The sequence below is a fragment of the Pedobacter jeongneungensis genome (assembly GCF_000633455.1).
In the GTDB taxonomy this organism is placed as follows: domain Bacteria; phylum Bacteroidota; class Bacteroidia; order Sphingobacteriales; family Sphingobacteriaceae; genus Pedobacter; species Pedobacter jeongneungensis_A.
Genome location: NZ_AYMG01000023.1, coordinates 115,343 through 312,880, shown reverse-complemented (window position 1 = coordinate 312,880; position 197,538 = coordinate 115,343). Strand labels below are relative to the sequence as shown.

Here is a 197,538-nt window from a genome sequence, read left to right as displayed (position 1 = left end):
ATAGTTACCTAAATTTTACCCCATCGATCCTAGTCCTTAATAATGGGGAATACCCTAATTGTTATCTGGTCACTAAGGGAAAAAACGGTAGCGGATTGCATCATCTCTTAGGCATAAAAACCTTGACGAAATTTTAATGTGCCGCTACCGCTTTAGGTAATCTGATTAATAATTTAAGCAAAATAAATATTTGTACTCCTTAAATAAAAGATCAAAACAAATCTAAAGGACGATCTTTCTATTAAATCCTGTTATTCTGATCAGATAACTATTCAATCAGAATGACAACTCTTGGTTAAATACTCCGAAAATACTTATTTAGGCTCCCATAACTCAATCTTATTGCCTTCTGCATCCATAATATGGATAAATTTTCCAAAATCATAAGTGGCAATTTCATCGAGTATGGTTACGCCATTTTCTTTGAGTTTTTCCAGTAGCGCTTCAAGGTTTTGAACGCGGTAATTGATCATAAACTCCTTTTTTGAAGGCGAAAAGTATTCATCCCCTTTTTTAAATGGACTCCATTGAAGGGAATCTACCTCGTCGGGATTGTTAAGGTTTCTGGAATCAAAACTTACTGAACCCCATGCATTAACTTCAACCCCTAAATTCTTAGCATACCAGTCTTTTGTTTCCTTCGGATTATCTGAGAAAAAGAAAATACCGCCTATCCCTGTCACCTTCGGTGTGGTATCAATAGCTGAAGTTGAGTTTTTTGAATCTTCCATATCGTTTTTTTTGAGTTATAATTTAAGACCTATTGCGATCAGTATTTATATTTAATTTTCTTGATCGTTACAAGATAGCAGAAAATCATTTCTCCTGATTATCTTTTTCTTCACACAAACGATTGATTGTTGCCCTAAACAAAACCTAATCTCCAATTTTTTTCAGGAATAAACATGGTTAAATCAAACTAATCTGCCTTAAAAATAATTTTATTCAAATTACAATTAATTTGTAGTATTAATACTGATGTATCAAGATTGTTTAGCTAATTTTTGTTAATCCTAAGTTGTTTTAAAACAAACGTTTGCGTGGTTTTTTATCAAGAAATATGATAGGAATGATTCATTGCGATATTAAATTAGAGAAAGCGAGTTCCTGTTGTAAGTCTCTGTTTGATACATCATTACTAACCATAAATCTCAAACCAAATCAATGAAAAAGTCTATCAAATCAATTTCGGGCCTGGCTATACTGGGTTTCGTATTATTTACCAGTTCCTGTAAAAAACAAGAAAATTTGACGGGTGCAGATGGTGCATCTACAGATCAGAGTAAGAAACTGGGGCTTGCAAATGCCCAGGCGCTTGGCGGTACATCGTTAACCGTTTCGATGGGAGGAAATGCTTTTGTAACTACTTTAGCATCAGGCGGGGCAGAAACGGTGACTTCGACAAAGTTGGCAAACTGGACCAATGCCAATAGTATTTTCAGTTCTTATTTCAGGATCGGAAATACAGGATCACTAACTGTGGCTGTAAAAGCATCGGTGCCCAGTGGTACAAGTGTTTTAAAAATTACCATAAACGGTACTCCATTTAACGTTACAGCAACAGGTACGGCAAATACCACTTATACGGTAGGTACAGTAAACATCGGCACACCTGGTTATGTAACGGTTCAGTTTCAGGGAGTAAGCAAAACAGGATCTTACTTCGCAGATGTTTCTGATCTTGTGATTAGCGGGCCTGCAGTAGCATCAAATGTATATTATGCCAATGATCCTGCCAATTATTACTGGTCGAGGCGGGGACCTTCAGTTCATTTAGGCTTTTCGGCACCTGCAAATACAGAATGGTTTTATAACGAAGTTACTGTTCCAACAGGAGAAGATAAGATCGGGAGTTATTACATGGCAAATGGTTTTGATGGGGGCTATTTCGGGATACAGGTGAATTCGGCTACAGAGCGCAGAATACTCTTCTCGGTTTGGAACCCAACAGGTGGAACCACAACCTGGACGAGAAAGGGGACAAATGTTGTTGCGACTAATTTTACTGGCGAAGGTGAAGGTGGACAATCTTACCTCATTTACAATTGGGTTGCCGGGAATACCTATAAGTTTTTAACGCAGGGAAAGCCAGATGGAGCAGGCAATACCGTTTATTCATCATGGTTTTATGCACCAGAATTAGCAACCTGGACATTTATGGCTTCGTGGAAAAAGCCAAATACCAATAGCTATTTAACCGGGTTATACTCTTTCTTAGAAAACTTTAATGATAAAAATGGTTATTTGGGCAGAAAGGCCGAATACAATAATCAATGGGTACGTAATGCGGCGGGCACATGGACCGAAATTACTTCGGCCAATTTTACTGTAGATGCCACAGGTAGTAACCAGCAAAGAATGGATTTTGCAGGTGGCGTTTCGGGCGGTAAATTTTATCTGCAGAACGGTGGTTTTTTTGCCAACTATGTTACCGCAAACCAGTCGTTTACCAGAACAGCTACTGGTACCGCACCAACGGTTAATTTAACTACGCTTCCTTAGTTCCAATAAATTTTAATTGCAAAGCAGGATGATGTATACTGCTTTGCAATTATTTTAATCTGCATAATTATTTACCTTATTCAATTATATATCCGAAATTGCCTGCTGAAAAACAGCGGTAAATGCTCAGTAAAGTAATCAGGTTTATTTTCTTTGGAAACTACTTTGTAGGAATTTTGGCGGTCGCTCTCACCCTCGAAGCCACTTTTCAACTGAGACTGCCTTTTAATTCCTTAAATTATTACCTGCTGTTGTTTCTGGCACCGACCATTTATTATACTTACGCCTATAATAAAGTTTCTACTGCACCATCTACTACCAATCCTCGTAATCAATGGTATTTTAAACATAAAATTTTTATTAACCGGAGTCAGGCTGTACTTTTTATCAGTTGCATGCTGCTGGCCATTAATCTGCTTTACCAAAACTTTCAGCATATTTTAGCGCTTCCCTTTAGTTATTGGGTAGCTATAGTAATTATTGTTGTTGCAGGCGGCTTGTATTATGGTTTATTGCCAAAATCTTTTCTGCAATTTAATCTCCGCAATACGGGTTGGTTAAAAGCTTTCGTTATCGGTTTTGTTTGGGCCTGTTGCGCCAATGTGCTGCCACTGATTATGCTTAAAATCGAAACAGGCGTGGGGTACCACGATTCGGTATTGTGGACCTGGTTGTTTATTAAAAACTGGATGTTCTGCACCGTAAATGCAATTATTTTCGATATTAAAGATTACCCAACCGATGCCAACAAACATTTAAGGACTTTTGTGGTACGTTATGGCTTGCGAAGAACCATTTTTAGTATTTTAATTCCACTGTTAATTATTGGTTTAATCTCTTTAGGCATATTTGCCAGTTACAAAGGCTTTGGGCTACCCCAGGTTTTATTCAACGTTTTGCCTTTTATTTTAACGATTTACATTGCCTATTCTATGCATAAGAGAAAAAATATCCTCTATTATTTGATGGTAATTGATGGTCTGATTTTATTCAAGGCAATATGTGGGATAATAGGAATGCAGTTTGTACATTAAGCTGAAAGACCAAAGCGTATATTACATTTGAGTGGTCTGTTTTGATACTTGATTCTGAATACTTGTACTCAATACCTGATACTATGAATAACAACTACGATAAAATAGCCAATCATTACGATACCTTAAGCCGTTTGGTGTTTTTTAAATCGCAGGTTAATGCGCAGGTTAATCAACTTCAGTATCTTCCAAAAGATAGCTCAGTTTTAATTGCAGGCGGTGGAACAGGGTGGATTTTGGAAGAAATTGCCAAAATATATCCGAGCGGTTTAAGGATTGTGTACGTAGAAATATCCGCTAAAATGATTGCACTTTCTCAAAAACGGAACTACCAAAATAATCAGGTCGAATTTGTAAATCTTGGTATTGAGGATTTCAAAACAGAGATTGCATTTGATGTAATTTTAACACCGTTTCTTTTCGATAATTTCGCTGAGCAACGTGCGGAAAAAGTGTTCGGACAGTTAAATGCATATTTGAAGAAAGATGGACTATGGTTTTTAGTCGATTTTTCGCTCAATAAAACGAACGGGAATTGGTGGAAATGGCTGCTGCTAAAATCAATGTACAGCTTTTTTAAATTACTTGGGATTGTAGAAGCAAACGAGCTTATCGACATGAATCCTTACTTTTTAAATGCAGGTTATAAGGTCTTAGAACTGCGCTTATATTATGGAGGCTTCATTAAGGCGGTTATTTTCAAAAAATAAAATGACATTTAATTAATGCATCTGTGTTGCATTTGAAATTTGAATTCAGATCTTTGTATTAAAAGATAAGGATATGGATTTTGATGTAATTATAATTGGAGGTAGCTATGCTGGTTTATCTGCCGCATTAACTTTGGGCCGTTCAACCAGAAAAGTTTTGGTAATCGATTCAGGGAAACCCTGTAACAGGCAAACCCCTCATTCGCATAATTTTTTAACACACGATGGCGATCGGCCTGCTGAAATTTCAGCAGCTGCAAAAGCCGAAGTGTTAGAATATCCAACAGTAAAGTTCTTGGATGGGAAAGCCAATTCGGCTAAACAGGTAGAAGGTGGCTTTAGTGTTGGTTTGGAAGGTGGACAGCATTTTACTTCCCGCAAATTGTTAATAGCAACTGGTTTGAGAGATGTACTGCCCGATATTAAAGGCTTGGCAGCATGTTGGGCCATTACTGCGGTACACTGCCCTTATTGCCATGGTTATGAAGTGAAAAATGAAAAAATAGGTTTATTAATGAATGGCGATCATGCCTTTGAGATGGCTAAAAACCTACACTTGTGGAATAAAGATTTAACCATTTTAACCAATGGGAAATCAGAATTTACTATAGAGCAGACTGAAAAACTAAAATCTAAATCGATTACTGTTTTAGAAGAGGAGATTATTGAACTGGAACACCAGGATGGTCAGCTCGAAAACATTGTTTTTAAAAATGGAAAAAAGATAGCCTTTAAAGCAATTTATGTTAAACCAGAGATAGAGCAGCACTTAAATTTTAATGAGCAACTCAGTTTCGAATTAACAGATATGAAAACGATAAAAGTAAATGAGCAGCAGCAAACCACTGCCAATGGCGTTTATGCCGCAGGAGATTGTGCAACCTTGTTCAGGTCGTTATCTATCGTTACAGCCGCTGGAACCATGGCTGCAGTGATGATCAATAAGGAGTTAATTTCTGAAGATTTTTGATCAATCATCGGAAATTAAAATAAGATGGCACCAGCAATAGTAGCAATAAACATGGCCGCCATAACAATTCTATCGGCAGTGATCCATTGATCTCTTGTAAGTGGTGTTGCAACTTTTTTTACGGTTTCTGCTTTATGCCTGGAAAGCCTGAAAACTGATGTGTCTAATTTAATAATCATGGGATAATGTTTTAATAGGGTCGATTTTCTTAAGGCAAATCCCAAGCCAAAAATTCAGAAAAATGTGAAATTGTTAATAACTTATATTTTTTATTAATTAATTGATATTTATACGGTTGTAAAATACTGTAGGTATTTAAACAGGCTGATCAGGCTGTTTGAAATTCAATACAGCACGAGCACTTTATGTGTATAGTTGACTAACTTAGGAGTTTCAGAAAGGGCACAAGTGTAAGGCTAACTTCGTAAATTTAGTGAAGAACAACTGTTTCTCTTCACCTAAACCTGATCGCGCCAAATAGCCCCCGATTTTATAAAAAAAATTGTATTTAAGACTTTTCTAATCGGGGCTATGGGAAATAGCAGGACTGCCGAAACCGAAGGATTACAGATCCTTGCTTTTCCAAAAAACAGTAAAAAATTTCATCTTTTACTGAATTATTTCCAAAGCACAAAATTTTATTTAAAATTATACAATTGATAATCAGTGTTTTATGAATTTACTTTAATTTATTTTAGTACTATGTATTGCATGGTAGTATATAAAACATATATCTTTGTTATATGATAGCAGAAAATACGCAAACGCAAATGCGGAAGGGAATTCTGGAATACTGTGTTTTATCGATCATCTCTCGGGGCGAAATTTACGCTTCGGATATTATTGCTGAATTAAGGTCGGCAAAACTGTTGGTGGTTGAGGGCACGTTATATCCATTATTAACCAGGCTTAAAAACAACGGTTTGTTAAGCTACAACTGGGTAGAATCTACCTCAGGCCCACCGCGTAAATATTATACCCTAACCGAAGATGGTCGGGGCATTTTATCACAATTAGATCAAACCTGGCAGGAGCTGGCTTATGCTGTAGGTATTTCACAAAAAGGAGCCAATTCATAATTAGTAAAAAAGGAAATGGAAAAGACCATCATCATAAATATAGGAAATACGATTATTCATATTGAAGAAAGTGCTTACGAACTCTTAAAGGCCTACCTGAACGAAGTAAAACAATATTTTGCCAATCATGCAGATGACCTTGAAATTGTAACGGACATTGAAAACCGGATTGCAGAACTGTTGACTGAGCAATTGGAGGAGCAGAAAAAACAGGTTGTAGATTCGGCCAACGTAAATTCGGTTATTGCGCAGATGGGTAGGGTACAGGATTTTGATACAACGGAGGAAGGCGAAGAAGAGCCTGTAATCAATAATGCTTATCAGTATCAGTATACCGAGAAAAAACTGTACCGCGACATGGACGACCGTGTAGTAGCAGGTGTTTGTGCAGGTATTGCCCATTATGTAAACGCAGACCCTAAATGGATCAGGTTGGCTACATTGCTGATCAGCTTTGTTGGTGGATTTGGCGTATTGGTGTACGTACTCCTTTGGATTATCATGCCGAAAGCGAAATCGCGGGTAGAGAAAATGGAGATGAAGGGCGAGCCCGCAAATCTTCAGGGTTTTCAAAAGAACCTCGACGAAGAGTTACAAGCTGTTAAGGAACGCTTAAGTGAAGTAAATAAACACGCACAACCTATATTCGGACGGATAGGCATTTTTATCGGTGAGTTTTTCGAATGGCTTGGCCGCTTTATTTCGGGCACAGGAAAAGTGATCTTTAAAGTGATTGCAGGTTTTATCGTAGTATTTGGGGTATTATTTTTACTGGCTTTAATTATTAGTGTGGCAGCTTTCCAGGGATTTTGGGATGCGAGTATTTACGAATATTTCCCCTTCTCTATTATTAACGAAGGCAATAGAGGAATCATTTTATTTGGTGCATTTATTGTATGCTTTGTACCGGTTTTAGCTTTGGTATTATTCTCCATCAGGGTGGCGTTTAACAAACAGGCCATAAATAAAACACTTTCTTTTGCTTTGCTGATTATCTGGTTGGCTGGTGTAGCTGTAACGGGTTATCAGGCCGCTAAAATATCTTCGGAGTTTAAACAGCACGCAGAGTTAACGCAAACTGTCGATTTAAAATCTTTCTCTTCGTATACTATTAATATCGATAAAAGTAAATATTTCAGTAAAGAGGATAGTGTGGCTTACCACATCGATGCAAATAACCGCCACCAGATTGTGGTTGACGATTTTGAAGATGGACCGTTTGTTTCGCCTAACCATATCCGTATCGATATCATCAAGAGCGAAACCAACGTTACGCGTTTAACACAGAAGTACGAATCGCAGGGTAAAACCTTTCAAAGTGCATTGCAGAATGCGCAGAACATCAGCTACAGTTATGCCGTGAAAGATTCGGAGTTGATCTTTAGTCCTCGGTTTCAATTGAGAAAAGGAACCATCTGGCGTAACCAGGAGGTAAGGTTAACCCTTGAAGTTCCGGTGGGTACAAAGTTAATTTTAAAGGAAGATGCTTACCGTTACATTAATAATTACTGGACCTGGGACTGTAAAAACAGCGAAAACGACCACAATGATTATACTGTTTGGATTATGACCGAAGATGGCTTGAAGTGTGTTGCGCAACTAAAAGAAGAGGCCTTAAAAAAACAAAAGCTAAAAGGAGAATTATTCGATTTGGAACTGTTGAAAAAGAGCAAACCTACGGATACCATTTATCAGGATTCTGTTTCAAACAGGATTAAGGAAGTTAAAGAAGAGTTGGGGATTGAACCTGAACAATAGTCCTGGCCGGTGAAACCTAATCATTCCCATACAAATTGGCATTAAGATTTCCGCCTGCGCGGGAAAGACGATCACTTTGCTGTGAAGAAGCTGCCAATCACTGATTTATCTCGGTAAAAAAAAATATAACGCCTAAAAAAGAAACCATGAAAACATTATTTACGCTAATTGCATGCCTTATGGTGTGTGGGACATCTTTTGCCCAAAAATTAAATAAACTCACGGGTAAAATCGTTGATGATAAGACGGTTCCGGTATCGTTTGCCATTGTTAGGGTGCTGAATTATCCTGATACAACTATCGTCAAAAGTGTATCAACCAATATAGACGGCGAATTTACAATCGACCAGTTAAAAAGTGGTGAATATCAGCTATCCATCTCGATCGTTGGTTTTAAAAGTAAAAAGACGGATCGTTTTTCGCTTAACGGAGATCTAAGACTACCTGCAATCAGCATCGAGAGTTTAACTAAACAGCTGAAAGAAGTGAGCGTTCAGGGCAGAAAACCTTTTGTTGAACACCAGATCGATAAAACTGTGCTGAATGTAGAAAATAGTATCGTTTCGACAGGTAGTACTGCACTCGAAATTTTAGAGAAAGCGCCAGGTGTGCAGTTAGACAGGCAGAACGAACAGATTTTATTGAATAATAAATCGGGTGTAATGGTGATGATTGATGGAAAAAACAACTTTTTATCGGCATCAGATTTAACCATCTATTTAAATAGCTTAAGCAGCAGCCAGATTGCCACTATAGAAATTATTACCAATCCATCAGCTAAATATGATGCGGCGGGTAATTCGGGCATTATCAACATTAAACTAAAAAAGAATAAGGCGTTTGGTACAAACGGAAGTATTTCATCAACCTATCGCAATGCAATAAGGGCTAATTTGCCTACCAATATCTACGGGTCGGAGGTAAACTTTAATTTAAACCACCGTGTAGAAAAATGGAATTTTTACACCAATGCAAATGCCTCTAAAAACAATAATTTTTCGAATTTATTTCTAGAGAGAAGCACCAACTCTAATGGTTTGCAGAGCGTATTTAATCAAAATTTTCAAAAAATATATACCGGATCGCGCTTGGCTGCAAAAGTCGGTGCAGATTATTATGCCAGTGAAAAAACGACGATAGGGCTTATGCTGGATGGCAGCACCAGTACGCGTAAACTGGATAATTTCTCTCAAACATTTATAAACGAAACTAAAGCAGGTGTGGTTAATAACAATTCATTAATCCTGAATGGTGATGCCAATACGCCAAACAAAAATTATAGTGCAAACTTTAACATCAAGCATGATTTTAAAAAGGAAGGTGCCAGTTTAAATTTTGATGCCGATTATTCTGGCTTTGATTACTCGGGAGTGGAAAATTTTAATACCGATTTTTATGATGATAAAGGTATTGTTTACAACAATACGACCATTAGAAACAATAGTAAAACAGCCATTGATATTTATGCGGCCAAAACCGATTTTACCTGGCCAATATCAAAAACAACGAAGCTGGAAACAGGCCTGAAAAGTACGTATGTAAAAACCAATAACGATTTTCTTTCATCGGCATTGATCAATAACGAATGGCAGAATATTGTGGGACAAAGCAATAACTTTATTTATAAGGAAAATGTGAATGCAGCTTATGCAAATGTATCTAAAGATTTGGGCAAGTGGCAAATTCAGGCAGGTTTAAGGGCAGAGTATACACAATCAACCGGGACATCGGTAACCAATAATACCGAAGCAAAGCAGCATTATCTGTCGTTATTCCCAACCGTTTTTGTAAGTCAGAAAATTTCGGAGAGTAGTAATTTACGTTATTCATATGGCAGACGCATAGATCGCCCCAATTACCAGCAGTTAAATCCTTTTAATTTTTATATGGATCCTTATACCATACAGCAAGGCAATCCATATTTAAAGCCTCAGTTTACCAATAATTTCGAAGTAAGTTACAGCTATAAAAGTGGCCTGTCTTTCTCATTGAGTTATTCTAAAACAAAAGATTTAATTTTAGATAGTAAAACGGCACAAAACGACAGCACCAGGATTGTTACGGTTGGACAAGGTAATATAGGCAGCGGGCAATATTATACAGCAGGATTATATTTTCCTTTGGCCATTACCAAATGGTGGAACCTGCAGAACAATTTTAGTTTGTTTTACAACAAATTTAATGATGATAACTTAGAAGGAGCACCTTTTATGTTGAGTAAATTATCGTACAATTTTAACATCAGCAGCTCCATTACCTTACCTGATAACTGGACATTCGAAACCAATTTCTGGTTAAACTCGCCACGCGTACGTGGTTTGGAACGGACCATTATTTACCAAAATGCGCTGAACATGGGGGTACAGAAAAGTTTCTTAAATAAAACTTTAAAACTCAGGTTAAACGTCGACGATATTTTCCAAACCAACTATTGGAAAGGAACGCTCGATTATCAAAATGTGAATTTAAGGGTTCAGAACAATTACATTAGCAGAAGGGCCTCCTTTAGTGTAAGTTATAGCTTTGGTAACCAAAATTTAAAATCAAACCAAAACCGGAAAACAGCTGCCGATGATATTAAAAACAGAGCGGGGGGCTAGGTGAGTTTAGAGTCTTTAGTCCAAAGTCCTGAGCCGGCTCGCTTTTCGATTAACCGATTTAAACAATTAACCTTTTTTAAACCAATTAACATGAAAAATATTTTTTACAGTATCGCAATTTTATTTACCGCTTTAAGCTGCGGATGCCATGGTGGCGGAGGTTATTTATCCATTAATACACAAGATACGAATAACTCGTTTAAATTTGAGGCTAAATATGCAGATGGTAAAACAGCTAAACTGAAGAAATACCTCGATAGCGCGCTAAACAATGAACTGCCTTTGGATCAGAATATAGATCTGTTCGTAAATTTAAACGGTAGCGATAAGTTTAATCTTAAAGCTAAAAAAGGCTGGTTGGAGATTAATTTTGATAAAAAGAACAGTTCTTTAGCAGGCTATATGAAAGTGAAAAAACTGACAGAAGGGATTAAGCAGAAGTTATCGGAATAATCGCGTTTCTAACCGCAGAGATCGCAAAGGGAGGGCGCAGAGGGCACAGAGCTGGGCTGTTATTCTTTTGCAAAATTATCTTCGGACTTCGGTCTCCCAACTTTCGGACTTTTGCTCGTTTTTTTGCCACAAAGGCACGAAGCAATTTTTTTCTGCGTATATCTGTGAGATCAGCGGGCAACTTTATTATGTTTTTCTCCCACAGATTTAAGATGATCAGCGCAGAGTTATGATGAATATAATATATTAATAGTCATTGCGAACCGAAGCGCTGTTGTGGGGAGCTTGAAGCAATCTGTTTAGTTTAGCGTTTACCATTTGAAAATTGATTATTGTTAATTATCGCTGTTATTTTAACGGTGTAAGAAATTTAAGAACATTCGCTATCTCCATTTATTTACGTGCTCAACCTTGTTCTGGAACTGTGCCGCCAGCGACTTTATTCTTGATTGCAAAATCAGTTTTCGGCCTTCAATTGTACGGGTAAATATTAAATCGCAGTTACCTACACAGCGTTCCCATTGTTTTTTGAAATGCTCTGCCAGGTTTTTATTTCTACCGATCAGCTCGGGAACAGCGTGGTAATCCTTCTGTTTAATAAAAAGCATAAACCTGTTTTTCCTGATCATTACATACCGTGGATTATTGATAGGGGCAATGATTTCTTGCAGTGCATTAATAAAAGTAGATTTTTCGAAAGTGGTTCCACCTTCTAAATGGCAAAAAACAGCACCATGTTCATCCATATTGCTTTCTACGTAAATTTTCGAAATGTCAGTATGAATTGCTCCTGCTTTAATCAGCGCATTTAGCAATGCCTCACCAATTTGCTGGATATCTTTTGATATATCCCGGTACTTAATATAGAGGCTTAGGGTTTTGTAGGTTAGCCGCCCAAATATGATTACTCCAATCGTGCCAATGATAGCAAGCAGTAGGTACAGGTCGTTTGCCGATCGGACATTTCTACCGCCCCTGAGTAAAAGTTCGAAACTTTGCAGACCAAATCCGGCCAGGCCCGAAGCTAAAGTTGCCGAAAGATTGGCAATAGTTTTACTAAGGTACATGCCTTTAGTTTCCTGATATCCTTTTTCTTCCAGAAATGGGATTTTAATTTCTTCGATCAGGTTTACACCTCCTTCAAGTGCCAGTTCCCAGCGTTTTTTTAAATTTTCCCTGTCGGCCGCATATGTAAACATTTCATCATTCTTTTTCCCGGCTTCTACCTCCTGAGCAATGTTCCCGGGTAAGTTTAACCGGTTCAGGCCGTTTTCTATCCCGGGATTTTCTTTAAATGAAACCCCCACAAAACTTTTAAAGCGTCTTTTTAATAAATCGAAATCATCCCCTCCGGTTTTTGTTGTCGGGTCTATCGTTACCAAATGCCAGATATTTCCGGTTTTATTGGCATTTCCATTTTGTGTTCTAATTGCCCTGCCGCGCATTTGGTTGGAAGAAACAAAAGAACCCACAAAACTGGCCAGTATTAATGCATTGATGGCCGGCGCATCCCACCCTTCGCCCAGTAAAGATTTTGTTCCGATCAATACTTCAATTTCTCCTTCCTGGAAAATTTCGGTTACGATGTGGATCAGGTCATTTTTAAGCTGTTCGGTTTGGTCGATAATGATATAGTTATGATCGAAAGGAAGAGGAGGTAAGCCGATTTTCGAAATTCCCTTTCTAGCTGCCTTTTCTTCAAATACTTTACATGCTGTTTTTGGTATAATAACCATCGAACCAGTTAACACGCCTATTTTTTTACTGTTGTTGTTCTCCCTACGTAATTTTTCGAATATGGGGATTACGCCCATTTTGGTTAACTCAAGCTGATTTTCGGATGTATTTACATAAAATTCTTTGCGGATGTAATCAGATAAGATCACCATCCTGAGCTGATAGCCCAATTGTTTAAACTCAAAATCAACAATTTTGCAAATGCCCGTGAGTTTGCTAATACTGGAAGTTAAAAAGCTTGTAATGCGTTTATTATTCGAAAAATCAATCTGTCTTTTTTCCATCGCACCGCAGCGTCTCAATTTATTTTCAAGTTGCTTACGGTGTTCATCAAAGGCTTTAAAACGGTCTTTTTCCTGATGCAGGTAAAAATCTAAAAGCTTTTCCATCCAATGGTAATCGAGCGGTGGGATTTTCAGTTTTTCATCTCCCATCACCTCAGTATGCAGTTCGTGGATTTCCCTTCCGTTGGCATGCAGAAAAATTAAACAGGCCGAATAGCAGGACAGGTTAGTGTAAATCCATTCGAGATGTTCAGTTGGGTTTACCCATATCGGATGGTTTTCGATCGCGGTGATCATCGTTTTATCCTGTTTGATTTCGTGGAACAGTTGTTCGATATTTTCCCTGAACCTGAGGATGTTCTGGTTTTCTTCTGTTGTTGGAAAAGTGAAATGCACATAATCCTGATGCGGACATAAATCGCCCTCAATTACCAGCTCGGGCACGGATATCTCGGCATCAACAGGGCCGTTAAACTCGAGGTACCTTAACCATTCGGTTGGGGTAACATCATAAGGTGGGGTTGCCGTTAAGCCCACGGTAATGGGGTCTAGTTTTTCTTTTACCCTGGTTAGGGTTTGCCACCATTCGTTTTTTAAGTGATGGGCTTCATCCACCACAATGGTATTAACCTGTTGCAATTTTAACCCATTTACAATGTTATCCAGATTAGGATTTGATGATTTTAAGGTTTCTTCGGTATCTTCCTCTTCGTCGGTTTCTTCCTCCTCTTGTACACGCAGGTTATTACAGGCTGCGTGGAGCCCCTGGAAAGTAACCACTGTCATAAATTTTGGATTTCTAATATCTTTCGAAATCCAGTCTGGTATTGTTTCAGCCTGGAGAAAAAGATCGCAGAAACGCTGTATCCACTGGTTGCGGATGGCAATGGTTGGAGCGAGGATTAGGGTTGGTTTATTTAAACGGATAGCCACTTGGAGGCCTAAAACCGTTTTTCCTGACCCAGGCGGTGCAATAATATGTAAATGCCGGTTAGCAATATAGTTGTCTAAATGATCGAGCACCCGTTTTTGATACTTTCGCCAACTGGATACAAATTTTATTTCTTCTGGATAGGAGGTCAAGGTTTAAGAGCTTTAATATTCTTTAGTCATTTATTAAACCGATCATTTCATTGATCCTTTTCTCAGCTTCATGTTTAGTAATCCCTCCATAGTAATCTTTAACAAATGGATGGTCAAAATCCTCGTGTGGAACAATTAAAGGCCTGTTATTATCTGTTTGAGTATAAACTGTTGTTGGGATACTCAATGTGCTTTGGTAGCCTGGTACATTGTTGCACAGCCAACCGAAATAAGTTACCTCGTGGTTTTCATTGTTAAAATTATCCTTATAATCTTTGAAACTTTTTTCACTTAACGATACCCACAAACCATACTGCAGGTCTTCACAATGATCGTTAACAAGTTGCGATAGTGTACAACGGATAAATCTGTCAACGGTTTCCCCATCTTCTATTGTACAAAAATCCGAACTTAAAGTTGCAATGGTTTCTTTATCCTGGTCATTTAGATTATCATAATGTAAGGGGGAACTGAATGCAAGCGCAGGCCAATCGTGATGTATTTCACCACAGGTGTGGCATGTGTAAGTGGAGAGCTGACTCATTAACTGATTAATTTAAATTGGCTGGTTTTTAAATGACTGGTTTTAATGCTTTGCCTTTTCATACTGATTAAGTTCAAACTACAGTAGCCTGATCTTTATACAATTTCCGCTTCTCTCTTTTTAACGTCCACCTCAATAACATTGGATTGATGATTAGTTCAAATAAAATGGTGAAAATAGCTTCCATATTTGTTTATGATAGGTACAAGATAATAAAAACATTAGTTCGGTATTACCTTCCAATGGGATATATTTAAATCACGGTTTTCTTTATGTTTATGCCCAGGGATTTTTATAACCCTTTTGACCTTTTTGGGTAGATCTGTAATCCCTGGTGCCACCTTTTAGTGCTTTTTCATCTTCCATTTCATCATCAGTATCCCAATCATCAGCTCGTGCAGGGCTCATGTTCCCATGGATAACCTGATCTTCGGCAGGAAGCTGACTGGCCGGAAATGTACCTTCCTGAACATCTCTGTGTCTGGCTACCTGTTTTCGTCCTTCCGCTGCGCTGGCTACAAATTTGAAATATTGGGTGAATTGGTTGAACTTAATTTCGCCATTCTCAATGGCACGCAAAGTTGCCCTGAATATTTTCCCGGCGCCCTGCTTTCTCCATTCTTCTGCCAGATAAACGGTAATGTGCATTTGTGATGCGCCTCTTTTTTGTAGTTCAGTAAAGCCCGTATCGTCAAGTTTCAATAGTTGGGTGGCAATTTGCGGGTCAGAGAGTGTTCCTGAAGTTACCGCCCTGATAAATTCATCATAAGTATCACCCATTTGTGTTCCGCCCCAACCGGCAGAGGTACTACCTGTTTTGGGTGCCCCACGGTTATGAAAGGCACTAATCGAACCAGCTCCAAAGGGAGCAGGAACACCAATACCGGAAGCTCCTTTTGTCCAATCCTGATAAGGGGAAAAGGTGCCAGGTGTATAATCACTGTGGTCCGATGTAACGTGTTTTGTTACAATTGGTCTGCCATCAGTTGCCGTGCCAGTCTTTTTATAAGATTCACCTGAACTTTTGAGTATAAAAATATCCGGATCATCAGTTTTGGTGAGGTTTAAACTCTGGCCATGCTGATTATCTTCATAAGCCCATTGGGGCTGTATTACCGTTTTATAATTAATGTTGTTCGAAGCAGGCTGTACATATACGGTTTGCGTTTGATTACTAATTTGCGCATTTGTAAAACGTTGAGTTGAGGCTTTCAACTGTTTTACTTTTTGGCTACTGTTAACCATATCCTGCACTTGCCTTTGTGCAATGGTTTCCGGTCTGTTATCTATAAAAGAAGTTGCTTCGTTTTTACCTTGTTGAGTGGAAGAGCCATTTGCGGTGGACTGACTTTTATTTTCGGATATTTTATCAGCGTATATAGGCATTGTTGAGCGTTTATTGAATTAAAGATATAAGTATTCTGTTAACCATGCAAGTGATAATGCGTTTCAACTTTAAAGGTATGGCTACAAAAGAACACTGGCCAGATAAAAGCTTGATAATGGAACAATAGGGATTGGTTATATATACAGTTTGAACCAAAGTTAGTTGTTCGTTTGAAGTTCAAATCGTCATTGCGAACCGAAGGGTAGGATGGAGTTTGGTGTAAAGTAATCTGTTTATCCGAAGTTGGGATTTATAAAGATTGTAAAAAGATGCTGTATCAATATCGGTTTGTCATCCTGAGCCCGTCGAAGGACCAGTTTTAATGCGTTCCGACAGGCTCAATATGACAGCATCTAAAGGGATTTAAATTATGATATAACCCCTGTTATTCGTTTTTAATGTTTAACATCGGCCGGAGCATTCGTGGTCGAATCTGCTGTAGAATCGGTATGTGTACTATCCATCATTTTGCTGGTATCGGTGTATTTGTGCATCGTGTCGGCATTTTCCTCGCCAGCTTTTTTACCAGTACATGCCGATAAGGCTAAACCTAATGCGGCAACTAAGATTATTACTTTCGTTTTCATATTCAATGTTATTGGTGTATCAATACAATTCTTTTTAACCGGCAATTGTTTTGAGAATGGTTAAATTATGTTTGGAATTGAGGGTTCGGAGTTTGGTCGTCATTGCGAACCGAAGGGGAAGTAAAGCAATCCGGCTAGTTTGCCGTTTGAAAATTGAAATTTGATTATTGGTCATTATTAAAATCTGTGCGCATCTGTGGTCAAAAACTTTTACCTCTAACGTACAGATCGAAATCTATAGAAAGCCCCAGCCTATTCATTCTGGCAATGCTCTCCCTGTTGATACTCGGGCCGCCGATCATCCCATTTCCATTATGGATCTCCATGGCAACCTGAATGTAACCTTCAGCTTTTTCTACCAGTTCCCTAACGCCTTTTTTGTCTGTTTCGAGGTAGATTAACAACTTGCTGAGTTTATCTTCAAATTCGTCGGGTTCTGTATTGAGCATAATCTTTAAGGCACTAAACCGATGTGCTGATCTGCCGTTTTTCTTTAAATCACCTTTATTCCGGCTGTCATAAACCGATAGGGTAGTGAAAGCTTTTAGTTCATTTTCTGTAAGACTTTCTGATGTGGCAAAAAAATAAACCCAGTTTCCAGCTTCTGTTTCGATAGAGATAATTTCGCCTAAATTAAGGTCGATATACACCGCAAAATAGAACCGCTCATCCTGCACCGGAAGGTAAGCTATAATGAGGTTATTGCGCTCGCGGTCAATCCGGTCTATCTGTAGCTTATTGTTGAGGTAGATTGGCTGATGAATTTCAAGATATTGCCCGGTTACCCCGAATGTTTTTTCCTGAAATTCTTTTTCAATCAGTGTTATGGCTTGTTCGTCTGTCATTTATTTTTTTGATGCATAAATATAGGTTTTTTGATTAAAGGTATGAGGCTCACCATAGAACACCAATTGGAAATGATGTCGGGATGCTCTGTACAAATGCATTAAGATCCCCGCGTGCGCGAGGATGACGAACTTTTTAATGTAAGTCTGTTAACAGTAATTAATCCTAACTCGTCATTGCGAACCGAAGGGAGGGCTGGTGAGCAGGAGTGAAGCAATGTTTTAGGAAAACTTGAAATTTTATTTTAAGCACAAGTCTGGCCATTGTACGGGCTAAGGCGCTAAGACTAGCGCCAGGATGGTTTTCTAAAGTCGAAAGAACGAATTGGTATTTGGTTTTGTGCAGCTATTTGTTATGCATGCATTATAAATCTGTTATCTTTGCAGCTTTTATCAAATATCAGCATTCATTAGCATATTCATGGGCAAAAACAGCATCGGCTCTACCATTACATATTTCTTTTTAGGCGAGTATTTTTCTGATGCGCTGCGCACCACCATTACCGTGGTATTGCCCATTATTTTATTCTTTTATCTGGGTAATCCCGAAGCAGCTAAAGGAATAGGCGTGGGAGCTTTGCTGATCAGTTTAACTGATTTGCCCGATAACCGATTAAATAAACTCAAAACAGCCTTATCCAGTATCATTGTATTTTTCTGTACTACTTTGGTGGTATCATCTATATTGTATAGTCAGTACCTCACTGCAGTGATTGTGGTTATTGCCGCTTTCAGTTGTTCTATGTTTGCGGTGTATGGACAGAAACTGTCGTTAATTGGTACCATGGCCTTGATTGTTTGCACCTTTGTGATGGGGCTTCACCCGGCAAGGCCGCTATATTTTAGCAGTTATATTCTGGTGGGAGGCGTTTGGTATTATGTGATCAGCCTGATCCAGATTCTGATCCGGCCGTACCGTTCGTTGCATCATGCCATTTTTGAGTGTTTAATGAGCAGTGCCGTATTTTTAAATGCCAAAGCCAAGAATTATGATGTAGATGTACCGCTCGATCTGCAACAGAAAGAAGCCATTAAACTGCATATCAAGGTTAACCAGAAACATGAGCTGATCCGCAACCTGTTGCTTACCGATAAGTATGCCATGAATCCCAATAACCCCAAAGGCCAGTTGTTGCTGGAGCGGGCGAGGTTACTGATCGATTTATACGAACAGTTAAATGCAGTGCATTATGATTACGCCCTGGTGCGGAATACCCTCGCTACCGGACCGAGTTTAAAACTGATTGCCAACCTGATCGAATTATTGGCAAAAGAACTTGAAGAACTGGGCAGGCATGTTCGTTCGGCAAAGGCTTATAAAGGCGAGGTGGCCACCAATATCGAATATTACCAGAAACGTTTAATGCTGCTGCAGGAAATGGAACGTTTAAACGAAAGCCAGCGTAAAATTGTGCTGAAAGTGGTTTCGAACATGAACGATATTGTGCGCATCATCGAAATGATCAGGGGCAATGAGCGTACGCCCGAAAAACACCTGCAGGAACTGAGTGGTGCGATTTCTTATCCTTTATTTATTACCGGTGATCGCTTTACCATTAAAGAACACCTGAGCTTAAAATCGCCCATCTTCAGGTTTTCGCTGCGGCTGGCCATTTGTTTCCTTTTTGGTTTCTTATTGATCTGGCAGCTGGAACCGAGTAAATACAGCTACTGGCTTTTTTTGACGCTCGTGATTGTAGCGAGGCCGAAGTTTTCGATTACCTGGAAACGAAACCTGCAACGTTTAAAAGGAAGCCTTGGTGGCGTTGTGGTTGGTTTGGTAATCATTTATTTTGTGAAGAGTCCGGTGGTGTTGCTTTCCTTTTCTGTGATCTTTTTATTGGGCTTTTATGCTTTTAACCGCCTAAATTATACGGTTAGTGTGCTCTTTATTACCCCCGCGGTGATTTTAACACTGGGCAGTTATCAGGGACATTTCGACCACATTGTGCATGACCGGATTCTGTTTACCTTGTTGGGTTGTGTGATCGCTATTTTTGCCACTTATCTTTTCCCGATATGGGACAGCAGGCAGCTGAAAGAGAAAATTAATAAAGCCACCAAAGATTGTTTACAATACTTAAAAGTAGCTATTGAGCGGAAGGAAAACCTGGGCGAAAACATTTCGCGGATGGCGAGAAAAAATGCCAACCTCAGTTTATCTGCCTTAAGCGAAGCCATCGAATCGGCCAGTCAGGAGCCTATGCGTAAACACCTTGATTTTAATGCGCTTTATGGTGTGCAATCGACCGTTTACCAGATCAATGCCATTATTACTTCCATTTACCTTTCGCTTAACCATAAACCCGAACAGGCTGATCCTGCGGTAGTGAGCCAGATTGTAAATAACCTCAGTGAGGTAGCAACCTTACCAGATAGTACTTTGAATCCGGATGAAATTGATCAGGAAAGTGATCATTCTACGAAACAGAAACTGGCGCATATTGCGGTTTTGTCTGTAGCGTTTAGCAGGTTTAATGCTGCTTTTAGGGCTTGATGATCGGCGAGTTGTAAATATTGTTCCCGCAGATTTAAGATGATCAGCACAGATAGGCTTACCAACAGCTATGTTAAATTCTTTTGGGCACATCTTTTTTTAAGAATGTTTTAGGCATTTTAATAACCAACTTTAATAAAGCACGGATTTTAACCAAGTACGCTGTCAATCCCAAGAGCCGGGAAATCAAAAAAACAGGTGCAGTTCATTTAAATTGGTACTAATAAACCTAAAACGCAGTGGTTTTGTGTTCATAAACGATGATTTGATTTTAAAAAGAAAATTTTGAACACAAAACGTAGTGCCGCTGTTTTTTTGATGCGCATGGGATTGTGCAAAAGGCTCATTGCTGGATCCGATAGCTATCGGATGACAAGGCATTTTATTTATAGGTTTTAGTGTTTTTAATTATATAAATGAGCTACGCTATCGCTTCGGTTTGCATACTTTTGATGCCTCAAAAGTTTGATGCCCCGCGGCAGAGAGCGGTAGAAGAATTTTTACAATTTAATATCCACGCGATAGCTTGATGGATAAGAAATGAAAACGCAAGTAATATCAGGCTATTTTATCCTATCAGACATATAAGTAATCAATGCATTTACTTTTTACAGTTAACCGATTAACCAGTTTACACCATTCACCACTCTTTAAATTCAATTAATTGCCCACAAAACTATGGATATTGGTATATTGTGCGCTTTAATAACCTTATGTATATGAAAAAAATATTCCTAAGTCTTTTTCTGCTCTCTTTTTTAACCATAACCACTTTTGCCCAAAAGAAACCTAACTTTTGGGATGATGTGCAAACCATTAAAAAGTATGATCAAATGTATAAACCGCCCGTTCATCCGGTGTTGTTTGTAGGTAGTTCATCTATCCGGAAATGGGACGATTGCACACAGATTTTTGCTAAATACAATACCTTAAACCGTGGTATAGGTGGCGCAGTAATTGATGATATTACCTATTATTTAAATGATGTGGTTTTTCCGTATCAACCAAAACAGCTAGTGATTTATGTTGGCGAAAACGACCTGCCAAATGATACGGTAACACCCGATACCGTTTTAAACCGAACCATTAAGTTATACCGTGCCATCAGGGCAAAACTGCCAACGGTGCCGATTGTTTATATTTCGATAAAACCAAGCCCAAGCAGGGATAAATTTAAGGAGAAAGCAGTGGCATCTAATGCACTCATCAAAAAGTTTTTAGCTGGAGAAGCCAATACCACCTTTGTTGATATTTATGCTTTGATGTTAACCAAAGAGGGTAAACTTAGACCAGAGCTATTTGTAGAAGATATGCTGCACATGAATGCCAAGGGTTATGCCATCTGGCGAAAAGCCGTTGAACCACATTTAATAAAGTAAGTAAAAGTTATAATCTGTTTAATATCTGCCACTCAACTATAGCCCCGATCCGATAGCTATCGGATGAACGAAAAGCCCCGAGCGAAGTGAGGACTTGCAGAGAAAGCGGGACCGGAGCAACACCAATTTGCATTGACGTTCCGCTTCAAATTAAAACACCTCATTTTCTATTTTTTTACCACCTAAGACATCTAAGCACACCTGAGTATTGTAATCGGTGGATAATAATATTACCCTTAGATGTTCTCAGGTGACTAAGGTGGTTCATTTCAAAGGGCGTGGTTCCTTTGATGGTTGTTAACAAGGTTAACCGGAATTAAAATTATATATTTATTATTGCGTTTAATTCTCCCTAACCTTATGTACAAAATTCTGCTTGCTGTTTTATGCCTTCTGATTGGTTCCCAAGCCTCCGCTCAGGATCTTTTGGGTATTCCGCAGATTGTAAATTACAATAACGAGCAATATAATGGCGGGATCCAGAACTGGGAAGTTAAACAAGATAAAAACGGCATTTTGTATTTCGGCAACAATGAAGGCTTACTCACCTTTAATGGCCGGTACTGGAACCTGTACCGTTTGCCCAATTATACCTCTGTCCGCTCTATTGGTATCGACTCTAAAAACAGAATTTACGTTGGCGGACAGGATGAATTTGGCTACTATTACCCGAACGAACATGGCATTTTAAAATACACCTCTTTATTAAACCTCGTCCCGGAAAACCTGCGTAAACTGGCCGATATCTGGGACATTTCCATCATTAACGATGAAGTATTTTTTAGGTCGGTTAATGCCATTTTGCATTACAAAGATGGAGTTGTTAAAAGCTACAAAGTAAATGCCACCTGGCTGTTTATGGGGATGGCGAACAATAAAGTTTTTTCGCAAACCAAAGATGTGGGCCTCATGGTTTTCGACCATGATTTATGGAAGCCATTTTGTAGCGACACCATTTTAAAACAGTTTTCCGTTACTTCAATTTTGCCATATGGAGGCGATACTTTACTGGTTTCAACCTTAAAACAGGGCTTCTTTTTAATCGCCAATAATAAACTTAGCCGTTTAAAAACGAAACTCGATCCCGTTTTTTTTAACGACCGGATTTATTTTGCCAGCCAGATTAACCAAAACTTGTACGGGGTGGGCACCACATCAGGTGGGGTGTACATCATGAATAAACGCGGCGAACTGGTGCAGAAATACAATTACCGTGAAGGTTTGCAGAACAACAATGTGAGGGGCATCCAGCTCGATCAGGATAAGAATATGTGGCTGGCTTTGGATGATGGAATTGCCTATGTGGCCATTAACAGCGCCATAAAAAACATTTTTCCCGACCGGAATAAACAGATTACCAGTTATGCTTTCAGAAAGTTTAACCAATCGATTTATATCGGTACTTCAAACGGTTTATATACGGCCAAACTAAATGCTGCCACACCTGATTTAAGCTATTCTACGGCAAATTTTGAGGAAGTAAAAAATACCAAGGGGCAGGTGTGGGGTTTGGACGAAATCAACAATCAGTTGCTAATGGCGCATGAGGACGGCACTTCTGTGATCCAGGATAATATGGCCAGATCGCTTTACAATTTACCAGGCACCTGGATGTACCAAACGGTAGATAAAGTGTACCCGAGCAATGAGGTTATTGCCGGTACTTACTGGGGGCTGCAGCGACTGCTATATAGTGGCGGTACCTTTACCAATGCGGGTAAAATTGAAGGATTAAGAGAAACCCTGCGTTTTATTGTAGCTGATAATAACAATCCCGATCATATCTGGGCATCGCATCCCTACCATGGGGTGTATAAAATAGAATTAAAGCCCGATCATAAAAGCATATTGCGCACCACCATGTTTACCGACAAGGATGGATTGCCATCTAAACTCTATAATTACGTGTACCATGTAAAAAACAGGGTTTTAATTGCTACTGTTGATGGCGTGTACGAGTATGATGCCATAAAAAAGCGGTTTGTGCGGTTAAAGCTGTTGGGTAAGGCACTTAACGGCGTGTCTATACAGTATATGAAAGAAGATAATGATGGCAACATATGGTTTGTGAGCAATAAAAAAGTTGGGGTAATCGATTTTAGAAAACCTGACGGCGGAAATGCCTTCAGCATATTTTACCTGCCCGAACTTGATGGAAAAGTGGTGGGCGGTTTCGAATCCATTTACGCGTTAGATAGTCACAATATATTTATCGGTGCCAATAAAGGTGCTTATCACATCAATTATGATAAATACATCGAAAATATAACCAAACCAAATGTGTTATTGGGCACAATCAAACTGTTTGGTAAACAAGATAGTATGGTTTTTGGCGGTTATTTTGTGAAAAAGGGGGTAATTGCTGATAAACAGGATGAAAGCAGTTTGCCCGAGTATGTAAACAGTTTGAATTCCATCCATTTCGAATATGCTTCTACTTTGTTTGAGCACGACAGGAACATCAAATTCAGTTACCAGCTAGTTGGTTTCGATCGTGACTGGTCGGAATGGAGCATTAAAAGCGAAAAAGACTACACCAATTTACCTGCAGGCAAATACACCTTTAATGTAAAAGCAAGAACCGATGTAGGTAATGAATCGGTAATGGTAAGTTATAGCTTTGTGGTTTTACCGGCCTGGTATAATACAATTTGGATGAAACTGGTTTACCTGATACTGATTGTTTTACTGATCAGGCTGATCATCAGGTGGCAAAAGCAGAAACACATTAAAGAGCAGGAGCGGATGAGTTACCTCCACCAGCTGGAATTAGACCGTAACGAAAAAGAAATTGTGCGCCTGCAGAACGAAAAACTGGAAGCAGATGTAAACTATAAAAACAAAGAACTTTCTACCATGACCATGCATTTGGTACAGCGTGGCAAGGTGCTGGCCAAGATCAAAGAAGTAATTTCTACGGTAATCAAAAACCACGACATCAGCGAAAGTTCGCCAAGTTTCAGGCACCTCATCAGGCTGATCAGGGATGTGGAAAAGAAAGACCAGGAACTGGATCATTTAAGCGTGCATTTTAACCACGTAAATACCGAATTCTTTAATAAACTTAAAGATCTTTATCCCGACCTGAGCCAGAACGATCTTAAATTCTGTGCCTATTTATCCATGAATCTTTCTTCAAAAGAAATGGCACAGCTGATGAATGTGACCATAAAAGCAATTGAAGTTGGGCGCTACCGTCTTAGAAAAAAACTTCAGCTTAAACCAGAAACCAATTTATATGAGTTTCTGATCGAAATAGCCCGCCAAAAGAACCCTTAATTCAATGTTTTTGTTACAAATGAGTAGATTTATTTGATAAATATTTAAGTGTTTGTTTATCAGTTATATTAACACCTCTTTGTAGGGCTTATGTAGGGCTTCATTTCTTTCTTTTTTACTCAATTGAGGGCTGCTGTATGGTTTGTGTAGTAGCGCTAAATTGTGCTATTGTATTGCACCTCTCTAGATTTGATTTTAATAATGGGCTACCAAGGCCCACGGTGTTAACTAACCAAATATTAACTTAAAACTAAATTCTATGAGAGGAAGATTTACATTCGTATTCTTCATGTTCTGTTTCCTGGTTTTTCCAATGGCCTTATTGGCACAGGATATTCCCGTAACAGGAAAAGTAACAGAACAAAACGGCGACCCATTACCGGGCGTAACCGTAAAGCTTGATGGAACAACCAAAGCCGCATCAACTGATGCCAATGGTGTTTTCGCTATTCAGGCACCTGTGGGTGGAAAATTAACCATTAGCCTGATTGGCATGGCCACGCAAACCGTAACTGTTCCGGCAGGCGGTCGTATCAATGTTTCGCTTAAAGCCGATTCGAAAGATTTAACAGAAATAGTTGTAGTAGGTTATGGTACACAAAAGAAAAGTGTAGTAACCGGTGCAATTTCGAGCGTTAAAGCATCAGACCTGGAAAATCAGCCGGTAGTACGTATCGAGCAATCATTACAGGGAAGAACTTCAGGTTTAACCATTGCAGCAACATCTGGTCAGCCGGGTTCGAGTGCTACGGTACGTTTAAGGGGGTTTACTTCTTTCGGTAACGATAAAAATAACCCGCTTTGGGTGGTAGATGGTGTAGTTATCGATAATGGTGGTATCGGTTATTTAAACCAGAACGATATCGAATCGATCGAAGTGTTAAAAGATGCAGCTTCTGCCGCCATTTACGGTGCACGTGCAGCCTCGGGAGTAATCCTGGTAACCACTAAAAAAGGTAAGGCAGGTAATATCAGCATTAACTACAGCGGTTATTATGGTACTCAGGCACCAGCGAAAAAATTAAAAATGCTTGATGCTACGCAATATGCCACGGTAAGAAATCAGGCAGCTTCAGCAGCTGGTGTTGCGCTTCCTTATGCAGATCCGGCTTCATACGGCGTAGGTACAGATTGGCAATCACTAATTTTTAATGATGCTGCTCCAAAGCAGAATCACGAGGTAAGCATTAGTGGTGGTAGCGAAAAGGCAACGTTTTATACCTCATTCGGTTATACCGATATTGATGGTATTGTAGCCACACCAATTTCGAAATTCAACCGTGCCAATATCCGTTTAAATTCAACCTATAAACCTGCAAAATGGATTACCATAGGCGAAAACTTAGGTTACAGTCATGCAGTTACCAGTGGTATTGGCGAAACCAACAGAGAGTATGGCGGCGTATTGAGTTCTGCAATTAACTTAGACCCGATTATGCCTGCCGTAATTGATAATCCAACTGCTGCTGCTTCGGTTTATAATCCAAATAATCCTTTAGGATTTAAAGATGATAACGGTAATTTTTATTCGATTCCGGCTGGTGGTTTCCAGGAGATGAAAAATCCTTTGGCCTACCAGAAAACAAGATTGGGTAATTACAACTGGGACCACAACATTATCGGCAATGCTTTTGTAGATATCGAGCCAATTAAAGGTTTACATGTACGTTCTACTTTGGGTACTAAACTGGCTTTTTATGGAGGCGATACTTTTACACCTGCATTCTTTTTAGGCAATGGGCCGGGTGGTGTAAATGCTACTGCTACATTATCGCGAAACCTGAACTATATCATCAACTATAACTTTGAGAATACTGTATCTTATAACAGAACCTTCGATAAGCATAACATTACTTTATTGGTTGGTCAGGGCGCTTATAAAGATAACAATGCCAGGGGTGTAACCAGTACTTATGGAAACATTCCGGCCACAACTTTTGATGAGGCTTCGTTCAGATACAATGCTTTGGCCGCTTCCAGAACAACAAGCGGATCGGACGGAACCGACCACAGGGTAAATTCACTATTCTCCAGGTTACAGTATAACTACGCTGAAAAATATTTATTTACTGCGTTGATTAGAAGAGATGGATCATCCAGGTTTGGTGCTAACCATAAATTCGGTTATTTCCCTTCAGCGTCAGTGGGTTGGGTGCCAACACTGGAAGATTTTTTCCCTAAAAACAATGTGCTTACTTTCTTGAAAATCCGTGGTAGCTATGGCGTAACCGGACAGGATTTAATTGGCGATTTCTCTTTCGTGCCAACCGTTGGCCCAGGGCGTAACTATACTTTTGGTACAACTGAAACTATTGGAATAGGTTATAGCCCGAACGCTCCGGCAAATCCGGATCTGAAATGGGAAGAAACCAGGCAAACCGATATCGGCTTTGAGGCCACCTTGTTAAACAACATCACCTTCAACTTTGATTGGTACAAGAAAAAAACAATTGGCATTTTACAAAACCCACCAGTACCAGGTTATACCGGAAGTGGTTCTTTTGCGGCTAACGTAGCCGATATGGAAAACACAGGGGTGGAGCTGGAACTGGGATACCGTAAAAAAATCGGTGATTTTAACATTGGGATAAATGGAAATGCATCTTTCTTCAAAAATAAAGTAACCAAATTATTGCCAGGAGTTACCTTTATTGAAGATAATACAGCCAGTTTCCAAACTTTGGGCGCCATTACCAGAACTACTTTGGGTAGGGCATACAATGAGTTTTATGGTTACCAAACATTGGGCATATTCCAAACCCAGGCAGAGGTTGACAGTTATGTTGGTCCGAACGGCACAAAACTACAGCCAAATGCCAAACCCGGTGATTTGAAATTTGCCAATTTAAACGGCGATAATGCCATTACCGTTGATGACCGTACCTACCTGGGTAACCCTGCACCAAAAATGAGTTATGGTTTAACCATTAATGTAGCTTACAAAAACTTCGATTTTACTGCTTTTGGTAGTGGAGTTGCCGGAAATACTATTTTCCAGGGTTTAAGAAGGTTAGATATCGGTACACAGGCTAACTGGCAAACGAAAATTTTAGATAGCTGGTCGCCAACTAATACGGGTGCAACCTTGCCCCGACTTGTACAGGGTGATCCAAATGGAAACTACTCTAAATTTAACTCCGTTTATCTTGAAAAAGGCGATTATTTCAGGTTGCGTACCATCCAGTTAGGCTATACTTTCCCTAAATCAATTACGGAAAAATTAAAAATGCAGAAACTAAGGGTTTATGTGCTGAGCGAGAACTTGTTCACCATTACCAAATATTCTGGTTACGATCCTGAGTTGGGTGTTACAAGTGATGCCGGTGGTGGTGCAGTATTCAGTGTAGACCGTGGCGCCTATCCACAGGCACGCTCTTTCTTATTTGGTTTAAATGTTGGATTTTAATATTGATAAAAATGAAAACTAAAATAAAATATATTCTTGCATTGGTGATTGGTTCGCAATTACTGAATTCATGCAAAAAAGATTTAGATGTAAATTTTCAGGAACGTGTCCTGGTTGATAATTATTATAAAACCCCTGCCGATGCCCTTGCTGCATTAATATCGGTTTACGACAGGTTTGGTTATCAGGACGGAGGTTTATATGATAAAGTAGCCATTATGGATGTTGCCGGCGATGATCAGCTTGCTGGTGGTGGTAGTGCTACTGATATCAATGCCCTTCAGGTGATTTCCAACTATACTTTAACCCCCGCAATTGGGCCACAAACTTATCTTTGGAATAAAGGTTATGCTGGTATTTACCGTGCAAATATTCTGCTTTCAAGAATCGATGCAATATCAATGGATGCTACACTTAAAGCACGTTACACGTCTGAGGCGAAAACGTTAAGGGCATTATTCTATTTTGATTTGGTAAGGTTCTTTAAGAACATTCCGCTGCTTACGGCAGAAGTTCCTGTGAGTGAAATGTATAATGTAACCCAGGTACCTCAGGAAGATGTTTATGCTTTTATAGAAAAAGAACTGGTTGCTGCAATTCCGGGGCTGCCAAATACAGTTCCTGCCGCTACAGAAGGTGGCCGTTTAACCAAAGGAGCTGCCCAGGCTTTATTGGGTAAAGTTTATATGTGGGAGAAAAAATACCAGCTGGCTGCAGATCAGTTTGCCATAGTAAACGGACCGACTCCAGGACAGGCCAATCCTACTTATGGCTATAAACTATTGCCAAACTTTGCCGATTTATGGAAAGTACCTAATAAATTTAACAGTGAATCTATTTTAGAAATCGTACACACTGGTGCATCTTTAGGGAACTGGAATGATGCGGGTGCAACTGAGGGGAATTTATTAAACATCATCACCGGACCAAGGGGATATAATCCAAATGCGGCCGCCCCTGATTATTACTCAGGTTATAGCTTCCTGGTGTTTACCAAAGCGTTTTTTGATTTTATTCATTTCGATCCACGAAACGGTGCAACTGTTGCCAATTTAGATAGTTTGGAGAAGAATTACATCATCGGAAACTACGATGGCAACGGACCTGCAGGTTCGGGTAATAAAAGACCGGGTTATACACCAGGTTATAACAATACTGGTTATTTCCTTGGTAAATTTATTGCCAGACAATCAAACAAAACAACAATTGGAACCAATTTCGATTTAAACTTCTCGCAGGATATTTATGAAATCCGTTTAGCTGATACTTATTTGTTAGAAGCGGAATCAATCATGAATGCAACCCCAGGCGCTGTTGGTACAGGAAGCAGGGCCTATCAACTGTTAAACGCAGTTAGGGCAAGGGTAGGTTTAAATCCGGTAGCTGTAACACAGGATAACATTGAGAAAGAAAGACGTTTAGAACTTGCCGGCGAAGGTCATCGCTGGCTTGATCTGATCAGATGGGGTAAAGCGGCCACTGTTTTGGCATCAAAAGGCTTTGTTGCAGGTAAAAATGAAATTTTTCCAATTCCGATCAACGAGTTAAACAATACCAAACTTCTTCAAAGTAAAGAGTGGGGTGGAACGAAATAAATGCTAATCATCTATAACGCTTAACGTTTAATTGTTAACAGGGAGAAAGTTAAACCTTTCTTCCTGTTTTTTTAATCTGAACTATATTTTTACCTATGCCATCTATAAAAAGCTTTCAACTTTTAGCTGCCTGCATCCTTACTTGTTCATCACTTTCGGCCATTGCACAAAACCAGGCAGACGTTTGGTTAACCAGGGCCGATCGGTCCGTTTTATTTGCCAAACAAGCCACAGGCTTGAGTTTTTCGAATGCAAAAAACAATTATCCAACCATTATGGTCAATGAAAAGGAAACTTTTCAAAGTATTGACGGGTTTGGTTATGCCTTAACCGGTGGCAGTGCACAGCATATTGTTAAAATGTCGGCACCGGCCAGAACAGCCTTGTTAAAAGAGTTGTTTGCTACCGATGGAAATAACATTGGTGTAAGCTATATCCGCTTGAGCATTGGTGCATCTGATTTAAACGAAAAAGTATTTTCTTACAATGATCTTCCCGAAGGTGAAACCGATTTAACACAGGCAAAATTCGATTTAGGCCCCGATAAAATGGACGTCATTCCGGTAATGAAGGAAATCCTTGCGATAAACCCAAAATTGAAAATTATGGGTTCGCCATGGTCTCCTCCCTTATGGATGAAAACCACTTATGATGCCCGTGGAGGCATGTTAAAGCCCGAATATTATGATGTTTATGCTAAATATTTAGTCCGTTACGTACAGGAGATGCAAAAAGAGGGCATTCCGATTGATGCCATTACCATTCAGAATGAACCCTTGCACCCGGGCAATAACCCAAGCTTGTTAATGGTTGCACCAGATCAGGCATTTTTTGTCAAGAAATTTCTCGGCCCTGCATTTGCAAAGGCCAATATCAAAACCAAAATTATCATATACGATCATAATGCCGACAGGCCTGATTATCCGATTACCATTTTAGATGATCCCGAAGCCAAAAAATATATCGATGGATCTGCTTTTCACCTCTACGGCGGTAAAATTGAGGCCTTAAGCGATGTGCATAATGCCCATCCCGATAAGAACATTTACTTTTCCGAGCAAATGGTGGTCGAACAGCCAAACTCCGCTGGCATCAACATTGTAAACCCGGTAAGGCGTTTAATTATCGGCGCTACACGTAACTGGAGTAAAAATGTATTGGAGTGGAATTTAGCAGCCGATCCTGAAAACAAGCCTTATACCGATAGGGGAGGTTGTTCCATGTGCCAGGGTGCAGTAACCATCGATAAAGACAATTACAGCAGAAACCTGGCCTATTATGCTATTGCGCATGCTTCTAAATTTGTGCGCCCCGGTTCGCTACGTATCGCTACAAACGATTTAGCCGATCTGCCGAATGTTGCTTTTAAAACACCCGAAGGGAAACATGTTTTAATTGTTGCTAACAGCGGCAAAAATACTTCCGAATTTAACATCAGCTTGAATGGTAAAACACTTGTTGCTACACTCGATAAAGGATCTGTAGCCACTTATATTTGGTAATCATCTAAAACCTAACCTTATTTTTTATGAATTTTACAAAATCAATTTTATATACATTTCTGCTTGGCACCATTTCATTTACAGGTTTTAGTCAGGGTTTTTTAAAGGCAGATGGTAAAAAAATAGTGAATGAAAAGGACGAAAATGTGTTGCTCCGTGGCATTGGCTTAGGTGGCTGGATGCTTCAGGAAGGTTACATGCTAAAAATCAATAAAGAATCGCAGCAGTACAGGATCCGCGAACGGATAGAAGAATTGATGGGACCGAAACAGACCCAGGAGTTTTACGATGCCTGGCTGGCCAATCATACCCGCAAAATAGATGTCGATTCGATGAAACGCTGGGGCTTCAACTCCATCCGTTTGCCCATGCATTACAATTTATATACCCTGCCAGTTGATAAAGAGCCGGTTGCAGGACAGAATACCTGGCTGGTGAAAGGTTTCGCTTTAACTGATAGCCTTTTGGCCTGGTGTAAAGCCAATAAAATGTACCTGATTTTAGATTTACATGCGGCACCTGGCGGACAGGGAAATGATGTAAACATTGCCGACCGCGATCCATCAAAACCGTATTTATGGGATAGCGAAGCCAATCAGCAAAAAACCATTGCACTTTGGAAAAAATTGGCCGAACGTTATAAAAATGAACCTCATATTGGTGCTTACGACATCTTAAACGAACCGAATTATGGTTTCGAAAACCCAACAGAAGATAAAAACGGAACAAAAGAAAAAACGAATGCCCCACTGAGAAAATTGATGGTAGAAATTACCAAGGCCATCCGCGAAGTTGACCAAAAACACATCATCATCATCGAAGGTAACGGTTGGGGCAATAATTATAACGGTATTTTTCCACTTTGGGATAAAAATATGGTATTGAGTTACCATAAATACTGGAATTATAACGATCAGAACTCAATTGCACACATTATAAAAGCCCGCGATGAGCAAAATGTTCCTGTCTGGCTGGGCGAAACAGGAGAAAACTCTAATGGATGGTTTACTGATGCCATCAACCTGTTGGAAAAGAATAATATTGGCTGGTCATGGTGGCCTTTAAAGAAAATTGGTTCCAATAATCCGATGGAAATTAAATCGAATCCCAATTACGATGCGCTGGTGAGGTACATGAACAATGGCGGCAATAAACCGAAAGATAGCAATGTATATAGTGGTTTAATGGAACTGGCCATCTATTCGAAACTGGAGAACACCATTATCCACCGCGATGTAATCGATGCGATGATCCGTCAGCCTTTTAGCAATGAAACTAAACCTTTTAAGGCTAATTTAATTAAAGATAAAAGCATTATTTATGCGGTAGATTACGACCTGGGTAAAAATGGTTTTGCCTATTTCGATACGGATACGGCCGATTATCATGTTTCAACCGGAAAAAGGTCGGCTGGAAACAGAGGCAGGATTTACCGCAATGATGGGGTAGATATCACGAGAGACTCGATCCATTATGAAAAGTATTATGTAAACCACATCGAAAATGGCGAATGGTTGCAATACACGGTAAATGTTGCGCAAAAAGGAGTTTATACCTTAAAAATTAATGCCGCGGCAGATCATGCTGCTGGTAGCATAACAGTTTTAGTTGATGATAAAGAAGTGGCAAAAGCTGTTGCTGTCCCGAATACGGGCGATGCAAAGAAGTTCGCTCCATTTGAAATCAAAAACATTGCTTTAAAGGCAGGTAAGCAAAAAATTAAAGTATTGGCAACAACAGGAGGTTATAATTTTAGCTATATTCAGTTCGTAAAATAAAACTAACCAAAACATCATCTTGAAAGGTATAAAACGTATCCTCTTAATTTTAGGGTCGATGACTGTGGTCATCATTATCCTTTCAAGATGCATGAATGCTGCTGATCAATTGCCAAAAGATATCAGGGGTGAAGCTTATACCGGAGCGGCTACCTGTATAAAATGCCACAAAGATTTATCCCAATCTTATGCGCACAGTCCACATGGTTTAACCTCTAAACCTGTGGTAGATGCAGCTTTGTTAAAAGTTTTTGCAACTGATTCGAACAGCTTTTTATTTGACGCACATCAAAAGGTCGTAATCGAAAAGAGAGACAGCGGTATCTTTCAGGTGGCTTACCAGGATGGAAAAGCCGTGCGTACCCAAAAGTTTGATATCCAGTTCGGTTCAGGTGAAAAAGCTTATACTTACGCTTACTGGCAGGGAAAAAAACTTTATGAACTGCCTTTATCATATTTTTCAGGTATCCGGAACTGGGCCATTAGTCCGGGTTTCCCACGTGACAGATTTTATTACGACAGGGGCATAACCAGTCGCTGTCTCGAATGCCATGGTTCTTATGTAGAAAAAAAGCTGACCCAAAAATCGGCTTTTGTAATGGATGAGGAAATGGAAAAAGGTTCGTTAATTTATGGAATAGATTGCGAGCGCTGCCATGGGCCGGGTAAACAACATGTGGTATTTCATATGGAAAACCCTAAAGAAAAAACAGCAAAATTCATCGCGATTTATAAAACACTTTCGCGCAAGCAAAAGATGGACGCTTGCAGCGTATGTCACTCTGGCAATACCCTGGTTACGCAAAAATCGGTATTTGGTTTTAAACCCGGCGATAATTTAGATGATTACTATCAACAGGATTTTGTAGGTTTTGGTGGAGGAACCCCTGATGTACACGGCAACCAGGCGACCATGTTGATGGGTAGCAACTGCTACCGCAAAAGCGAAACCATGACGTGCCAATCGTGCCACAACACACACGAAAATATAAAAGGCAACCTAACCATTTATTCGCAGCGGTGTGTGAGCTGTCATCAAACTACAAAACACAGCAAGGCTACTTTGGCAAAAGGATTGCTCACCACCAATTGTATCGATTGCCATATGCCTAAAGAACCTTCAAAACTAATCACTTTTCAGCAAGCTGGTAAAAATGATTTGAGCGCTTACCTGTTGCGTTCACACCATATTGGCATTTATCCCGTTAATAAGTAGTAAAAACCAAACTTACATTAAGAAATTAATGATTTTCCATTAAAAGGACATGGATTTCGTACATTTGGTTTCCATCTTAAAATTAGATAGTAGCCGATATGCCCATAAAACACTACTTAGCTTTATTCCTCCTTCTTTTTTCCAGTACAGTTCTTTTTGCTCAGAATAAATTTACCCTTAGTGGTACCATCCGGGATGCGGGCACAGGCGAAACGCTGATTGGCGCCACTGTAAAGATTTCTGGCACCCCTACTGTTGCAACACTGACCAATAATTATGGCTACTTCGCCCTAACACAACCCGAAGGAACCTATACGGTAACAGTGAGTTATACGGGTTATGCTTCAATAATTAAAACGATCAATTTAACCAAAGATACCAAGTTAAATGAAGAACTAAAGAGTGCAAACGACTTGGCAGAAGTAACAGTAAGTGCAAATAACCGTAAAAATGAAAACGTTAAAAGTGCACAAATGGGGCTCGAGAAGATCGATATGAAGCTGCTTAATTCCATTCCTGTGTTACTGGGCGAAAAAGATATTTTAAAAACCATCCAGTTATTGCCGGGCGTAAAATCGGGCGGTGAAGGAAATACCGGTTTTTATGTGCGTGGCGGTGCTGCCGATCAGAACCTGATTATTCTGGATGAAGCCGTGGTGTACAATTCATCACACTTACTTGGCTTTTTCTCTACATTTAACGCTGATGCCATTAAAGATGTAAGCTTGTATAAAGGTGGTATGCCGGCACAATATGGTGGTCGATTATCTTCTGTTTTAGATGTTAAAATGGATGATGGCAACAATAAAGAATTTAAATTTCAGGGCGGGATCGGGCTGATCGCTTCACGTTTAAAAGCCGAAGGACCAATTGTAAAGGATAAGGGCTCTTTTATGGTGAGTTTCCGCAGAACCTATATCGATCTGTTTTTACGCTCTTCGCCAGATTCGTCGGTAAATGGCAGTACGCTGAATTTTTATGACATTAACGCAAAGGCAAATTACAAGATCAACGATAGAAATACCATTTACATTTCAGGCTATTTCGGTAAAGATAATATTGGTGTGAAGGATCTGTTTGAGAACAACTGGGGAAATGTAACCACGACCATCCGTTTAAACCATATTTTTAGCGACCGTTTGTTTTCGAATACCTCGTTAATTTATAACAACTATAATTATACGGTACGTTTGTTAAATGATGCCACAAATTTTAAGGCCACTTCGTTGGTCCGCGATTTTAACTTTAAAGAAGATTTTCAGTATTTCAGCAATAAACATACCCTTAGGTTCGGGTTAAATGCGACACAACACCGCATTTCTCCTATTGATATTGATAGCGATGAAGCATCGCAGGTAAATTCGCTCACACAGGAAAGGCGCTACGGCATTGAATCTGCAGCTTATATTTCTGACGAATGGGCGGTTAACGACCATTTAAACTTTTTATATGGTGTGCGTTTGGCTGCTTTCTCTTTAATGGGGCCGGGCAATTTTAGTACTTATGATGCCAATGGAGATATTGTTTCAACTGCAAATGTAGCCAAAGGGAAATTTTATAAAAACTATTTGAACCTAGAGCCGCGTTTTTCGGTAAGCTATCTATTTAACGAACAAAACTCAATAAAAGCGTCCTACAACCGCAATACACAAAATGTACACATTTTAACCAACGCCACTTCCAGCTCGCCTACCGATCAGTATGTGTTGAGTAGCAATAACATTAAGCCCGAAATTGCCGATCAGGTAGCTTTAGGTTATTTTAAAAATATCGAAGATAATAATTACGAACTTTCGGGAGAGATTTATTACAAATGGTTGCAAAACCAGATCGATTATAAAAATGCGGCAGAACTGCTGGCCAATTCGAATGTAGAATCTGAATTATTATATGGTGTAGGCCGTGCTTATGGAATGGAACTGTTTTTCAAAAAGAAATTTGGTAAACTGAACGGTTGGGTGGGTTATACCTTATCGCGCACAGAGCGTAAATTTACCGAGCTGAATAATGGAAAGTATTTCCCTGCAAGACAAGACCGTACACATGATGTTTCGGTAGTGGGCATTTACAACATGACCAAGCGCTGGACATTCTCTTCGAGTTTTATTTATAGCACGGGTAATGCGGTAACTTATCCGGCAGGTAAATATAGCATCGGCGGACAAATGGCTTATTACTATACCCAAAGAAATGCCGGCCGTATGCCTTATAACATGCGTTTAGATGTAAGCGCTACTTTAGAAGGAAAACCTGGAAGGAAATACCAATCGAGCTGGAATTTTGGGATTTATAATTTACTGGCCCGGAAAAATCCCTACTCAATCGAGTTTATTACCGATCCGAACGACCCGACTAAAACGGCTGCGCAGCAAACTTCCCTGTTTGGCCTTATTCCATCAGTTACCTGGAACTTTAAATTTTAAAACAATGAAAAAACTGATTATATACCTTTCGCTGTTCACTTTTTGTTTTACCGGTTGCAAGAAAATTATTACTATTGATACCGAGAACGCCGATCCTCAAATTGTTATTGAAGGAAAAATAAATGATCAATTGATCGATCAGCAGATTAAGATCAGCAAAACCATCGGTTATACCGAAGCCAATGTTTTTCCAAAAGTTTCGGGAGCAAGCGTAACTGTAACCGATAATAAGGGAAATACTTATATTTTTAAAGAAGGTACAACACCAGGAACCTATATTAATAAAATGAAAGGCGTGCCGGGTGTTATTTATAGTTTAAACGTTACTGCCGAAGGACAAACCTATACAGCCAGTTCTAAAATGCCCAATGTGGTTAAAATGGATTCGATCGGCGTAATTAAAAACTTTTTCTTTGGCAGAGAGCGTAAAACTGCCGCTGTATTTTTAAAAGATCCGGCCAATGAAACCAATTTTTATCACTTTAATTTATACGTAAACGATGTATTATCAGAACGTTTTTATGTAAATAACGATCGGTTAACGAATGGCAACGACCTTAGGCTTCAGTTGTTTTTTAAACCTCCTACCAACGATCATGACAGCGACGAATTAAACGCTAACGATAAGATTAGAATAGAAATGGAGTGCATTGATTCGAATATTTTCGATTATTGGTATGCTTTAAGTCAGCAATCTAACCGCGGGCCAAACCAGGGTACTACACCTGCTAATCCAACTTCCAATATTTCCAATCAAGCCCTGGGCTATTTTAGTGCAAATACTTATGAGATGCTATCAGCAACTGTAAAATAATGCTTTACAGGTCAATTTGTATTATCCAAAACACCTTAAAAGGTTTACTGTTAAATAAAGCATGAAAGTATTTATAAGTGGCAACATTGCTCCGGTTGGATTAAAAGAACTGGAAGAAAACAACATTTCGGTTACCCAATGGAAAGAAAACCAGCAGATTACACCTGAAGAACTGATTAAGGCCTGCCAGGATCAGGATGCTTTTATTAGTGTTGGTCCGAATAAAATTAATGCTGAATTTTTGAAAGCCTGTAATCATTTAAAGGTTATTGCGCTACACTCAGTAGGTTATGATAATGTTGATGTAGCTGCAGCAAAAGCATTAAATGTTCCAATCGGGAATACACCCGGTGTGTTAAGTGGTGCAACAGCCGATACCGCTTTTTTATTGATGCTTGCTGTTTCAAGAAAGGCCTTCTACTCGCATAAGAAAATTATTAAAGGCGAATGGAAAAACTATGAGCCTACACCCGAACTGGGTATTGAGGTGACTGGCAAAACCCTTGGTATTTTCGGTCTTGGGAAGATTGGCTTAGAGATGGCCAAAAAATGCATTGGAGCCTACAACATGGCTGTAATTTACCATAACCGCTCGCGTAACGAAGAGGCTGAGAAAGCAATAGGTGCCAAATATGTATCTTTTGAAGAACTTTTGGCACAAAGTGATGTGCTTTCTGTCCATACCGCACTTACGCCAGAAACCAAAGATAAATTTACGCTTGAGGTGTTTAAACAAATGAAATCAAACTCGATTTTCATTAACACGGCCAGAGGGGGCATTCACAATGAAAAAGACCTGATTAAAGCTTTAGAAGAAAAAATAATCTGGGGAGCAGGTTTAGATGTTACCAATCCCGAACCCATGGATAAGGAGAATCCTTTACTTTCGATGGAAAACGTTGCTGTTCTGCCGCATATTGGCTCAGCAACTGAAGAAACCCGTGCAGCCATGGCGCAGATTATCGTAAAGAATATTTTGGCGGGCTTAAAAGGAGAGAAGCTACCATTTGAAGTGAAGTAAGATGGGAGATGGCGAGAATACAAGTTATCTAGTTGGTTAAAGGTTCATAGTATGATATTGACCATAAACTATCAAACTATGAACCATCAACCTTTAAATTCCTTTCCCTTATTTTACGAGATATTTCAACACCGATCTTCCTAAATTTCCGTTTGCATCAATACCTTCTATAATTACTTTGTACTGGCCTTTGCCATCTGCGTTGTAATATTCGAAGGAGGCATTTCCTGTGGCATCAGTTACTACTTTAGGGTTCCAGTAAATGGTTGTTCTTAAATCGTTGCGGTTCATGCTTGCAGGCACATCGTATTTTGGCGAATAGAACTGTTTTTCTTTATTATAACCCTGTGGCGAGAATGTTAGCTCGTAATATTTAGGCAGCATATCCATTAACTGCGCTTTCGAAATTTTGGTGCCTTTTGGTGCTTTTTTCTGGTTAAATACGATTACCCCGTTTACATTGTTAGCTCGGTTTACCAAACCTAACTCGTCTCTTAAAAATACCTCAACCGATTCAATCTGATTGGCATCAAGCGTATTGATCTGATTTACATCAACGTTCATTCCATTGATGAAAATACCCATCGGGATTTTTTTACCCTGGTTGTAATCTCTGCTTACATAGAAATTGTTATCTACAAAAGTAACACCAGCCAGCATACCCTGTAAACAGTTGATTAATAAACCACAGCCTTTTAAACGATCGCCACTGATTTCGTGGTCGGCCATCTGACTAAGTCCGGTTAGTGCCGGGTAATCTTTATGGCTTACTTTTGGAACTACGGCAGCTTTAATGGTTACATCTTTTAAAGTATGTAAATAAGCATATTGTCTTTTGCTATTATCCAGATAACTCGTTAAGGCACTATCGATATTTAAAACCTCTTCTGCTGCACTAAAGTTTCTGGTTAACGAAGGAACCGGAGCACCGTTTAAGCTTAAGGTCATGTTTTTATAGTTTACGTTGTATTTAGCCGAAACGGTTACTTTTGATGAATCGTTAAATACCAGGTTCGAAAATTTGAAATTTCCAACCGGGTCGGTAGTGCCTTCCAAATTGAAACGTTTATCAGGAATACTCAATAATAAAGCACCTTTCCTCACCGGAATACCATTATTTTGACGTAATATCCCAGAGATTTCGATGCCTTGTTCTGGTAAGAAATCTATTTTAGGCAGTTTATTAGCAATAATATCGGTGTATTTAAAGCTGCGGTACCCCTGGGTAAGCAATAACACATCTAAATCAGCATTTTTCTTCGCGTCTGGCGCATTAAAGTAATAGTTTGCCTTTTCGATATAACCTTTAACGTCGCTGCTCAATAACAGGCCTGTTAAAATGGTACTGGTTGCATCTTCGCTCGATGGAACTTTTGTTTCATCAACAACGGCAACAGAAAAACTCCCCTCTATTGGAGCGCCATCTTTTTTAGCGGCCACATTTATTTTTACTTTTTTCTTAACTCCATAGGCCGGGGCAGCGGTGGTTAAAGCCACCACCATAGTGTTTTTTTGCTGAACAAAAACCAATCTTTCACTTAAGGGTTTACCAAACTCGTTAAATAGGGTAAACTGGGCAATTCCGTTAGGGAATTTAGATTTAAGCACAGTGGTATTATACTCCTTATTTGATAACGCGGTTTGTGCACCATAACAGATTACGCCTTTGCTCTGGGCAATTAAATAAAGCTTTTTGCCCTGGTTTTGCTCAAAAAAGGCATCATTGGCCGAGATTTTTATCGCTACCTGATCAGCATTGCTGTTATCGATGCTGATGGTTACGCCATTTGGGCTAACTGCAGGTAAATTATAATTCTGGGTAGTGCCATCGGCATAAGTAACTGCAGCTTTGTAGGTTTTTCCGGTTTCGGCAGCTAAATTGAAACTGCCCATGCCCAAATGTTGAGCGGTAAAAGTGGCTACCGTTTTACCATCGTTATCGGTAACAGTTCCTTTAGAGCTGATGCCTAAACCATCGCTTTTAATGGCCTTGAAGGCTACTTTGTTCGTTAAACCGGCAATTAAGTTTCCACCTTCAGGAAAAAACTGGAAATCTTTACTCAGAATGGCATTTTTTAGCGAAAATGTATTACTGGCTAAGTCTTTATCAGTGGTATTGATACTCGTAATCAGCTGCCCTTTTTGCAACTGATATTCTGCCTTTTGGGCATTGCTCATGGCGATGGTTAAATAACCATTGGCATCGGTTGTGCCTCTGCCTTTGGCAATTACAGTATAACTCGTAACTACCTGCCAGCTTACATTTTTATTGGCGTAGGGCTTATTGTTGGCATCTTTAAATTGTACCCTTGCATCAATTTTTTCCAACTTATCAGTAGAGGTGTTTTTATAGGTAATGTGGGTTTTTACTTCTTTATCTATCGCTTCGCCCACATAAAAAGTTTTGTTAAAATAGGCAGGATCTTCGTTATTGAGCATCCATAGGGTATAAGCCCTGATGTGGTAGTTGCCCTGTTTATAATTCACCTGATCTAAAGGGAAATTGCCATAAGCAAAGCCACCTGCAATCGGTAATTTTATGGTTTGAATGAGTGAATCATTCTGATTGATTACATCTACATAAATGATTTTACTGATCCCTGATAAAAAATTCTGGTTTTCGGTAACGTAGGCCTTAAACCAAACGGTATCGGCAACGGCATAATAAGGTTTATCAAAATGAAGATAAATTTTTTCGCTTGGGTAATCACTTAAAACCTTATTGGTTTTAGTAATGATGGTATTTATACTTACGGTATCGGTTTGGGCCGACGAAGAGAAACTGAACGCTGATAAAAGTAAAAGTATAATAAACGGTAATCTAAAAATCTTCATGGATTGGTTATTAAATGCTAAGCCCGTAAATATATCCAATTATAAAGAGAGCGCCTAAATTGTAAAGAGGTTTAACATTTTTTTACAAAAGATTATTGGTTCATTGATCATTAGTTCATTCATTCATTGGGGGAACTGCCAACTGAGAATTGAAAACTGGTTAATTGTTTAAATCGGTTAATTGACTCCAAAGCTAGCCAAAACCGTCATTGCGAGAAGGCTTTTTCAGCCGACAGCCTGCCCCGACTTTCGGGGAAGGAATCTTTCTAATTGAGTTAAATTGATATGTAAAGATTGCTTCACGCCAACCCACTGGCGGTGCTTCAGTTCGCAATGACGGATTTTTGTTATGGGATACTCGATATGATGAACCCTATAAACAAAACAAGCCGCTAAAAAAGCGGCCCGTTTTAAATATAATGGTGTTTGCCTGTTATTTAAATTCGATCAAAAATTCCTCTTTAGGTGATCGTACCTTTTTAAGGTTTACCAACCAATCGCCGGCTTCGTCCCTGTTTCCTAGTGGTAATAAAGTAACACTTTTTAAGCCTTTTTTATCTAAACCTAAAAGTTCATCTAATGCCGGACCGTTAAAGCCTTCCATTGGCGTAGCATCAACTTTTAACAAAGCCGCTTCTGCAATGGCAATACCGAAACCAATATAAGCCTGACGGGCAGCATGGTTAAAGTTTTCTTCAGCAGTTCTCGATAAGATCATGCCTTTTAATTGTGTTTTGTAGGCATCCGTTGCATCTAGTGGTAAGCCGCGCTCAGTATTCATTCTGTTAAAAACAGCATCAATTCCTTCTTCTGTGTAATTTTCATTTGCTGCGAAAATCAATAGGTGAGAAGAATCAATTACCTGCGATTGATTAAAAGCAATCGGTGCAATTTTTTCTTTTAATTCCTGGTTGGTTACCACAATTACTTTAAAAGGTTGTAAACCTGATGAAGTTGGTGCTAAGTGTGCAGCAGCAATGATTTTATCAACCTTTTCTTGTTCAACGGGTTGACCGTTCATTTTCTTAACGGCATAACGCCAGTTTAGGGCATCTATTAAACTCATATCTTTTGATGATTTTTTTAAATTTTACATGGCAAATATGCAGATAAGCCCTAAGTGTAATGTTGATGTATGGTAAGAAAATAAAATAGCTAGTAATTCAGTCGTCATTTTCCATTTCCATGGTTTGTGTCTCTACGAACCATAAGAATATTCTATAGGTAGATGCTTCACCGACTGAAATAGAATTTAGAACGACGAATGATGAAAGAAATCTATTAAGATTAGGAAATGATCGGTTTGTGGTTCTTGGCAGCTTACAGCCCCGCTTTCGCTTATAGTCCTCGCTGCGCTGCGGGCTATTCCGCTTAATCGGGTTTATGAACAAGGGTTCTGCACTCTGTAAACCAAAAAATGGAATGCGGTTTTGGCCCTTTAGCCCCGGTTGAAGCAGTACTCTGAAGTTTCAGAACAGCGACGAGGTAAGAGGAAGCAATTCTTAGCCGTTGACTTCAGTCAACGGGAATATTAAAATCTTTTAAGAAATTAAGGCACAAACCTCAAATCACTCCGTACAGGAAAATGATCGGATAATTTGGCCTGGGTAATTTTGTAGTTTAGCACCTCTAGTTCTTTAGAAGTAGCAATATAATCGATCTGGAAATTGGGGAATTTACCATTATAGGTTTTGCCAAAACCATTTCCTTTTTTTATAAAACTGTTGTTCAAACCAGCCGTAATCTGGGTAACCACGTAAGATGCTGGGGTATCGTTAAAATCGCCTGCAATAAGGTAGGGTGTTTTACAGGCGGTCATTTCCTTTTTCATAATATCTACCTGACCGCTCCGTTTCAAAAAAGCATTTTTCAGCATGCTTAAGATCCTTTTGGATGGTTTTAGCTGCGTATTCATTTCTTTTACCTTATCCAGATACTCGTAATCCTGTTTTTCAAAAGAAATAGACTGGAAATGCACATTATAAACCCTTAGTGTTTTTCCTTTAATGTTTAAATCAGCATAAATGCTCATGTTGCCCGCAAGCCCTTCCATAAAAGGGATCTTACCTGAATTTTTAATGGGGAATTTAGAAAATATAGCCAAACCAGTGGCTTCGTAGTCATTCTTATTGGTTGGAACGAAGTAGTAATATTTGGTGTTCAGCAATGCTTTTAAACTATCAACAGTATCAAATGCCCCTTTATAACGTGTAAAAAATTCCTGAAAACAGATAATATCCGGATTTTGGTCTTTTACCACCTGAAGCATTTTTTCCTTTACCGATTCGGTATTGTCTTCGCCGTAAAGTTTAAAACTATGTACATTGTAGGTCATCATCCTGATGCTATTGTCGGTTCTTTCAACCGGACCTTCATCACCACCAACAGCAAAGGTTGCCTTTAACGTTTTACCTCCGATGGCAATAACCAGAACGGTTGTAATTGCGAAAACCCATTTTTTGCTTAAAAACCACCAGATCAGGAAAATAATATTGCCAAATAAAACAAAGGGATAGGCAAGGCCAAAAAAAGCAATCAGCGCATGTTTACGTGGATCCATATTTCCGGCAAGCACGCCCAAAAGCAAGGCTATGGCCAGCGCAACTGCAATGGGCAGGAGGAGTTTATCCAGAAAACTATACTTCTTCTTTTTTGTAGCCATTAATCTTTACTTGCCTTAAACAGTTTTTCTTTTTCTACCGCACTTAATTTGTCGTATCCTGAAGTAGATATTTTATCTAAAATGGCATCAATTTCCTGTTGAGAAACACCACCTTTAAACTCTGGCTTTTTTACCGGTTTTTCGTTGCGTACTACTTTTAGTTTTGGTTTGCGCTCAAAAAGCTTGCTCCAGTCGTTTCCGCTTTGCAAGCGTTTAATAAAAACAAAGCCTAACAAGGCACCACCGATATGGGCTAAGCTCCCGCCAGCATTTACCGAACCGATGGCTAGAAAATCGAGAACAAAATAAACAATGGCGATCCATTTAATTTTAACTTCCCCAAAAATGAACAACATAATGGTATAATTAGGAACCAACGTTGCCGCAGCAAAAATGATGGCCATTACCGCAGCAGAGGCGCCAACAATAGTTACACCAGCTAATCCACCTGCATATACCGGGAATATATTCAATACAGCTACTGCAAATAAACCACCAAATAATCCACCAGCCAGATACACAAAATGGAACTGTTTGCTTTTTAAGAAATTCATGAATATACTGCCAAACCAATACAGACCAAGCATATTGAACAGGATATGAAGAATCCCATCATGAATAAACATGTAGGTAAATACCGTGTAAAAACGTTCTGGTAATTTAGAAATGCTTGCGGGTAAACCTACATACTCCCTAACCAACGGACTGATCAAATCTCCTTTGCCACTTAGCCAGCTAAATACACCAATAACAGCGATAATCAGAAACAACAGCACATTAATCCCAATGTAAAAGAATACTGGGTTGCCAGATTGAAAAACCTTGTATTTTAAATCTTTGAAAGTATTATTCATAGAGTGTATAAAATGTATCGTTTTTATCTTTCCATAATTTAACGAGTATAAAGCCAATTAAAGCACCACCCAGGTGAGCATAATGTGCAACAGAATCACCCTCAAACTGTGCTACACCCAAAGATAACTCCAGAAGGATATAAATAGGTATAATGTATTTTGCTTTTACCGGAATAGGGATAAACATGATTAATAATTCTGCATTTGGATACAACATACCAAAAGCAACCAATAAGCCAAAAATGGCTCCTGATGCGCCTAACATTCCACCAAAATAAATGCTGCGCAGGGTTACCGCCTGTGCCATTGAAAGTTGTTTAGTATTAAACTCTCCCTGTAATAATGCCGCTAAATTTACCTTGCCGTTATTGGTAATACTACCTATAATCTGATGTACTTCATAAGCCTGTACAGCCCATTGCAGCGCAAGCGCACCTAAGCCTGTAATAAAATAAAAAATAATAAATTTTTTGGCTCCCCACCTTGATTCTAATAAGCTTCCGAAAGAGTATAATGCAAACATATTGAAAAAGATATGGGCTATACCACCATGCATAAACATATAGCTTATGGGCTGCCATATTTCGAATTTTGGCGAATCAAAATAATACACTGCCAGGATATCATCGAGATGAAGCCTGGTTAATAAATAAGTAGCTGCGAAAAATAAAATGTTAATAATCAGTAGGTTTTTTACTACTGGTGGAATATGTATGTTGTTCATTTAATTTTAAAAGGGGTTAATTGTTTAAACTGGTTAATCGGTTAATTGAAAATTGTTCATTGGGTTAACTGGTTAATTGTTTAAATCGGTTAATCGGCCATAACTCCCATCTCCAAACTCCCATCTCCGGCATTCTGACCTCCGTCTTTCGACTAAAGACTCCTGACTTAGGACTCCAAACTGTTAACTCTTCTCAAACTTCTTATCCAGTTCCGCTAAAGTAATGGTTTGGATAACCGGTTTTCCGCTCACGCTAAAGTTAGGGGTTTTGCAGGCAAAAAGTTCATCAATCAGCGTATTCATTTCTTCCTGACCAAGGCTTGTACCTGCTTTAATGGCACTGTTCTTGGCTAAACTTCTGGCTAAGCTGTCGCGTTTGCTCAGTTTTAATTCCTGCTGCGAGTTCTTAAAGCCCTCAATCAATTGTTCAAACAACTGTGTTTCGTTAATATTACTGCTCCCTAAATCAACAGGAACACCTTCTACTACCAACGTATTTTTTCCAAATTCGCGTACATCAAAGCCCAAACTTTTTATATCGTCCAGTAAACTTTTAGCCAGTTCGAAATCGTTGGCATTAAGCGTAATGGTTTGGGGAAATAAACTTTGCTGCGACGCACCTTTGCGGTCATCCAGATGTACGAGAAAACGTTCGTAAAGGATCCGCTCGTGTGCCATTTGTTGATCGATTACCATCAATCCCGATTTAATCTGAGAAACAATATACCTGTTGTGCAATTGCATGTACTGCTTTTGCTTTGTTTCTAAAATCGTTTCGTCCTCGTAAATCGAAGTCTGCTCTACAACAGGTTGTTCAGTGATATCGTAAAGCGAACCCCAGTTTTTTGCACTTGGTTTTGCATCATAATTTCTTGGCGATGAAGCGTAGCCCGATACCGAACTTTTATCGCTTGCGAAAGGATTAAAATCAGGATTGAAATTAATACTTGGTGGTACAATATCTTCAACCGCTTTTTGCGTAATCATATTGCTAAAGCCTGTTTCCTGATCAAAATCTAAGGTTGGCGCAATATTATAACGACCAATGGAACGTTTTACCGCCGATTTCATGATCGCATAAATGGATTTTTCGTCCAGATATTTAATCTCGGTTTTGGTTGGATGTACGTTTACATCAATTTTCGAAGGATCAATCTCAATAAACAGCACATAAAGCGGGTAACTATCATCAGGTAATAACTCCTCAAAAGCAGAACTTACTGCATGGTTTAAATAAGGATCTTTAATGAAACGATTATTTACAAAAAAGAACTGCTCGCCCCTGGTTTTCTTGGCAAAAGCAGGCTTACCGATGTAACCTTTAAGGTTGATGATGGTTGTTTCCTCTTCAACCGGAACCAAACGCTCATTATAATTATTGCCAAAAAGATGGACAATCCGTTGTTTTAAATTGCCTTTAGGTAGGTTAAATATTTCAACACCATCGTGGTGAAGGCTAAAAAATACACCCGGATGCGCCAGGGCCACCCGTTGAAATTCATCCAGAATATGGCGCATTTCTACCGGATTGCTTTTAAGGAAATTCCTTCTGGCAGGGGTGTTGAAAAATAGATTTTTAATCGAAATCTGTGTTCCTGGCGATGTGGCTACAGGTTCCTGGTTAATTACTTGCGCCCCTTCGATAGAAATACAGGTGCCAATTTCATCCTCGTGCCTGCGTGTTTTCATTTCTACCTGCGCAATTGCCGCGATAGAAGCCATGGCCTCGCCACGGAAACCCATGGTACGGATGGCAAACAGATCTTCCGCCTTTTTCACCTTTGAGGTGGCATGGCGTTCGAAACACATCCTGGCATCCGTAACGCTCATCCCACAGCCATTATCAACAATCTGAATCAGTGCCTTACCGGCATCTTTTACCACCAGTTGGATTTTATCTGCGCCGGCATCTATCGAATTTTCGAGCAATTCTTTCACTGCAGAGGCAGGTCGTTGTACAACTTCTCCGGCAGCAATCTGATTGGCAACAGCATCAGGCAATAAGTGAATAATATCAGTCATGTATTAAGGCAAAGTGAATTCGCTAAATTATGCAAAATAAGCTTAATGAACCCGATTTGTTTAAAACTCAACATGTAAATGACTGTAGGTAAATAGAATTAATTGCTTAGCAGACAGTTTTGCATAAATTGTCATCCTGAGCGGAGTCGGAGGATCTGTGCAAGGAATAATTGATTTCCAACGCTTCCATTTCTTAATTTTTTTTGAAAAGCAGGGTTCTGCACCAATCGGTTCCGGTAGTCCTGCTGTACACTGTACCTTTTTGGCTACCCTTCGACTCCGCTATCATTGACGTTATTTTGTAATTGTTTATTAATGAGCAATTTATGGAGCTATGCATTTCCCGTCCAGCTAGGCCAAAGCACCACATCTCCGTTCTACTTAAATCCGGCCTAACAAATTTTTCGGGCTCTACTGACCCTGCCAGCCTACTGGCTTTGAAAGAAAAATTTTCAGCCGGCATTTTTTGTTTCTTTTTGATGCCAAAAAGAAAGAGCCCTTCGGCGGCGGCGAGCCGAGGCAAGAATGTGCAGTGGGCAGAAAATAATCAATTGAATACGCCATTTATATCGATTTTTATGAAATAAATTATCCCTCAGGGTGACAGCCAAAAAGGTGCCGTTCCCATCAGGTTTATTTTACATGGGGCTGTGGTTCTGAACGTAAAGGGTTTTTCGCTAGTTTATCAGCATTTATTCAACTCAAGATATATTCTCCGTGTTTTCTGTGTCTCCGTGGCAAAAAAATAATTGTCGCAAGTTTTTAGTGGGACGCGAAGATTAGAACTCAACAGGTCTGTGAGGACACAGACCTTGGTATAGTATAAAAAAATCCGTGTTTATCGGTGTACATCTGTGGCAAAAAAACTAATTGTCACTAGTATTAGCGGCAACGCCAAAACCAGGGGCACAAATCCTTTCTGTAAAGCTGAATTTACAAAAGCAAATGCTTTCAATTTTCTATCTTTATCGATATGAAATCCATTCTATACAGCCTTTTTCTGGCTTTACTGTTTACTTCCTGCACCAAAAAAGAAGCAGTTGATGTAATTGTTTATAACGCCAAAGTATATACCGTTAACAGTAAGTTTGATACGGTTGAGGCTTTCGCAGTGAAGAATGGTAAAATCCTGGCGTTGGGTAAAAGTGACGATATCAAAGGGAAATATACTTCTAAACAAGAAATCAACGCAGAGGGCAAAGCCGTTTATCCAGGTTTTATAGATGCTCATGCTCATTTTTACGGTTATGGGCAAAGTTTGCAAACGGCTGATTTAAGGGAAACAAAATCCTGGGATGAAGTGCTTGCCCGTTTAACTGCTTTTGCCAAAACCCATCCCGATGGTTGGCTAATTGGTAATGGTTGGGATCAAAACGATTGGGCTGATAAAGGTTTTCCCACCAACGAAAAACTGACGGCACTTTTTCCCGAGCGCCCTGTATTTCTGAACCGTATTGATGGTCACGCCGCCATTGCCAACCAAAAAGCATTAGATGATGCTGGCATTAAAGGCGAACAAAAATTGGTGGGAGGCGATATGCTGAGCCAAAATGGGAAACTGACCGGGGTTTTAATCGATAATGCGGTAGCCCTGGTTGAACGTAAAATTCCTTCACCAGATGCCAAATTAGCCGAAAAAATATTTATAGATGCACAGAAAAATTGCTTCGCCGCTGGGTTGACTACCATTGACGATTGCGGCTTAAGTTATTTGGCTGTAGAGTTTATCGAAAAACTGCAGAAAGAGAAAAAGCTTAAAATGAGACTATACGTCATGCTTTCTGATGAGCCTGATAATTATAAATATCTTTTTAGTCGTGGGCCAATTAAAACCGACCGCTTAAATGTAAGGGCGTTTAAAGTGTATGCTGATGGTGCTTTAGGCTCTCGTGGTGCCTGTTTAACCCATCCTTACAGCGATATGCCAAATAAAAGCGGTTTTCTGCTAAGCGATCAAAAGCATTTTGAAGAAGTGGCTAAAAAAATTGCTGCCAACCATTTCCAGATGTGTACCCATGCCATTGGCGATTCGGCCAACCGTGTAATCCTGAATATTTACAATAAAATTTTAAAAGGTAAAAATGATCAGCGCTGGCGTATCGAACATGCGCAGGTGGTTAACGCTAAAGATTTTGATCTGTTCGGCAAAGCCAGTATTATTCCTTCCGTTCAACCCACACATGCTACTTCTGATATGTATTGGGCCGGGCAGCGTTTAGGTGCCGAAAGGTTAAAAAGTGCTTATGCCTACAAACAATTGTTAAAGCAAAATGGTTGGATTCCGTTGGGTACCGATTTCCCGGTCGAAAACATTAATCCATTATTAACGTTTTATGCAGCAACAGTGAGAGAAGATGCAAAAGGCTTTCCGAAAGGGGGCTTTCAGATGGAAAATGCCTTAACACCCGAAGAAGCCCTGCGCGGAATGACCATTTGGGCCGCCAAAGCCAATTTTGAAGAAGAGGAGAAAGGAAGTTTGGAGAAAGGCAAATTAGCCGATTTTGTTATCCTCGATCATGATATTTTAAAATCAACACCACAGAACATATTAAAAACCAAAGTCTTAAAAACCTATTTGAACGGAGAAAAAGTATATGAAGCGAAATAGATTGTATATCCTGGCTGCGGCGAGTTTTTTTAATGTTTTATGCTTAATGGCCTGCGCGCAGGAGCATACCACAAATGAGAAAAAACTTTCCATTGCCAATGCCATTTCAAACACAACCGTATTATTAAATAACCAGGATGCTATTATTCCGCTAAAATCGCTTGAAAATAAAAATATCGCTTCTGTTAGCCTGAGTTTTGCATACAGCAATGTGTTCGATAGTTTGGCAAATAAGTATGATAAAATCACCTCGTTTTCTGCAGATTCTTATAAAGACAGTGTAAACCTGAACGATCTCGAAGACGATCTTAAATATTTCAACACCATTTTAATTAGTATTGACGACCAGAACGTAGGCAAAGCTAAATATATCAACTTTATCAACAGCATCAGTAAGAATAAACAGGTAATCATTTCCTTTTTTGGTAACGGGCCAGGTTTAAAATCATTCGATCAGTTGCAATCGCCGATTATATGGACAGCACAGAACAATGCCGATGCCGCTGCGATTGTTCCACAATATATTTTTGGAGGTATTGCCGCTTCCAATAAGTTAACTACTGCTTATTCTGCCCGTTATACCATGGGTTCAGGCTTTACTACAACCGCTACCCGCTTAAAATATACTGTACCCGAAGATGCGGGTTTGAACTCCAACAACCTAAAAGAAATTGATGCCATTGCTGCAGAAGCAATCAGTCAGAAAGCCACCCCTGGTTTGGTGGTGCTGGTGGCTAAAGATGGTAAAGTAATCTTTAATAAAGCTTATGGTACGCATACTTACGATACCAATGTGCCTGATAAAGTAACCGATATTTTCGATCTGGCCTCAGTAACCAAAGTAACCGCAACCACTCCTGCAGTAATGCGTTTAGTTGAAGAAGGAAAACTAAAGCTGGATACAAACATTGGCGCTTACATCCCTAAAGCACGCACTACGCCGATGAATAATATTCAGGTGCGCGAGGTGATGTTGCACCAGGCGGGTTTTATTCCTTATATCCCTTTTCATGATTATGTGAAAACCGGCGATTACAGTAGAGATTCATCTGCTGCCTTCCCAACCAAAGTGGCCGATAACTATTACATCAAAAAAGGCTTTTTTAAAGATTTTATGTGGCCTAAGATGCTCAATTCGCCCATTAAAACACGGGGTAAATATGTGTACAGCGACATCAGCATGTATGTAATGAAAGATATTGTAGAGCACATTAGCGAAGAACCGCTCAATCAGTACACTTATGAAAATTTTTATAAACCACTGGGGATGCAAACTGCAGGTTTTCTGCCACGTAACCGCTTTAAGCCAGAGCAGATTATCCCGACAGAAGATGATAAGTATTTCAGAAAAACCTTGCTTGTAGGTTATGTGCACGATCAGGGCGCAGCTTTGGCAGGCGGAGTTTCAGGGCATGCTGGTTTATTCGCCAGTGCCAACGATCTGGCCATTATTTATCAGATGTTGTTGAACCGTGGTACTTATGGTGGAGTGGAGTATTTCAAAAACTCAACGGTTGATATGTTTACTTCAAAACAATCGAATGTAAGCCGCAGGGGTTTAGGTTTCGATCGCTGGGATCCGGATAGCACCAAACATTATCCTTCTGATTTAGCTTCACCACAAACTTATGGCCATACCGGTTACACCGGAACCTGTGTTTGGGTAGATCCATCACGCGGCTTGGTTTATGTGTTTCTGTCGAACCGGGTTAATCCTACCGTTACCGACAAACTTTCTAACCTGAAAATCAGAGGTAGAATACAGGATGTGGTAAACAAAGCAATCGACGAATCGAAGAAATAGAATGATCTACAATCATTGATCAGGTTTATTTTTATTTGTAATTTCAGAACACAAACCTAAAACAGAATACTATGAAATTAATTAAAACCTTAGCTTTTTTATTGCCTTTTTTGGCGACAGTTTCGGTCTCTAGTGCACAGCAGATTAAAGATGGAGTAACCGTAAATGTAAATGGAATTGCTGTAACCTATTCGGTTACCAATAAAGAAAAGTTAACTATAAAGGATCAGGATTTCGACCGCTATAAAGTTTTAGCCTCTATAAAAAACAATACCGGCAAATCTTTTAACATCCGTTTGGCCAGTTCATTGGACCTGTCTGGGATCAGTAATTCGAAAATTATAGAATTAGATTGTGTGAATGCCACAGGCGCGAGGTTAACCTCAAAAAAAGTTCAGGTGAGCATGAAAAGTCATTTAATTAATGTCACCTATCCTACAAAAGATAAAGACGGAAAATCAATCACAGCGATTCTGCCAGTTACAGCCGGATACTATTTTGATGAAGGACAGGTAATCGAAAACGATGCGATTTTTATTGTGCCCGCTGGAGAAGTGCCACAGGTGACGGTGAGAAGTTTATTGAAAAATTAAATAGTCCGAAAGTCCGGGGACGGGAGACCGATGACTAATGCCCAAAGCTTAGGTATTCTCAGGTGGCTTAGGTGGTCAAACAATAAAGTTTAGTTTTAATGTTTGACCATTAAGAAATGAAGAACATTGAGATGAAATTTGGATTTTGATTTAAGCAACGGTTTGAACCTTTGATGATTTCAAATAGTTTACCTTAAAGCATTTTAATACTCATCTTCCAATAAACTCACACAATTTTCTGCATTCTTCTTTAATCTTTCATCAAGTGAAGTAATAGCGCCATTATCTTTAAGACTACGGTATAAATTTGTGATAATGGTTTTAGTTTCATCGTCCGGATCGCAGGCTTGCGATTTTTCCAGATATGGCAATGCTTTAAGTGCCGACACTTTATACTGGGCATAAAGCTCGCCATGTGCTTTTAAATCTTTTGCTTTTCCTGCCTCATTCATTTTTGCTCCGATGGCATTACATTTTTTAACGAAAATAAAACCTAAAGCACGGTATGGGACATAATAAGCAGGCGTAATTTTTATAGCTTCTTCATATTGCGGAATAGCCTTTTCTGTTTGCCCGGTTTCTTCATAAAGCCTTCCTAAATGATAACTTACATTGCCTAACTGGGTTTTGCTAAGTTCTGGAGTTCTTTTAATTAGCTCTTCTGCCATTTGGATAACTTTTGGTTTTTCGGTATCCGTCATTCTGATTTGAGAATAATCCCAATAAAGATCTTTAATGCTTTTGTTTTGCGCGAAGCTGATTTGTGTAACTGCTAATGCAAATAAGAGTGTTAATAAGCGTTTGTACATAGGTTATTTATTTTTTTTCGAAGATAGATGAAATTAATTTTTTAGGTGGGCTTTGTAAAAATATATATCAGCGTGATGAAATTAAGGTGCTAAGGTGGAGTAGGTGGTCAAACAATAAAGTGTTTAGTTTTAATGTTTGACCATTAAGAAGTGAAGAACATTAAGGTGAAATTGAGAACTCTTGTAATTGAAGCAGTTTAATTTGAAGCAGTTTAATTCCAGACACCAATTGCTTTTTGTTTCTTCAAAATGCCAATTTTTCATGTTGGTTTAATTTTGATTATGTTGACGATAGTTATCAATTAAAATAACCGTTAGTGTTTATGTACATCTTTAAACTTTATCATATCAAATAATCGTTGTTCCTTTTCATTGTCGAATCCACACGAACTTTTAAATTCTTTTGGGTTTTCATAGGTTCCGAATAACATATCCCACCAAACAATGTCTCCATAATTGTTACTATGTTTTTCGTACTCGTGATGAATGCGGTGCATCTCTGGCCTTTGAAAAATGTAGCCGATCCATTGCGGGGTTTTCACGTTGGTGTGATAGAAAAATTCGCCTAATGCGGTGCATAGGGTGTAAATGGCTCCGGCTTCGGGATTTAATCCTAATAGAGTATAAACTAAGAGGCTTCCGATGATTGAATTTACAGTCATCTCCAAAGGGTGTTTATAAAAAGAAGTAATCACTTCTAACCGTTGAGGGCTATGATGGATCTGATGAAAGCCTAGCCATAAAAAATCTATAGTATGCCTCCAGCGATGCCACCAGTAAAAAATAAAGGTTGCAATGAAGTATGCAATAATTCCACCGAGCCAGTTGGGTACATGATGTGAAAGATGGAATACCGAAATTGAAGAGAGCCATTTTTCCCAGGTAAAGCCTGCCAATACAACAATGCTAAGTTGTATGAAATTAACGCCTAAAACCCTGATGGTCCATGTGGATACATTTGGTAATTTCCAGCCTGGTTTAATTCTTTCAATCAGAAAACAGCATCCGAATACAATAAAAATTATAACTAACATAGATTTGAAATTTATTTATCAAATCTAGAGGTTGGTTGGTTTTTGACTTTTGATAAAAGTCAAAAAAATAAATTACTTTCTAATTCTACTTAACGTTTCCTGCGAGATACCCAGATACGAAGCAATATGACCTAAAGAAACGCGTTGGAAAAGCTGCGGGCTTCGTTTCAATAAAGTCTCATAACGCTCTTTGGCGCTTAGCATCCGCAGTTCATTAGCCTGTATTTCATTACGGATATAATAATACTCCGTAAGTTTACGGCCAATAAAATTAAATTCCATAAACTGCAGGTACATTTCATCAAGTTTTTCGCGCTTTACAGCAATTAAGACCGAATCCTCAAGTGTTTCGATATATTCGAAACTGGGCTGACCAGTAAAAAAACCATAAACAGAAATCAGGAGTTCTTGTTCGAATAAAAACCAGGTATTGGTTTGTTTGCCGTCGTTATCAAGGTAGTACACCCTTGCGCCACCCGATACAATAAAATATATCGTATTGCTGCTTTCGCCGGCATTTAAAAGTGTGGTTTTTCTTTTGATATTAACAACATGGCTATGGTTAACGATGGCAGATTTTAGTTCATCGCTAAGCGGATGAATGGCATTAAAAACTGCAAATAAACTTTGATAACCTTCCGGATAATCCTCTTTTAGCATAGTTCTTTTTTTAATAGGATGCTATCATTAAATCAGGGATCATTTCAAATATAGATTAATTAAAACTAATTGTTAAATAAAAGAATTCTAATGTTAGAATTTTAGAGTTGTCAACTTTCTGGCAAACTGGCTATTAAAGTTGACAACTCCTTTTGTTAATAATTTAAAACCAGCTTATATATCGTTGTTTTAAGTTCTTCGGTATCGCGGTCTTCACACAAAAGAAATGTTGTCGCATGTTCACTTTGATGAAGCAGCGTAATGCCTTCAAACTTATGATGGCCAGAAATTTTATTGCTAAAAGTTAGTTTTAGGTTTTGCAGGTTAATGCTGCCAATAAAACTGCCCAAAATTTCTCCATCAGCATAAGTAGATTTAGTGTCCTCTGCTGTGGCAATGAAAAATATTTCATTTTTAACCAGGGCCGCATCAGTAAAAGATGATTCTACATGATCGATATTGGGGAGTTTAAAACTGTTGAAAGTGAACTGATTTGAATTACTGAGATTTGCTCCTTCGATTTTAAATATGCCATTCTTCGAGTCAACCCCATTACCACGATTAAAAAGTAACCATGCTGTGCCTGTAAAAATTGCACCTTCCAGATTAAAATTCTGATCATCTATTTTGGCAGTTGATTTTAATTTACCGTAAGTTTCGGTTAAATCTTTCTGAATAATTTTTTGAGTTTTCAGGTCAAATTCGATCATCAGGTTTCTTTTGGGCGTAGAACCTGAACCCAAGATGTAGAGCTTATCCTCATGCTGACAAAGAATTTCGAAATCAGGTTTTAGTGCTTTAGGGATATTTTCCAGTTGTTCCAGGTCTTTATCAAACAAGATCTGAATTTTGCGGAGCACTTTGGTCTTGATGTTGTATTCATTCAAATAACCACTGTTATCACCAATGATATAGAGTAAATCTGTATATAGAAATAATCCCGAAGCAGAGCCTATACCTTCAATTTCAGCAAAAACTTCTAGTTGTGTTGAATGCATATCTCAAAATAACAAAAAAGCACCGGTTTTAGCCGATGCTTCCAATTAATTTTATACGATCTATAAGAGACTCCCGACTAAGGACTATTTCTTCAATCCAATTTCCCTCAAGCGCTCATCTAAATACTCTCCAGCCGTCATATCACTATAAGCTTTAGGATGTTCCGCATCAATGGTTGATGGCAAACTGGTTAAATCCATATCGCTGCGCGGGTGTAAGAAAAACGGAACAGAGAAACGAGAAGTTTTCATCAGTTCGCGCGGAGGGTTTACCACACGGTGAGTGGTCGATTTTAATTTGTTATTGGTTAAACGCTGTAACATATCGCCAACATTTACCACGATATCAGTATGGTGTGCTTTAATCGGTAACCACTCATTGCTGCGGGTTAGTACTTCCAATCCATCTGCGCTTGCACCGATTAATAAAGTAATCAGGTTGATGTCTTCATGCGCGCCGGCACGTACTGCATCATCAGGAATAATTTCAGGATTTTCGATCGGGAAGTAGTGTATGCCTCTTAAAATCGAATTTCCGTTATGTACATGTTTGTCGAAATAATTTATCGGCAATTCTAAATAAGTAGCAATGGCACGTAATAAATGCGTTCCGTTCTCTTCCAGTTTTTTATAGATATCGCCCGTTACTTTATTAAAATCTGGTAATTCCTCCAAAACTTCATTATTAGGATATTCGTTTTTAACCGGATCTCCGTCTGTAACTTCCTGACCAATTTGCCAGAACTCTTTTAAATCTGGCGTTTTAGCACCTTTGGCCGTTTCTTTACCTGCGCTGGTGTAACCACGTTGACCAGCCAATTCTGGTTTTTCGTATTTTCTTTTGGTTTCAACTGGCAAAGAAAAAGCAGCTTTAATATTTTCATAAAGCTTATCGATTAATTCCTGGCTTAAACCATGGTTGGTAATGGTAACAAAACCCGAATCGTTAAAAGCCCTGCCCAATTCGTCAGAAAACTTTTTACGCTCTTCTTCAGAACCATTGATGTAGGAACCTAAATCTAAACAAGGAATATACGGTGTAGACATAATTTTAAATTTTAATGTTATACGAATTTAAAAAAGAATTGTTAATAAGTGTATTTGGCTAACGAAATAGCTAATTAAAAATTTGTTAATCAATGTTTTAAGTTATTAACATTAACAGCGAAATCAACAAATTGTTGCGATTGTCACACAAAATCCATTATTGATTTAATGCAAACTACAGCCTGTTTTTTTGCGTATAATTAGATATGAATCATTCAATATACTTGTAAGGTTTAAGAATGATTTCCGACAAATAAATAAAAACACACAAAATGAGAAAAATAATTTTAATTCTACTGGCTGTATTGGCGTTAAACCAGGCCAATGCACAAGGGAAAAAGACAGAAAAAGCAACCTTCGGAATGGGCTGTTTTTGGTGTACCGAAGCAATATTTCAACGTTTAAAAGGGGTAGTTTCGGTAAAATCGGGCTATGAGGGAGGTACTTTAGCCAATCCAACTTACGAAGAAGTATGCACTGGTGCAACCGGACATGCGGAGGTTTTAGAAATTACCTATAACCCCTTGGTGATTTCTTACGATGATTTACTGGAGGTGTTTTGGAAAAGTCACGATCCTACAACCTTAAACCGTCAGGGGGCTGATAGTGGAACACAATACCGTTCAGTAGTTTTTTACCATACACCTGAACAAAAATTGCTTGCCGAAAAATATAAAGCAGAATTAAACAAAACCAATGCTTACGGCAAAAAAGTGGTCACCGCTATTGAAGCGGCCAAACCCTTTTATGTGGCTGAGAATTATCACCAGAACTATTTCAATAAAAATGGAAGCGAACCTTATTGCAGATTGGTGATCCAGCCAAAAATAGATAAACTGGAAAAGATATTTAAAGCGAAGCTTAAAAATTAATAGGGTAAATGAGGTTTATCTCATAAATTAGATTTTGATTAAAACCCGTCACGCTGAGCTTGTTGAATCGCTTACATTAATTTAAGCAGTTCCTTCGACAAGCTCAGGATGACAACACTATATTTACAGTTTCTTATGGTAAAAAGAATTGTATTTAATATCGATACCCAAAAAATTGCCGATGCGGCGATTTTTTATAGAGATATTTTAGGTCTGGATCTGATGATGGATCATGGGTGGATTGCCACCTATGGTGCCGCTGATCAAAAAATGGATGTGCAGATCAGTTTTGCCTCCGAAGGCGGATCAGGTACGCCCACTCCAGATTTATCCATCGAAGTTGAAAATGTTAATGAGGTATTGGAAAAGGTGAAAGCAGCTGGATTTCCTATTGAGTACGGTCCTGCCGATGAACCATGGGGTGTCAGGCGTTTTTATACCAGAGATCCCTTTGGGAAGTTGGTCAATATTTTAAGCCATATAGATTAATTTTAGGCTTTAGAACCATCAGCTCGGTTAGGGTTGCACATATTTAATGCTATTACCATTTATCTGTGTGCATCCTTTTAATTTGTGGTTAAAAAAATTAATTCCATAATCCTTTAGCTTTTTCGAGTAGCTCGCTACCTTTTTTGCCGATTTCCTTCTTGCCGTTTTCTATCGTTGAGGGTTGGGTATATTCACTCACTGAATTGGATAGCGTTTTAAATTTATTGATGCCTGCAAATACTTCTTTGGTGTAAGGAACGCCCTGATCTTTCATCAGTTTTTCCCAGTTTACTTTAGCCAATAGGGCGATCATATATTTTGTGGCTATTTTGCCTATAAATGTTTTATCATACACACCCGTTAAGGCTTTATCAGATTTACGGTCTTTTACGTAAACCATAGTTTGTTGTAAGGCTTCGCGCTCCGAATTGGAAAATAAAGGACTTTGGCTCAATTTTTCTAGTGCCGGAAGCGATTTTTCGGGCTTTTCTTTCTTTAAATTGAGGTATGCCGTAATTCCCCAAACCAATTCATTCTGGATTCCGAGTTTGTTCATATCAGTTAAAAAAGCTTCAAAATCTTCCAGTGATCTTTCCTCATCTATTTTCCGCTCCATCCTCATCCGGTCGAAACCCCTGAAAATATAATTCATGCTATGAAAAGCTACATGTGTTTGCTCGTCATTTAAATTTCCCCAGCCAAAAAAAGATTTGGTGTAAGGCAATGGGATTTTCTCATTTTTATCAAGCCATTTAATGTTTCTCGAAAGGCCGTCTTCTGATAGGTAAAATAAATTATTGCTGAAGAACAAAAAGCCCCTGACAAATTCGAGCAGGGTTTTGATTTCACAATCATCCAGTAGCTCGGGCTGGGTTTTAGCACATTCGTAGAGTGCGAAGGGTTGTCCTAGATCTCTCGTAGTTAATACAGCCATGCTTAAAATGGCATGTTCTATGTTTTGATAATAGGCTTTGTTAAAATCTTTAAAAAAGGAAATGGGGGTTCTCGCCCCGTTATTCATGGCAATAAAACCAGCAGTTAAAAGTGGAAAAACATCTTCATCAGTTTCTTTTACAAATTGTTTAACCGATCTATATTCCTTATACACCATCAACGCGTCAATTACAGAAATATTTTCTTTGCTGTGGCCGTTAATGCTATTCAAAGTTTTAACCACACTTTGTGCCTGTTTACTGAATTTCTGATATTCAGGTTGAGTGGTGTCTTGTACGGCTGTTGAGCGTACGGCTATTTTGGTAAACTTGTAAAAGGTAATTTTATCATAATTAATATTCTCTTCCAGTTTCTTTTTGTCGAGTTCGAGCAGCAGCTGATCGGTTTTCTCTCCGGAACATGCGGTAAAAAATAGTATTGTACCAAAAAGGATTAGTTTTTTCATGAGGTTGATGGCTTTATAAATAGATGGATAAAACTAAGTTTTTCGTCGTGAAAAAAAATAATAAATAGCCGTTTGTTGATATTCGTATGATTTTTTTTGGCTGATTTTGTGTTTTGTTGAAAAACTATTAAAAAATGTCGCCATTTTGGTGGAGGATGATAAAATATGTTACTTATTAGAATAGGTTTTTGAAAGATTGATAACACTGTTCTAATGTTGTTTTAATGTCTTTTTAAAATTTAATGCTTAAGCCTTTAAACTTTGGACTAAACTTTGATAAATGCTTCTATAAAAAGGAAATATTTCTAATTTTTAGGCAATTTTTTTAAGATTTAATGTCCTAAAATTCGTGGGATGTTTAAAATCATTCTAAATTTGTAACTCCTTTAAAGTAAGATGACAAAAAAGAAAAAGACAGTTGGTAAAACTGACGCTGATGTAATTTTAATAGGGGCTGGCATCATGAGTGCAACCCTTGGTGTTTTATTAAAACAATTAGAGCCCAACTTAAGTATAGAAATTTACGAACGTTTGGATATTGCGGCAGCAGAAAGTTCTGATGCATGGAATAATGCCGGAACGGGGCACTCTGCATTTTGTGAATTAAATTATACCCCCGAAAAGAAGGACGGTACGGTTGAAATTAAAAAAGCAGTGCAGATTGCAGAGCATTTTGAGGTATCTAAGCAGTTTTGGTCTTATCTGGTCAATAAAGGATTGGTTTCTGACCCGTGCAATTTTATCCGCAATATTCCCCACATGAGTTTTGTTTGGGGGAAAAAGAACGTAGAATATCTTAAAAAACGCTACGATGCATTAACCCAGTGCGATTTGTTTAGCGATATGCAATATACCGAAGATGCTGAGCAGGTAAAAAACTGGGCACCATTAATTATGGATGGCCGGAAAAAAGGCGAAAAAGTTGCAGCAACTAAGATGGATCTTGGTACTGATGTCAACTTTGGAACTTTAACCCGCGATATGTTTAATAACTTAAAGGAGCAAAGTAACGTTAGCACGTATTTTAACCACGAAATCCGCGACCTGAAAAAGAATAAGGACGGTAACTGGGTCATTAAGGTTAAAGATCTTGAAAGTGGGGATAAACGTAAACGTGTAGCAAAATTTGTATTTATAGGTGCTGGTGGTGGCTCGTTACCATTGTTGGAGAGATCGGACATTCCTGAAGGAAAAGGTTTTGGTGGTTTCCCGGTAAGCGGGCAATGGTTAAAATGTACCAATGAGGAAATTATTAAAAAACACCATGCAAAAGTTTACGGAAAAGCAGCGGTTGGTGCGCCACCAATGTCGGTTCCGCATTTAGATACCAGGATGATTAATGGTAAACAAGCATTATTGTTTGGGCCTTATGCTGGTTTTTCGACCAAGTTTTTAAAAAATGGATCGTTTTTGGATTTACCGAAATCGATTAAATTTAATAACATCCGTCCGATGATTTCTGCCGGATTGCACAACCTCGATTTAACGAAATATTTAATTGAGCAGGTAAGGCAATCGCCAGAAGATAGATTGGAAGCGTTAAAAGAATATTTACCAACTGCAGAGCTTAAAGACTGGGAATTGGAATATGCCGGACAACGTGTTCAGGTAATTAAAAAGGACGAAAAACAAGGTGGTATTTTAGAGTTTGGTACCGAGGTGGTTAGTGCGGCCGATGGTTCTATTGCAGCTTTGTTAGGTGCTTCTCCAGGTGCTTCAACGGCGGTATCAATCATGCTTGATCTGTTAAACCGTTGTTTTGCTGAAGATCTTGCAACTGACGAATGGCAGGCTAAAATTAAAGAGATGATCCCAACTTATGGCAAATCACTTGCCCAGGATGCTGAGCTTTGTAAAACAACCAGAGATAAAACTTCAAAGGTGTTGAAAATAGAAAATACGGTTATAGCTTAAGCTATAACCATTATAATTTTAGAAGGTCTCGATGTAAATCGGGACCTTTTTTATGTTACCTCGGTCTGTGTCCCCACAAACCGAAATCTGATCAATATAATTGTTGTTTCACGAAACGTTCCTACGGAACGACACCAATAATAAAACATTATTTTTGCTACCCATGATGCGTCCCTCTGGGACGGTGCATGTAACGGTATATTTGTTATGTATATTGTTGTACGTCCCATCGGGACGGCTCATAGGTAATATAAACTAATAGGCGTTTTTCGTTCCGTAGGAACGTTTGATGTTTCCCCCACACAGGCCTTTCGGTAATAAACCTGATGGGAACGGCAGCTCCCGATTTTTTTCAATCGGGACTAGAGTGTACAGCAGGACTACCGCAACCGATAACACACAGGACGTTGCTTTTCTAAAAAAAACATCAATCACAAAAAAGGGTATCCAATTGCTTGAATACCCTTTGTCTGAAATCTTTTTTATGGTTAAGCTGCAATCACTTCGGCCACTTCATCGGCAGAAATATCGCTGTGCGAGGCTTCCAATACACAATCTCCGTTTTTAATTAATAAAATCTGTGGCGATTGATGGGCTACCTGAAATAATTCGGCAATTTTGTTCGAAATGTCGCGGTAACTGATCAGGTCTAAAAAGTAAAGTTTTGTATCTGCCGGAATTACATCCCAATCAAATTCGAAATTCTTTTTAGCCATTAAACTAATGGAGCATCGCGTGCTGTGCTTAAAAATAAGGCTAAAACCGCTTGCGTTTTTGATTTCATCAAGCTGTTCTATTGAAGTTAAGTTAACCCAAGTCATGATATGATAAATATTGTTTTACAGGACAACACTTGCAATTGAATAAAGTTCTGCAAATGACCTGAATATGAAGATTGTAGATATGAAGCTTAATTTCTTCTGCGTTTACCTTCTGGATAAGATCCATAGGCAGGACAAAGTTTAGAAGAACAAGATTCTAAAATGGTAATGGTGCAGAACACCGCCAATAATAAGATGGCTACTTTTTTCATCGATCTGATAAATTTTAAACTTCTAAGTTACAAATAATTATTAAAACGCAAGTTTAAATCTGTGCAGAAAAATCGGCCATTTTAATCGCTGTAATTGCAGCTTCATCGCCTTTATTGCCATGTTTGCCGCCTGCACGGTCTTGCGCCTGCTCTAAATTATTGGTGGTTAGCACCCCAAAAATAACCGGTTTACTGTATTTAATGCCAACATTGGTTACGCCCTGCGCCACTGCATCGCAAATAAAATCGAAATGTTTGGTATCGCCCTGTATTACACAGCCTAAGCAGATTACCGCATCAATATCGCTTCTTTTGCTCAACAGAATTTCTGCACCACCGGTTAATTCAAAACTTCCGGGTACCGGTAAAGAAATAATATTTTCTTCGGCAACGCCATTTGCTAACAGGGTTTTTAATGCACCATTGTATAAAGCACCGGTAATTTCGGCATTCCACTCGGCTACAATAATCCCGAATTTATAGTTTGCACCGCTAGGAACGGTGGTATGAGAGAAATCGGATAGATTTTTTAATTGTGTTGACATGGGGCAAAGATAATGTTATGCCGCGAATGTTAAAAACCTTAATGTTTGCTGGTTGTAACATTTAGTTCATTAATACTTAGATTCGTATAAGAATCAGATAAATATCAATCGCTTATGGAATTTAAGCGTTCAGCCCATCTATAGTAAAAACGCAAGCTACCTATGAATATATCATTACGCCTCCCCGCCTTATTTTTTCTCCTCATTTTGATGTCGTTACATGTTTCTGCACAACAAAAATATACACTCAACGATTTTTACAGGATCGATTCTATCGCCAACCTGGCTAAACCCAAAGATGCACTGGCTTTGGTGGAAAAAATAAATGAGCAGGCACGTCAAACGCATAATACGCCTTTGCTCGTTAAATCGGTGATTTACCGGATGGTGTTTCAGAGTTACTTGGAAGAAAATGCTTTTGATAAAATTTTGATCGATTTGCGTAAAGATATTGGCAATGCCAAACAGCCCGAAAAAAGTATTTTACAATCACTTTTGGCCGAAACCTATTGGAATTATCTGCAGCAAAACCAGTGGCAAATTAATCAGCGTACACAGGTACAGGGCGACATTGGTGATGACATTAAGACCTGGAACATTAAAAAATTAAATGATGAAACGGTAAAATATTACTTGTTATCGTTAAAAGAGAGCCAGATTTTACAACAGACGAAAGTAGATACTTTAGATGCGGTTTTAGCCGGGGATAAAAAATACAGAAGCTTTAGACCTACTTTATACGACCTGCTGGCCCACCGTGCCCTCGATGTTTTTAACAATACACAACTAGGCCTTACACAATATGATGATGAATTAATCGACATGAGCAATGCTGATTGGTTTGGTGACAGACAGGTATTTTTAAACATTACCATATCGGCCGATAGCACTTCATTTAAAGCACAGGCTTTGCAGCTGTTTAAAAACCTGATCAGATTTCATCAGGGCAACAGTAATACTTCAGCACTGGCAGATGTGGATTTAAAAAGGTTAAAATTTGTGCAACAGCATTTTACCGGCGACAGACAAGAATTATATTATAACGCTTTAAGTCAGTTGGCGGAGCAAAGTAAAGAAACCGAAGTTTTTGCTGATATTTTATACGAACAGGCCGTTATGCATAAAAATGCACAATTACCGGTTGATACCAATAAACAAAACCTGATTACGGCAGTTGCTTTGGCCGAAAAAGCGATTGATGCTTTCCCTAAAAGCATTGGGGCAGAGAATGCCAAAAATTTAATTGAAGAGATTAAAAGCAGTAGTTTATCGGTTAAGGTAAAAGAATTCGCACAGCCCGATCAACCAAGCCAATTATATCTATCCTACAAAAATACAGATACCGTACAGTTGAGATTGTACCATTCGCCCGAATTTAAAAATGACTATGAACAGTTTAACAATAAGACCGATTTTTTAGCTTTTTTAAGAAAAAATAAAACTGTTAGGCAGTGGGTGATAGCTGTTCCGAAGACCAACGATTTTCAAATCCACACTTTAGTTGATAAAATTGACGCATTGCCTTTTGGCAGTTATACTTTAATTGTGCAGACCATTAACCGCAAGCAGAACGATACCGTTTATAGTAACATCAGTTTTAAGGTTACGGCCATGGCGGTTATTAATAGGAGCAATATTGATAAACACGAATATTTTGTTAGTCAGCTGAATAATGGTGCGCCCTCAAAAAACGTAACAATCAGACAACGGAGATATGATTACAATACCCGTAAATATATTGATGGTGAATTGTTAACTACCGATGGGAATGGTTATGCCAGTACAACCGAAACCCAGGCTGGCATGAGTGCCGCATTGTTAAAGCTTGGTAAAGATGAATTACAGATCAATATCAACAACTATAATAGCTACCGGGATGAGGAAGATGAACGTATAATTTTATTTACTGATAGACCGATTTACCGCCCGGGACAAACCATTTATTATAAAGGGTTGTGTTTGGAAATCCTGAATGGAAAAAATAAAATTGAAGTAAATAAAGCACTTGAAGTTTCTTTTAACGATGCCAATGGAAAAGAGATTACCACAACGAAATTAATGAGCAACGATTATGGCACGTTTCAAGGTTCGTTTACCATTCCAATGGGCATATTAAATGGTCAGATGGAAATCGAAACCGAAAATGGTCGTATTGCCGTACAGGTTGAGGAATATAAACGGCCAACTTTCGAAGTGGTTTTTGATAAAGCCAACAAACATTATAAACTGAATGATAGCATTAAAGTAGAGGGTAAGGCCAGTTCTTTTTCCGGCTATTCGGTGAGCAACGCGAAGGTAAATTATAAAGTTTTCCGCAGAGTGATGGATGATTACAGGCTCAGCTACGAGCAGCGGAGTGTTATTTATGGCTCAAGAATGTATGCTGAAAGAAAACAGGTAGCCATTGGCAAAACGAGCACCAAAGAAGGTGGTAAATTCGAGATTACTTTTTTTGCAAACGTTACAGATACCAGGGCAAATTATAGCTACGAAATTATAGCTGATATAACCGATTTAAATGGCGAAACCCGTTCGAAAACGACTAGCATAAATGTAGGGAAAAAGGATATAACACTTAATATCAGTGCAGAGCAAGTTGTTTATTTGAGCAATAAAACAGATAGTATCTCCTTTTCGGTAACCAATTTAAATAATGAAGCCATTAAGGCTGACGTTAAAGCAGAGTGGAGTTTATTGCAGGCGCCATCAAGGCTGATGAACAAAAGCCTTTTTTATGCCGAAAATTATGCCATGAGCAAGGAAGATTTTATTAAAAACTTTCCTGATGATGACTATAACAATGAACTCGAAGTAGCCAAATGGCCGGTAAAATCAGTAGAGTTTAAGCAAAACCTTAGTGCGAAAAACGGTCGTGGAAATTTAAGTTTTAGTCAGAAAGACCTTAAGCCAGGTTATTATAAAATCAGCTTAACGGCTGTAAATGGACAAAATGATACCGTTAAAACAGATAAATACCTGGTGATTTATCATGCAGTACCTGCGGTAATACAATCAAACATCGAATGGATTACGCCAGAAGTTACTGTGATCAAACCAAACGAAAGCGCTGTATTCCGTTTGGCAGGATTGGCAGAAAACAGTAAGGCCTATTACGAAGTTTATTATCGGGATAGCATAGCCGAAAAAGTGTGGATCAATTTATCGCCAAAACAAACCATTGTTAAAATACAACCAAAAGCCAATTATGAAGCTGGTTTTGCTGTGCAGTTTACCATGGTGCATCGAGGTACCATTTACAACTCCATCCAACAGGTTACAATTGCAGATCCACAGAAAGAATTGAACATCCGCTTTTTAACCTTTCGAGATAAATTACAGCCCGGCGAAAAGGAAAGCTGGAAACTAAAGATCAGTAATAACAAGGGAGAAAAACAAATGGCCGAAATGGTGGCCACACTTTACGATGCAAGTTTGGACAACCTTAAGCAAATGAACTGGAATACCAATCTGCAAACCAGTTTTAATTATGGTTTTTATAACTGGAATTTCAATGTAAACAATGTAGCCAACCCAGGTTATCTATGGTTTTTAAGACAGGATAAAAACTATAGCGTGATTACGCGGGGCTACGAAAACCTTAATCTGTTTGGTTATAACTATTATGGCGGATACAACTCTGGTTACCGGAACTATATCAGCAATTTACAAAGGGCTAAACGAAAAGGCATATCTGCGGAAGCATTAAAAAAACTGGCGGAGCTGGAAAATGGTAAACTAATTTATGGGGTGGTGTTCGATACTCAGGGCGAAATATTGCCGGGTGTACAGGTTCGCGTAGGTAAAATGGTAACCACCACTAATGTTTTTGGTATTTATACCATTGATGCCAAAGCGGGGGAGACACTGAATTTTTCTTTTATCGGATTTAAAAACTATGCTATAAAAATAGGCAGTAAAAAACGGGTTGATGTAACACTGAAAGAAGATGGTACAGCTTTAAACGAGGTAGTTGTGACGGGTTATGGCGTGCAAAAAAAGGAAAATTTAACAGGAGCAGTAATGCAGGTTAGGGGATCTGCTTTAAAAGCGAAGACTCCTGGCTTAGCCGCAGAAGCGATTTATGGCAGTAGATCTGCCGAGGCGATGGTCTTTCCAATAGCAGCTGAAGATAAGTCAACAACGCTACGTCAGGAAATTGAACCGCTTAAAAACTTAAACGTAACCCCTCGCACCAACTTTAACGAACTTGCATTTTTTTATCCGCAGTTATTAACTGATGCCAAAGGCGAGATCTTAATCGAATTTACCATACCGCAAAGTTTAACCCGCTATAAAATGATGGGTTTTGCACATACCAAAGATTTAAGAACAGCATCCATCACCAAGGAGCTGGTTACGCAAAAACAATTGGCCATTGCCATTAATGCGCCTCGTTTTTTCAGAGAAGGAGATACCATTTTATTAAGCGCCAAACTCAATAACCTGGCAGGTAAAAAACTTACAGGTAATGCTAGTTTACAACTTACTGATGCTTTAACAGGAAAACCGGTCCAGGTTTTTGGTACAAATGATAAATCAGAAAAAACTTTTGAAGTGGGTGATGAGGGTAATACTGTTTTAAAATGGACAGTAATTATCCCATCAGGCATTAGTGCCATTACCTATAAAGTTCTGGCCCAAAGTGGCAAATTTAGTGATGGTGAAGAAAATACCATTCCGGTTTTAGCAAATGCCATGTTGATAACCGAAAGTATGCCGATAAATGTGCGTGGCAACACCACCAAAACATTCGATTTCGAAAAACTCGAAAAATCGGGCAGTTCCAAAACCATGCGTAACCAGGGTTTGACTTTCGAATTTACTTCAAACCCGGTTTGGTATGCGGTGCAGGCCCTGCCTTACTTAATGGAATATCCGTACGAGTGTGCCGAGCAAACTTTTAGCCGCTTTTATGCCAATAGTTTTGCAACGGGAATTATTAATTCATCGCCAAAAATTAAAACTGTTTTTGAGCAATGGAAAAACACCAATAATGGCGAAGCATTGTTATCTAACCTGGAGAAAAACCAGGAATTGAAATCGATTTTATTAGAAGAAACTCCCTGGGTACGCAATGCAGATCATGAGAGTGAACGTAAAAAACGTTTGGCTACACTTTTCGACTTAAACAGAATGACTTATGAGTTAAAAGCCAATTTTGAGAAGTTAGAAAAAATGCAGTTTAATAACGGTGCATTCCCATGGTTTAGTGGCATGCGCGAAGATAGGTACATTACCCAACACATTGTTTTGGGCATGGGCCAGTTAAAAAAACTGAAAATGGTTGATGAAAAGGCTTATCCTAAATTTAATGCCATGCTCAATAAAGCAATTATTTATCTGGATGCAGCATTGGTACAAGATTATAAAAATGAAGTGAAAGGAAAATATTTTGCTTATTTGCCGCTGCATTACCTGTTTGCCAGAAGTTATACCGATCAAAAAAATACCAGTGCCGATTTTGTGAAGGCCAAAGATTTTTACCTCAAAAAACTGGCATCCAGCTGGAAAACCTTCGATACCTATCAGTTGGCGCAAACAGCATTGGTGCTCAACAGAAACGGCAATAATGTAGAGGCGAAAAAGATCATTACGCTGTTAAGTCAAACCGCGCAACAAAATGAAGAATTGGGCATGTACTGGGCCACCAATAAAGCTGGCTGGTGGTGGTACCAAAGCCCGGTTGAAACACAAGCTTTATTGATTGAAGCTTTTGATGAAGTAGCCAATGATACCAAAGCGGTAGAGGAAATGAAAATCTGGTTGCTCAAAAATAAACAAACCAACGATTGGAAAATCACTAAAGCTACTACAGCTGCCTGTTATGCCTTATTAATGAGAGGAACTGATTTACTAGCCGAAAGTAATGAACCTGAGATCACCATTGGCGGTCAGAAATTGGCGGAATTGCAACAACCCAATGCTACAAAGGAGACCGGAACCGGTTATCAGAAAATAAGCATTGCAGGTGTAAATGTAAAACCCGAAATGGGCAGGGTAGAGGTTAAAAACAATAACCAAACCATAGCATGGGGCGCACTATACTGGCAATATTTTGAGCAATTGGATAAAATTACATCAGCCAATACCGGGATCAAAATCAAAAAGCAATTATTCCTCCAGAAAGCCAGCAATAAAGGTGACGTGTTAACACCGCTTACTACCAGCAATGTTTTGGCTCCGGGCGATTTATTGAAGGTACGTATCGAAATTTACTGCGATAGAGATATGGAATATCTCCATTTGAAAGATATGCGTTCATCAGGTTTCGAACCCGTAAATGTGATCTCCCAATATAAATATCAGGATGGTTTGGGTTATTATGAAAGTACTAAAGATGCTTCAACCAATTTCTTTATCAGTTACATGCCAAAAGGAACTTATGTGTTCGAATATCCATTAAGGGTTACGCATGCAGGGAATTTTTCGAACGGGATTACCAGTTTGCAAAGCATGTATGCGCCAGAGTTTACCACACATTCTGCAGGGATAAGGGTAAGTGTAAAATAAATGGGTTACAAACCTCGCAGGTTTTTAAAACCAGTGAGGTTTAAATCTACATATTACTTAAATGCACTCAGGTGACTTAGGTGGTCAATATTTTTTTGTAAAAGCAGGGTTCTGCATACTTGGCTTGTAACAGTCCTGCTATCCGGCCTGGCAGATTTTCGCCGGAAAAAGCACGGAAATCTTTGCACCTCCCCATCATAACCCCACAACCTAAGGCAGGATCAAAGCGGGAACGTTGAGATAAGCAAGGGTAAGAGCCTCGATGCTGCCGCAATTAAGATTTCCATAGGTTTTTATAAGAAAGGATGCAAGCCTTGGGTTTTTGTTTCTTTTGGGCCAAGCCAAAAGAAAGAGCCCCTCGGCGGCGGTGAGCCGAGGCAAGACTGCGCGAAGGACAAGAAAATAGTAAGTGCATTAAGATTCCCGCATCCGCGAGAATGACGACCGTGTTAGAAATTATCCCTATACATCATGCTATCTGCCCCCTGCTCCGCTTCACTTGGTTTGTGCCTCACCTACGGGTTTTACGCTACTATCAGGTTTATTTAACCATGGTTCTGCATTTCATATCACTGTTCCATACCCCGCAGATTTCGAAAACCTGCTAGGTTTAAATAGCATTAAGTAAGTTGTATTCCACCATAAGTGGCTCCAATGGGTATAATTTTATCTCCTATCCAAATTTGGCTGCGGTCAAATTTGGATACTTTGTTTTTGGCCACAATAAAAGCCCGGTGGCAGCGGATAAAATCTGTTTTTGGCAACAATTCAGCCAGGTCATTTATGGTGATGCGCGAGCTTAATAATTTATCCTTAAGCTGGATTTGGGTGTAATTTCCCGAGGCTTCCACATAGCAGATTTCGTCTAATTCAACTTTAATTTGTTCATAACCATCTTTTACAAAAATGTATTCCGTTTTTGCTTCCAGTTTCTGGCCACGCAGGTTAAAGAGTTCCTGTGCTTTATTGCAGGCCTTCAAAAAACGCGAAAGTGAAAAAGGTTTTAACAAATAATCAACAGCATCAAGTTCAAAACTTTGTACCGCATGTTCGGTATAGGCTGTGGTAAAAATAACCATGGGCGGTTTACTTAAACTCTTTAAAAAATCAATGCCGCTAATGTCAGGCATTTTGATATCCAGAAAAATCAGGTCAACCTTGTTATGCTGAAGATAACTGATGGCCGCAAAGGCATCGGTAAAAGTTTCCTGCAATTCTACAAACGGAACTTTTGAGGCATGCGATTTTATAATATCAAGTGCAATCGGTTCATCATCTATAGCAATGGCAATCATTTTTTATTTGTTCTATTTATTTTTTCTGTCATGCTGACGAAGGAAGCATCTCCAGCCGACTGGCACTAATGTAACGACGTTTGCTTCTTGGTTTGCTGTAATTTCAAACCAGTTTTCATCGTTAAAAGATCCTTCATTGCATTCAGGATGACAGGCATCTATTTAAATTCAATAATAAGAATTTTTAACAACAAATCGTCTTCGTATTGTGCTCATTTAGCTGCTATTAGAAAAGTACGTCTCTAATCCAACTGCAAAGTTAAATGAACAAAAAACTCATTTGCACTCTCGCGGATAATCAGTTCATGTTTTCCGTAGTAAAGCAATGATAAACGTTGCTTAACATTTTCGAGTCCGATACCGCTTTTCAATTTTTCGGGATCGTTATCTGCTTTGATGTAAATGCTGTTACTCACGTCGAAATATAAAGTCTTTTCTTTAGTTTGTAACGTAATTTTAATATACGATGGCTGTTGCAAACTAATCCCGTGTTTAAATGCATTTTCGATAAAGGGGATTAATAGCATTGGCGTAATCTGCAAATTGTTTAATTGTTCTTCAATATGGGTGTCAATCCTGATATCGGCAGAGCGCGAAGTACGCAGCTTTTGTAAATCGATATAATTGTTCAGGTATTCTACTTCGCGAGTTAATGAAATTTTGTCCTGGGTATTCTCATGGAGCATAAAACGCATCATATCGCCCAGTTTCTGTATGCCTTCACCCGTTCTTTCTGCATTTTCCTGTAAAGCCGTTCCAAACAAGGTATTTAAAGCATTAAACAAAAAGTGTGGATTGATCTGCGATTTTAAGAAATTCAGATTCGCATCCGATTTGCCCAGCTCTGTTTTCAGCATTTGGATTTCGCTCAGTTTTTCAAATTTATGTTTGTAAACATACCAGGCTGATGGTGTGGTGATGCAGATTAAACATATTGCATTTAAAATTAGCGTAATTGGCACAACTGCGCCATTGCGCATGAAAGGAATAAGGACAATCAAGAGAAGGAGTGAGATAATAATGGTTATGCCAACATTGCCCCAAAAATACCGACCAAAGCCTTTAAAATCCTTTCTGAGGTTTGGAATGATATAATAAATGGCACAGAAGGCGGTAAAAATATTTACCGGTGGCACAATACTCCAGATTACCAATAACTCATAATCTATCTTCACAGAAAGTACTGCAGTGAAGATCATAAGCGTAATCAGCCAGATTTTTGTACTCACAAATATCTCTGAAACAATATTTTTATTATAACTCTTTAAAAAATGAATTCTATTAAAAAGCTCCATGCCACGCTCGTTAAAATAGGCGTAAGCGTTAAAAAGCAGGTAGATGAAAAATATATAGGTAAAAGCTTCCCCAAAAAATATGTCGTAACCGCGGTCCATATCATCATATTCCACCAGACGATAAGCTTCCGAATAGGTATTGGCTATCATCCATCCAATTATAGAAAACGCGGTAACGGCAATGGTCATGATCAGATTCATCGTAACATTACGGCCTTTTGCCAGCTGTGGCATTGAAACAAAATTGAAAAGCAAAAAACTGAAGTAAATGATACTGATCTTAAATATTTCAGGAAGGAAGAAATTAGTTACGATGCTGTAATCGACCACATTTTCCGAAAAACGATACGAACCGCCACCGCCATAAGTAGTTTGTGTGCAAATGCTGATCAAAGCAAGGATGAATAAGGTAGTAGAGATCCAAAACTCAAGCTGGTTGATGTTTTTAGATTTGATGGCAGATGAATTACCTGAAAGAATTTCCATTTTGTTTTAATTAATGATACAATTTTACAAAGAGAATCGGCTAGAATATTTAAAATGTGACAGATGGTGCAAAAAATGTGACGAACGAATAGGATTTATAGGATTGCAGGATTTTAAGATCAGGTAAGCAATTTCATAATCGTGCAATCTGATGTTACCATCTGACTGTTCGCAAAATCAATAACAAGTTAATAATTCAACCTTGTGTCAGATAGGAATATCTGACACCACTAATGATGATCAGGATTTATAGGATTGCAGGACTTTAAGATCAGGTAAGCAATTTCATAATCGTGCAATCTGATGTTACCATCTGACTGTTCGCAAAATCAATAACAAGTTAATAATTCAACCTTGTGTCAGATAGGAATATCTGACACCACTAATGATGATCAGGATTTATAGGATTGCAGGATTTTAAGATCAGGTAAGCAATTTCATAATCGTGCAGTCTGATGTTACCATCTGACTGTTCGCAAAATCAATAACAAGTTAATAATTCAACCTTGTGTCAGATAGAAATATCTGACACCACTAATGTAATATCCAACACCACGGATAAACAATTTTACTATCTTTGAAATGGATTGCTGGGATTGGTTTCTCCATCATCTATTATACATTTTCCATCTTACATTATTACAACTCAATATGACCGTTTACGGAATTCCAAATTGCAATACAGTTAAAAAATCGCTCGATTGGTTAAAAGCACATCAGGTAGATTTCGAATTTCACGATTTTAAGAAAAAGGGCATAACCGAAGAAAAATTAAATGAATGGTGTAATACTTTTGGCTGGGAAACCGTTCTGAACCGAAAAGGTTTAACCTGGAAAAAACTGACTAAGGAGGAGCAGGCCAAAATCGATAATCAAGCATTGGCAGTTGCTTATTTAAAAGAAAATACGAGTGCCATAAAACGCCCGATTATTGAACAAAATAACAAAGCCATATTAATTGGATTTGACGATGACAATTATTTAAAAACACTAGCCTAATTCATTTGTTCTAATGTTAAAGTTTGTTAAATGCAGATTTTAAATGTCGAACTAAGTTACTTTTGAGTATGTACAAACTGATCATTTTTCTATTGCTTGCCTTACCTATGGGCGTTTTTGCACAAACGGTAACTACGGGTACAGTTTTCGATTATTCGAAAAAAACACTCTCACTGCCTGGTGTTTCCATCAGAAACCTGAACAGTAAAAAATCTACCAGTACCAACAGAGAAGGTAAATATACCATCGCAGCCAACATTGGCGATCTGATTGAGTTTTCTGCTGTAGGATACCATAGCGATACGCTTTATTTAACCAATCTCTTAAACAGGACTATATATCTTCCCGTAAAATCGAACAGTCTAAAAGATGTCGATATTACAGCGGTGCGCATGAACAGCCAGGTAACCGATGCTAAAGATCCCCTGGCAGAAAAATATACTCTGCTTAATACCGGTGGTAACCTAAACCGTAAGCGTATGACCGATAAGGTTGGAGGCTTAAACCTGAATTTAGGTTATGGTAAATATAAAAGACAGCAGCGTAAGGAAGCCGATTTAGAAGAAAAGGAAATGTACCAGGATGAAATCGACGAAAATTTTACGCCAAAGACCATAACCGATCTGACCAAACTGGAAGGCGAAGAACTTAAAAATTTTATGATCATTTATAGGCCGTCTATTGAGGCTGTAAAGGCTGAAAGACCGTTTCGCTACGCTTTTTATATTTCACGTGCCTTTGCAGCGTGGAAAAAGTTATCGCCGCAGGAAAGAAAATTGCAGGATCTGCCAAAATTAAAGGCGAATTAAGCTTATTTAATAAATATTGATCATATAGTAACCATAATTGGTAACATTATAACCACATATAAATCTATATGTGGTTATTTTTTATATTTACCGCTGTATTACAACCTTATTATGATCATGAAATTGACTAAACTGATTAATTTTGGTTTGGTTTGTTGTGTTTTTGCTTTTTCAGCATCTGCTCAACAGGCTACAACCCCTGCACCAGCAACCAATTACAATCCTGCTGATGCCTTTGGACCACTATTTTACACACAAAACGGAAATGAATTCCGGTCGGCAATTGGCGCACCAGGGCCAAAATACTGGCAAAACCATGTTGATTATAACATTACCGCCAACCTCGACGAAACCAAGAACATGGTGAGTGGTACAGTTACCATTACCTACAAAAATAACAGTCCCGATAAGTTGCCTTATTTATGGTTACAATTAGATCAGAATACTTTTAAAGAAACATCACGTGGTTATGCCATTACCCCTTCGCGTAGCCGTTATGGCGCACAAGGCGAAAAATTTGATGGGGGGTATAAAATCCAGAACATTAGCGTAGCACAAAAGGCAGGTGCGGTAAAATTCACTTCTATAGTTGAAGATACCCGTATGCAGATCCGTTTAGATCAGCCTTTGGCCCCTAATGGCGATTTGGTAACCATCAAAATGGATTACTCATACATCGTGCCTAAAGAAGGATCGGACAGAACAGGTCATTTAACTACAAAAAACGGTGAAATTTTTGCCATTGCACAGTGGTTCCCACGCATGTGTGTGTATGATGATGTAATCGGTTGGAATACTTTGCCTTATTGGGGCGGTGGTGAGTTTTATTGCGAATATGGCGATATCAACTTTGCCATTACTGCACCTGCAAGCCATATCGTTATGGGATCGGGAGAATTATTAAACCCTGCTGAAGTTTTTACTGCAGAGCAGTTAAAAAGATGGAATGCAGCTAAACTGAGCGATGCTACTGTACATATCCGTAGCGAAGCAGAGGTAACTGATCCGAAATCACGTCCGGCGAAAGATAAACTAACCTGGAAATTTAAAATTACCAATGCACGCGATGCGGCCTGGGCTTCATCAAAAGCATTCGTTTTAGATGCTGCAAGGTATAAATTGCCAAGTGGTAAAACAGGTTTGGCTGTGTCTGCACAACCTGTAGAAAGTAATGGTGTTGATTCTTATGGTCGTGGTGTAGAATATGTAAAATCTACCATCGAACATTATTCATCAAAATGGTTCGAATATCCATATCCAATGGCTGTTAACGTGGCTACCAATATTGGTGGTATGGAATATCCTGGTATTGTTTTCTGTGGCTGGACTGCTAAAAAAACCGGCGCATGGGGAGTAATTGATCACGAATTTGGTCACACCTGGTTCCCGATGATCGTGGGTTCTAACGAGCGTAAATATGGCTGGATGGACGAAGGTTTTAACACCTTCATCAACGGTATTTCTAAGAAAAACTTTAATAATGGTGAATACGCTACTCCTCCGGCTGATTTACACAAAATTGGTAAAAGTATTATTGGTAACCCGATTTACGAAAATATTATGCAAATGCCTGATGGTATGACCGAGAGAAATATTGGCGTTAACTTATACAGTAAACCAGGATGGGGCTTGGATATTTTAAGAAACCAGATTTTAGGCGAAGACCGTTTTGATTATGCTTTCCGCCAGTACATTAAAAACTGGGCATTTAAACATCCAACACCGTTTGATTTCTTCCGTTCGATGGAAAACGGAGCAGGTGAAGATTTAGCCTGGTTCTGGAGAAGCTGGTGGTTAAACAGCTGGAAAATGGATCAGGGCATTGCTGTGGTTGAACAGGTTAAAAAAGACGATAAGTTGGTAGGTTATAACATTAAAGTTGTCAACTTAGAGAAAATGCCAATGCCGATTATCCTTCAGATTAAAACCAAAAGCGGAAAAACAGAGATCGTAAAAGTTCCGGTTGATGTTTGGATGAAAAATACAAGCTGGTTGGTTCGTTTCCCAACAACTGAAGAAATTGAATCGGTTACTTTGGATCCGGATAAAGTATTGCCAGATTCGAATCCTGATAACGATACATGGACCGCTACGGGCAACTAAGCTTACCTTAAATAATTCCAGACCTCCTGATATTAAAAGATCAGGAGGTTTTTTATTGCAAACTGCCGACGGTTTACGGAAAACTATCAGATAATTTAGCAGGCATAAATTTACAGATATGGAAAAACCTAGTTTAGAAATTACCAATCCCGCTGGCATATACGATCCCCGTCCGCATGGATATTCCCACCTCGCCTCCGTTTCTGCAAATGGTCAGCTGGTATTTGTTGCCGGTCAGGGCGGTAGCAGAACAGATGGCATTTTAAGTGATGATTTTAGGACGCAGGTAAGCATTGTTTTCGAAAATATTGCCTTAGCTTTAAGGAGCAAAAATTTAGCCATGGCCAACATTGCAAAACTGACTACTTTAGTAGTAGATTATGATGAGGCTAAACACGAGATCCTGATCGAAGAATCGAATAAAATATGGCCTGATCAGAAATTCCCGGTAAATACGCTTATTCCGGTACAAAGGTTGGCCTTAAATGGCATGCTGATTGAAATTGATGCTACGGCTGTTGGTTAATTTATAAACCCGGTTACCATTATTATTAAACTGGTATTGTTTTGGAAATGAAGGGTTGTGTTCTCTTAGCGGTTTTCAGTCCCGCTTTCCGTTTGTAGTGCCGGCTTGAAGCCGGCAGCTACCACTTCATCCGATAGCTATCGGATCGGGTTTAGAAACATCGGTCCGATACCTTTGGCGAGATGCCGGAAGCAGGCTGTTCATCCTAAACCTGACAGTAGCGGGCATCCCGATAAAATCCAATCCTGTGGGCACATCTTTTTTAAGAATAGTTTAGGCATTTTGCTAACTAACTTTAATACAGCACGGATTTTAACCAAGGACGCTGTCAATCCCAAGAGCCGGGGAAATCAAAAAAACAGTTGCAGTTCAGGTAAATTGGCACTAACAAACCTGAAACGTAGTGGTTTTGTGTTCATAAACGGTTAATTTAGTTTTAAAAAGTATTGAACACAAAACGAAGTGTCACTGTTTTTTTGATGCGCGTGGAATTGTGCAAAGGGCTCATTGCTGGATTGACAAAGCGCTTTGGGTACTTTGGCGCTCCAAAGTACCATGCCCCCGCGGCAGAGAGCGGTAGAAAAATATTATAATTAATTGTATCCACACGATAGGATAAAATCGGGATAAAGCGGATGGCAGGGCTGCATTTGCCAGGAACCATTGTACATTTGTTTCCAATAAAAAAAAACACCAATATGATTAATTTGGTATTGCTAAAGCATGAGGTGATGTTCTGAATATTTTAAATCTTTGAATTAAAAATTAACAACAATAATTTATACGGATGGAAAAGGGAGAACGCAAAAACGTTTATAAAGTTTACAACAAAATAAGTAAGTGGTTTGTCGAAAACCGTTATGCTGATTCGGTAGAGAAAGCTTATTTGAATGATATCCTCCAACAACTTCCTACAGATGCAAAGGTTTTGGATCTGGGTTGCGGTGATGGAAAACCTATACTGGAATATTTTATTAACCATGGGATAAATGTTTTAGGAGTTGATGCCAGTGAGCAAATGATTAGGCTGGCAAAAGCCAATTTCCCATCTACCAGGTTTCTGCTAAAAGATATGCGAGAATTGGATCTGGATGAAAAATTCGATGCGATTATTGCATGGCATAGTTTTTTTCATCTTCCTGCTGCTGATCAGCCTGACATGTTCAATATTTTTAGGCGGCACCTCAATCCCAATGGTATTTTGTTATTTACCTCCGGTACCGAAAGGGGAGAAGCCTGGGGCATAAATGGTAGCGAAAATCTTTTTCATGCTTCTTTAGCTACTGCTGAATATCAAACTTTACTACAATCAAACCAATTTGAAGTGCTAAAACATAAAATAAACGATCCCGATTGCGGAGGCGCAAATGTTTGGATGGCACAGTACAAACCCTGATAATTTTGCCTTAACTTTGTGCTATGGCCGAACAGCAAAAAAACAATCCCTTACACGGTATCACCTTAGAAAAAATAGTAACCGATCTGCAAACGCATTACGGTTGGGAAAGATTGGGATCATTGATCAAAATCGATTGTTTCAATAATAACCAAACGATTAAATCGAGCTTAAAATTTTTAAGAAAAATGCCCTGGGCCAGAAAAAAAGTAGAAGAATTATATCTCGATACCTTTAATAAATGATGGAATGAGTGAGTTTAAAATGATTGAATTGGCTAATCTAATCCAATCATGCTTTCATTCAATCATTTCTCTTTCCCTTGCAACCTTTTCTCTAAAGCCGTCGTCATCTTGATCTAAACCTTATCAAATGAAAAATATTTTCTACTGTTTTTTGCTAATAGTTGCGTTAAGCAGCTGCGCCCTTGGAGTCATGACTTCAATTTATTCTATTTCAGGTGGAAAAGTTGATGTTCCAAAAAAAGAAACTTACAATGTGGTTTATCAGGCTAACTTTGGCAACGGTTTAACAGCTGATGTAGCTTATACCAATGAAAGTGGGAAAGAGATAGAATTAAAAGAGGTAAGCGGTACTTGGGAAAAGACAGTGATCTTAAAATCAGGGACCCACGCTAAACTTAAAACATTAGCTACTGCTACAACAGACGCTAAAGGTGAATACAAAATACTGGTGGATGGAAAAGTGGTTTCTGAATACGTTTTGACTGGGAAAAGACTCAATTATACTTTCTCATTCGATTTACCGTAAGAAGCTCAATTTCATTCAATCATTCTGTAATTCAGTCATTCAATAAATTAATTATTCATAAAATCTTCATATTGATTTTCGAGATTTAAGTAAACAAAATAACAAGGTTTATTCATCATTAATCAATGTAAAAATGAAAGCAATTAAAGTTTTAGTAATCGCCCTGGTAGCCGCTTTTACCATTAATACCGTAAGCGCTCAAACCACCACTCCGGCAAAAGCAGGAACAGAAAAATCACAGACCAAAAAAGGCCATAAAAAACACCATCATAAAAAGCATGCTAAAAAAGTAGCTAAAGCTTAATAAAGAAAAGTCTTTCAGGTTTACCTGAAAGACTTTTTTGTTTGTTGTCTGATTGTTATTGACAAATCGTCATTTCGACCGCAGTGGAGAAATCTGTTGAGTACGTTTTAGATCTGTATTTCTGTTTTTCTTTATTAAATTTCTTTTGTAAACGAAGTTGTCCATTAAATGGCTTGGCAGAATTATTAAGTTCCAGGTTTCTCAGGCTTTTAAAACTTCGGAAGAAAAAAATAATATTTTCTGTCACACTTTCCACCTTTTGGTGTCTTATAGCTGAAACCTTGAAAAAAGGTTAATCAAACAAATTAATAAAAAACAGAATTTTAGCTATGAAAACCTATTTATGGATATTGCTGTGCGTATTATCTACGAAAGTCTTCGCACAACAGCCGGGCAATATAAATGGAAAAATTGTGGATGTGAAAACAAACCTTCCGCTTGAATATGTGGGAATTATTTTATCAGATAAAACAGATTCGACCAAAAAATTAGGTGTAGTAACCAACAAAGCCGGAGAATTTTCTTTTAATGCGGTTGCCAATGGTGATTATAAAATCAGGATTTCGGCAATGGGTTATCACTCTGTCAGCAAAAACATCATTGTAAATGGTAAAAATATTAATCTTGGAACCTTAAAACTGGAAGAAGATGCCATTGCCCTAAAAGATGTGGCGGTAAGTGGCCGTTATGCCATAGCTACGGTAAAAAAAGATACCGTAGAATTTAACGCCGACGCTTATAAAACCAGGCCAAATGCGGCGGTAGAAGATTTGTTGAAAAAACTGCCTGGTGTAACCGTTGATAAAGATGGTAGTATTTTAGTCCAGGGACAAAAAGTTACGCGCTTAACTGTTGATGGTAAAGACTTTTTTGGTACCGACCCAAAAACAGCAACCAAAAATCTTCCTGCCGATGCCATTGCAAAAGTACAATTGATTGACAGTAAAACACAAGAAGCGAAGGCAACCGGAATTGATGATGGTCAGCGCGAAAAAGTGCTGAACCTAACCATTAAAGAAGACAAGAAAAAAGGCTGGTTCGGAAACGCTAACCTTGCCGGTGGTACAACCGATAAATACGGAAGTTATTTAAGTGCCAACCACTTTAATAAAAATCTGCAGTTTGCTGTTTTAGGAATGAGCAATAATACCAACGATGCCAGTTTCGGTTATGATGACCTGAGCAGTTTTAGCGGAGGCAATATCGGAAATATTTTTGCGCCACCAGCCGGGGGAAGTTTCTCGATCAATAACAATAACGGTAAAACCACCATTGGTGGTAGCGGTGTTTTTGATAACAATGCCATTGGATTATACACCACGCATAGTGGAGGCGTAAATTATAGCAACTCCTGGGGCAAAAACAACAAACTAGCCATTAGCGGCAGTTATTTCACTTATTTTTCTTCTGGTTTAGGCAATAAGCTATCCAACATTCAGGATTTAAGCTCAGGCGATATTTTGCGTACACTGGATAATACCGACCGGAACAGCAATAACCAGGCACACCGCTTTAATTTTAAGGCAGAATACCATCCCGATTCGTTAACAGATATGATATTTCGCCCTAATGTGATTTTAAACAATACCACCAACATCAATAATCGCACGTTCAATGCTAATTTTGATGCCACAGGAAAAGCAAATGATGGAAAGCAGTATTATAACCAGCATAATTTTACTCCTTCTTTATTTGGGGAGTTTACGGTGCTGAGAAGATTGGCCAATAAAAAAGGCTCGGTTTCGCTCCGTTTAAATGGAACACAGAATACTTTTAATGCTGATTGGTTAAATCAATCGTTGCTTAACCAGTATGTAAATGGTGGTACTACGGTTACCAACATCAACCAGCAGGCCAATCAGGAGAACGCAGCTAAAACCTATACCATCAATGGCAATTATGCCAGGCAGTTAAACCCAAAATGGAGTGCCAACCTTGCCTACGGTTATACAAGGAGTATTGTTGATGCGCAGCAGATCACCTTTGATTATAATCCAGCAACTGATCGCTACGAAATCATTGTTCCATCGTTAACCAATACTTTCGATAACCATAACAGTTTGCAAATAGCCGGACTGGGTTTTATTTACACTGGAAAAGACTGGACATATAATTTCGGATTAAATGCACAGGAGAGTTTGTTGAATGCCAATGTATTTAATAACATAGGCGCCAATATTGGCAATATTGAAAAATCATACTACAATTTATTGCCACGCTTAACGGTTAATTTTAAAAATAAAGCCAATCAAACCATTGCCATTAATTACCGGGCGAGCGTTAATTTGCCCTCAGTAACCGATCTGCAGCCCGTACAGAACAATACCAATCCTTTATACCAGAGAATAGGTAACCCTGATCTCGAAGCCCGGAAAAACCATCGCTTATCGGTAAACTTCAATACATTCAGTCCTGATAATAACCGCTATTGGAATGGTTATTTCCTTTATAACTTATCATTTGATGACACAGGAAATGATATTACCTATAATAATGGCATCCAAACGGTGAAACCCATTAATGTAAATGGTAATTATTACCTCCGTGCCGGAACATTTTTTGGCATGCCATCAAAAATTAAAGGTTTAAGGATGAATTATGGCGCAAACTTCTTCACCGAACATAGAACAAACTTTATCAGCGGCGCTAAAAACATTACAAACAGGTTCGAAATCGGCCCGAATATTAACTGGAGTTACGATATTGACGATAAATTTAATGCAGGTATTTATGCTTATGTAGGCTATACTAAGGTAAATAACACAGCAGAATCGGCCGTTGACAATAAATACTTCAGCCTGGAAAATACGTTGAACCTGAGTTACGAATTTATAAAAGATTTAAGGGTGGAGGCCGATTTAAACCATATTGGCTCTGCTGGTCGTGCCGATGGATTTAACAACAATTATTTCTTGCTTAATGCCGGGATTAATAAATATCTGATGAAACGCAGGGTAACTTTAAGTTTAAAAGGTTTTGATATTTTAAACCAGAATACCACTATCGATAGGATTGTAAACAGCAGTAGGATAGAAGATGTGCGGTACAATAACATTACCCGTTATTTCTACCTATCCTTAAATTACAAATTAACCAAAGTAGGCGCTAACAAAGAACGGGGCAATCCCCGCAATACCGTTAATTAAGTGCTTTTATTAAAGTCCTTAATATTTGCTTTTAGAAGTAAATGTTAAGGGCATTTTCTATTTTTCATCATTAAGAGATAAACATAACTTTGGCCATCTGTTTAATTTTTTGTTACTTAGAATAATCATAGAATAACGTCATATCATGCCGCTCTCAGCTTCATCCAAAAATAGTTTTACTGGTTTAGATCAAAAAGGGATTGTAATATGGCTCTTTGGGTTATCAGGTTCTGGTAAGACAACAATCTCGAGCCTGCTAAAGGAAAAACTAGCGGAACAAGGGTTTTTTACGGTAACCTTAGATGGCGACGTACTTCGCACGGGTATTAATAAAGATTTGGGCTTTAGCGAATCAGATAGGGCAGAAAACATCAGGCGGGCAGCTGAAATTGCCAAAGTGATGTTAAAAAATAATATGATTACCATTTGCTCTTTTATTACCCCTTTGGAAGAGCACCGTGCATTAGCGGCCGAAATTATAGGTGAACGTTATTTTGAAGTTTTTTTAGACTGTCCGCTGGCCATCTGCCAGGAAAGAGATGTAAAAGGCCTATATAAAAACGCAGGACTAAATCTGATCCAAAACTTTACAGGCATCAGTGCGAAATTCGAACCCGCTATAAACGCAAATCTCATTATTAAAACCCACATAGAAAGTCCTACGCAAAGTAGAGATCGGGTATTTTTTGAAATTATTTCAAAGATTAGTATTCTTTCTTAACTACTTTTCGATTAATCCCTGGCATCAGTTTAAAGTTTTCATAAACATCTTATCATTTATCCGCTGAAGTTAATTTTTAATGATTTTTATTGCTCCGGAGCTAAAAATTTTAACGCAAACGTTTGTTAGTTTTTTTATCCAATGCTATCCATCTGATTTTTCAGATAGATTTCTCTGATTAATGGATTGAAAAAACAGTTTCAATCACATTTAAAGCAATTTCTTGCTATGAGTTTCTAATGCTAAGTATTTAGGGGTGTAAAATTAACTGATTTCTTTATTTATGATCAAACGTTTGCGTGGTGTTTGAAGATTTTGTGTGTTTCAAATCGCCTAAATTAGGTTTGGAAAGAGAAATGCCGGAGGTTAACCAACTTCATCACTTATTCTCTTTTTGAAATGAGCAAGCAAAAAACAACATAAAATTTTGGTGGTGTTACGAAAAAAATATTCGGAGTACGATTAAAAAAACAGATCTAGATTTTCCCTCAAAAACCTATCAACTAACTTAAAAACAACAGCAACATGAAGATCAAATCTTTACTGGTTTTTGGCGCGGTTGGCTTATTATGGCTTAACGAAAGTAAAGCTGCTGCCAGTCTAAACCACAACACAAATGCCGAGCCCAGGGCAATGCGTCCCAATTATTTTGATGATATCACCATCAAAGGGAAAATAACCGATAAATCAGGTCCGGTTCCTGGGGCAACCATTACCTTAAAATCAAATCCAGGCATTGGTACCTCTACAGATGGAGCTGGTAATTTCGCAATCACTGTACCCGCTGATGGTATTTTAATCATTAAATCTGTAGGTTATAAAACACAGGAAATTCCTGTCCAGGGTAAAACTACACTCAACATTAGCCTCGAAGAAGAAAATAACAACCTGAGCGATGTAGTAGTGGTAGGTTATTCATCAAAAAAGCAGGGAGAGTTATCGAGTTCTGTTTCGGTCATTTCTGCCGAAAAGTTAAAAGGTGTAGCCTCTAACGATGTAATTTCCATGATTCAGGGTAAAGCCCCGGGCGTAGTGGTTTCTTCAGGCAGTGGAGATCCAACTTCTGCCCCTAAAATGACAATAAGGGGTATTGGAAGTATTAATGGAGGAACAGCGCCTTTGTTGGTGGTAGATGGAAATATCCTTGGGGCTTACGGTACCGAAGGTGCTACCTACAGTCCAAATGATGTGGAATCTGTTACCATTTTAAAAGATGCTGCGGCTACGGGTTTATATGGCTCACGTGCAGGTAGTGGTGTTATCATCGTAACGACTAAAACAGGTAAAGCGGGCGAAGCAAAAATAGAATTCAGTTCAACAGTAGGTTTTAACTCCCCTTCAACAGGTCATTTCAAATTGATGAACAGTCAGCAATTGTATGATTATCAAAAAACATTTTCCAATCCTGATCCATCGGTTTTAAAAAATGATACCAATTGGTGGGATTTGGCTACCCAAAACGGAATAACACAGAATTATACCCTTTCTGCATCAGGAGGTACAGAAAAAACAAGGTATTACATTGCCGGTAACTTTTATAGAGAACAGGGTACAGTAATTAATAACGATAAAAATGCCTATAACTTGAGGGCGAATATAAATAGCCAGTTAACCAAAAAACTTAAATTGAGTTTATTGTTAAACGGTGTATTTACCAGAAACAACTATGCTAACAGCAATACACTTGGAGATGGTTATTTAAATCTCCCTTTCGATCCGGCTTATAATGCAGATGGAACACCGGTTGATCCGCGGATTACACCAACCTGGAAAGGACGCGATGTAGAAAATTTTCTTCATTCTACGCAGTATAATCTTTCTTACCAAAGAAGCCTGAATTTAAGTGCCGATGTAAATTTAGATTATAACATTGTAAAAAACTTAACTTTCTCCAGCTATAACAGAACCACTTTTTACAACACCTTTGCTGTAGATTATTATGATAAAAGAACTAAAGAGGGGGGTGCAACAAATGGCTCACTTTACAACTCCACAACATATAAAAACAGGTTGTTAAGCTCAAACAGGTTGAAATACGAAAACAGCTTTGGTGAAAATCATTTAACCGTATTGGCAGTTGGCGAAGCTGAAAAATCGTACTACGATGATGCTTACTCAAATGGGAAAAATTTACCTGCCGGCCGTCCGGTAATGTCTACCGCAACCGATATTATCAGTAATCCATCCGGGGGGACCAACGAATATAATTTTAGTAAATATTTAAGTTCGGTTGATTACAATTATGCCGGTAAATACTTTGCAATTGCCTCATTTGTGCACGAAAACTCCTCGCGTTTTGGTTTAAACAAAAGTGGTGGCGATTTTTATCAGTTAGGTGCGTCATGGATTTTGAGTAACGAACAATTTTTAAAAGGAGTTAAACCGATTAGTTTCTTAAAATTAAGAGCAAGCTATGGTACTACGGGTAATGCTGAAATTGGCGATTATCCATCTTTAGGACTATACGCCATTGATGCGTCAGCCAGTTATGGCGGTTTGCCTGGGGCTAGGCCTGATCAAAAAGGCAATCCCGATTTAACCTGGGAAAAGCAAAAAACAGCCAACATTGGTTTGGATATCGGTTTTTGGAATAGAATAGATTTAACTATTGATTTATATGATAAACGCTCTAATGCCCTATTATTTAAAGTGCCATTACCTTCAACTGATGGTTATGGATATATTTTCCAAAATGTTGGCGCTTTAAAAAACAGAGGGCTTGAGTTTAGCATCAATACTAAAAACTTTACAGGAGAGTTTCAATGGGAAACCAATTTCAATATGGCCTTTAACCGCAATACAATCTTAGGGCTTACAGAAGGGAAAGATGCGATTACGCCAGGTGGTTCGCAGCCAAAAGCGGTAGGGCACGATATTTACGACTACAAAATGCCAATATGGGCGGGAGTAGATCCAAATAACGGAGATCCGCTCTGGGAGAAAGTAATTACTGATGCAGATGGAGTAAGCCATATTGCGGTAACCAATACCTACTCACAGGCTACCCGCCAATATACAGGTACATCGGCCTCGCCAAAATTTACCGGAGGTTTTACCAATACCTTTAGCTATAAAGGTGTTTCACTGAGTGCATTTTTCAATTTTGTTTATGGTAACGAAGTGTATAACAATAGCCGTGCTTATTTTGATAATGATGGTTTGTACGAAAGTTACAATGCGATGGTACTAAAATCGGGCTGGAGCAGATGGGAAAAAATTGGAGATGTTGCTACACACCCTAAACCGGTTTTAGGTGGTAACCATGATTCCAATCAACAATCATCACGTTACCTGGAAGATGGAAGTTATATCCGTTTGCGCAACATTACACTCGGTTATCAGATTCCAACCAGCTGGTTAAGTAAAATTAAAATCAGTAGCGCCCGGATTTTTGTTAGTGGCGATAACCTTTGGACAGGAACTAAATTTTCGGGTATAGATCCTGAGGTTGTACTTGCGCCAGATGATAATGATCCCAATGTTATTCCGGGAAGTTCAAGTTTTAGATACCCGATCAGTAAAAAAATATTGTTTGGTGTAAACATTAGTTTATAGGAGAGGAAAAATATGAAAGCGAATCAAATTAAAATATATATAGTTGCACTTGCACTGATTTTTAGTGTAAGTAGTTGTAAAAAGGAAGTAAAACCGTCAACAGCGATTGATGATGAATCTGCATTAACAAATCCTGGTGATATTGAGACCGCAACCATTGGTACTTATGCCGTGCTAAGAAATGCGACTTATGTTAGGAGTGCACATTTTTTAACAGAATTTCAGGGAGATAATGTGGCTCAGGGGCAACCATCATCTGATGATCTTTCAAGGTGCTATCGCTATACCCATATCCCCACAGGTACACATGGCGCTAACTTTTGGAAACAGGCTTATTATGTAATTGTTGCTGCTAATAAGATTATTGCAGCTATTCCAGATAATTCAAGTGTAGATTTAAAACAACTTAAGGGAGAAAATCTTTACCTGAAGGGAATGATGGAGTTTAACTTAGTCCGCGTTTTTGGAAGACCATACACACAGGGCAATGGCGAAAAACCAGGTGTGCCTATTTTGAAAGAAGGTGTGCCTGCAGGTACTCCGGCAAGAAATACCGTTAAAGAAGTATATGCCGCAGCTATTGCCGATTTATTAAAAGCCGCTGATTTAATGACTGTAGCAAAAGCGGATATTTTTGCTTCGAAAGAAGTTGCTTACGCTTTGCTGTCTCGTATTTATTTAAATATGGGTGATAATGCCAATGCCATAAAATATGCTGATCTGGTAATTGCTTCTGGCCGTTATAAATTGCTTCAGGGTGCAGATTATGCCAGTTACTTCACTAAAACTCCGGAAGCCAATTTGGAAACCATTTTTGCTATCCGTTATACCAAAACAGAAGATCAGGATTTTGGTGCCATCGGCTCTATGTACTACAGCGGTACACCAGGTGCTTTATCTACTCCTGGTGCTCAGGGCAATACCGGTTATGGCGAAATCTATGCTTCTCAGCAATATGTGGCAGAGCTGGATAAAAACCCGGCAGATTTAAGGCATAGTTTTATTGCGCCTTATAAAATTAATGGTGTATTGCAGGTAAACACTAAAATAGCCCCAAATGTACCCATGTATTATGTAACCAAATACAATTTGCAGGAGGGGATTGCAAATTTAAGCTCACCGGTTTACCTGCGTTTGGCTGAGATGTATCTGAACAAAGCTGAGGCAAATGCCAAACTAGGTAATGCGCAGTTGGCCCTTGATGATGTAAACCTGATCCGTACCAGGGCTGGAATTCCTGTTTTAACGCTTGCAGGCATTGCTGCAGAAAATAAAACAGCTTTGGATGTAGTTTTAGAAGAGCGCAGGCTTGAATTCGCTTTTGAAGGACAACGGGCTTACGATTTATTCAGGAACAACAGACCGATGACAAGAAACTATCCGGGTACACATGCCTTAAATAACACGCCCAATACAAACATCACGCAGACCATTTTGCCAACCGATGCCCGTGTTATTTTTTACGTTCCGCAGTATGAGATAGACAATAATAAAAATCTAACTCAAAACCCTTAGCTCATTCGTGGTAAAACAATAAGGGCTTTATCACCATTGAAATCAAACTTAAAAAGATGAAAAATATAAAAACATATGCCATTTACATGCTTTTTGCAGGTATGGCAATAAGTTCCTGTAAAAAGGATAAAAGTGCCGAGCTTACGTCCAATTTAGAAGAAGTTGTGTTAGACCGTTCGGGCTGGAGCGCAACAGCTTCAAGTCAGGAAACGGCTAATCTGCCGGCAACCGTTTTGGATGGCAATACCAATACTTTTTGGAGTTCGAGTGCTAATGCTGCATTTCCGCACTGGTTATTAATCGACATGAAAAAACAGACCGTAGTTACCAAAATTGGTTTAACCACAAAACAGGGCGACCCGAAAGGGTTTACCAAATTTAGGCTGGAAGGCAGTAACGATGGGATCAATTTTACCGCCATTGGCGAACTTGCATTTAACCCGGTGCTTTATACCGAACAGGCATTTACCTTATCGCCTGCGAGGAATGTACGGTACCTAAAATTAACCGCTTTAGAAAAAGCTGCAACGCAAACGGGTAACATTACTTTTTTAGCGGAATTTAGTGTGACTGGCCTGCAGGAAAGAAAACCGCTTACCGATATTGCATTGAGCAAAGCAGGCTGGACGGCAACAGCTTCGAGCGAAGTAAATTTTCCGGGCGATGAATTGAACCTGGCCTCAATGATCGTAGATCCTATATCTACCAAAAGCCCGATACCTGATGATTCACAAGTTCCTTCATTTTGGCAGGCTGATTATGATGTGCTGCATCCATATCTGCATTGGATTGTTGTTGATATGAAAAAAGCAAGTTTACTTTCTTATATCGGTCTTAACGCCCACACCGACCCAAAACAAGGTTTTAGCAAATTTTCTATTTCGGGAAGTGTAGATGGCGTTACTTTTACTCAATTGGGCGATGACCGGAATTTCAATCCAACTACAGTTAATGAACAGAAATTTGCTGTTTCGCCAACAACTCCGATCCGTTATGTAAAAATTACGCTGCTCGAAGGTACAAGTTACCCTTGCCTGGCGAATTTTGAGGGATATGTGAAACTTTAAAATTGCGGTAAATTCAAAGAAAGCGATCAAAATTGAGATCGCTTTCTTTGTTTATGGCCCTTTTGTATCAGTTCGTAACTGATAAACAATATCTTTGAGTTGTATTTTGTCCCTTATCTATGAAGAAAATTCTACAAGTCATCCTTACACTAGCCTTAATTACGCCTATTTTTAGTTGCAAAAAAGGCAATATCAAAAACCTGAACAGCATTGCCTATGGCTCATCATTCGGCATGCGCGCAGGCTACTGTTCCAACAGCTTACTCATTAGCGATTTAAAACTTACATTTTCTAAATCGAAAAATGGACAGTCGGCAGATACCAAAACCTGTAGTAAAACCATTTCGGAGGCCGATGTATCCGCCATTAAAAATGAGCTGAACATCAGCAAGATTTCGAACCTGCCCGAAGTAATCGGTTGCCCTGATTGTGCCGACGGTGGTGCAGAATGGATTGCCATTAATGCCGATGGTAAACAATATAAAATTACTTACGAATACGGTAAAGCACCAAAAGAGCTGGAGGCCGCAGTGGCAAAACTGAAGGTTTTAAGAGATGGTTTTAAGGATTGTAATTAGCATAGAGCCTTCTCTCATTAATTTAAATCCATTCTTTTCAATGAAGATAAATGGAATTTTTTAAAATTTGAGGGGAAAAACGTAAATAGCTGTGATTTGCTCTGCCACCTAAACCCGATATACGTGGATGCCGATTTAAGCAATATCTTTGCTTTTTTATGGGTGTGCTTACTTGTTTCACAGGTTTCATCGGCAGAAACATTAGCGGGACTGAACCTAAACTAAGAATTGCTGCAATTGCTTTCCAGAACATCAGTTTATAAACTATGAAATGCTGTTATAATGGATTTAATGTTTAAGCTGAGAAATATTGCTTCACGCCATCACCACTTCCTCCGCTTCAGTTCGCAATGACGATGACCTGGAAGAAAAATTACAACTCCTTAATCCTGAACTGAAAACCGGCAATTGCCAACTGAAAACTTTTTACGCTAACCCCTTGATTTTTAAAAAGAATTGTTCTACTTTTGCAGTCCGTTTTATGGGCTATCTGTGAAGATGCCGGGGGAGCGGTAAATTTTTTAATAAAAAACATAAAAAAGCACAATGCCAACCATTCAACAATTAGTTAGAAAAGGTAGAGTAGCACTGGAGTTCAAGAGTAAGTCTCCAGCGTTGGACAGCTGTCCACAGCGAAGAGGTGTATGTACACGTGTGTACACCACTACCCCTAAAAAACCAAACTCAGCAATGCGTAAAGTAGCCCGTGTTCGTTTAACGAACGGTAAAGAGGTGAATGCATACATTCCTGGAGAAGGTCACAACTTACAGGAGCACTCTATCGTATTGATCCGTGGTGGTCGTGTTAAAGATTTACCAGGTGTACGTTACCACATCATCCGTGGTGCATTAGATACATCAGGTGTAGCTGGTCGTAACCAACGTCGTTCTAAATATGGTACTAAACGTCCTAAACCAGGACAAGTAGCTGCGGCGCCAACTAAAGGTAAAAAGAAATAATCGGGAGGAAATAAGAAATGAGAAAGTCAAAACCAAAAAAGAGAATTATTCTTCCTGACCCAAAATTTAATGATGTTCAGGTAACTCGTTTTGTAAACAATATGATGTACGATGGAAAAAAATCTATCGCTTATTCTATTTTTTACGATGCTGTTGAAATTGCTGAGAAAAAAGCAGGTGAAAACGGTTTAGAGGTATTTAAACGTGCTTTAACTAACATTATGCCAGCTGTAGAGGTTAAATCTCGCCGTGTTGGTGGTGCTAACTTCCAGGTTCCAACTGAGGTTAGACCAGAGCGTAAAACAGCTTTAGGTATGAAATGGTTAATTTTATATGCTCGTCGTCGTGGTGAAAAAACGATGAAAGAGAAATTAGCTGGTGAAATCGTAGCTGCTGCTAAAGGTGAAGGTGCTGCTGTTAAGAAGAAAGAAGATACGCACAAAATGGCTGAGGCTAACAAAGCGTTCTCTCACTTCAGATTCTAGTATTAGAATTAACAGGTTAAAGATTACACAGATTTAATTAGAAGATTATACTGATTAGATAAATTACACCGATTTGTTTTAACATAATCGGTGTAATCATTTAAAATCAGAAATCAAAAACATAACATGGCAAGAGATTTAAAATTTACAAGAAATATTGGAATCGCGGCTCACATTGATGCAGGTAAAACTACAACAACGGAGCGTATTCTTTATTATGCTGGTGTAAGTCATAAAATTGGTGAAGTGCACGAAGGTGCTGCAACAATGGACTGGATGGCACAAGAGCAAGAACGTGGTATCACGATCACTTCTGCTGCAACTACTGTTGAGTGGAAATACAGAGGTCAGGCTTACCACATGAACATTATCGATACACCAGGACACGTGGATTTTACCGTAGAGGTAAACCGTTCGTTACGTGTATTAGATGGTTTAGTGTTCTTGTTTTCTGCAGTTGATGGTGTTGAGCCTCAATCAGAAACCAACTGGCGTTTGGCTAACAACTATAATGTTGCCCGTATCGGTTTCGTTAACAAAATGGACCGTTCTGGAGCCGACTTCTTAAAAGTTGTTAAACAGGTTAAAGATATGTTAGGTAGTAATGCAGTTCCTTTGCAGTTACCTATCGGTTCTGAAGATCAGTTTAAAGGTGTGGTTGATTTGATCAACAACCGTGGTATTGTTTGGAATGAGCATGATAAAGGTATGACCTTTACTGAAGTGCCTATCCCGGAAGATATGCTTGATGAGGTTGCTGAGTGGAGAGAGAAATTATTAGAATCAGTTGCTGATTATGATGAGTCTTTAATGGAGAAATTCTTTGAAGATCCAAACTCAATCACTGAGCGCGAAATTTTAGACGCTTTACGTGCAGCTGTTTTAGATGCTAAAATTGTTCCTATGGTTTGTGGTTCATCTTTCAAAAACAAAGGTGTTCAAACCATGCTGGATTATGTGATGGAATTATTGCCTTCACCTCTTGATTCAGAAGGTGTTGTAGGTACTAACCCAGATACTGGTGCTGAAGTTTTATTAAAACCAAGTATTCAGGAGCCATTTGCAGCTTTAGCATTCAAAATTGCAACTGACCCATTCGTAGGCCGTTTATGTTTCATCCGTGTTTATTCGGGTAATTTAGATGCAGGTTCTTACGTTTACAACACACGTTCAGAAAGTAAAGAGCGTATTTCTCGTATCTTCCAAATGCATGCTAACAAGCAAAACCCTGTGCCTAATGTGGCTGCTGGTGATATTGCTGCGGTAGTTGGATTTAAAGATATCAAAACTGGTGATACACTATGTGATGAGAAAAACCCAATTATTCTTGAATCAATGAACTTCCCTGAGCCAGTTATCGGTTTAGCTATCGAGCCTAAAACTCAGGCTGATGTTGATAAATTAGGTATGGGCTTATCTAAATTGGCTGAAGAAGATCCTACGTTCAGGGTTCAAACCGATCAGGAAACTGGCCAAACAGTTATCTCTGGTATGGGTGAGCTTCACTTAGATATCTTAATCGACCGTTTAAAACGTGAGTTTAAAGTAGAAGTTAACCAAGGTGCACCACAGGTAGCTTACAAAGAGGCAATCTTTGGTACAACAGAACACCGTGAGGTTTATAAAAAACAATCAGGTGGTCGTGGTAAATTCGCTGATATTAAAGTTGTAATCTCTCCAATTGATGCAGACTTTGAAAAAGGCGGTTTGCAATTCGTAAACGAAATTGTAGGTGGTTCAATTCCTCGTGAATTTATCCCTTCAGTTGAGAAAGGATTTGCTTCTGCAATGTCGAATGGTGTATTAGCTGGTTATCCACTTCCTGATATGAAAGTACGTTTGATTGATGGTTCATTCCACGCAGTCGATTCAGATGCTTTATCATTCGAGCTTGCTGCCCGTATGGCGTATCGTGAGGCTTTACCTAAATGTAGACCATCTTTGATGGAGCCAATCATGAAAATCGAAATCTTAACTCCTGAAGAAAACATGGGTGATGTTATCGGTGATATGAACCGTCGTCGTGGTCAGTTACAAGGTATGGATACCCGTAATGGTTCTCAGGTAATCAAAGCATTGGTTCCACTTTCAGAAATGTTCGGTTATGTAACCCAGTTACGTACCATCACTTCAGGTCGTGCAACTTCTACAATGGAATTCGATCACTACGAGCCAGCGCCTAAAAACGTACAAGACGAAGTAATTGCTAAGTCTAAAGGAAGAGTAAAATCTGAAGACTAATTAAGGTATAAGGTAAAAGGCGTAAGGTTAAAGGTTTTAAACCCTCAACCTTACACCCTAAGCCCTCCGCCTTTTTAAAGATAAATCCGGTTTCTGTTGTTAATAGCTCTAACAGGAAGCCATAATTAAAAATAAGATGAGCCAAAGAATCAGAATTAAATTAAAATCTTACGATTACAACTTAGTAGATAAATCTGCTGAGAAAATCGTAAAAACTGTTAAACCTACGGGTGCAGTGGTTAGTGGTCCGATTCCACTTCCAACAGAGAAAAAAATCTTTACTGTATTACGTTCTCCACACGTAAACAAAAAAGCTAGAGAGCAGTTCCAATTATGCGCTTACAAACGTTTATTGGATATTTATAGCTCTAACTCTAAAACAGTTGATGCTTTAATGAAACTTGAATTACCTAGCGGTGTTGAAGTTGAAATCAAAGTTTAATTGATTTTAAAAAGAACAAAAAAGGTCGCGATGAAAATTGCGGCCTTTTTTTATGTCCTGCCATTTTCAAACAAAAGCATGTGAGTTCGGTTTAACTGATATGAACAAACACGAAAACCACCAAGAAGAACTACCTGTTGAAGGACAGGATTTTGCCAACCCGGAAGAAGAACAGAAAAAGAAGCCATCTTCACATGGAGAAGTGGCCAATCAAAAAGGTGGCGATTTCTCTGAATTGGAAGAAAGCAGAATGGAAAAACCACCCAGGCACCGTGAGGAGAATGGATCAAGTAAGGATGACCTGGATAGTGATACCAAAATTGACCAGAGCAAAGGAGTTAAATAGTAATCGTTTATCTCTTAAACATTTTCATCTTATCAGTTGTTGTTAAGGATAGAATCACCTGAAAATAATGCGATTATGAAAATGAATGATGAGAATAAGAAAAAGGAAATAGATCCGCAACTGGGTATTGATCGTGATGAGGAAATAGACTGGGACAACGGAGAGGCTACTTATGGGCATAAGCGTACTGATTTTAAGCGGAAAGATGAGCCAAATGAAACGCATTTATTGAAAGCTGAGAGCTCTGTCCACAATATCAATGAAGAACTTAAAAATGCGAATTTAAGCCGGAATGAAGATATTGGGAATAGAAATAAAGATGCAGATAAAGGCATCAGGGGAAAAGATCAGTAGCTGATTTATTTAAAAGGGAATATTCATATAGAATAATCCCCTAATAATATTGATGCATTTTCCGGTAGATGGAAATTAATTAGGATTCCACAACTGAAATGCGTTAATCAAGTGGCAATAGCCCTCAAAATCGTTTAGTCTCTGATTTTAGTTAATCTTTGTCGCGAATCCTACAGCGGCGCAAATTTCAACGATTTAAAACCAATTTACAAAGGCAGTATACATATATTTATTGATATATGTCAATTATTAATGTCTTTCCGGATTGGTTAATATCGTCAGTATAAATCACTGGTCTGTGAATAATCTTGCCTGATCCGCTCTCCATAGTTTTTAACTTTATCGATATATTCAGGTGTTTTTTCTTTAAAATCATCAACTAGTGATCTTCCGTCTGTAGCTCTTTTCCTGGTAGCATATTTAAACCCATAAACTGCTGCAGCGCCTAAAATGGCATATTTTAATAACCCCATAACTAAAAAATTATATTCCCGTATTTAATGCATGGTCTTCATCTGTTTCATTAGGGCCGGTTTTGGTTTTAAAATCATCAGATGAACTTCCGGTATGGCTTTCGGCACTTTTTACAGTAGGATGCTTGTCCGGACTGTTGTATGCATCATCGCTAAGGGAATCTTTACCCTGTGTACCCGAATTGTCGAAGCCATCTTTCGCAGAAGGATTTCCTTTAATCAATTCACTTGGTTCTTTTCCGTAGGCGGTTACCTCGTTAACATCATTACCGGCTTCATATGCTTTTTGCACATCAGATTTTTCTTCTTGTCCGCCATCTGGTCCAACATATCCTTCTGTATGTTCTTCCTTATTATATATACTCGTTTTCATAGAAGTAAATTAAATCTCATTAAATAACGTTTCTGAAACCAAAAGGTTTGTATTTTATTATTGATTTCGTGACTTAAGACTTAGAATATATTTATTTTAATCGTTGATATTTAACTAAATATTAATAAGCTGAAGTAAGCGGGTAATTGGTGCAATTTTAGCAAATGCACGATTAATTAACTTTTAAATATGAGCAAGGCAGAGCAAAACCGGATTAATCAACAATATGCCAATCAAAAAACATGGCTTAAATGGGGACCATACCTTACTGAGCGACAGTGGGGAACCGTAAGGGAAGATTATAGCCCAGGTGGAAATGCCTGGGATTTTACAACGCACGATACGGCGAGGAGCAAAGCTTTTAGGTGGGGTGAGGAAGGAATAGCGGGCATAAGTGATGACCAGCAACTGCTTTGTGTAGGATTAGCTTTATGGAATGGCAGGGATGCTATTTTAAAGGAAAGGCTTTTTGGTTTGAATAATGGAGAGGGAAATCACGGAGAGGATGTTAAAGAGCTTTATTACTATCTGGATAATACACCCATGCATACCTACATGCAAATGTTGTATAAATATCCACAGTCTGCTTTCCCTTACTCCAGGCTTGTAGAAGAAAATGCCAAACGATCCAGGCAGGAGCCCGAATTTGAATTGATGGATACAGGCATATTTGATGAAGACAGATACTTTGATGTTTTTATCAATTATGCAAAAAATGATGTGGATGATTTGCTCATTAACTACACCATTTTTAACAGAAGTAATGAAGATGCCGGGCTTCATATCTTACCACAATTATGGTACCGTAACAACTGGAGCTGGAATGGCGCTACTGCTAAACCTGCAATTAGTAGTATTGGGAAGGATAAATTGCTTTTGCATTCAGAAAAGCAGGGTAAATTGTATTGTTATACAGATGGCAAGCCTGAATTTTTATTTACCGATAATGAAACCAATAACGAACGTTTATATCAATCGGCCAATGCATCAGATTTTGTAAAGGATGGTATAAACGACTATCTGATAAACGGGAATAAAACTGCTATAAATCCTGCCAAAACAGGAACCAAGGTCGCAATTCATTATACAAAACTTATTCCTGCAAAACAAAGCGTCAGCATAAAATTAAGATTAAGCAGTAGCCAGTTAAAAGCACCATTTGAAGAATATGATCAGATTTTTGAAGATCGTAAAAAAGAAGCCAATGAGTTTTATGCCGATAAATACGCTGTAGATTGTAGTGATGAAGAAAAAATGCTACAGCGACAAGCCTGGGCGGGTATTTTGTGGAATAAGCAGTATTATAATTATGATGTAAATACCTGGTTAAAGGGAGACGCAGGTTTACCTAAACCAGCAAATGAAAGAGCGTGTGGTAGAAATTACCATTGGAGTCATTTTATGGCCAATGATATTATTTTAATGCCTGATAAATGGGAGTACCCCTGGTTTGCTGCCTGGGACCTTGCTTTTCATTGCATAGCGCTTGCACCTGTAGATCCGGATTTTGCCAAACAGCAATTGCGATTGTTATTAAACAATAGTTATATCCATCCAAACGGACAATTGCCCGCATACGAATGGGATTTTACAGATGCAAATCCGCCGGTACATGCACTGGCTTCTTATAAGGTTTACCTGGTAGATAAAAAAATAAAAGGAACCGGTGATTTAAAATTTTTAGAAGAAGTATTTCAGCGTTTACTCCTCAACTTTACGTGGTGGGTAAACCAAAAAGATAGCGAGGGTAATAATATTTTTGAAGGTGGCTTTCTGGGGCTTGATAACATTGGGGTGTTTAACCGCAGTGAGCCCGTTCCCGGCGGTGGTTTTTTGGAGCAGGCCGATGGCACCAGCTGGATGGCTATGTACGCTTTAAATATGCTTCAAATAAGTATAGAACTTGCCTTACAAAATTCGTTATATGAAGATATGGCGATAAAATTTGCTGAACATTTTTTATTCATTGCCGGCTCAATTGATAATATGGGCGACCATCACATCGGATTATGGGACGATCATGATGGTTTTTACTACGATTTATTACGTAATCCTAATGGAAACTGGGATCGGTTACGCCTCCGCTCTCTGGTTGGTTTGATCCCCATGTTTGCAGTAATCGTTTTTAGCGATAAAGACTGGAAAGATTTGCCAAAACTTAGGTCTCATTTGGAAGCTTTTATGCGTCAACGACCTGATTTGGTGCAGCTAGTGAGTCATTGGGCAGATACAAGTGGAAATGATAAACACTTGTTTTCGCTTTTGCGTGGCCATAGGATGAAAATGCTTTTGCGCAGAATGCTGGATACCAGTGAGTTCCTCTCTGATTTTGGTATCAGATCGGTCTCAAAAATTTATGAAACGCAGCCTTATAGTTATTGGTTAAATGGAAGTGATTATTCTGTAAAATACGTTCCTGCAGAAAGTGATACAGGCATGTTTGGTGGCAATAGCAATTGGCGTGGACCAATTTGGATGCCTTTAAATTATTTGTTGGTTGATGCCTTAAAACACTTTCACGAATATTATACAGATGATTTTAGGGTAGAATATCCAACAGGGTCCAACGAATATTTTTCATTGAATGAAATTGCAGATTTATTGAGCAAAAGGATGAAAAATTTATTCCTTAAAAATGATAAAGGTGAGCGTGCGGTATTTGGAGGCTATCCCAAATTAAATCACGACGAACATTTTAAAGACTACATTTTATATTACGAATACTTTAACGGTGAAAATGGCAAAGGCTTAGGGGCTAGCCATCAAACCGGATGGACTGCTTTGATTGCTCTTTTATAGAATAAAAATTATCGATGCCATGTATTTACACTTAACAGGCTTAAAAAATCAGAGGTTTTAAAAACGATTCTTTTTATTAGAGCCCCTGAATCATTAACTTCGCCCAAAATTAATTGAACGCATGGAGTGGAAATATTTACTTTCGAATAAACGGTACGGACAGGAACAATACGGTGCCAGTACCGATCGTGCGCGTTCTGATTTCCAGCGTGATTATGACCGTTTGATTTTTTCATCCCCGTTTAGAAGATTGCAGAACAAAACCCAGGTTTTCCCCTTGCCTGGAAGTGTTTTCGTTCACAATCGCCTTACACATAGTTTGGAGGTAGCAAGCGTAGCCCGCTCTATGGCTAATATTTTCCTTAATAGTGTAAACACGCACAACCCTGAACTGATTAAAGAAGTGCCTTTAATTAACGAGGTGGGCAACATTGTTGCAGCAGCGGCATTGGCACATGATTTGGGGAACCCTGCTTTTGGCCATTCAGGTGAAGCAGCTATTTCGAGGTATTTTACCGATGGTGATGGCCGTGTTTATCAAAAAGACATGAACGAATCACAGTGGCACGACTTAATCAACTTCGAAGGAAATGCAAATGCCATCAGGATCCTAACCCATCCATTAAAGGGAAAAGGCAATGATGCCTATGCCTTAACTTATTCAACCCTGGCTTCGATAGCAAAATACCCATGTGCATCCATCGCAGGTAAACAAAAAGGCCTTTTACACCGCAAAAAATACGGTTTCTTCCAGTCAGAAGAAGAAACATTTAAAAAAATTGCTACAGAACTTCATTTAGAAAAGGAAGAAAACGAATACCTGATTTATAAACGTCATCCTTTAGTTTATTTGGTTGAGGCTGCAGACGACATTTGTTACAGTATTATCGACTTGGAAGATGCACACCGCTTAAAGATCCTATCGTACGAAGAAGTAAAAAATTACCTCTTGCCATTTGCCAACTCTACAACGATTGAGGAGCGTTTAAAAAACGATTACGAAGATGATGATGCCAAAATCGGGCTGTTAAGGGCGAAGGCCATTAACACACTAACCAACCAGTGTGCTGGTATCTTTTTCGAAAAACAGGAAGAATTACTAAAAGGGGAGCTGAACCATAGTTTAACTGATTTATTGCCTGAACCATACATTTCGGCCTGGAAAGCTGTCGAAAAAATTTCAGTAGAACGTATTTATAACTTCTCTTCGGTAATACAAAAAGAAGTGGCAGGTTACAAAATAATGGCAGGTTTGCTGGAAGAATTTGTACCAGCGCTTATCCATAACAATACACACTATTATAAAAAACTGGTAAAGCTGATCCCAAAACAGTACCATACAGATTTAACTGATATTTATTCCATTACGCAGAGTGTATTAGATTTTGTTTCGGGAATGACAGACCTCTATGCTGTAGATTTATACCGCAATATTAAAGGGATATCTTTCCCTTCAGAAACATAACCGTTTTAACACGGCTATTGGCTTTTGCCCATCTTTTATTCAATCAAATTGGTTTTGACCGCTTGTAAATCGAGTGTTCGTGTAAAATTATGAATAACATTTTTATATATAAATCTGATTTTCAGTAATTTGTGTATTTTCGATAAGTCTTTCGTGTAAAGCAAGGTGGTCAACTTGTACTAATTATTAGATTTGATCGTTCGGCTTCTTATTTTTTGTAGCCAGGTAATTAGATCTCATCCCTATTCATGAAAAAAATTTTACTGATCACGCTGCTAAGTATGGGCTTGGCATTGGCTGTTAAAGCACAAGCTCCACAACAATTCAATTATCAAGGTGCTGCCAGAAATGCCAATGGTAGCCCACTCGCAAATAAAAGCATATCCCTACGGATCAGCATCCTGGATGCATCAGCAACTGGTACCACGCAATATTCGGAAGTGAGAAATGTGGTAACCAATATTTTGGGTCTGTATGCAGTAGCAATCGGATCAGGCGGGGCAAACTCGGTAACTGGTACAATAGGAGGAGTTACCTGGGCAAGTGGATTAAAATTTGTAAAAGTAGAAATCGATCCTGACAATGGTACCAATTTCACCCTGGCTGGAACTGTACAATTGTTAAGTGTTCCTTATGCATTATATGCAGCTAATGGGCCAATCGGGCCAAAGGGTGATCCAGGTGCAACGGGCCCGGCAGGTACACAAGGTGTGGCCGGAGCAGTTGGTCCGCAAGGCCCACAGGGTATTGCCGGAGCAACCGGTGCTCAGGGACCGATAGGTTTAACAGGTGCTACCGGATTACAGGGTTTGCAAGGCATACCTGGTGTTAAAGGTGATAAGGGCGACAAAGGTGATATTGGTCCGGTTGGTCCATCTACCGGAACTGCCGGAGGCGATTTAACGGGGAATTACCCAAACCCAACTATAGCTAATCTTCAGGGAAAAACATTAAGTGCAACGGCACCAGCCAATAACCAGGTGCTTTTATTTGATGGAACGGCGTGGAAACCGGTAACATTGGATGTTAGCCAGTTATCTGGTGCCAAGGCCTTAACTTCAACAGATTTAAGCATTAGTGCCAATGGTACAACCGCATTATTAAAAGATGTGGTAATTGATATCAATGCAGGAGCAGTAAGTACGATTAAACTTGCTGATGGGGCAGTTACAACACCAAAGTTGGCTGATGCGTCGGTAACTTCGGTAAAAATAGGGAACAAAGAAGTTAAGAATGTTAACATTGCCGATGCTGCAGTAAATACGCTTCAGTTAGCGGATGGTTCGGTAACCACACCCAAACTAGCCGATGCTGCAGTAATCTCGGTAAAAATAGGGAACAAAGAAGTTAAGAATATTAACATAGCCGATTCTGCAGTGAATACGCTTCAGCTAGCAGATAAATCGGTAACCACGCCAAAACTGGCTGATGGAGCTGTAACTTCCATCAAAATCGGAAATAAGGAGATTAAAAATATTAATATAGACGATGCTGCTGTGAATACACTTCAGCTCGCAGATGGTTCGGTAACCACACCAAAACTAGCTGATGCAGCTGTAACTTCAATCAAAATCGGAAACAAAGAAGTTAAAAACATCAATATCGATGATGCTGCAGTAAATACACTTCAACTTGCAGATGGCTCGGTAACTACACCAAAAATTGCAGATGCATCAGTCACCCTTGCTAAATTAACCACCAGCGGCGTGAGCGATGCAAACAAAGTTTACATTACCAATGCGATAACCGGAAAGCCGGAACTGATCAGCAGAACCTTATTTGCCAATGCAAATGCATGGGCATTGAAAGGGAATACAGGTAATATAGATCAGAACACCAATTTCCTGGGCAATACCGATGATGTAGCCATCAATTTTTTAGTTAACGGTTTAAAATCTGGTCGCCTGGGCAATTCGGCAGAAACTAATATTTCTTATGGTTATAAAACACTTACAGCAAACGTATCAGGTTTTTACAACAGTGCCTTCGGAAGGGAAGCATTATCGGTAAATATCTCAGGTTATGAGAGCAGTGCATTTGGTTATCAGGTACTGCAACGTAGTTTTAGTGGCATCAATAACAGTGGTTTTGGTTCACAGGCCTTGTCGGTCAATACGGTTGGCTCTAATAATACAGCGCTGGGTACACACACTTTAATGGCCAATGGAACAGGTGTTGCCAACACAGCAGTAGGGAGTTTGGCGCTTGAAGCGAGCAATGGTGATAATAATACCGCAATAGGTTATAGCGCCGGATCGAAAAATAATGGTGCAGGCAATATTTTTATCGGGAGCAATGCAGCCGGAAATAGTACAAATGCAAATAATACGTTGGTAGTGGCTAATTCTAATACCGCATATCCTTTAATCGCAGGTAATTTTACTACAAATGGTGGTTCGCTAACCCTTAACGGAACAGCAGCAGCAACTACTACCGCTTATGCACCGGCAAACGTCAGTACTTTAAATATAAACGGTTCGGTTTCTGCCAGTATTTTAACTTTTACCAGTGCTGGTACTTTAACGCTGGATGACAGTCATTATACCGTTAGGATAAAAAATGCGGGTGCAACCGTAACGGTTAATCTTCCGGCAGCCAGCACATGTAAAGGAAGGATTTATGTTATCGTTAAAGCCTTATCATCAGGAAATGTAACCCTGAATAATCCGGTGTTATTAAACGATGATTCGAGTTTAACCACCATTACAGGAAATAAAACCTTTACCATTCAAAGTGATGGTTCGGCATGGATCTCTTTAAACTAACGCGATGAGAAAAATATACTACCCGTTTATTTTCTTGTTGCCAATGTTTTTTGGGAGCAAGTTGAAAGCACAGAACCTACCCTATATATTTAATTCGACCAGCGGTTATGGCAAGATCAATAATCAGTTGTACGATTTTAGTATAGGAGAAATGACAATTGTGCAAACTTTCCAGGCAGGGAACACCACATTGAGCCAGGGCTTTTTGCAGCCCTTCCTGATTATACAAACCACGGCCGATGTTGCTGTTGTAAATAATATCCTTACACCAAATGGTGATGGTAAAAATGATTTTTTTGTAGTTAAAGGTTTAGAAAAGTATCCGAATAACAAACTCACCATTTTTGATAGGGGAGGAAGATTGATTTATTCTGCCATGAACTACCAGAACAACTGGGATGGCTATTTCAATGGAAAACCATTGATGGAAGATACCTACTACTACATGCTCGATCTGGGTACAGATGGATCTATTAAAGGTTTTATATCAATTTTATATAAAAAATAACAGGAGAGAAATGAGATATTATATCGTGGCGCTGTTGTTTTTATTGATTACACCAGCATTTGCCCAGCTTAACCCCATGGGGAGTATTTATTACCAGAACCAGTTTTTGGCCAATCCGGCAATGGCTGGGTTAGAAAGGGGATTAAACCTAAATGCAGCATTTAAAACACAGTGGGCTGGGGTAGAGGGCGCTCCAAAAATCCAGTACCTCACTGGCGATTACGGTTTAGCCAATAATAAAGTGGGCTTGGGCCTCCTTTTTTATAATGAAGGTGCTGGTGCTATTAATCGTACCCGGGCAACCGTAACCTATGCATATCACTTGCCTTTAAATGGTGGAACTAACTTTTTGGATTTTGGTTTATCTGCCGGGATTATGAACGAATCGGTAGATTTTGCCAAAGTTAAAGGCGATTTTGATGATGATGTGCTGAACAGTTTTAACGATCGTAAACTTTATTTGGATGGCGATTTTGGTGCTGCTTACCGTACAGATAAGCTGACGCTGCAAGCTGCCTTGCCAAATCTTAAACGGTTTTTTAAAAGAGATGTGTTGAGGAATGTGGTTGACCGATCTACCTATTTTATTGCTGCAGGTTATAAATTTACTACTGATAAATTAATTAATAGTATAGAGCCAAAACTGGTATATAGAGGTGTACAAAATTACGATGGTATTTTCGATGCAGGCGTTAATTTTCAGCTTTTGGACAATAAATTAATGCTAAATGGAATTTACCACAGCACAAATAGCTTTACAGCCGGCTTTGGCACAAATTATAAAAACCAGTTTTCGCTTTTGTTCCAGTATACTACCAATACCTCAAAAATGCTGAATTATAGTAATGGCGAGTTTGAGCTGGGCCTGAAATATAGCATTAAGAATTAAGAAGGCAATTTGCCTTTGGGTAAATCGAGTTGTCAACTTTTAATAGCCATTTTGCTGAAAAGTTGACAACTCTTTTAATAAAGTTTCGGGAAGTTTACGTTAACTTTTGGTAAAAGCAGTCCCGCTCTTGCTTTGATCGGGTTTAGGTGGCCAAATGGTGTTGCTGTAAGTGTAATAAACCCGCCATTCGCTGTAGTCCCGATTTTTCATCGGGACTACAGCGAATGGCGGGGCTAGCGGAACCGAAGCACCACAAACCCTGCTTTACAAAATAAGAAGGCTATTATATTAAATTTTTAATTAGTGTCAGATGGCAACATCTGACACCACTGCTTCTTCTAGACCTAGAATCACAAGCAAATTTCTCCGTGTTGATCTGTGCATCTGTGGCTAGCTTTTTTTATCTTCCCCGGCCTTCGTCCCATTTATTACGCTCGTCTTGCAGCTCACGGGCAAGTTTCATTTCTTTATCTTTTGCCTTTACCTTATGCGCCTGAAACTCATCGGCCACTTCCTGATAGAGTTCTGTTCTGTATTTTGCTTCATGCCTTAATTTGCCTGATTGAAAAATAACAAAGGCCAGGCCTATAGCCAATACAATAATAATGGCCCAAACAATGGTATTGTAGGTGCCTTTATCGAAAGAAATTCCTAAAAATTTAATATCGTTAACTGCGGCAGTAGCATTGGCCAAAGAGCTTTCCTTCCCGGTTACTTCGCCCTTTAAGCTCGAAATATTACCTGCCTGCGCTTTAATCTCCTGCCGCGCTTCCTGCAGTTGTTTGCGTTCTTTTTTCAATGTATCCGTAACACTTTTCCATAAAGCCGATAACCGTGTTGGATTAATCAGCCTTGCGCCATACAAGCTTTTAGATTTCGATAACATGAAGTTGTACTGTCCGTTTAAAGAGGGATCAGTATTCTTTGTGGTGTCTTGTTTTGTTTGTGCAAATGCGAAATTTACAAATAGCAAAGCGGCTAAAAACAATAGGGTGTGTTTAATTTTTTGCATAGTTTAATATAGGTATTAGATTGTAAAACTACATTTTTATCCATTTCCTGCTTAATCTATTTTAATTAAGCTTTGATTAAAATAGATAAAATTGCTTTTGGTTTAACCTCTAAATAACAATTTTATCTAAGTTTTATTATAAAATAATTTATGATAGGTTACATTTGTTGCATGCAAATAGGAATTATTGGTTTAGGCGATATGGGTAAATTATATGCGCTATCGTTTGTAAATGCTGGTTATAAGGTATGTGGGGCAGACATGCCTTTGCGTTTTACCGATTTAAAAAATGAACTGGAACCTAAAGGAATAGAAGTTTTGATTGACGGGCATGAGGTTGCACGAAAATCAGACTTTATTATCTATTGCGTTGAAGCGGAAAAAATTGACGAGGTAGTTGCTGTTTTTGCACGGTCGACAAAATATGGCGCCATAGTTGCCGGACAAACCTCTGTTAAACACCCGGAGATTGCCGCTTTTGAAAAACACCTTCCGGAAGATACCCAGATTGTAACCTGTCACTCTTTGCATGGACCAGCTTTTAGTCCCGAAGGGCAAACGCTGGTGGTAGTGCGCCACCGTGCAACCGATGCTGTTTATGCACAGGCATTGGAAATCTATAAATCTTTAAAATCAAACATTATTGAAATGGACGATTACAGGGAGCACGACCGTATTGTGGCCGATACGCAGGCGGTAACGCACATGGGTTTCGAAAGTATGGGCTCTGCATGGAAAAATGCAGGTTTCTTCCCCTGGGATAACCCTGCCTATGCCGGAGGGATCGATAATGTAAAGATTTTAACCACACTGAGGATTTTTAGCTATAAATCGCACATTTATGCCGGTTTGGCCATTCTAAATCCTTATGCACAAAAACAGGTAAAATATTATGCACAGGCAGAATCAGAATTATTTAAACTGATGATCTGTGAAAATGAAACCGAATTTAGGGAAAAGATTTATGCGGCCCGCGATTTCGTTTTTCACGAAAGTCGGGCACTTTTACTGTTAGACGATAACATCATGAAAGAATTCAGCCTGTCGGATGCCAGCCATAAACAAAAGCCTAATTCGCATTTAAGTTTGTTGAGCATGGTATACGCCTGGTATAAAATGGGCGTAAATCCTTACGATAACCTGATCTGCCAAACTCCACCTTTTAAATTAAGGTTGGGCATTGCCGAGTATCTTTTCAAAAATGAGGCGATGTTAGAAGAGTCAATCCATACTGCTTTATACGATAAATCAATCCGTGGCGATGATTTGGAATTCCATACCGCAGTGCACGAATGGGCCTCGATTATTGGATATGGCGATTTAAAAGGTTACAAAGCACATTTTGAAGCTGCAAAATCATTTTTCGCCAACCGTTTAAACGATGGAAGGGATTTAAGCGCGGAAATGATCAAGAGGTTGGGCAAATAGGTATTTAAGATGAAAACCATTTTAAATAAACCTGAACTGGTTTCGCTATTGCAGCAACAATTAAAGGATATTGAAATACTTTGTGGAGAATATGAACAGGGAAATGAAGCCGTTATACGATCAATTGCGGAGAAAATAGTGCCGGTTTTTCACAACACTGATCACTCGAAAGCGTTGATGAGCCAGCTTAAACTCCATCACTTTGATCTATACTGTAGTTCGGAAATGTATAATCCCAAAAGTCTCACCAATTTTATCGGTTTATTAAAACTGGAGCATAAAGCAGGAAAGGGTTGGAACTATTCTGCGAAATTGGACGTTTCGGAGTTGAAAAAAGTGTTGCAAGAGAACTGGTGGGTTAATAAAAAAGTGATTATTGACTCGGATGGCACTGCTTTTACAAGAGGCAAAATAGTTAAATCATTGGCTGGTGCCGAACATTTGCTATTAAACACTTCAGGCTGGACAATAAAGAATGCCGAAGGCGCTAAATCAACCATTAACCCGATACCGGAAACGGTGCGGCAAATTGCTTTTGAGCTGTTGGAAAGTTTCCGGAATGTTGATTTGAATAAAGAAAGTAAGCTTTATTATAAATCTTAATTAAGCTCAACAAAAAATTGACAATAAACATCTCAAAAATAAAACAATTCTGCCTTTTATTTTTTAACTTTATTATTATGATCACTTTAACTGTGAATATCGACAATAAGAAATCAGAAAAAGCTGTTAAGGCTGTTTTAGATGCTTTAGGCTTAATTTATAATGTTGATAAGCCTCAATCCCTGGAGCAATATAATGCCGATCTTGAAGAAGGAAATGCCGAAATAGAAAATGGAAATTTTATTTCCGCAGATCAGTTGAAAGCCGAAGCCACTAAATGGTAGTTGTTTGGAGTTATAGAGCAAGATTAGAACTAAAAAAGTTTTTGATTACATTCTTTAGACTCTTTAAAATATGCAGTATTGGTCAGGGATGAAATTATTGATTTGACAATAGCGCTCGATAAGCATCCTGAAAAATATGGTTTGGATAAATATAAAATAAATAACGATGGCAGTTGGCGGGCCTTTGAAAAATACCGTTACCGCATATCATATAAAATTACCCCAAATCAAATCCGCATAGTCCGGTTACGTCATACCAGTAAATCTCCTTTGCATTATTAGTATCTCCTGTACCGCCGTCTATTTTCCATCTCCCATCTTACATTATCCATATAACATATAGACTTTATTTTATTCCCTAAATCCTTCGTTTAGCCAAAAACTGTACATTATATTTGCCCGCATGTCGGTTTTGCTGTTTACCATTATCGTTTTATTAGGCGCCTTTTTAGCCGGATTATTGGGTTCGCTTACCGGTTTAGGCGGAGGGGTAATTATTATCCCCTTGCTCACCCTGGCTTTAGGTGTCGATATCCATTATGCCATTGGCGCATCCATTGTTTCGGTAATTGCTACTTCTTCGGGTTCGGCTGCTGCTTATGTAAAAGAAGGCATCACCAATATCCGGATCGGGATGTTTTTAGAAATCGCCACCACAATAGGGGCGGTTTGCGGAGCCATTGTAGCGGTTTACCTTAATGCAAATTATATCGCCATTCTTTTTGGCTGTATCCTGATTTTTTCTGCCATCATGACGTTGAAGAAGAAGGTAGATCACACCACTTTGGATAATACCGATAAATGGGCTAAATTTTTTAAACTGAACGGATCTTTCCCCGATAAAGGTACAGATCATGCTTATGCTGTAAAACATGTTCCGGGTGGATTTTTAATGATGTTATTTGCAGGCACGCTATCCGGCCTACTGGGCATTGGGAGTGGAGCCTTAAAAGTAATCGCCATGGATAACATTATGCGTTTACCATTTAAGGTATCAACCACCACCAGCAATTTTATGATGGGGGTTACCGCTGCTGCAAGTGCAGTGGTTTATTTACATCGCGGACAAATTGATCCTGGTATTGCCATGCCAGTTTGTATTGGTGTTTTAACGGGCGCTTCTTTAGGCTCGAAAGTTTTATTAAAAACAAAAACCGATAAACTGAAAATTGTATTTGCTGTAGTGGTTGCCTTTTTAGCCCTGCAGATGATTTATAAAGGAATAAGCGGATTATAATGGATACAGCAAAAAAAGAAAATCTGAACGATAAAGATATCCAGGTAATTTTGGGTACACTTTTGCGTGCAGGTGTAATCATTTCGATGACCATTGTATTAATCGGTGGAGCCATTTTTCTTATCCATAATAAAGGGGCTGTTACCAACTATAAAGTTTTTAAGCCCGAGCTCAATAAGTTTTCTTCCATAGCAGCAATATTTAAAGGCGTATTAACCTTTCAGGGCGATGCCATTGTTCAATTTGGCATCCTGATGCTTATTTTTACACCGATTGCACGTATTGTTTTCGCTATTTTTAGCTTTTTAATAGAGCGCGATTACCTTTATGTACTGATTGGAATCATCATTTTAACCATCATAACCATCAGTTTAAATGGTGGTTTAGCACATTAACATCTCTTTTTTAGTTAAATCCCATCATATCAGCAATTTATTTGAAAAAATATTTCGCTAACTATTTGAAAATTAATATTTCTTGCCTATCTTTGCCGTCCCTTTCGGGGGATGTACAACCACCTTGAACGAAGCCCTACTGCTTCGATGGGTGTTAAAATTAAAAGATAAAATGTCAGGAATTATTGGAAAAAAAGTAGGAATGACCAGTATCTTTGATGCCGAAGGAAGAAACATTCCTTGTACGGTAATCGAGGCTGGACCTTGTGTAGTTACACAGGTAAAAACCGAAGAAGTAGATGGTTATTCATCAATCCAGTTGGGTTACGATGAGAAAAAAGAGAAAAACACAACTCAACCATTGAAAGGCCATTTCGCGAAAGCAAACACAACTCCGAAACGCAAGCTGGTAGAATTTGATTCATTTACAACTTCACTTAATTTAGGTGATGTGGTAACTGTTGATTCATTCGCAGAAGGCGATTTTGTTGATGTTGTAGGTACCTCAAAAGGTAAAGGTTTTCAAGGTGTTGTAAAACGCCACGGATTCGCCGGTGTTGGTATGCAGACTCACGGTCAGCATAACCGTTTACGTGCCCCAGGTTCATTGGGAGCGTCATCTTTCCCTTCACGTGTATTCAAAGGAATGCGCATGGCAGGAAGAACAGGTGGAGACAGAGTAAAAATTCAAAACTTACAGGTTTTGAAAGTTTATGCTGATCAAAACTTATTAGTAGTTAGTGGTTCCATTCCAGGAGCTAAAGGTTCTTACGTAATCTTAGACAAGTAATCAGATGGAAGTTAAAGTATTAAACATTTCAGGTAAAGAAACAGGTGCCAAGGTGCAACTTCCTGAATCGGTATTTGGTATCGAGCCTAACGACCACGCGATTTATTTAGATGTAAAACAGTATTTGGCTAACCAACGTCAAGGTACTCACAAATCTAAACAACGTAATGAGATTGCAGGTTCTACCCGTAAACTATACAAACAAAAAGGTACAGGTGGTGCAAGAGCTGGTAGCATTAAATCTCCGTTATTTAACGGTGGTGGTCGTGTTTTCGGTCCTCAGCCACGTGATTATAGCTTTAAATTGAATAAGAAATTAAAATCATTAGCACGTAAATCAGCTTTAGCTTATAAAGCAAAAGATAATAGCGTGGTAGTTTTAGAAGATTTCAACTTCGATACAGCTAAAACTAAAAACTATACAAGTTTATTGGCTGCGTTAAACGTAGGTACTCAAAAAACTTTATTGGTTTTACCTGCGCAAAATAATAATATCTATTTATCAAGCAGAAACATTCAGAAAACTAAAGTAATCTCGGCAGCAGATTTAAATACTTATGATGTATTAAACGCTGGTGTACTTGTGTTAACTGCTGATTCTGTTAAAACTTTGGAGGAGGCATTTGCCAAATAATATGGAAATTTTAAAAAAACCAATATTAACCGAAAAAGCTTCAGCTTTAACTGAGAAATCTAACCGTTTCACTTTTAGCGTTAACCACAAGGCTAACAAAATCCAAATCAAAGCTGCTATTGAGAAATTGTACGGTGTAACCATCGTTGCAGTTAACACAATGGTTGTTGATGGAAAAGCTAAATCTCGTTACACTAAAGCAGGTTTTGTATCAGGCCGTAGCCCTAAATACAAAAAAGCAATCGTAACGTTAAAAGACGGCGAAACAATAGATTATTACGCAACCCTTTAATTTAATAATTCATTATAACTATGGGCTTAAGAAAATTTAAACCAGTTACTCCAGGTACCCGCTTCAGAGTTGGTGCTAGTTTTGCGGAGATTACAGCAACCAAGCCCGAAAAATCATTGGTTGTATCATCAAAAAAGTCTGGTGGACGTAACAATACAGGTAAAATGACTATGCGCTACATGGGCGGTGGTCACAAAAAATCATATCGTTTAATCGATTTCAAACGCGATAAATTCGATATTCCTGCAACAGTAGCTACTGTTGAATACGATCCAAACCGTACTGCCCGCATCGCATTATTACACTATGCAGATGGCGAGAAGCGTTATATCATTGCTCCAGAAGGATTGCAAGTTGGTTCGGTATTATTATCGGGCGATAAAGCAGCACCTGAAGTAGGTAACACTTTAACTTTATCGAAGATTCCATTAGGTTCTATCATCCACAACGTGGAGATTCACCCTGGAAAAGGAGCACAATTAGCTCGTAGTGCAGGTGCTTACGCACAATTAGCTGCCCGCGATGGTAAATATGCTACTTTAAAAATGCCTTCAGGCGAAACCCGTTTAATCTTGACTTCTTGTCTTGCTACTATCGGTGCTGTATCTAACTCAGATCACGCAAACGAAGTATTAGGTAAAGCTGGTCGTAAACGTTGGTTGGGCCGTCGTCCGAGAACTAGACCGGTAGCGATGAACCCTGTCGATCACCCAATGGGTGGTGGTGAAGGTAGATCATCAGGTGGTCACCCACGTTCAAGAAACGGTGTGTTAGCTAAAGGCTACAAAACCAGAGAACTTAAAAAATATTCTAATCGTTACATCATAGAGAGAAGGAAGAAATAATGGCTCGTTCGATAAAAAAAGGACCTTATATTGACCATAACGTAGAGAAAAAAGTAAACTCTATGAATGATTCAGGCAAAAAGTCTGTAATCAAAACTTGGTCTCGCAGATCAATGATATCACCAGATTTCGTGAATCATACATTTGCAGTACACAACGGAAATAAATTTATCCCTGTGTACGTAACAGAAAACATGGTTGGTCACAAGTTGGGAGAATTTGCTCCAACCAGAACATTCAGAGGACACGCTGAAAAGAAAAAATAATTAGACAATGGAAGCAATAGCAAAATTAAACAATTGTCCAACCTCACCGCGTAAGATGCGTTTGGTTGTAGATCTTATCAGAGGTGAACGTGTAGAGAAAGCATTAAGCATTTTAAAGTTTACCAATAAAGAAGCAGCAATAAGAGTTGAAAAATTATTATTATCTGCTATCAAAAACTGGGAAGCTAAAAATGAAGGTGCCCGCCCTGAAGAAAATCAACTTTTTGTTAAAACAATTATGGTTGATGGTGGCCGTCAGTTAAAACGCTTACGTCCAGCTCCTCAAGGCCGTGGATATAGAATTCGTAAACGTTCTAACCACGTAACGCTGATTGTAGATAGTAAAAACACAGAAACAACTCAAAACTAATTAGGAAATGGGACAAAAAGCAAATCCAATAGGTGCCAGGTTAGGAATTATCAAAGGATGGGATTCTAACTGGTTCGGTGGCAACAACTACTCCGATAAATTAGTTGAAGATGAGAAAATAAGAAAATACCTTTCTGCCCGTATCGCTAAAGGTGGTGTTGCAAAAGTAGTTATCGAGCGTACGTTAAAACGTATCACTGTAACTATCCACACAGCCCGTCCAGGTATCGTAATCGGTAAAGCAGGAGCTGAGGTTGATAAAATCAAAGAAGAGTTAAAGAAATTGACTAAAAAGGAAATTCAAATTAACATCTTCGAAATTAAACGCCCGGAACTTGATGCACAATTAGTTGCAGAAGGTGTTGCAAAACAATTAGAAGCAAGGATCTCATTCCGTAGAGCAATGAAATCTTCTATCGCATCAACCATGCGTATGGGTGCTGAAGGTATCAAAATCATGACTTCTGGTCGTTTAGGTGGTGCTGAGATGGCACGTACCGAGCAGTACAAAGAAGGAAGAGTGCCTTTGCATACATTCCGTGCTGATATCGACTATGCTTTAGCTGAAGCCTTAACTACTTATGGTAAAATAGGTGTTAAAGTTTGGATCTGTAAAGGTGAAGTTTATGGAAAACGTGATTTGTCTCCAAACATTGGTGCAACAAACAACGGTCCAAAAGGCGCATCAGATAAACCAGCTTTCGGCGGCAGAGATAACAGAGGTGGTGGAAGAGATAACCGTGGCGGTGGTAACGACAGACGTGGTGGAAACCAAGGTGGTGGTCGTGGTCCAGGTCAAGGTGGTCCCGGAGCAAATAGAGGTGGTGGCGCAGGCGCTAACAGAGGTCCTCGTAAATAATTGATTTATTAACATCGTTTAACGATTAGAACAAAATAAAATGTTACAGCCAAAAAGAACGAAGTTCAGGAAGATGCAAAAAGGCAGAATGAAGGGTTTAGCTTCTCGTGGAGCTGAATTAGCATTCGGATCTTTCGGTATCAAATCTCTAGAAGCTACTTGGATCACAAGTCGTCAGATAGAGGCTGCCCGTATTGCCGTAACTCGTTTCATGAAACGTGAAGGGCAAGTATGGATCAGGATATTCCCGGACAAACCAGTAACTAAAAAACCTGCTGAAGTACGTATGGGTAAAGGTAAAGGTGCTCCTGAGTATTGGGTAGCAGTTGTAAGACCAGGACGTGTAATTTTCGAAGCTGAAGGTGTGCCTTTAGAAGTTGCTAAAGAAGCATTACGTTTAGCCGCACAAAAATTACCAATCCAAACCAAATTCGTAGTACGTAGAGATTACGTAGAAGCATAGTAAAGGTGTTGAGATGAATGTTGTAAATACTTGTTTATTATAACCGCTACACTCAACGTAAAAGAAAAAGAAAAATGAAAAATTCAGAAATCACAGGGCTTTCAAAAGAAGAATTAGTAGCTAAGATTGCGGAAGAAAAAGAGAACTTATCAAAATTAAAGTTCGCTCATACTATTTCAGCTATCGAAAATCCTTCGCGCATTGCAAAAGTAAGGAAAGACATAGCCCGTTTAAACACTGAGTTGACTAAAGTGAAAAACACTGAGTCAGCTACTGAAACTAAATAATTCGAGAGTCATGGAAAGACAATTAAGAAAAACAAGAACGGGGTTAGTGGTAAGCAACAAGATGGATAAATCTGTTGTAGTGAGCGTTGAGCGTAAAGTAAAACACCCGATTTATGGTAAGTTCGTAAAGAAAACTACCAAATTTATGGCTCACGACGAGAAAAACGAATGCGGTATCGGTGATACAGTATTGATTATGGAAACTCGTCCTTTGAGTAAAAACAAGAACTGGAGATTGGTACAAATTTTAGAAAGAGCTAAATAAGATGGTACAACAGGAATCGAGATTAAACGTTGCTGATAACAGCGGCGCAAAAGAAGTATTGGTAATTCGCGTGCTAGGTGGAACCGGCAAACGTTATGCTTCAATTGGTGATAAAGTAGTTGTTACCGTAAAAAGCGCGTTACCTTCAGGTAACATTAAAAAAGGTACAGTTTCTAAAGCAGTTGTTGTAAGAACTAAAAAAGAAATCCGTCGTAAAGATGGTTCTTATATCCGTTTTGACGATAATGCAGCTGTATTATTGAACGCACAGGATGAGCCAAGAGGTACACGTATCTTTGGCCCGGTTGCGAGAGAACTACGTGAAAAACAATTCATGAAAATTGTATCATTAGCACCGGAGGTATTATAAAATGGGAAACAAAGTAAATACACCATCAAAACTTAAAATCCGCACAGGAGATTTAGTTAAAGTAATTGCTGGCGATTCAAAAGGTCAACAAGGAAAAGTACTTTCAGTACAAATAGATAAAAACAGAGCCATTGTAGAAGGCGTTAACTTAGTATCTAAACATACTAAACCAAATGCTGCAAATCCTAACGGTGGTATTATTAAAAAAGAAGCTGCTCTTCACATTTCTAACTTGATGTTGGTTGATCCAAAATCTGGTAAAGCTACCCGCGTAGGTCGTAAACTTAACGCAGATGGTAAATTAGTTAGAGTTGCTAAAATTTCAGGAGAGGAGATTAAATAATGGCTACACCAAGATTAAAAAGCAAATACAAAGAAGAAGTTGTAAATGCACTAAAAGAGAAATTTCAGTACAAAACTGTAATGCAGGTTCCTAAATTGGAAAAAATCTGTATCAATCAGGGTGTTGGTCGTTTTTCTGTTACTGATAAAAAGATTATGGATACCACTATCGTTGAGTTGACTACCATTACTGGTCAGCAAGCGGTTCCGGCTAACTCTAAGAAAGATATCTCTAACTTTAAATTACGTAAAGGTATGCCAGTAGGTGTACGTGTTACTTTACGCGATAACAACATGTACGAGTTCTTAGATCGTTTGATCTCTGTAGCTTTGCCACGTATCCGTGATTTCAAAGGTATTAACGATAAAGGTTTTGATGGAAAAGGTAACTATACATTAGGTGTTACTGAACAAATCATCTTCCCAGAGATTAATATAGATAAAATCAATAAAATTTTAGGGATGGATATAACTTTCGTAACTTCGGCAAAATCTGACGTTGAGGCTCTTGAGTTATTGAAACAATTCGGATTACCATTTAAAAATCAAAAAACAGCAGAATAATGGCAAAAGAAGGTGTAAAAGCACGCGAAGTTAAGCGCCAAAAATTGGTAGCTAGATACGCTGAAAAACGTGCAGTATTAAAAGCTGCAGGAGATTTCGAGGGTTTAGATAAATTACCTAAAAACTCATCTCCGGTACGTTTACACAACCGTTGTAAATTAACTGGTCGCCCACGCGGATATATGCGTACCTTTGGTATCTCAAGGGTAACGTTCCGCCAGATGGCACTAGACGGTAAAATACCAGGTGTTAAAAAAGCATCTTGGTAATATAGAATAGTATTAAAGTACTGTAGTATCAAGTATCAAGACCAAATTGTGTCTCGATACTTGATACTTATTTATGTCTTTATACTAAAAAAGAATTTTAACCGATAGCAGGTCCCACAGCTGGGTAGCAGAAGGAAACCACTATCAAAAACAATAAAAAATGAATACAGATCCAATAGCAGATTATTTAACAAGAGTAAGGAATGCCATTAAGGCCAACCACCGTGTTGTAGAAATTCCTGCATCAAACCTTAAAAAAGAAATTACAAAAGTTCTTTTCGACAAAGGTTACATCGCGAACTACAAGTTTGAAGATACTACAGTTCAAGGCATCATTAAAATCGCTTTGAAATACAATCCGATTACTAAAGTTCCTGCTATTCGTACATTAGTGCGAGTAAGTAAACCAGGTTTGAGAAACTATGCTGGTGTTGAAAATATGCCAAGAGTATTAAACGGTTTAGGTATCGCAATCTTATCTACTTCTAAAGGTGTAATGACCGATAAAGAAGCAGCCAAATTAAATATTGGTGGTGAGGTATTGTGTCACGTTTATTAATATTAGGAGAACAGCACAATGTCAAGAATAGGAAAAGCCCCAATTACAATCCCTGCAGGTGTTACAATTACCGTATCAAAAGATAACGTAGTAAGCGTAAAAGGTCCTAAAGGCGAATTAACACAAGCAGTTGATACAGATATCACTGTAAGTCAGGAAGACGGAATTTTAACAGTTCAACGTCCTTCAGAACAAAAGAAACACAAAGCATTACACGGTTTATATCGCTCATTGCTTAATAACATGGTTATTGGTGTTACAGAAGGTTATAAATTAACTCAAGAATTAGTAGGTGTTGGTTACCGTGCTACAAACACAGGTAATACATTAGATCTGGTTTTAGGTTATTCTCACCATTATGTATTCCAGTTACCAGAAGAGATTAAAGTAACTACATCTTCAGAGAAAGGTCAGACTCCTAAAATTATTTTGGAAAGTATTGACAAACAATTGATCGGTCAGGTAGCAGCGAAAATCCGTTCGTTACGTGCACCAGAGCCATATAAAGGTAAAGGTATCAAGTTTGTAGGTGAAGTGTTAAGAAGAAAAGCAGGTAAATCAGCATCTAAAAAATAGTAATCATGGCAGGTAAAAAATTATCAAGAAGAGATCGTATTAAAAAAGGGATCAGAAAAAGACTTACCGGTTCGGAAGAACGTCCAAGGTTATCTGTATATAGAAGCAATAAAGGGATTTATGCGCAGGTAATTAACGATGTAACCGGTACAACAATAGCATCAGCATCATCATTATCGAAAGATTTTTCTGGTACTGGAAACAAGAGCGACCAATCAGTTGCAGTAGGCAAATTAGTTGCCGAAAAAGCAATCGCTGCAGGTGTTAAAGAAGTTGTTTTCGATAGAAACGGCTATTTATACCACGGTCGTGTAAAATCGTTGGCAGAGGGTGCCCGCGAAGCTGGTTTAGTATTTTAATCTGAAGAAAAAGTAAGATGTCAACTATTAATATAAAAAGAGTAAAAACCACCGATATCGAATTAAAGGATCGTTTGGTTAGTATACAACGTGTTGCCAAAGTAACCAAAGGTGGCCGTACTTTCAGCTTCTCAGCAATTGTTGTTGTAGGTGATGAAAACGGTGTTGTTGGTTTCGGTTTAGGTAAAGCGAAAGAGGTAACTGAAGCAATTGCAAAAGGTGTGGATGATGCTAAAAAGAACTTGGTAAAAGTTCCAATTTTAAACGGTACTGTTCCTCACGAGCAAATCGGTAAATTCTCAGGTGGTTTTGTATTGATCAAACCAGCTGCAGTAGGTACCGGAGTAATTGCTGGTGGTGCAATGCGTGCTGTATTAGAGAGTGCTGGCGTGCATAACGTATTGGCAAAATCTAAAGGATCATCTAACCCACACAACGTGGTAAAAGCAACTGTTGATGCGTTAACTAAAATGCGCGATGCTTATACAGTAGCTCAAACCCGTGGTATTGATTTAAACAAAGTATTTAACGGATAATATCATGGCTAAGATCAAAATAACACAAGTAAAAAGCGTTATCGACAGAAGCGAGCGCCAAAAAAGAACCGTTCAGGCTTTGGGTTTATCAAAAATGAACCAAAGTGTTGAGGTTGAAGCTACACCACAAATTATCGGTATGGTTCGCAAAGTGAACCACTTGGTAGCAATCGAAGCAATTTAATAAAAGTTTTAAAGGTAATATTGGATAAAACCGGTATTACCTTTATATATGTTTAATCGTTGTACCTGTTTAGTGAAAGCGAAGGGCAACACAAATTCAAAAAAATGAATTTAAGTAATTTAAAACCTGCAGTAGGTTCTACAAAAAACAGCAAAAGAATTGGTCGTGGTACAGGTTCTGGTCGTGGCGGTACTTCAACCCGTGGTCACAAAGGTGCGGGTTCTCGTTCAGGTCACAAAACCAAAATCGGTTTTGAAGGTGGTCAAATGCCTTTACAACGTCGTGTGCCTAAAGTTGGTTTCAAACCAATCAACCGTACTGAGTATGTTGGTGTAAACTTAGATGTTTTACAAGCTTTAGCTGAAAAACACAGCTTAACAACTATCGATTTCGCTGCTTTACAAGCACATGGTTTAGCTTCTAAAAACGACTTAGTTAAAATTTTAGGTCGTGGTGAAGTTAAAGCAAAGCTAGAAATTACAGCACATGCGTTCTCTGCAACCGCACAAAAAGCTATTGAAGCTGCAGGTGGTTCTATTGTAAAATTGTAATTATTAAATGAAGAAGCTATTTACTACTTTAAGTAATATCTGGAAAATTCAGGAATTAAAAGAGCGTATATTGTTTACGCTCTTAATTCTTTTGGTATACCGTTTCGTATCTCACGTGGTTTTACCAGGTGTGGATCCAACTGCTTTAGGCAATAACGAAAAATCAGGACTTTTAGGCTTACTGGATATGTTTGCCGGAGGATCTTTTTCTCGTGTGTCTATTTTAGCATTGGGGGTAATGCCTTATATCTCTGCGTCTATCGTGGTGCAACTATTGGGTATTGCTGTTCCTTCTTTCCAAAAAATGCAGAAAGAGGGCGAAAGTGGTAGAAAGAAAATGAACCAGATTACCCGTTACCTAACGGTAGCGATCACAATCGTTCAATCTGTTGGTTACGTTAAAACGCAGGTTCCTGCAGAAGCTATTTTATTACCGAACACTTTATTCTTAGTACTATCTACGTTTGTATTAACGGCAGGTACATTATTTGTAATGTGGTTGGGTGAAAAAATTACTGATAAAGGTATTGGTAACGGTACATCACTAATCATTATGGTTGGTATTATTGCCCGTTTACCAGTTGCAATTTCTCAGGAGTTTAGTGCCCGTGTAGGTTCTGCCAGTGAAGGTGGAGGCCCGGTTGCTTTGGTTTTAGAGATCGTTGCATTATTTGCTGTGGTAATGTTTACCATTTTAATTGTTCAAGGTGTACGTAAAGTACCTGTACAATACGCTAAGAAAATTGTTGGTAACCGCCAGTTTGGTGGTGTACGTCAGTACATTCCTTTAAAAGTGAATGCTGCTGGTGTAATGCCGATCATTTTTGCTCAGGCGTTAATGTTCATTCCAGGTGCTTTAATGCAGTTTGTTCCTTCTTTACAAGGTTCTTGGTTAATCCAGTTCAGTAACACAACTTCGTTGGCTTATAGCTTAACGTTCGCTATTTTAATTATTGCATTTACTTTCTTCTATACTGCCATTACAGTTAATCCAACTCAAATGAGCGATGATATGAAGAAAAACGGCGGTTTTATCCCAGGTGTTAAACCGGGTTTTGCAACATCAACTTTTATTGATGATGTAATTTCTAAAATCACTTTCCCAGGTGCGGTATTCTTAGCGATCATTGCTATACTTCCTTCATTAGCGGTTAAATTTGGTATTAAACAGGAATTTGCACACTTCTTCGGTGGTACTTCTTTATTGATTTTGGTTGGTGTTGTATTGGATACTTTACAACAGATCGAAAGTTACTTATTGATGCGCCATTACGATGGTTTAATGAAAACGGGTAGGGTTACAGGCAGAACAGGTGTTCCTGCTGCAAGTAGCAACGCAGCGTTGTAGTGTAAAGAATGTCTAAAATCTATTACAAATCTCTTGAGGAGATCGAGTTAATAAGAGAAAGTTCCATGCTTGTTTCGAAAACTTTGGCCGAAGTGGCTAAAGTGATAAAGGCAGGCATGACTACTATCCAATTAGATAAACTGGCTTACGAGTTTATTAGTGACAATGGAGCAATCCCGGCATTTTTAAACTATAATGGTTTCCCTTATTCATTATGTATTTCGCCAAATGAGCAGGTTGTTCATGGTTTTCCAAGCGAGTATGTAATTAAAGAAGGAGATCTGATTTCAGTTGATTGTGGCGTAATCAAGAACAACTATTTTGGCGATTCGGCTTATACTTTCTCCATCGGGGAAATTGATGCTGAAAAACAGAAACTGGTTGAGGTTACCAAACGTTGTCTGGAATTGGGTATCGAGAAAGCTGTTGCCGGTATGCGTATTGGTGATGTTGGTTTCGCTGTTCAGCACCATGCAGAAACTAATGGATTTGGTGTAGTAAGAGAACTTGTAGGACATGGTGTTGGGGTAAAGCTTCATGAGAAACCAGAAGTTCCAAATTATGGAAAACGTGGCGCAGGACCAAAACTTGAAGAAGGAATGGTAATTGCGATAGAACCCATGATTAATGCAGGCGTAGCCGGTGTTAAATTCCATAAAGATGGATGGACAGTAACCAGTAAAGACAATAAGCCATCGGCACATTTTGAGCACACAGTAGCCGTAAAAAAGGGCAAAGCAGAGGTTTTATCAACGTTTTCTATTATAGAAGAAGTTTTACAACAAAAAAAATAAATAATTAAAATTTTTTATTTAATTTTGCAACCCTGTTTAGAAGCAGCTAATTAAGTAACAATCAATAAAATATGGCTAAACAAGCCTCAATTGAACAAGACGGAGTAATAAGAGAAGCATTATCTAATGCGATGTTCAGGGTAGAACTCGAGAACGGGCATGAAATTATTGCTCACATTTCAGGTAAGATGAGGATGCACTACATCAAAATTCTTCCTGGGGATAAAGTTAAATTGGAAATGTCTCCTTATGATTTAACAAAAGGACGCATTACTTATAGATACAAATAAAATGAAAGTTAGATCATCAATTAAAAAACGTAGCGCTGATTGTAAGATTATTCGCCGTAAAGGTAAACTTTACGTAATCAACAAGAAAAATCCTAAATACAAGCAACGTCAAGGGTAATTAAGAATATTGTAATCAACCGCACAACGGTGGCCCGCCGTTCGGAATTACGTAAAAACATAAACAAATATGGCAAGGATTTCAGGTATTGATTTACCAAGAAACAAAAGAGGAGAGATCGGTTTAACCTACATCTACGGAATTGGCAGAACAACTGCACAACGTATTTTAACTACAGCAGGTATCGATCTTAACAAAAAAGTACAAGACTGGTCTGATGATGAGTTATCAGCAATCCGTACAATGATCAACGATGAGATTAAAGTAGAAGGTGCTTTACGCTCTGAGGTTCAGTTAAACATCAAACGTTTAATGGATATCGGTTGTTACCGCGGTTTACGTCACAGAAAAGGTTTACCTTCTCGTGGTCAGCGTACTAAAAATAACTCACGTACTCGTAAGGGTAAGAGAAAAACAGTTGCTAACAAGAAAAAAGCTACTAAGTAAGAGGTAGATTTGAGATGTTAGATTTGAGATATGAGACAATTGTATTATTAAGTCAACCTCTCAAGCTAATGTATAAATAGTTAAGATAGTGGTATGGGCGAGCGTAAAATCTCAATACTCATATCTCATATCTCATATCTAAAATAAAAAATGGCTAAGAGTAAAAAAGTAACAAAAAAACGTATCGTTGTAATTGAGTCTGTTGGTCAGGCACATATCAATGCTACCTTCAACAACATCATCGTTACCTTAACAAACAACAACGGACAGACTATTTCATGGTCTTCTGCTGGTAAAATGGGCTTTAAAGGTTCTAAAAAGAACACGCCGTATGCAGCTGGTCAAGCAGCTTCAGATTGCGGTAAAGTTGCGTTTGATTTAGGTTTACGTAAAGTTGAAGTGTTTGTAAAAGGTCCGGGTTCAGGTCGTGAATCTGCAATCAGAACTTTGCAAGTAGCAGGTATCGAAGTAACATCTATTAAAGATATTACTCCACTTCCTCACAACGGATGTCGTCCTCCTAAAAAGAGAAGAGTTTAATTAATTTTAAAGCTAAGAATCTCCAGTTACAGGCTGGATGATACTTTAAAAACAGAAAAAAAATGGCAAGATATACAGGCCCAAAATCAAAAATCGCCCGTAAATTCAGAGAACCAATCTTCGGTCCTGATAAGGTGTTAGACAGAAAAAATTATCCTCCTGGGCAACATGGCTCATCAAAAAGAAGAGGAAAACAATCTGAATATGCTATCCAGTTAATGGAGAAACAAAAAGTAAAATACACTTATGGTGTGTTAGAAAAACAGTTCAGTAACTTGTTTAAAAAAGCATCTTCACGTGCAGGTATCACTGGTGATAACTTACTTCAATTATTAGAAGCACGTTTAGATAACACAGTATACCGTTTAGGTATTGCAACAACCCGTTCTGGTGCACGCCAGTTAGTTAGCCATAAACACGTAACCGTGAATGGTGAAGTTGTAAATATCCCTTCATATCAGTTAAAAGCTGGTGATGTGGTTGCTGTTCGTGAAAAATCTAAATCTTTAGAATCAATTAGTAACTCAGTTGCAGGCAGAACAATTAACAAGTTCGCATGGTTAGAGTGGAATGCTGGTGAATTAACCGGTAAATTCTTAACTTACCCTCAACGTGATGAGATTCCTGAAAACATTAAGGAAAACTTAATCATCGAGTTATACTCAAAGTAATAAATAAGATAGTTAATTACCTCGAAAGGGTAATTAACTTTTTTCTTGTTACTATATATTCAATAACGAATTTAAAAAAATATAAATGGCAATTTTAGCATTTCAGAAACCAGACAAAGTGATCATGCAGAAATCAACTGATTTCGATGGCACATTTGAATTTCGTCCTTTAGAGCCCGGTTTCGGTGTAACAATTGGTAATGCCTTAAGAAGAATATTACTTTCTTCATTAGAAGGTTATGCTATTACTACTATTCGTTTTTCAGGCGTTTCTCACGAGTTTTCTACCATGAAAGGTGTTGTAGAAGATTTAACTGATATCATCTTAAACTTAAAACAAGTACGTTTTAAGAAAACTGGTGATTCAGGTGATTCTGAAAAAGTTTTCATCATCGTTAATGGTCAAGATCAGTTTAAAGCTGGTGATATCACTAAATTCTCTAACAACTTTACAGTTTTAAACCCTGAGCACGTAATCTGCAACATGGATAAATCTGTTACTTTGGAAGTGGAATTAACCATCAATAAAGGACGTGGTTATGTACCTGCTGAAGAAAATAAAGTTGCTGATGCTGTTGTAGGTGTAATCGCAATCGATTCGATTTATACTCCAATGAAAAATGTAAAATACACGATTGAAAACTTTCGTGTTGAGCAAAAAACGGATTATGAAAAATTGGTTTTAGATATCTCTACTGACGGTTCAATTCATCCTGAAGAAGCATTAAAAGAAGCGGCTAAGATCCTTATCCAACACTTTATGTTATTCTCTGATGAGAATTTAGTATTAGAATCTCAGGCTAAAGAAGAAACTAAAGAAGTTGATGAGGAAATTTTACATATGCGTAAAATCCTTAAAACTGAATTAGTAGATATGGATCTTTCAGTTAGGGCATTAAATTGCTTAAAAGCTGCTGATATCCGTACTTTAGCTGATTTAGTTTCTTACGATGTAGCTGATATGTTAAAATTCAGAAACTTCGGTAAAAAATCTTTAACAGAGATCCAGGAATTAGTAAAATCAAAAGGTTTATCATTTGGTATGAACCTGTCTAAATTTAAATTAGACGAAGAATAATCGCCATGCGCTTAGCGCAAAGCGTTGAACAAATTATTATTTCACAGTGTATAATTCCCTCAGCTTAGTTGCAAAGAGACGGTATACACTCAATTAAAAAACAATGAGACACGGTAAAAAAGTAAACCACTTAGGTAGAACCGCAAGCCACAGAAAGGCGATGTTAGCTAACATGGCTTCATCACTTATTTTGCACAAAAGAATTACAACAACTTTAGCTAAAGCTAAAGCTTTACGTACTTATGTTGAGCCAATTATCACTAAATCAAAAAATGATACTACTCACTCACGTCGTACAGTATTTGCTTACTTACAAGATAAAGAAGTGGTAACAATCTTATTCCGCGAAATTGCTGAGAAAGTTGCAAACCGTCCAGGTGGTTACACTCGTATCATTAAATTAAACAACCGTGCCGGTGATAACGCTGAAATGGCTTTAATTGAATTGGTAGATTACAATACTGTTTACGGTAAAGATGTAGAAGTTAAAGAAGAGAAGAAAACAACTCGTCGTGGTAGAAGTAAAGCTACTGCTGCACCTAAAGCTGCTGAAGCGAAAGCTGAAGTTGCCGAAGAAGTTGCTCCTGCTGAAGAAGCTCCTGCTACTGAAGAACCAAAAGGAGAATAATTTTATTCCCTTTAAGTATAAGAAAGTCCTGTTCGAAAGAGCAGGACTTTTTTTGTTTTCTGTCATTCTGAGCATGGTGAAGAATCTTTAAGCTATGAAATGCTGACCTTAATAAACAGATAAACCCAAATTACAACGATTTGTGGACATTGAAATTTCTGGGGTACTAGAAAAGGGATTCTTTGCTGCGCTCAGAATGACAACAGCTCCCACCAATAAACCATTGCCTAATGAACAAATGAACCAACAAAGCAAACGTTTGTCTCATTTTTTCATTACATAGCTTTAATTCAATCTGCTATACATAAATTAGCCTAAAACAAATTGATAATGAAATTTAGGCTTTTTCTACTGTTCTGTCTATTCGGGCAGCTATCCCTTAATGCACAAATATTAAAATATACGAATGGCAATAATGCCTGGAACCCTGATTCGCTGGGTAACCACAGGATTGTGTTACAGTTTGCAGGTAACGGCAAGATTGGCCATGCAAAAATAGACTGGCGTAGAAGAGACGAACATCCTGAGTTAAAAGGAATCATTATTCAGGATGCCAACGGTAAAACTATTTCAATTGTTGGTACAGATAAACTAACTAGAGAAAGTGCCGATGTTTATTTTGAAACTACTGGTGCCGGAAAATATTATGTGTATTATCTCGCTTATAAAAACGAGGGCAGGAGCAATTATCCAAAAGGTGTTTACATCAAACCTAAACAGGTAGATCAGGCTTGGTTAGCTGCTGCAAAGCAAGTTAAAGTGAATACTTCAGTGATGGAGATTCAATCCATTGATGCATTCAACTCTTTTTATCCGATGGAAGTGATTGCCACAGCTAAAGAAACCAATGCAATTAAAGCAAAATATCCGTCCGAAGCTTTTATTGTATTTCCGGAGGATAGGATGTACCCCATCAAAATGCAAAACGACCTGCCTTACCGTTGGGTGCAAAAAGGTGCATTAAATTCTTTCACAGGAACGGCCAGCAAAGGCGAAAACTATGCTTTTCAATTGGGTGTATATGCTTTGAAAGATTTAAAAAACGTTGAGGTGAACTTCGGCGATTTAAAAACTACAGCAGGAAAAATAATTTCTTCGAAAAATATCAACTGTTTAAATACCAATGGAACGAGTTACGATAACAAACCATTGGTAGAGACAGTAAATGTAGTATCAGGTAAAATTCAGCCGATGTGGATTACTATAAATTTTCCTAAAACTACAATTGCAGGCATTTATGCTGGAAAATTTACGGTCAAAGCCAATGGAAAATCTAAAGTAATCGATGTTAAAATTACCGTAGGTAGTGAAGTTTTAGCTGATGCCGGTGTAGGAACGCCAAACAAACAGACTCGTTTAACCTGGTTAAATTCTACTTTGGCACAAGCCAATACTGTGGTTGCTCCTTATACGCCGCTAACGGTTGAGGGAAATGTAATCTCTCTTTTAGGCAGAAAATTTGAAATTAACGCAGATGGTTTCCCTAAACAGATCCAGACTTTCTTTAATGCTGAAATGACGGCTTATAGCGAAAAACCGAATAATATCCTGGCTGAGCCTATTCACTTTCACTTTTATAATACGCCAAAAACCCAGGAGAAATTTATTCCCAATAATTTCCAGATTACCAGTAAAGAGGCTGGAACAGTAAAATGGTCGGCAAGTAATACTTCTGAAAACCTCAAAATGGATTTAGAAGGTGCTTTAGAGTTTGATGGTTATGTACATTACGTGGTTAAAGTTACAGCGTTAAAGGATGTAGCATTCAGTAATGTCGATTTTCATATTCCGTTTGATAAAGGTTCTACCAAATATTTAATGGGTTTGGGAGAAAAAGGTGGTATTCGGCCTGATACCTTAAAATGGAAATGGGATGTGCCCAATAAAAACCAGGATGCCGTATGGATCGGGAACGTGAATGCAGGCCTGTACTACAACTTGAGAGATGAAAACTATGTTCGCCCGCTGAATACCAATTTTTATCTTCAGAAGCCTTTATTATTACCTAAATCATGGGGTAACGGAGATAAAGGTGGAATCCAGATCAATGTAAAAGGCAGTTCGATGCTGGCCGATAATTTTACAGGGGCAAGAAGCATGAAAAAAGGGGATGTACTTTATTACAATTTCAACTTGCTGATTACGCCTTTTCACTTAATCAATACCGATTTTCAATGGGATAACCGTTTTTATCATAAGTATGGGGATTTAGATTCGATTAAATCGACAGGCGCAACGGTGGTGAACATTCACCATGCCACACCAATTAATCCCTGGATCAATTATCCATTTATCGAATGGAAAAAGATGAAAGGTTATATCGATAATGCACACTCGAAAGGTTTAAAAGTCAAGATTTATAATACAGTTCGTGAGCTTTCTAACCATGCATACGAGTGGCCTGCTTTAAGAAGCTTGGGTACCGAAGTATATTCACCTGGTAAAGGTGGCGGTTTTAGCTGGTTACAGGAGCATTTGGATAGTAATTATATTGCTGCCTGGTTTGTGCCCGAAATTAAAGATGCGGCTGTGATTAACAGCGGAATGAACCGCTGGCATAATTACTATGTAGAAGGCATGAACTGGCTGGTAAATAATGTTGGGATTGATGGTGTTTATTTAGATGATGTAGCCTTCGATCGCGTAACCATGAAACGCATTAAGCGTGTACTGACACAGAATAATCATCCGGGCATTATCGATCTGCACTCCGCAAACCAGTACAATAAAAGTGATGGTTTTAACAACAGTGCCATTTTATACCTGGAGCATTTCCCTTACCTGAATCGTTTATGGTTTGGCGAATATTTCGATTACCAGAAAAATAATCCTGATTTCTTTTTAACTGAAGTAAGTGGTATTCCTTTCGGTTTAATGGGCGAGATGTTGCAGGATGATGGAAACCCCTGGCGTGGGATGATTTATGGCATGACGAGCCGTTTAGGCTGGTCGGATAAAAGTGATCCAAAACCACTGTGGAAAGCCTGGGATAACTTTGGCATAAAGGGATCTGAAATGATTGGCTATTGGAGCGAAAACTGCCCGGTTAAAACCGATAACCCAAAAGTTTTGGCTACGGTTTATAAAAAGCAGGGAAAAACAATGATTGCTTTAGCGAGCTGGGCAGAAGGAGATACTAAGGTTAATTTAACCATTGATTGGGTTAAGCTTGGTTTAGATGCCGGTAAAGTTAAAATTACGGCACCTGCAATTGATAAATTCCAAATAGCAGGCAGTTATGTGGATGGAAAATCGGTTCCTGTTGAAAAAGGAAAAGGTCTGATTTTGATAGTGGAGTAATAACTCCCTTAAAGTTCCCGTCATTTCGAGCGGAGTGCAGCGAAGTCGAGAAATCTGCCTCGAGACAGATCTCTCCATTCCACTGCGTTTCAGTCGAGATGACGGTTTTTTTATATTATACCTTCACGTTTTCCATGCCGTACTGTTTCAGTACATCAGCGGGAACGCCGGCCCATTGGTTTGGTGCGTTGCCCACATAACCAATGTCTTTTACGCCCATTTCTGTCGTATAAAAACCCGATGCCGTTAAACTTCTCATCCTGTTGAAAAAGGTTACACCTGCCTGCATTTCTGGCCGGGCTTTTTTAGGATAGGCAATTTCATCCACGATCGAAATTTGCTGATCGGCAGATGCCTCAACAAATGGTTTTTGGAATCTATTAAAGCTATATACATCCAGCCATTTCAAGCCACCGCGCATGGGTACTTTATGTTCGGGGATGTCTTTTACAATAAACTCGATAAACTCGGGTACCTTCGCATCAGATGCGCTGCCCGATACATCATCTTTAGGAATGATTATATCAGCCAATACCGTAATCGTAGCCATTTCATGTTTGGTGAAATAAGTTTCAGATTTAAGTTTTTTGTCGCGGTCTATTTCCCACTGCTCTCTTCCGGTTTCTTTTGCGGTTTCTTCTGGTACGGCTGCCTCTGTTTTTGTGTCAGGTTGTTTACAAGCATCCAAAAGTACGGTTGTACTAATGGCTGTTAAACCTAATGCTTTTATGGAATCACGTCTGTTCATATGGTAATTCTTAAATGTTTTGTTTTTTCTTTTGAGCTAAAATATATTCGGCTGTACGCATCGAAAGGGCTAAAATCGTCCAGGTAGCATTTTTATCGCCTTGTTGTACAAATGGCCCTGCATCAACCACGAAAAGGTTTTTACAGTCATGCGCCTGGCAATATTTATTCAACGCTGATTTTTTAGGATCATCGCCCATGCGGATAGTACCCACTTCGTGGATAATTTTTCCAGGGTTAAGTAAACCATAATTGGTATCGGCCCCCTGAATCTCAGAAGTAACCACGGCACCCATTTCTTTCATAATCGAAAGGAAGGTTTCCTGCATGTGTTTTGCCTGCAGAATTTCATCTTTGTCCCACTTATAATTAAATCTTAAAACCGGAATACCATATTTATCTACTGTATTCGGATCAATTTCGCAGTAATTGCTTTCTCTGGCAATTGCGGTACCACGACCAGCCATTCCAACTCCGGTTCCATAGAAACGGCGGTAATCATCTTTTAACGATTTTCCGTAACCTCCAGCTTCTTTCATTTTTCCATCTCTGCCTGGTACCATTCCGTTCATTTCGGCCACACCGCCGCCAAAACCATAAGCTGGCATGCCCATGCCACCCCAATATTCGATGTGGTAACCCCGAGGGAAGTTGAGTTTACGGTTATCCAGCCACCATGGTGAGTAAATGTGTACACTGCCAACGCCATCTTCATTATAACGTTTTCTATCCATTAACTGTGGAAGAAAGCCCGAAACGCTTGCTCCGGTAGAATCGTGCAAATATTTTCCAACCACACCACTACTATTGGCTAACCCATTAGGATGTGAGGCTGATTTTGAATTTAGTAATATACGGGCAGATTCGCAGGCACTGGCACCTAAAATAACCAGTTTACCGTTTACCTGATATTCCTGCAGATCTTTACGGTTTACATAAGATACACCTTTTGCAGAGCCATCTTTATCGGTAATTACTTCCCGCACCATGGCGTCGGTAATTACGGTAAGGTTTCCGGTTTTTACTGCAGGATTTACCAAACATGATGAAGATGAAAAATCGCCATAAACTTTACAGCTTCTGCCGCATTGGCCACAATAAAAACAAGGTGCACGATCGTTGTTATTCGGTAAAGCTTCAGTAAGCACTGATCCACGACCGGTAATTACTTTTACACCCGCTTTTTCTGCACCTTTTTTAATGAAAAGCTCGTTTAACCTTGGTTTTGGCGGTTTCATGAAAATACCGTCAGGTTCACTTTCAATCCCCTCGGCCGTTCCATAAATACCAATCATGCGGTCAACCTTATCATAAAATGGTTTTACATCCGCATAAGTAATTGGCCAGGCATCGGTCAAACCATCTTTGGGTTTAAAATCTTCCGGACCCATCCGTAAAGAAATCCTGCCCCAGTGGTTGGTACGGCCACCGAGCATCCGCGAACGGAACCATTCGAATTCGCTTTTGTTTTTCTGGGTATAAGGCTCGCCTTCTAACTCCCAACCACCGTAAGAAGCATCAAAATCACCAAATGGGCGAACGGTACCTGCACCGCGGCGGGGCGATTCCCAGGGCCATTTTAATTGATGCGAATCTAATCGTGGATCGAAATTTTGACCAGCCTCGAGCAATAATACCTTTTGCCCTGCATGTGCCAGAACGTACGCTGCCATTCCGCCACCTGCACCTGAACCAACAATAATGGCATCATAAACGGTAGGCGATTTTTTTATCTGAAAGTCACTCATGTGTTTTGGTTAGCTATTTAAATACCCTAATCTAAAGTTTAATTTTTTGAAAAAAAAACGTTTGTCTATTTTGTAATCAATATAGATAATATTACGCTTGCGTATTTCTAAATCGTATTACCTCATTCATTTATTTAAAGCAATGCTACGGGTTTTTCGAGTTGAAAATGCCTGTCCGTATTAGATACTACATTTTCCATCAATTTTATATAGTCGCCCTATTGTTACATTGTGCAAGGCATGTTATTCGCCAAATAAACTTGATTATCTTTGCAGTTCAAAATTATCAATGGCCGTGTCAGAATATATTAAACAGTTTACTACAGCTTTAAAAGAAAGTTTCGATGCCGCAACTTTCGTGAAAATTTCTTTAGGAAATTATAAAGGGGTAGAGGAAGCATTAAAGCAGATACTTATCCGTAAAGTGGTGATTAAACGTGATGATAAGCTGGCCTTTACCTATCGCTACAAAACCCGCGATGTGGTAAAAAACTATGGTATTAATGAAGCTGTAGATTTGGTTGCTGATTACCTGGAAAATGGATTTAAAATAGGAACCCTATTTACTACCGAAAAAGACCTGATTTTAGAGGAACTGAACAACGGTAAAGTGATTTTGAGGGAAACCAAAGCATCAACTAAGGAAGTTCCTTCTGCCGGCCATGACAAAGAAAAAACCAGATTGATTAAACCTGATTCGAAATCGTACCTAACCGAATTAAAAATAACCGATACAGAAGGAAAGGTTTTCAAAAATGCGCAGGATAAATTTCGTCAGATTAACCATTATATCGAGATTTTAAGTGCCTTGATTAAAGAATTGCCAGAAGGTACCATTAAAAAAGTGGCTGATATGGGCTCTGGAAAGGGTTATTTAACTTTTGCGCTGTACGATTACCTTCATTCGGTTTTAAAACTGGAAACTAAAGTAGTAGGAGTAGAGTATCGCCAGGATATGGTGGATTTGTGTAATCAGGTTGCTGAAAAATCTGCTTTTGCCCAATTGAATTTTGTTCAGGGGACGATTGAAGATTATAATGCCGAGGATGTTAATTTATTAATCGCCTTGCACGCATGCGATACGGCAACTGATGATGCCATTTTTAAAGGAATTAAAGCCAACGCCGAACTGATTGTTGTTGCACCTTGTTGCCATAAACAGATTCGTAGAGAAATTGAGCAAAACAAAGTGAAGAATGATGTTTCGTTTTTAACCAAATATGGCATCTTTTTAGAACGCCAGGCCGAAATGGTTACCGATGGAATCCGTGCCTTGATCTTAGAATACTTCGGATATAAAACTAAAGTTTTCGAATTTATCTCAGATGCACATACACCTAAAAATGTGCTTGTTGTGGGGGTAAAGAGCAAGGTGCATGGTGCGGAGCGAAAAGAGGAGATTTTACTCAAGATTAAAGCGAGTAAGGAATATTTTGGGATTGGTTACCACCATTTGGAAAGATTATTGGGATTGTAGTTGTCTTAGTCAGACGCCCGCGAAGGGTCGTCATTTCGACCGCAGTGGAGAAATCTTTGAGTTTGTTAATCCATAGCTTTCTCTCCCGAATATTCGGGACTGCGCTTCAGTCGAAATGACGACTACTCTTTTTAACTTTCCTTTAATTAAACATAAATCCAAAGCAGTACGGGTTTTTTCTTGGTTTTTAGCAACATATCAATTTTTCGCATTGTTCCATCAGATAAAACAGGGCAGCCGGCACTTTGCCCAAATAAAGTTTGCGGATAAATTTCCTGATTTGGGACAGGCGTGTAAGAATGTAAAACCACAATACGTTTAAAAGCATTGCTGTTTGTTTTCTCTAAACCATACATTTTGTAGTGTACATGGATTCCCCAGTTGCTAAAAGAACGGCCTTTAACTTTGTATTTGCCTAATGATGTGCAATAACTACCTTCCTTATTGCTAAATACAGGTTTTGTTGGGGTACTTCCACCACCAACACCATGGGCACATAAACCTTCGATGGTGATTTCTTTCTTTTTAAAATCGTAAATAAAAATCCTGTTTTTGCCCGAATGAATACTCATATCAACCATGATGGCAATTGAAGTATCCATATTGTTTTTCTGGCAGAAAGCCAGGGCTTCATTAATTCTATCTTCAGTTATTTTATTGTTCGCAACAGGTTTAAACCCGAAAAGTGTAAATAAAGCGAGGAGAACGGATAACTTTTGCATGTAGAATTAATGGCATGAAGAATTCACTGTTTTGGTCGGTGTGACACTAACCAATAGGATGGGTCGAATTATAAATGTAATAAAATCAGCGCCACTAAAGCCGGTATTGATTGTACATAAAGGATTTTTTTACTGGCGGTTGCGGCACCATAAATACCTGCAATGATTACACAGGTTAAAAAGAATATGGCCACATAAAATTTCCATTGATGATCGCTGATGCATAACGACCAGATTAAGCCTGCCGCTAAAAATCCATTGTACAAGCCCTGGTTGGCAGCTAATGTTTTGGTCGGTACGAATAAATCTTTCGGGATGGTTTTAAAAACTTTTGATGCTCTGGTGGTCCAGGCGAACATTTCTAACCACAGGATGTAGATGTGGATGAAGGCGACTAAGCCGATTACGATTTGAGCTGCTATTTGCATATAATAGGATTACACAGATTTAAATGATTGCATAGATTAATTGTATCTCTAAAGATATAAAAATTAAGGTTGGTTTTTTACTGTCCGTTGTAACTAAACCCGATAAGAGCGGGCATCCCGATGTCATGTCGGGATAAAGCGGATAGCGGGGCAGGTACTCCCGAAGCACTGCTAACTTTCATTTCCAAATCCTTTTAAAAAATAAACTTTGCTTTAACCTTTAGTCTTTAAGCTTTCACCTATGGTCTTGCTCCCTCATGCATCTTCCATTGTTCTCTGTCATGCTGTCAGTAATATCAGACGTCTTTTTTTACATTTTAACAGTCTTTTACCTATATTTTCTGCCAAAAACCAATTGGCACAAGCATTGTTTAATAGGAGTAGAAATTATAATACTTTAAAAAGAGAAATTAAAAATACAATGGGAAAAATTATTGGAATAGACTTAGGAACAACAAACTCTTGCGTAAGCGTAATGGAGGGCAACGAGCCTGTAGTTATCGCAAACAGTGAGGGTAAACGTACTACACCGTCTATTGTTGCTTTTGCAGAAAACGGTGAGCGCAAGGTTGGCGAGCCTGCTAAACGTCAGGCTATAACCAACCCAACAAAAACGATATATTCGATTAAACGCTTTATGGGTAACAGCTACGACGAAAGTGCGAAAGAAGCTGGGCGTGTACCTTATAAAGTAGTTAAAGGTGATAACAATACACCACGTGTAGAAATCGACGACAGAAAATATACTCCACAAGAGATTTCTGCAATGATTTTACAAAAAATGAAAAAAACTGCTGAAGATTTCTTAGGTCAGGAAGTTACAGAAGCAGTTATCACTGTACCTGCTTATTTTAACGATGCACAACGTCAGGCTACTAAAGAAGCTGGTGAAATTGCAGGTTTAACTGTAAAACGTATCATTAACGAGCCAACTGCAGCTGCTTTAGCTTATGGTTTAGATAAAGCACACAAAGACATGAAAATTGTTGTGTTTGACTGTGGTGGTGGTACACACGACGTTTCTGTTTTAGAATTAGGTGATGGCGTTTTCGAAGTAAAATCTACTGATGGTGATACTCACTTAGGTGGTGATGACTTTGACCACATTATTATCGATTGGTTAACTGAAGAATTTAAATCAGAAAACAGCATGGACCTTGCAAAAGATCCAATGGCTTTACAACGTTTAAAAGAAGCTGCTGAGAAAGCTAAAATTGAGTTATCAAGCACAACTTCAACTGAAATTAACTTACCATACATTACTGCTGATGCCAGCGGCCCTAAACACTTAGTACGTACATTATCTCGTGCTAAATTTGAGCAATTAGCTGATAGCTTAATTAAACGTACTATCGATCCTTGTAAATCTGCTTTGAAAAATGCTGGTTTAAGCACAAGCGATATCGACGAAATTATTTTAGTAGGTGGTTCAACCCGTATCCCTGCTATCCAGGAGGCTGTTAAAGCTTTCTTCGGTAAAGAGCCAAGTAAAGGTGTTAACCCTGATGAGGTTGTAGCTATCGGTGCTGCTATTCAAGGTGGTGTATTAACTGGTGATGTGAAAGATGTATTGTTATTAGACGTTACGCCTTTATCATTAGGTATCGAAACTATGGGTGGTGTAATGACTAAATTAATCGAGTCTAACACAACTATCCCAACCAAAAAATCGGAGACTTTCTCAACTGCAGCTGATAATCAGCCTTCAGTAGAAATCCATATTTTACAAGGTGAGCGCCCAATGGCTGGTCAGAACCGTACAATTGGCCGTTTCATTTTAGATGGTATTCCACCAGCACCTCGTGGTGTGCCTCAGGTAGAAGTATCATTCGATATTGATGCTAACGGTATCTTACATGTAAGTGCAAAAGATAAAGCTACTGGTAAAGAGCAAAAAATCCGTATCGAAGCATCTTCAGGTTTAACTGACGCTGAGATCAAAAAAATGAAAGAAGAAGCTGAAGCTAATGCTGCAGATGATGCTAAGCAAAAAGAAGAAGCTGATAAAATCAACGGAGCTGATGCATTGATCTTCTCAACTGAGAAACAATTAAAAGAGTTTGGTGATAAATTATCAGCTGATAAAAAAGCACCAATCGAAGCTGGTTTAGAGAAATTGAAAGCAGCTCACGGTTCACGTAACTTTGCAGATATCGATGCAGCGCAAGCTGAATTGCAAAATGCATGGAACGCAGCATCTGAGGAAATGTACAAAGATGGCGGTCAGCCTCAAGGTGGTGAGCAACCACAAGCTGATGGTCAGCCTCAAGGTGGCGGTGATAACGTTACTGATGTTGATTTTGAAGAAGTGAAAGAAGATAAATAAGTCTTGAGTCTTCAGTCCTGAGTCGAGAGTCTTGGGAGTATAGAAAGCGTTTCTGATTAATTCAGGAACGCTTTTTTTGTGCATTAAACCTCGCAGGTTTTTAGAACCTGCGAGGTTTGGAAATCACTTATATGACCTTAAATATCTTATGTGGTTCAAAAGATTTTGGAAATGAATGTTCCGGTGCTTTTCGGCGATTGTAGTCCCGCCATTCGCTGCAATCTTTTTAAACTGCTGTCATGCTGAGGAACGAAGCATCTTTTCCATGGTTTACAGTTGCTTCGTACCTCAGCATGACAGGGTATTAAGGGTTGCTGCAAACAAAAAAGGATTTTGCTGCTGTCGGGTTTATGGAGGAGGGCTTGTTGTTTATGGATGGTGTTTTAATATAGGTCGTCATTTCGAGCGGAGTGAAGCGTAGTCGAGAAATCTATCGAGATAGATCTCTCCATTCCACTGCGTTTCAGTCGAGATGACGCCTCTTTTTATTAAACTATCAATAGTAGCAGAGTGCAACCTAGCTTGGACCTCTGAAATAAATCCGACAACTTTCGGATTAGGGTGATTAATGATAAAATCTAACCCAAATTCTCTTCAATAATATCCTGCAATTCTTTTTCGTTTACAGATAACTCATAAAGCAGCTTAAACTGGTTTTTAACACGGTCTAAGTTTTGTGTGGTATAACTTGTCGGATAGTACTTATTCCCGCTTAAAAAGTCGGTTAAAAAGCGCAGGGCCTGCATATATATCATGTATTTACCCGAAAATAAAATGAGCTCTTTTTCCGTTTCCGTTAAAATGCTCTTCATTTCAGATAAGTAACCTTTTATCATCGCTTCGAAATAAGGCAAACGAATTTTAATTTTGTTCAGATCGGTTTCATTTTCTGAGAAAGCACAAAGATACGTACGCATCATATCGCCCAGGTCGGATATGAATTTGCCGGGCATAATCGTATCCAAATCAATTACGCAAATACCTTCGTTCGTTTCGTTATCCAATAACACATTACTAATTTTGGTATCGTGGTGCATTACACGATCAGGAAAATCGTTTCGATGCGAATAAGAGGTATAATAATCAAGGATATATTGATGCGTTAGAACATCTTCTATTTGTGCTTTGGCAAGCTCTCTAAGCGCTCCTTCTGTCTGGTTTAACGCCTCTTTAAACTGCTCATACCTTAAACCTAAATCATGAAAACCTGGGATAGTTGGCTGAAGTGTTTTAGCGTCAAATTTATCTAACAGTCTGCTCAATTTCCCAAACTGTTTAGCAGCCTCATAAGCTTGTTTAGGGTCGGCCAGAACATCTAAAGAGACGGTATTAGGTACAAAAGGGAGCATCCTCCAATATTCTTTGTGGATATGTGCCATTTCCTCACTGTTGGCTGTGGAAACAGGTTTTATAAAAAGGTATTCGGGATAATTAAAGGTAAGGTAATCGGCAATTGCCCTAAGGTTATTGGCAATGGCCTGTGGGTATTTAAAAACTGAAGTATTAATGTTTTGAAGAATGTATTTCTGCTCTTCAGCTTGGGGCGAAAGCAAATAAGTACGGTTAATTAAACCCGTACCTATTTGTGTAATTTTTGTATTTTCTTTAGCGTATCCGTAGGCTTCTAAAACTTCAGAGTCTAAATTTAGTTCCATAGTTTTTCAGGATATGTTCCGTTTTTAACCAGCTGGTCAATACTGTCCTGAACATATGGTTTATCTTCCTTATAAGTTACACCGAACCATTTATTAGGCGTTGGCACCACTTTAAAAGTTGCAATATTTCTTTTTACCAGATTTTCGCCGATTAAAGGAATAAAAAATTCAGCTTTTGGTTTATCTTTATTTGCTTCTGCAAATTCCCTGAACATCTCTTCCGTAATTTTAAAAACGGCTGGTGTAAAACCCCAGAAATTCATTGAAACAGGCGTTTCGTAAGCCAGAGGAAATTCCTCGCCATTTTCTTCGTAAAATATACTGCCATCTTTAGGATAAACTTTGGTGCGTTCTACAATTTCCTCGAGATTACCAGCTTCATCTACCTTACAAACACCACGCGAAACAGCACCAAACTCTGATAATGTTTTGCCGATTTCGTAACCAATGATCGAATAGTTGCTATCTGTTACCTCTGTGGTTAAGAAATCAACCATTTTTTTAAAGGCATCGTAACCATAATAATCATCAGCATTAATTACGCAGAATGGTTCTTTAATTACGTTCCTGCCCGAAAGGATTGCATGTGCGGTACCCCAGGGCTTTTCTCTGTATATTTCTTCTTCTATGCCGAACTGTTTTAAATCGAAATTCTGAAAAACATAATCAGTTTCAATCCTTCCTGCAAGTTTCGGTTCAAAAATAGCTTTAAAGTTATCAACAAACTCTTCTTTAATGATAAATACAACTTTACCAAAGCCAGCATTAATGGCATCATATATTGAATAATCGATAATGGTTTCTCCATTAGGACCAAAACCATCGATCTGTTTCATACTTCCATAACGGCTTGCCATACCTGCAGCCAATATTAATAGGGTGGGTTTCATTTATTGTTTTTTTATTTGTGGGTGAACCCGATATGATTAAAACAAAATTTAATCATGCCCGGTTCATATTGCGAAATTAATAATTTGCGCGTTTTATTATGTTAATTAATTAGTTTTTTAAAAGCCAAATAGTCCGCCGCCAGTTTTCGACCTTGTTTTTTTTCCGGTAAGCATGCCAAAAATACCGCGGACAATTTCTTTACCGATCTGGCGGGTGATGGTTGCACCCATTACCTGCTCTACCAAACTTTTTTCACCTGGTTTAGGTTTATTTTCTTGTTCAGCCTGCTTTTGGGCTTCTACCTCTTGTTTCTGTTGTTCTGCAGCAGCAGTTTGGTCGTTAATACGTTTTGTTAAAATCTCGTAGGCGCTTTCCGGATCAATGGCATCTTTGTATTTGGTATACATCGGGCTTGCGTGAACCAGTTGCTCGAAATCTGCAGCAGTAAGCGGGCCCATAACAGCTCTTGGCGGGGTTAGCAGGGTTGCCGAAACTTCAGTTGGGATACCTTTCTCATTAAGTACAGTAACCAATGCCTGACCGGTACCTAATGAAGTTAATATTTTATCAATCTCGTAAAAATCTGATTTTGGATAGGTATTCACCGTTTTTTTTAAGGCATCTACATCGTTAGGAGTAAATGCCCTTAGTGCATGCTGTACGCGATTACCCAACTGACCTAAAACACTTTCAGGGACATCGCCTGGTGCCTGTGTACAAAAGAAAACACCAATACCCTTTGAGCGGATTAACCTGATAATGGTTTCTATTTGTTCTAGAAATGCTTTTGATGAGTTTTTGAACAATAAATGTGCTTCATCAAAGAAAAATACCAGCTTCGGCTTATCTAAGTCGCCAACCTCTGGCATGGTATTAAATAACTCTGCCAGCAGGCTGAGTAAAAAAGTTGAATATAATACAGGCTGGTTTTGAACATCAGCAATGTTTAATAAATTAATGGTTCCTTTGCCATCAACCCGTTCGAAAAGGTCTTCAATATCAAACGATTTTTCGCCAAACATACCGCCCAATCCCTGCTGTTCTATCGCAACGATTTTCCTTAACATGGTGCCTGATGTGGCCGTTGAAATACTGCCATAACTGCTTTTAATTTCGGCAGCTCCTGCACCCTCTGATAAATAGGAAACCAGTTTTTTTAAGTCATTTAAATCAATGATTGGCATTTTGTTATCGTCGGCATATTTAAATATTACCGCCATAACGCCTGCCTGTGTATCGTTTAAATCTAAAATTTTCGATAAAAGGGTAGGGCCAAACTCGAGGACTGTTGCACGCATCTGCGAACCCATTTTACCCGAAAGTGAATAGATCTCGATTGGAAAACCCGTTGGAGAGAATGGTTTATTAAGCTGTTGAGCCCTTTCCTCTATTTTTGGGTTAACTGCGCCCGGCTGGTTCAAGCCTGATAAATCGCCTTTAACATCTAACATAAAAACGGGAACTCCGGCATCCGATAGCTGTTCTGCCAGCAATTGTAGCGTACGCGTTTTACCTGTCCCGGTAGCTCCGGCAATCAGGCCGTGTCTGTTCATCATTTTTAGTGATAAATTAACTTCAGCATCGCTGTAAACCTGTCCGTCTAAAATTCCGGCGCCTAAATAAATGTACGAGCCTGTTGGGGCATAGGATGATTTTATTTTTTCGATGAATTTTGAAGAAAGATCGCTCATTTTTTAAAATTAGATTGCCAATTTAAGAAAGATATCTTAAAAAGGAAGTGTTTTAATGCGCACTTTTAATGCAAGATATTGCACAAACGGTTGTTTATTAATGCTGGTTAAGTTGTTTATAATAATTTAACTCGTTACGCAGGGCAGTCATTTCTTCCTGCATATTCTGTAGCTGACTTAATAAGTGTGAAACAGCATGAATGCCCTCTAAATTAATTTCGAGGTCTTGCGCCAATCGTAGATACTGCTCCAATTTAGATAACTCATCAATAGGTAAAAAAACAGATTGTTTTTTAATGGTCGTATGGATCAATCCAAAATCTTCGAGTGATTGGATGAAATTAATTTCCACATGATGATAAGCACAGATATCTTCTACTGATATTAAATTGGTTTCCATAATGGTTAGAATTTGGAAAGTTTTTCGAATAGTTCTTTTTGCTCAGGGTTTAAGTTGGTTGGTAATTTTACCTGCCATTTAATGTATAGATCGCCAAACTGGTTTTCTTTTTTATAAACAGGAAATCCTTTACCTTTTAAGCGCAGGGTAGCGTCAGGCTGTGTACCTTCCGGTACTTTAAGTTTCACCTTGCCGTTAAGTGTTTCAACAATTTTTTCTCCTCCTAAAACAGCGGTGTACAGGTCTATTTCTTCCTGTATGTAAATGTCGTTTCCTTTCCGTTTAAATTTAGGATCATCGCTGATGTTAAATTTGATAAACAGATCGCCTGGAGGGCCATTGTTAACACCTGCGGCACCGTAACCAGGCAATTTAATCTTTTGTCCGTTTTCTACTCCGGCCGGAATGGTAATGCGCACCTGCTTGCCATTTACGGTTAAGGTTTGTTTATGTGTGGTATAGGCATCGAGCAGGTTTAGCTGCAAATCGGCGTTATAATCCTGACCTTTAAAAGGTGAATTTCGGCTGCTTCTTCCACCACCTCCGCCAAACATTGAAGAGAAGAAATCAGAAAAATCATCACCGTCGAAACCTCCAGAATAGCTGTTGCCACCTCCATAGCTTCCACCTTGCGATTGGTATTGCCTTTGTTGCTGCTGTTGGGCATCTAACTGATCGGCATGTTGCCAATCTTTACCATATTTATCGTACTTCTTCCTTTTCTCCGGGTCGCTTAAAACTTCATTAGCCTCATTAATCTGCTGAAATTTTTTATTGGCTTCCTCATTGTTGGGGTTAAGGTCAGGATGGTGTTTTCTGGCTAGTTTTCTATAAGCTTTTTTAATATCCTCTGCTGTTGCATCTTTCTTTAAATCGAGGATTTTATAATAGTCTATGTAGTCCATAATGGCTTAACAAATAAGTAAAGGTAATGTTCAGTTTAATGGAATAAATGTAAGGTTTTAAAGTGAAATGGGCATAGAGCAGGTGATGCAGTTAGCTGTTACCAGCTTACTGTTAAATAAGGTTAATATAGCCGAAATGCTTTGCTGAGTATTTTGGTAAATCCTTCGACAGGCTCAGGATGACAAATATTGTAAACAAAAAAAAGTGCTTCAATTTGAAGCACTTTAATCGATAAAGGTAGAGAGAAATTTATTTTTTGTTTTTCACATATTTTTCTAACCACTGGTCTTGCTCCCAGAGCATGTGTAATAAGTTTTCTTTACCGCGGTAGCTATGTGCTTCGTAAGGTAAAAATACAAAACGGGTGGTACCGCCTGCTCCTTTAATGGCATTAAATAAACGTTCACTGTTAATCGGAAACGTACCCGGGTTATCATCAGAATCGCCGTGGATTAACAATATCGGGGTTTTAATTTTATCAGCATAACTAAAAGGACTCATTTCGTAATACAATTGAGGGGCCTGCCAATAAGTACGCTCTTCGTTTTGGAAACCAAATGGCGTTAATGTACGGTTGTAAGCACCGCTACGCGCAATACCAGCAGCAAAAAGATTGGTATGCGCCAATAAATTCGCCGTCATAAAAGCACCATAACTGTGACCGCCAACAGCCATACGTTTTTTATCGCCAACACCTAAATCAGATAGTTTATTAATGGCTGCTTCGGCATTTAACTGTAATTGATCAACAAAAGTATCATTAGGTTTTTTGCCGTCTTTAGCTACAATTGGCATTTCTGCGTTATCTAAAACCGCATAACCACGTGTTACCCAAAAAATAGGAGAAGCCCAGCTAATGGTGGTAAATTTATCTTTTGATCCACGGATCTGTGCCGCATCGGCAGCAGAGTTAAATTCGCGCGGGTAGGCCCAGATTAAGGTAGGCAATGGTCCGTCTTTATCTTTATTGTATCCTTTTGGTAAATATAAATCGCCTGTTAAATCAACTCCATCGGCACGTTTATAAGAAATTTTCTCTTTGGTGATGCCTTCCAGTGATGGATATGGATTGGTGAAATTGGTAATCGGCTGATCGGCAATACGCAGCATCAGGTTTTTGATAAAGTAATTCGGAACCATTTTCTGACTCTCTTTACGGGTAAGTAAAACCAGTTTATCAGGATTGATCACATCACTTACATATTCGAAAGTCCCTTCAGCACTGCGCCAGATAATTTCGTTCTTTTTGGTGGTTAAATCGAATTTGGCCAGAAAAGGTAAATCTCCTTTTTCTGAGGAACCCACTATATTATTCATTAACAGTTTGGTGCCATTATCAACAGTTTTTATCACCTGGCGGCCGTATTTGTTTTTAACAGTAACTGGTGAGCCAGGATTGCCATAAGCGTCGGTTTGGTTACGGCTGTATAATTCTTCAACCGCTCCGGTTGAGGGGTTGTAACGGCTTACCTTGCTGGTTTGTTTGCTGCGCAGGCCTTCCATGATAATTGCCAGGTTGGCATCGCCCCATTGTACGCCACGATAGCGCGTCTTTGTTTTGAACAATTCTTTTTCCGCTCCGGCAAAAGGGGCACTTAAAGCATAAACCGCATCGTGAAAAGGAACATCTTTTTTGATCAAACCGCTATCTAAAGGTTTGCTCCAAACCAATGTGGCAGGTTCATCATCTCTCCAATCGAAACCACGGGCTACATTTTGCGTATTGTCGTAACCTGATGGCGTACCTTCTGATGATGGCAGCTCGGCAATAACCTTGATGGTTTTACCTGTTAAATCGGTAATGCTTACGGTTGATGGAAAGCCATAAGCCGAAACAAGGTAAGAAAAAGGCTTGCGGATGGTTTCTACCATCATATAATTTTTATCAGGCGATAAATTGGTTAAACCATAAATGGCCGGTTTGCCGATCGGCGTTTCTACACCAGCTGTATTTTTAACCAGTTGTGAGGTGGCAAAAAACTCGAATAACTGTTCATCAAAAGGCGACTTAATTAAATCCTGATAAGTAACGCTTGGTGCGGCTTTCCCTAAATTTTGCTGGATGGTTGGCCCTTTAGGCATCAATGGTTTTGTTGGTGCAGCGCTGGCAGGTTTGGTTACCGTGCGATAAATAATGGTATTATCGTTTAACCACGTAAGTCCGCTACCCAAAACTACGTTTAAGAAAGCTTTATTGGCTTTAGTTGCTTTTTTTGTAGCCAGATCGATAATGTAAAGATCTACTCCTTTTTGTGTAGTGTTGGTAAAAGCAATTTTGTTTTCTGAAGGGTTCCAGCTGATGTTACCTGCAAATAATGGTGTTGGCAAGCCAGCAACCTGAAAACTCTGGTTGGATTTAATATTTTTAAGACTGAAATTATTGATATAGGTCTGTCTGCTGGGCGAATAGTTATTTGGATTTAACCTTAAGCCTGCAATCCGGTACTCAGGCATTGCTAATTCTTCTACTGAAGGATAGGAGTTACGTTCGCTAAATAAGATCCATTCAGCCTTACCATCAATACTCACACCGGGTGTTGGTTTTGCGAGTAACAGATCGGCGATTTCTTTTGGTGGGGTTTGGTAGCTTATGGCATCCTGAGCGGCAGCGCTTAACGATGCACATGTGCCAGCTATTAATAAATAGAGGTGTAATTTTTTAATCATTTCCGGTTTTTTGTTCGAAATAAGGAATGATCAAATATTGGAAAATTTAACTTATTGTAGCGTAACTTCTTATTTACATGGTAATCGCGACCGTAACCCTGAACTTGTTTCAGGGTCTTTCATGCAAGAAAGAGAAGGCACTTCAGCTCCGGTCTGATTGGTAGGCCCACCTATAGTGATTTAACCACAAAGCCACAAAGATAACCACAGCGTTTGATAGATGTAGAGCCTTCAGTGCCAAATGGAAAGCGGAAATATTCCGTGCTAATCTGTGCATCCATCGCAATTAAATAATTGTAAAAAAAATAAATGCGGGTATTAGCGCCACATTAATACTAGTAATTATACTTTTTTAGTCTTCGACTCCGCTCAGACTGACAAACCGCCCGCAGTGATATAACCGCAAAGATGAAGCACAAAGATCGCAAAGTTTTATGTAAAAAGAATTTGTATTTTTGTACTATAAACCTCGGACTCCGGTCTCCTGACTTTTCGGACTTACGGATACAAACTACTAATCCTGGCAACAGAATTTGTAACCATTTCTTTTAATACCTCTACATCGATATCGCTTATTTTTTTTACATATACGCAGGCTTTAGCTGTTTTATGTTTTCCGAATTTTGTGAGCAGTTCTTCGCGGTTTTTAAATTCGGATGAGAAGTATAAAGCTATAGCATCTTTCCGTGGCGAAAAACCAACTAAGGGTGCATCACCTTCTCTGCCACTTTCATATTTATAATGATAGCTGCCAAAACCAACAATGGCCGTTCCCCACATTTTCGCTTTAAAACCTGTGGTTTCAGTAATAATATCCGAGAGACTGAAACAATCTTTCCGTTTGGTTTCGTCCGTTACGGTATTTAGAAAATCAGTTACGCTTAAATCATTTTCAGTGGTTTTATTCTGTGCCATATTTTTTATGATGAATATAAGATTTAAAGCAGAATTGTTCAATATGTTATAATCCTTCACTTTGTAATATTTTTAAGTGATAGCGGTAAGCCTTTTATAAATTTCTAATTTGGTAAGCATCAATTTAAAATAACATGATGGCAGTTAACAATAAGATTAAATATTTTTGCCGGTTTAGTAGTGTGATCGTTAGCTTTTTACTCTCGTTTATGAGCAGCAAGGCTCAGCAAAAATTAAATGTGGTTATCGCCGGCTTAAATCACGATCATGTGTATCTGATTATGAACAGCTATCAAAAGGCCGAAGTTAACATCATTGGCATTGTAGAAAGTAATCCTGAGCTGGTTGACCGTTTTAGAACACGTTATAAGATACCTGACAGTATATTTTATAGTAATCTGCCCGATTTATTAAAGAAAAAGAAACCTGATGTGGTGCTTGCTTACAATGCCATTAGCGATCATTTGGCAGTGGTAGAGGCTGCGGCTCCACTGGGCATATCGGTGATGGTAGAAAAACCTTTGGCCATATCGGTTAAACAGGCAGAGCGAATGGCAGCACTGGCTAAACAGTATAAGGTACATATACTAACCAATTACGAAACCACCTGGTACCCGAGTAATCAGGAAATTTATAAAAATGTAAAAGAAAGTAATAGCATAGGTGCGTTAAGAAAAATAATTGTACATGATGGGCACCAGGGACCAAAAGAAATCGGTGTGAGCAAAGAATTTTTAAACTGGTTAACAGATCCAAACAAAAATGGGGCAGGTGCGCTGGTCGATTTTGGCTGTTACGGTGCTAATTTAATGACCTGGTTAATGGATGGCAAAGCACCCATTTCTGTTACAGCAATCACCCATCAGATTAAAAAAGAGGTGTACCCAAATGTTGATGATGATGCAACAATCTTATTGGAGTACCCAAATGCTACAGGAATTGTTGAAGCCTCTTGGAACTGGCCCTTTAGCATAAAAGATATGGAAGTATTTGGCGCAACCGGCTATATCCAGGCCATCAACGAAAAAGATATAAGGTCGAAACAAAGCGGTAATAATGGCTATAAAATTTATCCGGCCAAAACCTTAGCCTCCACTTATGCAAATCATTTGAACTATCTATCTGCCGTTTTGAAAGGCGAAATCAATCCTGATAACGATCTCTCATCTTTGGCGAATAATTTAATTGTGGTGAAAATTTTAGAGGCTGCAAAAATTTCGGCCAAAACAGGGAAGAAAGTGATTTTGAAATAGGCTGGCCCCAAAATAAAATAGCCACCTTAATGATGGCTATTGGTAAAAGATATTCATCTTTTTTATGGTGTGCCTGCCCTCCGCGGATCTCCCGCTCACAGGACTTTTTTGTCTTTCCTTTATGCATAACAATTTAGGCAATACTTGGTTTTGTTCTGCAAAATAATTTTACACATCGTGTGGAAAATGTTAATATCTCCATGAAATTTAGCAAATGAGGTTAAAAAGGGTAAATCCCGGCGCATTTCTACCTAAATTTTTAAAGAAAAAACTTTTTTCGGTATTTGATGTTTGTGATTTGGTTGTTCCATCGGGTTTAGGTAGCCCTTCATATCGAAAATTATCAAATATAAAATCATGGTCGAATTAAATAACGAGCTCTTTTGCACACTAGGCGATTTGTCTGCTGATGGATATTTTATTTTTGAACCTCAACAGCAAAAATTTTTGTACCTGAATAAATCGTTTGGCGAAATTTGGGAATTAGAAACAGATCAAATTCTTGATCATTCACAAATACTTTTAAATCAGGTACACCCCGAAGATTTAGCACATGTAATATCTTGTTACGAAGAATGCCTGGAAGACGGGACGGAAAAGAAATACGAGTTCCGTTTGTTGTTTGCCGGTAGAGAAAAATATGTACGTATCATTGTTTTTGCTGTTGAGGATAAAGCTGGTAAGCGTTTAATTGGTACAGTAGAAGATACTACCGTTGCACGACATAACAAAATCCATATCGAGCAGATCAATGCTCGTAAAAACATCACCCTGGAAGTATTGGCACATGATTTAAAAGAACCTTTGGGCATGATGAAATTAACAGCTTCATCAATGGAAGATGGTATTGCACAAACAGGTGATGAGCATATGATGAATTCGCTCTCTTTTATAAAAGATATGTGCGAACGTAATTTATTGCTGGTGAGAAGTATGATTAACCGTGAATTTTTAAAATCATCAGTAGTAGAGATTGGTAAAGAAAGGGCAGACCTGGTATGGGAGCTTAGAGATGTAGTTCGTTTTTACAAACGGTCTAAACTGGGGAAAGTCAAAAATATTAAATTTACCAGTTCGGCAGAACAGATCTACCTGTATTTAGATAGCATGAAATTTCTTCAGGTAATTAATAACTTAATTTCCAATGCACTGAAGTTTACCGATGATAATGGTTACATTGGCCTACATGCCGAAGAATTGGAAAACACGGTGCTGATTACAGTAACCGACAATGGAATCGGAATCCCGGATGAGTTACAGCCCGGCCTTTTTGATCATTTGCCTGAAACCTTAAGACCCGGCTTAAAGGGCGAAGAATCTGGTGGTTTTGGAATGGGCATTATCAAAGCAATTGTTGATTTACATCAAGGAAAAATCTGGTTTAAGAGTAAAACCGGTGTCGGAACTACCTTCTATATCGAGCTGCCAAAGTAGCCGTTTTTAATTTTAAAATACCGTAAGTTATATTTGGATTATGATTAACATTATTCTTGCGGACGATCACAATATCATCCGGACCTCTCTAAAAGTACTGATAGAAAAACACGAAGGGATTAAAGTTGTAGCAGAAGTATCGGATGGTTTAGGTGTTTTAGAACTTCTCGAAAAAGGAATAAAAGCTGATATTATCTTATCAGATATTGTAATGCCTAACCTCGACGGGATTGGTTTGATCAGCAAAATTAAGGCAGGTGGATACGATACAAAAGTGGTGGTGCTCTCTATTTTAGATGACGAAAAATACGCTTCAAACGCCTTTATTTCAGGGGCTTTTGCTTACCTCTCAAAAGACATTGAAGAAGATGAACTGTTGTTTTGCCTGCAGCATGTAATGAAGGGAAAACGCTATCTTTCTTCCAATTTATGCATTGCGATATTAGAGCGTTTTAACACTGAGTTGAATATGTTATCGCAAAAAACAGGCACAGAAATCAACTTTTCGGAGCGCGAAATTAATGTGTTAAAACTCATCGCAGATGGTTTAACCAATCAGGAAATTGCTGATAAATTATACCTGAGCAGGCGTACTGTCGAGAGTCAGCGGGAGGCTTTAATCAATAAAACCGGTACAAAAAACTCCGCTTCGCTGGTGCGTTTTGCCATGCGGAATGGCTATGTTTCCTAGTATTTTTGCCTGTTTTAGGGGGTGTTTCTTACTGTTTTAAATAAACCGTAAAAAATCGGGTATTTCTACAACCAACATTGGATGATGCTGTTTTGTTGAATATGTAATCAACCCCTAGTGAACATGGAAACATTAAATTTCAATTGCGACATTTACCAGTACAAACAACCACTTTTTGACCGTGCCTTAGCTTATACCCGTGATGAAGACGATGCTGCAGATTTAGTGCAGGATACCTTTATGAAAGCTTTTAGATTTTCGGCAAAGTTTGAAATGGGCAGTAATGTTAGGGCCTGGCTTTTTACAATCTTAAAAAACACCTTCCTTAACCATTATTACAAGGTAAAGCGCAAAAATGAAATGATCCAGCAGGAAGATGACCTTACCTCTGTTCAACTGGTGCCAAGTGCCTCAGCAAACGGCGGAGCGGCCAAATTTATGATGGAAGATATCCAGCGTTCATTAAACTTATTACCTGAAGATTGCCGCTTTTGTTTCTGCCGTTACTTTGAAGGATACAAATATCACGAAATTGCTGCCGAACTTGATATTCCTTTAGGAACAGTAAAAACTAAAATACATGTTGCAAGGGGCCTGTTGAAAAAGATGCTTAAAAACTACAAAGATGGTTTGGCAGCATAACAACTGCCAACACATATTAGGAATAAAATCAAGTATAAATACGGTACGCTGATTAGGCAACTTAAGTTAGCTTTGCTCTCGAATGAGCAAGCCCACTTACCCGGTTAAGAAAATATTTATCGTTGATGATGATGAAAGCATCCATGATATTATTAATTTAATTTTTGAGCAAGACTTAGTTCATGGTGTTGTAAAAGCCGATAATTTAGAAAAATCGATACTGACATTTTCGCCAGATATCATCCTAATGGATATCCGGATGGGAGATGCTGATGGTCGTGAACTCTGCAACAGGTTAAAAGAAAACCCTAACATAGCACATATACCTATTCTCTTACTATCTGCCCTAAATATTGATCTCAATAACTTGGGCTGCATTCCGGATGATGTAATCGAAAAACCTTTTGATATTGGCCACCTAGTTGAAAAGGTTAACCATTTGTTAGGACGCAAAATATAAGTTTATTATAAAAAAAGGGACAGGCTTACAGCCTATCCCTATATCTAAACTCAAACATGCGCTCAAACATGAATGAATCTTAACAACTAAACATTTCAGTTTAGTATTGGTTTTAAAATTCAGGTTTATTAGCCATAATGAGCAAAATTTTACCTGATCTTTTGCTTCAGTTCTATTTTTAATTCTTTGATCTGTTCCTGCGCCTGTCTGTTCTCCAGATAAAAATAAATCGCACTGGCCAAGAATACCTTACCTAGCACAAAAACTGCAATAAATACCCATTTCCAGGCTTTATTTACGCGCATTTGGTTAGATTCTGATTCTACCTCTATATATCTTTCCTGTTTGTTTTCCTGATCATTTTTATCATGTCGGGATTCAGGCTCAGCGGTTTGTACAGCTTGATTGCGGCGCTGGATTTCGTTAATCTCATGCTCAATTTTAGCTAAAGTACCAGCAGGCGGCTCAATGCTCATGCTTTGCGCAAGCACTTCTATATCGTATTCAAGCTGTTCTAAAGCATCTTTAAATGCCGGGAACTCTTTCTTTAGCGATAAAACTTTCTGTACCTCCTCTTCAGTGGCAATCCCCATTACATAGGTTTCCATTAAACCACTTTCAATAATTTTATTAATTTCCACTTGCCCTCCTCATTTTATCGATTGATAATTTTAATTGATTGCGGATTTCGTTTTCATCACTGTCCATTTTTGCCGCCAGATATGGAATTGATTTTCCATGATAATATACCGCACAAAATATTTGCTTCTGTAAATCATCTAACAAATCTAACTTGCCCTGGTTTACAAATTGATTAGGTTTTAAGTGATGATCTTTTGCTGTAAACAAAGTTAATTTGCTTTGTGCATACTGACGCAATTCGAGCCAGATGTTTAACCTGCTTTTTTCCTGTAAAACAACATCCTTAACAAAGGAAGTAAGTATGGAAACCAGTTGATCTTCTGATTTTTGGTGATCTTGCACAATGCCATTGATATAGCCAAGCAGCATGGGGGCATACTGATCATAAAACCAACGGATGTCTTTTGGTTCGGCAGAAGGGATGTTTAAAACTGCTTTGAACATGGGATGTTTGAACGGTTACGCTTAATGAACCGCAAGATAATTCCAAATTTTTGAATTATCTTAATTATTTGCACAAAATATGGCTCAATATCGGTTGAATTGATGATTTTTAACATCATCTTCCTTTTTCGGCATTTAATGTGGAAATTTATAAAATGAAGCCATCTTGATTGCTTCATCAGTATTAAAAATATATTTACAAATGAAAATAGCTACTTATAATGTAAACGGCGTGAATGGACGCCTGCCTGTTTTGTTACGTTGGTTGGAAGAAACCCAACCAGATGTGGTGTGCCTGCAGGAATTAAAGGCCCCGCAAGAAAAATTTCCCGAGCAGGCGATTAAAGATGCAGGCTATAATGCCATCTGGCATGGTCAGAAAAGTTGGAACGGAGTGGCTATACTCGCCAGAAACTTAGAAATAACAGAATTAAAACGTGGTTTAGAAGGTGATCCTGAAGACCTTCAAAGCAGGTATATTCAGGCTTTGGTAAACGGGGTGGTAATTGGCTGTTTATACCTTCCAAACGGCAATCCTGCACCTGGGCCTAAGTTCGATTATAAGTTGCAATGGTTTGAGCGTTTTGCAGCCCATACAGCCGATTTGCTGGCACAAAATTTACCTGTGGTTTTAGCTGGCGATTATAATGTGATTCCGACGGAGTTGGATGCCTACAAGCCTGAAAGATGGGTTGAAGATGCTTTGTTCCGTCCGGAAACGCGCTTAGCATTTAAAAATTTACTTGCGCAAGGATGGACGGATGCCATTAGGAAGCTATATCCTGACGAAACCATATATACTTTTTGGGATTATTTCCGCAATGCCTATGGCAGAAACGCAGGATTACGGATTGATCATTTCTTGCTCAGTCCTCAGGTAAGCGATCGCTTAAAATCGGCGGGAGTAGATAAGCAGGTTAGGGGGTGGGAAAAAACAAGCGACCACGGACCTGTATGGATAGAGCTAAATGATTTGTAATTATGAAAGTGTTTTCCTTAAATCGGTAACATCTAAAGTTGTTCCGATTAATTTTAGCGATTCGCCGTCCTGTTGGGATAGTATTCCATCGGCTTTAATCCAACGGATTTCTCCATCCGGCCGGCGAATCCGGTATAACACATCATAACTGCTTTTTTCGCGGGTAACCGTGTGCTCAATTTCATCCTGAACATGGTCAAGATCTTCGGAGAGGATTAAGCCCAAAAGGGTTTCATAACTTAAAACCCCATCTGGCGGGTAACCAAAATTTTTTTTAAACGATTGGGTTGAGCGAAGTATGCCTGTGGCTACACTTAATTCCCAAAAACCCATACCAACATGGTCGAATACTACATCCCAATGATCATTACAGATAATTGAGAGATCGACGCTTCTTTTGTTTGATCTCATAATAAGGATATCTGACGTTGTTAAATTATAAAAACAATGTAAATATAATTTCGGGTATAAATAACAATAAACGTAATCCTTAAAGTTTTAGTGAAATAATGGCTTATTGGCTCCGGAGCACCCAAGGTTTATTCCAGATAATAATGCCTTATTTTTTTTAGGTCATCATCCAGTTCGTAAACCAAAGGAACGCCCGTTGGGATTTCGAGTGCGGTTACTTCTTCGTTTGATAAATTATCAATGTATTTGATCAATGCCCTCAAACTATTGCCGTGTGCAGATATAATTACTTTTTCATTTCTGCTTATTGCTGGTACTATACTTTCATTCCAATAAGGCAGTACCCTTGCAATGGTATCGCTTAGGTTTTCGGTTAAAGGGAGTTCTTCGGGTTTTAAAAGTTGATAGCGCAGGTCATTACCCGGGTATCGCTCGTCGTTTTTGCTAATCTGTGGCGGTTCTTCATCAGGATCCCTTCTCCATTTATAAACCTGGTCTGTGCCATATTTTTCAGCCGTTTCTGCTTTATTCAGGCCTTGTAAAGCCCCATAAAAACGCTCGTTTAAATGCCAGCTTTTATGCTCGGGTATCCAAAGATGATCCAGGTCTTCTAAAATAATATGGAGTGTTTTAATGGCCCGCTTTAATAAAGAGGTAAAAGCAATATCGAAATTGTAATCGTGCTTTTTTAAAATTTCACCAGCTTTTTTAGCTTCTAAATAGCCATTTTCTGATAAATCTACATCAGTCCAGCCTGTAAAACGATTTTCGAGGTTCCAAACACTTTGGCCATGGCGAATCAATACAATTTTTTTCATGGTAATAAAATAAACAATCAGGAGGCGAAAAGTTCTCGAAAAAATGTACAATAAATGTAAATTCCTTTGAAAAAGAAGGCGGTTTTTTTGTAGGCTGTGGCTACCCGTAATGTCGTCATTTCGAGCGAAGTGCAGCGTAGCCGAGAAATCTGCCTAGATAGATCTCTCTCCCGAATATTCGGGACTGCGCTCCAGTCGAGATGACGACGTTTTTTTATTTGAGGTTGTTAATGATAACACCCTCAAAATGATGGGACTATTGTTTATTCGCCTTTTCGATCAATTCTCTTTGATCGGTTAAATCTTTATAATAGAAGTAAGCCGTAAATCCCAAAATGAGAATGATGTTGCTGAACTTAAAACTATGGTCGAGCCAATAATCAAAAGGCGGGGTATTGCCACTAAAACTTTGCTTGATACTGGGCCAGGAGTTTATCGTAAATATGATAAAAACCAGTAGCAAAAACTTTAGCAAAGTCCTGATGATAATTTTTTGATGATTTACTTTTTCCATTATTTAAATTCCCTGAAATCCTGTCCATCAGTAATGTTAAGCAAGCTTTCGTAAATCAGGCTGATTACATTATCTACATCTTCTTTGTGCACCATTTCTACTGTAGTGTGCATGTAACGTAATGGTAATGAAATTAATGCCGAAGGTACGCCGCCGTTTGAGTAAGCAAAAGCATCGGTATCCGTTCCGGTAGAACGTGATGAGGCCTGGCGCTGGAACGGAATATTGTTTTTCTCAGCAGTTTTGATCAGTAATTTATTCAGATTGGTTTGAACAGCTGGTGCATAAGAAACCACTGGCCCTTTACCCGCAGATAAATCACCCTGAATGTTTTTGTTAATCATTGGGGTGGTGGTATCGTGTGTAACATCGGTAATGATAGCCACATTTGGTTTAATGCGTTGGGCAATCATTTCAGCACCACGTAAACCGATTTCTTCCTGTACCGAGTTAACAATGTATAAGCCAAAAGGAAGTTTTTTCTTGTTTTCTTTTAATAAACGGGCAACTTCAGCAATCATAAAACCACCTACACGGTTATCTAATGCACGACCAACATAATAACGATCGTTTAAAACCATAAACTCATCTTCGTAGGTAATTACACAACCTACATGGATGCCCAGTTTTTCTACTTCTTCTTTTGAAGTGCAGCCACAATCTAAAAAGATGTTTTTTAACTCCGGAGCCTGTTCTTTTTCGCCATGGCGGGTATGAATAGCCGGCCAGCCGAATACTGCTTTAACCAATCCTTTTTCGGTATGGATGTTTACACGTTTTGAAGGTGCAATCTGATGATCTGAACCGCCATTACGGATCACATAAATTAAGCCATCACTGGTGATGTAGTTTACATACCACGAAATCTCATCCGCATGAGCTTCTATAACTACTTTAAAAGCAGCTTTAGGGTTAATTACACCAACTGCGGTGCCATAATTATCGATAAAATGTTCATCGATATATGGTTTTAAATAGTTTAACCAAAGTTTTTGTCCTTCCCACTCATAACCTGTAGGGGCAGGGTTGTTAATGTATTCTTCAAGAAACTGTAAAGATTTTTTGGTTACTACCTGATTGTGTTTCTTTTTTTCGTCGTCTTTTTTCTTAGCCATTATTAATAGATATAAGATGGGAGTATTGAGATCTGCGACCTCATACTCATTTTTAACTTAACTTGATAATTCTTTTTCCATGACCACAAAATCGTGCCCATCTTTAAAAAAGATTTTATCGGTTTCGTGGAAGCCAAATTTAAAATAAAATTCTTTAGCATTTACACGGGCATTGCACCATAGTTTTGTCGCTTTTTGAATTTTACAAAAATCGAGTATATAGTCCATCAGTTGCGAACCTAAACCTGCTTTTTGTGCCGAAGGAAGAACGGCTAGCTTTCTGAACTGATAAACATCGCCATCATGAAATAGCGAAACTACGCCGGTTAACTTATGATCGAGGTACAATCCAAAATGGATGCCATCAAAATCGTCGGGCAGTTTTACAATATCGAAAGGTTGGTCAGGATACATGGTTTCATGTCTGATCCGCCAGGTTAATGAGGGGAATATCTGTTCAATCTGAACCATAATTAAAGTAGAAAGCTAAAGCCTATTCTTCCGTCAACGCCATAATAAGTTTGATATTTGTTGATACGCATAGTTGGACCTAATGAAAGTTCGAAATTTGTTTTTTTGCCAATGCTACGCTGAAAACCCCATTGCGGTGTGATTCCAATTTCAAAATCTACCACATTGTACTGATCCATATTACCTCCTTTGATCAGTGGAGAAAAATAACTGGCAACATCCAGACCAAAATAATTAGAGGCATTATTAATGGTTTTTTTTCCTTTTTTTATTCTGTTTTCGAAATGATAATATTTCCTGATTCCGGCATATAAGTTTGGTGCAAGATCAAAATAGGTATTGGTTTTACCTCCTGAAATATAGTTGTAATGATATTCTACCGACAAAGTTCCGGCTACACCTGCACCTACATATGCGGTGGTTAATTTTCCGATCTTTTGCTCTCTCTCGTAGTGAAGAGACAATAGGTTCAGCCGTATTTTATTCAGCGATTTTACTTCTGTTGGCTGTTCTACTTTTGTACTGTCCTGTGCTTTAGCACTGCCAAAAATAGCCAGGCAAATAAACAGCATTGAAAATGTTTTGATTGCGTTTTTAGATTTCATAAATTTTATTGGTTAGTTATTTTTTTCTTCCGTAAAACTGATAAATTAAAATGTTGAGGACAATAATACCCGTCATACCATAGCAGAATAATGCCCAGCCACCCTGACCCCATAACCAGAGGCCTAAAGCTGAACCGCAACTGGCACCGATAAAACTTACCGACATAAAAATGGTGTTAAGCCGGTTTCTTGCTTCAGGTATCAGGGTATAAATATGGGTCTGGTTGGTTACATGTATGGCTTGCTGACCGATGTCGATTAGTATAATGCCAATTACAAACAGGTACAGGTTGTTGCCGGTAAAATAGAATAAGGCAATGCTGATGATCTGCAGGATAAAACCGATCATTAAGTTTTTACGTGGATTGTTGCCATCGCTCAGTTTTCCAACCAATGGTGCGGCCAATGCACCTGCAGCACCTGCAATACCGAATAATCCGATTTGCAAGGTTTGGAAACTAAATGGCGGGTTGGCGAGGAATAACACCATGGTGGTCCAGAATGCACTGATAATGGCAAAGGCCAAAAAGTTGATAATGGAAGTTTCCCTTAAAGCAGGTTGGGTTTTGATATAACTGAACATCGAGCGCATCAGTTCTTTGTATGTACCTTTAAATGCAGGATAGCTTTGCGGAAAACGTTTGGCCATTAACAGTATAAGTAATCCGCAAATTGCAGCTGCGATATAATAAACCGCTCTCCAGCCTAACCAAAAACCAATGCTTCCGCTTACCGCACGCGAGGCCAGAATGCCCACCAATAAACCACTCATGATCATACCAATGTTAGCTCCACGGTTTTCGTCGGTGCTTAAATTGGCTGCTAATGGGAGGATAAGCTGAGGAACGATAGAACAGGTTCCGATCAGGATAGAAGCAATTTCCAATATAAAAAAGGTGTGCGAAAGTGCGGCAACCAATAAAGCAAAAATAGCCAGACCTGTAATGATGAGGATCTGCTTTTTACGCTCGAACATATCACCCAGCGGAACCAAAAGGAAAAGCCCTAGTGCATAACCAATTTGCGTGAGGTAGGTAATTTTTCCAGCGTCGGTTTCCGTAAGGTTAAAATCTTTTGCAATCAAGATCACCAATGGCTGGCAGTAATAAATGTTTGCAACAATGAGGCCTGTGCAAAAAGCCATGAGCAATATATCGGTTCGGGATAGTTTCTGAGTAATCTGCATTTGAGTCTTGAGTCGGAAGTCCCCAGTCATGAGTCTTAAGAGGCGAGTTGATTACTACCTGACTATGGACTAATGACTATTTTCTACAAAGGTATATTTCCATGTTTCTTTCTGGGGTTATTCACCACCTTATTTTCTAACATCTTGAAAGCTTTTATCAACTTTATACGCGTTTGGGCAGGTTCTATTACTTCATCAACAAAGCCACGCTCTGCTGCACGATAGGGGTTAGCAAAGATATCAGAGTAGAGTTTTTCTTTTTCCAGCCATTTTTCTTCCGGGTTTTCTGCTGAAGTAATCTCTCTTTTAAAAATGATTTCTGCAGCACCTTTTGCACCCATTACCGCAATTTCGGCACTCGGCCAGGCATAGTTCATATCGGCGCCAATGTGTTTGCTGTTCATTACATCGTAGGCGCCACCATAGGCTTTTCGGGTAATCACCGTAATGCGCGGCACCGTAGCTTCGCTAAAGGCGTATAATAATTTTGCCCCATTGGTGATAATGCCGTTCCACTCCTGATCAGTACCCGGTAAAAAGCCCGGCACATCCTCAAATACCAGTAATGGGATGTTAAAGCAATCGCAAAAACGGACAAAACGGGCCGCTTTGCTTGAAGAATTGCTATCTAAAACACCCGCTAAATAGGCTGGTTGATTAGCCACAATGCCGATGCTTCTGCCTGCTAAACGGGCAAAACCTACTACAATGTTTTCTGCATAAGCGGCGTGTACTTCTAAAAAGCTATCAGTATCGGCAACAGTACTAATCACTTCACGGATATCGTAAGGCTGTGAAGCATTTTCAGGCATAAAAGTATTGAGTTCTGGCCGGCTTTCGTCGGTAGCTTCGTAAGGTAAATGATCTGCAATTTCCTCACAGTTTTGAGGCATGTAACTGAGTAATTTCTTTACATGGGTAATCGCATCAATTTCGTTGGCGCAGGCAAAATGGGTAACGCCCGATTTTGTAGCATGTGTGCTGGCACCGCCCAGTTCTTCTGAAGTTACTTCTTCGTGGGTTACGGTTTTTACTACGTTAGGCCCCGTAACAAACATATACGAGGTATTTTCTACCATCAGGATAAAATCGGTAATGGCAGGCGAATACACCGCTCCACCAGCACAAGGCCCCATAATGGCCGATAGCTGCGGAATAACGCCTGATGCCTGTACATTTTTGTAAAAGATATCGGCATAACCACCTAATGATACCACGCCTTCCTGAATACGGGCACCGCCACTATCGTTTAAGCCGATTAATGGTGCACCATTTTTCATGGCCATATCCATCAGCTTGCAGATTTTTTCGGCATGAGTTTCGGATAGCGAACCACCAAATACGGTAAAATCCTGAGAGAAAACATAAATTAAGCGCCCGTTAATGGTTCCGTAACCAGTTACAACGCCATCACCAAGGTATTTTTCGCGCTCCATACCGAAATCGGTGCTGCGGTGGGTAACCATCATGCCGATTTCTTCGAAACTGCCTTCGTCCATTAAAAAATGGATGCGCTCACGGGCAGTAAGTTTACCTTTTTTATGCTGACTGTCGATACGGGCCTGTCCGCCGCCAAGGTTGGCCTGGTTAATTTTATCTTTAAGTAATGCTATTTTTTTATCCATTGCGAACTATTTCAATTTCTTGTTTTCTTTTGGTGTAGGTAAAAAATTTTCTCCTGTAATAACACTTTTTCCCGTTTTGCTTTCTAAAGCAATTCTTGCATTCTTTGCTATAGCACCTCCCTTTTTACCTGAACTAGCATTTTCTTTTAATCCCATTGATTCTTCTGTCTCTGCAATTTGTCTAGTAGATAATTCGGCGAGTGCTGTACTGCGACCTAGTTTTTGCCAGTTTTCCCTTGCTCTATTTACACTTTGTTCAGGATTAGTTATTTCTTGGATCCGCTCATAACCAACCTTTGCAAGCCATTGTTTAAAAGGCTCTGCTTTTGGACTTGGTATGGATTGAATAATCCGTAGGAGTTGGGGAGTATTGGCAACATCAGTAGCTCTTGATTTTCCATCTGAAGCTTTCATTTTCAACTGTCCGATTTGATCGGACAGTTCACTTCCTTCTTTTTTAAGTTTAGACTTTAAATCGGCCCAATATTTTCTAGGACGATCTGAAGTTGTTAGAACTTCAATTACATCAATAATTGAAAAATACCATTGTCCTTCTACATCATCCCAATGGCTTCTAACCTGTTTTTCTTCAAATAGCTTAATATCACTCATAAATTATTTTTTAAAACGCAGTTGGGATGATAACTGAATTTTTATTTAAGTTTTAAAATTAAAAATTACCAGCGGTAATGCAAGACTAGTTTGATGTTATTTATAATAACCATAGTAGGAGTAGGTTTGGAAAAGCACTTATGTATACTTAAATGTCTCATATGGTTGAAAATAATTGGGAAATGAAGGCTTCTGTACTTTTCGGAAACAGCAGTCCCGCCATTCGCTACTTCCGATGAAGGATCGGAATCGCTGCTGTCGGGTTTAGAATGTAGGGCTTATGGTTTGAACACTTCAATCGTGCCACCTGCCCTTGTTAAATAAACCCGATAGGAGCGAACACGAAGTGCAACGGAGTAAAGCGATAGCGGGACTGAAGCCGCCATAGAAACTGAACCCTTAGTTTCCAAAAAAAAATGACCGCCTTAGCCATCTAAGAACAACTAAGGAAAATCTTGATGTTATAAAAACCTTTGAGGTTTGAATAATGCGAAAGCACACCAATAAAAATATCTTTCCACTCTCTTTGTTTATAAACCTGACAGCAGCGGTATCCTTTTTGGCCTCAGTTGATTTTGAATTTATAGCCAATATTGCCAAAAAGATTTAGCGGATGGCAGGACTGAACTAACCGATAATAGTGGAACCAACTGTTTTCAAAACCTCTAAATAAACCCTGTTTTTGCATCATGGATGCCTGCATTTTACTTAAATTACATTTTTTTTACAGCCTAAAGTATTGAAAAACCAATTATCCGTTTATTTTTGTAAACGTTAGTATTAAAACGACATTAGAATCAGCAGATGTTTTTACGAAAATACAAGTATATAATCGTTACCGCATTCATGTTCATCTTCATGGCGAAGATGGGTATATCTGGTGCGCCGGTTTTTTGTACGAGTATTGACAAGGAAATCATGAATGCGGTAATCATGCAGATTGAGTTAGAGCATGACGGCGGGAAGGATACCGCCAAAGACACCGCAAAATTTACCGATTTTAAACTCGTAGAACTTAACCATCCTATCTTTTCTTACGAGTTCTCTTCAAGCCATTTCGTACTGAAGAGCAGTTTTATCGAACACTTCAAAAGATATGTAGATCCATATCACCCTACGGTACCAACACCGCCGCCTAACTTTATTTAGTTTCTATTATTTGGGGTAAATTATCTGTGCCTTTTTTATTGAATTGAACATTGCCGTGTTTAAGCATTTTACATGGTGTTGTGCTGTTCTTTACTGTGCGCATTTAATATCCCCTCACGATTTATTCGTTAAAAATTTACCAGCTAATTATATCGTTATGCAAAAGTTTAACCCGGCCTTTTCAGGTTCGGATGTGAAGAAATATATTCTTAAAAAGAATTTAAAGAAAGATTTACCTGCAAGTATTGTAGTGTTTTTGGTGGCATTGCCATTGTGTTTGGGTATTGCACTGGCCTCGGGTGCGCCATTGTTTGCCGGTTTAATCACCGGCATTATTGGAGGAATAGTGGTTGCTTCTTTTAGTGGCTCGCAGCTTAGTGTGAGTGGCCCGGCGGCGGGTTTAACCGTTATTGTGCTGGGTGCCATTACCTCTTTGGGCAGCTATCCAACCTTTTTACTTGCCGTTGTACTTGCCGGGGTTTTCCAATTGATTTTGGGCCTGGTTAAAGCCGGAACGATTGGTAATTACTTTCCATCAAGCGTAATTGAAGGAATGCTTGCCGCCATCGGACTGATTTTGATTTTAAAACAGTTACCGCATGCGCTGGGTGTTGATACGGATTTTACGGGTGATGAAGGATTCTTTCAACAAGATCACGAAAATACTTTTTCTGCGATTACAGCAGCCTTGAGCCATTTTAGTTTGGCAGCAGTGGTCATCAGCTTGTTATCGATAGCCATTTTGATTATATGGCCTAAATTTCCGAAACTGGCCGTGGTGCCTGCACCTTTATTGGTGGTTACTTTAGGGGTTTTAGGAACGCTGTTGTTTGCCGGTACTGATCATCCTTTACGTGCCGATCAGATGGTGAAAATCCCGGTGGTAGGCGGTTTTGGTGAATTTGTGGGTTTATTTACCCTGCCTGATTTTTCGCAACTGGCCAACAAAAATGTTTACATCGTAGCTTTAACCATTGCTATTGTGGCCAGTTTAGAAACTTTACTGAGTATTGAGGCGGTAGATAAAATAGATCCGATTAAACGTGTAACACCAACAAACAGGGAATTAATTGCACAGGGTATAGGTAACATTACCAGCGGTATGGTTGGCGGTTTACCGATGACATCGGTAATTGTACGTAGCTCGGCCAATGTAAATGCCGGTGGCAGGACCAAAATGTCGGCCATTTTTCATGGTACCTGGCTATTATTATCGCTGTTGTTTATTCCGGGTTTAATCAATATGATTCCATTATCATGTTTAGCGGCCATTTTATTGGTAACGGGTTATAAATTAACACGCATCAGCTTGTTTAAACACATGTACCATAAGGGCTGGGACCAGTTTGTTCCGTTTGTAATTACGGTTGTGGCGGTTTTATTTACCGATCTGTTAAAAGGTGTGGCTGTTGGTATGCTGGTTTCGGTTTTCTATTTATTGCGTACCAATATGCGCAATCCCTTTTTTTACAGGATCTCGAACGAAGGTGATAAAAAGAACATCAGGATTAAACTGGCAGAAGAAGTTTCCTTTTTAAATAAAGCAGCGATACAGGTGGTTTTAACGAATATCCCCAAAGAAACAAACGTAATTATTGATGGTTCTAACGCGAGGTATATTGACCCGGATGTATTGGAAACCATTTACAATTACAAACATAATGCTTATACAAAAGGCATTATTGTAACTTTAGAAAACATACAGAAACATTACTCTGTACCAAAATTAAATATAAAAGTAGAAGAAGACATTAATAAATTATAGTTATGTGCGCAAAAACAATAGATACAAAAGATATCACTTACGAGAACTTATTACAGGGTAATAAAGACTGGGTTAAAGATACAATAGATAACGATCCTGCCTTTTTTGATAAATTATCAGAAGGTCAGAGCCCACCTGTTTTATGGATCGGCTGTTCAGATAGCCGTGTACCAGCCAACCAGATTACAAACACCAGACCAGGTGATATTTTCGTACACAGAAACATTGCCAATGTGGTGGTACATACTGATATGAACCTGCTGTCGGTACTCGATTATTCGATTAATGTGTTAAAAGTAAAACATGTTATTGTTTGCGGCCATTATGGTTGCGGTGGTGTTAAAGCTGCTTTGGGTAATAAACAGGTTGGTATTATTGACAACTGGTTGAGAAATATCCGTGATGTATACCGTACCCATGAACGTGAGATGGCTACCATTAAAGATCCGGATCAGCGATTTGACCGCTTAGTGGAGTTAAACGCCATTGAGGGCGCTGCAAATGTGACCAATACTTCGATTGTGCAAAGCGCCTGGGCAAATGGACAGGAATTAGCTGTACATGCCTGGGTTTACAGCCTGAAAACAGGAATCATCAAAGATCTGAAAGTAACCTGTACTTGTCTTGATGATGTTGCCCCTGCGTTTAAGGTAGGATAAAACACCCCATAGGTGTTATTTTTTAGTTGTTAGGAGAAGCTCCCGATTTTACATCGGGGGCTTTTATTTTTCTGTACTGTTCGGCATATTGCCAGCATGGCCTTTATTGCCTTTTTCAGCATCTTCCCTGGCTTCTTCAGAGCCGAAATCGCCTCTTCCAAAATTTCTGCCCAGGTTACCGGCATCGCTTTCTACCGTATTTTTCTTTTCGTTATCATTGCTGCGGTGGCGGGGCACCAGCTGATCGGGCATATTGGTTTTATCTGCCGAATTATCTGCATTTTTATCGCCTAAATTGTCGTTATTATCTTTTGTGCTTTCCATAATCTTAGGATAAGGTATTTATTATAGAACAGCATAATAATGAATTGGTTTTAGATTGTTTAGGGCAGGTTTGGTATGGCTTTAAAGTTAAAGACAGATCGGTTAGTGCCGTTAATGATGTAGAGCGTGAAATCATAATTTTGCCCTTTTTGGAATGTATTGGCTGCAGCGATTGTTTTAATCATGTTGGCATATTTAGCTATAGGTGGAATATCGCCTTTGGCTATTAATTTTTCCTGTTGATTGATGCTGACATAAAGTTCTATCCTGCCAGGCTGCGAAGTGCTTAAACCAAAATTTTCTATATTTATTGCTGCTGTTAGCTTTCCTAAACCGACTTTGAAATCGGGTTTCCGTGCGCTTAAAATGGCTTCATCGTATTTTACCCAGGGCACACGGGTATAACCAAAAAGCATTTTACCGGAACGGTACTTGCCCAGCAGTTTTGGTGCGAATTCATCTTTGGTTAAGGCAAGACCAATTGTGCTAAAGGTTATAACAAGGTCGTTGCCCGATTTTTCTGTACTGATTACTTGAGCTCCTTTGCCAAAATTTACCACTTCAGATGAGCCAAAACGCAACGATTTAAGATCAATATCGGTTTGCGGGTTAAAACCCTTTTCGGCCTTAACCTTTATTCTAATGTTTTTGGTTTTAGCATCGGGTAAGGTTTTGGTCAGCATGGTAATTAAAACGCCCGGATTTAAAGGGATTACAATGTTTTTGGAGCTGTGGTTATCGTTGGCAAAATCTTCTTCTTTCTGTGCATCAATAACGGCAAAATTGGCCTGCGTTGCCCTACCATATTGATCTTGAAAAACCCGCATTCTTTCGTATTTAAACCAGCTTTCTACTGAACCATCCTGATGGAAAGAAATGCCCGGAACATAAGCTTCGCCTGCTTCGGTAATCCAGTTTACACCATCTTTTGAGCGTAGGTAATAAGCAATGCGGCCAAGCCAGTCGTTTACGATTAGGTTATACTGAACATGATCACGCCAAATTACAGGATCTTCAAATTCTCCTTTTATATTCGGATAAGCCGTTTTGTTAGATATTTGATAATAGGTTGAAAGGCCAGATTCGCTGATCCAGCTGCCGCCGCCCCTGCAAACCATCAGGTAAGAGCCATCAGTTCTCTGTGCAAAAGTAAGGTTGGAAAGCCCTTCTATAATTGGCCGGTCTCTTTTATCAAAATTGAATTTCCCTGCTGTCCACGGACCGTTTTCGTTATCGGCAACATAATTTTTATCGATGGCATACAGCACCAGTTTACCATTTTTTGCCCTAAAAGCATCTACATTATGGCCATAACCAATGGTATCTTTAATCACAAAAGGACCAAACGAACTTTTAGCTGTAGCGTGGTAAATAATTGATTTGGGCCATTCGAAATGGCCTTTAGGGGCACTTTCTTTCCAGCCAACTACGTATAAATGATATAAATTGTCTTTTGATTGAATAATATCGCCACACCAGTAAGACCGCTGTCTGTCTTCAATGCCATTATCCACATATCTTGGCAGTACATTTTTTGCTCCCCAGGTATCGCTGCTCAATTTTCCATCTGGCATGGCTAAGAAACGGTCTTTGAAAGCACCACCTTTTACCAGTTGTTTCCAGCTTTCCGGACGGGGGCGTTCAGTAATCTGTGCATTCACATCATTGATAATGGTAATAAACAATAATAGGGATAATAGCTTTTTCATGATCTCATTATTCAATCGTAATCCATTTGTATTCTTCCGGATTCAGGGTAACAGGTATTTCTATTTCGTAAGCCCTGTTGAGGTTTAATTGTTGTGGTTTTCCATCATCAACACGAACAGATGCGGTTTGTGTTAAACCCGTATAATATAAAGGTATTTTTATTTTTCTGGTGATTTTTTCTTTTAAAGGGTTAAAAATCATGGCAAGTCCTTTTTGTTTAAGTGATGGGTTTACATGAAGCCAGCCATCCCAATCCCGGCCATCTGCCCGACGTAAATGGAGTAAATCGCTGTTTAAAATGTCACGGTATTTTTTATACCAGTTGATGACTTCAATTACAGTTGCTTTTGTTGATTCGGTATCATATAAACGTGGACCACGGTAACAGGCTTGTACACCCGCTCCATAATATTGCATCATCAGCTGTTTATAATCGGTAAGGTGTGCTGAAAGCGGTTCCAGTATGGCTTCCGGACCGCCGCCCTGGTATTTGGTTAAAGGCACAAAACCCCAGCTCATTGAAGGTGTTTTTTCCCAGTTGCCATCAAAAATATTCTGCCTGTTTAAAATTTTTTGCTGATCGCGAGGCAAGGAGAAATTAACTTCTCTGTAACCTATTGAAACTTTGTTTGTACCATCCAGCAGGTACCAATCTGGTGCATTTACATAAATCCCGTTTTCATTACACCAATGGTAGAGTTCTTTTTGTATTTCCATTTGCCGCCATTGCGAATCTTCTTTATCGCGGTGACCGGGATGTGTGGTTGATGCACAGATATCGCCAGGATAGGGCCCATCATTTTCCCAAATTGTAAAACCCGTTTTGCTTAAAAAATATTTGATCTTATCGCGATAAGCCAAACCCCACTTGCTGCCAAAGCAGGGCGCGTTACCAAAAAATGAACCACCAATTTTGCCGGTTTTAGGATTGACCACATCATCTTCTTCGCTAATGTGACGGGAGCTGAACAGGGAGTAACTGCCAATGGCTATGCCTTTTTTGCGGGCCAGATCTGCTATTTTTTTCCAGTGACTGATGTTTTTAGCAGAAGTATCTTCCATATTGCAGTGGCTGCCAAAACTCATAATCAAGGCTTCATAACCTGTATTGGCACACTGTTCTATTGCATTTAATACCTCATCGTCGTTTTTGCTTACCAAATGCATAAAAATTGGATTTTGCGTGGTCCAGGGGGCAATGGTAAGGTACATTTTTCTAATCATCAAACCCTTTCTTTCACGGTCGTAAGTATCGATCAGCAGTTCGTGGGTGCGGATAGACTGGAAAGTTTCTTTGGGATTTAGCAAAATTCCGGGTGCATTTTCTGGATATATTTCCAATAGGGCAGGCGTTTTATAATCGTAGTTAACCTGCGAAGTGTAGGTGGTATCCTTTTTCCAATGTGTGGTTTGGTCGCTTATTTCATAAGTCATGGAGTTGTTGAAAGCATAGTTAGATTCGATGTAAATACCATGCTGCTTTTTCATTTGTGCTTCAGTTCCCACTACAGCGCTTTCTTCTTCCACTACGCCCAAAATTTCATTCATTACACGGTCTATTTTCACCGCTTTTTCACGCTTGTTTTCTATGCTCAGCCATTTTATAATTAGCGGAATATGATCATAAAGTTCGTAATGTATACTGATGCTGATACCCTTCAAAGCGGCTTGTTTACTTTCAAAATTAAAGGTGAGCATTTTACCTTTCCCTTGTTGCCTGTTCGAAGCCCAGGTAGTGTTTTTCCAATTAAGAAAAGGCTTTATGGAATCTATTTTGAACGATTGGTAAGTGAAATCGGCTTTAGCATCGAGTTGATCTGTCCATTGATTAAGAAAGTAGGCATTTTCTTTTTGTCCGTAAAGTCCGCCAACATTGTATTCAGTTCCGTTTATGGTAATTTTAGCTTCTGGTTTTAAAGCGCGTATTAATTGCTGGCCATTGCTCATGTTTTTGAAATCGGTACAGGCTAAACCCGGCGATAATGTAAAAACACGTTTAACCAAACCATTATATAGCATAATTCCTTTTTTATCAGCAGTAGCATAAATTTGTGCTGGATATTTGTTTAAATTCACCAGCCAATCGGATGGACTTAAATTTTCTACAACCGGCGAATAGGCTAAAGGGGTTTCCTGGGCTAAAAGGTCTAAAAATTGAAAAACAAACAGAATTATTAGACATGTTTTTACGATTTTCATGGTTGTGATATGTTTAGAAGCAGTTTAGCCTGGTTTTTATTTAAAATCTGCAGCGCCAATTTGGTAATGCTGACCAGCTTTTGTATGTAATATTACTTTTTTTCCTTGATAACTGATGGTACAAAGTCCCCCTTTTTTGGCAACAAGGGTTGCCGATTGTAATTGAAGGTTTTTCCAGTTCATGTCGATTACGAAACCACCTCTTGCCACCAATCCTTTAACCGAACCCTCTTTCCAGGCTGTTGGCAAGGCAGGTAATAAGGAAATAAAATCTTCGTGGCTTTGCATCAACATTTCGGCCATCCCTGCAATTACACCAAAATTTCCGTCAATCTGAAAGGGAGGACAGGCATCAAACAGGTTATAATAGCTTCCGCCACCCTGGTCGTATTTGGTATCGGTATCTGAAGTTGGACGCAACTGGGCATTTAATATTTTGAAGGCCCTATCGCCATCATTTAATCTGGCCCAGAGGGCAATTTTCCAGGCATAAGTCCAGCCTACGCCTCCATCGCCCCTTACTTCCAACGATTTTTTTGCCGCCTCTGCAAGTTCGGGTGTTTTATCTTTTGTAATCTGGTTGCCGGGATAAAGGGCGTACAAGTGCGCCAGGTGGCGATGTTGTAATTCAGGTTCTTTAAATTCTTCTCTCCATTCCATTAATCTGCCATCTGAACCTATTTTAGGCGGCGTCAAATTTTGTCTGGCATCTGCTAGTTTTTTCAGGAATGTGGCTTCGTTAATTTTTAAAATGCTGGCTGCTTTTAGTGTATTGCCAAATAATTCGTACATCACTTCCTGATCGTGGGTAGGGCCCATGCTGATCTGCACCTTGGCACCATCGGGGGCTAAGAATGAATTTTCGGGTGATGGGGAAGGACCTGATACCAGTTTGCCGGTTTTTGGATCTTTTACCAACCAGCTCAAATAAAACTTACTGGCTTCTTTAAGGATAGGAAATACTTTTGCTAAATAATTTTTGTCCTGGGTAAAGGCATAATGCTCCCATAAATGTTCGCACATCCAGCCACCACCACCAACATGCATGCCCCAGCTTGGATGTTCACCCGGCGAGGTATAACCCCAAATATTTGTAATGGTATGTAATACCCAGCCGTCCATTTGGTACTGTACTTTCGCAGTACGTTTTCCAGGCGCTAAGAGCGATGAAACCAGGTCAACAAATTGTTCCTGGCATTCGGACAGATTGGTGACCTCTGCAGGCCAGTAATTCATCTGAACATTAATATTGGTGTGGTAATCCCCGTTCCAGGGTGTTTGGATCTGATTGGCCCAGATGCCCTGTAAGTTGGCAGGTAAGCTTCCTTTGCGCGAGGAGGATAACAAGAGGTAACGGCCATATTGATAATATAGCCCATATAGGGCCGATTCGTTATGGTTTTGCACATTTTTAGCCATCAGCTCATTTGTTGGTAAATTATTGCTGCTGTTATTTATCTGCAAACCCGATCTTTTCATAAAAGAAGAGAAGTCACTTACATGCCGTTGTCGTAATAACCTGTAATTTTTGGCTGTTGCATTTTTAATTATAACATTCAATTCACTTTCAAAATTTGGATTGGTATAATCGGGGTAATGCAAACGGTAGTTTGTAGCCGCTGTTAAAATAATGGTAACAGAAGTTGCTTTTACAATCTGTAAGGTATTTCCGTTGATTTTTATTGTTCCACCTGTAAGCTGTGGAACGGCATAGGTTTTATAGTTCATGCCATCGCCACCTTTACCGTTATTTAAAGTTCCGCTCATTACCAGGCGATCTTTTTCTGCTCTGGTTGTAAATCGTTCGGGTCTGTTTAGCGATAATGAAAAAGATAATGCATTTGGTTGGTCTGCTGTTAATCTAATCACCAAAGCCCGGTCTGGAAAACTGGAAAAAACTTCCCGTTTATATTTTACACCATCTTGCTCATATTCCGTTAGCGCTATTCCGGTAATGAGATCGAGTTCACGGTAGTAATTTTTAAAACCGGATTTTTTGCCGAAATCGATTCTCAGATCACCCAGGGTTTGGTAACAGCCAAAGGGAACATTTGCGCCGCTGCCCTGGCCAGAGCCTTTACCCTTGCAAACCTGGGTTTTGTTGGTTAATTCGGCCGCTTCCTTATATTTTCCTTCAAAAAGAAGATTTCTTATTTCGGGGATGTATTTTGCTGCATCCGGATTGTCATTATCATCTACACTACCGCTCCATAAAGATTTTTCGTTAAGCTGTATTCTTTCCTGGTTTACATCACCAAATACCATTGCACCTAAAAAACCATTACCAATAGGCAGTGCTTTTAACCATTCGGGATCACTTTTCCATCCATTCGGATTATCTTTTGTATTGGCATTTGCAGGAGAAGTAAACCAGATTTTATCATTATGATTTACCTGAGACCAAACTTTTGTTGTAGCACAGGTTATTAATACAAAAAAGAAGAGAGGTATTTTCTTCATTATGGTGAGATGATTTTTATTAATTATCAGATAGCGTTAATTTTGATGGAAAACTTCTTCCATGCCACTCCAGGTTTCGCTTTTTGCAGCGGCATCGGGCAGGGGAATCTGCATGGGCGCGGTTTCTTTCCACCAACGTTGGGTAGTGGTATCAGCTGCCATTTTTTTCATATCTGCATCAAAATCTTTTCCTGTATATTCGAAATAGCTGAATAAATATGGTTTCCCGTCTATTTCTTTGAGGTAGATTGAATAGTTATGGATGTTGCATTCGGTTATTTTTTTTAATACCCCGGGCCATGCCGCAGCATGTAATTTTTTATAAGCCGCAATTTTTTCTGGTTTTAATCCGGTTATTGAGCCGTAGCGCTTTACTTTCTGTTCCGCATCTTTTCGGTCAAAACCCGATTGTTCGGGTTTTGTAGTGGTATTGCAGGCTAAAAGGATTAATAATGGCATAAACATCAAGCCATACCTGTTTTTTAAGGTTTTCATATCTGACTTATTTGATGATCTGGATATCTTCAGCATTTCCGTTTAGTTCCAAAACAATGATGTAATTTAACTTATCCGCCTGACTGGCAGGAAGTGTTATCGAAATATCACTGTTTTGAACCACATCAACCGGCTGTCCGTTTAAAAGATATGCTTTCTTTACTTTTCGGCCAGGGATAGCTTTTAAATTCAATTTAGCTATACCTGTATTAAGTACGTGCAAATACATTTTATTGCCTTTTCTGGTGGTTGCATAATCATTATTGGGTTGATAAGGACCGCCTAATGTGCCATAAATGGCTTCACCGTTAACCTTTAACCAATCGCCTATTTCTCTTAAACGATCTACCTGCCTTGCTTCAATCCTTCCATCAGGCATGGGGCCAACGTTTAATAAAAGATTGCCATTGCCACCTGCAGTTTTAGAAATAATATCGAGGCATTGCTTTAGCGATTTCATTTTATCATTTGGTTTCCAGGCCCACTGGTTGCAAATGGTAAAACAGCTTTCCCAGGGTGTTGTCATGTTTAATTTACCTACTACCTGCTCGGGCGTATCATAATCACCAATCATTTTAGACGCATCGATGTTTTTATTTTCCATCGCTGCAAATTCTTTTCCGAGGCGGTTATTGGTAATTACATCGGGTTTCAGTTTTTTAAGATAGGCATACAGGTCTTTACCCATTTCGTCTGTCCAGGGTTTTTCCCACTGACCATCAAACCAGAGCATGTAAGGATCGTAATTGGTAATCAGTTCTTTTAACTGATTTTTCATGTACAACAGATAATGGTTCATGTCCGATTTTGGATCAATGGTTTGATCTTTTGGCGAATGGATCGGGTAATCGGGATGGTGCCAATCCAGCACTGAATAATAAATACAGAATTTAATGCCCTGCTTTTTGCAGGCTTCGTTTAGTGCACCCACAATGTCCTTTTTGTAAGGTGTATTTTTAATGTTGAAATCGGTAAATGCAGTTGGCCATAAACAAAATCCATCATGGTGTCTGGCGGTGATGGTGAGGTATTTCATGCCAGCATCTTTAGCGGTTTTTACAATGGCATCAGCATCAAATAAAACAGGATTAAATTCTTTGTATAAGTTATCGTAATCATTTACTTCAACCTGGTCTCCACGGCTCCAGCCAATTTCGGTACCGCGCAAACTTACCGGCCCCCAATGGATAAACATGCCAAAACGTTTATCCATAAAATCGCTCATGGTTGACGATTTTGGGCTTTTGGTCTGCGCATTTATTGCTAAACTTATATTCAAACTCAGCAACAATAAGATGGTGTACTTTATGAATTTCATATTTTTTGATTAAAAATGGTTAGTCAGGATTTTATTTAAAAAAGACATATAAAACGCCCATGATTAGCAGTAAAACAGCCGATAGTACCTTATAATTGCCTATTCCACTCCAGCCTTTGCGCTGTAAGGGTTCCCAGATAGATTTCCAGTACAATACTTCACTTTGTGCGGTATGTTTTACCGGGTATAGGTATGAAAAAACGATTTGTGTAATTACACACACGCAGAAAAGGTAAAATGCCATCATCATAAATGGAATTTGTCCGATGAAGGTTTCTGCACCATATACTTTATTTACAATGAATACAGCAACCCCCAATATGGAACCGATGAGTAAGGTATATTGCGCCCCTTTAGCTGAAGCTTTTTTCCAGAAAACCCCCAACAAAAATACGCAGGTTATGGGAGGGGCAATGTGGGCAATTACGTCGTTTATCCCTTCAAATAAACTTTGATAACTGTTTAGCAGTGGCAATAAGCCAATTGAAACCACTAAGGCAATACCCGCCGACCAACGCCCTACGCTTACCAGTTTTTTGTCGGTAGTTTCAGGTTTAAAGCGTTTGTATAAGTCGTAACTGCTTAAGGTAGCAATGGAGTTTAAGGCGCCTGCAATCTGGCTCATTAATCCCGATAAGAGTGCTGCCACCAAAATACCCACCAGTCCTTTGGGCAATAGCTGGGTAATCATTAAGGTGTAGATTCCCTTGGTATTTAATACGCTTTCGCCATTTGCCCCAATATGCTGCAGGGAGCTTAAATCCATTGAGCCCGATTTATACAGGGTGTAAGCGAACAGACCTGGCAATACGAAAATAAATACGGGTAAAATTTTAATAAAACCACAAAAAAGTGCACCAACGCGGGCATGGTTTTCATCTTTGGCACCCAATACACGTTGCACAATGGTTTGATCGGCGCACCAGTACCAGATACCGAGAATCGGGTAACCCAAAAACACGGCCACCCAGCTCATTCCACTTGCATCGCCGATTGGCCGCAACATGCTAATTTTATCCATAGCACTTTCTTTCTGCAGTACAGCTGTCATCTGTTCCCAGCCACCTATTTTGTTCCAGGCAAATACCGTAATAATAATCGCACCTGTAATTAAAACCAAACTCTGTATCGTTTCGGTAACTACCACTGCTTTTAAGCCACCAATAATGGTGTACAGGCCAGTTAGTGCAGCAATTACGATAATACTGGTGTACATGTTAATGCCGAATAAGGTTTCGAGTACGATGCCACCAGCTAAAAACGAAAAAGCGATGTGGATGATGATGGCTGATAGGATGGAAATAAACGCCAGCCAATCTCTACAGGCACGGTTATAACGGCGTTCCAAAAAATCGGGTAGGGTAGATATACCCGAGCGGATATAAAATGGAATGAACAATAAGGCTAAAAGAATGAGCGTAAAAGCCGCCATCCACTCGAAATTACCGTTTAAAAGGCCGCTATCGAAACCGCTTTGTGCCAAACTGACCAAATGCAGACAAGAGATATTAGTAGCGAATAAAGCTAAACCAATCATCGGCCATTTAAGGCTTTTGCCCGCCAGAAAATATTCGCCACTGGTGGTTTCCTGGTTTTTTTTCTTTCTTGTACCCGTCCAAAGTCCTATGGTTACAATAAATAAGATGTAGGCTATGGTGATTACAATATCTATGGTACTGATCATATCTGGTTTCTTTAAAAATCTATTTTAAATCGCAACTGCTTCCTGCTTCTTGTGGGGTAATGTATACGCCGTTCTCAATTTTAATGGGATTTGTAAAATGTTGTTTTAAATGGGGGATATGTTCTAAAAACAAGGCTTCGTGGCCCATGGCAATGTGGTTAAACAATACGAGGTGCTGGTGCAGCTGGCCCATGTCGCCAACATGTGGCACTACCGGAACGCCAAATTTTTTACACATTAAACTGATGGTGATAAACTCACTTACCCCACCAACGCGTACCGCATCTACCTGTGCAAAACTGGTACAGCCCGTTTGTAAATAATTCTTAAAAATAATACGGTTGGGAACATGTTCACCCAAAGCCAGCTTTACGGGCGCAATGGCTTTTGCCAGGGTTTGGTGTGCTAAAACATCGTCAGGATGGGTAGGTTCTTCAACCCAGTAAGGGTTCATCTGTTTTAGCTCATTACAGATGGATATGGCCTGTGGTAAAGTCCATTGTTGGTTGGCATCGAGCATTACTTTTGAGGTTTCTCCGGCAACCTCCCTCACAATATTCGCCCTGCGGATATCACGCTTTGGATCAGTTGAACCCACTTTCAGTTTCATTGCGGTAAAGCCATTATCAATTGCTTTTTTGCAGTTTTCGCGTACCTTTTCGTCATCGTAATTAAACCAGCCGACAGAGGTATCGTAGCCCGGATAACCGGTTTCCAGAATCCCTGTCCTCGATTTTTTCGAATCTACCTGATTTTGCAACATTTCGATGGCTTCGTCTCTGGTGAGCACATCTTCCAGATAAGATAAGTCGAGGGTATTTACAATTTCTTCAGGACTTAAATCGATCAGTAATTTCCAAAGTGGGACATTCCTTTTCTTAGCCCAAAGATCGAAACAGGCATTGGTTACAGAGGCTAAGCCCAAATGCACTACACCCTTATGAGGCCCCAGCCACCTAAATTGTTGCTCGTTTGATAAGGTTTTAAAGGTTTGACCAAAATTACCCATCAACTCCTCTATTTCAATTCCTTTTAAAGTATCAGCATAAAATTTTGCAGCGCTGCAAACCAGGTCGTTGCCTGCACCAAGGGTAAAAGCCAAACCTGTTCCTGTTTTGCCATTTTCGGTCAATTGTGTAACGGCGTAAGAGTATTGGGGATCTTTATGTATCGCATCGCTTCCGGCACCCGTGGCAAGTTCGAACCTCTTATCCTGTATCTGTATTTTATCAATCATGTTATATTTATATTAAAGTTCTATAGCCTAGTTCTGCGCCACCACTAACAGGTAAAATTATTCCCGTAATAAAACGGGCGGCATTGCTCAAAAGAAAAACACAGGCATCGGCAATTACATCACCTGCTGGCATATGGCCTAGAGGCTGTAGTTTATTAAGGTAGGTTTCAATTTCGTTTTGATTGGGTTGTTCCTGGCTCCAGGCTTGTAGTGTTGGTGTATTTATTGCCGCTGGTGATACTGCATTTACCCTGATCTTAAATGGAGCATAATCTAAGGCCATGGCTTTGGTAAGTGCATTAATTGCCCCTTTGGTGGCTACATATACCGCATGGTTATCTTGCCCGATGCTACCCACCACCGAACTTGTATTTAAAATACAGCCCTGCGATTTTTTTAAATGCGCTATCCCGTAACGGGTGGTATATAGGATGCTTTTTAAATTTACATCCATCAATAAATCCCATTCTGAATTAGTGGTTTCATCTAATGTTTTTGAAGGATGAGCAACGGCTGCATTGTTATGAATGGCATCTATACGGCCATATTTTTCAACAATGGCATCAAAAGCCGCAGCAACAGTTGTTTCGTTTATTAAATTGCAGGTTATAACTAAATTTTCGGTGTTGATGAGTTCATTCAGTTTTTCGTCTGCTAAGGGATTTTTATCGATAATGCAGATGATGGCGCCGGCTTTTACATAAGCTTTTGCGCATTCCCAGCCTATACCATCCCCACCGCCAGTGAGTACGACAACTTTATTTTCGAGCATGCCTCTGTTTTTAATATTTGGTTAATCTTCAGCTAATTTATTGATGAAAATTTGCAATCACTGAAATGAGGTTTGCTAATACTGATGTTATATTAGCTCTTTTTATTATATTGTTATATGATTTAGGTAATATTGATTGCTTTTGAGATTGACCAAACAATAATTTCTATTTATGAAACCCATTTTTGCTAAAATATTAGATGGAAAAGTAAACGATACCTATGGCTTAAAGGTAGTTGATGCGCCGTATTTTTCTACTGAATTTCACTTTCACGAGGAATGTCAGCTTACCTATACGTTAGAAAGTGAGGGGCGGCGTATGATTGGCGATAGTATCGAAAATTTTGGTTCTGATGAACTCATTTTGGTGGGTTCTAATTTACCGCACGTGTGGCATAACAGTAACCAATACTTTAACGCGGTTGATCCGCAACCGCATGCCCGCTCAATTTCAATCTTTATACATCCTGATAAAGTCCTTGATCTTTTTAAGGAGCCGGATAATATCCAGCGGATTAAAAACTTTTTTCAACTGGCCAAACGGGGAATGAAATTTGGCAATGGGGTAAAGAACCGGTTAAAGGAACTGATGCTGAAAGCAGCATTACAGACAGAAGAAATTGAACGTTTAATAAGTGTGCTGGAAATTTTAAACCTGCTTTGTTCCACTAAGGATTACAAATTTTTAACCAGTCCGGGTTACACCAATAATTATCAGTTGAAGGATAACGACAGGATGGATAAAATTTTAAAGTATGTTTTTGATCATTTTAATCAGGAGATTTTATTGAGTGCTGCGGCCGAGATGACGAATATGAATAAGCAGGCCTTTTGCCGCTATTTTAAAAACCGCACGCAAAAAACATTTGTAAGTTTTGTAAATGAGGTAAGAATAGGCCATGCCTGTAAATTAATGGCACAAAGCGATCAGCAGATCAGTGAACTGGCTTATGCTTGTGGTTTTAACAACCTTTCTAACTTTAATAAGTTTTTTAAACAGGCTAAAGGGGTTACGCCGAAGGAGTATAAGAAGATGTTGGTGGTGGATTAGTACTTCTGGCTATGCTTTATTCAGAGATTCCTCTAGAGGGGTCGTCATTGCTGAGGAGGAACGACGAAGCAATCTTTGGTGTAAGACTCGCGGGTATGAAAGATTGCTTCGTTGGCTGAAAAAGCCTCCTCGCAATGACGATTATTCTATATCAATTGCTGTTGAATACCATTTCTCTTACTTCGTCTTCGCTTCCTCAGCACTTAATAAAGCTTCCAGTTCTTTTATTTTTTCAGGATATTTTAACGCAAGGTTATTCTTTTCGCCCACATCATCGCTTAAATTATATAATTGGGCGTTTGGCAGGTTGCCGGTATCGGTATGGGGAAGTTTGTAATAAGCTTCTCCTTTTGATGGCCTGATGTATTTCCACTGGTCTTTAACTATGGCCAGTTGGCCGCTCTGTTCGATAAAAAAATCACGCCCCTTCTGGTCTTTTCCAATAAAGGCATTCCATACATTTTTACTGTCAATTGCATTTTTACTTTCGATGTTGAAGAAACTGGCAAAAGACGCCAGAAAATCAATCTGTGATACCAGTGCATCAGAAACGCCGGGTTTTATTTTCGCCGGCCACGAAATGATAAAAGGTTCTCGGGTACCACCTTCTAAAATGCTGTACTTCCCACCTCTTAACGGGCCTGCAGGTGTATGTCCGTTCAGTTTTTCAGCGCCCTGATCTTCATAGCCATCCATAATTACCGGACCATTATCACTGCTGAAAATAATCATCGTGTTTTTATCCAGACCCAGGTATTTCAGTTGTTTGGTGATTTCGCCAACGGCCCAGTCGAGTTGTAAAATTACATCGCCACGGTAGCCCAGTTCGCTTTTACCTTTAAACATGGTGGCAGGTAAGCGCGGTACATGCGGTTCGGTTAAGGCATAGTACAGAAAAAATGGTTGCTCTTTATTGTCTTCGATAAAGTTTTTGGCTTTAGTTAAAAAGGTAAAAGGTAATTCTTCATCGGTCCAGCGGGCCAGTTTTCCACCTTGCATGTAACCAATACGGCCGATGCCGTTTACAATCGTCATGTTATGACCGTGATTCTGTTCTGCAGGCATTTTTAACAGTTCAGGATGATCTTTTCCTGTTGGATCGGTACCCACCGGGTTTTTATAATCTACCGTAATCGGATCATTTGCATCTAAACCTACCACCAATTGATTTTCCATAAAAACGGTTGGCACCCTATCGGCAGTGGCCGGAAAAATAAAAGAATAATCAAAACCTACTTCTTTTGGACCTGGTTTTACCTCCTTGTTCCAGTCTTTTTCTACCGCAGTGCCCAAACCTAAATGCCATTTACCAACCAAGCCGGTTTTATAACCCGCCTGCTGGAAAATTGATGGGAGTGAACTGTTATCTGTTGGGACAATCAATGCCGCATCGCCGGGTAAAACACCAGTTCCCTTTTTGCGCCAGGCATACCTCCCTGTCATTAACGAATAACGCGAAGGTGTACAGGTAGAAGCCGTGCAATGTCCATTGGTAAACCTTAAGCCTTGTTTGGCCAAGGCATCAATATTTGGCGTTTTAATTTTTGTTGCACCATAGCAGCTAAGGTCGCCATAGCCCAAATCATCAGCGTAAATAATAATAACATTGGGTTTCTTTTGTGCAGATGCATAAAAGTTAAAGCTTGCCAAAAAGACAAATAAGGAGAGTAAAAATTTGTGGTTCATGGTTAGAAAGGCTATTCGGTTAGGCATAAAAAAGGCCAGACAATAATTGCCTGGCCTTGATATAATAAATATTAATCTTCCGCTAAGAATGGGTAACGGTAATCAGTTGGCGATTCGAAAACCTCTTTAATGGTACGTGGAGATACCCAACGCAATAAATTGATCATCGATCCTGCTTTATCGTTAGTACCCGAACCTCTTGCACCACCAAATGGCTGCTGACCTACAACGGCACCAGTACATTTATCGTTGATGTAGAAGTTACCCGCTGAGTTACGCAAAGCGTGGCTGGCTTTTTCAATCGCATACCTGTCCTGAGCAATTAAAGCACCGGTTAAAGCATAAGGCGAAGTGGTATCAATCAATTCTAAAACCTGGTCGAAATCCTTATCAGCGTAAACATAAACGGTTAAAACAGGACCGAACAACTCTTCGCTCATGGTAGTATATTTCGGATCATCAACCACTAAAATGGTTGGTACGATGAAATAACCTTTAGATTTATCGTAGTTACCACCAGCAATAATTTCTACACCTTTATCTTTTTTAGCCTGATCGATGTATTTTGATAATTTATCGAACGAACGCTCGTCGATAACAGCATTGATAAAATTGCTGAAATCTTCCGTTCCGCCCATTTTAAAGGTTGCAAGATCAGCTAACATCTGTTCTTTAATTTCTGGCCAAAGGCTTTCTGCAATGTACACACGGCTGGCCGCAGAACATTTTTGTCCCTGGTATTCGAATGCACCACGAACAATGGCGGTGCTCGCTACTTTTGTTTGTGCGGATGGGTGGACAAGGATAAAATCTTTACCACCGGTTTCGCCCACAATACGTGGATATGATTTGTATTTGTGGATATTGGTTCCGATGGTTTTCCAGATTTCCTGAAACACTTTGGTAGAACCGGTAAAGTGAATACCTGCAAAATCAGGGTGGTTAAAAATAACCTCTCCAGTTTCAGGACCGTCGGCATATACCAAATTGATTACCCCATCAGGTACACCCGCTTCGCGGAAAATTTCCATTAAAAGGTTGGCAGCGTACACTTGTGTATCAGCTGGTTTCCAAACCACAACATTACCCATCATGGCTGCAGATGCTGGTAAATTAGCTGCAATTGCTGTAAAGTTAAAAGGGGTAAGGGCAAAAACAAAACCTTCTAAAGGGCGCTGCTCTACACGGTTCCAGCTTCCGCGTGGCGAAACAGGAGGTTGTTGTTTGTAAATATCAACCATATAACTTACGTTAAAACGTAAGAAATCGATCAGCTCGCAAGCCGCATCAATTTCGGCCTGGTAAGCATTTTTGCTTTGACCCAACATGGTTGCAGCGTTTAATTTATAACGGTATTTACCGGCAATCAGATCGGCAGCCTTTAAGAAAATAGCAGCGCGGTGTTCCCAGGCCAGGTTTTCCCAGTCTTGTTTTGCCGCTAAAGCAGCATCAATGGCCTGTGTAATATGTGTTTTATCGCCAATGCTAAATTGGGCTAAAATATGTTGGTGATCGTGTGGAGGAACAACTTTACCTTTTTTGGTGGTATGAACTTGTTTGCCGCCAATATACATCGGAATATCCTGTTGCTGAGCGCGAGCCTCGGCAAGTGCTTCTTTTAAAAGTGCACGTTCTTTACTGCCTGGGCCATAATTTAATATAGGTTCGTTTACCGGAGTGGGTACGTTAAAAAATCCTTTAAGCATATTTTATTTTTTATGATTTGCACAAAGATAAGGCTTTTTGAGCTAGGCAATTCTATAATTCTGTAAAGAAAACAGAGCAAACGTTTGACTGTGGAAACTGGATTATGGAACGGGTAATTTTAAAGAAGATATGGTTAAAATCTGCCTAAATCGGAATTGTGGTATCAAACAATTATTCGTTATATTAGCTTAATTTAAAAATAAAACAACTAATCTCATCAACCATTTTTAAAAAAAATTACTACTATGGAAAAAAAGACATTATCTATAATCTGGAGCATTGTTTTAATGGTTCTTCTCTTTGGTGAAATAGCCGAATCTTTAGGACGCAGCATTGCGGCAGATTTTGATCTTCATAAGATAGAAGTAAAGAAATAATTGCATAGTTTGAAAATTTCTTCATTGCGGTAGAGATGATGATAATCAAAAAATATTCTTTGCAGCTTGAATAAAAGCGATGCTGAATAAATACCCTACTAACTAGGGAAAATCTAAAAACCCTTATCTGTTTAATCTGCGTTTTTTATCATTTTAAATCTGCGGGAAAAAACGTTGATAAGAAGAGTTGACAACTTTAAAAGCAGGGTGGTAAGAAAGTTGTCAACTCTTTAATTAATAAGCCGAAAACCAAATATCTCCCATAATGGATTATACTATTTAAGTTAGTGCGTACCCATAGATTACAAAGAAAACTGCCGCAGATTTAAGAAGATTTTAACGGGACGTTAAGGATGGTATAGTAGTTAATCCTTTAATAAACCAAAGCCAAATACCTTCCGTGGTGGCTCACACAACTTGGTTTAGTGCTTTTATAATCGAAAATATGATTCGGAGCTTCAAAAATCGAGATTTTAATCTCTTCTAAGTGGTTGTAAACAGGAGAGGCAATGGTATGAACAAAAGGTGTTTGAATATTACTTTTGGTGAAATAGGTATCTCCATCAATATTTACCTCTCCATCAATATTTGAATGAATAATACACTTCAAAATTTTAGGGGCAAAATTTCTGTTACCTGTTTTACGGTTATGGATTTTATAGGCCGATTCTTTCATGCTCCACAACAGCCACACCATACCATCAGGGTTTTTTGCCGATGAAATCAATACCTGTTCCTCATCAGTAAAAATCTTATCCAGATAGTTTTTACGCCGCCAGTTACTTTGGGTTTTGGCTAAATCCAGATCAACAATATCATTACCCAGCATTTGCCGCTAATTTTGATTCAATAATTTCAGTAGTGGCTTTTACATTAAGCATTTTTGCCATCGAATCATTGTCTATTTCAATATTGAATTTTTCTTCAATATCAAGAATGATATCAACCAGGTTGGCTGAATTTATCTTTAAATCATTAATAAAGTCGGTGTTCTCGTCGATATGGGCCAGGGCTGATGTTTCTTCGCTGTAAGGCTGAACGATGGTTTTTAAAGCTTCGATAATCTGTTCTTTATTCATAGGAGTATTTTTTAAAGATAACACAGGCGTTAATGTCGCCAAATCCGAAACTGGCTTTGGCTAAGATATTAATTGGTTGTCGGATTAACGTTTGGGGAATGCTTTTTACATCGATTAAGTTGGAGATTTCAGGATTTAAATCTTCACAATTGATATTGGGGAAAATAAAACCTTCAGATAATTCTAGTATGGAGGCCACACATTCTATACTTCCCGAAGCGGCGATACAATGCCCGATCATGCCTTTTAATGAGTTGATGTAGGGGAAATGGTCCGGAGGTAATTGCAATGCTGCTTTCCAGTTTTCTACTTCCAGGGCATCTTTGGTGGTAGCAGTAAGGTGACCATTAATCACATCAATTTCGTGTGCTTCAATGCCCGCGTTTTTTAAGGATGTTTGTATACAGCGCTGAACCGCGGTTGGATTGGGTGCAGTCATGGTTCCCAAGCCCCTTTGACCACCAGAATTGATATGGCCACCCAGTACTTCCCCGTAAATTTTGGCTTTTCTGGCCAGTGCACTTTCCAGCGATTCTAAAACCAATGCGCCTGCACCGCTTCCCGGTACAAAACCACTTGCTGTGGCGCTCATCGGTCTGCTGCCTTTTTCCGGTTCGTGGTTATGTTTAAAGGTACAAACCTTCATGGCATCAAAACCACCCCATATATAAGGACCGCTATCACTGGTGCTGCCTGCCAGCATTTTTGTAGCCTGACCGGATTTAATCCTTTCGTAAGCCAGTAAAATGCTTTCGGCTCCCGTTGCACAGGCTGAAGAATTGGTGCTTACCTGATTACCCAATCCGAGTTTGCCACTGATAAATGCACTCACGCCGCTGGCCATCGTTTGTATCACGACAGAACTTCCCAGTTTCCTGATTTCAAGCTCATCAATTTTATTAATGGCCCATCTAAATTTATCAATACCAGAAGTTCCGGTACCGAAAATAGATCCACTGTCCCAATCGGGTTCGTCATTATTTTCTATAGCTAAACCTGCATCTTTCCAGGCATCTAATCCTGCAATTACACCATAAACAATACCTGTACTATTTAAGTTGCGTAATTCGAGCGGAGTAAAGTATCGACTGATCCGTTCTTCGCTCAATTCGGGTTTTCCGGCAATCTGACAGGAGAAATTTAAAGTTTCCAGGTCAGGCTGGTGACGGATACCCGAAATCCCATTTTTTATTGCATCCGAAAATTCAGGAATGGTGGTGCCATTGGGTGCACATACGCCCAAACCGGTAATTACAACCCTGTTATCCATTGCTTTTTGAAATTAACATACCTGAAATATTTCCCTTGCAAAGCACCTTGCCAGCAACATTTTCCATTTTTACCTTGCAGCTTAGTTTATTAAACCTGAAATATATTTTTTCGCTGGTTACAATCACTTTCTCACCCGGATAAACCGGTTTTAAAAAATCTATCGCGTTTGATGTCATGGCAATTGATAGTTGATCTTCTATATCGTTATCTTTTAATAAGTAAATTCCCAAACATACCAAACCGATCTGCGCCATGGTTTCGGTGAGAATTACGGCAGGGGTAACCGGATGGTTTTTAAAATGACTTTCGTAAAAAAATAGGTTTTCAGTGTAAGTAAATACTCCCTTTGCACCATTTTCATCAATATGCAATAATTCATCAACAAATAGAAAGGATTTGCCGTAAGGAAGTTTAGCTAATATTTCTTCTTTTGTCATGAGTTATTGAAGGATTGAGTGATTGAATGAATTTTACCATTGCAATAATATTCTTTGTGCCGAAAAGCCTGGACCAAAGCTCAGCATCAATCCTTTTTCTCCTTTTGCCGGTTTTTTATCCATAGTACGTTCTAAAACATAGAGTACCGTTGCACTGCTCATATTTCCATAGAGTCTTAAAACTTCTTTGGTTTCGTCTATATTTTTACCGAGGTCGCTAAATAGTTCTTCTACGGTCTGGATAATCTTTTTTCCACCCGGATGAAAAATTAAGTGGTTTATATCTTTAATTTCAAGATCATTTTTAGCCAGAAACGGGTGGATAATAGCAGGGAAATGTTCAGCAATCGTTTCGGGTACGGCAATATCCAATACCATTCGTAATCCGGTATTGGTAAGCTGAAAACCCATCATTTCTTCCGCATCGTAAAAATGGTACATTTCTTCGGCCAAAATTTCAGGACCTTTATCTTCCTCATTCGAACTTAACAGTACACAGGCCGCACCATCTCCAAATATGGCTGCACTTACAATGTTGACCATCGAAAAATCGTTGAGCTGAAAGGTTGCCGTTGGCGATTCTACTGCAACAACTGCTGCCCGTTTGCCTGGATTTGCTTTCAGAAAATTCTTGGCGTAAATCATACCCGATACCCCGGCGGCACAGCCCATTTCGGTTACGGGTAAACGCACCACATCCTGGCGAAGTTTCAATAAATTGATCAGGTAAGCATCCAAAGATGGGATCATAATGCCCGTGCAGCTTACCGTGATGATGTAATCTAAATCCTGAGCTTGCCAGCCTGCTTTTTCGAGTGCCGAACTCAAACATTTAGCGCCTAATTTAATGCCTTCCCGCACATAAATCTGATTTCGTTCTTCGAAGCTTAAATCGCTAAAAACCTCTTCGGGCGACATGAACGAATAGCGTTTATCAACTGCTGCACCTTCGAAAATCTTTTTCACCTTTCTGATAAAACGCTCATCATGATCTTTCAGCCAAACATCAAGGAAGGGTAAAATCTCATCGGTTGATCTCCAGAACTCGGGCAAGGCTTTGCTTACTGCTTTTACGGTTACGCTCATATATTTTTAATTATCCATTGGTAGCGGAAAGCCCATTTCCATTTTATCGAACTCGATTTAAGGTTTAATTGTTTGGTATATTTAACCAGGTCGGATCTTTTAAACCCACGAAGGATAGATACCAATCCATCTTCGCGCGACATATCATTTAACCGAAATACATAACATAAAACCTTAAAAAGGCGATAAGCCAATGCACTTCGCTGCAGATCATTAATAACGATGCCTATTTTGGCCGATCTTTTGAAATTTTCCAACAGTTTAATAATTTCTTCATCCTTAAAATGATGGAGTGTTAAGGTACAGAGCATAATATCGCAGGGTTCATCCTGACTTAAATCCTCAAAAATATCGCTGCAATCGTAGGTGATATTGGGATAATTTTCGGATAAACTTTTTGCATGATCAATGGTAAACCTATTGGCATCAATTCCTTTCAACATAAAATGCAGGCCATTATTATTGGCATAATCGGCCAAAGTGCGCAACATATCGCCGTTTCCACAGCCAATATCAGTAATACGTATAACTTCATCCTTTGGTTTGCTGGCGATTAAGCTTTTAACCCCATCTAATGTAACTTTATTACCGCCAAGGAGTTGGTTAATGCTGGCTATTTTATCCAGTGCATCTCGTAATATTTCGCCTTCCATGTCAAAATCGTCCATAATTTCGGGGGCAGTGCTTCTATATGTGGTATCTACAGGCATTATGTTGTAATGGTAATGGGTTTTCCGTGGGTTTGTTTGATAATGGTGTCGAGTAGAAAAGGCATTTTGCCTAAAGTATTCATGGCAAACTTTTCGAATTTATTGTTTTTGAGCAGCGAAGATAAAATCCTGCCCATTTTTAATCGGTTTTTAAACTCCTTGTTCCATTGTGCAATATAATTTAGTTCAAGCGCATCACGAGAAGCAATTTTGCCTTCTATTTTTTGGTGCAGCAGCGTCGATACAATTTTAGCACTGTGAATAGCCATCGCCATACCATTTCCACAAAGTGGATGGATCAGTCCGGCCGTATCACCGATCATTAAAATGTGTTTATAAACAGGCTCTTTAGCTTCAAAGGAAATCTGGCTGATGGTTAATGGCATTTCAAACAAATTTTCTGCATTTTCGAAAATGTCTTTTAGGAACTTGTTTTTGTAAAGGATGTTTTCCTGGTTAGCTATAATGTTTTTATGCTTTTTAAAGCTTTCGTAATTGGCCAGGTAACAGATGTTTAACCGATCGTTTTCTACTTTGGAAACCCCACAATAGCCACCTTCGAAATTATGCAGGCTAACCACATCATCAGGAAAATTAGCTTTATAATGTGCTTTAACCGCAAGGTAGGGCGATTGCTTGTTGATGAATTTCCGGTTCAGTTTAACATCAATGGCTGATCTTTTTCCATAAGCCCCGATTACGTAAGAAGCAGCAAAACTAGCCGTTGCCGTTTCAACTATGAATTGATCATCTGTAAAATTCACTTGCACAACACGATCGTGGATCACCTTTACATTTCTTTTGATGAGTTCGGTGTAGAGGTAGTGGTCTATAGTGTACCTGCTTAGTCCAAAACCGCCAAGCGGTAATTTCGTCTGTATGCTTTTGCCCGAAAGGGAAGTAAAAATCAGATCGCTGATCAAAGCAGGTTCAAGGCTTTCAATATCGAGGCCGAGCCATTTAAAATAGGGCAGTACCTCGTTCGAAATGTATTCGCCACAAACTTTATGATGGGGATAGGTATCTTTCTCAATCAGCATCACATTTAGCCCGAGTTTGTTCATGTGGAGTGCAGCAGTTAAGCCTGCCAATCCACCGCCAATAATTAAAATTTCTGTTTCGGGCTGCATAAAATGAGATGGAACGCTAATATAACACTTTAAATGTCTGTTTGTTCCGGTTGCAAGTCTTTAACGCGTTTGCGCTCGTTTCCAAACGAGTGCAGAAATAGCTTTATGATTGTATCGTAGAACGTGTTGCACTTTTACCACAGAGGTCGCCGAGAAAAGACACCGAGGGCACGGAGTTGGGCGTATAGATAGCGTGCAGTCAGATGTTACCATCTGACAGGAACGTTAACAGTTTGAGACCGGGTTTAAAAACCTTTAATAGCAGCAGTGGCAGTATTGGTTAAACGGGATTGCAGCGATATACTTTTGTTTTCCTTCAAAAACAAAAGATTTAGCGGAAAGCCCGGCTAACATTAATCTTTACTGCAGGCACTGCTTTCCCAATTATTTTAATCTGTTTATTGCTTGTGAAGAAATAGCTTTACGATTGCATCGTTGAACACGGGCGTTAGCGCTAATTTTTTATCTATCACTCCGTTCTTCCATATTCAAATCGGTATCGAACGGACTTTTGGTAAATGGATAAATAGATTGTTTAACAAAACCTTTCGGGTAGGCAGCCTCATGCACACCCGTTCCTGCCGGCCATTCCTTGCCTGGTAAATAATAAGTGCCGAATATCATATCGATAAAAGGGAATATAGAGGCAAAATTATGTCCGTAATATTTAGGGTCTTCGCAATGGTGCCAGTGGTGGTATTGAGGTGTTGTGAAAATATATTTCAATGGTCCGAAATTAATCCGGGTATTGGCATGGATCATAACTGCGTGGATGGCAATAAAAATGATGTACACATTAAATACCGTTGATGAAAAACCCAATACATAAAGCGGAATAAAAGTCATGGCACGGGTAAAAAAGATATCGATAAAATGGGTACGGCTTCCGGCCAGCCAATCCATATTCTGTGTAGAGTGGTGTATGGAGTGGAAACGCCACAGCGATACCCTGGTGTGGAAAAAACGATGTGCCCAATATTGAAAAAGATCCGTGCTAAAAAATGCCAAAAACAAGGCTACTATAAATGGCAAACCCTGTACCCAGGCATGTACCTTATCCAGTCCCATCCATCCAAAAAATAATACTGCAGGTTTTTGGGTGATGATACCGAAAAATTGAATAAACAGGTGGCTGATTACAAAATACGTTAAATCGGTACGCCATTCTTCGTGGAATTTGGTCTGCTCATTATTTTTCGGGAAAAACAACTCCAATGGAACAAAAATAGCGACCATTAAAAGCAGGTCTAAGATCATCCAGTCTAACCCAAAATGCCAGTTCGATTTAGCAACATCCCTGCCTTCTACGCTTAACGCACCCAGTATAACCGCTAAAGCGCCCAATGCAAAACCTGGCCACGCCCATTTAATTTTTTTGCTGAGGATTAAACTTAATAAAGCGAAAAAGAAACAGGCAATAACACCACCAAGCATTAAAGCTTCCATACTCTCTTTGGTGTATATTTCGCGGAATTCGGGGGTGGTAAGCTTTTCAGGATAATGAAAACAAAGGATCCCTAAAAGCGCCAATACAGCTAAAAAAATAGAAATATACCCACTGATCTGGCCTTGGCCTACAACTAATCTTTTACTCGGAGACATTAAAATATGTTTTGATAGATAACAATGATAATAAAAAAACTTAAATTATAGTTGATTTATTAGTTCAATTGTTCATTGGTTCAATTGTCATTCGTTTATTGGTAACTGCCAACTGCCAACTGCCAACTGAAAACAGGATATTGTTTCGTTTAGTCAATAATGCGCTTGATTACTGATCATTGGACATTGATTATTGGTCATTAGTAAATCGACTTCCGACTCCGGACTCCCGACTTCGGACTATATCATTTTTCTCCAAACCATTTCATCCGCTTATCGGTTCCTTTATGGGGCATGCCACTACAATGCCTTTCTTTTTTAAATAATCAGTATTTTTGAAACCACGATATGTTACTAAACTACCTACGTCTTTTACTGCTCCCTTTTTCATTGATTTACGGAATGGCCATCATCCTCCGTAAAAAACTTTACGATTGGGGGATCCTACGATCGGTGAAGTTTGATCTGCCTGTAATTTGTGTAGGTAATCTGGCCGTTGGCGGATCGGGAAAAACACCTACCGTTGAATATTTGGTGAGGTTGCTGGCTGATTACAAAATCGCGATTTTAAGTAGGGGATATGGCAGGAAAACAAAAGGATTCATTCTTGCCGATGGCAATGCCACTGCCGAAACCATTGGTGATGAACCTTTGCAGTACCATCAAAAATTTAATGGGATAACCGTTGCCGTGTGCGAAGACCGTGTAAAAGGCATTAATAAGTTGAAAGAAAATCACGATTTAATTATCCTCGATGATGCCTTTCAGCACCGTGCTGTGCGGGCAGGTTTTAATATCCTGCTTTTCGAATTTAGAAAATTAGGCACTTTGCAATTTTTACTGCCGGCGGGTAATCTGAGAGATGTTTTTTCTTCCAGAAAAAGAGCAGATGTTTTATTAGTTACAAAGTCGCCCGTTCCTTTGTTACATGTGGCCCAACAGGCTTCAGTAAATGAGTTGCAGCCCAATGTCGGTCAACCGGTATTACATTCTTACCTACAATATGGCAATCTGCATCATTTGTATCAAAATGAAAGCCGCACACTCGAATCAATTAAAGATTTTGAAATTTTTCTTTTAACCGGAATCGCCAATCCGGAACCCTTAATAGAAGAACTCGGGAAATATTCAACAACCATTAAACACGAAGAATTTCCTGATCATTATGCCTTTAAAGAAGCAGATATCAGAAAGTTTAAAAGCACTTTTCTGGCCGGGATTAAAAAAGAAAAAATCATCATCACAACAGAAAAGGATAGCAAGCGTTTAAGAGCTACCGGATTTGAAGATTTACTGGTAGATTTACCTGTATATTATTTACCCATAGAGGTTGAATTATTTGAAGAAGATAAGATTACCTTTGACGAACTCATTTTAAATTATGTTAAGAGCAATAGAAGAAACCGTTGAATATATAAAACGTAAAACAGAAAATTTTAAACCAGAAATAGGCATTATTTTAGGTACTGGTTTAGGTGGCCTGGTAAAAGAAATCGAGGTTGAACATCAATTGATGTATTCTAATATCCCAAACTTTCCTATTTCTACTTTAGAATTTCATAGCGGCAAACTTATTTTTGGTACATTAAACGGAAAGAAAATTATTGCCATGCAGGGCCGTCTGCATTATTATGAAGGTTACAGCATGCAGCAAATTACCTTCCCGGTAAGGGTAATGAAAGGTTTAGGCATCGAAAACCTGATCGTTTCCAATGCTGCGGGTTCATTAAATCCCGAATTTAAAAAAGGCGATTTAATGATTATCGAAGATCACATTAACCTGCAACCCGATAATCCTTTGCGCGGTATCATCGAAAGTGAGTTGGGACCTCGTTTTCCGGATATGAGCCAGCCTTACAAACGCGATATCATTGCCAAAGCTTTAGAAATTGCAAAAGATGTTGATATCAAATGCCATAAAGGCGTGTATGTAGCCGTTTCCGGTCCGAATTTAGAAACCAAAGCAGAATATAAATATTTACGTTTAATTGGTGCCGATGCAGTGGGCATGAGTACTGTACCCGAAGTAATTGTGGCGAATCATGCCGGTTTACCCGTTTTTGCCATTTCTGTACTTACAGATGAAGGTTTCCCTGAAGATCTGCAACCTTTTAATTTAGATGAAATTTTAGCTGCTGCGGCCAAGGCCGAACCAAAGATGACAGAGATTTTAACCCGCTTAATTTCTGAATTGTAACATGCGTAAAATCGTTCAAATCTGTTTTTTAGTCTTTATGCTTGCTGGCATCAATAAAGCCTTTGCACAAGATTTAAAAACAAATGTGGGTACCAACAAAGAACTCGATTCTGTGCGGAAAAAACTGGATGGTGGAAAAGATTCTGTGGTTTTTACAGCAAGGTACATCCGCTTTACCAAACTTGGTTTAAGTAAAGATAGTATTGTTCTTTTGCCTTTGGATACCACTACTGTTAATATCCAGAATTACAGTCCGCTTTTACAGCCCATGCATCCTACCGTTAGTACAGGTAATATGGGTTTATCTGCGAGGCCATTATTATATGAGCCGAGTAAGCGGATAGGTTTTGATGTGGGTTTCCACTCGCTCGATTATTACGCCTTAACCCCCGAAGATATTATTTACTATCAGGCCAGAACGCCTTTTACCAGTTTATACTTTGTTAGTGCCGGACAAAAGGAACAGCTTTTTAGGGCTATACATAGCCAGAACATTAAGAAAAACTGGAACGTTGGCGTAAATTTTAACCGCGCAGATTCTAAAGGTTTTTATGTGAGGCAGCGCGGTGATAACTTGAATGTTGCTGTTTTCTCCTGGTACCAATCGCCTAGCAAACGTTATAACATGTGGGCCTCTGCAATTTTTAATACCATGCGTGGTTACGAAAATGGTGCGGTGGTAGCAAAAAATATATTCGATCCGGGCTATAACGCCATCAGCAGAGATGGTGAAGCCGTAAACCTGGCGGATGCGCGGAACATGTATAAAAAGAATACGTTGTTTTTAAAGCAGACTTATTATGTAGGCAGAATTGATACTTCTGCAAACGCAAACAATGCTGTTTTGCCGACCAATAAAGTTACTTATACCTTTGAGTACAATAATGACAGTTACGATTTTTATAAAAATGGTACTGATCCGAACAATGTATTGCCTCCCGGGATAAATAGTACAACGTTTACAAACGATTCTACCCATGTACAGCACATTAAAAATGAATTTATTTATAGTTTTTTCTTAAGACCTAAAAATTCATCACTGATTAAAAATGAATTAAAGGTTGATGCGGGAATCAGGCACGATTACTACAAACACGAATTTTTGGGTATTAAACAAGACGGAACAAATTACGAACAAAGCCGTTTTGCTTATCAGAATATAACCATTTTAGGAGCTGCAGGTTATAGATTCTCTTCTAATATAGATTTTAACTTAAATGTTGAACAAATATTGCAGGGCGAAAATGCAGGCGATTATTTGTATGAAGCGAAAAGTAAAATCTTGTTGAGCAAATCAATCGGACGGATAGAGGTAGGGGCTTATGCACAAAACCAATCGCCGGCTACCATTTTCAATTATTACCATGGTAACCATTATCAGTGGACCAATAACGATTTTAAAAACACTAAAATTGCCAATTTATCATTCAATTATATTAATGATAAATATGCTTTAAACGCAGGGGCCAGGTATATTTTAACCAGTAATTACCTGTATTTCGGTGCCGATCATTCTAGCGGTACCACGGCTATTTTACCTAAACAGGCAACAGCCGATATCAGCTTGATCAGGATTGATGTATCCAAAAAGTGGAGGTTTGGCAGGTTTGCAATGGAAAATTATGTAGCTTATCAAAAAACCGATGATAATGCCATTTTAAGAACCCCCGAATTTTATACTTATAACAGTATTTATTTCGATAATACCTTTTTTAAGGTGTTAAAAGCAAATATAGGCTTTGATGTAAGGTACAATTCTGAATACGCAAATTACCTGTATTCGCCAGCAACCGCACAGTTTTATATAGACGAAAGCAATCCGGTTACTTTCGCATCAAAACCGATTGTAGATGTTTTCTTTAAAGCCAATTTGAAACGGGCCAATATATTTGTGAAATACGATTTCGTAAACCAGGGGTTATTTCAAAGGGGATATTATACCGTAAACAGGTACCCGATGCAGGATGCATTGTTGAAGTTTGGCGTAACCTGGAACTTCTACGATTAATAAATCAATTGATGACATAAACAGAGATTGTATCATAAAGTTGATTACAGCTCAAATGCTGTAATGTTAAGCTTGGTGAAACATCTTGAAAAGTATTTAAAAGGTTCTTCGACAGGCTACCATTGACAGATCCCATAGTAAAGTCGTCATTTCGACTGGAGTGTAACGTAATGGAGAAATCTTTTAACCTGGTTCAAAGATTTCTCCACTGCGGTCGAAATGACAATACTCCGAGACCAATTAACTCCTTTATCCATCTGTCACTCATATTGATCTTTATAGCATACATTATCCTACCATGGACAGAATCTAAATAGAAACGTCGTCATCTCGACTGTAGCGCAGCGAAATGGAGAGATCTATTTACCAAGTTATTGAAATCGAATTTAAAAAATTTCTTCCCGAATCTTCGGGATCGAAATGGCGGCTCCTCGAGTAAAGCAAAAAATATTCAACTGAAGTTTTATAAGGCATAAAAAAACCGTCCCGATTTTATATCGGAACGGTTTTTTAACTTTAAGCCTTTTCTTAGAACGAATAACCAACTGAGAAACCTAATACGCGGTTAGTTAACTTGTTGGCATTAGCTTGTCTGTCTTTTGGAGTTAAATCGGTTAAACCTAAACCATAGTTAGCACCCACTAAAAATCCAGAGTTTGTACGGTAAGATAAACCGAAGTTTGCACCGAAATCTGTACTGCCAAAATTTTTATCGCTTGCACTACCAAAAGATAAGTCGCTATCATTAGAAACAACAGCTGTAGTACTTGCATTAGTAGTGTTATTTACAGTTGTAGTTCTTATTTCTCCTTTATCTTTTCCAGAGATATTGAAGCCAATATAAGGACCTGCACTAATCTGTATTGCTCCAGCATCACCCGTAGGAATTCTAAATACCGCGTTAATTGGAACCTCAATGGCCATTAAATTGGTTTTTCCGGTTGTTGTAGTAGTTATGGTTGAATTATTGGCCGTTATTGTCGATACTGATTCACCCTTTGCACCTTTATTTTGTAATGATATACCTGGTTGAATAAAGAAGTTGTTTCCTACACCAAAATCACCAAATGCAGTAACATTAAAACCAACGTTGTTTTTTACATTCTCGTTGTATGCGTTTGCTGCTGCATCATCACCACCTGCGTGGAATTTTGATAAGTTAACACCGGCCTTAATTCCAAAACGGGCAGTCTCGCCAGTCATTTTTGTTTGTGCAAATGCACCTGTTGCCAATAAAATAACCGAAGCGCTTAATAATAACTTTTTCATAATATTTTTCTTTTAGAAGAATCTTGTTTTAAAATTTTCAGGCTTTCACCTGTTGTTAATTACAAGCCTCATTTCCAAAAGCTGTGCCAAAGTATCAAGTCTGTTACATTTAAGCTTCTAATTGTCTGGTTTACAGTGTCTTTTTTAATGATTTCTGATATGGTGATATCGATAGATCGTTATACCAATGCAGGGGTTTCACTGTATAGTTAATAGGAATATTAAGTGTAATTATGAATTTTTTACACCCAAAAGGAATAATGCCAAACCAATAATATTATAAAAAATTAAGTTTTTTGAGGTTTCTTTTTTGCTGCCGGGAAGAGCACATTGTTTAAAATTAAACGGTAACCCGGCGAATTGGGATGTAAACTTAAATCTGTTGGTGGATCGCCAACCGCATGCTGGTAATCTTCCGGATCATGACCTCCATAAAAAGTAAACTGCCCTTTACCAATCTCTCCATGTAAGTACCTCACTTCAGCAGCACCCTTATTTTCGCCCAACACAGTTACGCTGGTCTTCACCAGGCTTTTTCTAAAAGCGGTTGTTTGCCCCATAAAACCTTTAATTACCTTATCGTGATCTTGTGTAAGCATGGTGGGCACCAAATCCCATTTGGCAGAAAAATCGAATAAAGTAAAGTAATCGTTGCTTTGGTTTAAAGTACGTGTTTGTGTAGCATCAATATCCGAAAATTCATAATTCATGGGATTATTATCCAGTTTAAAATTCTGAAAAGCCAAAGTTTTGTTAAAATCCAGTTTAGCTTGTGCATTTGGGTCGGCAGGGTCTCCATCAAACATTTGGGCGCAGATATCTACACCATCTGCAGCCAGTGCAATATCGAAACTATCGGTACCAGAACACATGGCAAAAAGAAAACCTCCCCCTGCACAGTATTCTTTGATGTGTTTGGCTACAGCCAGTTTCATTTCTGAAACTTTTTTATAGCCCATACGCTTGGCCAGCGCTTCCTGGTTTTTAACGTCTTCCTGGTACCAGGTGGCATACCTGAAATTGGCCCAAAAACGTCCGTACTGACCGGTAAAATCTTCATGGTGTAAATGCAGCCAGTCATATTTGCTTAATTTATCCTGAAGAATATCGTCATCATAAATTACATCGTAAGGAATTTCGGCATAAGTAAGCACCAGCGTAACCGCATCATCCCAAGGTAATTTGCTCTTAGGAGAATATACCGCAATTTTGGGCGTTTTCTCCAGTTTCACCATTTCCATATTTACTGATGGGTCGCTAATTTCGTTCAGCAAACTCACTACTTTACCATCAGCAATTACTTCGTATGATACTCCGCGGATCTTCAATTCATCTTCTACAGCTTTGTTGTATTTGATTAAAAAGCTACCACCGCGATAATTTAACAGCCAATCAACCTCCAGTTGTTTACTGATGGTCCAGTAGGCAATTCCATAAGCTTTAAGGTGGTTTTTCTGGTCTTCATCCATATAAATTAAGAGTGATGAAGCCCTAAGCCCTAAAGAGCAAAGCAGGCAAATGAGCAGGATATAATATTTCTTTATCAAATCGGTGTGCTTAAAACACTAAAATACCGCATTTAAACTGGATAGAAAAATTTAATGATGTTATAAGTTATACAATTTTGTTATTTTTGCCCTCTACCAAAAAAAATGAACATTTTTTTAGGCGAACAAAATTTAAAATTAGTACCGATATTAATATGAGTAAAGCAATAATAAAAACAGAAAAAGGCGAAATGACCGTAGAATTCTACGAAAATGACGCGCCGAAAGCCGTTGCAAACTTTAAAAAATTAGCTAAAGAAGGCTTTTATGATGGTGTAACTTTTCACCGTGTAATCCCTAACTTTATGGTTCAGGGTGGATGCCCAAATTCAAAAGATCCGGCTAAAGCACATTTAGCAGGTACTGGTGGCCCAGGTTATAAAATCGATTGCGAACTGGACGGAGAAAATCAGTTTCACGACCGTGGTGTTTTATCGATGGCACATGCTGGCCGTAACACTGGTGGTTCACAGTTTTTTATCTGCCACAGCAGAACCAATACTGCACATTTAGACCGTAACCATACTTGTTTTGGTAAAGTTGTTGAGAATGTAGATCTTGTTGACGATATCCGCCAGGGCGATAAAATTTTGAATATTGAAGTTTTAGAAGATTAAAAAATAGATGCGAGATTTGAGACATTAGATTTGAGACTTGATTTCTCTGATTAATGTCCCATTCTCATTAATAATTGAACAGGGAGTTTTAGTTATTTGATTTGAGTGATTTCTCATTTCTCATATCTCGAATCTCATATCTCAAAAAAAAATATGAATTTAAGAGGAATTGTTGCCGTATCTGGCAGACCAGGTTTATTTAAACTGGTTGGGCAAAATAAAGTAGGTTATATTTTAGAGGGTTTGGATGCCCAAAAAACTAAAGTTGTAGCCAACATTACCAATACTAAACTGGCTTCGTTAGAAGACATTACGGTATATGGTGAGGATGAAGAAATTAAATTGGCAGATATTTTTGCTAAAATTTCTGAAAAAGGATCAACCCCGGATTTAAAAGGCGATTTACGTGCTTACTTTTTAGAAGTAGCTCCAGGTCACGATCAGGAAAAAGTTTATGCTTCAGATATGAAGAAAATCATTACCTGGTATAACCTGTTGAAAGATCTTCCTTTATTTACTGAAGAAACTCCGGAAACACCTGGTACACCGGCAGAGGTTAAATTATCAGAAGAAAAAGCAGCTTCAGACAAGAAAACTAAAGCAAGTGGCGCAAAAGCATCAGCGAGTGCTAAAGCAACTACTAAAACTTCAGCTCCTGGTAAAAGCAAGCATGACAAGTAAAAAAGGCGTTTAAGCTTTATTTACATGATGATAGAGAACACCAGGCCATGTGTCTGGTGTTTTTTTATGGGTTTAATCGAAGAAATACCAAAGTAAAGCTACAATTGCTAAAGAAGCAATAATGCTGATCCATAAGTATTTATTGTTGCGGTTCTGATCGCTTTTATATCTGTATTCCCGTTTATATTTATCTAATAGCATAATTTCTTTTATTTAATGATGATTTTATTCTTGTTTTTCCATATTCATCGTCCATCTTACCTCAGCCATTTTCCATCTTAAGCATGATGATAAGGTTCTCCTTTTAAAATGCTAAATCCCCTGTAAAGCTGCTCTACAAAAAACAACCTGATCATTTGGTGCGAAAAAGTCATATCCGATAAAGAGATTAAACCATTTGCCCTTTTGTAAATGCTTTCGTCAAAACCATAAGGCCCACCAATAATAAAGATAAGATGCTGTACACTACCCACCATCTGTTTATTTAAATAGTTGGAAAATTCTACCGAAGAATATTTTTTTCCTTTTTCATCCAATAAAATCACAACATCGCCATTATTGATTTGTTTGTGCAGCAACTCTGCTTCTTTTGCTTTTTGCTGCGCTTCACTCAGGTTTTTTACGTTTTTTACATCAGGTATGGCCAAAAAACTAAAATTAATATAATGTTTCAGGCGGTTGATGTATTTATCAATCCCCTCAATTAGATATTTATCTTCGGTTTTGCCAATGGCGATCAGGGTAATCTTCATTTAATATTTTGCCTATCTTTAGAATTTGGAGATTCAAACTTAGAGAAAATTGTAACAAAAAATACAATCTATCCATCTGATAGCTTCGGAAATATATACAGAATAAAAATCATGCTGAAACAACAACAAGAAATCGTAGCCGGTTACCAGGAGAAAATAAAAGAAGTTACCACAGAAATTGATCAGACCAAAAAGCTGATCGACCGGCTTTCTTTTATGCGCATCGGTTTGTTCCTTGCCGAAATTTTACTTTTTATTGCACTGGTGAGCTCAGCAGATGATAACCTGCGGACTTTAATCCAGATTGGTTTAATGGTACCTGTAATTGCTTTTGCTTTTATTGTGCGCAGGCAAAGTAAGCTCGATCGTGAAATCGATTATAAAAAACAACTTTTGTGGGTTTATCAGAACGAATGGAATATTTTAAACGGAATAGCAAACGGTTACAATGATGGTACTGTTTTCGAATCGGAGCTGCATCCTTATACTTCTGATCTTGATATTTTTGGAAAAGCATCATTATTTGCACTGATTAACCGTTGCAGTACCAAAAGCGGAAATGATATTTTGGCTAAAAGTTTAGCAGAAAAATCTATGCTTGATAAGATGCTGCTAAGACAGGAAACAGTAAAAGAAATTATTGAAAAAATAGATGAAACCTACAGTTTCAGGGCTAATCTGCATGGTTATGATCCGGATAAGATAGAGCAGATTAAAACGCAGTTAAAGTACCAGCTGGGAGCGCAACTGGAATTTGTGAAAGGAAAATTTTTGAGGCTTTACGTTAAATTAGTCCCTTATCTCTCCATCGCCCTGATTTTAGCCGGACTTTTTGTAAGTAGTATTTTCTGGAAAATTTTGATATTGCTTTGCATTATTCATACAGGTTGGAATGTGTTGTTGGGTGCAAAAATCAATAAGGTTTTTTACACTTTCGGCGGAAGTTCTAATCTCCTGAACGGATATGCAGGTGCTATTTTATGGACAGAAAATCAAAATTGGAAAAGCCCTTATACCTTAAGTTTATTGGACTCGAAAATTCCGGTAAGTAAAGAAATTAAAGCGCTGTCTAAAATTATCGGGAATTTTGATGCAAGGCTAAACCTCATAGTTGGCGGAATATTGAATGCACTTTTATTATGGGATTTAAGGTGCTGTGTAAATCTCGATAACTGGTATAAATCATCTTCAGATGATGTGGTTACAGCCCTCGATCATTTGGGCGATTTTGAGGAACTGATTTCACTGGCCACAACAGCTTATAATCAGCCCGATTGGGTTTTCCCTGTACTTAAAGATCAATTCGCCCTGTCGACCATTAACATTGGTCATCCGCTGATTAATGAGCAGTTGAGGGTGAATAACGATTTTCATCTCGAAACAAAACCAACCGTTGATATTGTAACAGGCTCCAACATGGCGGGTAAAAGTACTTTTTTGCGCACATTAGGCATTAATATGATATTGGCCTATACAGGTTCATCCGTTTGTGCCAAAAGTATGGACTTATCTGTTTTTTCGATCAATACCTATATGCGGATTAAAGATTCGCTAAATGAAAGCACTTCTACTTTTAAGGCAGAGTTAAACCGTTTAAAAATGATTTTAGATCATGTGGTGAGTGATAAAGATACTTTGGTACTGATTGACGAAATGCTCCGTGGTACCAACAGCAGAGATAAATATCTGGGATCAAAGGTTTTTGTAGAAAAACTGATTGCCGAAAAAACACCGGCACTTTTTGCTACGCACGATCTGCAACTGGCCGATCTGATTATAGATCATCCTGAAACGGTCCGTAATTTCCATTTTGATATCCAGATTACCGAAGGCGAAATGAAATTCGATTACCTGCTCAAGCAGGGCCCCTGCAAAACTTTTAATGCCGCCATTTTATTGAAAGAAATTGGCCTGACATTAGATTAATGTGTTGTGGTAGTGGTGTAAGATGTTACCATCTGACATTAT

Annotated in this window: 178 protein-coding genes; 106 read left to right on the top strand and 72 right to left on the bottom strand. The window is 38.9% G+C overall.

Annotation, left to right across the window (positions count from 1 at the left end):
- Positions 1–314: 314 nt before the first annotated feature.
- On the bottom strand, positions 315–731 hold the full coding sequence (locus U859_RS0121195; RefSeq protein WP_025145303.1) for a VOC family protein: 417 nt from the start codon (positions 729–731) through the stop codon (positions 315–317).
- Positions 732–1,164: 433 nt separating this feature from the next.
- On the opposite strand from U859_RS0121195, the gene U859_RS0121190 reads away from it, so the two are divergent.
- The 4 genes from U859_RS0121190 (at position 1,165) to U859_RS0121175 (ending at position 5,216) form a co-directional block, all read left to right on the top strand.
- Complete coding sequence (locus tag U859_RS0121190; protein WP_025145302.1) at positions 1,165–2,502, top strand: DUF3472 domain-containing protein; 1,338 nt, start codon at positions 1,165–1,167, stop codon at positions 2,500–2,502.
- Positions 2,503–2,624: 122 nt separating this feature from the next.
- Positions 2,625–3,536: a hypothetical protein gene (locus U859_RS0121185; RefSeq protein WP_025145301.1), complete on the top strand. Its 912-nt coding sequence runs from the start codon at positions 2,625–2,627 to the stop codon at positions 3,534–3,536.
- Positions 3,537–3,619: 83 nt separating this feature from the next.
- The gene (locus tag U859_RS0121180) at positions 3,620–4,246 is read left to right on the top strand and encodes a class I SAM-dependent methyltransferase (RefSeq protein ID WP_025145300.1); all 627 of its coding nucleotides are present in this window, start codon (positions 3,620–3,622) and stop codon (positions 4,244–4,246) included.
- Between the two features lie 73 nt (positions 4,247–4,319).
- Entirely contained in the window at positions 4,320–5,216 is an 897-nt protein-coding gene (locus U859_RS0121175; RefSeq protein ID WP_025145299.1) for an NAD(P)/FAD-dependent oxidoreductase, read from the top strand.
- Between the two features lie 14 nt (positions 5,217–5,230).
- Here the strand turns inward: U859_RS0121175 and U859_RS32255 are convergent, their stop codons facing one another.
- Positions 5,231–5,395, bottom strand: a complete 165-nt coding sequence (locus tag U859_RS32255) for a hypothetical protein (RefSeq protein ID WP_205314423.1) — start codon at positions 5,393–5,395, stop codon at positions 5,231–5,233.
- Positions 5,396–5,959: 564 nt separating this feature from the next.
- On the opposite strand from U859_RS32255, the gene U859_RS0121160 reads away from it, so the two are divergent.
- From U859_RS0121160 to U859_RS0121145, 4 genes are all read left to right on the top strand, one after another.
- The gene (locus U859_RS0121160) at positions 5,960–6,295 is read left to right on the top strand and encodes a PadR family transcriptional regulator (RefSeq protein WP_025145298.1); all 336 of its coding nucleotides are present in this window, start codon (positions 5,960–5,962) and stop codon (positions 6,293–6,295) included.
- 15 nt (positions 6,296–6,310) lie between these two features.
- Positions 6,311–8,053, top strand: coding sequence for a PspC domain-containing protein (locus tag U859_RS0121155; protein WP_025145297.1), 1,743 nt, complete (start codon positions 6,311–6,313; stop codon positions 8,051–8,053).
- Between the two features lie 146 nt (positions 8,054–8,199).
- Entirely contained in the window at positions 8,200–10,653 is a 2,454-nt protein-coding gene (locus U859_RS0121150) for an outer membrane beta-barrel family protein (protein ID WP_025145296.1), read from the top strand.
- Positions 10,654–10,743: 90 nt separating this feature from the next.
- Positions 10,744–11,106: a hypothetical protein gene (locus tag U859_RS0121145; RefSeq protein ID WP_025145295.1), complete on the top strand. Its 363-nt coding sequence runs from the start codon at positions 10,744–10,746 to the stop codon at positions 11,104–11,106.
- Between the two features lie 383 nt (positions 11,107–11,489).
- On the opposite strand, the gene U859_RS0121140 is transcribed toward U859_RS0121145, so the two are convergent.
- From U859_RS0121140 to U859_RS0121120, 5 genes are all read right to left on the bottom strand, one after another.
- Positions 11,490–14,210 (bottom strand): DEAD/DEAH box helicase family protein, encoded by a 2,721-nt coding sequence (locus U859_RS0121140; protein ID WP_025145294.1) that lies wholly within the window; start codon positions 14,208–14,210, stop codon positions 11,490–11,492.
- Between the two features lie 22 nt (positions 14,211–14,232).
- Positions 14,233–14,754, bottom strand: coding sequence for a DUF2199 domain-containing protein (locus U859_RS0121135; protein ID WP_025145293.1), 522 nt, complete (start codon positions 14,752–14,754; stop codon positions 14,233–14,235).
- Positions 14,755–15,030: 276 nt separating this feature from the next.
- Positions 15,031–16,140 carry a hypothetical protein gene (locus U859_RS0121130; RefSeq protein ID WP_025145292.1) on the bottom strand — a complete coding sequence of 370 codons (1,110 nt, stop codon included), beginning with the start codon at positions 16,138–16,140 and terminating at the stop codon, positions 15,031–15,033.
- 396 nt (positions 16,141–16,536) lie between these two features.
- Positions 16,537–16,728, bottom strand: coding sequence for a hypothetical protein (locus U859_RS0121125; protein WP_025145291.1), 192 nt, complete (start codon positions 16,726–16,728; stop codon positions 16,537–16,539).
- Between the two features lie 200 nt (positions 16,729–16,928).
- Positions 16,929–17,573 (bottom strand): DUF4279 domain-containing protein, encoded by a 645-nt coding sequence (locus U859_RS0121120; RefSeq protein ID WP_025145290.1) that lies wholly within the window; start codon positions 17,571–17,573, stop codon positions 16,929–16,931.
- A gap of 421 nt (positions 17,574–17,994) precedes the next feature.
- Here U859_RS0121120 and U859_RS0121115 point away from each other — a divergent pair, with 421 nt between their 5' ends.
- From U859_RS0121115 to U859_RS0121060, 11 genes are all read left to right on the top strand, one after another.
- A complete protein-coding gene (locus U859_RS0121115; protein ID WP_025145289.1) occupies positions 17,995–20,070 on the top strand; it encodes an FUSC family protein in 2,076 nt (691 codons plus the stop codon).
- A 719-nt stretch (positions 20,071–20,789) separates the two neighbouring features.
- Positions 20,790–21,449 (top strand): GDSL-type esterase/lipase family protein, encoded by a 660-nt coding sequence (locus tag U859_RS0121105; RefSeq protein ID WP_025145287.1) that lies wholly within the window; start codon positions 20,790–20,792, stop codon positions 21,447–21,449.
- A 360-nt stretch (positions 21,450–21,809) separates the two neighbouring features.
- Complete coding sequence (locus U859_RS0121100) at positions 21,810–24,728, top strand: triple tyrosine motif-containing protein (protein WP_025145286.1); 2,919 nt, start codon at positions 21,810–21,812, stop codon at positions 24,726–24,728.
- Between the two features lie 259 nt (positions 24,729–24,987).
- Positions 24,988–28,134, top strand: coding sequence for a SusC/RagA family TonB-linked outer membrane protein (locus U859_RS0121095; protein WP_025145285.1), 3,147 nt, complete (start codon positions 24,988–24,990; stop codon positions 28,132–28,134).
- An 11-nt stretch (positions 28,135–28,145) separates the two neighbouring features.
- The gene (locus U859_RS0121090; protein WP_025145284.1) at positions 28,146–29,729 is read left to right on the top strand and encodes a RagB/SusD family nutrient uptake outer membrane protein; all 1,584 of its coding nucleotides are present in this window, start codon (positions 28,146–28,148) and stop codon (positions 29,727–29,729) included.
- A 95-nt stretch (positions 29,730–29,824) separates the two neighbouring features.
- Entirely contained in the window at positions 29,825–31,231 is a 1,407-nt protein-coding gene (locus U859_RS0121085; RefSeq protein WP_025145283.1) for a glycoside hydrolase family 30 protein, read from the top strand.
- A gap of 26 nt (positions 31,232–31,257) precedes the next feature.
- Positions 31,258–33,009 (top strand): cellulase family glycosylhydrolase, encoded by a 1,752-nt coding sequence (locus U859_RS0121080; protein WP_025145282.1) that lies wholly within the window; start codon positions 31,258–31,260, stop codon positions 33,007–33,009.
- A gap of 19 nt (positions 33,010–33,028) precedes the next feature.
- A complete protein-coding gene (locus U859_RS0121075) occupies positions 33,029–34,225 on the top strand; it encodes a multiheme c-type cytochrome (protein ID WP_162800008.1) in 1,197 nt (398 codons plus the stop codon).
- A 98-nt stretch (positions 34,226–34,323) separates the two neighbouring features.
- Positions 34,324–36,648: a TonB-dependent receptor gene (locus tag U859_RS0121070; RefSeq protein WP_025145280.1), complete on the top strand. Its 2,325-nt coding sequence runs from the start codon at positions 34,324–34,326 to the stop codon at positions 36,646–36,648.
- A gap of 4 nt (positions 36,649–36,652) precedes the next feature.
- Positions 36,653–37,462, top strand: a complete 810-nt coding sequence (locus tag U859_RS0121065) for a DUF4249 domain-containing protein (RefSeq protein ID WP_025145279.1) — start codon at positions 36,653–36,655, stop codon at positions 37,460–37,462.
- Positions 37,463–37,523: 61 nt separating this feature from the next.
- Positions 37,524–38,483 carry a 2-hydroxyacid dehydrogenase gene (locus U859_RS0121060; protein ID WP_025145278.1) on the top strand — a complete coding sequence of 320 codons (960 nt, stop codon included), beginning with the start codon at positions 37,524–37,526 and terminating at the stop codon, positions 38,481–38,483.
- A 108-nt stretch (positions 38,484–38,591) separates the two neighbouring features.
- Here U859_RS0121060 and U859_RS0121055 read toward each other — a convergent pair whose 3' ends face one another.
- The 6 genes from U859_RS0121055 to mutL form a co-directional block, all read right to left on the bottom strand.
- Positions 38,592–41,318 (bottom strand): hypothetical protein, encoded by a 2,727-nt coding sequence (locus tag U859_RS0121055; RefSeq protein ID WP_025145277.1) that lies wholly within the window; start codon positions 41,316–41,318, stop codon positions 38,592–38,594.
- Positions 41,319–41,751: 433 nt separating this feature from the next.
- Positions 41,752–42,384, bottom strand: a complete 633-nt coding sequence (locus U859_RS0121050; RefSeq protein ID WP_025145276.1) for a nitroreductase family protein — start codon at positions 42,382–42,384, stop codon at positions 41,752–41,754.
- 483 nt (positions 42,385–42,867) lie between these two features.
- The gene (locus U859_RS0121045; RefSeq protein ID WP_025145275.1) at positions 42,868–43,980 is read right to left on the bottom strand and encodes an endonuclease/exonuclease/phosphatase family protein; all 1,113 of its coding nucleotides are present in this window, start codon (positions 43,978–43,980) and stop codon (positions 42,868–42,870) included.
- On the bottom strand, positions 43,980–44,834 hold the full coding sequence (locus U859_RS0121040; protein ID WP_025145274.1) for a rhomboid family protein: 855 nt from the start codon (positions 44,832–44,834) through the stop codon (positions 43,980–43,982). The genes U859_RS0121045 and U859_RS0121040 overlap by 1 nt, the downstream gene beginning before the upstream one ends.
- Positions 44,827–45,558 (bottom strand): rhomboid family intramembrane serine protease, encoded by a 732-nt coding sequence (locus U859_RS0121035; protein WP_025145273.1) that lies wholly within the window; start codon positions 45,556–45,558, stop codon positions 44,827–44,829. The genes U859_RS0121040 and U859_RS0121035 overlap by 8 nt, the downstream gene beginning before the upstream one ends.
- 183 nt (positions 45,559–45,741) lie before the next feature.
- Positions 45,742–47,580, bottom strand: coding sequence for a DNA mismatch repair endonuclease MutL (gene mutL, locus U859_RS0121030; protein ID WP_025145272.1), 1,839 nt, complete (start codon positions 47,578–47,580; stop codon positions 45,742–45,744).
- Positions 47,581–48,553: 973 nt separating this feature from the next.
- Between mutL and U859_RS0121020 the strand changes: the two genes are divergently transcribed.
- From U859_RS0121020 to U859_RS0121010, 3 genes are all read left to right on the top strand, one after another.
- On the top strand, positions 48,554–50,188 hold the full coding sequence (locus U859_RS0121020; protein ID WP_025145270.1) for an amidohydrolase: 1,635 nt from the start codon (positions 48,554–48,556) through the stop codon (positions 50,186–50,188).
- Positions 50,175–51,992 (top strand): serine hydrolase domain-containing protein, encoded by a 1,818-nt coding sequence (locus U859_RS0121015; protein ID WP_025145269.1) that lies wholly within the window; start codon positions 50,175–50,177, stop codon positions 51,990–51,992. Before U859_RS0121020 ends, U859_RS0121015 begins: the two co-directional genes overlap by 14 nt.
- Before the next feature lie 71 nt (positions 51,993–52,063).
- Positions 52,064–52,585 carry a hypothetical protein gene (locus tag U859_RS0121010; protein ID WP_025145268.1) on the top strand — a complete coding sequence of 174 codons (522 nt, stop codon included), beginning with the start codon at positions 52,064–52,066 and terminating at the stop codon, positions 52,583–52,585.
- Positions 52,586–52,788: 203 nt separating this feature from the next.
- On the opposite strand, the gene U859_RS0121005 is transcribed toward U859_RS0121010, so the two are convergent.
- From U859_RS0121005 to U859_RS0120985, 5 genes are all read right to left on the bottom strand, one after another.
- A complete protein-coding gene (locus U859_RS0121005; RefSeq protein ID WP_025145267.1) occupies positions 52,789–53,394 on the bottom strand; it encodes a tetratricopeptide repeat protein in 606 nt (201 codons plus the stop codon).
- A gap of 314 nt (positions 53,395–53,708) precedes the next feature.
- On the bottom strand, positions 53,709–54,428 hold the full coding sequence (locus U859_RS0121000) for a sterol desaturase family protein (RefSeq protein WP_025145266.1): 720 nt from the start codon (positions 54,426–54,428) through the stop codon (positions 53,709–53,711).
- Between the two features lie 72 nt (positions 54,429–54,500).
- Positions 54,501–55,088, bottom strand: coding sequence for a Crp/Fnr family transcriptional regulator (locus U859_RS0120995; protein ID WP_025145265.1), 588 nt, complete (start codon positions 55,086–55,088; stop codon positions 54,501–54,503).
- A gap of 155 nt (positions 55,089–55,243) precedes the next feature.
- Positions 55,244–56,086 carry a DUF6929 family protein gene (locus U859_RS0120990; protein WP_025145264.1) on the bottom strand — a complete coding sequence of 281 codons (843 nt, stop codon included), beginning with the start codon at positions 56,084–56,086 and terminating at the stop codon, positions 55,244–55,246.
- An 84-nt stretch (positions 56,087–56,170) separates the two neighbouring features.
- Entirely contained in the window at positions 56,171–57,133 is a 963-nt protein-coding gene (locus U859_RS0120985; protein ID WP_025145263.1) for an isopenicillin N synthase family dioxygenase, read from the bottom strand.
- 272 nt (positions 57,134–57,405) lie between these two features.
- On the opposite strand from U859_RS0120985, the gene msrA reads away from it, so the two are divergent.
- Both msrA and U859_RS0120975 read left to right on the top strand, forming a co-directional pair.
- Complete coding sequence (msrA, locus tag U859_RS0120980) at positions 57,406–58,005, top strand: peptide-methionine (S)-S-oxide reductase MsrA (RefSeq protein WP_025145262.1); 600 nt, start codon at positions 57,406–57,408, stop codon at positions 58,003–58,005.
- A 135-nt stretch (positions 58,006–58,140) separates the two neighbouring features.
- Complete coding sequence (locus U859_RS0120975) at positions 58,141–58,494, top strand: VOC family protein (RefSeq protein WP_025145261.1); 354 nt, start codon at positions 58,141–58,143, stop codon at positions 58,492–58,494.
- 97 nt (positions 58,495–58,591) lie between these two features.
- On the opposite strand, the gene U859_RS0120970 is transcribed toward U859_RS0120975, so the two are convergent.
- On the bottom strand, positions 58,592–59,893 hold the full coding sequence (locus tag U859_RS0120970; RefSeq protein WP_025145260.1) for a hypothetical protein: 1,302 nt from the start codon (positions 59,891–59,893) through the stop codon (positions 58,592–58,594).
- A gap of 396 nt (positions 59,894–60,289) precedes the next feature.
- Here U859_RS0120970 and U859_RS0120965 point away from each other — a divergent pair, with 396 nt between their 5' ends.
- Entirely contained in the window at positions 60,290–61,807 is a 1,518-nt protein-coding gene (locus tag U859_RS0120965; RefSeq protein ID WP_025145259.1) for a malate:quinone oxidoreductase, read from the top strand.
- A gap of 488 nt (positions 61,808–62,295) precedes the next feature.
- On the opposite strand, the gene ytxJ is transcribed toward U859_RS0120965, so the two are convergent.
- From ytxJ to ribH, 3 genes are all read right to left on the bottom strand, one after another.
- Positions 62,296–62,628, bottom strand: a complete 333-nt coding sequence (ytxJ, locus tag U859_RS0120960; protein WP_025145258.1) for a bacillithiol system redox-active protein YtxJ — start codon at positions 62,626–62,628, stop codon at positions 62,296–62,298.
- Between the two features lie 89 nt (positions 62,629–62,717).
- Positions 62,718–62,840 carry a hypothetical protein gene (locus U859_RS32520; protein ID WP_255420130.1) on the bottom strand — a complete coding sequence of 41 codons (123 nt, stop codon included), beginning with the start codon at positions 62,838–62,840 and terminating at the stop codon, positions 62,718–62,720.
- Between the two features lie 53 nt (positions 62,841–62,893).
- Positions 62,894–63,385: a 6,7-dimethyl-8-ribityllumazine synthase gene (gene ribH, locus U859_RS0120950; protein ID WP_025145257.1), complete on the bottom strand. Its 492-nt coding sequence runs from the start codon at positions 63,383–63,385 to the stop codon at positions 62,894–62,896.
- A 162-nt stretch (positions 63,386–63,547) separates the two neighbouring features.
- Here ribH and U859_RS31265 point away from each other — a divergent pair, with 162 nt between their 5' ends.
- Positions 63,548–69,895 (top strand): alpha-2-macroglobulin family protein, encoded by a 6,348-nt coding sequence (locus U859_RS31265; RefSeq protein ID WP_084153121.1) that lies wholly within the window; start codon positions 63,548–63,550, stop codon positions 69,893–69,895.
- A gap of 620 nt (positions 69,896–70,515) precedes the next feature.
- Here U859_RS31265 and U859_RS0120935 read toward each other — a convergent pair.
- Both U859_RS0120935 and U859_RS0120930 read right to left on the bottom strand, forming a co-directional pair.
- The gene (locus tag U859_RS0120935; protein WP_025145255.1) at positions 70,516–71,190 is read right to left on the bottom strand and encodes a LytR/AlgR family response regulator transcription factor; all 675 of its coding nucleotides are present in this window, start codon (positions 71,188–71,190) and stop codon (positions 70,516–70,518) included.
- 242 nt (positions 71,191–71,432) lie between these two features.
- Positions 71,433–72,971: a sensor histidine kinase gene (locus U859_RS0120930; RefSeq protein ID WP_025145254.1), complete on the bottom strand. Its 1,539-nt coding sequence runs from the start codon at positions 72,969–72,971 to the stop codon at positions 71,433–71,435.
- 651 nt (positions 72,972–73,622) lie between these two features.
- Between U859_RS0120930 and U859_RS0120925 the strand changes: the two genes are divergently transcribed.
- From U859_RS0120925 to U859_RS0120815, 20 genes are all read left to right on the top strand, one after another.
- Complete coding sequence (locus tag U859_RS0120925; RefSeq protein WP_025145253.1) at positions 73,623–73,970, top strand: Spx/MgsR family RNA polymerase-binding regulatory protein; 348 nt, start codon at positions 73,623–73,625, stop codon at positions 73,968–73,970.
- Between the two features lie 68 nt (positions 73,971–74,038).
- Complete coding sequence (locus tag U859_RS0120920; RefSeq protein ID WP_025145252.1) at positions 74,039–74,779, top strand: carboxypeptidase-like regulatory domain-containing protein; 741 nt, start codon at positions 74,039–74,041, stop codon at positions 74,777–74,779.
- 117 nt (positions 74,780–74,896) lie between these two features.
- A complete protein-coding gene (locus U859_RS0120915) occupies positions 74,897–76,882 on the top strand; it encodes a M1 family metallopeptidase (protein ID WP_025145251.1) in 1,986 nt (661 codons plus the stop codon).
- A gap of 118 nt (positions 76,883–77,000) precedes the next feature.
- Positions 77,001–77,408: a RidA family protein gene (locus U859_RS0120910; RefSeq protein WP_025145250.1), complete on the top strand. Its 408-nt coding sequence runs from the start codon at positions 77,001–77,003 to the stop codon at positions 77,406–77,408.
- A 787-nt stretch (positions 77,409–78,195) separates the two neighbouring features.
- Positions 78,196–78,804, top strand: a complete 609-nt coding sequence (locus U859_RS0120900; RefSeq protein WP_025145249.1) for a class I SAM-dependent methyltransferase — start codon at positions 78,196–78,198, stop codon at positions 78,802–78,804.
- Between the two features lie 23 nt (positions 78,805–78,827).
- Positions 78,828–79,049, top strand: a complete 222-nt coding sequence (locus U859_RS0120895; protein WP_025145248.1) for a VF530 family DNA-binding protein — start codon at positions 78,828–78,830, stop codon at positions 79,047–79,049.
- Between the two features lie 127 nt (positions 79,050–79,176).
- A complete protein-coding gene (locus U859_RS0120890; RefSeq protein ID WP_162800007.1) occupies positions 79,177–79,575 on the top strand; it encodes a hypothetical protein in 399 nt (132 codons plus the stop codon).
- A 133-nt stretch (positions 79,576–79,708) separates the two neighbouring features.
- A complete protein-coding gene (locus U859_RS32060) occupies positions 79,709–79,879 on the top strand; it encodes a hypothetical protein (RefSeq protein WP_162800006.1) in 171 nt (56 codons plus the stop codon).
- 329 nt (positions 79,880–80,208) lie between these two features.
- Positions 80,209–83,025: a TonB-dependent receptor gene (locus tag U859_RS0120880; RefSeq protein ID WP_025145246.1), complete on the top strand. Its 2,817-nt coding sequence runs from the start codon at positions 80,209–80,211 to the stop codon at positions 83,023–83,025.
- 145 nt (positions 83,026–83,170) lie between these two features.
- Complete coding sequence (cysC, locus tag U859_RS0120875; RefSeq protein ID WP_051584744.1) at positions 83,171–83,746, top strand: adenylyl-sulfate kinase; 576 nt, start codon at positions 83,171–83,173, stop codon at positions 83,744–83,746.
- A 525-nt stretch (positions 83,747–84,271) separates the two neighbouring features.
- On the top strand, positions 84,272–87,301 hold the full coding sequence (locus tag U859_RS0120870) for a SusC/RagA family TonB-linked outer membrane protein (protein ID WP_025145245.1): 3,030 nt from the start codon (positions 84,272–84,274) through the stop codon (positions 87,299–87,301).
- 12 nt (positions 87,302–87,313) lie between these two features.
- Positions 87,314–88,816, top strand: coding sequence for a RagB/SusD family nutrient uptake outer membrane protein (locus U859_RS0120865; protein WP_025145244.1), 1,503 nt, complete (start codon positions 87,314–87,316; stop codon positions 88,814–88,816).
- Between the two features lie 56 nt (positions 88,817–88,872).
- Positions 88,873–89,883 (top strand): discoidin domain-containing protein, encoded by a 1,011-nt coding sequence (locus U859_RS0120860; RefSeq protein WP_025145243.1) that lies wholly within the window; start codon positions 88,873–88,875, stop codon positions 89,881–89,883.
- Between the two features lie 119 nt (positions 89,884–90,002).
- The gene (locus U859_RS0120855; RefSeq protein ID WP_025145242.1) at positions 90,003–90,461 is read left to right on the top strand and encodes a hypothetical protein; all 459 of its coding nucleotides are present in this window, start codon (positions 90,003–90,005) and stop codon (positions 90,459–90,461) included.
- 546 nt (positions 90,462–91,007) lie between these two features.
- Positions 91,008–91,421: a 30S ribosomal protein S12 gene (gene rpsL, locus U859_RS0120840; RefSeq protein WP_008244597.1), complete on the top strand. Its 414-nt coding sequence runs from the start codon at positions 91,008–91,010 to the stop codon at positions 91,419–91,421.
- 17 nt (positions 91,422–91,438) lie between these two features.
- The gene (gene rpsG / locus U859_RS0120835; protein ID WP_025145241.1) at positions 91,439–91,906 is read left to right on the top strand and encodes a 30S ribosomal protein S7; all 468 of its coding nucleotides are present in this window, start codon (positions 91,439–91,441) and stop codon (positions 91,904–91,906) included.
- A 126-nt stretch (positions 91,907–92,032) separates the two neighbouring features.
- Positions 92,033–94,147 (top strand): elongation factor G, encoded by a 2,115-nt coding sequence (gene fusA / locus U859_RS0120830; RefSeq protein WP_025145240.1) that lies wholly within the window; start codon positions 92,033–92,035, stop codon positions 94,145–94,147.
- Between the two features lie 136 nt (positions 94,148–94,283).
- Positions 94,284–94,589, top strand: coding sequence for a 30S ribosomal protein S10 (rpsJ, locus tag U859_RS0120825; protein ID WP_008244591.1), 306 nt, complete (start codon positions 94,284–94,286; stop codon positions 94,587–94,589).
- 100 nt (positions 94,590–94,689) lie between these two features.
- A complete protein-coding gene (locus tag U859_RS0120820; protein WP_025145239.1) occupies positions 94,690–94,935 on the top strand; it encodes a hypothetical protein in 246 nt (81 codons plus the stop codon).
- A 75-nt stretch (positions 94,936–95,010) separates the two neighbouring features.
- Entirely contained in the window at positions 95,011–95,289 is a 279-nt protein-coding gene (locus tag U859_RS0120815) for a hypothetical protein (protein ID WP_162800005.1), read from the top strand.
- 278 nt (positions 95,290–95,567) lie between these two features.
- Here the strand turns inward: U859_RS0120815 and U859_RS0120810 are convergent, their stop codons facing one another.
- Together U859_RS0120810 and U859_RS0120805 are read right to left on the bottom strand one after the other, a co-directional pair.
- Positions 95,568–95,762 carry a hypothetical protein gene (locus U859_RS0120810; protein WP_025145237.1) on the bottom strand — a complete coding sequence of 65 codons (195 nt, stop codon included), beginning with the start codon at positions 95,760–95,762 and terminating at the stop codon, positions 95,568–95,570.
- Between the two features lie 10 nt (positions 95,763–95,772).
- Positions 95,773–96,135, bottom strand: a complete 363-nt coding sequence (locus U859_RS0120805; protein ID WP_025145236.1) for a hypothetical protein — start codon at positions 96,133–96,135, stop codon at positions 95,773–95,775.
- A gap of 189 nt (positions 96,136–96,324) precedes the next feature.
- Here U859_RS0120805 and U859_RS0120800 point away from each other — a divergent pair, with 189 nt between their 5' ends.
- From U859_RS0120800 to U859_RS0120775, 5 genes are all read left to right on the top strand, one after another.
- Complete coding sequence (locus tag U859_RS0120800; RefSeq protein ID WP_025145235.1) at positions 96,325–98,934, top strand: MGH1-like glycoside hydrolase domain-containing protein; 2,610 nt, start codon at positions 96,325–96,327, stop codon at positions 98,932–98,934.
- Positions 98,935–99,055: 121 nt separating this feature from the next.
- Positions 99,056–100,399: a deoxyguanosinetriphosphate triphosphohydrolase gene (locus U859_RS0120795; RefSeq protein ID WP_025145234.1), complete on the top strand. Its 1,344-nt coding sequence runs from the start codon at positions 99,056–99,058 to the stop codon at positions 100,397–100,399.
- 248 nt (positions 100,400–100,647) lie between these two features.
- Entirely contained in the window at positions 100,648–103,164 is a 2,517-nt protein-coding gene (locus U859_RS31260; protein WP_025145233.1) for a beta strand repeat-containing protein, read from the top strand.
- A 4-nt stretch (positions 103,165–103,168) separates the two neighbouring features.
- Entirely contained in the window at positions 103,169–103,672 is a 504-nt protein-coding gene (locus tag U859_RS0120780; RefSeq protein WP_084153120.1) for a gliding motility-associated C-terminal domain-containing protein, read from the top strand.
- Between the two features lie 10 nt (positions 103,673–103,682).
- Positions 103,683–104,561, top strand: coding sequence for a type IX secretion system membrane protein PorP/SprF (locus tag U859_RS0120775; RefSeq protein ID WP_084153123.1), 879 nt, complete (start codon positions 103,683–103,685; stop codon positions 104,559–104,561).
- A 400-nt stretch (positions 104,562–104,961) separates the two neighbouring features.
- Here U859_RS0120775 and U859_RS0120770 read toward each other — a convergent pair whose 3' ends face one another.
- Positions 104,962–105,573 carry a hypothetical protein gene (locus U859_RS0120770; RefSeq protein WP_025145230.1) on the bottom strand — a complete coding sequence of 204 codons (612 nt, stop codon included), beginning with the start codon at positions 105,571–105,573 and terminating at the stop codon, positions 104,962–104,964.
- A 171-nt stretch (positions 105,574–105,744) separates the two neighbouring features.
- Here U859_RS0120770 and U859_RS0120765 point away from each other — a divergent pair, with 171 nt between their 5' ends.
- From U859_RS0120765 to U859_RS0120595, 36 genes are all read left to right on the top strand, one after another.
- Positions 105,745–107,001 (top strand): prephenate dehydrogenase, encoded by a 1,257-nt coding sequence (locus U859_RS0120765; protein ID WP_025145229.1) that lies wholly within the window; start codon positions 105,745–105,747, stop codon positions 106,999–107,001.
- A gap of 9 nt (positions 107,002–107,010) precedes the next feature.
- On the top strand, positions 107,011–107,604 hold the full coding sequence (locus U859_RS0120760; RefSeq protein ID WP_025145228.1) for a hypothetical protein: 594 nt from the start codon (positions 107,011–107,013) through the stop codon (positions 107,602–107,604).
- Between the two features lie 77 nt (positions 107,605–107,681).
- Entirely contained in the window at positions 107,682–107,888 is a 207-nt protein-coding gene (locus U859_RS0120755; RefSeq protein ID WP_025145227.1) for a hypothetical protein, read from the top strand.
- Between the two features lie 78 nt (positions 107,889–107,966).
- On the top strand, positions 107,967–108,170 hold the full coding sequence (locus U859_RS32710) for a type II toxin-antitoxin system RelE/ParE family toxin (RefSeq protein WP_025145226.1): 204 nt from the start codon (positions 107,967–107,969) through the stop codon (positions 108,168–108,170).
- A 121-nt stretch (positions 108,171–108,291) separates the two neighbouring features.
- Positions 108,292–109,125 carry a sulfite exporter TauE/SafE family protein gene (locus tag U859_RS0120745; protein WP_025145225.1) on the top strand — a complete coding sequence of 278 codons (834 nt, stop codon included), beginning with the start codon at positions 108,292–108,294 and terminating at the stop codon, positions 109,123–109,125.
- Positions 109,125–109,520, top strand: coding sequence for a DUF1634 domain-containing protein (locus tag U859_RS0120740; protein WP_025145224.1), 396 nt, complete (start codon positions 109,125–109,127; stop codon positions 109,518–109,520). Before U859_RS0120745 ends, U859_RS0120740 begins: the two co-directional genes overlap by 1 nt.
- Positions 109,521–109,692: 172 nt before the next feature.
- Entirely contained in the window at positions 109,693–110,310 is a 618-nt protein-coding gene (gene rplC, locus U859_RS0120735) for a 50S ribosomal protein L3 (RefSeq protein WP_025145223.1), read from the top strand.
- Positions 110,311–110,314: 4 nt separating this feature from the next.
- A complete protein-coding gene (gene rplD, locus U859_RS0120730; RefSeq protein ID WP_025145222.1) occupies positions 110,315–110,944 on the top strand; it encodes a 50S ribosomal protein L4 in 630 nt (209 codons plus the stop codon).
- Position 110,945: 1 nt separating this feature from the next.
- Complete coding sequence (gene rplW / locus U859_RS0120725) at positions 110,946–111,236, top strand: 50S ribosomal protein L23 (RefSeq protein ID WP_025145221.1); 291 nt, start codon at positions 110,946–110,948, stop codon at positions 111,234–111,236.
- Positions 111,237–111,256: 20 nt separating this feature from the next.
- Positions 111,257–112,081: a 50S ribosomal protein L2 gene (rplB, locus tag U859_RS0120720; protein WP_025145220.1), complete on the top strand. Its 825-nt coding sequence runs from the start codon at positions 111,257–111,259 to the stop codon at positions 112,079–112,081.
- Positions 112,081–112,347 carry a 30S ribosomal protein S19 gene (gene rpsS, locus U859_RS0120715; RefSeq protein WP_010599906.1) on the top strand — a complete coding sequence of 89 codons (267 nt, stop codon included), beginning with the start codon at positions 112,081–112,083 and terminating at the stop codon, positions 112,345–112,347. Before rplB ends, rpsS begins: the two co-directional genes overlap by 1 nt.
- Positions 112,348–112,354: 7 nt before the next feature.
- Complete coding sequence (rplV, locus tag U859_RS0120710) at positions 112,355–112,717, top strand: 50S ribosomal protein L22 (protein WP_025145219.1); 363 nt, start codon at positions 112,355–112,357, stop codon at positions 112,715–112,717.
- A gap of 7 nt (positions 112,718–112,724) precedes the next feature.
- Complete coding sequence (gene rpsC / locus U859_RS0120705; protein WP_025145218.1) at positions 112,725–113,576, top strand: 30S ribosomal protein S3; 852 nt, start codon at positions 112,725–112,727, stop codon at positions 113,574–113,576.
- Positions 113,577–113,616: 40 nt separating this feature from the next.
- The gene (rplP, locus tag U859_RS0120700) at positions 113,617–114,039 is read left to right on the top strand and encodes a 50S ribosomal protein L16 (protein WP_010599903.1); all 423 of its coding nucleotides are present in this window, start codon (positions 113,617–113,619) and stop codon (positions 114,037–114,039) included.
- Between the two features lie 74 nt (positions 114,040–114,113).
- Positions 114,114–114,326 (top strand): 50S ribosomal protein L29, encoded by a 213-nt coding sequence (gene rpmC, locus U859_RS0120695; protein WP_025145217.1) that lies wholly within the window; start codon positions 114,114–114,116, stop codon positions 114,324–114,326.
- 10 nt (positions 114,327–114,336) lie between these two features.
- Entirely contained in the window at positions 114,337–114,591 is a 255-nt protein-coding gene (gene rpsQ, locus U859_RS0120690) for a 30S ribosomal protein S17 (RefSeq protein WP_010599901.1), read from the top strand.
- A 1-nt stretch (position 114,592) separates the two neighbouring features.
- Entirely contained in the window at positions 114,593–114,961 is a 369-nt protein-coding gene (gene rplN, locus U859_RS0120685) for a 50S ribosomal protein L14 (RefSeq protein ID WP_010599900.1), read from the top strand.
- A 1-nt stretch (position 114,962) separates the two neighbouring features.
- Complete coding sequence (rplX, locus tag U859_RS0120680; protein ID WP_025145216.1) at positions 114,963–115,304, top strand: 50S ribosomal protein L24; 342 nt, start codon at positions 114,963–114,965, stop codon at positions 115,302–115,304.
- Positions 115,301–115,867: a 50S ribosomal protein L5 gene (gene rplE, locus U859_RS0120675; protein WP_086547740.1), complete on the top strand. Its 567-nt coding sequence runs from the start codon at positions 115,301–115,303 to the stop codon at positions 115,865–115,867. Before rplX ends, rplE begins: the two co-directional genes overlap by 4 nt.
- A complete protein-coding gene (rpsN, locus tag U859_RS0120670) occupies positions 115,867–116,136 on the top strand; it encodes a 30S ribosomal protein S14 (RefSeq protein WP_025145214.1) in 270 nt (89 codons plus the stop codon). Before rplE ends, rpsN begins: the two co-directional genes overlap by 1 nt.
- A gap of 160 nt (positions 116,137–116,296) precedes the next feature.
- On the top strand, positions 116,297–116,695 hold the full coding sequence (gene rpsH / locus U859_RS0120665; protein WP_025145213.1) for a 30S ribosomal protein S8: 399 nt from the start codon (positions 116,297–116,299) through the stop codon (positions 116,693–116,695).
- 18 nt (positions 116,696–116,713) lie between these two features.
- Positions 116,714–117,271 (top strand): 50S ribosomal protein L6, encoded by a 558-nt coding sequence (rplF, locus tag U859_RS0120660; protein WP_025145212.1) that lies wholly within the window; start codon positions 116,714–116,716, stop codon positions 117,269–117,271.
- A 5-nt stretch (positions 117,272–117,276) separates the two neighbouring features.
- Positions 117,277–117,630 carry a 50S ribosomal protein L18 gene (gene rplR / locus U859_RS0120655; protein ID WP_025145211.1) on the top strand — a complete coding sequence of 118 codons (354 nt, stop codon included), beginning with the start codon at positions 117,277–117,279 and terminating at the stop codon, positions 117,628–117,630.
- A gap of 17 nt (positions 117,631–117,647) precedes the next feature.
- Positions 117,648–118,166 (top strand): 30S ribosomal protein S5, encoded by a 519-nt coding sequence (gene rpsE / locus U859_RS0120650; RefSeq protein WP_010599893.1) that lies wholly within the window; start codon positions 117,648–117,650, stop codon positions 118,164–118,166.
- A gap of 4 nt (positions 118,167–118,170) precedes the next feature.
- Positions 118,171–118,350, top strand: a complete 180-nt coding sequence (gene rpmD / locus U859_RS0120645) for a 50S ribosomal protein L30 (protein WP_010599892.1) — start codon at positions 118,171–118,173, stop codon at positions 118,348–118,350.
- 104 nt (positions 118,351–118,454) lie between these two features.
- Entirely contained in the window at positions 118,455–118,901 is a 447-nt protein-coding gene (gene rplO, locus U859_RS0120640) for a 50S ribosomal protein L15 (protein WP_025145210.1), read from the top strand.
- 7 nt (positions 118,902–118,908) lie between these two features.
- On the top strand, positions 118,909–120,249 hold the full coding sequence (gene secY / locus U859_RS0120635) for a preprotein translocase subunit SecY (protein ID WP_025145209.1): 1,341 nt from the start codon (positions 118,909–118,911) through the stop codon (positions 120,247–120,249).
- Positions 120,250–120,257: 8 nt separating this feature from the next.
- Positions 120,258–121,043 (top strand): type I methionyl aminopeptidase, encoded by a 786-nt coding sequence (map, locus tag U859_RS0120630; protein WP_025145208.1) that lies wholly within the window; start codon positions 120,258–120,260, stop codon positions 121,041–121,043.
- Between the two features lie 71 nt (positions 121,044–121,114).
- Positions 121,115–121,333, top strand: a complete 219-nt coding sequence (infA, locus tag U859_RS0120625; protein WP_010599888.1) for a translation initiation factor IF-1 — start codon at positions 121,115–121,117, stop codon at positions 121,331–121,333.
- A gap of 1 nt (position 121,334) precedes the next feature.
- Positions 121,335–121,451 carry a 50S ribosomal protein L36 gene (gene rpmJ, locus U859_RS31680; protein WP_010599887.1) on the top strand — a complete coding sequence of 39 codons (117 nt, stop codon included), beginning with the start codon at positions 121,335–121,337 and terminating at the stop codon, positions 121,449–121,451.
- Positions 121,452–121,520: 69 nt separating this feature from the next.
- Positions 121,521–121,898 carry a 30S ribosomal protein S13 gene (gene rpsM, locus U859_RS0120620; RefSeq protein WP_010599886.1) on the top strand — a complete coding sequence of 126 codons (378 nt, stop codon included), beginning with the start codon at positions 121,521–121,523 and terminating at the stop codon, positions 121,896–121,898.
- Between the two features lie 150 nt (positions 121,899–122,048).
- Positions 122,049–122,438, top strand: a complete 390-nt coding sequence (gene rpsK, locus U859_RS0120615) for a 30S ribosomal protein S11 (protein ID WP_025145207.1) — start codon at positions 122,049–122,051, stop codon at positions 122,436–122,438.
- A 62-nt stretch (positions 122,439–122,500) separates the two neighbouring features.
- On the top strand, positions 122,501–123,109 hold the full coding sequence (rpsD, locus tag U859_RS0120610; RefSeq protein WP_025145206.1) for a 30S ribosomal protein S4: 609 nt from the start codon (positions 122,501–122,503) through the stop codon (positions 123,107–123,109).
- 85 nt (positions 123,110–123,194) lie between these two features.
- Positions 123,195–124,187: a DNA-directed RNA polymerase subunit alpha gene (locus U859_RS0120605; RefSeq protein WP_025145205.1), complete on the top strand. Its 993-nt coding sequence runs from the start codon at positions 123,195–123,197 to the stop codon at positions 124,185–124,187.
- Positions 124,188–124,290: 103 nt separating this feature from the next.
- A complete protein-coding gene (gene rplQ, locus U859_RS0120600) occupies positions 124,291–124,815 on the top strand; it encodes a 50S ribosomal protein L17 (protein ID WP_025145204.1) in 525 nt (174 codons plus the stop codon).
- A gap of 330 nt (positions 124,816–125,145) precedes the next feature.
- The gene (locus U859_RS0120595; RefSeq protein ID WP_051584743.1) at positions 125,146–128,115 is read left to right on the top strand and encodes a glycoside hydrolase domain-containing protein; all 2,970 of its coding nucleotides are present in this window, start codon (positions 125,146–125,148) and stop codon (positions 128,113–128,115) included.
- A gap of 115 nt (positions 128,116–128,230) precedes the next feature.
- Here U859_RS0120595 and U859_RS0120590 read toward each other — a convergent pair whose 3' ends face one another.
- Together U859_RS0120590 and U859_RS0120585 are read right to left on the bottom strand one after the other, a co-directional pair.
- Positions 128,231–128,863 (bottom strand): gluconate 2-dehydrogenase subunit 3 family protein, encoded by a 633-nt coding sequence (locus U859_RS0120590; RefSeq protein WP_025145202.1) that lies wholly within the window; start codon positions 128,861–128,863, stop codon positions 128,231–128,233.
- A gap of 10 nt (positions 128,864–128,873) precedes the next feature.
- The gene (locus tag U859_RS0120585; protein WP_025145201.1) at positions 128,874–130,610 is read right to left on the bottom strand and encodes a GMC family oxidoreductase; all 1,737 of its coding nucleotides are present in this window, start codon (positions 130,608–130,610) and stop codon (positions 128,874–128,876) included.
- Between the two features lie 289 nt (positions 130,611–130,899).
- Between U859_RS0120585 and U859_RS0120580 the strand changes: the two genes are divergently transcribed.
- Positions 130,900–132,087 carry a class I SAM-dependent methyltransferase gene (locus U859_RS0120580; RefSeq protein WP_025145200.1) on the top strand — a complete coding sequence of 396 codons (1,188 nt, stop codon included), beginning with the start codon at positions 130,900–130,902 and terminating at the stop codon, positions 132,085–132,087.
- Between the two features lie 146 nt (positions 132,088–132,233).
- Here U859_RS0120580 and U859_RS0120575 read toward each other — a convergent pair whose 3' ends face one another.
- On the bottom strand, positions 132,234–132,809 hold the full coding sequence (locus tag U859_RS0120575; protein ID WP_029986003.1) for a murein L,D-transpeptidase catalytic domain-containing protein: 576 nt from the start codon (positions 132,807–132,809) through the stop codon (positions 132,234–132,236).
- A 68-nt stretch (positions 132,810–132,877) separates the two neighbouring features.
- Complete coding sequence (locus U859_RS0120570) at positions 132,878–133,237, bottom strand: DUF1304 domain-containing protein (protein WP_025145199.1); 360 nt, start codon at positions 133,235–133,237, stop codon at positions 132,878–132,880.
- Between the two features lie 421 nt (positions 133,238–133,658).
- Between U859_RS0120570 and dnaK the strand changes: the two genes are divergently transcribed.
- Positions 133,659–135,563, top strand: coding sequence for a molecular chaperone DnaK (gene dnaK, locus U859_RS0120565; RefSeq protein ID WP_025145198.1), 1,905 nt, complete (start codon positions 133,659–133,661; stop codon positions 135,561–135,563).
- Between the two features lie 578 nt (positions 135,564–136,141).
- Here dnaK and U859_RS0120560 read toward each other — a convergent pair.
- From U859_RS0120560 to U859_RS0120525, 7 genes are all read right to left on the bottom strand, one after another.
- Complete coding sequence (locus tag U859_RS0120560) at positions 136,142–137,218, bottom strand: phosphotransferase enzyme family protein (protein WP_025145197.1); 1,077 nt, start codon at positions 137,216–137,218, stop codon at positions 136,142–136,144.
- Positions 137,209–138,108 (bottom strand): NDP-sugar synthase, encoded by a 900-nt coding sequence (locus U859_RS0120555; protein WP_025145196.1) that lies wholly within the window; start codon positions 138,106–138,108, stop codon positions 137,209–137,211. Before U859_RS0120555 ends, U859_RS0120560 begins: the two co-directional genes overlap by 10 nt.
- A gap of 117 nt (positions 138,109–138,225) precedes the next feature.
- Positions 138,226–139,800, bottom strand: coding sequence for a helicase HerA-like domain-containing protein (locus U859_RS0120550; protein WP_025145195.1), 1,575 nt, complete (start codon positions 139,798–139,800; stop codon positions 138,226–138,228).
- Positions 139,801–139,897: 97 nt separating this feature from the next.
- Entirely contained in the window at positions 139,898–140,200 is a 303-nt protein-coding gene (locus U859_RS0120545) for a chaperone modulator CbpM (RefSeq protein ID WP_025145194.1), read from the bottom strand.
- Between the two features lie 5 nt (positions 140,201–140,205).
- Positions 140,206–141,105, bottom strand: a complete 900-nt coding sequence (locus tag U859_RS0120540; protein WP_025145193.1) for a DnaJ C-terminal domain-containing protein — start codon at positions 141,103–141,105, stop codon at positions 140,206–140,208.
- Positions 141,106–141,355: 250 nt separating this feature from the next.
- Positions 141,356–143,773, bottom strand: a complete 2,418-nt coding sequence (locus U859_RS0120530) for an alpha/beta hydrolase family protein (protein WP_025145192.1) — start codon at positions 143,771–143,773, stop codon at positions 141,356–141,358.
- A gap of 498 nt (positions 143,774–144,271) precedes the next feature.
- A complete protein-coding gene (locus U859_RS0120525) occupies positions 144,272–144,688 on the bottom strand; it encodes a DUF1801 domain-containing protein (RefSeq protein ID WP_025145191.1) in 417 nt (138 codons plus the stop codon).
- 209 nt (positions 144,689–144,897) lie between these two features.
- On the opposite strand from U859_RS0120525, the gene U859_RS0120520 reads away from it, so the two are divergent.
- The 5 genes from U859_RS0120520 to U859_RS0120500 all read left to right on the top strand — a co-directional run bounded on the left by U859_RS0120520 (position 144,898) and on the right by U859_RS0120500 (position 149,168).
- Entirely contained in the window at positions 144,898–145,941 is a 1,044-nt protein-coding gene (locus tag U859_RS0120520) for a Gfo/Idh/MocA family protein (RefSeq protein ID WP_025145190.1), read from the top strand.
- A 357-nt stretch (positions 145,942–146,298) separates the two neighbouring features.
- On the top strand, positions 146,299–147,375 hold the full coding sequence (locus tag U859_RS0120515) for a PAS domain-containing sensor histidine kinase (RefSeq protein ID WP_084153119.1): 1,077 nt from the start codon (positions 146,299–146,301) through the stop codon (positions 147,373–147,375).
- 40 nt (positions 147,376–147,415) lie between these two features.
- A complete protein-coding gene (locus U859_RS0120510) occupies positions 147,416–148,066 on the top strand; it encodes a response regulator (RefSeq protein ID WP_025145188.1) in 651 nt (216 codons plus the stop codon).
- 123 nt (positions 148,067–148,189) lie between these two features.
- Positions 148,190–148,708 (top strand): RNA polymerase sigma factor, encoded by a 519-nt coding sequence (locus U859_RS0120505; RefSeq protein ID WP_025145187.1) that lies wholly within the window; start codon positions 148,190–148,192, stop codon positions 148,706–148,708.
- A gap of 82 nt (positions 148,709–148,790) precedes the next feature.
- A complete protein-coding gene (locus U859_RS0120500) occupies positions 148,791–149,168 on the top strand; it encodes a PleD family two-component system response regulator (protein ID WP_025145186.1) in 378 nt (125 codons plus the stop codon).
- 149 nt (positions 149,169–149,317) lie between these two features.
- Here U859_RS0120500 and U859_RS0120495 read toward each other — a convergent pair whose 3' ends face one another.
- Together U859_RS0120495 and U859_RS0120490 are read right to left on the bottom strand one after the other, a co-directional pair.
- Positions 149,318–149,809, bottom strand: coding sequence for a hypothetical protein (locus U859_RS0120495; RefSeq protein ID WP_025145185.1), 492 nt, complete (start codon positions 149,807–149,809; stop codon positions 149,318–149,320).
- A complete protein-coding gene (locus U859_RS0120490; protein WP_025145184.1) occupies positions 149,799–150,254 on the bottom strand; it encodes a hypothetical protein in 456 nt (151 codons plus the stop codon). Before U859_RS0120490 ends, U859_RS0120495 begins: the two co-directional genes overlap by 11 nt.
- A 202-nt stretch (positions 150,255–150,456) precedes the next feature.
- On the opposite strand from U859_RS0120490, the gene xth reads away from it, so the two are divergent.
- The gene (gene xth / locus U859_RS0120485; RefSeq protein WP_025145183.1) at positions 150,457–151,233 is read left to right on the top strand and encodes an exodeoxyribonuclease III; all 777 of its coding nucleotides are present in this window, start codon (positions 150,457–150,459) and stop codon (positions 151,231–151,233) included.
- On the opposite strand, the gene U859_RS0120480 is transcribed toward xth, so the two are convergent.
- The 9 genes from U859_RS0120480 to U859_RS0120440 all read right to left on the bottom strand — a co-directional run bounded on the left by U859_RS0120480 (position 151,234) and on the right by U859_RS0120440 (position 158,590).
- Positions 151,234–151,644: a PAS domain-containing protein gene (locus U859_RS0120480; RefSeq protein WP_025145182.1), complete on the bottom strand. Its 411-nt coding sequence runs from the start codon at positions 151,642–151,644 to the stop codon at positions 151,234–151,236.
- Positions 151,645–151,772: 128 nt separating this feature from the next.
- Entirely contained in the window at positions 151,773–152,462 is a 690-nt protein-coding gene (gene gpmA, locus U859_RS0120475; protein ID WP_025145181.1) for a 2,3-diphosphoglycerate-dependent phosphoglycerate mutase, read from the bottom strand.
- 256 nt (positions 152,463–152,718) lie between these two features.
- Entirely contained in the window at positions 152,719–152,976 is a 258-nt protein-coding gene (locus tag U859_RS0120470) for a hypothetical protein (protein ID WP_025145180.1), read from the bottom strand.
- On the bottom strand, positions 152,976–154,091 hold the full coding sequence (locus tag U859_RS0120465) for a M42 family metallopeptidase (protein ID WP_025145179.1): 1,116 nt from the start codon (positions 154,089–154,091) through the stop codon (positions 152,976–152,978). The genes U859_RS0120470 and U859_RS0120465 overlap by 1 nt, the downstream gene beginning before the upstream one ends.
- 57 nt (positions 154,092–154,148) lie before the next feature.
- Positions 154,149–154,562, bottom strand: coding sequence for a GNAT family N-acetyltransferase (locus U859_RS0120460; RefSeq protein WP_025145178.1), 414 nt, complete (start codon positions 154,560–154,562; stop codon positions 154,149–154,151).
- 2 nt (positions 154,563–154,564) lie between these two features.
- Positions 154,565–155,167: a hypothetical protein gene (locus U859_RS0120455; protein WP_025145177.1), complete on the bottom strand. Its 603-nt coding sequence runs from the start codon at positions 155,165–155,167 to the stop codon at positions 154,565–154,567.
- Positions 155,168–155,183: 16 nt separating this feature from the next.
- Positions 155,184–156,353 carry an MFS transporter gene (locus U859_RS0120450; protein WP_240183082.1) on the bottom strand — a complete coding sequence of 390 codons (1,170 nt, stop codon included), beginning with the start codon at positions 156,351–156,353 and terminating at the stop codon, positions 155,184–155,186.
- Positions 156,354–156,436: 83 nt separating this feature from the next.
- Positions 156,437–157,978: an acyl-CoA carboxylase subunit beta gene (locus U859_RS0120445; RefSeq protein ID WP_025145175.1), complete on the bottom strand. Its 1,542-nt coding sequence runs from the start codon at positions 157,976–157,978 to the stop codon at positions 156,437–156,439.
- 6 nt (positions 157,979–157,984) lie between these two features.
- A complete protein-coding gene (locus tag U859_RS0120440; protein ID WP_025145174.1) occupies positions 157,985–158,590 on the bottom strand; it encodes a Bro-N domain-containing protein in 606 nt (201 codons plus the stop codon).
- 846 nt (positions 158,591–159,436) lie between these two features.
- Here U859_RS0120440 and U859_RS0120430 point away from each other — a divergent pair.
- From U859_RS0120430 to can, 3 genes are all read left to right on the top strand, one after another.
- Positions 159,437–159,739, top strand: a complete 303-nt coding sequence (locus tag U859_RS0120430; protein WP_240183081.1) for a hypothetical protein — start codon at positions 159,437–159,439, stop codon at positions 159,737–159,739.
- 157 nt (positions 159,740–159,896) lie between these two features.
- Positions 159,897–161,504, top strand: coding sequence for a SulP family inorganic anion transporter (locus U859_RS0120425; protein ID WP_025145172.1), 1,608 nt, complete (start codon positions 159,897–159,899; stop codon positions 161,502–161,504).
- Between the two features lie 2 nt (positions 161,505–161,506).
- Positions 161,507–162,163 (top strand): carbonate dehydratase, encoded by a 657-nt coding sequence (gene can, locus U859_RS0120420; protein WP_025145171.1) that lies wholly within the window; start codon positions 161,507–161,509, stop codon positions 162,161–162,163.
- A gap of 63 nt (positions 162,164–162,226) precedes the next feature.
- On the opposite strand, the gene U859_RS0120415 is transcribed toward can, so the two are convergent.
- The 9 genes from U859_RS0120415 to U859_RS0120375 are packed head-to-tail and all read right to left on the bottom strand — an operon-like array spanning position 162,227 to position 174,362.
- The gene (locus tag U859_RS0120415; RefSeq protein WP_025145170.1) at positions 162,227–162,487 is read right to left on the bottom strand and encodes a hypothetical protein; all 261 of its coding nucleotides are present in this window, start codon (positions 162,485–162,487) and stop codon (positions 162,227–162,229) included.
- A 59-nt stretch (positions 162,488–162,546) separates the two neighbouring features.
- Positions 162,547–164,196 (bottom strand): glycoside hydrolase family protein, encoded by a 1,650-nt coding sequence (locus tag U859_RS0120410; protein ID WP_025145169.1) that lies wholly within the window; start codon positions 164,194–164,196, stop codon positions 162,547–162,549.
- A gap of 7 nt (positions 164,197–164,203) precedes the next feature.
- Positions 164,204–166,396 (bottom strand): hypothetical protein, encoded by a 2,193-nt coding sequence (locus U859_RS0120405; RefSeq protein WP_025145168.1) that lies wholly within the window; start codon positions 166,394–166,396, stop codon positions 164,204–164,206.
- Between the two features lie 36 nt (positions 166,397–166,432).
- A complete protein-coding gene (locus U859_RS0120400) occupies positions 166,433–168,856 on the bottom strand; it encodes a glycosyl hydrolase family 95 catalytic domain-containing protein (RefSeq protein WP_025145167.1) in 2,424 nt (807 codons plus the stop codon).
- A 36-nt stretch (positions 168,857–168,892) separates the two neighbouring features.
- Positions 168,893–169,351 (bottom strand): L-rhamnose mutarotase, encoded by a 459-nt coding sequence (locus tag U859_RS0120395; RefSeq protein ID WP_205314421.1) that lies wholly within the window; start codon positions 169,349–169,351, stop codon positions 168,893–168,895.
- A 7-nt stretch (positions 169,352–169,358) separates the two neighbouring features.
- Positions 169,359–170,669 (bottom strand): alpha-L-fucosidase, encoded by a 1,311-nt coding sequence (locus U859_RS0120390; RefSeq protein ID WP_025145165.1) that lies wholly within the window; start codon positions 170,667–170,669, stop codon positions 169,359–169,361.
- 31 nt (positions 170,670–170,700) lie between these two features.
- A complete protein-coding gene (locus tag U859_RS0120385; protein ID WP_025145164.1) occupies positions 170,701–172,353 on the bottom strand; it encodes a sodium:solute symporter in 1,653 nt (550 codons plus the stop codon).
- Positions 172,354–172,372: 19 nt separating this feature from the next.
- On the bottom strand, positions 172,373–173,590 hold the full coding sequence (locus tag U859_RS0120380; protein WP_025145163.1) for an enolase C-terminal domain-like protein: 1,218 nt from the start codon (positions 173,588–173,590) through the stop codon (positions 172,373–172,375).
- A 7-nt stretch (positions 173,591–173,597) separates the two neighbouring features.
- Complete coding sequence (locus U859_RS0120375) at positions 173,598–174,362, bottom strand: SDR family NAD(P)-dependent oxidoreductase (RefSeq protein WP_025145162.1); 765 nt, start codon at positions 174,360–174,362, stop codon at positions 173,598–173,600.
- Positions 174,363–174,534: 172 nt separating this feature from the next.
- Between U859_RS0120375 and U859_RS0120370 the strand changes: the two genes are divergently transcribed.
- Positions 174,535–175,413, top strand: a complete 879-nt coding sequence (locus U859_RS0120370; RefSeq protein ID WP_025145161.1) for an AraC family transcriptional regulator — start codon at positions 174,535–174,537, stop codon at positions 175,411–175,413.
- A 177-nt stretch (positions 175,414–175,590) separates the two neighbouring features.
- On the opposite strand, the gene U859_RS0120365 is transcribed toward U859_RS0120370, so the two are convergent.
- Both U859_RS0120365 and pruA read right to left on the bottom strand, forming a co-directional pair.
- A complete protein-coding gene (locus U859_RS0120365) occupies positions 175,591–177,099 on the bottom strand; it encodes a sulfatase family protein (RefSeq protein ID WP_025145160.1) in 1,509 nt (502 codons plus the stop codon).
- 71 nt (positions 177,100–177,170) lie between these two features.
- The gene (gene pruA, locus U859_RS0120360) at positions 177,171–178,805 is read right to left on the bottom strand and encodes an L-glutamate gamma-semialdehyde dehydrogenase (protein WP_025145159.1); all 1,635 of its coding nucleotides are present in this window, start codon (positions 178,803–178,805) and stop codon (positions 177,171–177,173) included.
- Between the two features lie 246 nt (positions 178,806–179,051).
- Between pruA and U859_RS32515 the strand changes: the two genes are divergently transcribed.
- Positions 179,052–179,183, top strand: a complete 132-nt coding sequence (locus U859_RS32515; protein WP_262496805.1) for a hypothetical protein — start codon at positions 179,052–179,054, stop codon at positions 179,181–179,183.
- 373 nt (positions 179,184–179,556) lie between these two features.
- On the opposite strand, the gene U859_RS0120350 is transcribed toward U859_RS32515, so the two are convergent.
- From U859_RS0120350 to U859_RS0120315, 8 genes are all read right to left on the bottom strand, one after another.
- Entirely contained in the window at positions 179,557–180,012 is a 456-nt protein-coding gene (locus U859_RS0120350; RefSeq protein ID WP_025145158.1) for a 4'-phosphopantetheinyl transferase superfamily protein, read from the bottom strand.
- Positions 180,002–180,262: an acyl carrier protein gene (locus tag U859_RS0120345; protein WP_025145157.1), complete on the bottom strand. Its 261-nt coding sequence runs from the start codon at positions 180,260–180,262 to the stop codon at positions 180,002–180,004. The genes U859_RS0120350 and U859_RS0120345 overlap by 11 nt, the downstream gene beginning before the upstream one ends.
- Positions 180,255–181,532 carry a beta-ketoacyl-[acyl-carrier-protein] synthase family protein gene (locus U859_RS0120340; protein WP_025145156.1) on the bottom strand — a complete coding sequence of 426 codons (1,278 nt, stop codon included), beginning with the start codon at positions 181,530–181,532 and terminating at the stop codon, positions 180,255–180,257. The genes U859_RS0120345 and U859_RS0120340 overlap by 8 nt, the downstream gene beginning before the upstream one ends.
- Complete coding sequence (locus U859_RS0120335; RefSeq protein WP_025145155.1) at positions 181,525–181,971, bottom strand: 3-hydroxyacyl-ACP dehydratase FabZ family protein; 447 nt, start codon at positions 181,969–181,971, stop codon at positions 181,525–181,527. Before U859_RS0120335 ends, U859_RS0120340 begins: the two co-directional genes overlap by 8 nt.
- Positions 181,972–182,004: 33 nt before the next feature.
- On the bottom strand, positions 182,005–183,057 hold the full coding sequence (locus U859_RS0120330) for a type III polyketide synthase (RefSeq protein ID WP_025145154.1): 1,053 nt from the start codon (positions 183,055–183,057) through the stop codon (positions 182,005–182,007).
- Positions 183,054–183,767, bottom strand: a complete 714-nt coding sequence (locus tag U859_RS0120325; RefSeq protein WP_025145153.1) for a methyltransferase domain-containing protein — start codon at positions 183,765–183,767, stop codon at positions 183,054–183,056. Before U859_RS0120325 ends, U859_RS0120330 begins: the two co-directional genes overlap by 4 nt.
- The gene (locus U859_RS0120320; RefSeq protein WP_025145152.1) at positions 183,767–184,897 is read right to left on the bottom strand and encodes an NAD(P)/FAD-dependent oxidoreductase; all 1,131 of its coding nucleotides are present in this window, start codon (positions 184,895–184,897) and stop codon (positions 183,767–183,769) included. The genes U859_RS0120325 and U859_RS0120320 overlap by 1 nt, the downstream gene beginning before the upstream one ends.
- A gap of 462 nt (positions 184,898–185,359) precedes the next feature.
- Positions 185,360–186,499, bottom strand: coding sequence for a sterol desaturase family protein (locus tag U859_RS0120315; RefSeq protein ID WP_025145151.1), 1,140 nt, complete (start codon positions 186,497–186,499; stop codon positions 185,360–185,362).
- A 348-nt stretch (positions 186,500–186,847) separates the two neighbouring features.
- On the opposite strand from U859_RS0120315, the gene lpxK reads away from it, so the two are divergent.
- Genes lpxK through U859_RS0120300 form a run of 3 tightly spaced genes read left to right on the top strand, consistent with a single transcriptional unit; the run spans position 186,848 to position 190,704 of the window.
- Positions 186,848–187,909 (top strand): tetraacyldisaccharide 4'-kinase, encoded by a 1,062-nt coding sequence (gene lpxK / locus U859_RS0120310; protein ID WP_025145150.1) that lies wholly within the window; start codon positions 186,848–186,850, stop codon positions 187,907–187,909.
- On the top strand, positions 187,881–188,696 hold the full coding sequence (locus U859_RS0120305; RefSeq protein WP_025145149.1) for a purine-nucleoside phosphorylase: 816 nt from the start codon (positions 187,881–187,883) through the stop codon (positions 188,694–188,696). The genes lpxK and U859_RS0120305 overlap by 29 nt, the downstream gene beginning before the upstream one ends.
- Position 188,697: 1 nt before the next feature.
- The gene (locus U859_RS0120300) at positions 188,698–190,704 is read left to right on the top strand and encodes a putative porin (protein WP_240183080.1); all 2,007 of its coding nucleotides are present in this window, start codon (positions 188,698–188,700) and stop codon (positions 190,702–190,704) included.
- 528 nt (positions 190,705–191,232) lie between these two features.
- Here U859_RS0120300 and U859_RS0120295 read toward each other — a convergent pair.
- Positions 191,233–191,973, bottom strand: coding sequence for an outer membrane beta-barrel protein (locus U859_RS0120295; protein ID WP_025145147.1), 741 nt, complete (start codon positions 191,971–191,973; stop codon positions 191,233–191,235).
- 287 nt (positions 191,974–192,260) lie between these two features.
- The gene (locus U859_RS0120290; RefSeq protein WP_025145146.1) at positions 192,261–193,442 is read right to left on the bottom strand and encodes a hypothetical protein; all 1,182 of its coding nucleotides are present in this window, start codon (positions 193,440–193,442) and stop codon (positions 192,261–192,263) included.
- Positions 193,443–193,675: 233 nt separating this feature from the next.
- Between U859_RS0120290 and U859_RS0120285 the strand changes: the two genes are divergently transcribed.
- Both U859_RS0120285 and U859_RS30560 read left to right on the top strand, forming a co-directional pair.
- On the top strand, positions 193,676–194,137 hold the full coding sequence (locus U859_RS0120285; RefSeq protein ID WP_025145145.1) for a peptidylprolyl isomerase: 462 nt from the start codon (positions 193,676–193,678) through the stop codon (positions 194,135–194,137).
- Between the two features lie 153 nt (positions 194,138–194,290).
- Complete coding sequence (locus U859_RS30560) at positions 194,291–194,818, top strand: DUF5606 domain-containing protein (protein ID WP_051584742.1); 528 nt, start codon at positions 194,291–194,293, stop codon at positions 194,816–194,818.
- A 72-nt stretch (positions 194,819–194,890) separates the two neighbouring features.
- On the opposite strand, the gene U859_RS32510 is transcribed toward U859_RS30560, so the two are convergent.
- Entirely contained in the window at positions 194,891–195,019 is a 129-nt protein-coding gene (locus U859_RS32510) for a hypothetical protein (protein ID WP_262496803.1), read from the bottom strand.
- Between the two features lie 77 nt (positions 195,020–195,096).
- Positions 195,097–195,570, bottom strand: a complete 474-nt coding sequence (rlmH, locus tag U859_RS0120270) for a 23S rRNA (pseudouridine(1915)-N(3))-methyltransferase RlmH (RefSeq protein ID WP_025145144.1) — start codon at positions 195,568–195,570, stop codon at positions 195,097–195,099.
- A gap of 111 nt (positions 195,571–195,681) precedes the next feature.
- On the opposite strand from rlmH, the gene U859_RS0120265 reads away from it, so the two are divergent.
- Positions 195,682–197,496, top strand: a complete 1,815-nt coding sequence (locus U859_RS0120265) for a MutS-related protein (RefSeq protein ID WP_025145143.1) — start codon at positions 195,682–195,684, stop codon at positions 197,494–197,496.
- Positions 197,497–197,538 lie beyond the last annotated feature (42 nt).

Excerpts from the sequence above, each read along its gene's own strand:
- U859_RS0121195 (WP_025145303.1), bottom strand. The coding sequence starts at position 731 with ATGGAAGATTCAAAAAACTCAACTTCAGCTATTGATACCACACCGAAG.
- U859_RS0121190 (WP_025145302.1), top strand. The coding sequence starts at position 1,165 with ATGAAAAAGTCTATCAAATCAATTTCGGGCCTGGCTATACTGGGTTTC.
- U859_RS0121185 (WP_025145301.1), top strand. The coding sequence starts at position 2,625 with ATGCTCAGTAAAGTAATCAGGTTTATTTTCTTTGGAAACTACTTTGTA.
- U859_RS0121180 (WP_025145300.1), top strand. The coding sequence starts at position 3,620 with ATGAATAACAACTACGATAAAATAGCCAATCATTACGATACCTTAAGC.
- U859_RS0121175 (WP_025145299.1), top strand. The coding sequence starts at position 4,320 with ATGGATTTTGATGTAATTATAATTGGAGGTAGCTATGCTGGTTTATCT.
- U859_RS32255 (WP_205314423.1), bottom strand. The coding sequence starts at position 5,395 with ATGATTATTAAATTAGACACATCAGTTTTCAGGCTTTCCAGGCATAAA.
- U859_RS0121160 (WP_025145298.1), top strand. The coding sequence starts at position 5,960 with ATGATAGCAGAAAATACGCAAACGCAAATGCGGAAGGGAATTCTGGAA.
- U859_RS0121155 (WP_025145297.1), top strand. The coding sequence starts at position 6,311 with ATGGAAAAGACCATCATCATAAATATAGGAAATACGATTATTCATATT.
- U859_RS0121150 (WP_025145296.1), top strand. The coding sequence starts at position 8,200 with ATGAAAACATTATTTACGCTAATTGCATGCCTTATGGTGTGTGGGACA.
- U859_RS0121145 (WP_025145295.1), top strand. The coding sequence starts at position 10,744 with ATGAAAAATATTTTTTACAGTATCGCAATTTTATTTACCGCTTTAAGC.
- U859_RS0121135 (WP_025145293.1), bottom strand. The coding sequence starts at position 14,754 with ATGAGTCAGCTCTCCACTTACACATGCCACACCTGTGGTGAAATACAT.
- U859_RS0121130 (WP_025145292.1), bottom strand. The coding sequence starts at position 16,140 with ATGCCTATATACGCTGATAAAATATCCGAAAATAAAAGTCAGTCCACC.
- U859_RS0121125 (WP_025145291.1), bottom strand. The coding sequence starts at position 16,728 with ATGAAAACGAAAGTAATAATCTTAGTTGCCGCATTAGGTTTAGCCTTA.
- U859_RS0121120 (WP_025145290.1), bottom strand. The coding sequence starts at position 17,573 with ATGACAGACGAACAAGCCATAACACTGATTGAAAAAGAATTTCAGGAA.
- U859_RS0121115 (WP_025145289.1), top strand. The coding sequence starts at position 17,995 with ATGGGCAAAAACAGCATCGGCTCTACCATTACATATTTCTTTTTAGGC.
- U859_RS0121105 (WP_025145287.1), top strand. The coding sequence starts at position 20,790 with ATGAAAAAAATATTCCTAAGTCTTTTTCTGCTCTCTTTTTTAACCATA.
- U859_RS0121100 (WP_025145286.1), top strand. The coding sequence starts at position 21,810 with ATGTACAAAATTCTGCTTGCTGTTTTATGCCTTCTGATTGGTTCCCAA.
- U859_RS0121095 (WP_025145285.1), top strand. The coding sequence starts at position 24,988 with ATGAGAGGAAGATTTACATTCGTATTCTTCATGTTCTGTTTCCTGGTT.
- U859_RS0121090 (WP_025145284.1), top strand. The coding sequence starts at position 28,146 with ATGAAAACTAAAATAAAATATATTCTTGCATTGGTGATTGGTTCGCAA.
- U859_RS0121085 (WP_025145283.1), top strand. The coding sequence starts at position 29,825 with ATGCCATCTATAAAAAGCTTTCAACTTTTAGCTGCCTGCATCCTTACT.
- U859_RS0121080 (WP_025145282.1), top strand. The coding sequence starts at position 31,258 with ATGAATTTTACAAAATCAATTTTATATACATTTCTGCTTGGCACCATT.
- U859_RS0121070 (WP_025145280.1), top strand. The coding sequence starts at position 34,324 with ATGCCCATAAAACACTACTTAGCTTTATTCCTCCTTCTTTTTTCCAGT.
- U859_RS0121065 (WP_025145279.1), top strand. The coding sequence starts at position 36,653 with ATGAAAAAACTGATTATATACCTTTCGCTGTTCACTTTTTGTTTTACC.
- U859_RS0121060 (WP_025145278.1), top strand. The coding sequence starts at position 37,524 with ATGAAAGTATTTATAAGTGGCAACATTGCTCCGGTTGGATTAAAAGAA.
- U859_RS0121055 (WP_025145277.1), bottom strand. The coding sequence starts at position 41,318 with ATGAAGATTTTTAGATTACCGTTTATTATACTTTTACTTTTATCAGCG.
- U859_RS0121050 (WP_025145276.1), bottom strand. The coding sequence starts at position 42,384 with ATGAGTTTAATAGATGCCCTAAACTGGCGTTATGCCGTTAAGAAAATG.
- U859_RS0121045 (WP_025145275.1), bottom strand. The coding sequence starts at position 43,980 with ATGGCTACAAAAAAGAAGAAGTATAGTTTTCTGGATAAACTCCTCCTG.
- U859_RS0121040 (WP_025145274.1), bottom strand. The coding sequence starts at position 44,834 with ATGAATAATACTTTCAAAGATTTAAAATACAAGGTTTTTCAATCTGGC.
- U859_RS0121035 (WP_025145273.1), bottom strand. The coding sequence starts at position 45,558 with ATGAACAACATACATATTCCACCAGTAGTAAAAAACCTACTGATTATT.
- mutL (WP_025145272.1), bottom strand. The coding sequence starts at position 47,580 with ATGACTGATATTATTCACTTATTGCCTGATGCTGTTGCCAATCAGATT.
- U859_RS0121020 (WP_025145270.1), top strand. The coding sequence starts at position 48,554 with ATGAAATCCATTCTATACAGCCTTTTTCTGGCTTTACTGTTTACTTCC.
- U859_RS0121015 (WP_025145269.1), top strand. The coding sequence starts at position 50,175 with ATGAAGCGAAATAGATTGTATATCCTGGCTGCGGCGAGTTTTTTTAAT.
- U859_RS0121010 (WP_025145268.1), top strand. The coding sequence starts at position 52,064 with ATGAAATTAATTAAAACCTTAGCTTTTTTATTGCCTTTTTTGGCGACA.
- U859_RS0121005 (WP_025145267.1), bottom strand. The coding sequence starts at position 53,394 with ATGTACAAACGCTTATTAACACTCTTATTTGCATTAGCAGTTACACAA.
- U859_RS0121000 (WP_025145266.1), bottom strand. The coding sequence starts at position 54,428 with ATGTTAGTTATAATTTTTATTGTATTCGGATGCTGTTTTCTGATTGAA.
- U859_RS0120995 (WP_025145265.1), bottom strand. The coding sequence starts at position 55,088 with ATGCTAAAAGAGGATTATCCGGAAGGTTATCAAAGTTTATTTGCAGTT.
- U859_RS0120990 (WP_025145264.1), bottom strand. The coding sequence starts at position 56,086 with ATGCATTCAACACAACTAGAAGTTTTTGCTGAAATTGAAGGTATAGGC.
- U859_RS0120985 (WP_025145263.1), bottom strand. The coding sequence starts at position 57,133 with ATGTCTACACCGTATATTCCTTGTTTAGATTTAGGTTCCTACATCAAT.
- msrA (WP_025145262.1), top strand. The coding sequence starts at position 57,406 with ATGAGAAAAATAATTTTAATTCTACTGGCTGTATTGGCGTTAAACCAG.
- U859_RS0120975 (WP_025145261.1), top strand. The coding sequence starts at position 58,141 with ATGGTAAAAAGAATTGTATTTAATATCGATACCCAAAAAATTGCCGAT.
- U859_RS0120970 (WP_025145260.1), bottom strand. The coding sequence starts at position 59,893 with ATGAAAAAACTAATCCTTTTTGGTACAATACTATTTTTTACCGCATGT.
- U859_RS0120965 (WP_025145259.1), top strand. The coding sequence starts at position 60,290 with ATGACAAAAAAGAAAAAGACAGTTGGTAAAACTGACGCTGATGTAATT.
- ytxJ (WP_025145258.1), bottom strand. The coding sequence starts at position 62,628 with ATGACTTGGGTTAACTTAACTTCAATAGAACAGCTTGATGAAATCAAA.
- U859_RS32520 (WP_255420130.1), bottom strand. The coding sequence starts at position 62,840 with ATGAAAAAAGTAGCCATCTTATTATTGGCGGTGTTCTGCACCATTACC.
- ribH (WP_025145257.1), bottom strand. The coding sequence starts at position 63,385 with ATGTCAACACAATTAAAAAATCTATCCGATTTCTCTCATACCACCGTT.
- U859_RS31265 (WP_084153121.1), top strand. The coding sequence starts at position 63,548 with ATGAATATATCATTACGCCTCCCCGCCTTATTTTTTCTCCTCATTTTG.
- U859_RS0120935 (WP_025145255.1), bottom strand. The coding sequence starts at position 71,190 with ATGATTGCCATTGCTATAGATGATGAACCGATTGCACTTGATATTATA.
- U859_RS0120930 (WP_025145254.1), bottom strand. The coding sequence starts at position 72,971 with ATGGAAATTCTTTCAGGTAATTCATCTGCCATCAAATCTAAAAACATC.
- U859_RS0120925 (WP_025145253.1), top strand. The coding sequence starts at position 73,623 with ATGACCGTTTACGGAATTCCAAATTGCAATACAGTTAAAAAATCGCTC.
- U859_RS0120920 (WP_025145252.1), top strand. The coding sequence starts at position 74,039 with ATGTACAAACTGATCATTTTTCTATTGCTTGCCTTACCTATGGGCGTT.
- U859_RS0120915 (WP_025145251.1), top strand. The coding sequence starts at position 74,897 with ATGAAATTGACTAAACTGATTAATTTTGGTTTGGTTTGTTGTGTTTTT.
- U859_RS0120910 (WP_025145250.1), top strand. The coding sequence starts at position 77,001 with ATGGAAAAACCTAGTTTAGAAATTACCAATCCCGCTGGCATATACGAT.
- U859_RS0120900 (WP_025145249.1), top strand. The coding sequence starts at position 78,196 with ATGGAAAAGGGAGAACGCAAAAACGTTTATAAAGTTTACAACAAAATA.
- U859_RS0120895 (WP_025145248.1), top strand. The coding sequence starts at position 78,828 with ATGGCCGAACAGCAAAAAAACAATCCCTTACACGGTATCACCTTAGAA.
- U859_RS0120890 (WP_162800007.1), top strand. The coding sequence starts at position 79,177 with ATGAAAAATATTTTCTACTGTTTTTTGCTAATAGTTGCGTTAAGCAGC.
- U859_RS32060 (WP_162800006.1), top strand. The coding sequence starts at position 79,709 with ATGAAAGCAATTAAAGTTTTAGTAATCGCCCTGGTAGCCGCTTTTACC.
- U859_RS0120880 (WP_025145246.1), top strand. The coding sequence starts at position 80,209 with ATGAAAACCTATTTATGGATATTGCTGTGCGTATTATCTACGAAAGTC.
- cysC (WP_051584744.1), top strand. The coding sequence starts at position 83,171 with ATGCCGCTCTCAGCTTCATCCAAAAATAGTTTTACTGGTTTAGATCAA.
- U859_RS0120870 (WP_025145245.1), top strand. The coding sequence starts at position 84,272 with ATGAAGATCAAATCTTTACTGGTTTTTGGCGCGGTTGGCTTATTATGG.
- U859_RS0120865 (WP_025145244.1), top strand. The coding sequence starts at position 87,314 with ATGAAAGCGAATCAAATTAAAATATATATAGTTGCACTTGCACTGATT.
- U859_RS0120860 (WP_025145243.1), top strand. The coding sequence starts at position 88,873 with ATGAAAAATATAAAAACATATGCCATTTACATGCTTTTTGCAGGTATG.
- U859_RS0120855 (WP_025145242.1), top strand. The coding sequence starts at position 90,003 with ATGAAGAAAATTCTACAAGTCATCCTTACACTAGCCTTAATTACGCCT.
- rpsL (WP_008244597.1), top strand. The coding sequence starts at position 91,008 with ATGCCAACCATTCAACAATTAGTTAGAAAAGGTAGAGTAGCACTGGAG.
- rpsG (WP_025145241.1), top strand. The coding sequence starts at position 91,439 with ATGAGAAAGTCAAAACCAAAAAAGAGAATTATTCTTCCTGACCCAAAA.
- fusA (WP_025145240.1), top strand. The coding sequence starts at position 92,033 with ATGGCAAGAGATTTAAAATTTACAAGAAATATTGGAATCGCGGCTCAC.
- rpsJ (WP_008244591.1), top strand. The coding sequence starts at position 94,284 with ATGAGCCAAAGAATCAGAATTAAATTAAAATCTTACGATTACAACTTA.
- U859_RS0120820 (WP_025145239.1), top strand. The coding sequence starts at position 94,690 with ATGAACAAACACGAAAACCACCAAGAAGAACTACCTGTTGAAGGACAG.
- U859_RS0120815 (WP_162800005.1), top strand. The coding sequence starts at position 95,011 with ATGAAAATGAATGATGAGAATAAGAAAAAGGAAATAGATCCGCAACTG.
- U859_RS0120810 (WP_025145237.1), bottom strand. The coding sequence starts at position 95,762 with ATGGGGTTATTAAAATATGCCATTTTAGGCGCTGCAGCAGTTTATGGG.
- U859_RS0120805 (WP_025145236.1), bottom strand. The coding sequence starts at position 96,135 with ATGAAAACGAGTATATATAATAAGGAAGAACATACAGAAGGATATGTT.
- U859_RS0120800 (WP_025145235.1), top strand. The coding sequence starts at position 96,325 with ATGAGCAAGGCAGAGCAAAACCGGATTAATCAACAATATGCCAATCAA.
- U859_RS0120795 (WP_025145234.1), top strand. The coding sequence starts at position 99,056 with ATGGAGTGGAAATATTTACTTTCGAATAAACGGTACGGACAGGAACAA.
- U859_RS31260 (WP_025145233.1), top strand. The coding sequence starts at position 100,648 with ATGAAAAAAATTTTACTGATCACGCTGCTAAGTATGGGCTTGGCATTG.
- U859_RS0120780 (WP_084153120.1), top strand. The coding sequence starts at position 103,169 with ATGAGAAAAATATACTACCCGTTTATTTTCTTGTTGCCAATGTTTTTT.
- U859_RS0120775 (WP_084153123.1), top strand. The coding sequence starts at position 103,683 with ATGAGATATTATATCGTGGCGCTGTTGTTTTTATTGATTACACCAGCA.
- U859_RS0120770 (WP_025145230.1), bottom strand. The coding sequence starts at position 105,573 with ATGCAAAAAATTAAACACACCCTATTGTTTTTAGCCGCTTTGCTATTT.
- U859_RS0120765 (WP_025145229.1), top strand. The coding sequence starts at position 105,745 with ATGCAAATAGGAATTATTGGTTTAGGCGATATGGGTAAATTATATGCG.
- U859_RS0120760 (WP_025145228.1), top strand. The coding sequence starts at position 107,011 with ATGAAAACCATTTTAAATAAACCTGAACTGGTTTCGCTATTGCAGCAA.
- U859_RS0120755 (WP_025145227.1), top strand. The coding sequence starts at position 107,682 with ATGATCACTTTAACTGTGAATATCGACAATAAGAAATCAGAAAAAGCT.
- U859_RS0120745 (WP_025145225.1), top strand. The coding sequence starts at position 108,292 with ATGTCGGTTTTGCTGTTTACCATTATCGTTTTATTAGGCGCCTTTTTA.
- U859_RS0120740 (WP_025145224.1), top strand. The coding sequence starts at position 109,125 with ATGGATACAGCAAAAAAAGAAAATCTGAACGATAAAGATATCCAGGTA.
- rplC (WP_025145223.1), top strand. The coding sequence starts at position 109,693 with ATGTCAGGAATTATTGGAAAAAAAGTAGGAATGACCAGTATCTTTGAT.
- rplD (WP_025145222.1), top strand. The coding sequence starts at position 110,315 with ATGGAAGTTAAAGTATTAAACATTTCAGGTAAAGAAACAGGTGCCAAG.
- rplW (WP_025145221.1), top strand. The coding sequence starts at position 110,946 with ATGGAAATTTTAAAAAAACCAATATTAACCGAAAAAGCTTCAGCTTTA.
- rplB (WP_025145220.1), top strand. The coding sequence starts at position 111,257 with ATGGGCTTAAGAAAATTTAAACCAGTTACTCCAGGTACCCGCTTCAGA.
- rpsS (WP_010599906.1), top strand. The coding sequence starts at position 112,081 with ATGGCTCGTTCGATAAAAAAAGGACCTTATATTGACCATAACGTAGAG.
- rplV (WP_025145219.1), top strand. The coding sequence starts at position 112,355 with ATGGAAGCAATAGCAAAATTAAACAATTGTCCAACCTCACCGCGTAAG.
- rpsC (WP_025145218.1), top strand. The coding sequence starts at position 112,725 with ATGGGACAAAAAGCAAATCCAATAGGTGCCAGGTTAGGAATTATCAAA.
- rplP (WP_010599903.1), top strand. The coding sequence starts at position 113,617 with ATGTTACAGCCAAAAAGAACGAAGTTCAGGAAGATGCAAAAAGGCAGA.
- rpmC (WP_025145217.1), top strand. The coding sequence starts at position 114,114 with ATGAAAAATTCAGAAATCACAGGGCTTTCAAAAGAAGAATTAGTAGCT.
- rpsQ (WP_010599901.1), top strand. The coding sequence starts at position 114,337 with ATGGAAAGACAATTAAGAAAAACAAGAACGGGGTTAGTGGTAAGCAAC.
- rplN (WP_010599900.1), top strand. The coding sequence starts at position 114,593 with ATGGTACAACAGGAATCGAGATTAAACGTTGCTGATAACAGCGGCGCA.
- rplX (WP_025145216.1), top strand. The coding sequence starts at position 114,963 with ATGGGAAACAAAGTAAATACACCATCAAAACTTAAAATCCGCACAGGA.
- rpsN (WP_025145214.1), top strand. The coding sequence starts at position 115,867 with ATGGCAAAAGAAGGTGTAAAAGCACGCGAAGTTAAGCGCCAAAAATTG.
- rpsH (WP_025145213.1), top strand. The coding sequence starts at position 116,297 with ATGAATACAGATCCAATAGCAGATTATTTAACAAGAGTAAGGAATGCC.
- rplF (WP_025145212.1), top strand. The coding sequence starts at position 116,714 with ATGTCAAGAATAGGAAAAGCCCCAATTACAATCCCTGCAGGTGTTACA.
- rplR (WP_025145211.1), top strand. The coding sequence starts at position 117,277 with ATGGCAGGTAAAAAATTATCAAGAAGAGATCGTATTAAAAAAGGGATC.
- rpsE (WP_010599893.1), top strand. The coding sequence starts at position 117,648 with ATGTCAACTATTAATATAAAAAGAGTAAAAACCACCGATATCGAATTA.
- rpmD (WP_010599892.1), top strand. The coding sequence starts at position 118,171 with ATGGCTAAGATCAAAATAACACAAGTAAAAAGCGTTATCGACAGAAGC.
- rplO (WP_025145210.1), top strand. The coding sequence starts at position 118,455 with ATGAATTTAAGTAATTTAAAACCTGCAGTAGGTTCTACAAAAAACAGC.
- secY (WP_025145209.1), top strand. The coding sequence starts at position 118,909 with ATGAAGAAGCTATTTACTACTTTAAGTAATATCTGGAAAATTCAGGAA.
- map (WP_025145208.1), top strand. The coding sequence starts at position 120,258 with ATGTCTAAAATCTATTACAAATCTCTTGAGGAGATCGAGTTAATAAGA.
- infA (WP_010599888.1), top strand. The coding sequence starts at position 121,115 with ATGGCTAAACAAGCCTCAATTGAACAAGACGGAGTAATAAGAGAAGCA.
- rpmJ (WP_010599887.1), top strand. The coding sequence starts at position 121,335 with ATGAAAGTTAGATCATCAATTAAAAAACGTAGCGCTGATTGTAAGATT.
- rpsM (WP_010599886.1), top strand. The coding sequence starts at position 121,521 with ATGGCAAGGATTTCAGGTATTGATTTACCAAGAAACAAAAGAGGAGAG.
- rpsK (WP_025145207.1), top strand. The coding sequence starts at position 122,049 with ATGGCTAAGAGTAAAAAAGTAACAAAAAAACGTATCGTTGTAATTGAG.
- rpsD (WP_025145206.1), top strand. The coding sequence starts at position 122,501 with ATGGCAAGATATACAGGCCCAAAATCAAAAATCGCCCGTAAATTCAGA.
- U859_RS0120605 (WP_025145205.1), top strand. The coding sequence starts at position 123,195 with ATGGCAATTTTAGCATTTCAGAAACCAGACAAAGTGATCATGCAGAAA.
- rplQ (WP_025145204.1), top strand. The coding sequence starts at position 124,291 with ATGAGACACGGTAAAAAAGTAAACCACTTAGGTAGAACCGCAAGCCAC.
- U859_RS0120595 (WP_051584743.1), top strand. The coding sequence starts at position 125,146 with ATGAAATTTAGGCTTTTTCTACTGTTCTGTCTATTCGGGCAGCTATCC.
- U859_RS0120590 (WP_025145202.1), bottom strand. The coding sequence starts at position 128,863 with ATGAACAGACGTGATTCCATAAAAGCATTAGGTTTAACAGCCATTAGT.
- U859_RS0120585 (WP_025145201.1), bottom strand. The coding sequence starts at position 130,610 with ATGAGTGACTTTCAGATAAAAAAATCGCCTACCGTTTATGATGCCATT.
- U859_RS0120580 (WP_025145200.1), top strand. The coding sequence starts at position 130,900 with ATGGCCGTGTCAGAATATATTAAACAGTTTACTACAGCTTTAAAAGAA.
- U859_RS0120575 (WP_029986003.1), bottom strand. The coding sequence starts at position 132,809 with ATGCAAAAGTTATCCGTTCTCCTCGCTTTATTTACACTTTTCGGGTTT.
- U859_RS0120570 (WP_025145199.1), bottom strand. The coding sequence starts at position 133,237 with ATGCAAATAGCAGCTCAAATCGTAATCGGCTTAGTCGCCTTCATCCAC.
- dnaK (WP_025145198.1), top strand. The coding sequence starts at position 133,659 with ATGGGAAAAATTATTGGAATAGACTTAGGAACAACAAACTCTTGCGTA.
- U859_RS0120560 (WP_025145197.1), bottom strand. The coding sequence starts at position 137,218 with ATGGAACTAAATTTAGACTCTGAAGTTTTAGAAGCCTACGGATACGCT.
- U859_RS0120555 (WP_025145196.1), bottom strand. The coding sequence starts at position 138,108 with ATGAAACCCACCCTATTAATATTGGCTGCAGGTATGGCAAGCCGTTAT.
- U859_RS0120550 (WP_025145195.1), bottom strand. The coding sequence starts at position 139,800 with ATGAGCGATCTTTCTTCAAAATTCATCGAAAAAATAAAATCATCCTAT.
- U859_RS0120545 (WP_025145194.1), bottom strand. The coding sequence starts at position 140,200 with ATGGAAACCAATTTAATATCAGTAGAAGATATCTGTGCTTATCATCAT.
- U859_RS0120540 (WP_025145193.1), bottom strand. The coding sequence starts at position 141,105 with ATGGACTACATAGACTATTATAAAATCCTCGATTTAAAGAAAGATGCA.
- U859_RS0120530 (WP_025145192.1), bottom strand. The coding sequence starts at position 143,773 with ATGATTAAAAAATTACACCTCTATTTATTAATAGCTGGCACATGTGCA.
- U859_RS0120525 (WP_025145191.1), bottom strand. The coding sequence starts at position 144,688 with ATGGCACAGAATAAAACCACTGAAAATGATTTAAGCGTAACTGATTTT.
- U859_RS0120520 (WP_025145190.1), top strand. The coding sequence starts at position 144,898 with ATGAGCAGCAAGGCTCAGCAAAAATTAAATGTGGTTATCGCCGGCTTA.
- U859_RS0120515 (WP_084153119.1), top strand. The coding sequence starts at position 146,299 with ATGGTCGAATTAAATAACGAGCTCTTTTGCACACTAGGCGATTTGTCT.
- U859_RS0120510 (WP_025145188.1), top strand. The coding sequence starts at position 147,416 with ATGATTAACATTATTCTTGCGGACGATCACAATATCATCCGGACCTCT.
- U859_RS0120505 (WP_025145187.1), top strand. The coding sequence starts at position 148,190 with ATGGAAACATTAAATTTCAATTGCGACATTTACCAGTACAAACAACCA.
- U859_RS0120500 (WP_025145186.1), top strand. The coding sequence starts at position 148,791 with ATGAGCAAGCCCACTTACCCGGTTAAGAAAATATTTATCGTTGATGAT.
- U859_RS0120490 (WP_025145184.1), bottom strand. The coding sequence starts at position 150,254 with ATGTTCAAAGCAGTTTTAAACATCCCTTCTGCCGAACCAAAAGACATC.
- xth (WP_025145183.1), top strand. The coding sequence starts at position 150,457 with ATGAAAATAGCTACTTATAATGTAAACGGCGTGAATGGACGCCTGCCT.
- U859_RS0120480 (WP_025145182.1), bottom strand. The coding sequence starts at position 151,644 with ATGAGATCAAACAAAAGAAGCGTCGATCTCTCAATTATCTGTAATGAT.
- gpmA (WP_025145181.1), bottom strand. The coding sequence starts at position 152,462 with ATGAAAAAAATTGTATTGATTCGCCATGGCCAAAGTGTTTGGAACCTC.
- U859_RS0120470 (WP_025145180.1), bottom strand. The coding sequence starts at position 152,976 with ATGGAAAAAGTAAATCATCAAAAAATTATCATCAGGACTTTGCTAAAG.
- U859_RS0120465 (WP_025145179.1), bottom strand. The coding sequence starts at position 154,091 with ATGGCTAAGAAAAAAGACGACGAAAAAAAGAAACACAATCAGGTAGTA.
- U859_RS0120460 (WP_025145178.1), bottom strand. The coding sequence starts at position 154,562 with ATGGTTCAGATTGAACAGATATTCCCCTCATTAACCTGGCGGATCAGA.
- U859_RS0120455 (WP_025145177.1), bottom strand. The coding sequence starts at position 155,167 with ATGAAATCTAAAAACGCAATCAAAACATTTTCAATGCTGTTTATTTGC.
- U859_RS0120450 (WP_240183082.1), bottom strand. The coding sequence starts at position 156,353 with ATGCAGATTACTCAGAAACTATCCCGAACCGATATATTGCTCATGGCT.
- U859_RS0120445 (WP_025145175.1), bottom strand. The coding sequence starts at position 157,978 with ATGGATAAAAAAATAGCATTACTTAAAGATAAAATTAACCAGGCCAAC.
- U859_RS0120440 (WP_025145174.1), bottom strand. The coding sequence starts at position 158,590 with ATGAGTGATATTAAGCTATTTGAAGAAAAACAGGTTAGAAGCCATTGG.
- U859_RS0120430 (WP_240183081.1), top strand. The coding sequence starts at position 159,437 with ATGTTCATCTTCATGGCGAAGATGGGTATATCTGGTGCGCCGGTTTTT.
- U859_RS0120425 (WP_025145172.1), top strand. The coding sequence starts at position 159,897 with ATGCAAAAGTTTAACCCGGCCTTTTCAGGTTCGGATGTGAAGAAATAT.
- can (WP_025145171.1), top strand. The coding sequence starts at position 161,507 with ATGTGCGCAAAAACAATAGATACAAAAGATATCACTTACGAGAACTTA.
- U859_RS0120415 (WP_025145170.1), bottom strand. The coding sequence starts at position 162,487 with ATGGAAAGCACAAAAGATAATAACGACAATTTAGGCGATAAAAATGCA.
- U859_RS0120410 (WP_025145169.1), bottom strand. The coding sequence starts at position 164,196 with ATGAAAAAGCTATTATCCCTATTATTGTTTATTACCATTATCAATGAT.
- U859_RS0120405 (WP_025145168.1), bottom strand. The coding sequence starts at position 166,396 with ATGAAAATCGTAAAAACATGTCTAATAATTCTGTTTGTTTTTCAATTT.
- U859_RS0120400 (WP_025145167.1), bottom strand. The coding sequence starts at position 168,856 with ATGAAGAAAATACCTCTCTTCTTTTTTGTATTAATAACCTGTGCTACA.
- U859_RS0120395 (WP_205314421.1), bottom strand. The coding sequence starts at position 169,351 with ATGAAAACCTTAAAAAACAGGTATGGCTTGATGTTTATGCCATTATTA.
- U859_RS0120390 (WP_025145165.1), bottom strand. The coding sequence starts at position 170,669 with ATGAAATTCATAAAGTACACCATCTTATTGTTGCTGAGTTTGAATATA.
- U859_RS0120385 (WP_025145164.1), bottom strand. The coding sequence starts at position 172,353 with ATGATCAGTACCATAGATATTGTAATCACCATAGCCTACATCTTATTT.
- U859_RS0120380 (WP_025145163.1), bottom strand. The coding sequence starts at position 173,590 with ATGATTGATAAAATACAGATACAGGATAAGAGGTTCGAACTTGCCACG.
- U859_RS0120375 (WP_025145162.1), bottom strand. The coding sequence starts at position 174,362 with ATGCTCGAAAATAAAGTTGTCGTACTCACTGGCGGTGGGGATGGTATA.
- U859_RS0120370 (WP_025145161.1), top strand. The coding sequence starts at position 174,535 with ATGAAACCCATTTTTGCTAAAATATTAGATGGAAAAGTAAACGATACC.
- U859_RS0120365 (WP_025145160.1), bottom strand. The coding sequence starts at position 177,099 with ATGAACCACAAATTTTTACTCTCCTTATTTGTCTTTTTGGCAAGCTTT.
- pruA (WP_025145159.1), bottom strand. The coding sequence starts at position 178,805 with ATGCTTAAAGGATTTTTTAACGTACCCACTCCGGTAAACGAACCTATA.
- U859_RS32515 (WP_262496805.1), top strand. The coding sequence starts at position 179,052 with ATGGAAAAAAAGACATTATCTATAATCTGGAGCATTGTTTTAATGGTT.
- U859_RS0120350 (WP_025145158.1), bottom strand. The coding sequence starts at position 180,012 with ATGCTGGGTAATGATATTGTTGATCTGGATTTAGCCAAAACCCAAAGT.
- U859_RS0120345 (WP_025145157.1), bottom strand. The coding sequence starts at position 180,262 with ATGAATAAAGAACAGATTATCGAAGCTTTAAAAACCATCGTTCAGCCT.
- U859_RS0120340 (WP_025145156.1), bottom strand. The coding sequence starts at position 181,532 with ATGGATAACAGGGTTGTAATTACCGGTTTGGGCGTATGTGCACCCAAT.
- U859_RS0120335 (WP_025145155.1), bottom strand. The coding sequence starts at position 181,971 with ATGACAAAAGAAGAAATATTAGCTAAACTTCCTTACGGCAAATCCTTT.
- U859_RS0120330 (WP_025145154.1), bottom strand. The coding sequence starts at position 183,057 with ATGAGCGTAACCGTAAAAGCAGTAAGCAAAGCCTTGCCCGAGTTCTGG.
- U859_RS0120325 (WP_025145153.1), bottom strand. The coding sequence starts at position 183,767 with ATGCCTGTAGATACCACATATAGAAGCACTGCCCCCGAAATTATGGAC.
- U859_RS0120320 (WP_025145152.1), bottom strand. The coding sequence starts at position 184,897 with ATGCAGCCCGAAACAGAAATTTTAATTATTGGCGGTGGATTGGCAGGC.
- U859_RS0120315 (WP_025145151.1), bottom strand. The coding sequence starts at position 186,499 with ATGTCTCCGAGTAAAAGATTAGTTGTAGGCCAAGGCCAGATCAGTGGG.
- lpxK (WP_025145150.1), top strand. The coding sequence starts at position 186,848 with ATGTTACTAAACTACCTACGTCTTTTACTGCTCCCTTTTTCATTGATT.
- U859_RS0120305 (WP_025145149.1), top strand. The coding sequence starts at position 187,881 with ATGTTAAGAGCAATAGAAGAAACCGTTGAATATATAAAACGTAAAACA.
- U859_RS0120300 (WP_240183080.1), top strand. The coding sequence starts at position 188,698 with ATGCGTAAAATCGTTCAAATCTGTTTTTTAGTCTTTATGCTTGCTGGC.
- U859_RS0120295 (WP_025145147.1), bottom strand. The coding sequence starts at position 191,973 with ATGAAAAAGTTATTATTAAGCGCTTCGGTTATTTTATTGGCAACAGGT.
- U859_RS0120290 (WP_025145146.1), bottom strand. The coding sequence starts at position 193,442 with ATGGATGAAGACCAGAAAAACCACCTTAAAGCTTATGGAATTGCCTAC.
- U859_RS0120285 (WP_025145145.1), top strand. The coding sequence starts at position 193,676 with ATGAGTAAAGCAATAATAAAAACAGAAAAAGGCGAAATGACCGTAGAA.
- U859_RS30560 (WP_051584742.1), top strand. The coding sequence starts at position 194,291 with ATGAATTTAAGAGGAATTGTTGCCGTATCTGGCAGACCAGGTTTATTT.
- U859_RS32510 (WP_262496803.1), bottom strand. The coding sequence starts at position 195,019 with ATGCTATTAGATAAATATAAACGGGAATACAGATATAAAAGCGATCAG.
- rlmH (WP_025145144.1), bottom strand. The coding sequence starts at position 195,570 with ATGAAGATTACCCTGATCGCCATTGGCAAAACCGAAGATAAATATCTA.
- U859_RS0120265 (WP_025145143.1), top strand. The coding sequence starts at position 195,682 with ATGCTGAAACAACAACAAGAAATCGTAGCCGGTTACCAGGAGAAAATA.